We start from the raw sequence: 227,855 nt of genomic DNA on the forward strand, positions 1-227,855 counted from the left end.
AGCGCTGGAGATTACCGACATGCTGGTGCGCTCCGGCGGTGTCGATGTGATCATCATCGACTCCGTGGCGGCGCTAACCCCGCGTGCCGAGATCGAAGGCGAAATGGGCGACTCCCACGTCGGTCTGCAGGCGCGTTTGATGTCCCAGGCGCTGCGTAAAATCACCGGTAACATCAAAAACGCCAACTGCTTGGTGGTCTTCATCAATCAGATTCGTATGAAAATCGGCGTGATGTTCGGCAGCCCCGAGACCACGACCGGCGGTAACGCGCTGAAGTTCTACTCCAGCGTTCGCTTGGATATTCGCCGCACCGGTTCGGTGAAGGCGGGAGACGAAGTCACCGGTAACGAAACCCGCGTGAAAGTAGTGAAGAACAAGGTGGCGCCGCCGTTCCGTCAGGCCGAGTTCCAAATCCTGTACGGCAAAGGTATTTACCACGCCGGCGAGGTCATCGATCTTGGCGTGCAGTGCAACTTGGTCGATAAAGCGGGCGCTTGGTATAGCTACAAAGGCAACAAGATCGGTCAAGGCAAAGCCAATGCGGCCCAGTACTTGGAAGAGCATCCCGAGATCATGAACGAGATCGAGACTCAAATCCGTGAACAGCTCCTCGCCAAGGCCGAGCCGAAGAAAGAAGAAGCGCCCGCCGCGGATGTGGCCGCCGATGGCGACGACGATCTGCTCTAAACGGCCATTCCCGTTGGCGTGGAAAAGAGGAGGGTGCCATGTTCCCCTCTAATGCAGATGCCTCGCCACGGGACGTGGCTATTCAACTGCTGGCTCGACGCGAGTACTCGCGCGTCGAGCTGGCGCGTAAACTTCAGCAAAAATCCTTCGACGGCGTTGAAATCGAGGCCTGCCTCGATGCGCTGGCCGAACAGTCGCTTCAATCGGATGCGCGCTTTGCCGAGAGCTTCGTCCGTTCGCGAATTGCCCGTGGGCAGGGCGTGATCCGCATCAAGGGCGAACTTCGTCAGCGAGGTATCGATCAGGAAACGCTGACGGCTGCGCTAGCGGCCGTCGAGGAGCGAGAAGCCGTCGATTGGTTCGAGCTGGCCAAAGAGACCCTAGCAAGACGTTACGACTCCCCCGGCGATACACCCAAAGAGCGCGCCAAGCGCGAACGTTTTCTGGCGACACGTGGCTTTGACTTCGAGCAAATCCGCTACGCGCTTTCCTGCCTATAATACGCCCTTTGGAACCGCTCGTTTTAGGTTCTGCCACTAACTGCGGCTTTAGTCGTTTGACAACTGCGTTATAATGGATCCTTTGCGACCCCAGCGGGTGGCGGCGACAGCGCCCTGGGGCATCACGCTTTCTTGTTACGGATACCCTATGAAAAGCGCAGAGATCAGACAGGCCTTCCTATCGTTTTTTGAAGAGCACGGCCACACGGCAGTGCCGTCTAGCTCGCTGGTGCCGGGCAACGACCCGACGCTGCTGTTCACCAATGCGGGCATGGTGCCTTTCAAAGATGTGTTTTTGGGTCGTGACCCTCGCCCCTACGTGCGTGCCACCTCTGCTCAGCGCTGTGTGCGTGCCGGCGGCAAACACAATGACTTGGACAACGTAGGTTACACTGCGCGCCACCACACCTTCTTCGAGATGCTGGGCAACTTCAGCTTTGGTGATTACTTCAAGCGTGACGCCATTCGCTTTGCCTGGACATTCCTGACCGAAACCCTGGGGTTACCCAAAGAGAAACTCTGGGTCACCGTACATATCAGCGACGACGAAGCCGAGCGCATCTGGAAAGATGAGATCGGTATCGACCCCGAGCGTTTCTCCAAGCTGGACGAGGACAACTTCTGGCAAATGGGCGACACCGGTCCCTGTGGCCCCAGCTCAGAGATTTTCTTCGATCACGGCCCGGAGGTGTGGGGTGGCCCGCCTGGAAGTCCTGAAGAGGATGGTGATCGCTACATCGAGATCTGGAACCTCGTCTTCATGCAGTTCGAGCGCGATGCCCAAGGCACCCTCAACCCACTGCCGAAGCCCTCTATCGATACCGGCATGGGGCTGGAGCGTGTAGCGGCTGTCATGCAGGGCGTGCACTCCAACTACGAAATCGATCTGTTCCAGAATTTGCTCAAGGCGGCAGCAGACGCCACGGGACATGGCGATACCACCACGCCCTCGCTACGCGTCATCGCCGACCACATTCGCTCCTGCGCCTTCTTGATCGTCGATGGCGTGCTACCTTCCAACGAAGGTCGTGGCTATGTACTGCGCCGGATCATTCGTCGGGCGATTCGTCATGGCCACAAGCTGGGCGCGTCCGAGCCGTTCTTCCATAAGTTGGTGAGCGCTCTGGATGACGAAATGGGTGATGCCTACCCCGAGCTGCGCGATGCCAGCGAGCAGATCGCCCGCGTACTGCTGAAAGAGGAAGAGCAGTTTGCGCGGACGCTGGATCACGGTATGGGCTTGCTGAACGCGGCGCTCGAAGAGCTGCAAGGTGACGTGCTGCCCGGCGAAACCGTGTTCAAACTCTACGACACCTACGGCTTCCCGTTCGATTTGACTGCTGACGTGTGCCGAGAGCGTGAGGTGACACTGGATGAAGCCGGTTTCCAGCGTGAACTCGAAGCTCAACGCGAACGCGCTCGTGCCGCCAGCCAGTTTGGCGCGGATTACACGGTCTCTATCGAACTGGACGGCGAAACCCAGTTTACCGGCTACGAGCGGCTGGAAGACCAAGCCACCGTAACCGCCATCGTAGACAGCGAAGGCAACGCGCTGGCGGCTTTGGAAGCCGGTCAAAAAGGCACCGTAGTGCTCGATCGTACGCCATTCTATGGGGAGTCCGGCGGACAGGTGGGCGATACTGGCTACTTGCACGTCGATGGTGGTCGTTTTCAGGTGAACGATACCCAGAAGCAGAGTGGCCACCACCTTCACCAGGGGGTAATGGTCGAAGGGAGTCTGAGTGTCGGCGCCAACGTGCGCGGTGAAGTCGATGCCAGTCTGCGTGGCGCGACCATTCGTAACCACTCCGCGACCCACCTGCTGCACAAAGCACTGCGAATGGTGTTGGGGGATCACGTGCAGCAGAAGGGCTCGTTGGTCAACGCAGAGCGTCTGCGTTTTGACTTTAGCCACTTCGAACCGATGACCGCAGAGCAGCTTGCTGAGGTCGAGCGCATCGTCAACGAGCAAATCTTGGCCAACGCGCCGACCAAAATCGAGCAGATGAGCCTCGCCGATGCCAAGGCCAAAGGCGCGGCAGCACTGTTCGAAGCCAAATACGCTGATAACGTGCGCGTATTGACCATCGGTGCCGATGACTTCTCCATCGAGCTTTGCGGCGGTACCCATGTCAAGCGCAGTGGCGACATTGGCTGCTGCCACGTCGTCAGCGAAGTGGGCATTGCTTCTGGTGTTCGCCGTATCGAAGCGATCACCGGTGAAAACGCCTTGGCCTACTTCCGCGAACAGGAAGCGCGCGTGCAGCGCCTGGGCGAGCGTCTGAAAACCAAGCCTGAACAGGTGGAAGCCCGTGTCGAATCGCTGGTGGAGCGCAACCGCAGCCTGGAAAAAGAGCTCGAGCAGCTCAAAGCGAAGCTGGCGAGCGCGGCGGGCAGTGACATGCTCAGCCAAGTGCAAGATGTAGGCGGCGTGAAGCTGCTGGTCACCGAACTAGAAGGGGTCTCCGGTAAAGACCTGCGCGGCGTGCTGGATCAGTTGAAGAACAAGCTGGGCTCTGGCGTCATCCTGCTAGGCACGGCCGACAAAGCGGCTGGCAAGGTCAGTCTGATTGCCGGGGTGACCGGCGACTTGACCGATCGGGTCAAGGCGGGCGAGCTGGTCAACCATGTGGCTTCCCAGGTAGGCGGTAAAGGGGGCGGTCGCCCTGACATGGCACAGGCAGGCGGCAGTCAGCCAGAGGCGCTACCGGGCGCGTTGAACAGTGTCCCGGCTTGGTTGGAAAACACGCTTCGCTAAATAGAGAGGCCGGTGGCATTATTTGCTACCGGCCTTTTTGCTAGTTAGGAAAGTTGGCAACAATAATATTCACCCTCCATTCCCGAACGTAAAGGAAAAACGGCATATGGCACTATACGTACAGAAGTTCGGCGGCACCTCGGTGGGCTCTGTCGACCGTATCAAGGCCGTGGCGGAAAAAGTGAAAGGCTTTCGCGACCAGGGACACCAGGTCGTGGTCGTCGTTTCCGCGATGAGCGGCGAAACGAACCGCCTGACCGAGATGGCCCATGCGCTGAACGAAGAGCCCGCACCGCGTGAGATGGACATGCTGCTCTCCACCGGTGAGCAAGTCACTATCTCCTTGCTGGCCATGGCGTTACAGCAAATTGGCGTTCCGGCGACCTCGCACACCGGTGCACAGGTAGGGATCTTGACCGACAGCGCCTACACCAAAGCGCGTATCCAGCGCATCGAAACCGACGACCTGAAATCTGATCTGGACGAAGGTAAGGTCGTGGTCGTGGCCGGTTTCCAAGGCGTCGACGAAGACGGCAACATTACTACCTTGGGTCGTGGCGGCTCGGACACCACCGGCGTGGCCCTGGCAGCGGCTCTGGGCGCTGATGAGTGCCAAATCTATACCGATGTGGACGGTGTCTACACCACCGACCCGCGCGTCTGCTCCAAAGCGCAGCGCCTGGAGAGCATCACCGTCGAAGAGATGCTCGAGCTTGCCAGTTTGGGCTCTAAAGTACTGCAAATTCGTGCTGTTGAATTCGCTGGTAAGTACAACGTACCGCTGCGGGTACTGTCGAGTTTCGAAGACGGCCCGGGCACCCTGATTGTCGCTGACTCTGACCAAGACGAGGATTCTATGGAAGAACCGCTAATCTCCGGTATCGCGTTTACCAAGAACGAAGCCAAACTGACGCTACTGAACACGCCAGACGTTCCGGGCGTAGCATCGCGCATTTTGGGTCCGATTGCCGACGCCAACATCGAAGTCGATATGATCGTTCAAAATGTGGCGCCAGCGGGGGACTACACCGACTTCACCTTTACCGTGGCGAAGGGTGACTACAAGGCCACCAAAAAGCTGTTAGAAGAGACCGTTATTCCTGACCTGGGTGGCGGCGAACTGCGTGGCGACGACAACATCGCCAAAGTTTCTCTGGTGGGCGTTGGTATGCGCTCTCATGCCGGTGTCGCCTCTAAAATGTTCCGCGTATTGGCCGATGAAAACGTCAATATCCGTATGGTCTCCACGTCCGAAATCAAGATTTCTGTCGTGATTGACGAAAAACATATGGAACTTGCGGTCAATGCCTTACACAAAGCATTTGGCCTTGATAAATCCGATATCGAATCTGAATAACAATTGTGTCCTAAACCTTCTACGCTGAAAGTACTTGCTGCCCTGTGGTGGTGAGCTTTCTTTCAACGGGAGGTTAAGGTGTCATAGGGGCCAAAGCCATTGGTGGCAGGGGTCACCATGTCGCATAATGGCATGGTGACGCCACTGGCGGACACATCCCGTTGTATAAAACGTCTGAGAAGGAGATCAGCCATGCTCATCCTAACCCGCCGCGTTGGCGAAACGCTGATGATTGGTGATGAAATCACCGTCACAGTGTTAGGTGTGAAAGGTAATCAAGTACGCATTGGTGTAAACGCACCGAAAGATGTCGCGGTTCACCGCGAAGAGATCTACCAGCGTATTCAGCGTGAACGTAATAGCGAAAGCGAAGCAGAGTAAATGGCCGCCTGTGTCACGCTCAATAGAGGGCGTTTAAGCGGTAATATCAGGTCGGCGCGAAAAAAATCGGAATAGGACTGGACACCAGTCATCATAATCGGTAACATTCGCGCCGTGCTGTTGAGGAGAGGTGGCCGAGTGGCTGAAGGCGCTCCCCTGCTAAGGGAGTATAGGGTTTATAGCCCTATCGAGGGTTCGAATCCCTCTCTCTCCGCCAACCGCATCTAGTAACATCGCAATTGGATAGGCGCCCGTAGCTCAGCTGGATAGAGTACCTGACTACGAATCAGGTGGTCGGAGGTTCGAATCCTCCCGGGCGCGCCAAGTTGCAAAGGTAAGTGTTTGATGTTACAGTGTTTTCATTGTTTGACGAGTTCGACAATGACTGAAAAGCGCCCGTAGCTCAGCTGGATAGAGTACCTGACTACGAATCAGGTGGTCGGAGGTTCGAATCCTCCCGGGCGCGCCAGATTCCAAAACCCGCTCTCATAGGAGAGCGGGTTTTCTGTTTTCTAGCCTGACTATCGTGGCTCGCGCGGTAGTCTTGCGATCGTGTAAAGCGCCCCCGCATCCTTGCGGAAGGGCGCTTTTTTTTGGCCCGTAAAACGCCAGGGGAAGAGTGTCGGGTAGCGAAAGCTGGCGATGGTCCTTGATGGCCTTAGGCGGGTTCGCAGGCGTTGAGCGCGCTCGTGCTAGGGGTAAGGCTGCCCAGAAGTGTGTCCAAGTCGGTCAGGCGCTTCAAGCGTTGAAAATGCTGGTTGGCTTCGGCGTTGCCCTGACGCATCTGGGCAAGCCACTGCTTCACCAGGGAGACCACCACGCGGTCAGGAAGATGTTGGCGCTGCAGCGCGGCGTACTCTTGCAGCACGCTGGCGCGCATTGTCCAAGTGGTGTCCGCCAAGCGTTCGCCGGTTTGCTGCCAGTGGCGAATGCGAGGGGCCAGCCAGGGGTCGGCGAGGGCGCTGCGTCCTAGCATGACGTCGCAGCAGCCCGAGAGCGTGCGCGCTTTCCAGTAATCCTCGAGTGTCCAGATATCGCCATTGGCCACCACGGGGATGGAAACGTGGCGGCGCACTTTGCCGATCCACTCCCAGTGAGCGGGAGGGCGGTATCCCTCGTCTCGCGTCCGCCCGTGGACGACCAGTCGCGCCGCGCCGCCCGACTCGGTGGCCTGCGCACACGCCACCGCCAAGCGCCGATTGGCAAACCCCAGGCGAATTTTTGCCGTCACCGGTATCTCTCCGTCTAACGCCTCGGCCACCGCTTTCACGGCGCGGTAGACGCGCTCGGGCTGGCGCAACAGCGACGCGCCGCCATCGTGGCGGTTGACGAGCTTGGCCGGGCAGCCAAAATTGAGATCGATACTGATGGCGCCCAGCGCCAGCGCTTGGCGGGCATTCTCCGCCAAAGCCTGTGGGTCGGCGCCTAGCAACTGCAGGTGCACCGGCACGCCGCTGGGCGTGGCGACGGGGCGTTGCTGTAATTCGGGGCAGTGTTTATAAAACACACGTGGGGGGAGGCGCGTGTCGACGACGCGGACGAACTCGGTGACCGACCAGTCAAAGCCGGCCTGCCGAGTGAGTAGGTCTCGAGTGAGCGCATCGATGACGCCCTCCATCGGTGCGAGACCGATCTTACCTTTATGTAGTAAATTAACAACCATGACTTCCACTATGGCGCGATTGCATTCTATCCTGGATGTGGCAGGTTAGTGTATTACCCTTATTGCGCCAAGCGCCGTTGGAGGCGTTTGGTGTGCCAATAACCCTGTAAAATAAGGAGAGCACGCTATGCAAGGGTCGGAGTTGCTCCAAGAGGGGCTTGCTCTAATGGGCCTGGGTATGGGCTTTGTTTTTGTTTTTCTTACTATTTTGGTCATAAGTGTCACGCTGATGTCGAAGCTGATCGACCGTTATCAGCCTGCCCCTGTGGCGGCGCCAGCGGACCGAAAAAGTGGAAAAACACCCGCCAAACACGGCCAAAACGACGAAGTCGTCGCGGTGATTAGTGCTGCGGTGCATCGTTATCGTTCGTCTCGCCGCCAGTAAGCGGCACGTGCCAGCGTGTCCATTTCGCTCCTGATGCATTTTTTTTGTTAAATTTACTACAAATTCATAACGCCAAACTGTGAGCCATGACCATGAATGAAATAAAACGTCCTCTGGGAATCACCGATGTGGTGCTGCGCGATGCGCATCAATCCCTGTTTGCCACGCGCTTGCGCTTGGACGACATGCTGCCCATTGCCGAAAAGTTGGATAAAGTCGGGTACTGGTCGCTGGAAACCTGGGGCGGTGCCACCTTCGATGCGTGTATCCGTTACTTAGGGGAAGACCCGTGGGAGCGTATTCGCGCCCTTAAAGAGGCGATGCCCAACACGCCCCAGGCGATGCTGCTGCGCGGCCAAAACCTGCTGGGCTACCGCCACTACGCTGACGATGTTGTCGATAAGTTTGTTGAGCGCGCCAAGACCAATGGTGTCGATGTGTTCCGCGTATTTGATGCCATGAACGACCCGCGCAATTTAGAGCGCGCTATTAAGGCAGTGCGTCAGGTGGGCGGCCATGCGCAGGGTACCATTTCTTACACGGTGAGCCCGGTACATACCCTGGATAGCTGGGTAGATCTTGCCAAGACCATTGCCGCAATGGGGGCAGATTCGCTGGCTATCAAGGATATGGCGGGGCTGCTCACGCCGTACACGGCGTATGACTTGGTCACGCGTCTTAAAAAAGAGCTCTCCATTCCCGTCCACTTGCACTGTCACGCGACGACCGGCTTATCGACCTCGACCATTTTGAAAGCGGTCGAGGCAGGGGTCGATAACGTCGATACCGCCATCTCCTCCATGTCGATGACCTACGGCCACAGCCCGACGGAGTCCGTGGTGGCCATGTTGAAAGATACCGACCGCGACACCGGCTTGGACCTGGAGCTGCTGGAAGACATCGCTGGCTACTTTCGCGAAGTGCGTAAAAAATACGCCGCCTTCGAAGGCTCGCTGCGCGGTATCGATTCGCGCATTTTGGTGGCCCAGGTGCCCGGCGGCATGCTCACCAACATGGAGAGCCAGTTGAAAGAGCAGGGCGCTGGCGACAAGCTGGATGACGTACTGAGTGAAATCCCCCGCGTTCGTGAAGACCTCGGGTTCATTCCGCTGGTGACCCCTACGTCACAAATCGTGGGCACCCAAGCGGTCATGAACGTCATGATGGGCGAGCGCTACAAGTCGATCTCCAAAGAGGTGCAGGCGCTGCTGAAAGGGGAGTACGGCGCTGCTCCGGCACCCTTCAATGCCGAATTGCAAAAGCGTGTGCTGGAGGGTGGCGAGCCAATTACCTGCCGCCCGGCAGACAACCTCTCCCCGGAAATGGACAAGCTTGCCGCCGAGCTGAAAGAGAAAGCTAGCGCCGAGGGCATTCGCCTTGCCGAGGGCGAGCGGGAAGTGGATGACGTGCTGACCTATGCGCTGTTCCCGCAGATTGGTTTGAAATTCCTCAAGAACCGCGACAACAAAGATGCTTTCGAGCCTGCGCCCCAAGCCGCTCAAGCGTCGACACCGGCCAAAGCAGACGCCGCTCCTGCCGCCGCACCGAGCGCTGGCGGTGGCCCGGAAACCTATACCGTGAAGCTCAACGGCAAGGCGTACGTGGTCGAGGTGTCAGAGGGTGGCGAGATCGGCAATATTGAGGAGCAGCCCGCCGCACAGCCTGAGGCTGACACCCCTGCGTCTAGCGGTGTCAGCATCGACGCACCGCTGGCGGGTAACATCTTCAAAGTGAACGTGCGTCCAGGTGATCAAGTGGCCGAAGGCGACGTCGTGATCATTCTCGAAGCCATGAAGATGGAAACCGAAGTGCGTGCCAGCAGCGCCGGTACGGTATCGAAAGTCAACGTCAATGAAGGCGATAGCGTTGCCGTTGGCGATGCGCTGATCGAGCTTTAAGGGCCTCTCGGAATGGATAAACTAATCACTTTATGGGAAGGCTCTGGGCTTTATAACCTAGAGCTTGGCCAAGCGGTGATGATCCTTGTAGGGCTTGGGTTGCTCTACTTGGCGATTCACAAGAAGTTCGAGCCGTTGCTGCTCGTACCGATTGGGTTTGGTGGCATTCTCGCCAACATTCCCGAGGCGGGCCTTGCGATTTCGGCGCTGGATCAAGCGATCGAAGTCGCCAAGCCCGCCGTGCTTCAGCAAATGGCTACCGCGTTGGGAGCTACACTCGACCCCTTGGCCGGTGTCGAGGGCTGGCGGGACACCCTCAAGGCGATTGCCCACGATTCGGCGGCGCCGGATCAACTGCGCGCCGCGAAAGATATTGCGGTGAGCGTCGGCTACAGCGACGGCATGCTGTATAACTTCTACAAGGTTGCCATTGGCTCTGGTATCGCGCCGCTGCTGATCTTCATGGGCGTAGGGGCGATGACCGATTTCGGCCCGCTGCTGGCCAATCCGCGTACGCTGTTTTTAGGGGCGGCGGCGCAGTTCGGTATCTTTGCCACGCTGTTTGGGGCGGTGCTGCTGACCTCCATGGGCATCATGGATTTCTCGCTCAATCAGGCGGCAGCGATTGGTATTATCGGCGGGGCAGATGGCCCGACGTCGATCTACGTCTCCAGCGTGCTGGCACCTGAGTTACTAGGGGCGATTGCCGTCGCGGCGTATGCTTACATGGCCCTGGTGCCATTGATCCAACCGCCGATCATGCGCCTTCTGACCACTGAAAAAGAGCGCAAGATCACCATGACGCAGCTGCGTCCGGTCTCCAAGCTCGAAAAAGTGGTCTTCCCGCTGATGCTGTTGATTGCTGTGGCGCTGTTTCTGCCGGATGCAGCACCACTACTGGGCATGTTCTGTTTCGGTAACCTGATGCGCGAGTGTGGCGTAGTGGAGCGTCTTTCCGATACGGCGCAAAATGCGCTGATCAATATCGTGACGATCATTCTCGGCCTGTCGGTGGGGTCTAAGCTAATGGCCGATAGCTTCCTAGCGTTCGAAACCCTAGGGATTCTGGGGCTGGGAATCGTGGCCTTCGGCATTGGGACTGCTGCCGGGGTGTTGATGGCCAAGCTAATGAACGTGGTTAGCAAAATGCCCATCAACCCGTTGATTGGGGCGGCAGGGGTGTCGGCCGTGCCGATGGCCGCGCGCGTGGCGAATAAAGTCGGACTGGAAGCGAACCCGCACAACTTCCTGCTGATGCACGCCATGGGGCCCAACGTGGCCGGGGTGATCGGCTCGGCGGTCGCCGCTGGTGTGATGATCAAGTACCTAGGCTAAGCGGCCGTTAGAGCGCTGCCCATCTGAAACGTGGCTTATCGAGCAGGGCTCGTGTAAGCCGCGTTTTTTCATGCCCGCCGCGGTTCGACGGCGGTTTTGAGGCGGTTTTCTAGGCCGCTGATATCCAACTCGACATCCCGCGGCCAGCCGATGGTCAGGCGCACGCCGTCGCCATCGTAGTCTGCCTGCTGCACGGGCAGCGCCTGCTCGTCGCACCATGCGCGCGCTTGCGCTTCGTGGGCGAAGCTGACCTTCAACCGATAGCTGTCCCGCTCGATGACTTCCCGGGTGGGCAGCGTTTCCAAGCCGGCTTTGACGGCCTGAGCATAGGCGCGGGCCAGCCCGCCAGTGCCTAACTTGGTGCCGCCAAAGTAGCGAATCACCACGCAGCCGATTTCGCCGATCTGGCTGCCCTGAAGTGCCTGGAACATGGGGCGTCCGGCGGTGCCGCCCGGTTCGCCATCATCAGAAAAGCCAATATGGGTTTGCTCGCCAGGAGGGCCAGCAATGAAGGCCGTACAGTGATGGCTAGCGTTTGGGTGAGCAGCTTTGGCCGCTTGAAGCAGCGTGTCGAAAGCGTCAGGGGTGGGGGCATGGCACAGCCAAGCCAAAAATTGGCTTTTCTCGACGTCGATGTCGGCGGTGTGCCATATACCAAGGGCTAAATCAGGGACTCGAAAACGCAACGAGGGCTCCCGGCAGGGTGGGTGACCAATTAGTGATGCTGGGTTTCCGTGGTGTGTTGGGCCACGCCCATTACCATGCCCAGCACCTGAATGTCACAATTATGCAGGAATAGGTCCGGTATGGCTGCATCTTCCGGCCATAAATGGATGCCCAAGCGGCTAATGGAGAGCTGCTTAAGCGTCACTTCGCGCTGGTTGATCGTCGCAACGGCGGTCTCTTGATGGGCGTCGTGCTGGTGACGGTGAATGATGATGACATCGCCGTCGAAGAGATTGCAGTCGCGCATGCGGTCGCCGCGAATACGCAGGGCGTAGGTGTTGCGACGTGTGACGCGAGGGGATGTGCACGCTTGGCGCGCATGTGATGAGGCGCTGCGAGACGCTAGTGGGGTAGGCGTCGATGGCGCTACCGGTTGAGACAGCGTCTGAGAGGGTACGTAAGAAGGAACCTGAGACGTTACCCTAGAGGGTAGGCAGATCGTCATAGTGTGTTCTCCCATGCAGCGCCCGTTGTCGAGGCGTTTGATTGAGGCGATACCTGTTGTTTTATTCTGTGGTGTCTATTCATACAGTGTTTACAGTATAAGCCTGTTTTTGCATACAGTGCTAGTCCTGTCTTTTGCAGGACGCCTCCATGAGGTGCTTAAGCAAGCATTGGTTTGGGGCACGCTGCGACCCAAGACCGCAGAGCCCGACTGGCGGGGAAGGGCCTTTCCGTGTAGAGTTCGACCCAAAATCAATGCGCCTGGAGTGTCTTTTGAGCCTGTGCCTGCAAGCCCGACAATTGGCCTGTGAACGCGACGACCGTTGGCTGTTTGAAGGGCTCGATCTCGATATCCAATCGGGTGAGATCGTGCGCATCGAGGGCCCAAACGGCAGCGGCAAAACGACGCTGCTAAAAATACTCTCAGGGCAATTAACCGATTACCGTGGCGAGCTTTTCTGGAATGGCGCGCCCATGCGCCAAGCCCGTGAACATTTTCTCGCCAATTTGCTCTATTTAGGTCATGCCCCCGGTGTGAAGGCGGGTCTCTCGCCGCTGGAGAATTTAGCTTGGTATCAAGCGCTTAGCGGAGTGGTGGGCAGCGAGCCTGCACGGGAGGCAGCGCTGGCAGCCGTTGGACTTACCGGTTTCGAGGACGTGCCTGCCGGTCAGCTGTCTGCCGGGCAACAGCGGCGTGTGGCGCTGGCGCGTTTGACCCTCACTCAGCGTGCGCTGTGGGTGCTAGACGAGCCTTTCACTGCCATCGATCGTCAAGGGGTGGCGGCGCTGGAGGCGCAGTTGGTGGCCCATGCGCAGTCTGGCGGCTGTGTGTTGGTGACCACGCACCATGCGCTGGCCGAGTCACCCGTGCTCAGGCGTATTCAGCTGGGGTAAGAAGGAGACAGCGTTGCAACGTTCACACGCTCCATTAAGCCCCCCCGAGGTGGCCATGCATGCCCCCCAGGGCGGTCTGCTGGTGGCCATCAAGGCCACGCTCAAGCGCGACCTCACCCTGATGCTGCGCCGTCGTGGCGAGGTGCTCAATCCGCTGGTGTTCTTTGCACTGGTGATTACCCTATTCCCCATTGGGATTTCACCGGATCCAGCGCTGCTGGCAAGCATTGCGCCGGGGCTGTTATGGGTAGCTGCGCTGCTAGCCGCACTGCTCTCGCTGGATAGCCTGTTTCGCAGTGACTATGACGATGGCAGCCTTGAGCAATTACTACTGGCTCCCCAGCCGCTGGCGGCGCTGGGGTTGGCAAAAGTGGCGGTGCATTGGCTGCTGACCGGGCTGCCACTGGCGCTCATGGCGCCACTCTTGGGCATCATGCTGTCGCTTCCCGCAGGAAGCTACGCCGTGCTGTCGCTGTCGTTGGCGCTCGGTACGGCCAGCTTGAGTCTGATTGGCGCCATCGGGGCGGCATTGACGGTGGGGCTGGCGCGGGGCGGTGTGCTGCTCTCGCTGCTGGTGCTGCCGCTCTATATTCCAGTACTGATTTTCGGCGCAGGTGCCGTACAAGCCGCTATTTTTGGCGATGGAATGGCCGCTCATCTGGCGATTCTAGGGGCACTGCTGGCGCTAGCACTGATGCTGGCACCCTGGGCCATTGCGGCATCGCTGCGCATCAGCATCAACGGTTAGAGGACGGGAACACCATGTGGGCCTTTATCAACAAACTAAGATCACCCAAATGGTTCTATGCCATTAGCGCCAAACTGCAACCGCTTTTTTGGGTAGCGGCAACGCTGTTGCTGCTGGTCGGCACCGTTTGGGGGCTCGTCTTTGCGCCTGCGGATTATCAGCAGGGTAATAGCTTTCGCATCATTTATGTCCACGTTCCCGCCGCGTTTCTAGCCCAGTCCATTTTCGTCTCCATGGCCGTCTCTGGGCTTGTGTTCATGGTCTGGAAAATCAAAGTGGCGGATATGGCCGCTACCGTGATGGCGCCGCTGGGCGCCGCGATGACATTCGTGGCCCTTTTTTCGGGCGCAGTATGGGGCGTACCGACCTGGGGAACCTGGTGGATGTGGGACGCACGTCTTACGTCCATGCTGATACTGCTGTTTCTTTATCTGGGCGTGATTGCGCTGCGTGGCGCCTTTAGCAGCCGCGATAGCGGCTCTCGTGCTGCGTCGGTGCTGGCGATGGTCGGTGTCATCAATATTCCGATCATCAAATACTCCGTGGATTGGTGGTACACCCTGCACCAGCCCGCCACCTTTACGATTACCGGCCGCGCTGCCATGACCATGGATATGTGGGCGCCGCTGCTCATCATGGTGTTGGGCTTTTACAGCTTTTTCATTGCGCTCACGCTGATGCGCACGCGTAGCGAAATTCTGCGTCGTGAAGCCAACAAGCGCTGGGTGCGCGAGCTTGCCGAGGAGACGAACTAATGGCCTTTTCCTCGCTGAACGAATTTTTTGCCATGGGCGGTCACGCGGTTTACGTGTGGGCTGCCTGGGGAGTCACTGCGCTATTGATGCTGGTCATCGTGTGGCATGCCCGCCAGGAGCGCCGCCAGCTACTTCACGCGGTCAAGCGCCGGGTGCGTCGAGAAAACGCCCAGCGCCAGTCATCGTATGCGCAGTCTTTGCAAGAGCCAGTTACCTCTGCTCAGAAGGACGTTCACCATGACGCCTAAACGTAAACAGAAACTGTTTGTCATCTTGGGACTGCTGTCGCTCACCGCTATTGCGGTGGGGCTCACCCTGTATGCGCTGCGCGCCAACATCAACCTCTTTTTCAGCCCGGTACAAATTGCTCAGGGCGATGCCCCCATGGAGCGCCAAATTCGCGCGGGCGGCATGGTCAAAGAGGGCTCGGTCTCCCGCGACCCGGAAAGTCTGGACGTCGAGTTCGTGGTGACCGACTACGTGGACGATCTAGAAGTGTACTACAGCGGTATTCTGCCGGACCTGTTCCGTGAAGGGCAGGGCGTGGTGGTGGTTGGCGAACTGCAGGCCGATGGCCGACTCTACGCCGATAAGGTGCTGGCACGCCACGATGAAAACTACATGCCGCCCGAAGTGGCGCAGGCATTGGAAGAAGCAGGCTACTCCCCGGCAGACTTTCAAGCGAAAGCCGCCAAAGTGGGCAAGCGCCTAGAGCAGGAAGGCTCCCCAGAAGGAAGCGACTATTAACGGCTGCACGCACGCTGTGCGATAAAGCCTGATGCTAATTCGGAGCACCCATGTTGATTAAGATCATTCCTGAAATCGGCCACTTTGCCCTGGTCATCGCGCTACTCATGGCGGTGGTTCAGGCGGTGATGCCGCTTGCCGGGGCTGCCACGCGTCGCCCGCTGTGGATGGCCTATGGTCGTCCCATGGCCATCGGCCAATTCCTGTTTGTAACCATTGCCTACCTCTGCTTGACCGCCAGCTACATGCTGGACGATTTCAGCGTGGCTAATGTCGCTAACAACTCCAACTCCCTGCTGCCCTGGTACTACAAATTCAGCGCCGTGTGGGGTAACCATGAAGGCTCGGTGCTGCTATGGAGCTTGATGCTGGCGGGTTGGGGATTCGCGGCATCGGTCTTCTCGGGCGACTTGCCCCGCGACATGGTGGCCAGGGTGCAGGGCATTATGGGCATGGTGTGTGTGGGCTTCTTGCTCTTCATTTTGATGACCTCCAACCCCTTCGAGCGCTTGCTGCCGAACATGCCGCAAGATGGCGCCGACTTGAATCCGCTGCTACAGGACTTTGGCCTGATCGTGCACCCGCCGATGCTCTATATGGGTTACGTAGGTTTCTCGGTAGTGTTTGCCTTCGCCATCGCTGCGCTGTTGGGCGGGCGCCTGGACGCTGCCTGGACCCGCTGGGCACGGCCCTGGACCAACGTGGCCTGGGCATTTTTGACGGTCGGGATCGCGCTAGGTAGCTGGTGGGCCTATTACGAACTGGGTTGGGGCGGCTGGTGGTTCTGGGATCCAGTAGAGAACGCCTCGCTGCTGCCTTGGCTTACCGGCACGGCACTGGTGCACTCGCTGGCGGTGACCGAAAAGCGCGGCTCGTTCAAGAGTTGGACGGTGTTGTTGGCGATCTCGACGTTCTCGCTATCGCTGATGGGCACCTTCCTGGTGCGCTCGGGGGTACTGACGTCGGTTCACGCCTTTGCCAACGATCCCTCGCGTGGCTTCTTCATCCTGATGCTGCTGGCGATCACCGTCACGCTATCGCTGCTGGTGTTTGCCCTACGCGCCCCGCGGGTGAGCCATAAAGTGGGGTTCAACTGGCTTTCGCGGGACTCCCTGCTGCTGATCAACAACATCCTGCTGGTCATCATGACCGTCACGGTGCTGCTGGGCACCGTATACCCGCTGATTCTGGACTCTTTGGGGCTGGGTAAAATCAGCGTAGGTCCCCCTTACTTCAATGCACTATTCGTACCACTCACCGTGGTGATGTGTGTCTTCATGGGGCTGGGTCCAGTGGCGCGCTGGAAAAGCATGAGTGGCCGTGAGCTATGGCGTAAGCTGGGATTAGCCGCCGCTGTGGCTCTCGTGTTAGGCATTATCCTGCCGTTGATCTATGGCGGCGAATGGAATTTGTGGGTGTCATTGGGAATCGTGTCGGCGCTATGGATCGTGCTGCCCATGGTGCGCGACCTCTTCGACAAGACCCGTCACGCCAGCTCGATGTTGGCGGGGTTGCGTAAGCTTTCGCTCTCTTACTGGGGCATGGTGCTGGGCCACGTGGGCATCGCGGTGACCATTCTAGGCGTTGCCGTGGTCTCGAACTACAACATCGAACGCAACGTGCGCATGTCGCCGGGCACCACCGTGGAAGTGGCGGGCTATCAGTTCACCATGACGGAACTCACCAACCGTCGTGGCCCCAACTTCCTGGCCGATACTTCGATCATTCAGGTACAGCGCGGGGACGAGGGACGCAGCTTCGTGATGCGCCCCGAGAAGCGCCTTTACCTCGCCACCGGCATGCCCATGACCCAAGTTGCGCTGCGCCCTGGTTTGTTCCGCGACCTCTATGTCGCCATGGGCGAAGACTTGGGCGATGGCAGCTACGCCATGCGCGTCCAGTACAAACCGTTCGTGCGCTGGCTGTGGCTGGGTGGCCTCCTCATGGCCTTTGGCGGCGTTCTAGCCGTTGTGGATAAACGCTATCGTCGTGCCGCGAGTCGCCAGACAGCTCCCGCCCGGACGGATCGTTCGTCGTCTCAGGAGGCTATGGTATGACACGACGCCTGCTGCTTTTACTCCTGCCGATTGGCTTTCTCGGTATCGCGCTGTTTCTGTACCAAGGGTTGGGGCGCGATCCGTCGCAGCGTGACTCTGCGCTGATGGCACGTGAGTTTCCCGTATTCGAAGCCACCACGCTACGCGATGCTGATCGCCAAGTGGATCAAACGCTGATGATGGGGGAGGTCACGCTGGTCAATGTCTGGGGTGAGTGGTGCCCTGCATGTAAGCAGGAGATGCCCCAGCTTTTAGAGCTCGCCGATCACGGCATTCGTATGGTGGGCATCAACTACCGGGACACCCGTGAAAAGGGGCTAGAGTTTTTGAGCGAGTTCGGTGACCCGTTCGAGGTCAACGTGTTCGACCCCGAGGGCAGCCTGGGTTTCGACCTCGGTGTTTATGGCGCGCCTGAGACGTTTTTGGTGGATGCCGCAGGCGTGATCCGATACCACCATAAAGGCTACGTGTCACCTGAAGACGTTCGTGAGCGCATCCTGCCGGAGGTAGAAAAATGGCGTTAATGCGTTGGGTGTTCGCCGTGATGTTGCTGGTACTGTCGAGTAGTGTCGTGGCGGCCGGCATCGAGATTCGCGAATTCGATGATCCGGTCATGGAGCAGCGCTATCGCGATCTGACGTCTTCGATGCGCTGCCCGCTGTGTGAAAATCAGGCCATCGACGACTCGGATGCGCCGATCTCCGGTGACATGCGCGAGCGGGTCTATCAGCTGCTTCAAGATGGTCAGTCCGATATCGAAATCATCAATCACATGGTGCAGCGTTTTGGGGAGTACATCCTCTACAACCCGCGCCTGGAAAACCGCACCTACCTGCTGTGGGGGCTGCCCATCGGTCTGTTCGTCCTCGGCACGCTCGTGGTCGTACTGATGGTGCGTGCTCGACGGAATGCGTCTGCGAAAGCGTTGAGCGCCGAAGAGCGCGCCCGCTTGGATGCTCTGATCAACCGCGAGAGGTCTTCATGACACCGCTCTGGATAGCGATTGCACTACTGTTATTGCCTGCGCTATGGCTGCTGATTGCCCCCATGCGCGGTGCCCGCGTTCTGCGCGACCAGCTAGATCACTTTGAAGCCAACGATACGTCTGCTGAGCAGAACGTGGCGATTTTCCAGCGGCGCATGGCGTCCCTGGAAGCGGCACGCGAGCGTGGCGACATCGACGACGCTCGTTTTAATGAAGATCGCCTAGAGCTAGAGCGCAGCCTGCTGGAAGACACCGCCACTCAGGCCAAGCGGCCGCTGAAAGCTGCGAGCGCTGGACGGCTGGTGGTGCCGCTGGTCATGGTGGCCGTGGTCGGGGCGAGCACGTTTTGGTACCAGCAAAACGGCGCGGAAGGTGACCTGACGCTGTACGCTATCCAGCAGGAGGTCAGAAACGATCCGGAAGGCTCGCTGATGATGTTCCTGGAGAGGATGGAAGCCGAAGCGGAGCGCCAGCCCCACAATCCCAACGTGTGGAGTTCGCTGTTTCCACTCTACCGGGATACCGGTCAGCCTGACAAAGCGGTCGATGCGCTGGAGCGCTTGATCGCCATCGAAGGGCGCATTCCGCCGCTGCTCGCTCAGTTGGCGCAGCTCCGCTTCTTCATGGCCGAGCGGGAGTTAACGCCCGAGGTACAGGCGCTGGTCGATGAAACGCTTGAATTAGACCCCCGTCAGCCGACCGTGTTGGGGCTTCTGGGCATTCACGCCTTCGATAATGGTGATTATGAAACGGCCATCGACCGTTGGCGCCGTGCCGTTGCCAATATTTCAGACCCAGAGACGGCTGCTTCCCTACGTGATGGTATCCGTGTGGCCCAAGGGCGCATGGGCGTTGCACCGGAGTCACCTGCCGCCACTCAGGGCCAAGGCGTGCGGGTGAGCGTCTCGTTGGATGAGGCGCTGGCAGACCGTGTCAGCGACGATGCGACGGTGTTCATTACCGCGCGGGACATCGACGGCGAGCTGCCGCCGCTGGCGGTGACCCGCGCTCGGGTCTCTGAGCTGCCGATGACCGTGGTGCTGGACGACGCCGCTGCCATGTCGCCGCAAGCGCAAATCTCCCAGGTGCGTGAAGCGCGCCTGGTGGTGCGTGTCTCGGAATCTGGGCAGGCCACGCCGCAGCCTGGGGATCTGTTTGGCGACGTGGAGAGCGTCAGCGTCGGCCCCATTCGCGAAGACGATACCGCCAATGTCGTTATCAACCGTGTTTTTGAATAACCACCACGTAAGCTACCGCTGCTAAGGGTCGCAATGCGCTTAACCTCTATACGTCTCGTTGGGTTCAAGTCCTTTGTCGATCCGGTCACCGTGCCCTTCGATGGCAACATGACGGCCATCGTTGGGCCCAACGGCTGTGGTAAATCCAATATCATTGACGCCGTACGCTGGGTGATGGGGGAGTCCTCTGCCAAAACCCTGCGTGGCGAGTCGATGGCCGACGTCATTTTCAATGGTTCTACCGGGCGCAAGCCGGTCGGACAGGCGTCCATCGAGTTGAAGTTCGATAACCGTGAGGGCGGTATGGGCGGTTTGTACGCCCAGTACGCTGAAATTGCCGTCAAGCGCCTAGTCACCCGGGATGGCCAGTCCAACTACTTCTTCAACGGCCAGAAGTGTCGTCGCCGGGATATCGCCGACCTGTTCATGGGCACTGGTCTGGGTCCGCGCTCCTACGCCATCATCGGCCAGGGGATGATCTCGCGGTTGATCGAAGCGCGACCGGACGACCTGCGTGCCACCCTCGAAGAAGCCGCGGGGATCTCCAAGTACAAAGAGCGTCGTCGGGAAACCGAAAACCGCATGCGACGTACTCAGGAGAACCTGGAGCGCCTGGACGATATTCGCGAAGAGCTGGACAAGCAGCTCGAACGTCTCAAGCGCCAAGCGGAAGCCGCCAAGCGTTACCAAGAACTCAAGCAGCAGGAGTATCGCTTGAAAGGCGAGCTGGCGCTGCTGCGCGGCCGTACCCTGCGGGCCGAGCAGTCTCACCAAGAGAGCCGCGTGCGCGAGCTGGAAATTGCCGTCGAGAAAGACGTGTTTGGCGTTCGTCAGTGCGAAACCCGCCTGGAGCAAGCCCGCGAGCAGCATGATGAGCTGGCCGACGTGCTGGACCGCCACCAGCTGCAGTTTTATGAAACCACCACGCGCATTGCCCGCTTAGAGCAGGATCAAGCCCACCGCCGCAGCCGCGAAGCACAGCTGGCCAACGACATTGCCACCGCCCGTAGGGATCTCGACGAGCAGCGCCAGGTCAGCGAGGGCGACCAAGAGCGGCTCGCGGTGATCGACGAGCGCTTTGAAGAGTTGCTGCCCGAGCACGAAGCGCTGGAAGAGCAGCTCGAGATGCTCGAGCAAACCCTGGCCGACGCAACGCCTGCGTTAGAGGCCGCTGAACAGCAGTGGGCCGATGCCGAAAACCGTTGGCGCGAAGCCAGCCGTGACGCCGACCGTAGCCAAGATCAACTGCGCGATTTAGAGCAGCGCATTGCCCGTTTGCAGGCCGAGGGACAACGCCGCCGCCAGCAGCGCGACGAGCTGGCCGATATGACCGCGCTACAAAACGAGCACGCCGAATACCAAGCCCGCCTGGAAGAAGCCGACCAACGTGCCGACGCCTTCCAAGTGGAGCGTGAGCAGTGGCAGCAGCGCTATAGCGATGCCAAACGCGCCTATCAGCACGCCGTGGCCGAGCGCGATGCGCAGCGCGCTGCATTAAGCCAGCAGCAGGGCGAACTCGCCTCACTGCAGGCACTAATGGATGCCGCCTTAGCCGATCACGACCCCCAGCTAAGCGACACGCTGGCCGCTCATGGCCTCGCCGATGCGCCCCGCTTGGGTGAAGCCATCGCGGTTAGCCAAGGCTGGGAACGGGTCATTTCCTGGTTGCTCGCCCCCTGGCTCAACGCCCGCCTGGTAGCCGCTCATCAGCTAAACGCGCTGCCCGAAGCGCTGGCGACGGCGTGGTGCTTGATCGATCAAGCACCGCCTTCCACAGCCACGGCGGGCGCAGGCCATCGCCTCAGCGATTTGGTGAAAGGCGCGGGCGCGCTGACGGAGTGGTTGGCGAGTATTCACTACGTCGGTACTGCTGACGCGGCCGAAGCGTTGCTGCCTACGCTTGCTCCCGGTGAGAGTGTGGTCAGCCAAGACGGCGTATGGCGCGGGCGTGGCTGGCTGCATCAGCAATCCAATGGCGAAGGCGTCGATGCGCTACTGGTCACTCGTCGTCGCTTCGAGGAGCTGTCCACCGAGCGCGAACGAGCAGAAGCCGCGCTGGTCTTGCTAGATGAGCAGTGCGATGTCGCTAGTGAAACGATCGACACGTTGGAACTGACCCGTGAGCAGCAGGCGGAGCAGGAGCGCGACCATGCCGCTACCCGCCAACAGCTAGCGGTGCAGGAGCAGCGGCTTGCCCAGCGCCTGGAGCATTTATCCAGCCGCGCGACGGAGCTGGACGACGAGTTATCGCAACTGCAAGAGGACGAGGCGGAGTTAACGCTTACTTTAGAAGAGCAGCGCGCCCGTTGGCATACGGCCATGGAGCAGTTGGAGGAAGCCGCTCAAGCGCGAGAAACCAGCGCCGAGCAGCGCCAACGTCAGCGTGAGCAGCGTGAGCAGCTCAACCAGCAGCATGCCCCGCTCAAGGCGCGTCAGCAGGCGTTGGCACTGGAGCGCGAGCGCTTAAAAGCCGAGCGTGAAAGCCTGCGCGCTCAGCAGGCCCGTTCAAGCGATACCGAAGAGCGCCTCTCGCTGCGTATTGCCGAGTTGGAAGAGTCTCGAGAAATGCTGGTCGAGCCCGATGAGCAGGCAGCCGAAGAACTCGAAGAGCTACTGCACCAGCGCGAACAGCAGGAGCGGCGGCTCAACGAGACGCGCCAGCAAGCTCAAACCTTGGCCGAGCAGCTGCGTAACGACGAACTAGCCCGCCAGCAGCACGAGCGCAATTTGGAGCAGAGCCGCGAACAGCTACAGCAGCGCCGTATGGAGGTGCAGGCGCTGGCGCTCAAAGCCGCCACCCAAGACGAGCAGTTAGCGGAACTGGGTCACGATGCCGACGCGCTCGCCGCTACGCTGCCCAGCGATGCCAGTGAGCCAGCGTGGCAAGAGCGCTTGGAGAGCACCTCGGAAAAGATCCGCCGACTGGGTGCGATCAACCTCGCCGCGATCGAGGAGTATGACCAGCAGGCCGAGCGGCGTAATTACCTCGAAGCCCAGCATGCCGAGCTTTCCGAAGCGCTCGACACGCTGGAGCGGGCGATCAAACGGATCGACCAAGAGACCCGCGTGCGTTTCCGGGAAACGTTCGATCAGGTGAACAACGGGTTGCAAACCCTCTTTCCCCGCGTATTTGGCGGTGGGGCGGCGTGGTTGACGCTCACCGGTGACGATTTATTGGAAACCGGCGTGGCCATCATGGCTCGCCCGCCGGGCAAGAAGAACAGCACCATACACTTGCTGTCAGGGGGCGAGAAAGCGCTGACCGCGCTGTCGCTGGTGTTTGCCATCTTCCAGCTCAATCCAGCGCCGTTTTGTATGCTGGACGAAGTCGATGCGCCACTGGATGACGCCAACGTGGGCCGCTACGCCAAGCTCGTTAAAGAGATGTCGGAAAGCGTGCAGTTCATCTACATCACTCATAACAAGATCGCCATGGAAGCCGCCGAGCGCCTGATGGGGGTCACCATGCAAGAGCCAGGTGTCTCACGGCTGGTGTCCGTGGGGATCGATGAAGCGGCAGAACTGGTCGAGTAGGGGCATGGTTCGAGACGATGTTGGGCACGGCTTCCCAAGAGTTTCCTTATTTGCTCGTGTCATGTGCCGAGCGCTGCTGGTCAGCGTTTGATAACACCCAGCGTCAATCAGGCCGTTGAGTATTAAATCTTTTAATAACAATCGGTTGCTGGCAATGAGCCTGGGCGGCTCGAGGTGGGAGTAGGCGCCCGCATGAAAGCGTTACTGTTACGTTAAGTCTGCCCAGCCTGCCGTCGAAAGCGCAAAGGATTAATAAGAAACTAGCGATAGTGAATAACATTCACTAGCATAACGTTTAAATAGAGTGATTGAAGCAGGTAGTGGCTTCCCCTTGCAGGGTGTGTTCAAACACTGTTTAAAGAGATGAAATAACGCGCTGGGCACTTTTGCTGGTTGATAAGGTCGAAAAATTCGCCTAAAAAACGTTCATAGCAGCGCAAACGTGTGAAAATCAGCAAAAGTTGGCTCTTTTCGTAGTAACCGCGCTATGCTTGGTGCTAAATATCGTTTTATAAGAAGGTTCCCATATTCTGGCGTAGTGCAAGCACTGCGCTTAGTAACCGGTTAGATGACCCATGGAATGCTCGACATGGAATTAAGAGAGTGGTTAATCATTCTAGGACTGGCTCTGGTTTCGCTGATCGTTGTTGACGGCGTGCGTAGGCTCCAGCGTCAGCGTCGTGTGCCCCGGCTAGACCAAGCGGTAAAAGATTTGCCTACCGCGAAGTTGGAAGAGTTAGACGACGAGGCGAAAGAAGCCGAGATCAATTGGGAACTGCCCAATGGCGGTGCTCGGGTCGTCAAACCCGCCGACTATAGCGGGCTGGGGCAAAAGCCCAAACTCAAACGCCAAGAGCACCCTGGCCCTTCCAAAGTGCTGTCGGATTTCCGTCGTTCGTTCAGTAAACCCTCTAGTAAAACCACGTCTCGTCCCGAGCCTGCTGCCCCCAGGCCTGCCGAACGGCACGCGGCAGCTCAAGAAGTGAAACCAGACCTCCGTCGCGAGCCGAGTGTGTTTGCCAAAGACGACGCACAGGTAACGACACCCGCACCGTCTGTGTCTGTCGATGCAGCGCCGGCCCAGCCAATAGCGACTCAGCCAACGTCTGCGGCAACGGCAACGCCTGACCCCGTCAAGGCCTCCAGCAGCGCACCTGCCATGAGCGCTTCGGCCGAAGAGCCCGCTGTAACGGCACCGGCCGATGAGCTGCCAACCACTCAGCCTGACATACCTAAGACAGCCGAAGCGCCCGCAGCGAAAGAAGCCGCGGACGATGAGCCGACACCGACTCCTGAACCGGTGCTGCGCGCTGAGCCAGAGGACGCCGTTTTTGCCAAGCACGCCGCTGATGCCCCCAAACGTCGGCAACTGCGTGATGAGACCGTTGGCGACCGTGAGCTGGACGACGACGAAATCGACGAGTACCGCTTGGTCGATTTCGAAGGTATTGGACGCTCGTTCAAACGCCGCATCATCGAGCGCCGTAAAGAGAGAGCGATCAAAAAGGCCGAGAAAGCCAAACGCGCCGAAGCATTAGCCAAGCAGAAGGCCGAGCGTAAAGCGCTGGAAGCCGAACAGCGCCGTGAAGCCAAGCAGGCTGCTGAAGCGGAAAAAGCACGTATCGCACAAGAGAAGGCTCAAGCCCGGGAGGCCGCTGCCTATGAAGCAGCCGCCCAACAGGAGGCCCCACAGTCGGCGCCCGTATGGGATGAGTATGATGAGTATGAGGACAGCGCACGACATTACGATGAGCATTACCAAGGCGTCGATGACGAGCTGGAAGCGACCTACGCTGCACAAGATAACGTGGTTCGCGCCCATCCGACCTTGGAAAAAGCGCTACGTCACGATGTGAACGGCGAGCACGCCAAAGAGACGTTGGCCAATGCCGACGAGATGGTAGTGATCAGCGTTCTTTCCCGTGACCCGGACGGGTTCGATGGCGGTAAGCTGCTCGAACTCATCATGGCATGCGGGCTGCGCTATAGCCGTACCATGGGCGTATTTCACCGTTTCGAAACGGAAAGCCCGGACAGCGAGCTGCAGTTCTCCATGGTTAACGTGCTCAAGCCCGGCACGTTCCCCATCGAAGAGATGGACGAGTTCGTGACACCCGGTATTACGTTCCTGATGCCGCTACCCGGCGCGGTGGATAGCTCTGCCGCCTTCGAGGCGATGGTAGAGACCGCCATGGTCGTCGTTCGCCATATGGGCGGTGAATTGAAAGACGAAAACCGTAGCGTGATGACGGCACAAACCATCGAGTTTGCCCGTCAGCGGGTGCATGAATTCGAACGTCGTCACCGTTTGCATCGCCAACTGCAGGCGCGTTAACCGCCACACTGCGCTGACACCCGCCTTCTTCTGGAAGGCGGGTGTTTTTGTTACTGAATACCCGTTTATCTGTCTTCGGAATCTCTGAATGAGTCAGCCTGACCCCACTCTGTTGGAAGAGATCAGCCGGCTGCGCGCCGATCTCGATGATGCCAATCACCGTTATTACGTGCTGGACGAACCCACGCTCACCGATGCGGACTATGACCGTAAACTGCAGCGCTTGAAACAGATAGAGAGCGAGCACCCCGAGCTGATCTCCCCCGACTCGCCCACTCAACGAGTCGGTGCCGCCCCGGCAGAGGGCTTCCCCGAAGTCGCCCACGCCATACCCATGCTGTCGTTGGATAACGCCTTTAGCCGTGGTGACATCGCGGCCTTTGCCGAGCGCGTTGCGGAGCGTTTGGAGTGCCAAGCCAGCGAGATCGCGTTTAGCTGCGAACCTAAGTTGGATGGTGCGGCGGTCTCGCTGGTGTATGAGCAGGGCGTACTGGTCAGCGGCGCGACGCGGGGAGATGGCCGCACCGGGGAGGGCATCACCTCCAACCTGCGCACGCTGCGCTCGGTACCGCTCAAACTCATGGGCCAGCAGGTGCCTGAGTTACTGGAAGTGCGCGGCGAAGTGATCATGCGCCATGCCGGGTTCGAAGCCCTCAACGAGCGGGCCAGAGAGGAGGGCAGTAAGGTGTTTGCCAACCCGCGTAACGCCGCCGCCGGTAGCCTGCGCCAGCTCGATCCGCGCATTACGGCGACCCGCCCGTTGGAGTTTCACGCGTACCAAGCCGCCCGCTTGGAGCCCGACTTGGGCGACACCACCCACAGTACGCTGATGTCCCGTTTATCCACCTTGGGTTTTCGCACCAGTACAGAGCTCACCACGCTGCAAGGCCCCGACGCCGTCGCGGACTACTGCGAGCAGCTCGGTGCTAAGCGCGATCAGCTGGGCTACGACATCGACGGCGTGGTGATCAAGGTCGACGACCTGCGCCATCAGCGGGAGCTGGGCTTCGTTGCTCGCGCGCCGCGTTGGGCGGTGGCGTTCAAGTTCCCCGCTCAGGAAGAGGTCACTACCCTAAACGACGTGGAGTTTCAGGTGGGACGCACAGGCGCCATTACGCCGGTCGCCCGGTTGGAGCCGGTCACCGTTGCCGGGGTGACGGTCTCGAATGCCACGCTGCACAATGCCGATGAGATTAGTCGCCTGGGCGTGATGATTGGCGACACGGTCGCGATTCGCCGCGCGGGCGACGTCATTCCTCAAGTCGTACGCGTGGATGAAGAGAAGCGCCCGGCGGACGCCCGGGCGATCGTTTTCCCAGATCACTGCCCTGTGTGCGGTTCGGATATCGAACGTATCGAAGGCGAAGCCGTGGCGCGCTGCTCCGGTGGGCTGTACTGCGCCGCCCAGCGTAAAGAGGCGCTAAAACACTTCGCCAGCCGTAAAGCGCTGGATATCGACGGCCTGGGTGAGAAGCTGATCGAACAGCTGGTGGATCAGGCGTGGGTGAAAACCCCGGCCGATCTGTTCCACCTTGGCGTCGATCCGTTGAAGAGCCTGCCGCGCATGGGCGAAAAGTCCGCCACCAACCTGGTCAACGCGCTGGAAAAAGCCAAGCAGACCACGCTGGCGCGGTTCATCTACGCGCTGGGCATCCGTGAGGTGGGCGAGGCCACGGCGGCCAATGTGGCCAACCACTTCGGTACGCTGCAAGCGTTACAAGAGGCCGATCTGGCGGCGCTGGAGGCCGTCAATGACGTGGGCCCCGTAGTGGCAGCGCATATCCACACCTTTTTCCGCCAGCCCCATAACTTGGAGACGCTGCAAGCGTTGATCGAAGCGGGCGTGACCTGGCAAGAGGCCGAGGTGACGCAAGGTCCCACGCCGCTGGAGGGGCAGACTTGGGTGCTGACCGGCACGATGGACAGCATGACCCGCGACGAAGGCAAAGCGCGGCTTCAAGCGTTAGGCGCCAAAGTGGCGGGCAGTGTCTCCAAGAAAACGACCTGCCTCGTGGCGGGTGAAGCCGCCGGCAGCAAGCTCACTAAAGCCGAGCAGTTGGGGGTCGAGGTGATCGACGAAGCCACGTTCATCGAGCGTTTAGCCGCCTGGGAGCAGAGCGAATGAGCCGTTTTATCGAAGTCCCGGCGCGCATGCTGCCGCCGGACACCCTCACCGCGCTATTGGAAGCCTTCGTCACCCGCCAAGGGTATGACACCACCGATACCGGCGAAGGCATGAGCGGCTGGGTCGCCGAGCTCAAGCAGCAGCTTGACCGTCACGAGCTGATCATTGCCCACGACCTAGAGCTCGAGATGACCGAGGTGATGACTCTCGCCCAGTGGCGCTCCTTTGGGCGAGAGTTGGCGGATGACGAGGAAGAGGGCGATTACTGAGCCCGCACTAGCGCGCTGATCAGCCGCCGCCCCGGATGAAGATGGTCCACCAGCGGCTGCTCGATGGGCAGCGGCTCATCGCAAAGGCGCGATGCGAGGACTTCCGCACACAGCGGCGCGCTCGCCAGCCCCCGTGAGCCATGCGCGGTGGATATCCACAGCCCTGGGTAGTGTTCACCGGGGATGGACGGTACTTTCGAGGCATCCTTGCGCAGTACGGCATAGTCCCTCTGCCATGCCGCCGCGTTGGGCACCGGCCCCGCGTATGGGGTTTTATCGGGGCTGGCGGCCCGCACCGCTGCCCGGCCTTCCAGCGCCTCTGGGCGTAATGAAACGCCGGAGGCCTCAAGCGCGGCCACCCACTCTGGTAGCGCCTGGCGCAGTTCGTCGATATTGCGCTGGTGCTCTTCGTCGATGACGTGGCTCGTCGCGTCGTTGGGAACGAAGCTCGCACCAAAGGTCAGTACGTTCTCGATGGGCGGCGACACATAGCCTCCCGCGCACACTACTTTATCCGGCGTCTGGGTGCCTTCTGGCAGCGTTAGCTCGCTGACCTGGCCCCGAACCTGCTGCAGCGGCAATTCGGCGGTTTGGGTAAACCGATTGGCCAGCGACGCCGTGGCGATCACCACGTGGTCGGCCTGTAGCCTCTCTCCATTGGCCAGCGCGACCTGCCATCTCGGTGTCTGTTCCGATGTCTGTGCCAGTCCGGTGACGTCGCCCTGCTGCACGGTAATGCGGGGGTGTTGCAACCACTGCTCGCAAAGCCGTTTTGGCCGTGCCCATCCCGCTTGTGGGTAGTAGAGCCCCTGGGAGGCCGAGACCGGCACGCCCGCCAGCTCGCTGAGTGTGGTGTCGGTGTGTGCCGACACGACGGAGGCGGGCAGCGGGTGATGGGCCATGAAGCGGCGTTGGCGCGTGGCCTCTTTATCGCTGAGCGCCAGCTGCACGACTCCGCACGGCTGCCAAAGCGGCGGCTCCTGTGGATGAGCCGCCGCCAGCTGTCCAAACTGGCGCTGGCTATACAGAAGTCCCGCTAAATAGAACCGGCTCTGCAGGTTGGTATCTACCGCCAGCTTCACATAGAGCGCCCCCTGGCGGTTGCCGGAGCCGCCTGCGCCTGGTGCGTCGCGCTCGATGACTGTCACCCGTTTGCCGCGCTTGGCCAACGCCGCCGCCACGCTGCTTCCCGCTAGGCCTGCGCCGATCACCACCACATGGTGCGCGTCGCGGTGAGTGGGGGGCATGAACCAGGGCGTTGCGCTGCGCCGCGCATCGGGTGGGGGTGTTTCAATGCCACCAGCCAGCATCTCTCGCTTGCGGCCAAACCCCGGTACTTTCTGCCAGTGAAAGCCCGCCGCTTTCAGGCCGCGCTTGACGATGCCCGCGCAGGTAAAGGTGGCGAACGTCGCCCACGGGCGAGACCGGGCGGCCATGGCCTCGAACAACTCGGGTTGCCACATATCCGGGTTTTTCGAGGGTGCAAAGCCATCGAGAAACCAGGCATCCACTTGGCCGTCCAGCAGGTTGAGCCGTTCGGTGGTGTCGCCAAAGTGAAGGTCGAGGGTGACACGCTCGCTTAAATGTAAGCGGTGAATACCGCTGACCGCGTCAGGCCAGAGGGCACATAGCACCTGTGAATAACTCGCCAACGAGGGCCAAGCGCTGAGCGCGCGCGTCAACGCTTCCCGGCTCAACGGAAATTTTTCTGTGGATAACAGGTGCAGTCGCGCGTCGGCTGGAGCGTTCTGCTCGAAACAGGCCCACGCACAGAGCATATTGAGGCCAGTGCCAAAGCCCGTTTCGCCGATCACGAACGCCCGCGATGCCTGCCACGCCGCAAAGCGCTCTGGCAGCCGGTTCGCTCCCAAAAACACGTGCTCGGTTTCGGCACGGCCATCCTCACGGGAAAAATAGACGTCGTCGAAGGCGTCCGAGTGGGGTGATGTGTCGTTCCAAGTGAGCTGTGGGGCGCTCAATGCCGCCAGTGGCGGCAGGGTGGGAGCTTGAGCAGGGCGTTGTGTCACGCGGGCATCCGTGGGTAATGAATGGTTGGTTAAAAAATGATCAATTTGTTCATCGGGGCGCTATCTCTGGCTTATAGAAAAGCGTCCGCCGGGTTTTCACAGAGTTTTCCACAGGCTCTGTGAAAAAGCGGGCGGACCCTCCATACTCGCCCCAAAGCGTCAAGGCAAAACTTTTTTGAATGGCTTAACAATTACCTTGGCATAGACCCCTGCGATGATGTAAGGATCGGCGTCTGCCCATGCCTGCGCCTCTTCTAAACTGTCGAATTCCGCCACGACCAAGCTGCCGCTAAAGCCTGCATCGCCGGGGTTATCGGCATCGATGGCGGGATGTGGGCCTGCCAAAATGAGCCGCCCCTCGTCGCGCAGTGCTTCCAGACGCGCAAGGTGGTCAGGGCGAGCCGCCAGGCGGCGTTCTAGGCTGTTGGCAACGTCTTCGCTGATAATGGCATAAAGCATGGGGATAACTCCTTGAAGGCAGGGGACGTGGCGACGTTGTCGCCAAGGTCAATACATTGACCGCACCCCGGTTAGCGCGCACCATGGCGAGCCTGTTCGTGTTGTACACGCCTATTCTGACAAACTCGCCACACGGCGTCATGCTAATGCCACTACTTCCTAATGCTCTTGCGACGGCACTGCCCGCCGCCTTCGAAGCCGACCAGCGTTACACGGTAGATTTGCACATGCACTCGACCGCTTCCGATGGTGCGCTCTCGCCTACCGAGCTGGTCGCGCTGTGTGCCGAACGCGGTGTCACCCACCTCTCCTTGACCGACCACGACACCATGGCGGGGGTGGCGGAAGCGAGCATCGCCGCCCAGCAGCAGGGGCTCTGCCTAGTGCCTGGGTGCGAGTTGTCCACTCGCTGGCAGGGCATCGGTATCCATGTGGTCGCGCTGCTGCCAGGCGGCTTGCAGGGGCCGATGGTCGAGGGGTTGGAGCGCCAGCGCGACGCGCGCATCCAGCGTGCCGACGTGATCGCCGCAAGATTAGAAAAGATGGGGCTGCCCAATGCGCTGGAAAAAGCCCGCGCCCAGGCGGGCAGCGATCGCCCGCTCGGGCGGCCCGATTTTGCCCGGGCGCTAGTGGCGGAAGGCGTGGTGGCCGACTGGGCCGGCGCGTTCAAACGTTATCTAGGCAGCGGAAAGAAGGGCGATGTCAAAGCCCACTGGCCGGAGATCAGCGAAGTGGTGGGTTGGGTCGTGGCGTCTGGCGGGGTGGCCGTGCTGGCTCATCCGCTACGCTACGGGCTCACTCGGCGCAAACGCGGTCTGCTAATGGATAGCTTCATGGACGCCGGAGGCCAAGGGGTGGAGCTAGTGAGCGGACAGCAAAACCCGGACACCACCCGCGACCTTGCGCGCCAGCTCGTCGAACGCGAGCTATACGCCTCACTGGGTAGCGACTTCCACTTTCCCGGCAGCCATGCCGCCCCCGGCAGCATGAGCCCGGTACCCCGTACCGCCGCGCCGCCGATTTGGCAGCATCCTCGCTTGGCTCATCTGCGCGATGCCCCCAGTGGCATGCTGGTCCGTGGGTGTTAAGCGGTTGAATCAGCTACGCTGAAGAGAACACTCTCACCTCTGCCGACTAGGAGTCATCGATGAGCCAGTACTTTCAGATACATCCGGAAAACCCGCAAAAGCGGCTGATCGATCAAGCCACCGAGATCATTCGCAAAGGCGGCGTGGTGGCGTACCCCACGGACTCGGGCTATGCGCTGGGTTGCCATCTAGGCGAAAAAAAAGCCATCGAGAAAATCAAATGGCTGCGCTCGCTGGATGACAAGCACAACTTTACCCTGGTGTGTTCGGACCTGTCCGAAATAGGTACTTACGCCAAGGTGGATAACGCCGTATTTAGACTGCTAAAGGCCCATACCCCGGGCCCTTACACCTACATTCTCAATGCCACCACCGAGGTGCCGCGCCTATTGCTGCATCCCAAGCGCCGCTCCATCGGCGTACGGGTGCCCGACCACCGGATTACCCACGCGCTGCTCGACGCGCTGGGTGAGCCGCTGATGAGTGTGACGCTCATTCCTGTGGGTGAGGCGCTGCCGATGAGCGACCCCGAGGAGATCCGCGACCGCTATGGGGCTCATCTGGATTTGATTATCGATGGCGGTGCTTGCCACCTCGACCCCACCAGCGTGATCGACCTGCGCGAACTGCCGCCAAAAATCGTGCGGGAAGGGCGTGGCGACATTACCCCGTTTCAAGACGGATACTAAACGTGTCGTACGACGGGGGCGCTTGGCGCCCCCGTTTCCGCATGAGCGCTACGACTCGCTTGGTGTGTCATCGTCAGTGTCGTCCTCTTTTTTCTGCGCTTTCTTGCGTGGGTCTTCGCTATCTTCATCCAGCCAAGTGCCGCAGCGTAGGCAGTAGCGGGCGCGCTTTTCATGACGGTCGTGGCCGCAGCCAGGACAGGCCTCTTCCGAGTAGCGGTCTTCACGAATCGAACGAATGACTTGGGCCGAGAACACGCCGGTGGGCACGGCGATGATCGAGTAGCCAATCAGCATCAGGATGACGGTGATGGCTTTCCCTAGGGGGGTAGCGGGCACGATGTCACCATAGCCCACCGTGGTCATGCTCACGATGGCCCAGTAGATCGACATGGGAATGCTGGTAAAGCCCGCCTCGGGCGATTCGATGGTGTACATCAGCGCGGCAAACAGCGTGACGACCATGAGAATGCTGCTAAAAAAGAGCAGAATCTGGCGCAGACTGCGTTTGAGCGCATCCAACAGCAGGCGACCTTCGCCGACGAATTCCATCAGCCGTAAAATGCGAAAAATCCGCAGCACGCGCAGAATTCGCACGATCACCAGCCCATGGGCGCCCGGCACCAGCAGCACCAGCCAAGTGGGAATGATGGCCACGACATCGACGATGCCATAAAAGCTCTTGAGGTAGACCGTCGGGCGCTCCAAACAGTAAAGACGGACCAGCAGCTCCAGGCTGAACAGTAGCGTAAAGGCCCACTCTACGTAGAAGAAGAGCTGCCCGTAACGTTCGGCATAGATCTCGATACTGCCCAGCAAGATCACCGTCACGCTCAGCAGGATGGCGACGATGAGCGCAATGTCGAACGCCTTGGCCCCCGGCGTATCGGATTCGAAAATAATGTGAAACAGCCGGGCGCGAAGTCCGTCGGCACCGGGCGTAAGGGGAAAGCTCATTGCATCATCCTGAAGTCGGCTTCATCAATCGGGCAGTGTGGTTAGCGTAGCGCGGTTTCGTGGGCCAAGCGACGGGCCAGATTTAACGCAGCAACGCCGTAGGTCGTCGACGGCATGCCTTGGGCATTCAGCGCGTTGGGCAGTGCTTCTGCCTCGCTGCGCGCTGCACTATCGAGCTGGGGGTGCTGGGCCAACGTATCCAGCGCCTGACGTGCGGCGTTTAGATGCGCAGCGTCGCCGCTATCATGATAGGCGTCCAGCGCGACGGTGGCGCGGTGCAGCCACTCGGCAGGGCGCTTGGCGGTGGGCAGCGGCCAGTGCTGGTGGCCTAGGGCATTGCCCCGCGCTGCCTTGCTGGTATCGGAGGGGCGCAGCGCTATTTGGCTCGCCAACTCGACGGCGAGCGTCCACAGGGCTGCCGGGGCACCGGCTTTCAGTTCCAGCTCCACTTCACGAATCGGCGCTCGCGCGCTGCCGCAGACGATCTCTCCTTCGTCCAGCACCAATTCGATGTCGCTGTCTTGCCACACTAACTGCCAGCTTTTCCGGGTGAAATCGGTGCTGAGCGTCGGGCGCAGCGCTGCGATGCAATCGCCAAGCGCCCCTTGAAACGGAGGCAGCTCTGCCAGCGCCGCCTGGTCGAGAGTGGCTGAGGGAACTTGCCACTCCCACTCCTGTCGGCTGGAGAGTCCGCCACCGCCCTGGCCGGCCGTTTTGACGGTTTGCAGCACTTGCTGATCAATGGTGCGAAGGCGCACCGCCACCCGTGCGGCGGCCAAGTCGCCTGTGGGGGTATCGAAGTAGGTGTTGGCGAGCTGCTGCTGGTGCGGTGGCGTCGCGGCCAGTAACGGATGATGGCACAGCGCATCCGACTGACCGCTGGGCAGGGCCAGCTTGAGCTCCACTTCCGTAGGGGCTGGCGTTTTGGTTGACTCTTTCATGACAATCGCCACCTCGATATTGTGACATTTTGGTTAATTTTTGATGACATTATGAACTTTTCATGACGGCGGCGGGCGCACTCTTTATACTGGCGCCCGCCATTTCCAGGCTCCCCGAAAACAGGCTAAAGGCTATATGGTAACCTCCAACCCTTTTTCCGCGATGTTTGGCCGCTCGCCATTCCAGCCGCTGCTGGCCCACATCGTCAAGGCCAATGAATGTGCCGATCAACTGCTCCCGTTCTTCGAGGCCACGTTGACCGGTGATTGGGATACGGCGGCAGAACTGCGCGAGAACGTGACGCGCTTAGAGCACGACGCCGACACCCTGAAGACAGAGCTGCGGCTGAACTTGCCCAACACCATGTTCCTGCCCGTCTCGCGCTCTGACCTGCTCGATCTGATCAGCGTGCAGGACAAGATCGCCAATAAAGTCCGCGACATTACCGGCATCATGCTGGGCCGTAAAATGCGCGTGCCCGACGTGTTGGCCGAGCCGATGCGTGACTACATGCGTACCAGTGTGGCGTGTGTGGCCCAAGCGCGCCAAGCATTGGAAGAGTTGAAAGACCTGCTGGAGTCCGGCTTTGGTCGCAACGTTTCCGACGTCATGCAGAACATGATCCGCGAACTCCACACCCTCGAACATCAGGCCGACAGCCAGCAGGTGGCGATCCGTCGTCAACTGTTCGAGTTGGAGAGCCAACTGCCGCCGGTGGACGTGATCTTTCTCTACAAGATCATCGAGTGGGTCGGTGAAGTCTCTGACCGCGCAGAGCGCGTGGGCAGCCGCCTGCAGATTTTGACCGCACGCTAAGGGATACTCATGCAGATTATTGCTCAGCACGGTGACATCTTTATCATTCTGGCCTGTTTGTTCGGCTTCTTCATGGCCTGGGGCGTGGGGGCCAACGACGTGGCCAACGCTATGGGCACTTCGGTGGGGTCGAAAGCGATCACCATCAAACAGGCGATCATCATTGCGGTGATCTTCGAGTTCCTGGGAGCGTGGCTGGCGGGTGGCGAGGTGACCAACACCATCCGTAAAGGGATCATCGACCCCGAACTGCTGCAAGAAGACCCGCAACTTTTGGTGTACGGCATGTTGGCGGCGCTATTGGCCGCCGGTACGTGGCTGCTGGTGGCCTCGGTGAAAGGTTGGCCCGTCTCCACCACGCACTCCATCGTCGGTGCGATCGTAGGCTTTGCGGTCGCCGGTCTGGGGGCGTCTACCGTCGATTGGAGCGCGGTGACCACGATTGCTGCCAGCTGGGTCGTTTCCCCGCTGCTGGCCGGTACCATCGGCTTCGTGCTGTTCAAATCGGTGCACCACCTGATCTTCGAGAACGATAACCCGTTCACGGCCGCCAAGCGCTACGTGCCGGGCTACGTGTTCTTGGTAGGGTTCATCGTTGCCATGGTGACCTTGACCAAAGGTCTCTCCCATGTGGGGCTCAATCTCACCTTCAACCAGAGCCTGCTGCTATCGATCATGATCGGCTTGGTCATCATGGGCATCGGCATGCTGATGCTTCGCCGTATCAAGTTCGAAAAGAGCGCCAACGACCACTTTGGCTACGCCAACGTTGAGCGAGCGTTTGGCGTGCTGATGATCTTTACCGCCTGCGCCATGGCGTTTGCCCACGGCTCTAACGACGTGGCCAACGCCGTGGGGCCGCTGGCAGCGGTCATCAGCGTGGTGCAAACCGGTGGTGAAATCGAAGCGTCCGCGCTGGTGCCCTGGTGGGTACTGGTGTTGGGGGGCGGCGGCATCGTCGTGGGTTTGGTGACCTACGGCCATAAAGTGATCGCCACGGTCGGTACCGGCATTACCGAACTGACCCCGAGCCGCGGTTTTGCGGCGACGCTGGCAGCGGCCACCACGGTCGTGCTCGCCTCGGGTACCGGCCTGCCGATTTCGACGACCCACACCTTGGTTGGGGCCATTCTCGGCGTCGGCTTGGCGCGCGGCATGGCGGCGTTGAACCTGCGCGTGATTGGCACCATTGCCATGTCCTGGTTGATCACGCTGCCGGCTGGCGCGGGCTTGGCCATTCTGTTCTTCTTCATGTTCAAAGGCATGTTTGGTTAAACGTTCGGCACGCCAAGACGACACTGTTTGACCTACAGCGGCACCTTCTTTGCAGATGATCTTCTTATCAGATCGTTGCAATAGAAGGTGCCGCTGTTTTTGGTGCTCTGTTAAAGTAACTAGCGTCACTTTCATTCACCTGCTGCCGGAGAGCGGCCCTTGGACACTCGTTTCCCCTTCGTAGATTGGTTTCGTAACGCCTCCCCGTACATCAATGCCCATCGGGGGCGAACCTTTGTCATCTTGATCGAAGGCGAAGCCATGGCGTCTGGCCGAGGGGAGCAGCTCATTCAGGATTTGGCGCTGCTGCACACCTTGGGCGTGCGCTTGGTGGTGGTGTTTGGCATTCGCCCCCAAGTGCACGAGGCGCTGACGGCCGCCGGTGTCGAGCCTACCCGCATCGATGGCCGCTGGGTCGCCGACCGCGCCGTGATGGCTCATGTGGAGCAGGTGGCCGCTCACCAGCGGCTCTGGTTGGAAGCGCGGCTCTCGCTGGGCCTGCCCAGCACGCCGCTGCACGGTGTCGAGCTTAGCGTGATTTCCGGTAACCTCGTCACCGCCAAGCCGCTGGGCGTGCGTGAAGGCGTAGACTTCGACCATAGCGGCGAAGTGCGCCGGGTGCGCGCCAGCGCCATCGAAGGGCTGCTGGATAAAGGCTCGCTGGTGCTGCTACCGCCGCTGGGGTTCTCCAGCACTGGAGAAGTGTTCGATCTGGACGCCTCTGAAGTGGCCCAGCACGCCGCCGTGGCGCTCAAGGCAGACAAGCTGATTCTGCTGGGCGAGTCGGACGGTTTGGAGGACGAGCAGGGCGCGCTTCTGCGCCAGCTTTCACCTTTCGAAGCCGAACCGCGCTTGCAGCAGGCCGTGCCCGGCAGCGAGCTGGCGCGCCACCTCAACGCCGCCTGCACCGCTGCCCGGGAAGGCGTGGCCCGCACACACCTGTTGTCGTGGCGTAATCACGATGCGCTGCTGGGCGAACTGTTCACCCGCGACGGCGTGGGCACCATGATCACCCAGCATCGCTACGAGCAGCTTCGCCCCGCCACCCTCAACGACGTGGCAGGCCTGCTCGAGTTACTGGAGCCGTTAGAGCGGCGTGGCATGCTGGTTGCGCGTTCCCGCGAGCGGCTGGAGCACGAGATCGACGATTACATGGTGATCGAACGCGACGGTATGGTGATCGGCTGTGCGGCGCTGCACGTCTTCCCTGATACCACCGTGGGTGAGTTAGCCTGTGTGGCCGTTCACGGCAACTACCGGGGCGGCGAGCGCGGCGAGCGCCTAGTCGAAGCCCTTGAACGACGCGCCCGTCAGCGGGGGCTTTCCGACATGTTCGTGCTCACTACGCATACGGCCCACTGGTTCGTCGAGCGCGGCTTCCGCGCCGCCAGCCTGGACGACCTGCCCCCCCTCAAACGCGAGGCCTACAACCACGCCCGTAAGTCCAAGGTGCTGGTGAAAAATCTGGCGGGATGAAAGTGAGTGGTGAATGGTGAATGGTGAGTGGCTGGGGCGGCTACGCCGCCCCGGAATGCTACTCAGGTATTGAGAATTACGCCGCCGTTCAAGTGCATGGTTTGACCGCTCATATACGACGACTCTTCGCTGGCCAAGTAGACGTACGCCGGGCCGATTTCGCTGGGTTGGCCCGGGCGCTTCATCGGCACTTGGTTGCCAAATTCCGCCACTTTATCGTCCTCGAAGCTCGCGGGTATCAGCGGCGTCCAGATGGGACCGGGGGCCACGGCGTTCACACGAATGCCACGCTCCATCAGCGACATCGCCAAAGAGCGCACCAAGCCTTGAATGGCCCCTTTGGTGGCGGTGTAGTCTATCAGCGTGTCGTTGCCTTTGAAGGCATTGATCGACGAGGTGGCAATGATCGTATCGCCCTCGCTCAAGTGGGGCAGCGCCGCTTTGGTCAAGTAGAAGTGGCTGAAGATATTGGTTTGAAAGGTCCGCATCAGTTGGTCGTCGGGGATCTCGGTGATGTCGTCCCAGTCGTACTGCTCGGCGGCGTTATTGATCACGATGTTGATCTTGCCAAACGCTTGTTGGGTACGGTCGACGATCTCTCGGCAGAAGCTAGGCTCGGCCACGTCGCCTTTCAGCACTAGGCAACGGCGGCCTTCCGCCTCCACGAGCCGCTTGGTTTCTTCGGCATCTTTGGTCTCTTTGAGGTGCACGATCACGCTATCCGCCCCTTCACGGGCAAAATGCACGGCCACGGCGCGGCCAATACCGCTATCACCGCCGGTGATGATCGCCACTTTATCGCGCAGTTTGTCGGTGCCGCGATAGCTCTCGCGAATGTACTCCGGCTCCGGACGCATGGCGTACTCGTCGCCGGGCTGCTTGTCCTGATGCTGTGGGGGCTGCTGCTGTTCGCTCATGTGCGGTCACTCCTTTGTGTGCACGAATCGCTTCGAACTGTCGACAGGGCGGCCCGTCTCCTGGGTGGCTGGCTGTCGACGGGGAGCTTTCAACGTAGACCAACGGCGAAGAGAAGGGCAAACGACGCAGCGACAGCAGCGGCGATGTATAGCCAGAATTAATAAAAGCTATTTAAACTGCTCATCTACACGGTTATGGCGGCTATGGTTTTTTTAATTCTATGTTTTAATTGACTTTTTATGTTTTTTTGGGTGCTGGATCAGCCTTGGGAGACCTGCCGTGCTGCATGGCAATCAACGTGTCAGCGGCTATAGTGAGTGAGGCCTGTCCAGAGTCATATGTAGACAGCCACTTTCTCGATCACCAAGCTCGACCACCAAGGAGTAGGAGGGACTATGTCTCCGGATAAAGACGATCAAAAGAAAGACCAGCGCGACGACCATCATGACGATGCGAACCCCATGCCCGATACGCACCACGTCAACCCGGATAGCGATGACGAGTCGGATAAGAAATAAGCCCAATCCCGTTACTGAAAAAGGCGCTTTCAACAGCGTCTTTTTTTATGGGGGCAGCCAGCCAGATGGCTTTAACCATTATTGACTTAACCTTTGTTGCTGGCCGGGTCGCGCTGGGTTAATTCGGCGGTATGGACATGGAAAGGGGCCCCAGGCTCGCTATAGTTCTGGTGAAGTTTCACTGACACGGAGAACGTCACCATGAACGATCAAGGACCCCATCACGATCACGAAACGCTCAAGCAGAAAGGCCAGCAAAGCGCTGATGAGCTGAAAGAGGCCGCCCGCGAACAGGCCGAGAGCGCGTTCGACCGACAGCGCGATAGTGTCGCGCAGCACACTCACACCTTCGGCTCGGTATTGCAGCGCGCTGCTGACGAGTTCGACCGCCAAGAGCAACCCTTCTGTTCCGAGCAAGCCAGGAAGCTGGCCGACCATACCGAGCGGTTTTCCCAGCGGCTACGCGATAAAGACCTCCACGCGCTGTGTCGTTCAGCGGAAGCGTATGGCCGCCGTGAGCCCGCCATGTTCATTGGTGGCGCGATTGCTGCAGGCTTTTTAGTCACGCGTTTTCTGCGCAGCTCCCCCGCCAAGGCATCGTCGTCCGATGTGTCAACCGAATCCAAGGCGCCCGACCAAACGCTTTGAACCCCTGTGTTCATCAGACACCCATACCATTTTTCATGCAGGAAGCGGGAGAGCAAGAATGGAATCGGAAAGCCATAAAAGCAGTTCGATAGGCACGCTGCTATCCACGTTACTCAACGAAGTCTCTGCCCTGGTGCGCGGCGAAGCGGCGCTCGCCAAGGCCGAAATGTCAGAGAAGACTCACCAGGCCATGGCAGGCGTAGGCGCCGTGGCGACGGCCGGTGCGGTGCTCTTCGCTGGCTTGTTGACGCTGTTGGCGGCGCTTGTGATGTTGTTGAACGAGGTACTGCCACCGGACACTCGCCCTTGGCTGGGCGCCGTGGTGGTAGGCGCCGTGGTCACGCTGATGGGCGTGGTGATGCTCAAGGCAGGGCTCAAAAAAGTACGCGCCCAGGGGCTCATGCCAAACCGCACCATGCAGAGCCTGCGCAGCGATAAAACGCTGGCCAAGCAGCATCAGCAGCACGTCAAGGAGGAGGTGAAATGAGCCAGGATGAACGTTCACATCGCCAAACAGAGCGCGATCCGGACCAAATCGAGCAAGAGATTCATCAATCTCGCGAGCGGCTGGATGCCACGCTGCATCAGATCGAAGAGCGCTTCTCGCCAGAACAGTGGCTGCACAGCACGTATGATTACCTGCGCCACGGCGGTGCCAATGAGTTCTTTGACAACCTGGGCACGACCGTTAAGCAGAACCCCGTGCCTACGCTGCTTACCGGCACGGGCCTAGGTTGGCTGATGCTTAGCCAGCGCCAACCGCATCGCTCCCATTCGCGTGGCTCTGCGCACGTCGATGCCACTGACGTACATGCCACGCCGCCGCCTCCTGATGAAGTGATGTCGCCTCAGCGTGCAAGTGCCGGGCAGCACGACCCGCGAAGCGATTCACACGGACCAGGCCACGGCATCAAAGAGCGCGCCCGACATATTGGTCATAGCACGAAAGGGGCCGCGCAGCAGTTCAGCGACAAAGCTCACCAAATGGGAGGACGTATGCACGATTCCATGTCCCACGCCCAGCAGGGCACGCATCAGCGGATCGATCACATGAAAGAGCGCGCTCATCATGTCAGCGACCGCTCTTCGGATTTCATTCAAGAGCACCCACTGGTCGTGGGAGCGTTAGGGTTTGCTCTGGGGGCGGCGCTGGCCAGCCTGAGCGCTACGACACACAAAGAGAACGAAACCCTGGGTGAGTATCGTGATCACGCCATGGACCAAGCGACCAAGATGGGCGAGGCGCAAGTGGACAAAGCGCAGCAGGCAATTCACGACACGGCAGAATCCGTGAAGCAGCACGCCCATGAGCAACGCCACGAGGGGCACCAGAACGAGGATAACCCCACCCAGCATAACGAGCCGGGATTAGCGGGGTCGAGCACGCCGTCAGGCAACACGCAGGGCGCGGGTACGAACACGGCTACCCATCCTGCTAGCAGCCCCACTACACCGGGGGCGAATACCGCCACGCAAACGTCCGAGACGCGTAAGCCACCGCTTCCGTAACGGCTGAGTTGGCTCGTCCCTGGTTCACGGCGCTACTTCTTGTAGCGCCGTTTTACGTCGACGCTGAGGCGTCCTTCGCCCAGGCGCAGCGTGAGGCGCTGGCCGGGCTGGGTGTCGTCGGCGCGACGGACGACTTGGCCTTGGGCATCTTGAGCGATGGCATAGCCGCGCCCGAGTACGGCCAGCGGACTGACGGCGTTGAGTTCTCGGGCGGCGCTATGTAGGCGTGCTTGACGCGTCTCCAGCAGGCGCTGCATCGCATTGGCCAAGCGGCGCTGTAGGCTGCTTACCCGTTCGCTGTCGGCGCGGTGCAGCCTTTTCATATCTTGGCTGGCAAGGCGGCGAGTAAGTTGGGCCGTTTGCGCCTTTTGCTGGGCGAGGGTGTGTTGTATGGCGCGGTGTAACCGCTGCTGCAGCGCGGTGAGGTACTGGCGCTGGCGGGCGAGCTGTTCGCCGGGGTGACGAAGGCGGGCGCGTAGGGTGTCTAGCCGCTGGCTATCTCGCTCTAACCGGGCCTGCATGGCGCGCTGTAAGCGCTGCTCTGCCTGGGTGAGCTGGCGCTTCAAGGCGTGTTGGTCGGGTACGAGACGCTCGGCGGCAGCGGAAGGCGTGGGCGCGCGCCTATCGGCGGCATAATCCGCCAGGGTGACATCCACCTCATGGCCCACCGCCGACATCACCGGCAGCCGGGAGTGAAAAATCGCCCGCGCCAAGTGCTCGTTATTGAACGCCCAGAGATCTTCCAGACTGCCCCCGCCACGGGTGATCAGCACCACATCTAGCTCGGGGTCTAACCGCGCCTGCCGGTTGAGCAGGCCGAGTGCCGAGATCATCGCCGGGGCGGCATCGGCCCCCTGAACCGGTACGGGAATTAGCGTCACGTCCGCCAGCGGCCAGCGGGCGGCCAGCACCGCCAGCACATCGCGAATGGCCGCGCCGGTAGCAGAGCTTAAAATCAAAATCTTGCGCGGTGGCAAGGGCAGGGGGCGCGCATTGGCGAACACGCCTTCGCCTTCCAACTGCGCTTTCAAACGCTCGAAGGCCGCCAGCAGCTCGCCGAGGCCAGCGGCCTGTACCGCCTCGGCAATGAGCTGGTAGTCGCCCCGTGGCTCGAACAGCGAGACGCGTCCGCGTAGCTTCACCTGGTCGCCATCGCGCATGGGCGCGGCCACGAAGCGCGCCCGCTGACGGAACAGCGCGCAGCGAATCTGCGCCCGGTCGTCTTTCAGGGTGAAGTAGATATGCCCCGAGGCCGGACGCGAGACGTTGGAAAGCTCGCCCTCTACCCACACGTCCCCCACGTCGCGCTCCAGGGTTTGCTTGGCGCGCTGGTTGAGTTGGCTCACGGAGAGCGCTTGGGGGGCGGGTGCCGTGCTCGTTGGTTCCATCGTTGGCCTTGGTGGTTCTCTCGTAGATGTCACGATACCTCAAACGCGGCTCATAAGGCTTCCCTTCACCGCATATTCCCGGCTGACGCTGACCGTCATTAGCAATTGGTATAAGCCTAACCGCCTCTCCGCGTTGCTGGAGCGGCCCTCGAAACGTTATAATGGGCGATTAACTTTCCACGCCCCATCTTCCCACTTCTCAATGGGTGTTGCCGCTATGCTACGTATGGCCCAAGAAGCGCTTACGTTCGATGACGTACTTCTCGTTCCTGGCTTCTCCGACGTTCTGCCCAAGGATGTCAGCCTAAAAACCCGCCTGACCCGCAATCTCTTCCTGAACATTCCCCTGCTTTCCGCTGCAATGGACACCGTGACCGAAGCGCGTCTCGCCATTGCCATGGCGCAGGAAGGCGGCATTGGCATCATCCATAAGAACATGACCATGACGCAACAGGCTGCTGAAGTGCGTAAGGTGAAGAAGCACGAAAGCGTCATCGTCAAAGACCCGGTCACCGTGAGCCCCAAAGCCAAGCTGGAAGACCTGCTGGCCATGGCCCGCGAATACGGCTTCTCCGGCTTCCCGGTGGTGGAAGGCGAAACCTTGGTCGGCATCGTCACCGAGCGTGACATGCGCTTCCAGCCGAACCACGGTGACAGCGTGGCCGATATCATGACCCCCCGTGAGCGTCTGGTCACCGTACCGGAAGGCACCGAACTCGAAGTCAGTAAAGCCAAGATGCGCGAACACCGCATCGAGAAAATGCTGATTGTCGATGACGCCTTCCACCTGCGCGGCCTAGTGACTTTCCAAGACATCGAAAAAGCCCGCACTTACCCGATGGCCGCCAAAGACAGCGATGGCCGCCTATTGGTAGGTGCCGCCGTCGGTACCGGTCCGGAAACCCCGGACCGTGTCGCGGCACTGGCCGAAGCAGGCGTTGACGTGATCATCGTCGATACCGCCCACGGCCACTCTCAAGGCGTGATCGATCGTGTTCGCTGGATCAAAGAGCATTTCCCGCAGATTCAAGTGATCGGCGGCAACATCGCCACCGCCGCCGCTGCTAAAGCCCTGGCGGAAGCAGGCGCAGACGCCGTGAAAGTAGGTATCGGCCCCGGCTCCATCTGCACCACCCGCATTGTGGCAGGCGTGGGCGTACCGCAAATCACCGCCGTTTCCAACGTGGCCGAAGCGCTGAAAGAATTCGACATTCCGCTGATTGCCGATGGCGGCGTGCGCTTCTCTGGCGACCTGGCCAAAGCCATTGCCGCTGGCGCCAGTGCGGTGATGGTAGGTGGCCTGCTGGCCGGTACCGAAGAAGCGCCGGGTGAAGTCGAGCTTTACCAAGGCCGTACCTACAAAGCCTACCGCGGCATGGGTTCCATGGGCGCGATGTCCCAGAACCAAGGCAGCGCCGACCGCTACTTCCAAGACAAAGATGCCGGTGCCGAAAAACTGGTACCGGAAGGCATTGAAGGTCGCGTGCCCTATAAAGGCATGATGGGCGCCATCGTCCACCAGCTGATGGGCGGCCTGCGCGCCTCCATGGGGTATACCGGCTGCCGCGATATTCAAGAAATGCGCACCAAGCCGGAATTCGTACAAATCACCGGCGCTGGCTTTAACGAGTCCCACGTTCACGACGTGCAGATCACCAAAGAAGCCCCCAACTACCGGGTGAGCTAACCAGCGCATCAAGTGACACGGCGGCGGGCATTGCCCCGCCGCTTGCTTTTTAGCCAATGCGGCCCGTTCCGCGTTATAGAGGCTCCGCCATGAGTGACATTCACGCCCATAAGATCCTGATTCTCGACTTCGGCTCCCAGTACACCCAGCTGATCGCCCGCCGGGTACGCGAAATCGGCGTATTCTCTGAAATCCGCGCCTTCGACATCACCGAAGAAGAGATTCGCGAATACAACCCCAACGGCATCATCCTGGCCGGTGGCCCGGAATCCGTCACCGAGCTGGATTCCCCCCGCGCCCCGCAGTGCGTATTCGAGATGGGCCTGCCGGTGTTTGGTATCTGCTACGGCATGCAAACCATGGCCGAGCAGCTGGGCGGCAAGGTAGAAGGCTCTAACCAGCGTGAGTTCGGCTACGCCCAGATTCGCCTGGACGCGGAAAGCGCGCTGTTCAAAGACATCAAAGACCACGTCGACGCCGCCACCGGCAACGCGCTGCTAGATGTATGGATGAGCCACGGCGATAAAGTCGCCAAAGCCCCCGACACGTTCACCGTGACCGCCTCTACCCCAAGCTGCCCGATTGCGGCCATGGCCTGGGAAGAGAAGCAGTTCTACGGCGTACAGTTCCACCCGGAAGTGACCCACACCCTGCAAGGCCAGCGGATTCTTGAGCACTTCGTGCTGGATATCTGTAAAGCCGAAAAGCTGTGGACGCCCGCGCAAATCATCGAAGACCAAGTACAGCGCGTACGCGAGCAAGTCGGCGACCGCCACGTACTGCTGGGTCTTTCTGGCGGTGTCGATTCTTCTGTTGTGGCCGCGCTGCTGCACAAAGCGATTGGCGACCAACTGACCTGCGTGTTCGTCGATAACGGCCTGCTGCGTAAAAACGAAGGCGACCAAGTGATGGAAACCTTCGCCAAGCACATGGGCGTGAAGGTGATTCGCGTCGACGCCGAAGCGCTGTTCCTCGATAAGCTGAAAGGCGAAAACGACCCGGAAGCCAAGCGCAAGATCATCGGCAACACCTTTATCGACGTGTTCGATGAAGAAGCCAGCAAAATTGAAGGCGTGGAGTTCCTGGCCCAGGGCACTATCTACCCGGACGTGATCGAATCCGCCGCCTCGAAAACCGGCAAAGCGCACGTGATCAAATCCCACCACAACGTGGGTGGCCTGCCGGAAACCATGAAGCTGAAGCTCGTCGAGCCGCTGCGCGAACTGTTCAAAGACGAAGTGCGCAAACTCGGCCTAGAACTCGGCCTGCCCTACGACATGGTCTACCGCCACCCGTTCCCCGGCCCTGGCCTGGGCGTGCGCATTCTGGGTGAAGTGAAGAAAGAGTACGCCGACATCCTGCGCGATGCCGACGCCATCTACATCGAAGAACTGCGCGCCGCCGGTTGGTATGAAAAAACCAGCCAAGCCTTCGCCGTGTTCCTGCCGGTGAAATCGGTAGGTGTCGTAGGCGACGGCCGCCGCTACGAATGGGTCATCGCGTTACGCGCCGTCGAAACCATCGACTTCATGACCGCCCGCTGGGCGCATCTGCCCTACGAGCTGCTGGAGAAGGTTTCTAACCGGATTATCAACGAGTTGGAAGGGGTGTCGCGGGTGACTTATGATGTCTCCAGCAAGCCGCCTGCTACTATTGAGTGGGAGTGAGGTTGCGTCAATCATGATAATCGCTAGCTAGACTTCGCAAAGCCGCTCCATGATTGAGCGGCTTTGTTGTATGGTGCGCTTATACCTACAGGGATGAGCATGATGAGCGACGAGGAAGTTAAAGCCAATGCAGTAGCCTTTGCCAAGCGACATAAGAAGCGCATTGCCTCTGAACGAACGGATATCGAGCAGTACGTGCCGGAAGAGCGGCCTATCTCCATTTTTATGGCGGGTTCTCCGGGGGCAGGCAAGACCGAGATAGCCAAGGAGTATGTTGCAGCGCTGGATGAATTAGAGTCCCAAGGGTTCGAAGGGCTGGGCAGGATACTGCGTATTGATCCTGATGACCTGAGAGAAGAGCTCCCAGGCTATACGGGTGGCAATTCCCGGTTGTTCCAGGGCGCGGTGTCGATACTCGTGGATAGAATTCACGACGTCATGCTGAAACAGCGGCAGTCCTTCCTTCTGGATGGCACACTCGCAAGCTTTGATATCGCCAGCAAGAATATTGCCCGCTCTTTAAAGCGAGAACGTGACGTCCAAATATTCTACGTCTATCAGCATCCGCTACTGGCTTGGCAGTTCGTCTGCGGTCGCGAGAAGGTCGAAGGCCGAAATATTCCGCTCGAAAGCTTTATTGAACAGTTCCTCGGTGTTCAAGAGGTGGTGAATCGAGTCAAACGAGAGTTCGGCTCAAAGGTCTGTCTCGACCTCATCATCAAAGACACAGACCACACAAATCAGCACTGGGAATCGGATATCGATTCGATTGATCCATTCCTGCCCGAGCGCTACACTCATGAACAGCTGAAAAGCCTACTATCAGGCGAGGATGAGTCATGAAAGATAAAATGTCGAAATCTACCCCGCTAACGCATTTTGCGCGTCATGCGAGCGCTGAGCAGAAACAAGCCGTGCGTAACAAGGTCATCCATAACGCCATCGCTCGTCAAAAGCGTGTTCTCGACCAAGCTAAAGAGCTGAATTGCTAGCTTAGCTGTTGAGCAGTCGCATTTCCTTGGCCCGCCGATGAGCGGGCTTTCTGTTTCTGCCTGTTTTTTAGTGGCTTACGAACAGCAGTTCATGCGCCCTAAAAATCGGGCTAGCGTTAAATATCATAAGGTTACATTTCATCAATGAATCAGGTTTCTCATAACAGCCTTGTCTCTTTTATTTGGAAAATTGCCGATGACTGCCTGCGCGATATTTATGTCCGCGGCAAATACCGTGATGTCATCCTGCCCATGGTGGTGTTGCGCCGCCTGGACACCCTGCTGGAGCCGACCAAGGACGCGGTGCTCGAAGAGGTTCGCTACCAGAAAGAAGACGAAGGCGCGCTAGAGCTGGATGAGGAGCCTTTGAAGGAAGCCTCCGGCTACGTGTTTTACAACACCAGCCATTGGACGCTAAAGAAGCTACACGGCACCGCCACCAATAACCAGCAGATTCTGCTGGCGAATATCGAGGACTACCTTGACGGTTTCTCCGATAACGTCAAGGAGATCATCCGCCGTTTCAAGCTTTTCGATCAGATGCGCCACATGGCCGACAAACAAGTGCTGCTGGAGGTCATCGAGAATTTCGTCTCGCCCTATATCAACCTGACGCCCCACAATACGGAAGACCCCGAAGGCAACACATTACCGGGGCTTTCCAACCTGGGCATGGGCTACGTCTTCGAAGAGCTGATCCGCAAGTTCAACGAAGAGAACAACGAGGAAGCGGGGGAGCACTTCACGCCGCGCGAGGTGATCCACCTCATGACGCACCTGATGTTCGACCCGATCAAGGATCGGCTTCCCCCGCTCATGACGATTTATGATCCGGCCTGTGGCTCGGGCGGCATGCTGACCGAGGCGCAGAACTACATTAAGAACCCGGAAGGCCTGATCAAGGCCAGCGGCGACGTCTATCTCTACGGCAAAGAGATCAACGACGAGACCTACGCGATCTGTAAATCGGACATGATGATCAAGGGTAACAACCCCGAGAACATCCGCGTTGGCTCCACGCTCTCCAGCGATGAGTTTTCCGCCGAACGCTTTGATTTCATGCTCTCCAACCCGCCCTATGGCAAGAGCTGGAGCAGCGAGGTCAAGTACATCAAGGACGGCAAGGATGTCATCGATCCGCGCTTTCAGGTCGAGTTGGCTGATTATTGGGGTAACAAAGAGACGGTAGACGCTACTCCGCGCTCGTCGGATGGTCAGCTGCTGTTCCTGATGGAGATGGTCAGCAAGATGAAGCCTGCGGGCACCAGCCCGCTTGGTTCGCGCATCGCCTCCGTTCACAACGGCTCCAGCCTGTTTACCGGCGACGCGGGCAGCGGCGAATCCAACATCCGCCGCTACATCATCGAAAACGACATGCTGGATACCATCATCCAGCTGCCGAACAACCTGTTTTACAACACCGGTATCACCACCTATATCTGGCTGTTGACCAACGCCAAGCCGGAAGCCCGAAAAGGGCGCGTCCAGTTGATCGACGCCAACCTGCTCTACCGCAAGTTGCGCAAGAACCTGGGCGACAAGAACTGCGAATTTGCGCCCGAGCATATAGAAACGATCACTAACGCCTACCTCGACTTTGCCCCCATCGAGCGGGAAATCGACGCCAACAACGACCCGCAGGGCATCGCCGTGCAGGTGTTCGATAACGACGACTTCGGTTACTACAAGGTCACCATCGAGCGCCCCGACCGCCGCCGCGCGGGTTTCAGCGTCGAGCGCATCGCGCCGCTACGCTTCGATAAAGCATTGCGCGAGCCGATGGAGTGGCTGTGGGAAACCCACGGCGACAAGGTTTACGAACCAGGCTTTTTGAAAGGCGAAGCCAAAGCCATTGCCGCCTGGTGCGAAGAGCAGGGCATGACCCTGAACGCCAAGCAGCGCGGCAAACTGACCGATACCCGCCACTGGCTCAAACTGCGCGACTTGCATGATGCCGCCACCGCCTTGATGAAGCAGATCGGCACGCAAGAGACCGATGACTTCAACGCCTTCCGCGAGGCCGTCAGCAAGACGCTCAAGGCACAGAAGATCAAGCTAACCGCCGGTGAGAAAACCGCGCTGCTGAACACCGTGAGCTGGTACGACGAGCGCGCATATAAAGTGATCGACAAGCGCTACTCGCTCTCGAAAGAGGGCTTGAGAGGCCTGGCAAAGCGCTACGGCTGCACCGAGGAAGCACTTTCGGACTTCGGCTACTACCGTCAGGACGATGGCAGCTACCTGACATTCGAGCCCGCCACTGACCTTCGCGACGCGGAAAGCGTGCCGCTGAAGGACGACATTCATCGCCACTTCCTGGCTGAGGTGAGGCCGCATGTGGAAGAGGCCTGGATCAATCTCGACTCCGTGAAGATCGGCTACGAGATCAGCTTCAACAAGTATTTCTACCGCCACAAGCCGCTGCGCAGTCTCGAAGAAGTAACGCGGGATATTCTGGCGCTTGAAGAGAAGGCCGATGGGCTGATTGCGGATATTCTCGGCGTCGAGATCGCGACCAAGCTGGAATTAGCAGAATGAACATAGCGGCTTACTCCAAATACGACAGCTTCAAATACTCGGGCTTCGACTGGGTCGGCTATATCCCGGTCCACTGGAATGTTGAGAAGCTGGGCTCCATGCTGAGTGCGGTATCGGAGAAAAACCAGCCCGAGTTGCCTCTCCTCTCAATCACCCGAGAACAGGGGGTCATCAAACGCAACATCGAAGATCAGGACAGCAACCACAATTTTATTCCGGATGACCTGGGCGGCTACAAGGTGTTGCGCAAGGGGCAGTTCGGCATGAACAAGATGAAGGCGTGGCAGGGCTCCTACGGTGTGTCCGCGCATACTGGAATTGTCAGCCCTGCTTATTTCATTTTTGACTTTACTCGCGAAGTCGATCCGCATTTCTTTAACATTGCGATTCGTAGCAAACTCTACGTCTCTTACTTCGGCTCAGCCTCAGATGGCGTTCGCGTCGGACAGTGGGATCTAAACCAACCCCGTATGCGGCAAATTCCGTTAATATTGCCGCCACTCCCCGAGCAACGCTCCATCGCCGCATTTCTGGATAACAAATGCGCCAAAATCGACGAGGCAATACGAATCAAGGAAGCGCAAATCACGCTCTTGCGCGAGCGTCGGCAGATCCTGATTCAGCAGGCCGTTACCTGTGGCCTGAATCCTGATGTGCCCATGAAAGATAGCGGCATCGACTGGATTGGTGAGATTCCTGCACATTGGAATAAACGCAAACTTTCACATCTTGGCATAGTGGGAAATGGTTCGACGCCGAGCCGAAGTAATATGGCTTTTTGGAATGCTGGAAATATTCCTTGGCTTAATAGTTCCAAGGTAAATGATTTTATTATCGAGGGCGCCGAGCAATTCGTTACTGCTAAAGCAAAAAGAGAGTGTCATCTACCTTCAGTGAAGTCAGGCGATTTGGTCATGGGTATCACTGGTCAAGGTAAAACGCGCGGTATGGTTGCTATATGCAAAATCGACGCGACTATAAATCAACATTTAGCGTATATCAGAGTTAAATCACCTGACGTCCTAAATTACTATCTATTCCACTTTTTTAGTGCAAGCTATGACTGGTTGAGAAGCCAATCTGAATCCAGCGGCAGCACTAAGGGCGCAATAACCTGTGACGATATTAAAAACTACGTTGTTATTGTGCCGTCAGTATTGGAGCAGAAAGCTATCGTCACTCATGTTGAAAACGAAACGAGGAAAATCGTCAAAGCCATTTCAATTAAGCAAGACCAGATCGGCACACTCAAAGAATATAAAACCACCCTAATCAACGCGGCGGTGACGGGAAAAATCAAGGTCAGCTAAGGGGCAGTCATGAGTTATGCGGTAAGCGACACCACGGAGAAAGCGCTGGAACAGGCCATCGAACGCAGCCTGACCGGCACCACCAGTGAAGCACAGGCGCAGGGCATTACCGAGCCTGCGACTTACGGCGTGAGTGGTGCTTACCGCCTTGGCCATGGCAGCGACTTCGATGCCACGTTGGCGCTGGACACTGCCCGGTTCTGGGCCTTTCTGGAAGCCACGCAAAGCAAGGCCTTGGAAAAGCTCAAGACCCGCCACCCCGCCGATTGGCAGGCGCGCATTCTTGGCCAGTACGACAAACTGATCAAACGAAAGGGCGTACTGCACCTGTTGAAAAAAGGCCTGCCGGTCGAGGATGCGCACTTTACCCTCATGTACCCCGCGCCGCTGGCCAGTTCCGCCCAGGCGGTGCACGACCACTTTTCCGCCAACGTGTGGAGCGTGACGCGTCAGGTGCACCACTCGCTGGCGAATCCCAACGAATCCATCGATATGGTGCTGTTCGTCAACGGCCTGCCTATCGTCACCCTGGAGTTGAAAAACGCCTGGACGCAACAGACGGCGCGTTACCACGGCCAGAAGCAGTACCGCGACAGGGATGCCTCCCAGCCGTTACTGCAGTTCGGGCGGGTGCTGGTCCATATGACTGCCGATACCGATGAAGCCTGGATGGCGACCAAGCTTGCCGGGGACGCCACCTGGTTTCTGCCATTCAACAAAGGGCATAACGAAGGCGCGGGCAACCCGCCCAACCCGAACGGCCACCGCACCGCTTATCTGTGGGAAGAGGTGTTCAAGCCCGACAGCCTCGCCGGTATCATCCAGCATTTCGCGCTGCTGGAAGGTAAAAGCACCGACCCGCTGGCGAAGAAAAACCTGATCTTTCCGCGTTACCACCAGCTCAACGTGGTACGCAAGCTGCTGGCCCATACCGCGGCGCATGGGGTGGGCCAGAGTTACCTGATTCAGCACTCCGCCGGATCGGGAAAATCCAATTCGATTACCTGGGCCGCCTACCAACTGATCGAAAGCTACCCCGAGCAGGCCGACCTGCCCGGCGCGAAGGCGCTGGATGCGCCGCTGTTCGATAGTGTGATCGTCGTGACCGACCGCCGCCTGCTGGACAAGCAGCTGCGCGAGAACATCAAGGGCTTCTCCGAGGTGAAGAACATCGTCGCCCCGGCGATGCGCTCTTCGGATCTCCGAGCGGCGCTGGAGAACGGTAAGAAGATCATCATCACCACGATTCAGAAGTTTCCCTTCATTATCGATGGCATCGCGGACCTCTCTGATAAGCGTTTTGCCGTGATCATCGACGAAGCTCACAGCGGCCAAACCAGCCACTCTCAAGGCAACATGAACAAGGCCATGGGGGGAAGTGCGGAGACGGACGACGAGGACAACCAGGACAGAATTCTCACATCCATACGGGCGCGCAAGCAGCGGGGCAACGCTTCTTACTTTGCATTCACGGCGACCCCCAAGAACAGCACGCTGGAGATGTTCGGGGTGGCGCAGCCTGAGGGCGGCTACAAGCCTTTTCATCTTTACAGCATGAAACAGGCGATCGAAGAGGGCTTCATCCTCGATGTGCTGGCCAACTACACCACCTACAAGGGCTATTACGAGATTCAGAAGTCCATCGAAGACAACCCGCTGTTCGATACTATCAAGGCGCAGAAAAAGCTGCGCGCCTTTGTCGAACATCGCCAGCAAACCATCGACATCAAGGCCGAGGTCATGGTGGATGACTTTGTCGATAACGTGGTCAACAAGAAGAAGCTGCGCGGTAAGGCGCGGGGAATGATCATCACTCAGAATATCGAGATGGCCATTCGCTACTATCGCGCGGTACAGAAAGAGCTGGAGAAGCGCGGCAATCCGTTCAAGGCGTTGATTGCCTTTTCGGGTGATAAGCAGGTCGACGGCATCAAGTACACGGAAGCCGAGATGAACGGTTTCCCCGAGGAGAAGACGCGCTTCTATTTCGATGGCTACGACGATAAAGGTAAGCCGATGCTGCTGAACGGCCAGAGCGTCGAGAACACCTTTCGGCTACTGGTGGTGGCTAATAAGTATCTGACCGGCTTTGATCAACCCAAGCTTTGCGCCATGTATGTGGATAAAAAGCTGCAGTCGGTGCTGGCCGTTCAGGCGCTATCGCGTTTGAATCGCTCGGCGCCCAAACTGGGCAAGCGGACCGAAGACCTGTTCGTGCTCGATTTTTTCAACGAGGTCGACGACATCAAAAAGGCGTTCGATCCCTTCTTCACCGTGACGACGCTGTCGCAGGCGACAGATGTTAACGTTCTGCATGACTTGAAAGATGCACTCGATGAGACCGGTGTTTACGAGTGGGAGGAAGTTGACGATTTCTGCCAGCGTTTCTTCAACCAGGAGGATGCCCAGAAGCTGAGCCCACTCATCGATACAGCTGCCGAGCGATTCAACGCGGAGCTGGGGCTCGAGGATAAAGACAAGATCGACTTCAAGATCAAGGCCAAGCAGTTCGTCAAGATCTACGGTCAAATGGCATCGATCATGCCGTTCGAAGTCGTGGCGTGGGAAAAGCTTTTCTGGTTTTTGAAGTTCCTCATTCCGAAGCTGAAGATTCAGGACCCGAACCAGGATGAACTCGATGAGCTGCTTGAGTCTGTCGATCTTTCCTCCTACGGATTGGGCAGAACGAAGCTCAACCATGCCATTACACTGGATGCCGAGGAGGCCACGCTCGATCCGCAAAACCCCAATCCGCGTGGGTACCGTGAAGAAGAGAGCCAGAAGGACCCGCTCGAGGAGATCATCAAGACCTTTAACGAGCGCTGGTTTCAAGGCTGGAGCGCTACGCCAGAAGAGCAGCGCGTCAAGTTCCTGAATATTCTGGACAGCGTGAGAGCACATCCAGATTTCGAGCAGAAATTCAGCGATAACCCAGACCCCTACTCGCGTGAAATCGCCTTCGATAAAATCATGAAAGAAGTAATGTTGAAACGGCGCAAGGAGGAGATGGAGTTATACAAACTCCACGCCCAGGACCCGACGTTCAAAGCGGCGTTTTATCAAAGCCTTAAAAATGCTTTGATGAAAACAAATATAAGTGGTTTTTCCTATTAGAGGCTACTGTTGATGATAGTAGGGGTGCGGTTTTTAATCGCACCGTTTTAATGTAAGTCACGTATTTTGGTGTGAGAGGTTAAGGGTGATTTACGTAGATCTTTTAAGTGTTTCTTCTTGCTCTGCTGTTAACTGAAAGTTCAGCTATATCTAGCTCAAATTCTTTATCGATATCCAGTTTTTTTAAGATGGCGGGCAAAACTTGGTGAATCGTTCTCATACCGACCAAAAGTTCATTCATATATATGTCAGGATGTAACTGAGTTGTATTGATACCAAGGCTCTCTGCTTCTGCTGAGTGATCCAGTTCGTCCGGTGAACCGTAAACTATGTCCATCAGTTCGGCTTTGAGTGGTACACGACCTTGAAAGGCAGTTTCTTTTACAATAAGAATCCACTTTTCATAATCGCTAATCACCTCATGCCGAAATTTAGTGAAATTTGGTGCTAGTGCTTGATCGGCTTCAATCTTGGTGGCAGCCAAAGAGAGCAAGCAAGGCTCTATGTTCTCGGCAGGTGATGAATAAAGATCGAGCCTTTCGTCATTAACGATATGATCAATGTAAGCGATATAAAAGCCATAGACACTGTTTAAAGATAAATATATGTCATAAATGAGTGAAGCCAGTGGGTTGTCTCTAAAGCTAAAGTCGCCGTCTTCGTTTATAAGGCTTTCGTTTAGCTCCTTTGGGAATTCCTTGGGAATGGTAACGCCCATCTCAGTCAACGTATTTAGCGTATTACCTAATAGCAGATCAAGATCGTCTTCCAGGGGTAGTGTGTAATACCCGGTTTCAGCATCCTCTTGGGCAAGCTCGGCCAGGTTTTGAGTTAGAGTTTTCCACTTCGCGCAGTTTTCCACAGACCCACATAGGAGAACATCGGACGGATCCAGGTCGCCGATTTTTGTCAGTTCTCGAAATTTGTTCTGCATTACCAGCGATATGTGTTCGCCATTTTTCCATTTCGTAATTTGGGTTGGCGAAACTCCCAGAAGCCCAGACAGCTTTTTCTGGTTACATTGCAGAATATGCAAGGCGAGTTCAACGAATGCTTTACTGCTCATGGCGACCTCCCATTTGATAAGAGATGCAAGTCTAGACTGTAATTTACTTAATTAAAATATTTTTTTACTAAATTTTCGGTTGATTCACTCATCAGCTGGAGGGACTGCAGGTGATGAGTTTGCGCAGGGTATCAATGCCCGCAAGTACCAATCGTTGGCTAAGGTGAGCAAAGCCACCGCCACCCGGGATTTGCAGAGTTGGTGGAGAAAGGCTGCCTTTCCAAGCTGCCCGGCGGTGGGCGCAGCACACGTTACTCCGTGGAGGTGGGTTAGGGTTGCCTGTTGAGAACGATAGGTTCCAAGGCGTTAGTCAGAAACCCTATCGCAGTTGTCTTGGTACAGCGGCGCATCGGTGCCCAGCGCTAGGCGCTCGGTGGCGCTGTTGTAGTAGAAGTGGCCATGCTCAACGTTGGCAAGGTGATAATCCCCGCAAACCCCATAGCCCTTATTGACGCGCTTTAAATGCGAAATGTCAGCTTGCGTCTGGCTACCGAGGTGTTCCGATATGCTTGCGGCGATGTGCGCATCACGCTGTGCCTCGGAGTGGGCTTGGCCACCGAATAACAGGCCCGCCACGATGAAAATGGCGACAACGGGAATCCATAGGTTATGCATAGCGTGCCCAGTGAGTTGGTGTGGTGTGCATGATGCCAGTAGGGAAAGTAGTTATCAGGATAATAACGGGTTGCTGGTTTCGCTGCACTGATGGGTGTGGGCTGCGTGCGTTGCTGTTGAATGCCTCTCGCAGATTGAATAAGCTGCCTGCCGCTAAAAAGCCCTATTCAACCCTCCGCATCATCCCGAATCGCGATAAAAATGGCGTTTACGTGCCGCCCACGGCTCCGGGGTAACTTTATGGATGAACGCAAATGACTGTCGAGCAGTTGGTGGAGTCTTATGGCAGCGTCGGCCTATTCGTGGGGTCGAGCCTGGAGGGCGAAGCCAGCGCAATGCTGGGCGGCATCATGGTTCACCAGCACTTGATTAGATTTTGGCCCGCGATCATCGCTCTGGCGCTGGGTTCTTTCCTGGCGGATCAAGTATTCTTCCTGCTCGGGCACTGGTGGCGCAACAGCGCTATCGTTCGTTCGGTTCAGGGTAGCACAGCGGGTGCGCGTGTACTGACCACGTTCAATGCTCGCCCGGACGTTTTCGCGTTCTCCTTGCGCTTTCTTTATGGGTTACGCATGGCCGGTGCGGTGACGATCGGTACGACCGATTACCCTTGGCTGCGATTTATCCTGCTCAATGCTATGTCGGCGCTGATCTGGGCGCTGGCCTGGGTCACGCTCGGTTATCTGTTTGGTCAGGCCCTTGCGCCACTGTTCGAGCGGCTGAGTGGCTATTCCCATTTTATATGGGCGGGTGTTGTCGTTGCCTTTTGCATCGCGGCAGTGGCCGTGATGGCTTCCAGGCGGAGACGCGCTAAGCGCATGACGACGCGCGATTGAGCTCAATGCCTCCGCCAGAAAGCGGCACTAACCTAGCGTTTTCGCCTCTCTTTTTCGGTAACTGCCATGAAAATCGACCTCTACCAAGTAGATGCTTTCGCCTCAAAACCCTTTGAAGGCAACCCAGCCGCCGTGTGCCCGCTGGAGGCGTGGTTGGATGATGCGCTGCTGCAGGCCATTGCAGCGGAGAATAACCTGTCCGAAACCGCATTTTTCGTACCCACGGAAGCGGGCTATCACCTGCGCTGGTTTACGCCTTCGGTGGAGGTGGATCTGTGCGGCCACGCCACCTTAGCGGCGGCCTGGGTGGTGTTCCATGCCTTGGGCGTGGTGGCCGAGGCGGTGGCCTTTGAAACCAGAAGCGGTGTACTGACCGTTCGCCGTGAAGGCGATATGCTGGTGATGGAATTCCCCGCAAAAACGCTCGCCCCGCTAGACATGCACGCGGAAGTCGCCGCTGCCCTAGGCGGTATCGAAATCGAGGAACTGCTGATCTCGGATGACATTGTGGTGGTAGTCGAGGAGGCGAGTGTGATTGAACGCCTTGCACCAGATATGCAGCGGCTTAAGCAATTACCGGGGCGGGGTGTGGCTGTTACTGCGAAAGGTGATGATGTGGATGTTGTATCTCGCTGGTTTGGCCCCAAGGTCGGCGTGGAAGAAGACCCGGTCACCGGCTCGGCGCATACGTCGCTCGCACCTTACTGGGCAGCGCGTTTGGGTAAGCAAGCGCTGACTGCCCGCCAGGGAGGGGCGCGCCAAGGCGCGCTGAGCTGCGTGGTAGAAGGTGAGCGCGTGATGATTAAAGGCCGCGTTGCGCCTTATCTAACGGGGCAAATCACGCTGCCTGATAGCTAATGAGCATAGTCTATGGCGATGAGGCTTCGTGGGAGTATCAGGATTGAAAACAAACATGTAAATGAGCATACCGTTCTCTTTCTTTATGGATCCGGTGGTTTGTGGCCTAAAGGTACACAAAGTTTATATTTTTCAAAGTAGGGTGTGGTAAATCCTTTAGTTGAATGCTATTTTGTGTCCTATGAGTACACAAAATAAATCAATATTAAAGAATTTATTAGAAGCCATACCACCTGGGTTCATGGCAGATACCGCTTGGCTTGAACGACATGGCGTTAGCCGCTTTCTGGCACGTAAGTACGTCGAGAACGGCTGGCTAGAGAGGGTTAACCGAGGCGTATTTCGGCGTCCTGCGCCTAGCACAGCCATCGATTGGAAAACCTGCCTGCTCTCCATTCAGCACATCATGCGTTATGACATTCATATCGGTGGCACCACGGCACTCTCCTTGCAGGGGTATGATCATTATTTACGTTTGGGCAGCCATGCGCCTGTTTGGGTATACGGTGATACGATCCCTAGCTGGCTCAGTAAGCTACCACTTACCGCCCCCATCAAAATCCGCAACACGTCACTGTTTTCTGATTCATCGCTAGGGCTAGCTAATCAAAGACACAATGATGAAGACGCACTGCCATGGGAGTGGGTGCTTAATGTGTCGATGCCCGAAAGAGCGGTGATGGAAGCTATGGATGAGCTGCCCGACCACGAGAGCTTTCATCACCTCGATATGCTCTTTGAGAGCTTGACGACGTTACGCCCAAAAGTGCTGTCCGTGCTGCTACACAGTTGTAAGAAGATTAAGGTAAAGCGGCTATTCTTTGTCTTTGCGGATCGCCATGACCACCCTTGGCGCAAGCGTCTTGATGTCACCGCGTTCAACCTTGGCAGTGGCGATAGGGCACTCGTCAAAGGCGGTAAGATTCATCCACGCTATCGTATTATGGTGCCTGCAGAATTTACGGGGTAGGAGGCTAGCGATGGCACGTGAGGTTTATGAGGCGCAGGTTGCGCTACTTGTACGTATCCTTCCGTATGTTGCTAAGGAAGAGGTCTTCGCGCTCAAGGGCGGCACAGCGATAAACCTGTTTTAACGTGATTTTCCCCGGTTATCGGTGGATATCGATCTGACCTACCTACCGATGAAAGATCGAAGTGACAGCCTTACTGATATCAACGAAGCAATGGACCGCATTGCGGTGTCTATTGAAGGCGGCATCGTTGGTGCCAAAACGCAACGTATAAAAGGCGGCGGTGGTGGAGCCACGCGTTTGCTGGCGCGTCTTGGTGGTGCGGAGATTAAGATTGAAACGTCACCCGTTGCACGTGGTATCGTTCATGAGCCTCAAATGCGCTCAGTGTCCGATACTGTTGAGGATGATTTCGGCTACGCAGAAATGAGGATCGTTTCATTCGAGGACTTGTTTGGCGGAAAACTGCATGCCGCCTTAGATCGTCAACATCCGCGTGATCTTTATGATGTGAAGCTACTTTACGATAACGAGGGCCTAACGGATGCTTTGTTTCGCACCTTGTTGGTTTATATAGCGAGTTCTTCGCGCCCTTCACATGAGCTACTGAATCCAAACCTCATCGATCTTGATCAGCCTTATACACAAGAATTTGAGGGTATGACCAGAACTCCTGTTAGCCTCGAAGAACTGTTGAGCATACGTAAGCGATTGATTGCGGATATTCAGTCACGCTTTGATGAAAATACCAAACGCTTCTTACTGAGCCTGCATGACGGTCTACCGGATTTTGATGCCATCGGCCGCCCAGAAGCGGCCAATCTGCCTGCGGTACGCTGGAAACTCATCAACCTAAAAAAACTGAAAAACGATAACGCCTCGAAACATGCTGAGCAACGCCATGAGCTGGAGCACTTGCTGGGATAAGAGGTGCAAATCGGGATGCGAAAGAGACCGCTCGCCCCAGCCACCGTGTGCTTTACTATCTGCAATGCTGATTCACGGAGGAAGCCCCCATGGCCATTGGCGGCTTGATAGGATTACTGGACGACGTTGCCGCATTGGCGAAGTTGACCGCAGCATCACTGGACGATGTGAGCGCAGCCGCTGGGCGAGCAACGGCGAAGGCGGCCGGGGTGGTGTCGCGCCTCGTGCCTATCCAGAGGGCGCATTCTAAATAACGGCGCGGTACCATGCACCCTTACCAACGCCAGCCTCATGAGGCTGGCGTGTTATTACTTGCCGAGGCCTTTTCCATGACCCGCGTCGCCATCTTCGTCGATACCCAGAACGTCTATTACACCGTGCGCGAGGCCTACGGCAAACACTTCGATTACCGCCGTTTCTGGGCCAAGGTGACGGCGAACCGGGAGGTGGTGGCCGCCCGCTGCTACGCCATCGATAAGGGCGATGCCAAGCAGCGCGAGTTCCAAACTATCCTTCGCTCGATTGGGTTTGATGTCCGGCTCAAGCCCTTCATTCAGCGAGCGGACGGCTCCGCCAAGGGCGACTGGGACGTCGGCATCACTCTCGATGCCATCGAATACGCCGAGAAGGTGGATGTGGTGGTGCTGGTGTCCGGCGATGGCGACTTCGATCTGTTAGCCCAGAAAATCCGTGAGGTGCACGGTAAACGTGTCGAGGTCTACGGCGTGCCCCAGCTCACCGCCGCCTCGCTCATCAATGCCGCGAGCGAGTTCATCCCCATCGAGCGTGAGCTGTTGTTGGGCGGATAGCAGCGGCTGAAAGACCGGCTGAGCCGAATACGTTGGCTTATCGGCTCATTTTGTGAGCCGATAAGGGGCGGTAAGGCGGCGAATCCGTCTTATCAAGGCGTCGCCGATTGCCAGAGATCGCTCAATGGCCCCCCGACCGGGCTGAACTCGGGAATCGCCACGCGGGCTGCGCGGTTTTGCGCTTCGCCGAGTCGTGCGGGGTCACCGAGCTCGATCTCGGGCTGCTGGTTAGGGGGATAGGCACCCACCATGCAGAAATCATCGTCGGCGGTCAGACTGGCGTGGCCGACACCGGCAGGTAGTACCAACACATCGCCAGGATAAAGCATCAATGTGCGGCCGTTAGGACCCCCCAGGCGTGCCAGGGTTTGCCCGCGAAAGATACCCAATGCCTCATGAGCCGTTGAGTGAAAGTGATCGAAGTCGTAGAGGTGATAGCGCCAAGCGGGCAGCCAGTGGTGGCGTTGGAACAGGCGTTCGAATGCGTCGGCTCGCTTCTCCGCGTCGCTGGTGTCGACGACATGCCGGTAAATCAGCACCGGTAAGGCGGCGTTGGGATAGCCGGTGGCACCGTCGGCATCCAGGTAGAGTGTGTCGGGTGACGGAGCGTCCATGATGTCCTCCTGAGGCTGATGGAAGCGTTACATGCGTCAGCCTAGCCACTTTTTCTGCCCTTAACAGCGTGGCGCTTGTTTGGGGAGTCTCATGCCTCTGTCAGGCCATCCACCAGGAAGACACGGTAATCGGCGCCCTGGAAGCGGTGCTTGCGGGCCTCTTGGTAGGCGGGGCTTTGGTACCAGGCGCGGGCGGCGGCCATGTCGGGGAAGCGTAGAATCACCGCACCTTCCATGTCGCTGCCTTCCAATACTTCAACATCGCCGTAAAACGCTAGCGGCTGCGGGTCGTGGCCTTCGCGGGCGGCTTTGGCTTTTTCGCTATAGCGCTGCATCTCTTCGCTGTCGTGGGTGCGCTCACGGGTCAAAACGATATAAGCGGGCATTCCTTTCTCCTAGATAAGATGACAAGACGCTCCAGCATACCATTGCCGACGGACGCTGCCTTATGAATCAGGGCGAGTGGGGCCGTCGGTGGGTGTGTACGCGTCCGTTTCGATCACGGCGTCGTCCTCTACCGCGCGTTCGAGCTGGCGGTGCTCTAGGGCAGCGAGTGCGATGCGGTAGCAGTCGTCGATGTGGCTGTTACCCATGTATTTCATGGCGGTAAAGCTGATGCCGCCTGCCACGGCACTGCCGATCAGCGGTACGAACTTGGACGCGCCTTTTGCCGCCACCCGAACGCCCATTTTGCTAAGTAGCGAGACGATGAGGTTCTGGGTGATGTATTTGCCCGCCATCTTGCTGCCGGTGTTGGAGATAGCGGTCATGACGAACAGCTTGCTCTCGGTATCCAGGCCGTCGATTTGCTCCGGTGTCAGGCCAAACTGGCTATTAATTTTGGGGATGATGCGCATCAGAATCGCCACGTCCGAGCCGATATCCAGTCCCGGTACGGGGATGATGGCGGTGCCCGCTGAGAGTCCGGCACTTTTGGTCACCATCGCTTGGCATGTCTTTTTGATGGCCTCGAGTTCTTCCTTCGTTTCGATCATGGGCAGTTCCTTTGGGGGATGGCCGCGCGTCATTTGAGCAAAGATTGGCTGTCGCCACAGCGGGTGTCACTGCAGCTGGGCTGGTGCTCATACAGCGTTTGGATGATTTGGCAGTCGGCGGCTTTGCCGCCCCGGCACTGGTGCACCACTTGGCGCAGCTCGTCCGCTAGCGCCTGCAGTTTGGCAATGCGCGCCTCCAGGTGCGCGAGATGGCGGCTAGCAATGTCATCGGCGGCGCTGCAGTCGGTGTCAGGGTGGTCTGAGAGCGCTAACAGCTCCTGAATGCTGTGCAGGTCTAGCCCCAGGTTGCGGCCATGGCGAATGAAGCTGATGCGCTCGAGCGCCGCCTGGTCGTAGTGTCGGTAGCCCTGTTCACCGCGTTGTGGGGGCGGCAGCAGGCCGAGTTTCTCGTAGTGGCGAATGCTCTCCGGTGAACAGCCGGTGCGGGCGGCCACTTCGCCAATGCGGTAGACGTGTGTCATGGCTTGACCCTGTAACGATGACAGGGTTTAGGCTAGTCCTTATTCCCCGAGTGGACAAGCAGGTGATGACATGACGCTGTTGACCGAGCTGCTGCAAATTGCGCTGACGGCGGCCCCGTGGCTGCTGCTGGGGCTGGTGATTGCCGGCATGATCAAGGCATGGTTGCCAGAAAGCTTGCTACAGCGCTGGATGGGCGGGCGCGGCCTGGGCAGCATCGTGAGGGCGGCGGTGATTGGCATGCCCCTGCCGCTGTGTTCCTGCGGGGCGATTCCCACTGCGATTGCCCTGCACCGGGGCGGCGCGGGACGCGGGCCAACGACCTCGTTTTTGATCAGTACCCCAGGCGTAGGTGTGGACTCCATATTGCTCACCAGCGTGCTGCTAGGCCCGTTGATGGCGGTGGTCCGTGTGGCTGGCGCGTTAGTAACGGCCATTGTGACGGGCCTGCTGGTCGGTTTTACCCGCGATGCTGCAAAAGCCAGCCCCGCCGTCGCTTCCGCTGGCTGTTGCTCCTCGAGCGGTTGCCATGACCATCACGCTAACGCCGATGAGCCGGGTGGCTTGAAAGCGGGGCTGCGCTATGCCTTTAGCGACCTATTGGATGATATCAGCGCGTGGATGTTTGCCGGACTGTTGCTGGCGGGTGTGTTGGTGACGCTGGTGCCGCCGGATACGCTGGCGCAGTTTTCGGGCGGTGTGTTGGCGCTCATGCTGATGGCCGTGGTAGGGGTCCCGCTGTATATCTGTGCGGCGGCGGCTACCCCGGTGGCCGCTGGGTTGCTGTTAGCCGGTATCTCGCCGGGAATGGCGCTGGTGTTCCTGCTGGCAGGGCCGATTACCAGCTTGGCAACGCTGGCCATTTTGCGCCGCGAGTTGGGTAATACCGCGTTGGCGGTCTACCTTGTCTGCGTGCTCACCGTGACCGTGCTAGTCGGCTGGCTGTTCGATGCGGCCGTTGCCTTGGCCGGTTGGAACCCAGTGGAGCAGGCCAGCCAAGTGCAAGAGCTACTGCCCCACTGGTTGGAGTGGTTAGCGTTGGTGGTGCTGGCGCTGGTGGCTATTAGGCCGGTGCGCCGCCGCGTGATGGGGTTTTAAACAAGCGCACGGGCTGGTCACTCGCGCCTCATTGACGCGTCGTCCGGGGTCACGCGCCAAATGGCGTTAGTGAGATCGTCGGCAATGATCAGTGCACCGTCGGGGTCGACGGTCACCCCCACCGGGCGACCACGGGTGCTGCCGTCATCGGTGAGAAAGCCCGAGACGAAATCGACGGGGTCACCGCTGGGCTGGCCATTACTAAAGGGTACGAACACCACTTTGTAGCCAACGGGGTCGGCGCGGTTCCAACTACCGTGCTCGCCAATGAACACCCCGTTGGCAAACTCATCACCCATGGACGCGTTCGAGAAAGCCAGGCCGAGCGGTGCCACGTGGGAGCCTAGGGCATAATCCGGCGCGATGGCACTTTCGACTTTCTCCGGGTTGCGAGGCTGCACGCGGGGGTCGACATGCTGGCCCCAGTAACTGTAGGGCCAGCCGTAAAAGCCGCCTTCTTGAACGGTAGTGAGGTAATCAGGCACGAGATCTGGGCCTAGCTCGTCACGCTCGTTGACCACCGTCCATAGCTGGTCGGTGTCGGGCTGGATCGCCATGGCGGTGGGGTTGCGAAGCCCCGTGGCATAGGGCCGGTGCATGCCGGTGTCAGGGTCGATCTGCCAAATTTCGGCGCGATTGACCTCTGCCTCCATACCGCGCTCGGTGATGTTGCTGTTGGAGCCAATCCCTACATACAGAAACTCCCCATCGGCACTGGCGGTCATCGCTTTGGTCCAGTGGTGGTTGATCTCGGCGGGGAGCTGGGTAACCACCTCGGGTGGTCCGCTGGCCTGGGTTTGGCCCTCTTCGTAATCGAAGCGTACCAGGGCATCCTGGTTGGCGACATAGAGGGTGTCATCGATCAGCGCGAGGCCGTAGGGAGCGTTAAGATCTTCCGCAAAGGTGGTTTGCTCTTCATAGCGGCCGTCGCCATCGCCATCGTGTAACAGTGTCAGCCGGTTACCGCTCTGCACGGAGGTCGTGCCTTGTGATTTGATCAGCCCAGCCACGAAATCCTTTGGCTTGAGAGAGGGGGCGTTACCACCGCTGCCTTCTGCCACCAAAATATCGCCATTGGGCAGCACCAGGGTTTGGCGGGGGATCTGCAAGTCGGTGGCTATCGCGGTAATCGTGTAGCCCTCGGGCACGTTAGGGAGAGTGTCGCCCCACTCGGCGGGTTCGGGCACGCTCATGCTGGGCAGCAGGCCGCGGGAAGGCTCGGGTAGCGTGGGGTTTGGCCCGTAGCGGGTGAACTCTTGGGCGCTGACACTACCGGCTGCCAGCATCAAACAGAGCGGCGCGGCATAACAATGCGGACGTCGTAGAGCGCGCTTCATGGTTTACCTCCGTGGCCAAAACGGGAAAATCCCATCCAAACGGCGGTGCCCGCAAAAATGGTGACCACCATGGAGAGGGCAAAAGCAATCGGCATCATGCCCCAGGCGTCTCGCGAGTGGATCAGGGCGTTCACAAAGCCGAGCACCCACGTGAGCAGCAATAGTGCGGGATAGATCAGGAGAATGATGCTGCGCGACCTGGCACGGAAGAAACTAATGAGGGCGCTAAGCAATGCGAGCCCCGCAAACACCAATCCACCGGCATTTAGCCAAGCGGCGAAGGTGGCCCACTGGATTTGATAGCTATTGGCGTAGGCGTAGTCGCTGAGCGTGGCGCCTAGAAACAGCGGCAGACACCCCACCAAAAACACCGAATGAAAGAGGGGCAGCCCACGTTGATAGGTATGCGTACGGGTAGCTGTCACGGCATGCTCCTTATGCTGATCTAGCGAATGGCACTACCTGGCAGAAGTGATGCTGAGCCTCCTTGCCAAGCAATGGTGTCCTGTAGTGCCTACCCAGTGTAGGACAGCCGCCAAGATTTACCCAAAGCGAAGCAAGCATCGCCTGAAGGTGGCCGCTGAAGTGTATGACGAACGGTTATGCAGGGAGCCGAGCGATGACCTTGATCTCAAAGTCGAATCCCGCCAGCCACGTCACCCCGACCGCCGTCCAGTTGGGGTAGGGCTTTTCTGGAAACGCACGTGCTTTGGCGGCCATCACCGTCTCGAACTGAGTGTCGGGGTCGGTGTGGAAACTCGTCACATCGACGATATCCTCGAAGCTAGCGCCTGCCGCTGTTAAAACTCGCTGCAAATTGTCGAAGGCGAGCTGTACCTGGGCAGCGAAGTCTGGCTCGGGGGAGCCGTCTTCACGGCTGCCAACCTGGCCCGACACGAATAAAAAATCACCGGTGCGGACAGCCGCCGAATAGGCGTTCTGCTCATAAAGCGCCTGGCGGCCCTTGGGGAAAACGACGTCGCGCTTAGCCATGTAACTATCTCCATTCGTAATTAAAAAATGACTCGTTACTGACGGTGATATCACTTTATGGCGGCGACAGGGGGTGGATAAACGGCCAATTCTGTTCAACATTGTTTGGATATTTCAAACAATGTCGAGGCGTTTGATTCAGCCATGGATCGTTTCAATGCTATGCAAGCATTCGCCCGTGTCGTGGAAACGGGCAGCTTCACCAAGGCCGCGGAAACACTTCACTTGAGTAAGACCAGCGTGACGCAGCTCGTGCAGCAATTAGAGGGGCGGCTGCGCGTTAAGCTGTTGAATCGCACCACCCGCAAGGTGAATGTGACCGCAGATGGGGCCGCTTACTATGAGCGAGTCATCAAGCTGCTGGCCGACCTGGACGATGCCGAAACAAGCCTTTCTGCTGCGTCGCTGCAGCCACGCGGCCGACTGAGGGTCGACGTGCCCAGTCCGTTTGCTCGGATGATCTTGATTCCAGCCTTGCCCGCTTTCTACGCTCGGTATCCCGAGATTCAGCTCGATCTAGGGGTGAGTGATCGCAGAGTGGACCTTTTGGAAGAAGGCGTGGACTGCGTCGTTCGCGGCGGAGAGATGACGGACTTATCGTTGGTGGCACGTCGGGTGGGGGATTTGACGATGGGGGTTTATGCCACACCTGGTTATCTGGAAATGCGTGGTTATCCGGCGCACCCGCAGGCGCTGTCACTCCCACCCCACTACATGGTGAATTTCAGGTGGGAGCGGACAAATATGGCGTTTCTCAATACCTTGAGGCGTGATGACGAGAGTGTCACCGTGCAAGGGAGCTACGTGATCTCGGTTGATGACGGGAACGCGGGTTTGGCCGCTGGTTTGGCGGGGCTCGGTGTCCTTTGGCTCCCGGATTATATGGCCCGAGAGCATGTGTCTCGCGGTGACCTGGTGCGTTTGTTTGACGATTGGCACATTGATCCGATGCCCATGTATATCGCTTTTCCACCGAATCGGCACGTGAGTGCCAAGCTGCGCGTGTTCATGAACTGGGTAGAGGCGTTAATGGCTCAGCATGCGCCTCGGGTGGAGCGACGTCGTCAATGAGCACGAAGAGTTATGTCGTTCGTTCCGCCATGAGGCGCGCCAACCGCTCCAACGCCAGATCTAGTCGCTCGACCAAGCCTTTCAGCAGCACGCGGCGATCGCCTGTCACGTTGTCGTGGCGGGCGAGAGCATCATCCAGCTGTTGCCCCGCGTCGAGAATGCCCTGAGGAGGGCGCCCGTTCGCACCCGCTTCAAAACCGTTGGCAAGCGTGCGCAGCAAATGCGCGTGGGCCTCGCGAATGTGTGGGTGCGGCGCGGTATCTAATTGATCTCGCAGGCGTAGGATGGCCGTACCCACGTCGAGCCCGGTGAGCCCCAGTACGAAGAGGTGGCGCTGCTCTTCTGGCAGCAGGTCATCGTGCTGGGCTAGGTGCAGCAGGCGGTCGGCCATATGGCCGCTAAAGCGCGTTTCCGCTTGATGGGTGGCGCGCTTTCTGAGGTCGTTAATGTCGCGGGTAATGGCGTTGATCAGACGCCGTTTACGCAGCTTGGCACCGGGCCCCGGCAGCAAGCGAAAGGCCATGACCACGCTGGTCAAGCCAATCACGACCGCGACTGCCCGGTTGGCAAAGGCATCGAACGAGAAATCCATGCCGTTACCGGGCATGGTCAGCAGAATATTGAAAATCGTAAACGCGAGGCAGTACCCCATGGTGGCCGGCTGGGTGGCGCCGAGTAGCCCCAGAAATAGCGGGGTACCAAAAATCAGCGCCAGCAGCGGGAAGCCGTTGACTTGCGACAGCAGCACATGGCCAAACAGAAACGCGCTGGGAATCGCGGCCAGCATGCCTTTGTAAAACATCATGGTGATGGCAATGGGGTTGTCGCGGCTGGCAAAAAACGCAGAGAACAGCGTTCCCAGCATCATCGCGATCATGGCGCTTTGCCAGGCAGTGACGATCCAAAACGTGGCCAATAGGGCAAACAGCAGCCCCGAGCGGAGGGCGTTGATGCCTGCCGAGAGGTGGTCGCGGTGCCAGGCCAGCGGGGTGGAGCGCAGCCGATGGCGGCTCGGGTGGGCAATGGCCTCGCGGGCATCCAGCATGACCATGGCGTGGCCAATCGTCTCCCGCAGGCCCAAACGAACGCGACGATCCAACGGCGCTTCCGATGTTGGCTCATCGCATGTATGTACATGGGTGCGCAGCGTCTGCAGGGCCGCTCTGGCCTCGGTCACGCCCTTGACGTGCTCGGCATCGCGAAACTCTTGGGCGATGCGGCGGGCGAGTTCGATGCTGTGGGGGGCTAGCCTGTCTGCGTGGTCGAGCATCAGTTGGTGAAGTGCCTGCAGCGTGGCGAAAAAGCGTAGCGTGCGCCGGGTGAGTACGTGGGTGGCGCGCACCCGGCCTGGGCCAGCAGGGCCTTCAAAGCGGGCAGCTTGGCTGTCGGTTTCCAGCACGGTGAGCGGGGTGAGACTGCCGCGCAATGCGTGTTGCATGGCGGTGACGTCGTCGCTGGCATCTAACCGCAACGCCGCGTGGGTGAAGGCCTCGTTGATCACCGTGTCGGCTTGGGTCGCTAAATGCGTGCCCACATGCGATGGCCACAGTAGCGCGCTGACCAGCATGGCGCACAGGGCGCCTAGCCCCAGCTCGGTCATGCGCGCGACGGCGATATCGAAAATGCCCGCCGGGGTGCTGCCGCTGGAAATGACCACGATGAGCATGGCCGTTACGGCCGCCATGAGGCAGCCGTAGGTGTAGTTATTGCGCCACAGCGAGCCGACGTAGGTACACAGCATGATCCAACAGGTCAGCGTCAGCAGGGCAGGCAGCCGTGCCTGGGCAAACAGCGCCATGATGAAGATACCCACCAGGGCGCCCAGCGCGGTGCCCCCTAGCTGGCAAATGCCTTTCTCGACCACCATGCCGCTCATGGGGCAAATTTGTAGAAACGCTGCCGAAATCAACGCCCAGTAGGGGCGCTCCACGTCGAAGGCCAGCGCCACATAAAGCGCCAGCATCATGGCCAGCGTGGTTTTAATGGCAAATTTTACCGCCGTGGCGCTGGGCGTGAGATAGGTGCGTAAGAAGGGCGGCATGGTTACGGCGAAGTGGCCTGAGCACTCGGTTCAGGACGTACGCGCACGGTGGCGGTCATGCCCACGCTGAGCAGGGTGTCGTCGGGAACATCGTCCAAGGTGATGCGCACAGGAATACGCTGCGCTAGTCGCACCCAGCTAAACGTGGGCTGTACTTGGGGAAGCAGCTGTTGATTGAGCGCCGTGTTGCTGTCGGCAATGCCGCGGCCAATTCCCGCGACGCGTCCGTTCAAGTGGGTATTGCCATTCATCAGCACCACTTCGACCGGGTCACCCACCTCGATGGAGGCCATTTTGGTCTCTTCGAAATAGCCCATGACGTAGTAGGAGTCATCGGCGATGAGCGCCATCACTGGCGTACCGCGATTGACGAAGTTGCCGCTGGTGAGTTGAACGTTGAGTACATGCCCTCTCACAGGGGCGACGACCTGGGTACGGGCGAGATCGAGCTGCGCGCTCTCCAGCGCCGACTGCGCCTGTTTGACATCGGCTTCGGCTATCCGCGAGTTGATCTGGGCGATCTGCTGGGCCTCGGCGCTAATGGCCTGGCGGTTGCTCAACTGGTTGCGACGGCCTGCTTCGGCACGGTTGAGCTCCAGGGTGGCTTGCCGATGCTCCAGGGTCGCCTGGGCGCTATCGACGGCGGCTTGGTAGCGGGTATCGTCGATGGTAAACAGCGTGTCGCCCTGGGCAATATAGTCGGTATCGGCAACGTCCAGGCGCTTTACCCAGCCGGTGACGTCGGGGGCGATGGTGATCACGTCCGCATGAATCCGGGCGTCCCGTGTCCAGGGGGTGTAAAGATAGTAGCGCCATAGCCACGCCCCTGCGGCGATGGCGATGGCGACGATCAGTAGCGTCAGCAGCACTCTCAGCGATGGGCGCATAGGCGTGTCTCGATCAGGTAAAAAACATGGGCTCAGCCCATTAGGGATGTGCGAGCACCGTCGCGAATAAAAAAGTGGTGGCGGCGGTCAAGATGATAAACAGCGAAATATCGAACCACGCCTCATACCAAAGCGCGACGTGCCCCACCACCCGATGCAGCAGCGAGCGCACGACCAGGGTGGCAATGAGGCCAATCAGCGCATAGACCAGCAGCGGGCTTATGAAAATACCGCCGATGGCGATCTCTTGAAGTCCCATTCGTCGTCATCCCTTTGAAAACGCTCTAAGAATAGGCGAAGGCCGAGCTGCGGGCCACTTTGACTTTTGCGTCATGATGCTGACTTGTATCACGCTTAGCGTTCGCGGCTCAGGCTCTGCACGGTCAAGTCGAGCGCTTTGTACATATCGAGCCGCGCAGAGCGTCCAATATCGGGATGATTCAGCTCGTTGGCGCGTTCCGAGGGGAGAATCGGCGCGGTGAGATCGTCGGCATCGGTGGGTTCGAAGTCGTACTCTTCGCCGATGGTCATGGCGCTGCGCCTTAGCAGCATGCGTAGCTGAGCCGGAGAGAGCGCGGGGTCGATCGACATCATCGCTGCCAGCAAGCCGCCGACCAGCGGCGTGGCATAAGACGTACCGCAGTGGGCCTCGCCCGTTTCCCCCGCCACGGCGGTGGAGCCATGCACGCAGGCGGCCGCGGTAATATCCACACGCATATCGATATTGGAGGCGTTGCGTTTGACTGCATAACCGGGGTCGTTGACCGGGACGTCTTGCTCGCTGCGCTCGTGCCCGCCCACCACGAAGAGCTGGTCGGTGACGAACGAGGAGGGCAGGCGGTATTCGTCTCGGCTGGAAAACGACGAGGCGTTCCCCGCTGAGTTGACCACCACCACGTCGGGGTGCTCCTCGCGTAGCCATAGGAAGAACTCTTCGAGCAGCTCTTCGTAGCCGCTCATGGCGATGCCGGAGCGTACTAGGGAGTCGACTTCATCGCCGTTGATGTCGATTGCGCCGACGCGGTGGATGCCCCAGCTCCAGTTGATCACTCGGGCACCGTCTTCGACCAAATTCACCGAAGCGGCGACGTTGGCGGTAATGCCTGCATCCGAATTGCGGTCGACGATCACGTCAAATCCTGGGCCAACGTCATCTAGCCCGCGCAGAAAGCCACTGTTGCCGCCCTCGTTCCAGGCGGCGGCGAAGACCCCCGCGACCGTGGTGCCGTGGCCATCCGGTTTGTCGGCGTCGCGGCCGTACACGCAGGTGCGCTGCGCGTCCGCTCGGCAGTCACCCAGATAGTCGGCGAAATCTGGGGCGTCAAAATCGACGTTGCGCTCGATCACCCCAATGCGAATGGGCTGGGTGTCGATCTCATCGCCCGCGCGCCCTATGCGCCGTTGATAGAAGTTCACCGCATCGAGAAAGCGGTTGGCGGCCCACTCTCGATCGTCTTCGGCGGCAGGGGGCGTATCGTTCGGTTCGCGCTCGATGCTCTCCTCGGCGCCGGACTCTTCGGTGACCACTGCATCGACGCTGACCTCATTGCCGAGCCGCAGCACCAGGGCATCCCTCTCATCCAGATCATTCGCGGGCAGACGCAATTGGTAGGTGTTCAACGGGGGGATCATGCCCACGACCTCGGCACCGTACTTATCCGCCAAGCGCCGTGCCTCTTCGGCGCCGTTGTGGCTCTCTTCGATGATCAGGCTGACCAGATTCACATAGGTGCTAATGCCGTCCATGTTATCGGCGACGTCCTCTTGCGTGGCCGCGATTACGTGGCTGCCTCGTAGCGTCAGCCATACCGGATTGCTGGCGCTCTCCTGCTGTTCGATCCATAGCGGGCCGCTCTCGGCCTGCGTCGCGTCGATGTGCAGGCGTAAAAGGTCACCCTGCCGCTCGATGTGATCGGCTGGCAGCGGTTCGCCGTCGAGTTTTACACGGTACGCGGCGCCGTTGAGTCCGCTGACATCGAGACAGAATTCCTGCGTGTCCAGGGTGAGTAAGTTGCCACAGCGCTGTAGCGCTTCGATGCGTAACGGCGCATCGGCGTCGGCCGCTGGTGTCATCATCACCATGCCGCCGACGCACAGTGACATCCATCCCCAGCTCCAGCGTTTCGCGTCCACATACCGTCCTGCCATCCTACTGACTCCTTTCCATCATCCTTGGATCTCACCTAGCCTACATCGCGTAAGCTGAACGCAGCGTGAACACGTCCTCCTCATCGGGCAGTGTCCTTATCGGTCTTGGCCGTCCTAGCGGGTGCGGAGCTTAGGCAGCGTGCGAGCCACCGGCGGCAGGCGCGTTGCCATGATGAGCGCTGCGAGGGCGGCATACATGGCCCACTCCTGCATGTCGGCGCGTACCACCCAGAAAAAGTGCAGCAGCACCAGCCCCAAAATGCCGTAAGAGCATTTGTGCAGCGGCTTCCAGCGTTTACCGAGGCGCTTCATCGCCCAGCGGTTAGAGGTCGCGCCCAGCACGGCGAGACCGATCAGCGCGATCATGCCAACGATGATATAGGGCCGTTTGATGATCTCGCTTCCCAGCCGAGACCAGTCGAGGCCTAAAATGAACAGGGCGTAGCTGAGCAGGTGCAGCGTAGCGTAGGTAAGCGCCCAGAGGCCTAGCTGGCGTCTGATCAGTGCAAAGCCTTTCCAGCGGGTGAGCTTTGTGAGCGGCGTCAGGCAAAGGGTGAGCAGCAGCATCCACAGCCCCCCGGTGCCGATATTGAGCAGCAGATAGCGCCCTGGCTCGGGGCCAGCGGCGTTGTTGGCGACCATCCAGCTCCAGTAGAGCAGCGGCGCGAGCGCGGCTAAAAAAACGCCCGCCCGCCATATCCACCATTTCGTCTGGCCATGGGGGGAGCGACGTGTGTGGCTGCCCATCAGTAGTGCTTCCTCAAGTCCATACCTGCGTAGAGTTCGGCTACCTCGTCGGCGTAACCATTGAACATCAGCGTGTCGATGGTGTTGGTGTTGAACAGGCTGTTGGGCAGTCGACGCTCGGTGGCTTGGCTCCAGCGGGGATGGTCGACCTCGGGGTTGACGTTGGCGTAGAACCCGTACTCGTCGGCAGCGATCTGCTGCCAGGAGTTGAGCGGCTGCTCTTCCACCAGTGAAATACGCACGATCGACTTGATGCTCTTGAAGCCGTATTTCCAGGGCACGACCAAGCGCAGGGGCGCGCCGTTCTGGTTGGGAAGCTCGCGGCCATACATGCCCAGCGCCAAGATCGTCAGCGGATGCATGGCTTCGTCCATGCGCAAGCCTTCCACGTAGGGCCATTCGATGATCGAGAAGGAGGAGCGCTGGCCGCGCATCTGCTCTGGGTCGACCAGGGTTTCGAAGCGAACGTACTTGGCGTTACTGGTGGGCTCGGCACGCCGGATGATGTCCGCCAGCGGGATGCCCAGCCAGGGAATCACCATCGACCAGGCCTCGACGCAGCGCAGGCGATAAATGCGCTCTTCGAACTGGGAGGGTTTGGCAAGGTCTTCGAGTGCTATGCGCCCGCCGTTATTGACTTCGCCGTCGACGACCACGCTCCAGGGCTGCGTTTGTAGGCTGCCCGCGTGGCGGGCCGGATCCCGTTTGTCCGTGCCGAACTCGAAAAAGTTGTTGTAACCGCTGGCATCATCGAAGGGGGCAATGCGATCTTTGTCCGGATCAGTGGGCGTGACGCTGCGCCATTCGGTCTCGCTGATTTTTTCTTGGAGCCAAGGCGGCGCATTGCCCTCGGGAACGTCGGTATACGCATCGCTGGCGTGGACACGCCCTGAGAGCGCAAGCCCAGCACCCAAGCCCGCCATGCCGCCCATGAAGCGTCGCCGGGAGAGATAGATCGATTCAGGCGTGACGTCGGATTCGTGTAGATCACTCGGTTTGGCAATTTTGATCAGCATGGAAGTATCCTGTTTGTGCTCGCCGAAAAGCCGTCGCCGTTTGACGTTGACGGAGAAAAAAGGTTCTACGCTCCTTGTATCATGACATTTAGTGGCGTCGTCTGTGCATAAGTTGAGCGTATTGCCTAACGTGACGAGGAGAGAGACAACACGTTTATTCAAGGCAGTGCCGCTCTGTATCCGCTATACCCTTATGACGCAGAACGCAAACATGGTGGAGAGCCGGATAATGAGTTGGATGCCTGATATCGAGCCAAACTGTCCTGATGCTGGCCGACTGGAGGACATTGAGACGCTGATCGTTCCCCGAGCCCGCGACATCGGCGGTTTCGAGGTGCGTCGAGCGCTGCCTGCTCCGAAAAGACAAATGGTGGGGCCGTTCATCTTCTTCGATCAAATGGGCCCGGCCGAATTCCTGCGTGAAGAGGGCATTGACGTGCGGCCGCACCCGCACATTGGGCTAGCGACGGTCACCTATCTTTACCAGGGGGAGTTTCAGCACCGCGATAGTTTGGGTACGAACCAGATGATTCATCCGGGCGCAGTGAATTGGATGGTCGCGGGTAACGGCGTCACCCACTCGGAGCGAACGAGTTCCGCTACCCGTAAACGGGATCACTCCTTGTTTGGCATTCAAACCTGGGTAGCACTGCCTGAGGCTTATGAGGATAAGCCCGCTAGCTTTGCTCATCACGGTGAAGAGACGCTTCCACTGCTTCGCGGCGAAGGCAAAGAAGTGCGTCTGATTTTGGGGAGTGCCTGGGGCGAGCGCTCCCCCGTGCAGACCTTTTCGGAAATGTTTTATGCCGACGCAGTGTTGGCCCCTGGTGCCAAGCTACCGCTGCCTGATCATCATGAAGATCGTGGGCTTTATGTTACCTCTGGCGCGATTGTCGTGGCAGGCGAGACGTTCGAGGCAGGACGTATGATGGTGTTTCGGCCGGGTGATGCGATGACCGTGATGGCGGGCGAGCAGGGCGCGCGGTTGATGCTTCTGGGGGGCGAAACCCTCAATGGCCCGCGCTATATCTCTTGGAATTTTGTTGCCTCCTCACGTGAAAAGCTGGACGCCGCCAAGCAGGCGTGGGTCGAGGGTGACTTCGAGCACGGCCGTTTCAAGCTGCCGCCAGGAGATGAGCACGAGTTCGTTCCCTTTCCCGGACAGCCTGAACATTAATCTGCGCGCTTGCCTGATGGAGAAACGTGGTCTGTACTTTGGTCCAACATCGACACGGATAGCTCACGAGAGGGCGTGAGCGGGCGGCGCAAGCCGCGGGTTGATGGACGATTATTGGCTCACTTTCACTCAATAAGGCAAGTATGAAAAATCACAGCGCGTGGCCAATGTGGTGTGTGCTGGCCGTTACGCTGCTCTTTACCAGCGTAAGCATGGCGCAGTCACAAGGCGAGGAGAGCGCAGACTCCCGTTGGTTTACCATGGATGCGATCAACACCGGGTTGGATGACGTACCCGAAGAGGCGAAGCGCATGTCGCCGAGGGAGAGCATTCGCAGCTTTTTGAATTTCACCGAAGAGGAAAATTACGCCGATGCGGCGCATTTGCTCAATCTTGCGGATATCGATCCCAGCGAGCAAGCAACGCGTGGGGCTGAGTTGGCTAAACAACTTGCCGAGGTCTTACGCCGCGGCGAGTGGCTAAACGCGTCTAACTTGCCCGGACGCCAGGACGCCGCCATCGAGGACCCTTCCGGCCAGAACCCGCAGGCAGGCCAACCCAGGCGCAACATCGAGCTAGCCGCGTTACGCGTAGACGGACAAGCCTACGATGTGCGTTTGGGTCGCTATCGCGTTGGCGAAGAGGACCCCGTTTGGCTGATCATGCCGGAGAGCGTGTCGTCGATTCCGACGCTTTATGAAGAGTACGGCCCCTCCATGCTGGAGAGCTACATCCCAGAACGTTTCAAGTCCTCGTTTGGCGTCCTGAAAGTCTGGGAGTGGCTGGCAATTCCTGTCTTTCTGGTCATCATTGGTATCGTTGGCGTCGCCACCTATTACCTTGTCGGGCTCATTGCGCGTGTGTTGCCCTCTGGCGTGTCGACCATTTTTGCCGATCAAATCGGCGTGCCGGTCGCGCTGATCGTGATGTCGCTGGTCACTCAGATGCTGCTCGATTATGTGGTGTCGTTTTCGGCCGTGGCTACCACGACGTTTAGAGTACTGCTGATTGCGATCATGGCCTGGGGTGCTGGCACCATTGCGCTGCGATTAGTGGATACCATCATGCTGCGCATGACGCGCCGCTTGGTGGGTGAGATCGATGACACCAAGCCTAGAGACAAGCGTCGCCTGTTAACCTCGCTTTACGCTTTGCGTCGGGTGATTATTTTGATCACCGTCGTGTCGGTGTCGGTTTATGTACTTGGGCAAATCCAGCTGTTTGAGTCTTTAGGCCTATCCATTCTGGCGTCTGCCAGCGTGTTAGCGGTACTGGTGGGTATCGCGGGTCAGGCGGTGTTGGGCAATATTTTGTCCTCGTTTCAGCTCTCGTTGGCCAAACCAATCCGTATTGGCGACTTGGTGATCTTCGAAGGACAGTGGTGCTACGTGGAAGGGATTTTTTATACCTTCATTCGCCTGCGCTCCTGGGATGAGCGGCGGCTGATCGTCCCCGTTACGTACTTTACCTCCAAGCCGTTCGAAAACCTCTCGGTCAAGAGCACCAAAATGTATCGCTTTATGGAGTTAACCCTGCACCTCAGTGCGGATATCTCCCAGGTACGCGAGAAGTTTTTCGAATTCGCCAAGGAAGAAGATAGCGTGATCGAGCACCACAAGCTGCTCTGCTATGTCACTGGCCAAACCGAGCACGCGCAAACGGTCACCTGTTATCTGATGACCTCAGACCCCATGGCAGGCTGGACCGCGGAAATGAACGTCCGCGAGAAGCTGATGGCCTACATACGAGACGAACACCCCGATTGGTGGCCCCGCGACGTGGTGGTGATTAGCCATCATGATATCGCGCGTGGGGAGCGTGCCGCACCAACGAGCGGCCAGCAAAAGAGAGCGACTGGAGAGACCAGCGAGTCAAACGACTCAAGTGATTCGCCGGACGGCAGTGCGGAGTAAGTTCATCAGAGAGGGCAGCGGCTAGACCGCTGCCCTGTTACTAGGGAGATTGTCTGACCTAAGAGGCCAGTTGCGTCTCGGCAAGCCGTTTTGCGCCTGCAAAGTCGGCTTTTCCTGACCCCAAGCGAGGTATCTCTTCCACGGTGAGCCAGTCACTGGGGATCATCAGCGCGGACGTGCCTTGCTGGCGGAGCGCACTCTTGAGCGTTTTGGCATCTAGCGCGGCTTCGCTCAGTAGGACGATCCGTTCGCCTTTGTTGGCATCGGGCAGGCTGACGGCCATCATTGGCGTGTCAGGCTCCTCGATGACCGCCTTGACGGCGGTTTCGACGGCGCTGAGGCTCACCATTTCGCCGCCGATTTTCGCAAAACGCGTGTAGCGGTCGATGAGCGTCAAAAAGCCATCTTCATCGATGAAGCCTTTATCGCCAGTGACGTACCAGCGTTGACCGTCGACGGTTTTGAGTGCCTGCTCGGTACGCTGAGGGTCGTCGAGATACCCCTGCATTACCTGTGGCCCGCTGATCACGATCATGCCTGGCTCAAGGGTGGGCAGCTCCTCGAAGCTCTTAGGATCGACGACCTTGATGCTGGTGCCGGGGAGCGGCATACCGACGGTGCCGGGCTTATTGCCTTTTTGTACCTGCTGGTAGTGAACGCCTGCGGCGTCGGGCAGATTGACGGCCGCCACGGGGGCGGTTTCCGTCGCGCCGTAGCCTTCATAAATAGCTTTGCCGAATTTTTCCGCAAACCCTTCACGCACGCGATCGTCGAGTTTTTCTGCCCCGGCGACCACCACGCGCAGGCTCTTGAGCCTATCGGGCGTGACCTTCGAACTGCGGTTGAACAGTCGCAGCATGCTGGACGTACCGAACATGATGGTGGCGCTGTGTTTGGCGACCGCGTTGGCAACACCCGAGACATCGGTAGGGTCGGGATGACTGACGAGCGGCAGCCCCTCTATCAGTGGGAGTAACTGGGTGACGGTAAAGCCAAACGCATGAAAGAGCGGCAGTGAGGCCATCACCACATCGTCGTGCTGGGTATTGAGCACGTCGGAGGTCTGTTTGATATTGGCCATCAAGTTACGGTGGCTGAGCATGACGCCTTTTGGCTGTCCTTCACTACCGCTGGAGAACAGAATAGCCGCCGTGGCGTCCGCATCCCGGCTATAGCAGAACAGCGCTTGTAACAACCAAGCGGGCAGCAGGCGTACGGCAAGAAACGTTCCGATGCGTTCCAATCGGGAGAAGCCTGCCTGCAAGTCTTCCAAGTAGAGCACCTGCTGGCCTTCCAGGAGTACGTCGACCGCCAGCCCCCGCTGGCTCAGTTTTTCCACGAAGCGCCGCGAGGTCACGACGGTACGTATATCGGCTTGCTGCAGCGCGTAGGCCAGGGCGGCTTGGCTAGTGGTGTAGTTCAAGTTCACCAGCGTTTTGCCCGCCAGCAACGTAGCCATATTGGCCAGCACTCCGGCGGTGCTGGTAGGCAGCAGTAGGCCAAGCGTCGATTCATTGACGCTGCGATGGCGAAAGCGCTTGGCGAGCAGCAGGCTTGCAGTGAGCGCTTGGCCTGCGTTGAGCGGGCGGCTCAAGGTGTCGGCCAACGCCGCTGCCCTGGGACGGCGCTTGACGCTGCGAATCCAAGCGCTGGGCAGTGTGGGGAGCTCATCGATGGCATGCTGCCAGGAGCGGGTGGCTTGCTCGAAAATGCGCCTCTTCAACACATCGGCAGGCGTGTTGTTAGGCAGCGGTTTGCCAAAAGCGACGACGACCGAGCGGTGCAGCGGCGCGTTACGTAGCTCTTTGAGCTTGCTCGACGAGCGTGAGAACTGGCTGCCCCACAAGCCGCGCAGATAAAATGGCACGATGCGCACGTCTGGGTGGGTCTGTTGACAAGCACGCTCATAACCACGGCGCAGCTCGCCGAGCTGGCCGTTGCGGCTGATCGCTCCTTCGGGAAACAGACACACCACTTCACCGGCGTTGAGCTGTTCGGCAACGGCTGCCAGGGCGTTCTCTGCCCCAGCGCCGCGCTCGATGGGAATGCAGCCCAGCGCTTTGAAAAACCAACGCAAGTACCAACGCTGATAAATGCTTTTCAGCATGACGAAGCGTACCGGGCGCGGGCTGGCAATTTGCACCATGGCCCAGTCTACCCAGCTAATGTGATTGCCCAGCAGTAGCACGCCACCCTGGGCGGGCAGATTCTCGAGCCCGTGAACGTCCACTTTATAGCGACGGGTGAGCAAAAAGCTCAACATGAAGCGCACTAGGCTCTGGGGCAGTTTGAAAATCGTATAGCCACCGCCCACCATTGCCACGCTAGCGACCAACAGCAGCAAGTAATGGCTGTCCACGCCTGCCAGCGCAAATAGTGCAGTGAGCACCAAAAAGCCCAGCATCGAGAGGTTTTGTATCCAGTTATTGGCCGCGAGTACCGTGCCTAGCTCGTGGTCTGCCGCATGAAACTGAATCAAGGCGTTGAGCGGCACGATAAACAGCCCGCCCATCATGCCAATGAACACGAAGTTCAGCGCTTGGCTCGTGGGCGTCGTGAACAACGGCAAACACCACAATCCCACCGCGACGCCCACGGCCCCCAGAGGTATTAAGCCGGTTTCGATGCGATTGCGGGAGAGCCTGCTGGCTAACAGCGAGCCCAGGGCGATGCCGATACCGCTGGCGGCGAGAATGGCTTGTAGCACCAGCGTGTTCTCGATGCTGAGCGCCTCTTTGGCATAAGCGGGGAAGGCGGCCAGCAGCACTTGCCCGACCGACCAGAACGTCGCTAAGCCAATGATGGAGAGCCGTAGCACAGGCTGATGGGCAAGAATGCTTAAATTCTCTTTCAGCACGGCGCCGCTACGGTAACGGGCCCAGGTGAGCGGGGTAGCCGCCGGCTGCGCGTCGTCCGGCTTGAGCCGATAAAGAGCGACGACCTGCAGGCCGCTATTAAGCACCAGCAGCCAGCCCAGCGGGGCAATATTGCGTAACAGCTCACCTGGCGTGTGGACGCTAGACGTCACCCAGTGTTCGAAAAGGGCGGTGAATGCCACCGTTCCGGCCAGAATGGCACCAATGGTCACCGCCTGAACGAGCCCGTTGGCTTCGGCGAGCCTCGGTTTACCAAACAGTCCTTTCACTAAGCCGTACTTGGCGGGCGAATAGAACGCCGACTGAATGGCCAGCAGCAGCGTCATTGCAAAGGCAAGCCAAAACCAGCCTTGGTAATAGGCAGCCGTGATGCCTAGCGATACCGCTACCGCCGCCCAGGCGGAGAGCCTGAGCACGCGTACTTTGGGCGTGCTGTCGGCCACATGGCCTGCCGGGCTGAATAGCAAAATGAACGGCAGCAGAATCAGCGCGTTCACCAAGGCGGTGAGCACGACTTGAGTCGCGCCATCATAGCTTTTGAAAATCGTATTCTGAATGACGATTTTATGCCCGAGATCTACGAAAGCGTTGAGAAAAATGGCCATCAAGTAGGGCCAAGCGCCTGCAATGCGCAGCAAAGGTTGCATGGTGTGTCGCCTTAATCGCCGAAAGTGTAGGCACTGTCGGCAAATGGGGTGAGCGTTGCAATACTCACCGTTCAAGTTGCGTTATGGGGGCTTTCCGGTATCGTTATACGCTACTTTTCCACGTGTCGGAGGCCCTGTGAGCCAAACCAGCGCGCTTATCGATACGTTGAAGCGCCAACTGCGCGCCCAAGGTTACACCTATGCCGATGTGGCGCGGTGGCTTGAACTGAGCGAAGCGTCGGTGAAGCGGCTGTTCGCAGATAAGCACGTTACCTTAGAGCGCTTGGAAATAATTTGCGACCGGCTCAATCTGGAATTTTCTGAATTGATCAGCGCCATGCACGCCGATGAGCAGCGGGTGCAGGAATTGACCCAAGCGCAAGAGCAGCGCATCGTCGACGACCGTGAGCTGTTTTTGGTGGCGGTATGTGTGATCAACGGCTATCGCTTCGAAGAGATTCACCACCAATATCGGCTGAGCGAGGCGCAGTGCATTCGCCATTTGCTGACCCTCGAGCAGTTGAAGCTCATCGAGCTGCTGCCAGACAATCGTATTCGTCGACGGGTGGCGGCGAATTTTCGCTGGCGCCCCGGCGGTCCGATTCAGCAATTTTTCCAGCAGCACATCGCCACCGAGTTTTTTCAGTCGCGGTTCGATCGCGATACCGAAAAGCTCATGGTGCTCAATGGCCTGCTCTCCCAGGCGGGCAGCGCCGAATGGCAGCAGATCATGCAGCGCCTAGCCAATGAGTTTCACGCGCTGTGCGAACGAGAAAGCAACCTGCCCCTGCAACAGCGCTTTGGCACCACCTCGGTGCTGGCGGTGCGTCAGTGGCAGTCCACGCTATTTAAAGATGTGTCCCGCACTGCCATGCCCAACAAACGCCCTAACGAGACTTCTTTGTGACCCATCGATCTCCTTTTCAGGCTCTGGCCTGCCCGTTAGACGGCGAACCGCTCCATTTGGAAGGCGGCACCTGGCGGTGTGCGTCAAACCACAGTTTCGATGTGGCCAAACAGGGGTACGTGAATTTGCTGCCCGTTCAGCAGAAGCGTTCCACCGACCCCGGCGACAGCAAAGCCATGGTGGCGGCACGTCAGCGTTTTTTGGCGGCGGGTGAGTATGCGCCCATTGCCGAGGCGCTGAGCCAGGCGGTCGTGAGCCACGCCGATCAGACACAGGCAGAGACGTATTGCTGCCTGGATGCTGGCTGTGGCGAGGGGTACTACTTACGCCAGTTGGCCCACAACGTTCCCGAGTCGCAGGCGCTGTCACTATTGGGGCTGGATATCTCGAAGTGGGCGGTGCAGTCGGCGGCGAAGCAGGACGATAAACAGGCACCCATTTGTCGCTGGGTTGTCGGCAGTAATGCCCAATTGCCGATTCAGTCGGCAAGCGTGGATAGCGTGCTGTGCATGTTTGGCTTTCCGGTGTATAGCGAGTTTGCGCGTGTGCTTAAAACGGGCGGGCAGCTGATTCAGGTTGACGCGGGGCCGCAGCACCTGCGCGAGCTACGGGACATTATTTACCCCACCTTAAAACCTACTCGTGAGAAAGAAACCAACGTACCGGAAGGGTTTGCCCGCCGCGCTTCCGAGCAGATTTGCTACGCTATTTCGTTAGAAGGGGGAGACGTTATCCGCGATTTGCTGACCATGACGCCACATTTGTATCGTGCCAGTGCGGAGGGGCGCGAAAAAGCGGCTGCTTTAGATCAGCTGACGCTCACGATCGATGCCCAGCTCACCGTATGGGAGAGGGATTGACGTATAAACGCAAAAAGGCCCGCCGAGGCGGGCCTTTTTGTTGAACCGTTCACCTAGAGGGCAAAGGTTCTAGCAATCTTATCAGTGCTATCGAAAGCGATAGAACTTAGGAGATTTGCTTGATGTTAGACGCCTGAAGGCCTTTTTTGCCCTGGGTAACGTCGAAGGAGACGTTAGCGCCTTCTTGCAGGGTTTTGAAGCCGTCGGCCTGAATTTCGGAGAAGTGTGCAAACAGGTCGTCACCACCGTCAGAAGGAGCGATGAAGCCGAAGCCTTTGGTGTCGTTGAACCATTTAACTGTGCCAGTTGCCATTGTGTAGATCCTTTTGCGCGAATGCGCTGTCGTAAAGTTCCTGGTATGACCCAGATGAAGTAGCGGGTGAAACAAGGAATACAAGATCAGGCAGCCGAAAAAGATCGTACGCTTCTGAAACCATGCTGCTTGCTAACCACTGGCGCTACAGTGTCATGCTTCCAGGGTTAGGTCAAAGCCTTTCGCGTTTATTTTACGATGACCGCTGAGCGTCAATCATTTCCAGCCCATCTTCCAAATGCTGGCATCTTTGAGTGCTTGCCAGGGCAGCGTGCTTTCTCGGTGGGAGTGCACCGCTTCAAGCACCACGTCAACGACATTTTCCTCCTCGTCACGGAGCAGTTGCGTCACGATGAAGTGTTTCTCCTTATGTCGGGGAGTCACGGCAGTCCATTTGCTGTGGTGTAACTTGTTGGGGTTGATGCGGTTCATTAAGGCTCCAAGTTCAGTAGATCGGCAGCGTTCGTGAAGGAGGCTGTGCGTGTGGTCAAAGGGGCCGTGCTAAGCTATTTCACCTACGTGACATGCTCACGCGCTATCGCTCTCTATGTCAGCCATTCATAGTGATGGTTCATGGCATGGTAGGTTCCACGGATTTATCTGGACAGGACATTCAATGACATATCTCTGGAAGCGCTATCTTCAAGCATCGCTCATCCTCCGTGTGACGATTGCGCTGATACTGGGCGTGCTGGTGGGCATCGTGGGTGGTGACGAAGTGACCGTTTGGCTAGCGCCCGTGGGGGATTTACTGCTCCGGCTACTGACGTTTCTGATCGTTCCCATCGTGCTGTTCACCCTCATGGTTGGGGTGAACCAATCACGGGAAGGCAGTGCCGGCCGTGTGGGCGGTAAGGTGTTCCTCTACTACTTAGGCTCTTCTGCGCTGGCCATTACGGTGGGGCTGACCGTTGCCACTCTATTTAGCCCGGGCAGCGGCATGACGCTCAACGACAGCGCGAGTTTTTCGGTGCCCGACAACCCTGGCGTGGTCGATGCTCTGCTCAACATCGTGCCGAACAACATCGTGGGTGCCTTTGCCGAGCTCAATATGCTGGGCATCATCTTTACCGCGCTGGTGTTTGGTATTGCGCTGCTCAAAATGCGTCAGTCGGAGCAGCAGCATGCGCTGGGTGAGCAGCTTTACCAAGTGATCGAGGGGCTGAATGCCGTCACGCTCAAAGTGATGTCGGGCGTGCTGCATTTTGTGCCCATTGGCGTTTTTGCCATCGTTGCCGAAACGGTGAGCCAGCAGGGTATGGAAACACTGCTGTCGTTGGGCGATATGGTAATGGTGCTGTATATCGCACTCGGAGCGCAGCTATTGATTTACTGTGCGGTCATGCTGCTGTTCGGTGTGAGGTTGCGCACCTTTTTCGGTGAGGCGCGCACGCCGATGGCCACTGCATTCGCAACCCAAAGTAGCTCCGGTACGTTACCCATCACGATCAACGCCGCACAGCGGCTGGGCATTCCGAAAAGCATTTATGGCTTTAGCTTGCCGCTGGGGGCAACGCTCAATATGGACGGTGCCGCCATCCGTATTGCCATTTCAGCGGTGTTTGCCGCCAACGTCATGGGAGCTCCTCTCGACTTCATGAGCATGGTGCAAATCGTACTGATTGGTACGCTGGTCACGGTGGGCACCGCCGGGGTGCCGGGTGCGGGCATTATCATGATCGCCACCGTGTTCGCGCAAGTGGGGCTGCCCATTGAAACCGTGGCGCTACTCACTGCCATCGATGCGTTGGTCGGCATGGGGGCAACGGCGTTGAATGTCACGGGGGATTTGGTGGGTACCTCTGTGATTGCCAAAAGTGAAGGGCATTCACTCGCTGAAACGCCTGACGAAGCGGGCGGTCAGGCGGCGGAAAACGGTTGATACGCGTTTTGACGATAGGAGTACACCATGATTTACGAACGTGAGTATCGTTATTTGCAGCGTGCCGTGGTACTAGCTGAAGAGGCGCTCGATGCGGGAGACGAGCCTTTTGGCAGCGTATTGGTCAGCGCTCAAGGCGAGATACTGGCGGAAGACCGCAACCGCATTGCTGGCGGTGACGCGACGCAGCACCCTGAATTTGCTCTAGCGCGTTGGGCGGCGAATCATCTCACGCCGGAAGCGCGTGCGGCTGCGACGGTGTATACCTCGGGTGAACATTGCCCCATGTGCGCGGCCGCCCATGGCTGGGTGGGGCTGGGGCGCATTGTTTACGTCAGTTCGACCGAACAGTTATGTCAGTGGCTCGCCGAGTGGGGCGTGGCCGCACCGCCCGTAGCAACGCTATCGATCAACGAAGTAGTGCCAGGGCTTACGGTAGAAGGTCCGGTACCTGGCCTGGACGAGCAGGTTCACGCTTTGCATCGCCGTTTGCACGGCAAGTAACCGAGCCGTATCAGCTAGGGTTAAAGAGAACTAGGGTTAAAAGAGAACGCCGCTTTGCGCAAGGCAAGGCGGCGTTTGTTAAACTCAATACGTCACGAGTGGCTAGTGCTTAAGAATGACGTAGAAGGCGTGGATGATGCCTGGAATGAAGCCAAAGAGCGTCAGCAGGATGTTGAGCCAGAAATGTCCCTTAAAGCCGACCTCGAAAAATACCCCGAGTGGGGGAAAGATCACTGCAAAAATCATCTTGATCGGGTCAGTCGCGGTAAATGCCATGTAGCCTCCTTTGCTTACACGATGAAGGTGAAATCACCCTTGCGCCAGTGTAGAGCGAATCCAGTCACTTGGCGAACGAGCCACTTGGCTGTATGACTACGTTACCGTTTGATTGTTCCCTACAGAGCGCTAGAGCGCTGATTATTCACTTGAATATCGTTTGGAAAGGATGCCATGAATCGCTACTTCACCCCTTCGCTGCTGCTAATTAGCTCGGCTCTAACAACGCCCGTATGGGCGCAAACCGCGACCCAGGCCGCGCTCCCCACCGTCGAAGTCAACGCGCCTCGGTTGTCGCGAGAGCTCTATGCCACGCCGGCCGCTGTTTCAACCATCGATCGCGATGCCATTGCCCAAGGCCAGCAGCGGGTGCGCCTGGATGAGTCGCTCGATCGCGTGCCGGGCGTGTTCCTGCAGAATCGCGATAACTTTGCCCAGGGGCAACGTATCTCGATTCGTGGCTTTGGTGCCCGTGCGCCGTTTGGGGTGCGGGGCATTACGGTCATGGTGGACGGCATCCCTTATACGTTGCCGGATGGGCAGGCCCAGTTGGACGCCATCGATCTGGACAGCGCCGAGCGCATCGAGGTGATTCGTGGGCCGTCGTCCGTGCTGTATGGCAACGCGGCGGGAGGGGTGATCGACATTACCACCGCTGACGGGCGCGACAACCCTGGCACGCGGCTGCGTGTAGGCGCTGGAAGCGATGGGTATCAGAAAGTGGCGCTGCAAAATGGTGGCGTACAGGGGGATTGGTCGCACCATATCAGCCTCACCGCGCTGAACGTGGATGGCTACCGGGAGCAGAGTTCTACCGAGAAGTATCTACTCAATGCCAAGCTGCGCCGTGAGTTGGGCAGTGATCGAGCACTCACCGCCATCATCAACTTGCTGGATAACCCTCGCTCGGAAGACCCCGGCGCGCTCAACGCCCGCGAGGTTGCCGAAGGGCGCGACCAAGCCGCACCGAACTCGCTGGCGTTGGATGCCGGTCAAACCGTCGACCAGCAGTTGATCGGGCTGCAGTATGAGGATTTAGCGGCCGGAGATGGGGAGCTGTATCTGAAAGGCTTCATCGCCCAACGGGATTTCGAGCAGCAGCTGCCGTTCGTGGGCAGCAGCCGCTTGGGTTATCAGCGCGATTACATGGGGGCCAGCGCCGAGTATCACCATGAAGTCACGCTAGGCAGCCTGCCGCTGAATTACATCGTCGGGGTGGATGCCGCGCGTCAGAAAGACGAGCGCTTCCGTAACGCTGTGAATTCGCAAGGGGCGGTGGGCGAGCCGCTCGCCGATGAAACCCAAACCGCGACCTCCACTGGCGTGTTTGCCCAGGGAGATATAGCGCTGTCTGAGCCGCTGACGCTGTCGTTGGGCGCGCGGTTTGATCGGGTGGATCTCGATGTCGATGACGATTTTGCCGCCGACGGCGACCAGAGCGGCCAGCGCACCTTTAACGAGTGGAGCGGCTCTGCCGGGCTGAGTTACCGCTACCGCCCGCAGCACCAAGCGTATATCAACACCGGCACGGCCTTTGAGACCCCCACGTTCTCTGAGTTTGCCAACCCGGCAGGGGGTGGCTTTAATCCTAGCGTGGAACCGCAAAAAGCCTGGAACCGTGAAGTGGGGCTGCGTGGTTACATCGCACCGCTGGCGCTGGATTACGATGTGGCGTTCTTCTCCGTCCGCGTGCGCGATGAGCTGGTGCCCTACGACGAAGGCGGCCGCACGTTCTACCAGAACGCCGGGGATACCAACCGTGACGGGATCGAGCTGGCGCTGGGCTGGCAGCTGGCCGACCAGTGGCGCTTGGACAGCGCGCTCACCCTGGCGCGCTACGAGTTCGATGAGTTTGCCACGCCTTCTGAGCGTTTCGATGGCAACCGCATACCTGGGTTACCGGAGCAAACCTGGGTCAACCAACTGACGTGGGAAAACCTCGACGAGCGCTTTGCCACGCTGGAGACCGAGTACGTGGGCGATTTGGTGGCCGACAACGCCAACCAGACGGCGGTGGATAGCTACTGGCTGGTGAACCTGCGGGTAGGCGACGGCTGGCAGCTGAGCCCACAGACGCGACTAAGCGCTTACGTGGGCCTGCGTAACCTGCTGGATGAAGAGCACTACTCAAACGTGCGCTTGAACGGCACCTTTGGGCGCTTTTACGAACCTGCTCCAGGGCGCAGCGTCTACGGTGGCCTAGAGCTGAGTTTTTAAAACTGACGACGCTTTAGACTGCCGCAGAGCTTGATGTCTGAGCAACCCGTAGCGGGGGTCTTTCGCCATGGATGGCGAAAGTAGCGTCCATGGAAGGGTTTACAGCGCCCCCGCCTAGGGTTGCTCAGACAGCCCCATAACACGAAAAGGGCGGCCCATGGCCGCCCCTTGTCTATCTAGCTGACTCCGTGGAGCGAGCGGTTACTGCGGTAACGCGTAGCCAATCACGTAGTCACCCATCTTGGTACCAAAGGTACCGTGACCGCCCGCCGTCACCACCACGTACTGACGACCGTCGGCGCCGGTAAAGGTCATCGGCGTGGCCTGACCCCCGGCGGGTAGGCGCGCTTTATAAAGCTCTTCACCCGTGGTGATGTCGTAGCCGCGCAAGTACTGATCCAGCGTCCCACTCAAGAAAGAGACGCCGCCAGCGGTGGTCAGCGGGCCGCCCAAGGCGGGAACGCCGACGTTCAACCCAATCGGCAGGCCAAAGGGCATGCTGTCGCGGGTGGTACCGTTGCGATGTTTCCACACCACTTCCGACTCTTGTAAGTCGATACCTGCCACATCGCCCCAGGAGGGCGCTTGGCAGGGTAAGCCCAGTACGGAAAGCAGCGGGCCTAGCTCTACCGCATAGGGCGCGCCTTCGTTGGGCTGTAGGCCCTGCTCGCTGGCGGAGCCCTGGCCCTCTTCTACTTGGTCGCGGGGGACCAGTGTCGATACGAACGCGAGGTACTTCGCACCGGTAAACAGCGCCTGGCGCTCAGGATCGACCGCAACGCCACCCCAGTTCATCACGCCGACGTTACCGGGGTATACGATGCTGCCTTCCAAGGAGGGCGGCGTGTACTGGCCTTCGTAACGCAGCGAGCGGAACTGGATGCGGCACATCATTTGATCGAAGGGTGATGCGCCCCACATATCCCGTTCGGTGAGCGGCGGTGGTAGCAGGTTCAGCGCTGAGCGAGGCTGTGTCTCTGCGGTCCAGTCGCCGTCGATGGCCCCCTGCGGCGCGGGCACTTCGTCGATCGGCACGATCGGCTCGCCGGTTTCCCGGTTGAGGACGTAAAGGCTGCCCTGCTTGGTGGGCTGAATCACGGCGGGCTGGGTGCCGTTAGCCGTTGCTAGGTCGATCAGAACCGGCTGTGCCGGGGTATCCATGTCCCACAGGTCGTGGTGAACGAATTGGTAAACCCAGGCCACTTGGCCGTCGTCCAGATTCAGCGCTACGAGTCCTGCGCTATACGTTTCATCGTTTTCAGAGCGATCGGCACCGTACTGATCCGGCGTGGCGTTGCCCATGGGCAGATACACCAGCCCTAATTCTTCATCGACGCTGATGGGGGCCCACACGTTGGGAGAGCCGCGGGTATAGGTGTCACCCTCGTCGAGTGGGGCGGTGTTATCGGGGTTGCCGCTGTCCCAGTTCCACACCAGCTCGCCTGTGTGCACGTCGAAAGCGCGAATCACGCCGGAGGGCTCGTCGATGGAGCTATTATCGGTGACATGACCGCCCAAAATGACCAAATCTTCCGTCACCGTGGCCGGCGAGGTGGAATAGTAGCCGCCAGGGGCGAATTCACCAATGTTATTGGTAAGATCGATCTCGCCGTTGTTGCCAAAGCTTTCGCAGCGCTCGCCGGTATCGGCATTCAGCGCAATCAGACGGGCATCGGCCGTCGGCAAATAGAGCCTGCGCGGGCACATCACGTCCGTGGCGCTGAGCATGGCAGCGTCATCGTCGGATGCCAGCGAGGAATCATCGGCCAAACCACTGATGAAAAGCAGAAAGGCTAGATCCAGATCGAACTGGCTGCCATCATCGAACAGCGAGCGCGCCGAAGCGGTATCGTCGGCGGGTGACGTAGTGTCATCGTTCGGGCTGCTTTCGGTGCGCTCGGCTGCGTAGTTTGCAGCATCGTAATAGGCGAGGCCGCGGCAGGTCATGTGGGCCCAGCCGGAGAAGTCGTCGGCACCCATGGTGCTGATATTGGGATCGAACTCCCACAGAGTTTCGCCGGTTTCCGGTGACAGCGCCATGGCACGGCTATGCGACGTGCAGATGTACAGACTGTCGTTCACTTTCAGCGGCGTATTCTGGTTGGTGATTTCCGGCGGCGCATTGGGGCCAGGCTCATCGCCGGTTTGAATGCGCCACACCTCTTCCAGCTCGCTAACGTTCTCGGGCGTAATTTGGTCGAGTGACGAATAGTGGGTACCAGCATTAGTACCGCCGTAGGCAGGCCAATCGTCACCCGCGACCTGGGCCGGGTTGACGGCTTCGGTGTTATTGGCGGACTCGATGCTGCCCTCGATGGTGCCTGGGTAGCTAAACTGGCTGGCGATGGCGACGATGATAGCGGCGCCAATGCTGGCCATAAGGGCGAGACTGCCACCGCGCGAGTTGAGCGGTTTGCGCCACCATGGCAAAAGCATGATGAGGCCGATGAGGCATGGAATGGCGACCCTGGGGACCAACTGCCACCAGTCTAGGCCGACTTCCCAGAGCGCCCATGCCAGGGTGGCGAACAAAATGAGGGCGTACAGCCAAAGCGCTGCGCCTTTGCGCAGGGCAAGCAGCAGTCCGGCGACGGCCACGGCGATCCCCGCGATGACGTAGTAAGCGCTGCCGCCTAGCATGAGCAGCTTAACGCCACCCACGGCCAGGGCGATGCCAGCTAACGCCAGCAGCAAGCCCAGCAGTAGCGCTGGCCATTTGCTGCGAGCACGTGTGTGTTCATCCATGAGGTAAACCCCTGTTAACAACGAGTTGATGCCGCTTGCCGGTCAAGGTGTGCGGCGGCTCCACAACGTGCCCTAACCCATCGGCAACGCCGATGGGTTAAAACACACATTGATTGGCTGTGATTTTAATAATCAATTCGCTTTTGGTCTAATGATTTGCTGGCTAATCAATGCCCATAAAAACGCCGCGCTATTCAACATAGCGCGGCATGGCGAGGTTAAAAGAGATGAGGAGCAGATTTAACCTAGCGTAACGGGCTGGAAAGCGGGGTGATCAGGCCGATAGCTTGACCAGCATCTTACCGGTATTGCCGCCCTCGAAGAGTGCCAAGAAGGCATCTGGGGTGCTCTCCAATCCCTCTTTGATCGTCTCTTTGTAGTCCAGTTTGCCATCGGCTACTTGAGGAGCCACTTCGTTCAAAAAGTAGCGATAGCTGGACCAGTGATCGGCGACGATGAAGCCCTGCATCTTGGCTTTGCGAACCACCAATTGCGACAGGTTGCTCGGCCCAGGCGTAGGCGTTTCGGCGTTGTAGCTATCGATCATGCCGCAGACGGCAATGCGCGCACCCTCGTTGAGCTGGCTGAGTGCCGCTTCGAGGCAGATACCGCCCACATTCTCGTAATAAACATCGATACCATTCGGGCTGGCGAGCTTGATGGCATCGCTGAGCTCTTGAGCGCTGCGATCTCGGTAGCTGACCGGCTCGACGCCCAGCGACTCTAGCCAGGCAAGCTTGTGAGCAGCGCCTGCGATACCCACCACGTGACAGCCTTTTGCTTTGGCCAGCTGTACCGCCAGGGAGCCGACGGCGCCACTGGCAGCACTGACGAGGACATTATCGCCTGGCTTGCATTCGGCAATCAGATTGAGGCCTGTCCACGCCGTCATACCGGGCATGCCCAATACGCCTAGATAGGCTTGGTCGGGCACGTTCGAATCGGGCAGCGCCGTGACGCCATCTCCCGACACTTGTGCGATATCGCGCCAGCCCCCCATGTGGCTAACTTTATCGCCCACCTTGACGTCAGCGTGCTTCGAAGCGATGACTTCACCGATGGCTCCACCCTCCATGGGTTGGCCCAGTTCGAAAGGGGCGACATAGGTGCGTATGCCCGACATTCGGCCTCGCATGTACGGGTCGACCGATAGCCAGTGATTACGAATGCGCACTTCGCCATCCGCTAACTCGGGTAACTCCTGAGTCTCTAGCGAAAACAACTCGCGCTTGGGTAAGCCGGTGGGATAGTCGGTAAGCGTGTAAAAACGAGATTGCATGGCTGCCTCCTGCATTGAAGTAAGCGTCGTGTTCCTTGCAGAGTAGAGACCATTAGCAAGCTTGCAAGTTCGTCAGGTGACCAAGACACATAAAAAAAGCGGCCCGAGCGGGCCGCTTTGTTCAGCAAGGGCTGCTACATGGCAGCGCTGATCGTTTAAGGGGTATCACACGCTTGCGGGTGTGTTATCCGTTAATCTACCAGAGTGATCATCACGGGGGCCGTACCTCGGCGAATCATCCCGAGGGCTCGCGCTGCCCGTTTAGAAAGGTCGATCACGCGTCCTTTTACGAACGGGCCACGATCATTGATCATGACTTCGACTTCTTGCCCGGTATCGGGGCGGGTGACCAGCACCTTGGTACCGAAGGGCAGACTCGGGTGCGCTGCAGTCAGCGCTTGTTGATCGAAGGGTTCGCCACTGGCGGTGGTGGCCCCTTGGAAGCGGTCGCTATAGAAAGAAGCCACCCCTTCTTGTAACTCAGTTTGCGCATTGGTTTGATGAGCAACTGCTTGATTGGCCGTCAAAAAAAGCAGTGCGACTGCCAAGCAGGTCGTTCGTAGTCGGTGTTTATGGGCTCCCATAGGAGTACCTCAGTGGTTCGTAAAGCGGACTCCGCATTCGTCGACGAGGTGCCGATAGGCGTATGGATAGTAGCTTGCCATGCAGGGGTCGGCAAGCTTTAAGAAGATCGGCGCAATTACCCCCATAATTACGCTTTTTACCAATACGCGCTACACCCTTGCGTTTCAGTAAGTTAGGCATCCCCCAATGAATCGAAGTAATGACCCTGCGTCAGCGCCGCCATATTTTTCATCAAACGCTCACTTTAACTCGTTAGACACCTTATAATTTATCAACATCATTGATATTGACTATCACTCAACCCACCCTCGCCAATGAACAAGGATGCCCCTATGGCTAAGTCTTCTTCACTGACTCTTTTGGTTGTGGCGGTCGGCGGCGCTGCCGTTGGTTACTTCGCCGCGCAAACGTTGCCCAGCGTGACCCCCTCGTCAGAAGAGCCCGACGTAGACATCACTACCGAACAGGAAGCGATGCCTGCGGCCCTTCAAGGCCTGGACTATCTCACCTTGGGTGAGCGCTCGCGGGGCGAAATCACCTCCGCCAGCGAGCTCAATGGCAAAGATGGCAGCCGCTTTACGCGTTATGCCATTTCATTAGAGGAAGAGGCACTGGTCGAGGTATCGTTGAGCGGTGCGTTACAAGGCACGGTAGCGCTATATGACGATCAGCTCCAGCTATTGGCTAACGCAGAGACGGTGCGTCATCGTATCGAAGAGGGTGGCGATTACATCGTCGTCGTAAGCGGTGCCGATGCTCATAGCTATGGTCCGTTCAACGTCAGCAGCCGTACCATCGAGCTGAGCGATGCGGATAGCATGACCGTGGGCACCCCCGTCGACAGTTGGCTCGATAGCAGGGAGCGCGAGATCACGCTGACCATCGAAGAGGCGGGCATGTACCAAATCGAGATGCGCGCAGATGACTTCGATGCGTATCTCGAGCTGGAAGGCCCCAACGGTTACTATCGCGAAGATGACGACAGCGCCGGTAATTTGAACGCACGCATTACCGATTTTCTCGCCCCGGGTGAGTACACCCTGACCGCACGCTCAGCCTATGGTGACGGCAATGGCCTGTTCACCTTGGCGGCCGACCCCCGCGAACTGCCGGGTGACGGTGAGCTACGTAACGACGGTACCGTCGTGCCCAACGAGACGCTAAGCGGTTGGTTCAGTGGCCAAGACCTAACGTACGACTTAGAAATCGACGAAGCGGGCATGTATCAAATCGATATGAGCTCCAGCGATGTAGACGCTTATTTGATACTCGAAGGCCCCAACGGTTACTTCCGCGAAGATGATGACAGCGCCGGTAACTTGGATGCGCGCATTGCAGATTTCCTAGCGCCGGGCTCTTACCAGCTAACCGCGCGCACGGCCTATGGCACCGACAGTGGACTTTTCACCCTGGCCATCGAACCCCGCGAACTACCGAACGGCGTCGAGCTGCGTAACGACGGCGCGATCACGCCAGACGAAACGCTCAACGGCTGGTACAGCGGTGAGGCGTTGACCTACCAGCTCACGCTAGAGGAGAGCTCGCTGGTCACGCTGACCATGACGTCCAACGATTTCGATACGTACCTCGAGCTGTATGGCGAAGGCGTGTCCTATACTGATGACGACAGCGGCGGTGGCACCAATGCTCGCCTGGAGCAGGCGCTACTGCCTGGTACTTACACGGTGAGCGCTCGTGGCTTCAGTGCAAGCGGCAGTGGGATGTTCGAACTGCAAGTGGAAGCAGAGCCCACCGAAATGCAGCCGGACACCTAAGAATCGCCCACGCGTGCCGGTGTTTACAACAGCGCCCCTGCCATACTGCAGGGGCGCTGCCGTTCTACCACGACCCGCTCGCCTTATCAGGACGCATGATCCACAAGGAGGTTATGATGTTACGCACGTTCAAAACGCTAGGAGCAGGACTATCACTCGTCGGAACGCTATTACTAGGTGGCTGTTTGGCCGCTGATAAATCTCCCCGCGAGCCGATTGCCCTGGCCTCGCTTGCCGTGGAAAAACAGTACGTGGCGTCAGGTTGCCATGCCGAGCAGTGCTCGACGGTGACTGTCTCGGCACTGACGTTTCCTCAATCGTCCACACTGAGTGACGCCTTGCGAACACGCTTGCTCACTCTGGGCATGCCCATCAGCGACGAGGAAGCGGCGCAGCCTGCACAGAGCTGGGACGAGTACGCCGATCGTTTCTTGGCCATGGCGGCGGAAGATAATCGTGTTGCGCCAGGCAACATGACCAGCGAGGCATTGTTGGAAGCGTCGGTCTACGCGCGTCACCACGATCTACTAGTGATCGAGCTGAACAGCTATGTGTACCACGCAGGTCAGGCTCATGGACTGCCGCTGACGGATTATATGGTCATTGATGAGCGCGAACATCGTGTCGTCGAGCCCGACGAGATGCTGTTAGAGGGGCAAGCGGCTGCTTTCGATGCGCTGTTGGCAGAGGCACATCGGCGCTGGATCACCGAGGCGGGCTTCGATGAGCAGTTTGCCGTTGACTGGCCGCTTAGCCCGAGTCGCAACATTGCGCCGCTGGAGGATCGCTGGGAAGTGACCTACAACGTCTATGAGATTGCGCCTTATGCGGTGGGCCAACCCACGCTCACCCTCCCTCTTGATGCGTTGGCGGGGATAGCCAAGCCCCGCTACCTAGGGCAATGACGCGACTCGAGCAATCGCGCCTAATGGCTTAAAACAAATCGCCGATGATCGGCTACGCTGAGAAGCAGCGGCCCGCATGAGACGTGCTGGCCGCTGCTTTTTTATTCATCCACGTAGATCGATAGGCATGGACCGCTTATGACACTCGATACGCAAGCCGCTCGGCAGGTGCAGCTACTGGTCGTTGACCCAAAGGGGCATTTGCTGCTCAAACGCGATGAGTCGCTTGACCATTGGACGCCATTGGGCAGCGCATTAGCACACGATGATGATTATCCAGCTGCAGCGATACGCCTGCTTTATGCAGATGTCGGGCTTGTCTGTCCTTTGGGGCCATTACTTCGTCAGCGCCGACAAACCGATAGCGCAGGCCAGCCCTTCGAGGAGCGCTTTTTCCTGGTGCGCTGCCCCGACACTCAGCCGCCCCCCCACAGAAGCCTTCAAGGCACGCGGTTATTGGCCCACGGCGGCGGCACTGCGCCTCGTTTTGCATGGTGGTCGCTCGCGCAGATGCAGAGCGCCGAACAGGAGGCCTTTTCGCCCTCCTGGTTGCCCGAGCTACTGGCCAGCGTACTGTTTAGCGAGATGATGATGCCCACCTCAGCGGCCCGCCTTTAAGCAGCCCACTACCACCAAAAGTGCGGCGGTGGGAAGCCGCCAGTCAAATGCGCTCATACCGGCCAGCACCAGCAGGAGCGCTGCCAGAATGGGCACGCCGTAAGCCAAGCTCCCCACGAGGCTAGCCTGACCAAATCGCAGCGCTTTGTCCCACGCCACCATGGCGATGCCGTAGGGCCCCAAGCCCAACGCGATACCGGCCACCAACGCTTCACCACGAGGAAGCGCAACGCCGCCCTCGAGCCAGACACTCCCAAGACAGGTGAAGGCGCAGGCTATTAGCAGCAACCTCGGTAGTAGCGGCGTCAATGCGATGGGAGCCGCTTGACCCAGCCATGAGTAGAGTGCCCAGCAGCACGCCGCAAGCAAGGCCAACCCATAGCCCGAGGCCACACCACCGAAGCCGCCGTTGAGCGCTTGGGGCAGCAGCAATATAGCCGCGCCCGAAAAAGCAATCAGCGCCCCGGCCACACTGGCCCAATGCAACCGGCCCCAGCGGCTCCACTGGCTCAACAAGACGAACAGTACAGGCCATGTATAGGTGATCAGCGCCGCCTCCGCGGCGGGAGCAAGACGCATACCAATGAAGTAGCTACTGACGGCGCCTACGATCAGCAGCGGAATACCTAGCCAAACGCCCAGCGTCCAGCTCAGCGCGCAGCGGGCCATCGGCACGCGGCGACTCAGCGGGAGGGTCGCCAGTGCGCCTGCCAACAGTGTCAGCGCGGTTAGCTGAAGGGGTGCGGTGGCACGGGCAAGCTCCGCCATCAGGGGTGCCATGCTCCATAATGTGACGGCCACCAGGGCCGCACCGATACTGTAGGACGGGGATTGCAAAATCGATGAGTGACGGGTCTGCATCGCGCGTCTCCTTGTGTGTTGACTCACCCTGGTGGCAGCGAGCCTTGAAATACCTTCATGACTCGCAGCATACTCATCACAAACACATCAAGATAACGATCTTTTTTGATCGATAACATCGACAATGGTGATATATGAGGGCGCCTACCTTTGACCTAACGCTGTTGAGAACGCTGGTGGCCATTGCAGATACCGGCAGCGTTACTGCTGCGGCCAAACGGCTGGCGTATACGCAGTCCACCGTCAGCATGCAGCTACAGCGGTTGGAGGCGCAGTTGACGGTCAGCTTGCATGAACGAGAAGGGCGGCGACTACGCTTTACCGCAGAAGGAGAGCGTCTGCTAGCCCATGCGCGAAAACTGCTCGCCCTCAATGATGACGCCTGGAGCGATATGCAGGCCCGCCAGATTACCGGCGATCTTACGCTGGGCATTCCTGAGGATTACGCCTCGCTGCTGCCTTCGGTATTCGCGTATTTTCATCAGCTCTACCCGGCCGTGGGGCTGACGGTTCAGTGTGGGACCAGCGCGCATTTGGTCGAACAGGTGAAAGCCTCGGCGCTGGATTTGGCGCTGGTGACGCGCCAGCGGCACTCGCCCGGGGGCGATGTGATTCGCCGTGAGCCGCTGGTCTGGGCGGTGGGGGTGCATCAACAGCCCTCTATGAGTGACCCTATTCCACTGGCGCTTTACACCCCAGGCGCGGATGTATTTCGCGAAGTGGCCGAGCAGGCGCTGCAAGCCGCCGGGCGAGATTGGCGAGTGGCCTATACGAGCCAATCCATGGCGGGGCTAGCGCCGATTGTCACGGCAGGACTAGCGGTAGTGGTGGTCACGCGCAGCATGCTCACGCCTATGCTGCGCCCGCTGGATGAGAGCAGCGGGTTGCCTGCACTGCCGATGATCGAGCTGGCGCTCCACCGGGCACCTCATCGGCCTACCGAGCCCGCTCGTCGGCTTGGAGAATTGATCCGCGAACAGCTAGCGGCTCCCAGCGAAGCGTTATAAGGTAAACCGCTGGCTAATCATTATTTTTCTAACGGGTCGACGTTGCACTATGCTGACGGTGACGACATGGCTGGGCAGGGAGTCTTGAATGCACGAGTTAGATCACTACATCTATCCACACCGGGTGCTGCACTGGCTGGTGGCACTGGCGGTGCTGCTCTCGCTGGCGAGCGGCCTGACACTGGGGTTTTTGGGCTATGAACGCACCTTGGCGCTGGTCGGGAATACGCTGACCAACATGCTCTATACCAGCCATAAGACGCTGGGAGTAGCGATTCTGCTGCTGATGACGCTTCGCATCATCACGCGGGTCGCTTTCGTGGTGCCGGACCATGACCCGCCTTTGAACGTTTTCGAGCGTGTCCTCAGTACCAGCGTTCATCACTTGCTTTACGCGGGGCTGGTAGCGATGCCGTTGATCGGCTGGGCCGCCACGGCAACGGGCGGTTTTCCCGTGGAGTTCTTTCACTGGCATTTGCCGGGACTGCTAGGCAAGAACGAAGCACTCTCAGACACCCTCTTCATGTGGCACGAGCGTTTGGGCTGGGCACTGGTCGTATTGATCACACTGCACGTGGCGGGCGCGCTATTTCATTGGCGAATCAAGCGCGATAACGTCATGAAGCGCATGAGCCTGTTTGATTAACGGTCGTGCGTAAGGAAGCGATAATGACAAGGAGCGTCAAGTATGGAGGTGTTGCAGCTGGCCTTTGCCATGGCATTGGCAGCGATTCATTTATTCGCAGGTAAACTTCATCGATTGGACACCCTGCCACGAAGCGCTTGGCTCTCGTTTGCCGGCGGATTTTCGGTCGGGTATGTCTTCATTCACATATTTCCAGAGCTCAATGCCGCTCATCGAGCCATCTCTGATCATGGCGTGCTTGGCTTACTCGAGCACAACGCGTATATCGTGGCGTTACTCGGTTTAGCTTATTTTTATGGATTGGAACACTGGGTCAAGCGGCGCTCGCGGAAACCAACCATCGCGTCGACCGGCACGAAGAGAGTTGAGAATCAAAAAAGCGTTTTCTGGGTGCATGTGGTGGCCTTTGCCATTTACAACGCGCTGTTTGGCTATTTGCTCGTTTATCGCAATACCCAGTTGCCCAGTGAGCTTTTCTTTTTTTTGGCGATGGGGTTCCACTTTTTAGTGAATGACTACGGTCTAGCCTCGCATCACCGCACGCTCTATGCCACTCAGGGTCGCTGGATCTTGGCAGCGGCGATCGTTGTCGGGTGGGCCGTGGGCGTCCTGGTCGAAGTGGCTGAGGCCGTCACAAGCTTGGTGTATGCGTTCGTTGCAGGCGGTTTGATTCTCAACGTATTGAAAGAGGAACTACCCGAACAGCGCTGTAGTCGTTTTTGGCCGTTTGCAGCGGGGGCTTTTGCGTGCACGCTGCTGTTAACGTTTGCGTGAAGCGGCGGTCGGTCAACAGCCTGTTGAGAAGTACCGGTAAGGAGAGCAGCGCTTTGATTTATCAGCATACATCTGGCGATCGGCATCTTTGAGCAGTTGGGCGAGAGTGGCGTTGTCGGCATGGCTAAGACTGACGCCGATGCTGATGCCTACATGGACCATCGCTCCGCAGGGTAGTTTGATGGGGTCGCTCAGGGCTTGAGTGATGCGGCTGCAGATGTCCTCCAGCAGGCTGGGGTGTTGAATTTTCTCCAGCAGCAAAATGAATTCGTCGCCACCAAAGCGAGCACAGTGATCTCCCTCGCGTGCAATATGTTCTAACCGTTTGGCTACTTGCTGAAGCACGAAATCCCCTGCCTCATGCCCATACTGGTCATTGATCGGTTTGAAGCGATCCAAGTCGCACATGATGAGCGCGAGCGGTTCCCCGTGAGTATGGCTACGCGCCAGGGCAGCATCGGCATGCCGAACTAAACCGTGTCGGTTGAGTAGCCCTGTCAGCATGTCGTAATTGGCGAGCTTCTCTAGTGCTTCGGTCCGAGTCGCCACTTTGGCTTCTAAAATGGCCTCTTGTTTTTTCAGCATCGCCACGGTATCGGCTTGCGCTTGCTCTTTTTGCCTCTTCAATTTATTGAAACGTGCCGCCAAGGCAAAGGAGAGCAGCAACATTTCGATGGCGGAGCCAATCTGAATGCCGTGGAGCGTGACGAAGTTGGCGGGCAATATACTCATATTACGCAGTGCAAACACGGCTGCGCCGAGTAAAAAGATCGACCATGCCACAACGAATAGGCGAGCACTGGGGACGCGTCGCCATGAGCAATAGAGTCCGCAAACCAGTAGTAGTAGGGCAGCCGTAAAGCCTGCGATATCCATCAATATCAGCGCCGGTTGGATAGGGATGACGAATACCGTGATGAGCACCCCCCAGCACACAAAGCGAAATCGCGTGAGCGTCCGGTGCCAACGTGGGCTATAACGCCACGTATTCAGAAAACTTTGGGTAAACAGCGTGGCCATAGCCGAAGCAAACGTAAACCCAATGGCTACGAGCCGGGCAGTCTGCTCACCAAGAAAGCTCCAGAAAATCAGCGTCCCTAAACCGTTGAAGGTCAAAATCGCCAACGTGAAGCCGAAGGCAAACAGCGAGTAGTAGAGAAAGACGCGTTCTTTGAGGCCAAAGAAAAGCAAAAAGTTATACAGCCCCAACGCAAGCAACATGCCGAAGTACGTGGCGAGCCAAAAATTGTGGCGGTCGTTTTGGGCGTAGAACGCTTCGGGCGTCATGACGCTGTAATTCAATACCTTGCTACCGGCAGCCGAGACTTGACTATACAGCGTGACGGTTTCGTCGCCTGCTAAGGTCACAGGAAAAATGGCCTGACGATGAGCGAGGGCGCGCTCTGATAGCGGCAGGGCACTGCCGCTTTGCTGCACGTCGGTAAAGTGCGCCCTCAGCGTATAGAGCGTGACGTGATCCAAAAAAGGGTATTCGAACGTGACCAGCCACGTGGCAGGGCGTGGGGAGGGATTATGCAAGCGCGTGGTTAGCCAAGTGTCGCCTTGCGTATAGCCAAAGTGCAAATCAGATTCACTTGTAACGGGTTGAAAATCGTCCGTGCGGGCTAGCACATCACGCAGCGTCAGGGGGGTATCGGTATGCCAATAGCGGGTCACGTCATTAAGCGAGTAACGGTCGTGTTCGGGAGATGCCGACAGCGTATCAGCAGCGTTGACCTGACTGCCTGCAATGAGTAAGAGCGTAAGAAAAGTGGCAAATAGGCGCTTCAAACAACCGTTAGCATCCATAGCGTTCGCTTTCTTGATGTTTGTTGTTACTCCGCTCAGGCAACCCTGATCGCTAACGAAAAGGCGAGATAATGACGCCCCGTCCTATCAAACAGCATGACAACGTTCTAAAAACATTTTGATTGTAGACGCGTTTGTCCCCAAGTAGATGAGAATGATGCTAAAGCGTGAGATGGCTCAGCCTTTCGGTCAGCCGTTGTATCAACTGCCCACTGTGTCGCCAAAAGTGCCAATATAGGGGGACGGTCAATCCATGCCCTGGTGCAATGCTCACCAACTGACCTGACTGTAGCGACTCGGCGGCCTGCCGCTGGGGAATCATGCCATAGCCAATGCCGGCGGCTGCCAGCCGAACGAAGCCCTCTGATGAGGGGCATAAATGGTAGGGGAAATATCCCTGATAGCCCCACTGCGCTAAAAACTGATGCTGTAGCTGGTCGTGTGGGCCAAATACGATGGCCGGTGCGTGTTGAAACGCATTCAGGCTTGGGCCGTCCGGGAAATAGCGTGCCACGTAGGAGGGCGATGCCAACGGCTGATAGTGCATGTCACCGACGTGCAGGCAGCGAGCGCCGGCGATGGGCTGGGGAGTGGCGCACAGGCAGGCTGCCACGTCGCCATCGCGCAGTCGCTTCAGTCCAACGTCCTGGTCTTCGATGACCAAGTCCATCAGCACCCCTTCCGACTGACAAATATCCGCCACGGCATCGGCCCACCAAGTCACGACGCTGTCGGCATTGATGGCGATGCGCAGTCGCGGCGCGGCTTTTTCCAAGGTCGGAAGCGCCTCGTGTAAGTCCCGTTCTAGCAGCTGCACTTGCTGATAATGGGCAAGCAACCGCTGGCCTGCGGGCGTGGGTGCAAGCGAGGGGTGGCGCACCAGCACCGGCTGGCCCAAGCGGACTTCCAGCGCCTTTATCCGCTGTGAAATGGCCGACTGCGAGAGGCCCATCATGTCGCCTGCCCGCTCGAAGCCGCCGCACTCCACCACGGTGGCTAGGGCATTCAGTAATTTGTAATCCACCATGGCGTTCTCTCAGTGGTTGGCTAGGGCAGTTAAGCAACACTGCCGCGATGAGTAAAGGCGCGTGAGCCAAGCTGCGTAAATGAAAATCAGTCTCTTTGTTTGACTTGGCAGAGAAGTGCGTCACAATTCGCCGCCTGTGCGTAAAGGGGATGGGGTATGGAATTATTGCGAGTGGTGTTTCGCCATTACCGCTGGCCGTTTTTGGGCGCGCTGGCGCTGAGCCTGATGAGCGCCGGACTGGGCGTGGGGGTGATTGCGTTCATCAACCAGCGGCTGATCGAAGCGGGTAGTGCCCTCTCTGCGCTGCCTCAATTTTTAGGGCTATTGGCGCTGCTGCTGGCGGTCACGCTGGGCACACAGCTAGCGCTCACCTTGTTGGGCCACCATTTCGTCTTCGACCTGCGCTCCCGGCTGGTGAAACGGATTCTGGATACCGATATCGAACGGTTAGAGCAGCTAGGTAACGCCACCCTGCTGGCAAGTCTTTCCAGCGATGTTCGCAATATCACCATCGGTTTCGTTCGCCTGCCGGAACTGGTGCAGGGCGTGGTACTCACGCTGGCCTCGGTGGCGTACCTTGCGTGGCTCTCACCGCAGATGGTGGTGATTACCGTGCTCTGGATGGCCTTCACCATGGGCGTTGGCTGGGTGCTGGTGTCGAAGGTGTATCGCCACTTTCATCAGGTGCGCGAAAGCGAGGATCGGCTGTATAAGGATTATCAATCGGCGATAGAAGGCCGCAAAGAGCTGGCGCTTAACCGTGACCGCGCACGGCGCTTTTTTGATGAATCCTACACGGAGAACGCCAAAGCGTACCGTCATCATATTATTCGCGCAGACACCTACCACCTCAGCGCCAATAACTGGTCCAACATCATGATGCTGGGCGCCATTGGCGTGGTGTTTTTCATGGCCAACGTGCTGGGGTGGGCAAGCCCTGCGGTGGCGGCCACTTTTGCTTTGACCCTGCTGTTTTTACGCACGCCCTTGATTCAGGCCGTGGGGGCATGGCCTACACTGATCAGCGCCCAGGTGGCGTTCGATAAACTGGCCAGCCTGGCGTTGGCCGAGTACCAGCCGGGTTTCGAGGTGGAGGACCGCTTCCACGATTGGCAGCGCTTGACGCTCACCAACGTGGTGTATCGCTACACGCCATCCTCCGGGGGTGAAGGCTTCCAGGTGGGGCCGCTCAATCTTACGCTGGCGCGTGGCGAGCAGGTGTTTCTGATTGGCGGCAACGGCAGCGGAAAGTCGACGCTGGCGCGCCTGCTGTCAGGGTTGTACCGCCCGCAAAGTGGCCAAATCAGCGTGGATGGCAAGGAGCTTGGCGCACCAGAGTGGGCGGCGTTTCGGGCGCGCTTTGCCAGCGTCTTTACCGATTTCCACCAGTTCGACCAAGCCATGGGGCCGAGTGGCCGCGTGGCCGACCCAGCGCTGGTCACGACCTGGCTCGAGCGGCTGCAAATGCACCAGAAGCTGGAGTGGCAGGCTGATCGCGTGGTGAATACACAGCTCTCGCAAGGGCAACGCAAGCGTTTGGCACTGCTGCTGGCGATTGCCGAGGAGCGGGATATTCTGCTGCTGGACGAGTGGGCGGCCGACCAAGACCCGCAGTTCAGGCGGCTGTTTTACCGCGAGCTGTTACCCCATTTGAAAGCGATGGGCAAAACCGTGTTTGCCATTAGCCATGACGACAGCTACTTCGTCCATGCGGATCGTTTACTGGAAATGTCCAAGGGGCAGCTGAGTGAGCTGACGGGAGAGCAGCGGGCACAGGCCAGTGAAGATGCGGTGGCGCAGATCAGCTCGTAACGAGCGGCTTATCCTTTGCGACGCGCTTGGCGGTCGCACCCTTCTAGCGGGCAATTACCGCATACGTCAAACTCATCGAGCAGGTAGCGCAGGCAGCAGAGCTTGCGCACCCGCTTGACCTCTTCGCTGCCGCTGGGTTGGTACGTACGTACTGGCTCATACAACGGGTTGCGCTGTCCGTTGAGGGTGCGCGACTCCAGCAGTGCACGCGTGGCGGCCAGGGCGTCTTGGTTGACCAGCGGGTGTGCTGCCAGGGCATTGACGTAGTAATCCACGTAGCCGCCTGCGTTGCTCCAAAATACCCGTGGTGCGGCCCCGGAAATGGCCGAGAGGCGCTCGATGAGCGGGGCCCAGTGCTGCTCGATGAGCGTGGCAAAGCGAGCAGCGGTGTCCAGCGTAGTAAAACGCTCGCCTTCATGGGGTAGCCAAAGCCCTTGAGTACAGCCTTCCTCATTTTGAATCACATAGAGATCATCCAGCCCGACGGGTAGGTCGCGATTCAGCAGCAGATGAGCGGTCAGCGTGGGAACGGTGAGGGTGCTGAAGTGCCATTTCGACCAAAGCGAGGCGATGGCGCGCTTGTCTCCATTCGGGTAGCGGCTGGCGTAGCGCGCCATGTCCTCTTCGAGCAGCGCAGCATTGCGCCAGCGAGACGCCTTGATAGCCCCCTGTGGCACCGCTCCTTCGATCAATGGCGGCGTAAAATGCTCAAGTGGCCCTTGATAGCAATCAGCGAGAGACAGTGGCAAGACGGTGTCGGGTTGGCGCAAAGCGAGAGGCATAACCGAACTCCAAGACGTGATAAGCGCACGTGAGTAGAGTCTCAGCATAAGCGATAATGCTTATCAGTTGAAGAGTTAATTGAGAACGACTCTTCTTCCAGCCGTGGCGTTCATTGCGCCACGGCTATGCGGTGTCCGCCATTGGGGTGCTGCATGACCTGCATGGGTAGGCCGTAAATGGCTTCTAACGTGGTATTTTGCATCAGGGCATCGGGCGTGCCGTGGGCCAGCAGGCGGCCACTGTGAAGCGCCATGAGTTCATCGCAATAGCGCGAGGCCATGTTAATGTCGTGAAGAACGATGATCACGCCCAGGTTCAGCTCGTCGCAGAGCTTACGAATCAGCGCCAATACTTCCATTTGGTGGGCGATATCCAGCGCCGCGAGCGGCTCATCCAACAGTAGAAAGCGGCTGCCCTGGGCAATCAGCATGGCCAGCCATACCCGCTGGCGCTCTCCGCCCGAGAGCGTATCCACTAAGCGGTCAGCGAAGGCTTCCGTGTGGGTGAGGGCAATCGCCCGCTCGATCGCCTCTTTGTCTTTTTGATTATGGCGACCCAGTAGACCGTGCCAGGGGTAACGCCCAAACGCCACCAGCTCGCGTCCGGTGAGATTTTCGGCACTGGGTAGATGCTGGGGCAGGTAGGCAACTTGACGGGCAAACTCACGATGCCCCCACGCCTGCAAAGGGCGTTCATCAAAATGAATGTCGCCTTCACTGACGGGCTGCTGCTGGGCCAGCAGCTTGATCAGCGTCGATTTTCCAGAGCCATTATGGCCAATCAGACCATACACCTTGCCTTCTTCAAAGGTGTGGTGAATCGGTTGAAGAAGGGGCTTGCCGTTGATGGCGAAGGTGGCACCCTGAACGTTAAACATGCGTCACTCCTGACCAAGCGGGCATCGAGCAAATGAAAGATATATTGTATCGCTAATAGTTATCATTTAGAAATTTTTCCGTGACCGGCCGCCTATAATGGCCATGACGATATGCCCGGCCACCAGCAGAAGCAGTAGCCAAGAGAGCGGACTGTGCAGCAGGTCGGCAGGGAGCATGAGCGCCGGAATATCGTTCTCTGCACCAGGAATCAGCTCCCAGCCATACGCCTTGAGTGGCCAGCCGCCAGCGTAGTGTCTGATTAAGCCAAGGCTGGCAATCAGCATTAACAGGGCATAAAACGCCCCATGCACGATGCGCGCCAGTTGGCCACGTAGCGTTTTCGGTGGCTGCGGCCGCTGATGACGCTGGCTATACCACCAAAGTAATCGCCCTAAAGTGATGACCATTAGCAGTAGTCCGATCGCACCGTGTGGCGCTAGCCGTGACAGCATTAACGTCACGCTCGTTTCGCCCAACACACGCCACATGGCCACGACGAAAAACTGGGTGAGTACCAACAGCGCCGTGAGCCAGTGAAACGAGCGGCTGACCAGGCCGTAGCGAAAGGGCGTATCTCGCCATGTGTTGGGCAAGGCGGCAGAGTTTGACACTGCTTTCAACATAATGAGGCTCATGAGTCTGTGCGTTGGACAAGATTGTAGTGTTAATACTTATCATTTAGAATCTCGCCCTTTGATTTATTTTCTGCTTTCTCGATTGCCAAGGTCACGCCCATGACAATGCCTGCCCGTGCTTCCGCTGTCCTCGTTGACGGGATATTGTCATGCACCTGATGCGTCGCCGTTCTCCCGCTCCTATCTGCTTACTGCTGAGCTTGCCGTTGATGGTATTACTGTGGCTGAGCTTGCAGCAGCAGGGCGGTATCGCGCAGAGCGCACAGGCGCTGCTGTCTCCCACGTTCGATAACGTCGATGAGCTGCTGCTGCACTTCGCTTGGTGGCCGCGCTTTACCATTGCGCTATTAGCCGGTGGCGGTCTAGCGCTGGCTGGGGTGCTGATGCAACAGGTGCTCCGTAACCCGCTGGCATCGCCCACCACCTTGGGCGTGGCGTCGGGCGCCAACTTGGCGCTGATGGCGGTGACGCTATTGGCCCCCGGCATGCTTTCGATAGGCAGTGAGTGGATTGCGCTGCTAGGTGGCGCTGCCGCTATGGGGCTGGTGTTTGCACTCTCGTGGCGGCGTGGATTGGCGCCCATCGCGGTGGTGCTGGCGGGGTTGGTGGTCAATCTGTATCTGGGCGCGCTCTCTACAGCCTTGCTGTTGTTCAATCATGAAACCCTGGCGGGGCTGCTGATTTGGGGGGCAGGCTCTCTGGCGCAGAATGGCTGGGATGGCGTGGCGTCACTGGCGCCACGACTGGCTCTTTGCGGTTTGGCCGCGTGGCTGTTGCTTCGCCCTTTAGCCGTGTTAGAGCTTGACGACGCCAGCGCCAAAAGCCTGGGGATTTCGCTCAAGCATTTGCGTTTTGCCGGGTTAGGGCTGGCGGTCTTCCTCACCGGTAGCGTGGTGAGCGTGGTCGGGATCATCGGCTTCATAGGGTTAGCGGCTCCCAATATCGTCCGTATGGCGGGAGCGCGCACGCTGCGCGCGCGCTTACTCTGGTCGACGTTATTAGGCGCTGTGCTGCTGGCCACCACGGATCTCTTGCTGCAGCGCTTTTCCGGCATGGTAGCGACGCTAATTCCCACCGGGGCCGTGACCGGAGCGTTAGGCGCGCCACTACTCATGTGGTTGATTCCCCGCCTTAAGCTGCAGGGGGACCGTCCGCCCCAGGCATCTGGCGTGGTGATCACGCGTCACGCTGCACCCCACCGTTTAATCACAGGGCTACTGCTAACGCTGGTGGGGGCCATGGTGGTGGGCCATTTAGTGGGGCAAGGGGCCAACGGCTGGAGCATCATTGCCCCGACGAATTGGGGGGTGATTGAGTGGCGCTTTCCGCGGGTAATGGCGGCAGCGGCTAGCGGTTTGATGCTGGCAATAGCGGGGACCATTCTTCAACGCCTTTCGGCCAACCCCATGGCGAGCCCCGAAGTGTTGGGTATTAGCGGTGGCTGTGCTATTGCGCTGATCTTGGGTATTTATCTACTCCCTGCCCCCAGTCATGCACTATTAGTGGCGATAGGAACGCTAGGGGCACTGGCGACGCTACTAGTATTGGTAGTGCTCAATCGTAAAAGTGGTTTCGTACCGGAGCGGCTCCTGCTCAGCGGTGTGGCGATTAGCGCGCTGTTCGATGCGGTGCGCAGTGTGCTACTGGCAGGTGGTGATCCGCGCGGACAGCAAGTCATCGCCTGGCTGGCAGGCTCTACCTATTACGTGGAGGTGGGTAGTGCGCTGCTCGTGGGAGGAATCGCAGCGGCACTAGCGCTGATATCGCTGCCGTTCACTCGCTGGTTAGACATCATGCCGATGGGCGCCGCTACCGCGCGTTCACTGGGCATTGGCTTAAACCATGCGCGCCTAGCGCTACTGCTGCTGGTCGCTCTGCTCACCGCCTGCGCCACCCTGGTGGTGGGGCCGCTCTCCTTCATTGGCTTATTAGCCCCGCACATGGCTCGGCTACTGGGCTTCTCCCGCGCCCGCCAGCACTTAGTAGGCGCTGCCTTGATCGGTATGTTGTTGATGGTATTGGCCGACTGGGTGGGCCGCCAGATCATGTTCCCTTATGAGATTCCGGCAGGCTTAGTAGCATCGTTGCTGGGCGGTGCCTACTTCATGTGGGGGCTGCGGCGGTTATGAGCACGTAGTCTCGGTATGTATGAATTTTACTAATGCATCATTAGCAAGATGATTTTTGTTTATATGAGCCCTCCCTTACCATAGCGCCATCTTTACTCAAGCATAAGGCGAACGGCAATGTGGGAAAGCTACCTAACGGGGTTAGTGGTGTGTGGCGGCATCATCATGGCGATTGGGGCGCAGAACGCTTACGTGCTGGGGCTGGCCGTTCGCCGCGAATACCACTGGTGGTCGGCGGGGCTGTGCATGAGTGCGGATGTCGTGCTACTGACGGCCGGCATGTTTGGTGCCAGCGCATTTTTGCTCACCATGCCGAGCGCCATGGAAGCCATGCGCTGGGTGGGCGTGCTGTTCTTGAGTTGGCTGGCGGCACAAGCGCTATGGCGTGCAGTCAGCGGCCGTGAAGGCTTGAAAGTCAACGGCGTCAAAGCCCGCAGCCTGCGCAGTGTGCTGCTGGCGACTCTAGCGGTGACGGTGCTCAACCCGCAGGTCTACCTCGATACGCTGCTGCTGATTCCCGCTATTGGTGCCCAGCAGGAGAGTGCTGGCGTGTTCGTCGCGGGGGCGTCGACAGCGTCGATTCTCTGGTTCAGCCTGTTGGCCTGGGGCGGGGCGGCGCTATCGCCATGGCTCTCCCGTCCCGGCGCATGGCGCACCATCGATGGGCTGATCGGCCTGATGATGGCGGCCATCGCAGTGCACCTTGCGTTCGACTCGGTACTGTTTTAAGCAACGTGTTTAAGCAACGTGCAAGAAACGCATCCTCCGGCTACGCCTGATCGAAGTAGCGCTGGACGATGGTCAGCACTTGTTCGATATCGTCGTCGCTAATGTCTCGATGCACGACCATGCGCGTAGCGTAAAGAAGTTCTATCAGCACGCCATTCGTCTTGAGCCACTTAGCTAACGGCGCGACATGCGCTGGGTCGATGCGCACGAATACCATATTGGTGGCCTGGGAGGTCACCTCGATGGCGGAAAAGGCTGCCAAACCTTCGGCCAAGCGTGCCGCACGACGGTGGTCGTGAGCCAAATCTGCCACGTGGTGTTCCAGGGCGTGCTGGCAGGCGGCGGCGATGAGGCCTGCTTGGCGCATACCGCCACCCACGACCTTTCGCCAACGTCGAGCCCGGTCGATCAATGCCTGAGAGCCCACCAGTGCCGAGCCCATGGGCGTGCCTAACCCCTTCGAGAAGCATAGCGACACGCTGTCGAAAGGCTGACAAAGCTGTTTGAGAGAGGTGTCCGTGGCCACGGCGGCATTGAATAGCCGGGCACCGTCTAGGTGGGTAGCCAGGCCGTGTTCTCGGGCCAGCGCGGTGGCCTGCTGCACGTACTCGGCAGGCAGTACCTTGCCACCTATGGTGTTCTCCAGCGCCAAGAGCCGAGTACGGGCAAAGTGGAAGTCATCGGCCTTGACGGCGGCGGCGATTTTGTCGAGGGGCAGGCTGCCGTCTGGGGCGTTTTCGATCGGCTGGGGTTGAATGCTGCCCAATACCGCGGCACCGCCCCCTTCGTAGCGATAGGTGTGGGCGTTCTGGCCGACGATGTACTCATCACCCCGCTCGCAGTGGGCCATCAAAGCCACCAGGTTGCTCTGGGTGCCGCTGGGGAACAGCAGCGCCGCTTCTTTACCCGCACGCTCGGCCAGCGTGGCTTGAAAGGCGTTCACCGTCGGGTCGTCGCCCCATACGTCGTCGCCCAGCGGGGCCGCCATCATGGCGTCTCGCATGGCGGCGGTAGGGCGTGTCACCGTATCGCTTCTTAAATCAATCTTCATGGAACGACTCCTGGTTGAGGCAGAGACAGGGCACGCTGCCAATCATCCACTATGGTTAATGGGTGCGACACCCAACGTTTATCTGCCCGGTCTGACCGTATGGCAATCCAGCATAGGCAATAAGATGGATCTTAAAAGTGGTTATCCGTTCTGGACGGTAAAAAATGGATTATTGACCCCTTTTCCGCAGCTTAACCAGGATTTGCAAGCGGAAACAGTGATTATTGGCGGCGGTATTACCGGTGCTTTGATCGCCGATGAGCTAAGCCGCCACGGCCATCGCTTCGTAGTGCTCGAGAGGCGTGATGTAGGGTGGGGAAGCTCTGCGGCCAGTACGGCGCTACTGCAGTATGAAATCGACACCCATATGGTGCATTTGGCCGAGCAGTACGGTGAGGCCAATGCCGTGATGGCCTATCGAAGCTGCGCCGAGGCGATTGTCTCGCTAGAGCGCTTGGCTGCCGAGCTGGGTAATGTCGCTTTCAGTCGCCAGAAGAGCCTCTACTTCGCGAGCCAAGAAGCGGATGTCGACGCGTTGAAGGCTGAGCTTGCGATGCGCAAGCGCTTCGGCTTCGATGTCGCTTGGCTGGAACAGCGTGCGATTGAGGCTGACTACGGCTTTTCAGCGCCAGGGGCGATCCTGTCCTCGTTGGCCGCCCGTATCGACCCATACCGCATGGCATATCACTTACTGGAAAACGTCGTCCGTCGGGGCAGCCAAGTGTTCGATCGCACCCAGGTGGAGCAGCTGATAACTGATGACGACGGCGTCACCGTTCGGCTTCGTAATGGGGCTACGCTGCGTTGCCAACAGGTCATTATCGCTTCTGGGTACGAAAGCCAAACGTGGTTGCCAGCGCCAGTGGCTGCCAATCGTAGTAGCTATGCGTTTGTGACCGACCCCTTGCCTAGCGAGGTATTGGGCAAGCTGGGACACACGCTGGTGTGGGAGTCCGCACGACCGTATCTCTATCTGCGTTCCACGCAAGAAGGGCGGTTATTGATCGGCGGAGAGGATGACGATGAAGACATTGCCGAGCGTCGGGACGCACGGGTGATGGAAAAAGCGCGAACGCTGGCGGCCAAGGTAGAAGCACTGTGGCCTGACCTTGAGATCAATCCGACGTTTTGCTGGGGTGGCACGTTCGCGGAAACCGACGACGGTTTGCCCTATTTCGGACCTCACGAGTCGCTAGGTCCCCGAGTGCATTTCGCCATGGCCTACGGCGGTAACGGCATCACGTATAGCATGATAGGTGCCCAACTGCTGCGTGCACTGATCGAAGGTCGCGAGCACCCCCTTGGGGCGTTGTTCTCCTTTCAGCGAGAGCCTTCGATGGCGTCAACGCGCCGTTAATAAAACGCTACACTACGAGGGCTAACACACCCAGTTGCGTCAACCCCGTCGTTAAAATGACTGACCTGCCACATTGCCCGTGTGATGGCATTGTCTCGTTTGATGAATTAAGAGAGTGTCGACCATGAGTCCCGCTTTGTTCCTTCGTGCCCTGGAGCGCAATGATTTGCGCTTCGTCCATGAACTCAATAACAACCAGAGCATCATGTCGTACTGGTTCGAGGAGCCTTACGAATCTTTCGATGAACTCGAAGAGCTGTACAACAAGCACATACACGACAACGCCGAACGGCGTTTCGTAGCCGAAGACAGCGCCGGTAACGCGATTGGTTTGGTGGAACTGATCGAAATCGACTACATCCACCGCAGCGCCGAGTTTCAGATCATCATTACCCCAGAGCACCAGGGCAAAGGGTTCGCACGCTCACTGATTCGCCAAGCGCTGCACTACTCCTTCACGATTTTGAATCTGCACAAGGTCTACTTGATCGTAGCGGTACAGAACGTCAAAGCGATCCATCTCTACGAGGAGAGCGGGTTCATCGAAGAGGGCCACTTGGTACAGGAATTCTTCATCAACGGCCAATACCGTGACGTCAAACGTATGTATATCTTGCAGGAGACGTATCTGGCGCAGTTGGATCAGCAGCCCATTGACGAGGGCGGTTGGGAGTCATGACACCCCACGTCTTGGTCGTTTGCCAAAGGCGCTGACCAAGACGTAGTCAGTGCCTTACTGCTGGCGCATATAGGCAGCGAGGGCGTCGAACGCGGCGCGTTGCTGCTGCGCGCGTTTTGCCCAGACTTCCATGACGTCGACTTCCATGGCCGCATTATGAGTAATGGCATCCTTCATGGCGAACACTCCTGGTGCAGAGGTAGAGGAATCGTTTTTGTTATACGCAGCTTGCTTTGTGCAGTGCAGTAAGATAGCTGTGATATGAATATTAGGCGCTTTTGCAGAGCGTTTCTAGTCCAAAAGATGTAAGTGATTTGCCATGTCGCGTAAGAAATAGCTTACAAAAAGGGGCGTCAATACGAAGATGCTTGTTAGATCATTGAATGGAAAAGGTTTTCATAATATAAAAAAGCCGACACGCTGTGTCGGCTTTGCAGGTTATCTTTTCGTCTAAGTAGGCAAATACAGGCGCATAAGCGCTGGCTATCCGTAAAAATCGGCGATGGCATCGTTGGCGGCGCGCAGCCAATACGCCTGACATTGCCAAAACGCTAGCACCTCATCGCTCACGGGTGTGATGACGCTCGAGTTGGTCATCGCAGGGTCCTCCTATAGGGCACCCTTTTCAGTGTAGACCCATTTATGCTGCGACGCAGCATGGTGCGCTACTCTCTGACCGCCCGGCAAAACTCATCGTCTCGGTCTAGGCTTGGTGGTGGACGTGCCATTTCCCCCGCGAAAGGAGTCGCACATGAGCGCAAACGTTGCTGAGATCATCGTCGAAACCCTGCAAAGCGCCGGCGCCAAGCGCTGCTATGGTGTGGTGGGCGATACGTTGAACCACTTTACGGACGCCCTACGGCAAAGTGATATCCAGTGGGTGGGCGTTCGCCACGAGGAAGTCGGTGGTTTTGCCGCCGGTGGCGAAGCCTATATGACACAGGAGCTAGCGCTCTGCGCAGGCTCCTGTGGCCCTGGTAGCCTGCACTTCGTGAACGGCTTGTTCGATGCGCATCGCAATGGTTCACCTGTCGTGCTTATCGCCTCGCAAATCGCGCTAGGCGAAACGGGCAGTCAGTTCCCGCAGGAAGTCGATCAAAGCGCTATTTTCAAGCAGTACAGCGTGTTTTGCGAAACCGTCGTCTCCGCCGAGCAGGCGCGGCGCATGGCCGCTTTAGCCGCCCAAGCGGCGCTTGCCAGAGGTGGCGTTGCGGTCCTTATCGTGCCGGGTGATGTGATGACACAAACCCCGGAGAATCAGCTGGGCTATCGCACGCACCGGTTTAGCTACTCGATACGCCCGACGGCAGAGTCGCTAGTGCCCGCCGTCGAGCAGCTCAATAAAGGCGGCAACATCACTATTTTTGCAGGCGCTGGCTGCGACGATGCGCGGGAGCAGGTGATCGCACTTGCCGAAAAGCTGCAAGCACCGATTGCCTGGACATCCCGGGCAAAAGATTTCATGGAGCACGACAATCCCTATCACGTGGGAATGACGGGCGTTTATGGACTTGAAGGCGGCTACCATGCAGTGGCCGAGTGCGACACGCTGCTGCTACTCGGCTGTAATTTTGCGTTCACTCAGTTCTATCCGGAGCGCGCTACGATCATTCAGGTAGATCGAGATCCCGCACAAATTGGCAAGCGCTATCCGGTGGACGTGGGCATCGTCGGCAGTACGCGGGATACTTGCGAGGCGCTCGTTCAAGTCGTCAAGGAAAATACGCGCAGTCACTGGCTAGAGAAGTGCCGCAAGCGCTACGCCAAGTCGTTGGAAAAGTCTGCCCATGGAAGTCATGATAGCCAAGTGATCCACCCACAAGAGCTGACATTGGCGATTGACCGTCACGCGGCAGAGAACGCACTGTTTACGGCAGACACTGGCAGTGTCAACGTATGGATGCTGCGCCATATTCACGCCTCCCAGCAGCGCCGCACCCTCGCGAGCTTGCAGCATGGCACCATGGCCAATGCGTATCCTCAGGCATTGGGTATTCAGCTCGCGCATCCCCACCGCCAAGTCATTGCCATGTGCGGGGATGGCGGGTTAACCATGCTGATGGGGGATTTATTGACCCTGGTACAGCAGCAAATTCCGCTAAAAATCGTGGTGTATAACAACAGTTCCTTGAGCTTTGTGGAGTTAGAACAAAAAGTAGAGGGAATGCTCGATGCCTACACCGAGCTCGAAAACCCCAACTTTGGCGAGGTTGCCGCTGCCATGGGATTATGGGGCCGCCGAGTCGAGCAAGAAGACGAGCTGGACGTCGCGATTAGCCAGTGGCTCGCCCAGCCGGGGCCTGCCTTGTTGGATGTGGTGGTGAATCCCATGGAGCTGGTGATGCCCCCCAAGGTCGAGGCCGGGCAGGTCGCCTCGACCGCCCTCTACTCCGCTAAAGCCGTGTTGAGCGGGCGCATGGATGAGGTCGTTCACTTAGTCAAAAGCAACTTCTTGAAACGCTAGTGGGTTATCGCATGCTATGTTGGCAGTGGCGCATGACACACTGACAATATCAAGAGCAATGCTATGACGCTAACGCCAGCTATTCATCACTATGACCGTTGGGTGAGTACCCCCAACGGTCGTTTATTTACGCGCACTTGGGAACCAGATCGCATACGGTCAGAGGTTCCTATCCTACTGTTTCACGACTCTCTCGGATGCGTGGATTTGTGGCGCAACTTCCCCGAAGCATTATGCGCAGCAACGCGGCAACGGGTCATTGCCTATGACCGGCTCGGCTTTGGCCGCTCCGATGCATCTTCAACACCATTGCCGCTCAGTTTTATCGACGATGAAGCGAGGGGCAACTTTGCGGCCATCTGTCATGCGCTACAGGTGACTCGCTTTATTGCGTTAGGCCATAGCGTGGGTGGCTGTATGGCCGTGCACTGCGCCGGATATTATTTTTCGCAGTGCCAGGGGCTCGTCACCATCGCCGCCCAAGCGTTCAATGAAAATCGCACGCGACAAGGGATCGAAGAGGCAAAAGCGACGTTTCAGACGCCGGAACAGTTCGCAAAGCTGGTCAAGTACCACGGCAACAAAGCCCGTTGGGTGTTCGATGCCTGGACGGATACTTGGCTAAGCCCCGAATTTGCGGCGTGGTCCCTCACTCCTGCGCTTGAACGTGTGCGGTGCCCTACGCTCGTGCTGCATGGCGAGAAGGATGAATACGGCTCTCACCGTCAGCCTGAACGCATTGCCCGCTACACCCAAGGCCCCGCCCACTGCGAAATGTTGCCCGGCATCGGTCATGTGCCACACCGGGAGGCCGAAGCCGTCGTGGTGGAGTTCATCCGTCAGTTTATTTTTCGCCTTGACGATTGACGACCCGATACCAAGCCCATGTAGGCACCACGTGAGACGTTCTATGCGTTTAAGAGTCTTATCCGATCTTCATTTAGAGCATTTTGATGGTCACCGCGAGCTGCCCCCTGCCGACGCGGATGTGGTGGTGCTGGCAGGGGATATTCATCGAAGAGCAGAAGGGCTGGCGTGGGCACGCCAGCAGTTTCCCGACCTGCCGATTCTCTACGTGCCCGGCAACCATGAGTTCTATGGCACCTGCATGCCGCTGCTGCGCCAAGAGTTAGCGCTGGAAGCCGCTCGGTATGATATCGAACTGCTGGATAATCGCTGCGTGACCCTAAGAGGCGTGCGCTTTTATGGCACCACGCTATGGACGGATTTCGCGCTTTATGCCGATGACCCCACACGCAACCCTGCCGATACCGAGTCTAAAGCGCTGCGTTACATGCCTGATTTTCGCATCATTACCACGGCCCCCGGCCAAGTGTTCACGCCTCAAGCCAGCCAATACATGCACCGGGAAGCACTGACGTGGCTGCAAGATGAACTCCAACAAGCTTTTGATGGCCCCCGCGTGGTGATTACACACCATGCGCCCTTACATCGCTGTATTCCAGAGCAGTACTTAGGCGATTCGTTGTCCCCAGCCTTTGCCTCCCACTTGCCGCACTTAATGGGCAAGATGGATCTCTGGATCCATGGTCACGTTCACGAGCCGGTGGATACGTGGTGCGATGGCACCCGCGTTATCGCCAACCCGGGCGGTTATCCAGAGGAGTTTTCGCCGCCGCTGTTTCGGCCTGATTGGGTGGTCACGGTAGGTGAATAAGGGCTGAAATGACGCGCTGCTCTATAACCTAGCTACACTCCTACTTGTGACGATGACAGTTGCTCATATAACCACAGGGAGTGAAAGGCCATGGAATTATTAGAAACGGTGCTAGGGCCACTTCGCGACGGCCTTTATGCCGTCATGATGCCCATCAGCAACTTTATCTGGAGCTATATCCTGGTATACCTGCTACTGGGAGCAGGCCTGCTGTTCACGATCATGACGCGCGGGATGCAGTTTCGCATGTTTCGGCACATGGCCCACGTGACCTTTACCGCGCGCGGAGCGGGAGATGGCATCAGTGGTTTTCAGGCATTCGCGACCTCCATGGCGGCGCGGGTCGGAACCGGTAATTTGGCGGGTGTCGCTCTGGCACTATGGATTGGCGGGCCGGGAGCGATTTTTTGGATGTGGGTGACGGCTCTGGTGGGGTTTGCGACCTCGTTTATCGAGTCGACGTTGGCGCAGGTGTACAAGCACCGCAACGAAGATGGGGTCTTTCGCGGCGGCCCTGCGTTCTATATCGAGCGCTGTCTGGGTTGGCGCTGGCTGGGGTCGCTGTTTGCGGTGTTCTTGATCATTGCCTACGGACTGGCATTCAATGCGGCGCAATCCAACACCATTGCCCAGGGCATGAGCGGTGCCTTTGGCATTCCTAACTGGCTGACCGGCGTGGTTATTGCGGCACTGGCAGGTGTCGTGATCTATGGCGGGTTAAAGTCGGTGGCACGCACGGCTGAGAAAATCGTACCGGTCATGGCCATTGCCTACCTGCTGGTGGCGCTATGGATTCTGTTTGCCAACCTCTCCGCCGTGCCCGACATGCTGTCGTTGATCGTGATGAGTGCCTTTGGGTTAGGCCCGGCGGTCGGTGGCGCGGCGGGTTACGCCATCAAGGCTGCCATGGAAAACGGCATCAAGCGGGGCCTCTTTTCTAACGAGGCCGGTATGGGCTCGACCCCCAATGCGGCGGCCCAGGCCACTGTGAAGCATCCAGCAGCCCAGGGGTTAGTGCAATCCTTTGGGGTGTTTGTCGATACCATCGTGATTTGTAGCTGCACGGCGGTGGTGATTCTGCTTTCCGGTGTTTATGAACGGCTGCTATCCGAGTCGCCGGGGGAGAGCATCGAGGGCATCCAGCTCACCCAAGACGCCATGGTGGATCATCTAGGAGGCTTTGGTGAGATCTTTATTGCCATTGCCATACTGTTTTTTGCCTTTACCTCGATTTTGGCCAACTTCTCCTTCTCTTCGGTAAACATCGAATACCTGTTCCGCCGCCACGCCAAAAAAGCGGTGGGCGTATTCAAGATCGTTATCATCGCCATGGTGCTGCTGGGTTCTGTCGCTGAACTCAGCGTGGTCTGGGATTTTGCCGACCTCGCCATGGGCCTGATGGCCACGACCAACCTGTTTGCCATTCTACTGATGGCGCCGATTGCGGTCTCGGTGTTGAAGGATTATGAACGCCAGCGGCGACAGGGCATCGAGGAACCGCTGTTCGACCCCACCATACTCAAAAATCCAGAGCTGGTGGATGAGGATGTGTGGCCGGTAAAAGATGAAAAGCCGGTCGACCGGTAAGCGTCAAGAGCGGCCTTCGAGCCGCTCTTGACGTGTTAGGGGTTAGCTAGCAGGTTTCTCTACCAATAGCCCACAAGAGGGCGCCGCCCAGCGGTTGTCGGCAGTAAAGACCACGTCGCACACCACGGGCGAATAGTCGCGGCGCACTTCTTCGTCGATGCGCTGACGCAGCGCGTCCTGTTTCGCCAGTGTCGCTTCGGGGAGGTCCTTGGGCAGCACCACATGGACGATGACGTAGAGCAGGCGGCCGGGGCGCACCATACGCACGCGCACTTCCAGGGTGTCGATATCGGCAAGGCCACGGGCAACGGCTTGGCGCACCGGTTCGGCGACGGCTTCTTCCGGAGTTTTGTTGAGCAGCTCTCTTAGCGCTTGCGATGCCATGCGCACGGGGACCCCCAGGCAGAGAACGACGACCGCAATGACCAAGACCGAATCGATGTAGGGAAGAACAGCCCGCCAGCCGAGACGATCAAACAGCATCACTAGGCAAAAAGCCGCCAGTACGGCCCCTGAAATCACGCTATTGACCAGCCAGTTGAGTTTGTCGGCGGCCACCAAGGGGCTACTCACATGGCGTTGACTACGCTGCATGACCCAGGCAGTGAGCGAGCAAGCGGCGGTCGCAAACAGCGCATACATTACCGCAAGCCCTGCAGAAATCTCCCGCCCACCCGTCAGCAAAGCGGCCACGGCATCTACCAGCGCGAAGATGGATACCCCCAAAATCAGCAAACCTTTGCATAAATTAACCAGCGACTCGAAGTAGCTGTAACCAAAGGGGTACGACTCGCTATCTGGGCGACTGGCCAGCTTGCTGACCTTGATGGTCACCAGCGCTACGCTAAAGTAGATAAGATTGAACAAGCCGTCCAATAGGATGGCTTGGGAGTTGGAGGCCAAGGTGGCCACAATACCGGCACAGCCAATCAGCAGTGCCATGAAGGCGGAAAAGGCCAAGGTACTGGATTCTGTCTTCACGAACGTATGGCTCCCCTGTTTAGCGAATCGATCAGCCGGCAAGCATAGCAATTTTGTTTTGACGGTACCTCTAAAGGCGCGTTTCGCCACACGCTTTGGCAGTCAACATTGCGTTGTACTAGCCTTGAATAACGCTCTTAGTGAACGCCAAACCAGGAGGTTGATGCGATGCCATTTCTGAATGCAGGGACCGAGCAGGGCACACCGGTCGAGATTTATTACGAGGTTCACGGGGCAGGTAAACCGGTCGTACTGATCCACGGTTGGCCATTGAGTGGGCGCTCCTGGGAGAAGCAGGTACCCGCGTTGGTGGAAGCAGGCTATAAAGTGGTGACCTATGACCGCCGTGGCTTTGGCCGCTCGACGCAAGCGGACGGTGGCTACGATTACGATACACTCGCCTCGGATCTCAAAAAGCTGCTGGACGCGCTGGATCTCAACGATGCGACCCTGGTGGGCTTTTCCATGGGGGGCGGCGAAGTCGCGCGCTATTTGTCGAGCTACGGCACCGAGCGTGTCAGTAAAGCGGTGCTGGCTGCGGCGGTGCCGCCTTATCTGTATAAAACCGACGATAACCCGGAAGGCGGACTGGACGATGCCACCATCGACCAGTTCCTGCAGGGGGTGCAAGGCGACCGTATCGCGTTCTTGGACGATTTCACCAAGAATTTCTTTACCGCCAACGACAACAGCGACCTGATCAGCGAGCCGAACCGGCTTTACCACCGCGATATCGCGGCGTTCGCCTCGCCCAAAGCGACCTACGACTGCATCAAGGCGTTTAGCTACACCGATTTTCGCCAGGATTTACCCAAGATCGACATTCCGACGCTGGTCTTACACGGGGATGCTGACGGCATCGTTCCATTTGAAGTGAGCGGCAAACGCGCCGCTGAGCTGCTACCCAACGCGTCGCTAGAGGTGATCGAGGGCGGCCCACACGGGCTGAACGCTACCCATCCCGAGGCATTCAACCAGGCGCTGATCCGGTTTTTGGATCAATAAAGAGCGTCCCTCTCAAACAGCCGCGCCGCCTGGAAAGGCGGCGCGGCTGTTTGCATGGCAGGGTGGCGCTGTAGAAGCATGCGTTTGGCTAGCCTTCCACCCACACCTCATCCCCCTTGAAAGCGACGCGCCAAGTGCGCAGCTTTACCTCATCTTCTTCCAGGCATTGGCCATCCTCTAGGCGGAAGTGCTGTTTGTAGAGTGGCGAGGCCACGACGGGACTGCCTTTGATATCGCCGACGATGCCACGGGCAATCACATGGGCCTTCGAGAAAGGGTCGAAGTGATCCAGGGCATAGAGCTCTTGGGCGTGGCCGGGCAGATAGAACAGCGCCACTTGGGCTGGGCCTGCCGATGTCGTCAGCCATGCGGCGACGCCGGAAAACGCCACGAGGTCTGCTTTGGTGCAGAGCGGTTGCCAAGTAGCGTTGCGGTTCGTTGTTTTGAGTGCGGTGGTGGTCATGGTCATCCTCGATTCGGTGGTCACTGGATTACGCAGGGCGGAGCTGGCCGCGCTCCGACGTCATGATGATGGAGGGATCGGGCCGCGTATCGTTGACGAAACTTCTAAAGCGCTTGAGCTTTTCAGGGTCGCTGATGGCGTTGGCCCACTCACACTGGTAGCTCTCCACCACGTGCTGCATTTGACGCTCCAGCTCGTCACCTAGGCCTAGGCTATCCTCCAGAATCACTTCTTTGAGGTAGTCGAGGCCACCTTCCAGGTTTTCCCGCCACACCGAGGTGCGCTGTAAGCGGTCGGCCGTACGCACGTAGAACATCAAAAAGCGGTCGATGGTGCGGTAGAGCTGCTCGTCATCCAAATCGGTGGCGAAGAGTTCCGCATGGCGCGGGCGCATGCCGCCGTTGCCGCACACGTAGAGGTTCCAGCCGTTTTCGGTGGCGATGATGCCGATGTCTTTGCTCTGCGCTTCGGCGCACTCCCGGGTACAGCCGGAAACGCCAAACTTGATCTTGTGCGGGGCACGCAGGCCCTTGTAGCGGTTCTCCAATTGAATCGCCATGCCCACGCTGTCCTGCACGCCGTAGCGACACCAGGTACTGCCGACGCAAGATTTCACGGTGCGCAGCGATTTGCCGTAAGCGTGGCCCGTCTCGAAGCCCGCCTCGATCAGTTCGCCCCAAATGGCCGGCAGGTCTTCCAGCCGCGCGCCGAACAGGTCGATGCGCTGCCCGCCGGTAATCTTGGTGTAGAGCTGATATTTCTGGGCCACCTGCCCGAGCACGACCAGTTTATCCGGGGTGATTTCACCGCCGGCAATGCGCGGCACCACCGAATAGGTGCCGTTTTTCTGCATATTGGCCATGAAGGTGTCGTTGGTATCCTGCAGCGGCACGTGGGCGGCATCGGTGATCGGCTCGTTGAAGCAGGAGGCGAGAATCGAGGCCACCGCCGGTTTGCAGATATCGCAGCCTAGTTGGTGCGTCTCGGCGTTGCCGTGCTTCTCCATCAGCTCGCTGAACGTCTTGATGCCTTCGACACGCACGATGTCGTAAAGCCCTTGGCGGGTATGGGCGAAGTGCTCGCAGATCGATGTATCCACCTCGACGCCGCGGGCCTCCAGTTCGTGGTCCACCACGCTTTTGAGCAGCGCCGCGCAGCCGCCGCAGCCGGTGCTGGCTTTGGTCGCGCCTTTGACGCTGCCAAGATCCGCCGCGCCCGCGTCGATGGCGCTGCAGATGCTGCCTTTGGTCACGTTGTGGCAAGAGCAAATCATCGCCGTGTCCGGCAGGGCATCCGGCCCCAGGGCTGGGGCGGCACCGCTTTGTTGCGGCAAAATGAGCGATGCGGGTTCCTTAGGCAGCTCGATACCGTTGGCGTAGTACTGCAGCAGCGTGTCATACACACTGTTATCGCCTACCAGCATGGCGCCCAGCAGCTTCTTACCGTCGCCCGTGACGACCAGTTTGCGGTAGACCTGGGTGAGCGGGTCGAGGTAGCGGAACATGCGGGCACCAGGGTGTTGGTTGCCATGGGCATCGCCAATGGAGCCGACATCCACACCCAACAGCTTGAGTTTGGTGCTCATGTCGGCACCGCTAAAACGGTCATCGCCCCCCGTTAGCGTGGCGACGGCCGTTTTGGCCATTTGGTAACCAGGGGCGACGAGGCCGAAGATACTCTGATTCCATAGCGCTACCTCGCCAATGGCGAAGATGTTCGGGTCGCTGGTGCGGCACTGGTCGTCGATCACCACGCCGCCGCGTTCGCCGATGCTCAAACCGCACTCTCGGGCGAGGCTGTCTTGCGGGCGAATACCGGCGGAGAAGACGATCAGGTCGGTTTCCAGCACCTTGTCGTCTTGGAAAACCATGCGTAGGCGGCTGGTGTCGCCGGGTTCGATACGTTGAGTCGCACGCTCGGTGAGGACCTGAACGCCCAGGGCTTCGATTTTCTCTCTGAGCAGCTCGCCGCCTTCGCTATCCACCTGCATGGGCATCAAACGCGGGGCGAATTCCACCACGGCGGTGTCCAGGTTCAGTCCGCGCAGCGCGTTGGCGGCTTCCAGGCCGAGCAAGCCGCCACCGACCACCACGCCGTTGGTGGCGTTTTTGGCCGCTGCCTGAATGGCATCCAGATCATCCAGGGTGCGGTAGACCAAACAGCCGTCGCTGTCGTTGCCGGGAATGGGGGGCACAAAGGGGAAAGAGCCGGTGGCCAGCACGAGCTGGTCATAGGCGTAGTGGCCTTGTTCGGTCACCACCCGCTGCTGTTCGCGATCGATCGAGGTGACCGCTTCGCCGCTGCGTAGTCGAATGCCGTGGCTGCGGTAGTAATCGGCATCACACAGGGCCAGCGACTGTGCGTCGCGCCCGCTAAAGTACTCGGATAGATGCACCCGGTCGTAAGCGCGATGGCGCTCTTCGCCAAAGATAGTGACGTCAAACCCGGCCAGCGCGCCGCTTTCCACCAGCTGTTCGGCAAAATGGTGGCCGACCATGCCGTTACCTACAATGATCAGCGTTTGTTTGTTGGAAGACGTAGTGGGAGTAGACATTGTGTGATTCACCATAGCTAAGCCGCCTCACGGGGGAGAGATAAAGAGGGTGACGAGGTGTCGAGATGCGCATCGAGCGCCGTTTGGGCATCGGTGGCGCCAAACAGAAGCAGGTGGCGGCACGCGGTTAAATCGGTCGCGGCCAGCGCCTGCTCGAAGTACCAGGGGCCGTGGCGGGTATCGCCATACAGCACCGCGCCGACGAGGCGGCCTTGCTGGAGCAGTAAGCGGCAGTAGTCGCCGGTTTCTGGGTCTTGGTAGCGAAGTTCTTCGTGCTTGGCGGCGGCCTCGGTGGGGCCAAAGGCAAACAGGCTGACACCGCTGACCTTGAGTTTGGTGGCCGTGGGGGCTTCTTGATACGCCGCGGGCGTTTCACCACACAGCACGGCGGCCAGCACGTCCACCTGCCGCCAAATCGGTTCCACCAGCCCGTAAGTGTGCTGCTCGAACTGGCAGCATTCGCCTAGCGCATGGATGTGGGCGTCGGAAGTGGTCAGGTGGCCGTCCACGACGATGGCGCGATCGCAGACGAGTCCACTCTGCTGTCCTAGCTCCGCATTCGGGGTAATGCCCGCCGCCACGATGATGCTATCGGCAGGAAGCTTTCGGCCATCGCTCAGGGTGACCGACTGCACCTGTCCTCGACCGTTATCTTCCAAGGCGGCGAGCGATGCGCCGGTTTCAATGAGGATGCCGCGTTCGCGCAGCGTGGCTTCCAGCAACTGAGCGGCGGTGGTGTCTAGCTGACGGTTCATCAACCGATGACTGCGCTGCAAAACGCTGACGGTGAGCGCGCGTCCGCCCCGTTTGCGCAGCCCTTCGGCGGCTTCCAGCCCAAGCAAGCCGCCGCCAATCACCACGGCGTTGCCGCCTTGCCGAGCAATGGCTTCCAAGGCGCTGACGTCGCGCAGGTCGCGAAACGTGTGAACACCGTCGAGCGTGATGCCGGGCACCGCTGGCAGCGCGGGGCGCGAGCCAGTGGCCAAGACCAAGCGGTCATAGCGTAACGTGTTGCCGCGATGTGTGATGAGCAGGCGGCGTTCGCGGTCGATGGCGGTCACGCGGTCGCCAAGTATCAGCGTGACGTCGTTATCGGCGTACCAGGAGGCGTCTTGCAGAGTGAGCGCCTCGGGCGCCAGTTCGCCTGCCAATAAAGGGGAGAGCAAAATACGGTTATAGGCAGGCACCGGCTCCTCACCCACCACCGTAATGCGGTGGGGGCGCTGGGGATGTCGAACCAGCGCGTCGAGCAGTCGCTGGCTCGCCATGCCGTTACCGATGATGACGAGGTGGTCTGTCTGTGAGCACCGGGAAGCGATTTCCATGGGTAGCTCCTTTGGTTGAAGCATCATGTTCAGCAAATAAAAACGCCCCTGGCACAGCCCTCTCAAGAAGGGAGTGTCAGGGGCGTCGTTGCCCGTTGGCGTCGTCGATAACGCGCAGCAACCGCCGTTGGTTGCCGAACTGTCTTATCCTAGTGGTCAGCAAAAAGCCCGCCAGCTCTTGCCGCAGGTGGATTTAATTCAGCTTAATCAGCGTATTAAGCGTTTTTGAGGATTCGGTGGGCCGCGCATAGTTGAGTTGGCGTGCCCTACTTTGGTGCTTGAGCGACGATTCATGCACCCCCTTTAGCCGCTTATTCGACAAAGAGCATTCCTTTAGCGAGTAATGAAAATACAAGCATGTTTATAAGTTATTGTTTTTATAATATTTAATGGTTTTAAGGCCGAGTGGGCGCAGGGTTTGCATTTGTTCAAGTAACAAGGAACAACGGCTCAGTGCAGGGTCTTTGCTCATAACGATCACAACCATAAATTGCGTCGAACAATACCAACGGCAGCAAATCACTGATGAGTACGGCACCGGGTAAATGGTGCCCCTGAGACAACGGCGTCCAGGCAGGCTTCTTTTGAAGCTGGCTTGGGCGCTTTTTGCTTTTTAACGCGGGAGGAAACTGCCATGCCACAGGTCAATCGGCTCGCCCGAACCACCTGCCCCTACTGCGGCGTCGGCTGCGGCGTGACTGCAACGCTTGAAAGCGGCCAGCTCATTGCCGTCGAGGGGGACCGCGAGCACCCAGCCAACTACGGCCGCCTATGTGTGAAAGGCACCGCGCTGCACGAAACGCTCGGCGCACAGGGGCGCTTGCTGATGCCCCGCGTGGATGGACAGGAGGTCTCCTGGGAGCAAGCACTCACCGTCACCGCCGAACGCTTGCAGGCCCAGCGCACTGCCCATGGCCCGCAGACGGTGGCGGCGTACTTATCCGGCCAGCTGCTGACCGAAGATTATTACGTCGCCAACAAGCTGTTCAAAGGTTTCTTGGGCACCCCGCATTTGGATACCAACTCGCGGCTCTGCATGGCGTCCGCCGTGGCGGGCTATAAACGCGCCTTTGGGGCCGATGCGGTACCCTGCAGCTATGAAGACCTCGAAGAAGCGGAACTGGTGGTGCTGGTGGGGTCCAACCTTGCCTGGAATCATCCGGTGCTCTATCAGCGTTTGAAGATAGCCAAAGAGCGCAACCCGTTGATGCGGGTCGTGGTGATCGACCCCCGCGTGACCGACACTTGTGAAATGGCCGATCTTTACCTGGGTATTCGTCCGGGTAGCGATGCGTACCTGTTCAACGGGCTGCTGGCGTGGATGGACGACCATAACCGATTGGATGCCGTGTACTTAGAACGCCACACCGAGGGGTTAGACGACGCGCTGGGCGCTGCCAAGCAGAGTGCAGGCAGCGTGGAAGCCGTTGCTCGCGAATGTGATGTGGATCCTGAACGCCTGGAAACCTTCTATTACTGGTTTGCCAGCCAGCTTCACGTGGTCACGCTCTACTCTCAGGGGGTGAATCAATCCTCCAGCGGTACCGACAAGTGCAACGCGATCATCAACTGCCATCTAGCGGGCGGAAAAATCGGCCTGCCGGGGGCGGGGCCGTTTTCGATCACCGGCCAGCCCAACGCCATGGGCGGGCGGGAAGTAGGCGGGTTGGCCAATCAGCTGGCGGCGCATATGGATTACCACACCCCGGGCGCGCGTGAGTTGGTTAGCCGCTTCTGGACTACCCAGCACTTAACGCCCGTACTACCGGACGCCCCGGGTTACAAGGCGGTGGAGCTCTTTGATGCCATCGAGCGCGGCGAGATTACCGCCCTGTGGGTGATGGCCACCAATCCAGCAGTGAGTATGCCGGATGGGGAGAAAGTGCGCCGCGCGCTGGCAAAATGCCCGCTGGTGATCGTCTCGGAGTGCGTCGCCAATACCGACCTGCTGCCCTTTGCGGATATCGTGCTGCCCGCGTCGGGCTGGTCGGAGAAGGATGGCACGGTGACCAACTCGGAGCGGCGCATTTCCCGCCAGCGGGGGTTGCTGCCGGCCCCTGGCGAGGCCAAGCACGACTGGTGGATACTCTGCGAAGTAGCAAAACGCTTAGGGTGGGGCGAAGCCTTCGATTACACCCAGCCATGGGAGATTTTCGATGAGCACGCGCGCCTTTCAGGCTATGAAAATAGCGGCGATACCCAGCGGCTATTCGACATCTCAGGGCTGGCAGGCCTGGGCCAATCGGCTTATGATGCGCTCGCTCCGATCCAGTGGCCCGTGACTCAGCAGGCCCCCCGTGGAACGGCAAGGCTGTTCGAAGATGGCCGGTTTGCGACGCCGAACGGTCGCGCGAAACTGCTGCCGATTACGCCGCGCCCGCCCGCGCAGGCGCTGAGCGACGACTACCCGCTGCGTTTGAATACCGGGCGTATACGGGATCAGTGGCATACTATGACGCGTACCGCCCGTGCGCCGCGCTTGATGAACCACCGCGCCGAACCCTTCATCGAGCTGCACCCGGAGGATGCCGCCCAGGCTGGCTTGACGGATCAAGGCTTGGCGAGGTTGACCGCTGCCGCCGGGGAGTACCGTGGGCGGGTTCGAGTCTCCAGCGCCCAACGCCGAGGCGAGGTGTTCGTGCCGATGCACTGGACCGACTGCTTTACCAAGCAGGGGCGCAGCGGCGCATTGATTCAGGGGTATACGGATCCGCTCTCCGGACAGCCGGAAGCCAAACAGGGGGCGGTGGCGGTGAGCACACTTCCCGCTGCGTGGCAGGCGACGCTGCTGCTCGCCAACGGGTTGGATGCGCCATCGTCGCCGTGGTGTCGCAGCGATTACTGGGCGCGGATCCCGATGGCCAGCTGCACGCGGTGGCAGCTGGCGGATAGTCAGCCGGTCGCGGATTGGCTGGCGCAGGTGGCGGCGTGGTGCGGCGTGCCCGCTTCGCTGTGGTGTGACGACCCGGCAACCGGCAGGCTGCGGGCAGCGGGCGTGGTGAACGGTCGGCTTTGCTGGTGGCTGATGGTGGGACCCCCCGACGAGCTGCCCGGGCTAGCCTGGCTTGAAGCGCGCTTCAATGACGCTACCCTGGAGACACGGCACCGTAGACGCCTGCTGGCCGGATGCGACGATGGCGCTGTCGATACGGGGCCGGTGGTGTGTAGCTGCCACCAGGTCGGCCAAGCCTCTATCGTCAAGGCGATTCATGCAGGCGATACCAGCGTCGAAGCGTTAGGCGCACGATTGGCCTGCGGCACCCAGTGCGGCAGCTGCCTACCCGAACTAAAAGCGATACTCGAAGAGGAGCGGCCTCATGCGCGCGCTAAGCAAACAGCTAACACAGAAGTGGCCTGATGCGCTGTGGCGCCTGGCCCAGCGGGCGTGGGCGCCGTTGAGCCGCGATAACGCCCCACGCTTGCGCTTGCCGCTCAGCGGTGCCTGCCAGCCAGGCACCGTCTATTTGGTCGGCGCGGGTAGCGGCGATGTCGAATTGCTGACGCTCAAAGCCGCGCGACTGCTGATGCAGGCAGACGCGGTCGTGTATGACCGCCTGGTTGGGGACGACGTGTTGGGGCTCGTTCCGCCGGGCACCGAGCGCTACTACGTCGGCAAAGCCAGCGGGCATCACAGCATGCCCCAAGCGGAGATCGGTGCGCTGATCGTCTCCCTGGCCCAGGCAGGCAAGTCGGTGGTGCGGTTGAAGGGCGGCGATCCCGGCGTCTTCGGGCGTATGGGCGAAGAGCTTGCAGCCCTGGCAGAGGCGGGGCTGCCCGCCGAGATCGTGCCGGGCATTACCGCCGCCTCCGCCGCAGCGGCGGGGATGGGGATTCCGCTCACCGATCGCGGCCACGCCCAGCAGGTGCGTTTCATTACGGCGCAGCTATGCCGGGAAGGCGGGATGCCGGACTGGGCGTCGCTGGCGCGTCAGGACGAGACCCTGGTGTTCTACATGGGGCTTTCCAAAGTGGCGGCCATTTGCCATGGCTTGCGCCAAGCGGGGCTGCCCGATACGTGGCCCGTCATGCTGGTAGCCAACGCCAGCCAGCCCGAGCAGCAGTCACTGGTGGGCACGCTTTCCGACATACCCGAACGCCTCGCTGCTCGGCCGCTGCCATCGCCTTGCCTAATCATGGTGGGCAGCGTGGTGAGCATGGTGGCCCACAGCCCCGCCGCTCGACTCTCTCAAACGCAGTGCTGAAAGCAGCGTTGATAGCCGAGTCGTGTTCTTTTGCGAAGCGTTTAAAACGCTGGGGTTGAAGTCTTCAAAGGCTCTCCCCATATTCGTTAACATGCTATCAACCAGGCCGTGGAGAGGAGAGTCAGGAGTGCACGACGATGTCTCTAGGCGCGATGTTGGCCAGCAGCAGTACGGTCGGCCATTCGGCATCTCATGGGGCTTGTTGAAAACTACCGTGCTGGCAGGAACCGATGGCGATGCGAATGTTCATAGGAGCGAAGGCTTCCACTGCCCGGTTAAGCATCTCTTAATAAACCAGGAGTATTCTATGAAAAAACACAAGGTTGGCGAAAACGCGCTCAAAGCGCAGTTACGTACCCCTATGTTCAAAATGCAGCAGCAAACGCCGAAGAAAGGGAAGGGCAGCTACTCTCGTAAAGGGCGTCATGCTCAAAGAGGGCATCGCCAAGCCGCTTGAACCAGCGTTTTGGCGATGCCTTCCCCAGGCATCGCTGCAGGCAATTTGCCAGTCTGCAGACTCTCATCAGCTTTTGGCCGACCGCTAGGTCGGCTTTTTTTAATTGGCGACCCGCTGTTCGACGGCAGAGGTGCTGCACACCTCCATACGGTAACCCGACTGATACACGCTGCGCAGGCGCAGCCCATGGCGACCATCTAGCTCCAATTTCCGGCGAAGACGGCTGACATGGGTATCTACCGTTCGTGTCGATACGTCACCTTTAATGCCCCAAACCAGCTCCAGCAAATGTGCACGGCTCAACAGCTCACCCACTTTGGAAAAAAACAGCGTGGCTAGGCGATATTCCCGCTCGGTTAGCTCCACGGCGTGACCGTCGACTTTGATCGTGTGCTCGTCGGTGTTGATCGCAAAAGCGCGCGGGCAGGAAACGGAGGGGCGGGGCGTATCGTAGCCGGCTCGACGGCCCAGTGCGCTAATGCGGGCTAAAAACTCTTTGGGGCGCAGCGGCTTCGCCAGAAAATCATCGGCGCCTTGTTCCAGTGCTTTAACGACGTCGTCTTCACCTTGGCTGGCGGTAATAAATAGAATGGGGCCACGCCAGCCGTCGTTTTGACGAAGGTGGCTTACCACGTCCATGCCGCACCCATCGGGCAGTCGCCAGTCGATAATCAGAAAGTCGAAGCGCTGCTCTTGCGTGGCGCGCCTGAGCTCACTTGCCCTAGCAAAAAGAGAGACCTGATGCCCTGCTGATAGCAAACACTGCTCAATAAATGCCTGTTGGTCGAGATCATCTTCCAGCACACCGATATGCATAGTGAGTTACCTATTTTTATCGTGTGATCAACCTCACACCATGGATGGAAAACTCATGCGTTAATTCTAGTTTAGGTAGGGGGAACGACACAAAGGTTTACAGTTAACGCTTAAGTCGTAGCGCTATACTTCGTTCATTATTTAGGAGGTATAAAATGGCTAAGCGTCTGATTAATAAAACTCTTCTCGTTTTAGTGGGGACATGTGTCTTCAACGCTGCGCAAGCCCTCGATGCGCCTACTGGCACTGTGATTTTAGAAGTGGCGGGCAACATTTCCCAAACTAACGTCGGTGACGAAGCACATTTCGATAAAGCTATGCTGGAAGCATTGACGCAGCGTACCACGAACACTAGCACGCCTTGGCACGATGGGGTGGTGAGCTTTGAAGGGCCGTTGGGAAGGGCGTTATTGGAAGCTGTGGGGGCCGATGGCGAGCAGCTCAACGTCGTGGCGCTCAACGACTACTCCTCCAAGGTGCCGGTTAGCGATTTTTATGATCACGAAGTCATTTTAGCGATGCGCGCCGATGGGCAGCCGCTGAGAGTGCGCGATCATGGGCCGCTGTTCATCATTTATCCCTTCGATGAAACTCCTGCGCTGTTGAACGAAGAAGTCCTTACACGCTCGGTTTGGCAAATCAAGCGGATCGAGGTCGAGTAGTCGTCGCGATGTCTAGGTAAAGACCATGTTGCCTGTCTTGAAACACTACTTTTCGCGTCGTGTGAGGGTCGCGACGTTTTCAGCGATCCTCTTTTTTCTGTCGGCCATCATCACAGGCGGCGTGATTTTCCAGCGGCAACACGCCATCGAAAATCGGTTACTGGAAAACCTCGTATGGACGGGGTATCAGTTCGATAGGGAAGTGCGCGAGTTTCATTTGTTGCTGGTGGATAACCAAGTAGGCAGTGCGACGGCAGAAGACCTATTGCTACGCTTTGAAATACTGTTTAGTCGGAAAACGCTCTTCCAGCAGGGAGAGATAAATTTGGCGGTGTCTAAAATCGAGGGCGTCAATGCACTGGTCGAAAAAGCCGCCGCCGTGATTGATGACATCGACCGATTGATCGAGCCCCTTTGGGAGGATTCAAGCCGTTTAAATGACGAGATGATCCGTCGGGCAATCGACCATACGGCCCGTCTGCAACAAATGACAGGCTCTATCTTAATCGATACCAATGCGAGCGTTGCGCGACTGCGCACGTTAGAGCGGGAAAAGATGACCCAGCTTTATGGGTTAGCTTTGATCCTTCTGCTCTCGCTCATGTTATCGGGCGGTCTGCTAGTTCGCGCCCTGCTCATCGAAGGCAAAATCAGTATTCGCAAGGCCCAAGCGCTAGAGGTGAAGAGCCGAGAGCTAAAAGAGACGGCCAAGCGCGCTGAAATCGCCAGCCAAGCCAAATCCCAGTTCATGGCGGTAATGAGCCATGAGATTCGTACACCCCTCAACGGCGTGGTCGGCATGGCCGATCTGCTGAGTGAAGAAGTGCATTCACCCCGAGGTTACGCGTATTTGTCGGCACTCAAACGCAGTGCCGAGAGTTTGCGCGCCGTGATCAACGATATTCTGGATTACACCAAAATCGAGAGCGGTCGGCTCGATTTGGACGCTCGCCCCTTCGATCTCCATGAGTGTATCGAAGCGCTCTGTACGGGGTATGTGCTGCAAGAGAAGAGTAAGCCGGTCGTGTTCAATTACTCCATCGACCCCTCGCTGCCACGCTTCGTAATGGGCGACATTGCTCGCCTTCGCCAAGTCATCATGAACCTGATCAACAATGCGCTGAAATTTACCGAGGAGGGCTCCGTGACGTTTCATGCGGCACCGGGGGAGGGGCATGACGTACTGTTCGAGGTCCAAGACACGGGATGCGGTATCGATGCAGAAGATCAAGCAAGACTGTTCTGCGCTTTTTCACAAGTAGATACGTCGATCGCGCGCCGTCACGAAGGCACGGGGCTTGGATTAGCTATCTGCAAACGGCTCGTTCATGCCATGGAGGGCGAGATCGGTGTCGCCAGCCAAGTAGGTTTGGGCAGCCGCTTCTGGTTTTCGGTCGCGCTACCGGCAACAGAGGGTTTGGAGGTCTATCATCGCAGCGAACAGCAAGCCACGCTGGTGGACGATCATCATATCCTGGTCGTGGAAGATAACCCGATCAACCAGACAGTGGCGAAAGTCATGCTGGAACAGCTCGGGCAGCGTGTCACGATTGCCGAGAATGGCCAGTCAGCGTTGCAGCAACTTCAAGAGGAGTATGCACTCATCGATCTCGTGTTGATGGATATGCAGATGCCGGTGTTGGATGGCCCTGACACGACGCTGCGCTGGCGGGCCTTCGAAAAGGAGAATGCTCTGCCGAGGCTTCCCATCGTGGCCATGACGGCCAACGTCATGCCCGAGCACCGTGAGCGCTGCTTCGAAAGCGGCATGGATGACATGATCAACAAACCGTTCACGCGAGAAGAACTGTATCAGCTGATTAGCCGCTTTGTTCCCAGCGCTAACGTCAGCATTGGGCGTCTTGAACGACATGGCAGCGACGTCAGCGAGCAAAAGGGCGCAGCAGTTTCCTTTGTAAGTGAGCGTGGTGTGCTGGACCTGCTAGATCGCAAAATATGTGCTGAGCTGCAGGAAGCGTTTGACTCGGTATCACTCAACGCGCTGCTGAACGCCTTTCTAGCTCGCTTAGAGGAGCGTTTGATTCGGCTTCGCGCATGTTGGCTTGCAGGGGACCATGAGTCATTACGTAAAGAGGCACACTCCCTCAAAGGGGCCGCCGCCTCACTGGGCTGTGCTGCGATTGCTGAACAAGCCGCTCTTTTGGAAAAAGGCGCTCACCAGGAGAGTGATGCATCGATCGTGGGATTTTTAGATACGTTGGAAGCGCTGAAATTCACCACGCAGCAAGCCTTGTTGGATCATGGTTTGATAGCCATATAGGAACTGCCGCTTCCAGAGTTGATTCAACGTCGCTTTGAAAGCAGCCGCTACATATTCGGTGGGTGAGGACGAAGCGCTTTAGGCCACCATCGTTTGGTGCCCTAACCACTTCTCGAACTGAGTGGGGGCAAGAGGGCGAGAGATGAAATAGCCTTGACCAACCGGACACTTTGCCTTGGTGAGTAGTGTCTGCTGCTCCGCGTTTTCGATGCCTTCGGCCACGACACTCATTCCCAAACGCGCGCCTAGCTCGACGATGGAGAGCGTAATTGCCTGAGCGTTGGGCTCGCTGTCGATGAAAGAAACGAAACTTCGATCGAGTTTTAATTCATCGAACGGTAATCGGTAGAGCTGGGTCAGCGAAGAGTATCCGGTACCGAAGTCGTCTAGGGCTAACTTGCACCCTCGTTTGCGCAGTTCGTCCAAAATGTGTCGAGCATACCCCAGACACTCTACGCCTACCGACTCCGTCAGCTCCAATGTGACCTTTGTCATATCGATAGGGTATTGGCCACAGAGCGTGTCGAACATGGACAGCATGTTTTCGGCTTTGATGAACGCGGCCGGCACATTGACGGCGATGCTCAGCGGCAGCCCCCGAGCGTGCCAATCGGCCAGCTGTGCAAAAGCGAGCTCTAGAATACACCACGTCAGGGGTACCATCAGCCCGCTTTTTTCAGCGAGAGGAATGAAGCTGTCGGGATAAATCGTCCCGCGCGTTGGATCTTCCCAGCGCACCAACGCTTCAGCCCCCACGACGATGCCAGTTGCCAGTGAGAGCTTAGGCTGCAGCGCAAGGCAAATATGCTGCTGCTTGATGGCCTGGGCTAATTCCCCCACCGAGGGTGGTTTCGGCGAGGCCTCTATCTGTTCGATAAAGTCGCCAAGCCCGGTCATGAGCTTCGCTTTGGGGAGGAACCCCAACATCTTTAGCCCTTTGGCTTTACCTTCGGCAATCGCATGGGCGGCCGTTTCGTCCGAACAACTGCTCAGTAGCAAGATAGGGGCATGAATCTTGAGATCATAGAGATAGTCGAGAATATCCAGCCCCGTAAAATCTCCCAAGCCAAAATCGAGCACGATTAGATGCGTGTTGAGAAGGCCAGGTTGGCGCGCCAGTTCTCCTAGACAACCGGCGGTGGCGACATCAAACCCATGTCGGCTCAGCAGCATTTTTCCAAGCAACTGTATATCGACGTCATCATCGATCACTAACGCACTGGGAGGCATGATGTGTCCTTGCATATAAGAAGCGTTTGTAGGGCAGTGGTGTAGTGCTGCTCAACAAACGCATGGCCAGTCCCGGCAGTGCAAAAGCGCCTTCGGGGGCCAGGGGAGAAACCTGAAGACGCATGGAAACGCCGTTAATTCAAACGAGAAGTGTCATTGATGACATTAGAAAGACTCCCATTGAGGGGCAGGGCGACTCACTAAACTCTTAGGCACTTTAGTTGATAAAGGTAGTGTGCGTTTCATTGTTCGATCAAGTAAGGCTTGGCGCTTCGAATCAACGTTCGAATCACTGTGGCTCAATTTGAAGGAGCCCACTAGCGTACTGAGACGATCTGCCTGTTCTCGTAGCTCAGCAGCGGCGGCACTCGACTCCTCAACCATTGAGGCGTTGTGCTGCGTCATGCTGTCTAGCTCGTTCACCGCGTCATTGACTTGACCAATCCCCACGCTTTGCTCTTTTGCCCCGGCACTAATTTCTGCTACCACATCGGCAACCCGCTCGATGCTTTGCATCATGCTATGCAGCGTGTCGCTGGCGGCTTTTACTTGCGAGACGCCGGAGTGGGTGCGTTCCGCCGACGTGCTAATGAGCTCGGAAATGCTCTTCGACGCTTCACTCGTCCGGCTTGCCAGGATGCGTACCTCTTGTGCCACCACGGCAAAGCCTCTGCCATGCTCCCCTGCTCTGGCTGCTTCGACCGAGGCGTTGAGAGCCAATATATTGGTTTGAAAGGCAATGCTTTCGATCATGGTGACGATGTCACTGATCTGGCCGGACGACTCGCTAATGCTGCCCATGGTTTTCTGAACGCCCTGCATGGCATTCAAACCTTGATGGGCAATGTCTCGGGTCGATAGCGCTAGCTGGTTCGCTTGCTGGGCAGCGTCGGATGCGTTATTCACTACGGCGGCAATTTGCTCCATGGAGGCAGACGTCTGTTGTAAGTTTGCAGCCGCTTGCTCGGTACGTGTGGCCAGTTCTTGGCTGCCTTTAGCGATTTCCGTTGACGCGTGCTGTAAGCTAATCGTGCTGCTGCTGACGGATTGCAGGGTCTCATCGATACGCTGGATAAAGGCGTTGAACGCTACCGCCAGTTCTCCCAGCTCATCTTTACGCTGATTATGAATACGCGCGGTTAAATCGCCATCGCCATCGGTAATTTCTTTAATTCGGAAGCTCACTTGTCGTATCGCTTTAGACATCAATTTAGGGCCGATGAAAGCAATCAATAAGACAACTAAAAAGACGATGCCCGAAAAAGCGAGTGTCGCTGTTTGTTGCGCTTTGATTCTATTTAATACGGTCGTTTCTGCCTCTATTGTTGCCCGCTCAATGCTTTGGTCAGAGATGTCGTACAGTTCGCGAAGGCGCTCGAAACTCTCGAGGGAGCTACCCGATAATGCAGTTAAAGCGGCTTCGATATTTCCCGCATTATATAATTCAAAGACCCGTTGGCTCTCTACCCTCCAGCTGTCATAAAGAGGTTCAAAATTTTGCAGGTGTTCTGTCAGTAAAGGGTAGTTTTGCATTTTCTGAGCATACACTTGCATTCTGTCATAGGCTTGTTGTGCATTCTCTTCAAAGCTTGCAAGCAATTCAGTACTTTTTTCGGAGCTCGGCTCCGTCAATACGTATTCCATCTGTGCTACACGTGCTTGGTATAAGTCGCGATCGGCATTGAGCGTCGCTGACATGGCAGGAATGTAGTTTTCGATAAACGTATTGAGTCGTCCTTTGACCATGTTGACGAGCAACGCATCGGCAATGACGACCGCTAAGAGCGATAAAGCGACAACGATAAAAGCAGCCGCGTATTTAAAGCTGATTTTGTGAATGGTTTTCATTTTGCAGCACCCCCGTGCCTTTTTTGGGATGCTTCAACTATACGATTAGATAAAAGGGCTGGCGATAACGGACAAGCCGGTGTCACTATTGTTTACGTTTGAACAATGGCTCGGGGTAAAGTGTGAATATTTGTCATTGATACCCTTCTGCCTGCAAACGAAACAGCGCCGCATAGCGCCCGTTCGTCTCCATGAGCGTGTCATGGGTACCGCGCTCGATGATGCGCCCTTGGTCGATGACGATGATGTGGTCGGCGCTGCGGACGGTCGAGAATCGATGGGAGATCAGAATCGTCATCTTGTCGCGGCTGTGGTCACGAAAGCGGGCAAAGACATCCGCCTCTGCGGCGGCATCCATCGCGGCGGTGGGCTCGTCCAGTACCAGTATATCGGCCTCTTGGCGCATGTAAGCGCGGGATAGTGCTACTTTCTGCCACTGTCCGCCCGAGAGCTCTTGGCCATTTTTGAACCAGCGTCCAAGCTGGGTGTGGTAGCCGTCGGGCATGCGTGCGATGAAACCATCGGCTAGACCATCTGTGGCGGCCTGTTGCCAGCGCTGTTGATCATCGAAGGCCGCGGTATCTCCTACCCCAAGGTTTTCACCCACGCTTAGCTGGTAACGTACGAAATCTTGAAAAATGACCCCCACTCTTGCTCTGAGCGTTTGGGTATCCCAGTCGTTGAGATCGCTGCCATCCAACAAGATGCGTCCCTGGGTCGGTCGGTAAAGCCGCGTCAATAGTTTGATCAGCGTTGTTTTGCCTGAGCCATTTTCGCCCACCAAGGCAAGGCTACTGCCGGGAGGGATATGCAACGAAATATCGTGCAACACGTCATGGCCACCGGGGTAGGCAAAGCTCACCTGCTCGAAACGCAGACCGTCGCCCTGCACGGCACCTTGGGTCACATGGCCAGCGTCGGCTTCGGTGGGCTGTTCCAGGTATTCATACAAGTTGGAAAGGTAGAGGTTATCTTCGTACATGCCGCTAACGGCGGTGAGGCTGGCCGACAGCGCACTTTGGCCTTGCTTGAAAACCATTAAGTACATGGTCATCTGCCCGAGTGTTAGCGCGCCGACAACGGTTTCGACGACGACCCAACCATAGGCCACGTAGAATGTTAGCGTTCCGAGTAGGCCCAGCATGAAGCCCCAGCTTTCACGGCGCAACGTCAAGCGGCGGTCTTCGCCATAGAGCTGATGAAAAATATCCCGGTAGCGCTGCAGGAAACGCGACTCCAAACCGAACAGTTTGACCTCTTTGATGCTATCCTCTCGGGCCAGTACGGTTTCTAGGTACATCTGCATGCGGGTTTGCGGTGAACGCCAGCGAAATAGCCGGAAAGCATCGCCAGAGAATTTCGCTTCCGAGAAAAATACCGGTAGCGCGCCCACCACTAAGATCAGTAGCGCCCAGGGTGAAAACTGCACCAGTAGAAAAGCAAAGCTGCCAAGTGAAATGGCATTCTGCAGCAGCCCAAAGGTTTTATTGACCAATGCCAGTGGGCGGGTCGAGGCCTCTCTCCGAGCCCGAGTGAGCTGGTCGTAAAGCTCTGAGTCTTCAAACTGGCTAAGCGATAGGGTGCCCGCTTTTTCCAGAATCATGACGTTCACTTTCTGACCGAGCAATGCCCTTAACAGCGACTGTTGGGCCGAGAGACCACGCTGGGCTAACGCCATCAACGCAATGATAGCGCCTTCGAGCGCTACTAGGCCCAGTACCGGCATTAGCGTTGCCCATACATCCGGTTGACGGGCCGCCTCATAACTCTCCATGGCCGCCAACACGCCATCGACGATCAGTTGGCCCACATAGGCGGCCACCGCGGGCAGCACGCCTGCCACCAGCGTACAAAGCGCCAAGCCCAGCATCATCCAGCGTGAGGTTTCCCATACCAGAAACAGAGCACGGCGACTGTAGCGAAACACGCTGAAAAAGCGATTAAATGGGGAGGCAGAAGAAGGAGAGTACGGCATCGTGGCGTAGCAGCATCAATTCAATAGGCTGCCATGATGCGGTGCTTTGGCGTTGATAGCCAGCCTGCTGCCCTTACTCGGGCAGCAGGTGATGAGCTGAAAAGCACTATAGCGGCAGTACTGCCCCATCGGTGCGGGGTTCGGTGCCGCCCTGCAGCACGCCAGTAACAGGGTCGCGGAGAATGATTTGACCACGGCCAAAGCTGATGGAGTCGGCTACCTTGACGATCTTATGGCCGCGCCGGGCGAGCGCCAGTGCCAAGTGGTTGGGGAAGTCGGCTTCCACCTCGACCGTTCTACCCGTGGTCCATTTCCAGCGCGGCATGTCCAGCGCAGCTTGCGGATTCAACTGATCCTCGATCATTGACGTGACCACTTGCACCTGACCCTGGGGCTGCATATAACCGCCCATCACACCAAAGGGCCCAACGGCCTGATCATCTTTGGTGATGAAGCCCGGAATGATGGTGTGATAAGTGCGCTTGCCGGGGGCCAGTGCATTGGCATGTTCAGGATCTAGCGAGAACGACCAACCGCGGTTTTGTAGGCTAATCCCGGTGCCGGGTACTACCATGCCAGAACCAAAGCCTTTGAAGTTACTCTGGATGAACGACACCATATTGCCATCGTCGTCCGCGGTGGCGAGATAAACGGTGCCTCCCTGTAATGGGTTGCCGTGGGCAGGATCCACCGCGTGTTCACCGATCAGCGCCGCGCGTGCCTTGAGGTAAGCATCGTCGAGCATTTGCTCGGTGGTAGGCACCATCTCACTGCGTTCGGTGATGTGTCTGAAGCCATCCATATAGGCAAGCTTGGTGGCTTCGATCCGACGATGCAGGGTTTCAACGGCATCCCCTGGGCACGGGTCTAACCGTTCCAGCATGCCGAGTGCCTGCAGCACGATCATGCCGCTGCCGTTGGGCGGAATTTCCCAAATATCGTGGCCCTGATAACGCACACTGATCGGGTCGACCCACTCGGGCTGATACGCCGCTAAATCCTCTTTACGAATCAAACCACCGTGCTCGCGGGAGAACGCATCGATGGCTTCAGCCAGCTCACCACGGTAAAACGCCTCGGCCTTGGTAACCGCAATGGCAGATAAGCTTTTTGCGTGGCCGGGTGACGACCATAGCTCGCCTGGACGCGGCGCACGGCCTTTGGGAGCAAAGGTATCGAACCAGGGCTTGAATGCCGCATCTGGGTAAGTGGCGTAGTTATGAAAGGCGTCTTCCCACATTTGATGGATCACTGGCGTCACGGCAAATCCCTCTTCCGCCAGTGCAATGGCCGGGGCGAGCAGATCGGCAAACGGCAGTTTGCCAAAGCGCTCGGAGAGTGCCGCCCAGGCAGCAGGGGCGCCGGGCACTGTGACTGGTAACAAGCCGTGGTTGGGCATGGTGTCATGCCCCAGAGATTCGAGGGCCTCGATCGTGGCCGCCTGGGGGGCAGGCCCGCTGGCATTGAGACCGTGTAGCTTCCCATCGACCCATACGATCGCAAACGCGTCGCTGCCAATACCGTTCGAGGTCGGCTCCACGACGGTCAGTGCGGCAGCCGTGGCAATCGCGGCGTCAATGGCGTTGCCGCCCTGCTGCAACATAGTAATACCGACCTGAGCGGCAATCGGTTGAGAAGTGGCGACCATGCCACGCTTGCCAAAGGTAGCCATACGCCGCGAGGCGCTAGGGTAATAGAGAGCGTCGTTATGCATGTTGTAGAATCCTTTGCGTCGATGAGTCATCACTATTGGGATGTCGCGGGTTTTAGGCGTTTCAGTTTGCGGTCTTGATAGAGCGAGAAGACGACCGAAGCGACCGCCAACACTAAGAACAGGGCAGAGAGTGGCCGCGTGAGAAAGGTGAGCCAGTTAGGGTCGAGTTCGAGCGCCCGGAAAAGCTGCCGTTCCAAGTTATTGCCCAACACCACGCCGAGAATGAGCGGTGTGAGAGGAACCCCCGCCTTCCACAGCAAGTAGCCGACGATCCCGAAAATAAACAGCACCCAGATATCAAAGAGGTTGTTATTGAGTGCATAGGCGCCGATCGCGCAGAGCATCAGTACGACGGGCACCAATATTTGTTGCGGAATTAACGAAATTTTGGCGAACCAGCGCACCAGCAGCAGATTACACAGCACCATCACTACCGCACCGATCAAGAGGCTTGCATAGATGGCGCCGACCAAAACGGGGTTTTGCTCAAACATCATCGGGCCTGGCGTAATGCCGTGAAGAATCAGCACGCCCATCATGATGGCCATTGGAAGATCCCCCGGTATGCCCAGTGCTAACGTCGGTACGAACGCGCCGCCCGCTACTGCGCTATTGGAGGCCTCAGAGGCAACGATCCCGTTAGGCGTTCCGGTGCCAAACGTTTCAGGATGGCGGGAAAACTTTTTCGCCTGATCGTAGCTCACAAAGTTGGCAACGGTACCGCCGGTGCCCGGTAGCGCGCCGATTAGGCTGCCGATCAATGACGAGCGTAGGGTGTTGAGTTTTTGGCCCGCCATATCCCTCATGATCTGGCGGTAAGGAATGGCCACGTTCGTATCCACGCCCTTGCCGCCGTCGGGGCCGTCGTGCATTTTTTCGATATTGCCGAGCAGTTGGGAGAAGGCAAAGACGCCAATCATTACGGGTAGCATCTCAAATCCCGAGCTAAGCGCAGGCAGGTCAAAATCAAATCGCAGGTTACTGTTGCGGTCATAGCCGACGGTGGTAATCAACAAGCCTAGCGCGGCGGCCAAGAGGCCTTTCAAGAGCGCGCCATTCGATAACCCGGCTACTAGAGTAAGGGCAAAGAGAATCAGCGCGGTAATTTCCCAAGGGCGGAAATTCATGCTGAAACTGGCAATCAGCGGTCCAAAGAAGACCAGCACGGCCACGCTGATAATCGTGCCCAGAAAAGAGGCCATCACGCCAATGCCTAGGGCTCTGCCGGGTTCGCCCTTTTGGGCCATCGGATAGCCGTCATAAACGGTCGTTATTGATGAAGGTGTCCCCGGTATACCCAACATGACACCCGATACGATACCGCCTGAGTATCCGCCGACAAACACGCCGACCATGAGTGATACGCCGCTCACCGGGTCCATGGCAAAGGTGAAAGGGAAGACCACTAGAATGGCCATGGTCACGGTAAAGCCCGGGATGCTCCCCCCGACAATACCGAACAGCACGCCGAGGATGATCAAGCCCAGGACGGAGATGCTTCCGACCTCGCTGAGTGCTTGAAGAAAGAAATGAGTCATTGGTCGTTCCTCAGCGTTAGGGCAGCCATACGTTCAGGCCATAGCGGAAAATCACGAATACCAGCGGCACGAACGTGCAGCTGATCCCTAGGTTAATCAGCCATTTACGCTTGGTGTCGACGCCTAACAGCAAAGCAAAAGAGGCCACTAAAAAACCGATGGTGGCCACGATATAGCCCAGTAAGGGCAGCAGTACGGCATAAAGCCCAAACAGTATAAAGAGCGCTACGACGGACTTACGCCGCGCGAACCAACCGCTGATCTCCATTCGCCAGGACGCCACGGGAGCAACGCGGGTGAACAGAGAGCGGATCAGCAGCAAAAGCGATAAAAGCCCGATCGTGACGAGTAACATGCGTGGGAACAGGGCAGATCCATAAGGCTGCCAGCTTGTCGGCGGGCGAATGGAGCTCGACTCCACCCACATGACAGCCACCATTACAAGCAGCGCGAGCGCCAGCGCGCGGTCTTTGGTAAGCGTTAGCATTAGCATAGCCTCCAGGTGCTCCCAGGCGCGTTGCCCTGGGAGCATGAGCGAGAAATGACGTCGAAACGCTTAGTTTTGGAAATCGATGTTTTCAGCCGCCGCCGAAAGCGCCGCCTCGTTTTCCTCTAAGAACGCTTGGTAATCCTCGCCTGCCAGGAAGCGTACAACCGAGCCGAACTCATTCTCGATTCGGCTTTGTACTTGCTCCTCCTCCAGTGCTTGACCATAGGCCTCTGCGACGGCATCTAGTACCTCTTGAGGTGTGTCTTTGGGCGCAAAGATACCGCGACTGGTGGAGTGATCCATCTCGATACCTTGCTCCCGAAGGGTCGCTACATCCGGCATGCTGTCTAAACGCTCGGGATGCGCAATCCCGAGAGGCTTGAACGTACCATCTTCATAAAAAGCGCCCCCAGAAGGCAGGTTGAACATGGCAAAGTCCACTTCCTCTGCCATCAATGCCGATACTTGTTGGCCAGTGTCGGGGTAGCCCACTAGACGAACATCGGCCATATCGATGCCAGCCTCTTGGAAAAACTGTGCCCAAAAGAAATGATCGGTAGAGCTTGGAATCATGCTGAAACGAACTTGGCCTGGGTTTTCGCGTACGTAGTCAGCAATATCTGCCGCGCTCTCTACGGGGTGTCCGGCATACGTGGTTGGAATATTGATGGTTTGTGTGAGTAGGGCGATGGGCTCAAACGCGTCGTAGGAGTAATCGACGGTACCGGCGAGCTTTGAAAGCGCAATGGTGTCATGGCTGCCCAGCAGCGTGTAGCCATCGGGCGTGGCGTCCTTGACGTTGCGTGACCCAAGCGTTGCGCCCGCCCCGGCCATATTCACCGGAACGATCGAAGCACCTAAGTGCTGCTCTGCTTCTTGTGATACCAAACGGAAAATAATATCCGTGGCACCACCGGGCCCATAAGGAATGATTAAACGAATATCCTGCTCGGGATAATCCGCGTGGGCAGTGGATAGGAGCGCCAGGCTGGACGTCAGCCCAATGGCGGCGAGTGTGGTACTTAGAGCAAGTTTAGAACGCGTCATTTTTTATACACCTTTTTGATGGAGTTGGTGTGGTGATCCGCTGCGTCAAACAGCGGTGAGGTGAGCGCGTGGTCCCATTTTGGGTTCTTATTGTCTGCAGTGAATCGTCTTTAGTGCACAACAGGTCAGCCGAGAAAGAGCCCTCCATAAACCAAGGCGCCGATAACGACAAAGGCGGGGTGAGTGTTAAAGCGCACCAGGGCAAGAGCCGCCACGACACCCAAGAGCAGTGTGTGGAGTGCGCCGCTTGCGTCGATACTTTCCATAAAAAAGCCGAGGGTGAGCCACGCCATCATCATGGCGATGACGGGGCGTACCCACTGACTCATGCGCTTGACGCGTGGGGAGTCGCGGTGGCGATATAGAAGCCCGAGTGCGCCAAGCATGAGCAGCAGTGAAGGAACTACCGTGGCGGCCACGGCGACGAATGCGCCGCCGATGCCCGCTACCTCGTAACCTACATAGCCCGCCATTTTGGTGGCGATGGGGCTAGGCAGCGCGTTGCCAAGGGCTAGGGTTTCGGCAAAACCTTGTGAAGTCATCCAGCCATAGCGGCCGACGACCTCGGCTTCAATAAGCGGAATGATGGCAGGACCGCCGCCATAACCAATGATGTTGGGGATGAAAAACGCTAGAAATAGATCCCAGTAAATCATGCGGTGCCCTCCACGTGTTTCTTACGCGAAGGGCGTAGCAGTGCCGTGAGTAGAATGGCTCCAATGACCCAGCCAGGGTGCACGCCGAGCCAGTAAATCACCGCACCCGACGCGACCGCCATCACAATGCTGACCCACCAGCCAAGGGCGGCTTTGGACTTATCGAAGAAGTCCCAGGTCAGTTGCGCCATCATGACCATGACCACGGGAATGACCGCTTGCCCCATACCGCGAATCCAGGCGACGTCGCGGTAGCGGCTAAAAATGCCAAGCATCACGATCATGGCCACGATCATGGGCAGAATGACGGCGATCACCGCGGCAGCACAGCCGCTGATGCCCGCGACTCGATAGCCGATATAGCCGGGCATTTTGGTCGCGATAGGCCCGGGTAGGGTATTGCCAATGGCCAACACATCGGCAAACTCTTCATCCGTCAGCCACTGGTGGCGTGTCACGACTTCCGCTCTGACCAGCGGTATCATGGCCGGGCCGCCGCCAAAACCGAAAATACCGACGCGGAAAAAAGCCCAAAAGAGTGCAGTTTGCTTCATGCAGGCAGCGCCTGTAAGGAGATCGATGAGGTCAACAGCATAAATGTCCCTATTTATCGTTTGTTGGTTAAAAAATCGATTATTTTGTCTAAAATAGAATATAGGTGAGCCTACCAAGAGGCGTCAACACCTAGTGTTGGACGTTCCGATAACCGAAGCCTTGCGATGTGACGCAAAAGGACGCCGAAATGAATAAGCACGTGCAGCTTCCCACCAGCAGCGCCTCTAGTTCTATCTACGATGTGCTGCGTCGAGACTTGGTGGGGGGGCGCTTCAAAGCAGGCGAAAAGCTCGCCATCAATGCGCTCAAAGAGCAGTATCAGGTGGGGCTCAGCCCTCTGCGTGAGGCGCTGAATAAACTGGCAGCGTATGGTTTGCTGGTTCAAGAGAATCAGCGAGGGTTTAGGGTACCCAAGCTTACTCGTGAAGAGCTCGATGACATTGCGCGCCTTCGCACCGAGTTGGAAGGAATGGCGCTAGAGCGCGCCATTGCCCACGGCGATGCTGTGTGGGAAGCCGATTTGCTGGCGGCGGCACATCGATTGAAGCGAGCGGATATTACGCTGGACAAAGGCGAGGAGTGGGAGCGTCTGCACACCCACTTCCACCGGACCCTGGTGGCGCCTTGCGGCTCGGTGTGGCTGTTGCGGTTCATCGAGCAGTTGCACGACCAATTCGATCGATACCGGCGTTTAGGCCCCAAGATGCCCACCATTCGACAAGAACTGGATGAGCAGCACCATGAATTGGTGGAGCTGGCGCTCAAGCGCGATGCGCGTGCTGCCCGTGCATTGATGGATGATCATATTCATAAATCCTACGAGGTCGCGCTGGCTCGCTATCAGCAGCACGCCTGACGGGGTAGCGAACTTCGCTGTACACTGGTGGCCAGCGCGAGGCACTCGCCACCTAAAAAGTGCTTACAGCAGGCCAATGTGGGAGTGGAGATGACGCAAGACGCCGATCAGCAAATCGTGGAGCAGACACTCGTTTGGGTGCGCCGGTTTATCGTAGGACACGAGATTTGCCCTTTTGCCAAACGGGAGTTAGAGAACGACACGATACGTGTGGAGGTGGTGCGTTCTAAAAAAGTGGAAGTAGCGTTGGAGGAGCTGGCTGCCGAGATGGTTTGGCTCGACGAGCACCCTGAAACAGAGACGACTTTATTGACGTTTCCGACGCTGTTTAAAAGTTTCGACCACTATCTGGATTACGTCGAGCTGGCGGAAAATCTATTGATCGAACTAGGCTACGACGGTGTGTATCAGTTGGCCACGTTTCACCCTGACTACTGCTTCGATGGCGCAGACCTCGACGATGCCGCCAACTACTCCAATCGTTCGCCCTATCCCATGGTGCACGTACTGCGCGAGGCTAGCGTCGAGCGAGCCATCGCGTTTTACGGAGATACGGCCGCCATCCCTGAACGAAACATTGCCTACTTGACTGCACTGGGCAGCGATGTCGCTGAAGCGCAGTTGCAGGAATGTTTCAAGACGATTCCCCGTAAATGACCAATCGGTGTTTACCTTTGCTTTTGGCCTGATAAAGCGCCATATCGGCTAGCTGCATGACGTGTTCGATATCGTGGCCGTGTTGCGGCCACCACGCTGCTCCCAGGCTGCAACCTACCTGCGCTTGGTGCCCTCCAGGCAGCCGTACCGGGCTGGCGATACGCTGCAGTAGCCGCTGGCTGACATCCGTCACCACATGGGCGCTTTGTTCTGTGGTGCTTTTAAGAATCATCACGAACTCGTCTCCGCCTAGACGTGCCACTACGTCACCGCTGCGCAACGTCGACTTGAGCCGTTGGGTGACCTCGATCAGCAGTAAATCCCCCGCATGATGGCCAAGCTCATCGTTGACCCGTTTAAAGCCATCGAGATCGAAGAGCAGTACGATGACGCTTTGGCGCTGTCGACGTGCCTCGGGCAGCGTATGCTGCAGGTAGTGGTTGAGGAAGGCGCGGTTAGCCAGCCCCGTCAGCGGGTCGGTATTGGCCAAGTCTTCTAAACGGCTGATGGTGCGGCGTTGATCGATCAAGCGCTCGACCATGTCACGCATGGACGTCGATAGCCGTTTGAGCTCGGGGGAGCCGGTTTCCAGCGTCAATTCGCTGCGGCTGGTGGCCGTCTGGATGTTGTCAGCCGCGCGCGCCAGCCGCGTGAGCGGTGCGACTAAGCGAGCGGCCACGATCCAGCCGATGATGGAAAACATCAAGGCCACCAGTAGCCCCGTGCCGAGAATCAGTTCGTAAAGCTGGTCTACCGGCACGAAAGCAGTACTCACGGGCTGCCTGCTCACAGCAACCCAGCCCAAACCTGGGAAGTCTCCGAACCCTTGGCTACGCGCTATTCCCGTGACGTAACGCTGCCCATCTGGCCAGGTTTCGATGGACCATTTGGGCGTGGCGCTGCTGAGGGTCCCTTCCATGAACGCCAGCGATTCACCGACAAGTTCAGTGGGTCCAAGAATCACCGTGCCTTGCGAGGAGAGCAGCAGTAGTTCGGTTTGCTGGGCCCGCAGTTGCGGTGAAAGCATTGAGTTTTTCACCTGTTTTGCCCACTCCCAGCTGAGATGGACGGCGAGCACACCAGTAAAGATGCCCCTCGAATCGGTGAGCGGAGCGGCGATATCGACGAACTGAATGGGCTCGCCCGTGGGGTTGGGGAGTAGCTGGGATAGCATGACGGCATCATGAACATCCCCCACCCATAACGCTTGTCGCCCTTCGATAAATACCGGCCGCTGGGCAATCGACGATCCTTCGAGAAGCCCTCCGGTGGAGGCGATCACCGTGCCACTGGCATTCGTTACGCCAATCCAAGACGGCACGTCATAGTTACGCTGCAAATGTTCGAGCTGGGCGCGCACCGAGGAGGGATCGGTGCGATCGGCAAACTCTTTGATGCCCAACAGTAGGCGCACCTCTTTAACCCGCGCATCCATGCTGCGGCTGAGTTTATCCACCATTTGATACGCGGTATCAGCGCTGCGGTACCCGATATTTTCCTCGAGTTGTAGCGCCGCCTCGCGGGAAGCGACCCAGCTCAGCAGGAGCGTGATGGCAATCACTAACGAGGTGATCAAGCCAATGATGCGGGTGCGCAAAGAGATACGCGTCAGCAGTGAAGGGTGATTAGGCATCGATAGGCCAAGCGAGTCGTCGTCAAGAGAGTCACCCTAACGTAATTTTTGTTATGGCACGAATCGATAGGGTCAACGGAGGCTGCGTGGGACAGCGGATGTGCTCCGACACGCAGCCTGGAGGCTCGATTAAAACGCTTCCCACTCAGGCTCGGCTGCTGGCCGCTGGCGTTGAGCCGTGCTGACAGTTTGTGAGGGAGCGCGCAAACGCTGGGTAGGCGCTGAAGCGGCGGATGGGGCAAGCATAGAGTGACGGTCGGAGGCGTTGATCCGGAACGCGGCGACCAACTCTGCCAACCGTGAAGCTTCATCTTGCAGTGAGGCTGAAGCCGTGCTGGTTTCTTCCACCAAAGAAACGTTCTCCTGGGTAGCAGAATCCATTTCGGCAATCGCCGTACTGATTTGGCTGATCCCAGACTCTTGCTCTTTCGCCGCCAGCGCTAGCTCCTGCATCATATCGTTGACTCGGATGATGGCTTGGTTGATGTCGTCCATGCTCTCGCCATTTTTCAGCGCTTGGTCGGCACCTTTTGCAATGCGGCCCGCGATATCCTCGATCATCGTGCGAATTTCTTTCGATGAGTTGGAGGTTTTCGTTGCCAACGAGCGAACTTCACTCGCCACGACGGCGAAACCGCGGCCGTGTTCGCCCGCACGGGCGGCTTCCACCGAGGCGTTCAACGCTAGAATATTGGTCTGGAAGGCGATCGAGTCAATGACCTGAATGATTTCATTCACTTTTTGAGAGCTGGCTTCCAGTTCGCGCATCAGCACACTGGTTTGCTCCGACTCCTGCTTACCATGGGCCGCTTTTTTGGAAGCATCCTGAGTCAAACGCTCCGCCTGTGCGGCGGTGTCGGCATTCTGACGAACGATGGAGGAAATCTCATCCATACTGGCAGCGGTTTGTTGCAGCGCGGCGGCCTGCTGCTCGGTACGTGAGGCGAGATCCTGGCTGCCCCCAGCGATTTGACGGGAACTGGCAGCCACGGCGCTACTGCTTTGGTTAAGCGTGCCTACCATACTTTGCAGCTTGCCCTGCATATCATGCATGGCGCTATAGAGCCGACCAATTTCGTTGTTACCCAGCGATTCGATATGGCGGGTCAAATCGCCCTTGGCGATATGCTCACAAAGCTCCACCGCGCGCTGCAGCGGGCGCACGATAAGGCGATTGATACCGATTTGGACGCCCAGCGATAACAGAAGCGCCAGCACAATCAATGTACCGCTGAACAGCATGGTCACTCTGTGTCCCTGTTCGGCGTGAGCAATGTTTTCGGCTGCTAGGGCTTGCGCGCGGCTGTTGAACGCACGAATGGCATCGCTAAGCCTGTCGAACTCCACATTGAAGCGTTCGCGGTGCTGCATGATCGCAGCGTAATTGGCAGCCGCTAAATCGCTGCGAAACGCCTCGTTGATCATTTGTGGGTAGTAATTATCAATGGCTGCAATGAGCGGTGCACGAACGGCCGTAGGCGGTACTTCAATGGCGGTAAACTCAGCGTAGCGTGTATCGGCCCGCTGGAGCGCTGCGCGTGCGAGTTCGAGCGCTTCTTGCGCAGAGGTATTTTCGCCATCCTCGATATAAGCGGTATAGCGAGCCAAGCGTAAGCGCATTTCCATTAAATTGACTTCTGCGCGGTTGATCGACGCCACTTGCTGGGCTGCGACCTCATCGAGCTCTCGCAAGCTCTCCATCACACTCATTTTGGATACAATACCTGTCGCTGCGATGGCCAGCAGGGCGATCACCATTAACCCTTGCACGGCTGCCAACAAGTGTTTGACAGATAAATTTCTCATGATGACTCTCTCGGGAGGAAAGGAGGGGAGGGGGAACACCTGCAAGGAGGGGAGCCTCGCCTGTACATTATCGACACAAAAAGAGAGACATTGAGAGGTGCTGATCAGTTTTTTTTACACTTTTTTGCAAGGTCGTGGTGTTAAGCAGGGAAAGCTTGTGCATCTGTTAAAAAGGGCCAGCAAGCCGGCCCTATTAAGTTATGAGCATGGAAACAAAAGCGATGTGAAGCAATCGGCTAAAAAGCTTCCCACTCAGGCGTAGCCGTCGCCCGCGAAGGGGGCGATCCTATCAGGGGAGAGACGTAAGCCGTGTTGAACGTTTGCTGAACGGCAAGCGGAATCTGGCTATTGAGCGCATTTTGTACAAGGCGTTTTAGCTTGAACTCGTTCACTAGCTCGGCCAAACGGCTGGCTTCGTCTTGAAGTGAGGCGGAGGCCGTGCTGGTTTCTTCGACGAGCGACACGTTCTCTTGGGTTGCTGCATCCATTTGCGCAACCGCGGTACTGACCTGATTGATTCCGGAATCCTGCTCTTTAGCCGCCAACGCCAATTCTTGCATCATATCGTTTACTTGCATAATTGACGTGTTGATGTCCGCCATGCTTTGGCCGTTGCGGGTGGTATGCTCGGCCCCTTGAGTAATGCGCTGCGAGATGTCTTCGATCAACTCACGTATCTCCTTGGAGGACGAAGAGGTCTTGGTGGCGAGCGAACGCACTTCATTGGCGACGACGGCAAAGCCTCGGCCATGCTCGCCTGCGCGAGCGGCCTCTACCGAGGCGTTTAGCGCGAGTATATTGGTTTGGAAAGCAATCGAGTCGATGACCTGAACGATGTCATGTACTTTGTGTGACGTCTCTTCAAGCTCATGCATCAGTTGACGCGTATGCTCGGACGCCTGTTTACCGTTGGAGGCTTTTTGAGCCGCGTCTTGGGTGAGGCGTTCGGCTTGCCCGGCGGTGTCAGCATTCTGGCGTACGATCGAGGAGATCTCATCCATGCTTGCGGCGGTTTGCTGAAGCGCGGCGGCCTGCTGCTCGGTACGCGACGCCAAATCCTGACTGCCGCTGGCAATTTGTTTGGAGCTGCTGGCCACGGCTTCACTGCTTTGATGGAGCGTGCCGATCATCTCTTCGAGTCGCTCTTGCATATCGTCCATCGCCGCGTAAAGGCGGCCAATCTCATTGCTGCCGCGCTCTTCGATCGTACTGGTGAGATCACCCTTTGCGATGTTCTCACAAATTTGCACGGCGCGTTGTAACGGGGAGAGTAAGAACTTGTTGATCGTGGCCTGCATCGTGACGTAGAGAATCAGTGCTAGCACTACCAAAAGGCCGACGGTGATCCCTAGCACTTGGCTATCGCGCAGTGTTTCTGCCGTTTTTGTATTGCCATAGTCCAACGCAAAGCGGTTAAAGTCGCCTACCGCTTGGCCAAACGCTAAAAATGCTGGGTTGATGTTCTCTTTATAGTCGATCAGTCCCTCGATATCTGCATTGGCGAGCATGTTTCTAAGTTCACTTGATGCTGCAGCGTCGTAGGTGTCATTGATCGTAGAAAGGTAGGAAAAACGCGCGTCCTCAGAGGCCGTTGGTACGCTATTCATGGCATCGATCCTTGCATCCGAAACACCGAGGCTCTCGTTCGCCGAGGCCAGCGCATCGGCAACCCGCGCGGTCAATCCATTTTGGTAGTACTGGGAAAGCCGCTCTAAACGAACGCGCATTTCCATCAAATTGGTTTCTGCCCTAGCGGCCGAGCTTGATTGCACGGCGCTGATGCTATTGACCTCTTCCAAATAGGCCGCGGCTTTACGCTCCCCTAAATAACCCAGAAGTCCTATTGCCATCAGCATGAGAAGAAGGATCGCAAGAGCTCCTGCTATCAAGTTTTTGACCGATATTTTTTGCATGTCAATTACCTTTTTTGCCCCCAACACCTGACGTGGCGTTAGCTCGGGACTTTAAAGGTAGCAGTGATATTTTAATATAAATTAATAAAATAGAAGCGTGCGTTGATTGTGTTAAACGATGATTTTTGATTGTTTTACGAAAAAACGATTGGGGATTGTTTCAAAAAGTGTCTTAAGTAAGCGTTAAGGTTTCCAGATCAGGGAGTGAATAGCGTTTGTGTGCTATTTGTGTGTGGTCGCGAGAGAGAATGAACACCACGGATACTCTCGCGCGACGATGTTGTCGTTTGCAGCGTTGAATGACGGTAGGGCGGTGGGGTGCTGTCAGGGTAGAAGCGCTTGGTTAGTGTGGGGTTAGTGCTTTGTACATGACATGGGTATCCACATACCCTAATGAAGCATGCTGATAGGCGTTTGGCACGGTACCGACGATCTCGAAGCCAAGGCGTTGCCATAAGCCCACGGCCACGTGATTGCTGGCGACGACGGCGTTGAACTGCATGGCTTTGAACCCCTGCGTCACGGCCTCTTGCTGTGAGTGTTCGCACATGGCGCTTGCCACCCCTTTGCCCCGCGCTTGCGGCGTGACCATATAACCACAGTTACATACATGCTGGCCGGGGCCTGCGGCGTTGGCCTTCAAGTAGTAGCTGCCCAGCAGTGCTCCCTGCTCATCTTTTACCGCCATGCTAAGACGTGGCGTTTGACACCACAGCGCAAACGCTTCCTCTTGGCTAATGTGGGGGTCTATCGCGTAGGTTTCCTGGGCGGCTACAATGGCTTGAAACGTAGGCCAGAAGAGCGCGAACTCTTTGGCGGTCATCGGCGAAAACTGAAGGCTGGACATGAGGTGTCTTCCATGGGTGTCGTCATGCGTAACGTTAGCACACTCCAATGCGTATCTGCGCGACGGGTACGTTGATAAGTGAACCACTGAACCGCAAGAGGGCAAGACCATGACCGTTGAGAGTGCACTGACGTATTTTCTGGCGATTTTCGTTTTCGCCGTGACCCCCGGACCGGGTATTTTTGCCCTGCTGGCGAAGGGAATGGCATCGGGAGCGCGCTCGTGTATCCCGTTAGCCTTGGGAATGACGGTCAGCGATGTGATTTACCTGCTGCTGGCGTTTTACGGTTTGGCGGCGCTGGCGGAACACTGGGGAGACGCCTTTACGCTACTGCGCTACGCTGGCGCCATCTACCTGTTCTATTTGGGCTGGAAAATGTGGACCGCCGAGGTATCCCCGCAAACGCTCGACGCCCTCCCAGCCAGCCGTGGCGCTTGGCGTCGTGATGCTGCAAAGAGTTTTCTGCAAGGTTTCATGATCTCGGCCTCCAACCCGAAAGTCATTCTGTTCTATATCGCTTTCTTACCGACCTTTATCGATCTCACCGTGCTCGACCGCAGCGATATGGTGTTGGCGGTCGGGTTGACGCTGGTGGGACTGATGATGGGATTGATGCTGGTTGCCTCATGTGCGTCTTCCGCGCGCCGCTTCTTTCAGTCCGAGCGCGCACAAAAAGGCACCAACCGCACGGCCGGTTCGCTGATGTTCGCAGCAGGCGCTTTTCTGGTTGCTAAAGGTTAAGGCAGACAGTTTAACGAACCGCCTCGGCGACGATCTCATAACTCCGCAAGCGATCCGCGTGACTGTAAAAATCGCTATTGATCATCAGCTCGTTGGCCCCCGTGCGTTCTTGAAACGCGGCTAGCTGTGCTTTGATCGTTTCTGGGCCACCGATGATGGCCGCTCCCAAAAACTGCTCCACCTGGGCGCGTTCCATGGGTGACCAATCCAAGGCATCGACCGGTGGCAGCGATTGGGTCGGCTTCCCCCGGATCAGGTTCAAGAATTTTTGCTGGGCGGTGGTGGCCAAGTAGTGCGCCATCTCGTCGCTATCAGCCGCCATGACCGGCAAGCCGACCATGGCATAGGGTGACTCTAAATGTGCGGAGGGGCGGAAGTTGTCTCGATAGAGACGGAGTGCTTCGAACAGATAGCCCGGGGCGAACTGGGCGGCAAATGCGAAGGGCAGGCCCAGCTTCGCCGCAAGCTGGGCACTGTAGCCGCTAGAACCCAGTAGCCAAATGGGCACGTGTGTGCCCTGACCGGGCACGGCTTTGACGGTTTGGCGGGGATCCTCGTCGTCTAAATAGCGGCGCAACTCTTCTAACCGCTCCGGAAAGTCGTCGACACCTGCATGGGCGTGACGGCGCATTGCTCGCATGGTCGCCCCATCCGACCCAGGGGCTCGGCCAAGGCCCAGGTCGATGCGCCCAGGATAGAGCGTCTCAAGCGTGCCAAACTGCTCAGCAATGACCAGCGGTGGATGATTGGGCAGCATGATGCCACCGCTACCCACGCGTATCGTGGACGTTTGCCCCGCCACGTGACCAATCAAGACCGAGGTGGCGGCGCTGGCGATACCGGCAATGTTGTGGTGCTCGGCTAGCCAGTAGCGCCGATAGCCCAGCGATTCTGCATGCTGGGCCAGTGATACGCTGTCACGGAACGTTTCGCCTGCGCTTCCGCCTTGACGAATGGGCGCAAGATCCAGAACGGAGAGGGCGGTGCTCGCAAGTTGGCTCATAAATCACCTAATAAACGTGCATGGTCAGCGGGCTATTTTTGTTAGCACGCTTCATAATGCAGCGTTTATGTGGGCGGCCAAGTGCAATTACAACCGCCGTGGCGTTGGGGTCACTCTTTGGGGGGCGTCGGGCGTACCAAGATTTCATTGACATCCACGTGTGGCGGCTGAGCGAGCGCGTAGATCACCGCATTGGCAATATCGCGGTCTTGCAGCGCATACTCGGGCGGCTCGTCGAAAAACGGTGTGTCGACCATACCGGGTTCGATCAATGTGACCCGCATGCCGGAGCCGCGCAACTCTTCGCGCAGGTTGTAACCAATGCCCGTGACCGCCCATTTGGTGGCGCTGTACATAGAACCGGGGATGGTCGTGCGTCCCGCGGCCGAACCGGTCAACAGCACGTGTCCTTGACGGCGTTTCAGCTCCGGCAGGCAGGCTTGCAAGGTTAGGCCAACGCCGTAAATGTTGGTCAAAATCATCTCCCGCCAAGCGTTATGGTCGGCGCTGCTAAAACCGCCGGGCGAGCCCCCGCGGCCTGCATTGGCGAATACCGCGTCGATACGGCCGAACGTTTCGATGGCGTGCTCCACCATGGCTTGCTGCTGGTGTAAGTCGGTGACATCGACGTCGCATGTGAGCACGTTCTCTGGGCCGAGCTCTTGGGCAAGGGAGGTCAACTTATCGGCAGAACGCGCGGCCAGCACCAGTTGATACCCTTCTCGGGCCGCTGCCCGGGCGGTGGCCGCGCCAATGCCGCTGGAAGCGCCGGTAATTAACAGTACGCGGTCTTGCATCGTTGGCTCTCCTTGCTGTCATACATGAACCTTCAGCATGGCCAAAACCGAGTGGGGTTGCAAACGAGCGCCCTCGCTAGGATTTATCTTGCTGTCGTTGCAGCATGGCAGAGAGATCTAGGATCGAGCGTGCCATATCGGCCATGCTTCTGCTTTGATCCATCGACGTTTTGCGTAAAAATCGGTAAGCCTCCTCTTCGCTCATCGACTGATGGGCCATGATGAGGCCTTTGGCTCGTTCGATCAGCTTCCGCTCGCGCAGCGCTTTGCGCGTGTTTTCCAGTTCGTCGCTGAGTCCTTGCAGACGACTCGACTGCGCATGCGTCAATTCCAGCAGCGAACGACTCAGCGGCGAATGGAGAGCAGTGGCGGTCAAATCGCCCAGCGGTTGAGAGGGGCTAAGCGCCAGCAATTGTTCGCAGGGGGCTGGAAGTGGTCTGTCGGGTGTGGCCGAGGCGTGATCCAGCGCCGCTTGTGCGTGGGCGATTTTATGGTGGCATAGGGCCATGAGCTGCGTGTTGAGCGTGTCTTCCACCGTTTTGATGGTATCGATTCGTAGGGTCGTCAGCTCATACCAGGTTTCCCCCAAGGTGTTGCCCGACGCCGTTCGATGTTCCGAGCGTTGGCAGGCGATGTCGCGTAGCTGGCTAATACCGGCCAGCGTTCGGGGCGAAAGCGACTGCTCCCAAGCGCTCAGTGCTTCTGGGGTGGCGAATTCGGCAAACGTATCGAAGCAGCGCTGCTGGGACTCGACGAGTTCGTTGAGCAGCGTGCGATGAGCGTCATCGAAATGGCCTAGGGTAAACCCAAAGGCACCGCAGGCACGCTCTTGTCCGGCAAGCTCCTTGCCTTGCATGAGGTGGAACGTGGCTACCAGAGCGCGGGTGATGTCTGGATCGACAGCCGTGTCTGCGGCCTCGAAGACGATCGCCAATAAACCGCTAATCAGGTGATTGAATGCCTGCGTGGCCGCGTCCGGTGAAATATGAAAGGTATCGATGGCTCGACGCAGGGCATCGAGCTCATCCAGCGCTAGCCAAACGCTGGCAATGCGGCGCAGCAAGCGTGCGGTGGCTTGAGGTCGAGCTTCCTGGCTGAACGTTTCTAAACGCAGGCGCATCGAGGCTTCGGCCGATTGACTATGTTGAACGTAGGTCGTTCGGCGGGTTTTGAAACGCTTACCTTGTGAGGCCAGGTAAATCGTCGAGGCGCCGCGTTCGCGCTGCAGCACATGAATGAACTGGCTGATATCGCTCACGATATCCACGGTCGTAGCGAGATGGTGAAGGTTATCGATGTCGCAGCGCAGGGCAGTAAAGAGAAGCTGTTGGGCAGAAGACATGGTGATTTCCTTGATACTCGCCGCCAAAAGTCAAACGCCCCCGCAGTGGCGCGCCTGCAGGGGTAGTGTTCATCGATATTAGCGTAGTGAGAGAGCACCTGCCCCCGTATCGTCGCCGACGGCATCACGGTATGCGCTGGCCTCTTCGGCTTCGGTGGCCTCGCTAAAACGCACCACCAGTACGCAAGACGCTAGTACCAACACGGTCAGGCCCAGGTAGAAAAGGCCCTGCTGGTAGCTCAAGCTTTCGCTACGAAACAGAAACGCCGCAGACACCGCGCCCACGTTGCCGCCGGCCCCTACGATACCGGCCACGGCCCCCAGGGCTTTTTTGTTGATAAAGGGCACGACGCCAAAGGTGGCGCCTTCGGCCATTTGCACGAAGAGGCTAAATACCAGCATGATGCCAATGGCTAGGCTGAGCACGTGCATTTGGGAAAACGCCACTAGGGCAATGCCTTCGCACACCAGCGCTATGAAAAGCCAGCGAACGCGCCCTTTGAGCCCACCATGTTTGGCGAACAGATCGGAAAACACGCCGCCCAGTGTGCGAGCGAAGATGTTCATCAAGCCGAAGAGTCCGGCAATGAGCCCAGCGGTCGCCAGGGTCAGATCGAATTTGTCGAAGAAGTAGATGGCGGCAATGTTATTGATCGTTAGCTCGACGCCAAAGCAGAGCCCATACACGACGAACAGTGCCCATACGCGGATATCCTTCGCCGCCGCCAGGAAGCTTTGGGCGGCACCGTGCTCACCGGTAGCGGGTGGCAGCTCACCGCGTGCGCGCAGCTCGCTGAAGTTGCCATTGGGGGCGTCTTGTGTGAACAGCCAGTAGGCAATACCGGTAAAGAACAGCACCACACCAGGCACCACCATGGCGAGTCGCCAGCCGAGGGCTTCGTTCACGCCGAGCATCAGAACGCCGGCGAAAATCAGCGGCATGACGATTTGGGTGGTACCGCCGCCCAGGTTGCCCCAGCCAGCGCTGGTGGCATTGGCGGTGCCTACCACGTTGGGCGCAAACATCAAGGTGGTGTGGTATTGGGTAATGACGAACGATGCGCCGATGGCGCCAATCGCCAAGCGTGCCAGTAAGAAGGTCTCGAAACTGTCGGCAAGGCCAATTCCCATCACGGGAATGGAGCCCAGCATCAACAGGCCCGTATAGGTTTTGCGTGGGCCGATACGGTCGCAGAGTACACCGATCAGCAGCCGAACGATCACGGTGATCGCCACCGAGGCGATGATGGTATTGCCGATTTGGGTTTGCGTTAGCGCGAGATCCTCGCGCACCACGGCCATGAGTGGTGCGATACCGAACCAGCCAAAAAAGCAGATATGGAATGCAAACCAGGAGAGGTGAAAGGCCCGCATTTGCGGCGTCGAGAAATTGAGCAACCGGATACGGTTGGCTTTGTTGCGGATCTCCATGGGAGTGACCTCACAGCGTACGAACGAGTTTGTCGAGACGCAACGCGCAGGCGTTACGTGGTTACGGGAACATGCCTTCATCGTTGAAGGTCAGGTCCGACGCACTCGTACCCTGTTGGGCCTGGTCCACGCCTATCACCATGTAGAAAAAATAAGCAAATACTCCGCCATCACTCTTTTAAATCAGTGAAAACAGTTGGTTAAAGATTTTGCTTAGATAGGAGACTGCTTGGCAAATAGCAAAGACGGGGGAGAGTAGAGCACTTAACGCTCGTTTAGCGCACTCTGCTTGGGCAGCGTGCGCTAAGTTGGGGCAGTGGCTGGGCGTGAGCGCGCTTATTCGTGTAGGTAGACCGTATCGATATCGAGTGTGGACACCCTGCCAAGGGCATCGAAATGCGTGGCGAGCCAATGCTCGGCCGCCTCTCGGCCTTGCTCGAATAGGTGACAAAGGAAGGGCCATTCGGAGTTGAGCTTACTGGAAACCGATAGGTTATCCAGGGCTTGGTCGCCGCTAATGCGGTGAAAGAGGGCCTGCTGATAGCAGTTCTCGATACCTTGCTCTTCGAGAGCGTGCTTGAGTAGTGCGATCATGCGTACCTCTTTGATCAGCGCAGCGTTGAAGGTGATCTCGTTGAGGCGGTTCATGATCGCCGAGGCGGAGGTGGGAAGCTCTTCGCGACGAATCGGATTGATTTGCACCAGCAGGATGTCCCGCGCGCTGCACTCCTCCATGAGAGGGAACAGCGCCGGATTGCCCATGTAGCCTCCGTCCCAATACGCTTCGCCATCGATCTCCACCGCTTGAAACATGAACGGCAGGCAAGCGGAGGCCATGACGGCGTCGACACTCATCTCTTCGCGGCGAAAGACGCGCTGCTTGCCCGTGCGTACATTGGTAGCCGCGACGAAAAGCTTGAGCTGGTCGCACTGGCGTACGCGTTCGAAGTCGATATGAGCCGCCACGATATCCCGTAGCGGATTCAAATTGAGTGGGTTGAGTTGGTAAGGTGATACGAGGCGCGTCATCAAGTCCATGGCGATATAGCCCGGCGAGTGGTCGAGGCTCCAGTTGCCGGTCAGAATATCCATAGGGGAGCGGCGAATGGGGCTGGCCATGCCTGCGCGGCTAACGGCCTGCCAAAACTCCCGCAGTGCCTGACGCGCCGCTCGCTTTCCGCCTCGAGTCAAAGCATCAGCCATCACCACGCCGTTCATGGCGCCTGCGCTGGTGCCGCTGATGCCCTCGATCTCGATGCGATCATCTTCCAGAAGGCGGTCGATCACCCCCCAGGTATACGCGCCATGAGCACCTCCGCCCTGCAGCGCGAGGTCGAGCTTCTTTACCGGTGCCATCGTCATCCTTTCCGTCTTTGATGGAAGTGCCTTTAGCATGGCATAAAAGTCGCCGGACGGAAGAATGGGGAACTACCCCGCGTACTAAGGGGCGTCGGCCAGTGGCGACGAACGGGTCTGGGGCAGCGGCTGGTCGTACACCGCATGCTCCATCAGCCGGTCGAGCTGCTGGGCCAGCGTCACGCTGGCCTCTTCCATGAGCGCCAGCGAGGCAAGCTCGCCGGTCAGGTCCCCCTGTCGGGAATAGCGCAAGGCCTCTAGACCGCTCTCATGGAAACGGCGGTGAGCCACGGCCAGTGCACGGTAAGCATCGCTTTGCTGATAGCGGCGACTGTCACCTGCCAAGTACCAGCGACCCAGCGCGCAGTGGTGCTGATCCGTAAGAGGAACTTCTTGGGAAGCTGATAATAGTTGCTGGTAAAGACGACTTTTCCACACGGCATGTTCCACCTTGGCCGCGTGTAGACAGGCCGTCGTAGTGCTGTGGTGGATCACCTTGTACATATGGCGTGCTTGGTCGGTGAGCTGTTCGATCACTTGTTCGGCGTCTTGCGCGGCGCGCGCCAAAGCGTTTGCGCTTTCGCGTTGATGGACAAGGACCCGAGCATCCTCCTTCAGCATGGTAGCCGTTTGCTCGACCCATTGATCCAACTGGTGCGCCAACTGCTGGGTGCGCTCGGCCAGGTGCTGGATGTCGCTCACCACGGCGGTGAGGCCGCTGGGCGCTTCCTGAACGTGAACCGCTTCGAGTGCCGTGCTCATCGCCAAGGCTCGGATATGACCAGCCATACGGGCGAGTTCGACGCTCATGCCGCGCAGCTCGTGAAGGGCCGTGTCGCTGGCGAGTGGCGCCGCGTAATGCGTATCGGCCTGCTGGTGCCTTTGACACTGCTGTTGAAGATGTTGAGACGCTTTTTCTGCGTCATGTAGCCGGGTAAACAGGTCGGTGAGCGTGGCGCGTTCACTGGCAAGCTGTTCGGCGTGCCGTTCGGCGCCCTCTTCTAGGGAAGTGAGCATATCCGCGCCTTTGGACTGAAGCATACTCACCGACTCCAGGGGCGTCATTAAGCTAATCGTGCGGCAGCCCCGCGTGCTCTTGGCCACGGCCAATTGAGCGTGTAGCTCGGCGACTTGCTGCTCCAGGCGACGGATCGTTTGATAGGGGTGCATAAAGGCAAACATTGACCGGTACCTTCAGTGATGACGCAATTTGTGATGTTTTGTCACAAAGTATTGCAGAAGGTTTTTATGTTTGCCTGTGAAGCGTGGCCTTAGCTGATGAAAATCAGCCTCTTGTCATCGCAAAAAAGGAGCATCGCCATACCACTCGCCTGCGCTATTTCATCTCGGCTAGGTGCATGGGCGTCGACGACTCACAGCGTAAAAACGCTGACGTGGCTAACCACTCTTCATCCGGATAGTAGGCGAAGACGTACTGGTCCTCTTTTAGACTGTCGATTAGCGGGTAAGTGATGTCCTCACGTACCGCCGGGCAGCCATGGCTTCGCCCTAGGCGACCGGTTTGGGTGATGAAATCGTGGCTTACGTAGTCCGCGCCATGAATGACGATCGCTCGCTCGAAGGCCAGATCGTTGACGTCAGGCTCCAGGCCATCCAAGCGTAGTGAATAGCCATTGCGGCCGTAGTAACTGTTCATGGTGCGAAACAGACCGATGCTGGATTGATGGCTATCGGGAACATTGGAAAACGCGTTGGCCACGGCATCGCCAGATCCTTGTCCATGGGACACTAATTCCTCGAACAGCAGCTGATGTTGGTGAAGATCGAACACCCACATGCGCGGCTCTGTGGATGGCAGCGAGTAATCGATGACGGCCAGCCGCTCTGCGGATGGATCGGCACAGCTCAATGCCTGGGCCGCTAACCTGAGGGCAGTTGGCGTGGCATTAGGCGCTAACTGCAGTAACTGATGATGAAGGGGGGATACCCCCGCAGGTGGGGCGGCGGCCATTTGAGAGAAAAAGCCAGCGGCTTGAAGAGGATAAGAAAACAGTACGATGGATAAAGAAAACAGTACATTCATCATGCGTGATCGAAAAAGCATGGGGCGTTATCCTGCTGAAGGAGTCAAAAGCGTAACGAGGTCGATACATCAAGAGTCAGCGTAAGCGGCTATGATAAAAAACGTGTATCAGAACGGGAACTACTGATACGACGGTAAGCAAAAAGAGTGAAGCCACATTACAACGCAGCATAGTAACGCAAGGAGAGGCGATGAACGACCACCAGCCACTAAGACGATGGGCGATAGGAGCGGCGCTCTGTCTGGCGCTGAGCGGCCCGATAATGGCCGATGCCAATGAGCCAGCCAGCGCCGCGTTGCAGCAAGCCCTCGCGCAGCATCTTCAACACCATGAAGGGTCGCTGCCCATCGCGTCGTTCTATGAACTGCGCGGTGGGCAGCCGGCGTGGCAAGAGCTTCAACGCGTTCAGTCGCTGGTCAGCGCGTTGAACACGTTGCCCGATGACGGGTTGACGCCCGACGACTATCAAGCCTCGTCGTTGCTGAGTGACTTCCAGCAAAGCCAGCAGTTGGACGATCGTGCGAAGGCCAATTTCGACGTGCGAGCCACTCGGGCCCTGCTCTTGGCGTTGGATCATCTATCGATCGGTAAAGTGGATCCTAAACGCGTCGAGCCGAATTGGGATCTGCAGCGACCTGAGCGGCGTTATGCGCTGCCACGTGTAGTGCAAGCCGTCGAGGAGGGGAGGGTCGAGCAAGCGCTGTCACTGGCGAGGCCGAATATGGCGGCCTATGCCCAGCTTCGCGAAGCGTTGGTGCACTATCGTCGGCTGGCCAATCAGATGAGCGTGCCCTATTTACCAAGACGCGATGAGTCGCTGCGCCCCGGCGATATCGACGATGACGTGCAAACGCTTCGCCAGCGCTTGACGCTATGGGGCGAGCCCCACCTGCTGGCAGCAGATAGTAGCGCTTACCCCATGGTCGACGTGCAGGCGTCAGGAGCTGACCCTCGCAGCTTCGACCGAGAGTTAGCGCAAGCGGTCATGCGTTTTCAGCGACGCCACCAGTTGCAAGAAGATGGCGTAGTGGGAGAGCGCACACGGCTGGCACTGAACATGCCCGTCTCCGCACGAGTGAACCAACTGCGCATCAACCTGGAGCGCGCCCGCTGGATTCGCCCTTCGCTGGAGCGCACGCCCAACGTGTGGGTCGATATTGCAGGCTATCGCTTGCATTATACGCGCCCCAATGGCCAGCATTGGGATACCCGAGTGGTGGTGGGCTCGCCCAGTCGTGAAACGCCGATCATCCACTCCTCGATCAGCCACTTGACTGTCAACCCAAGCTGGACGATCCCCCCGACCATCATGCGGGAAGATGTGCTACCACGGATCCGCCAGGACGAGCAGTATCTGGCGCGGCAGAACATTCAGGTAGTGAGCCTATCCGGAGAGACGCTGGATGCGAGCACGATCGATTGGCAGCGTCCGGGAGGCGTGATGCTTCGCCAAGTGGCAGGGAGCAGCAATCCTCTGGGACGTGTCGTGGTGCGTTTTCCCAATAACGACATGATTTACTTGCACGATACCCCGGCAAGAGGGCTCTTTCAGCGTAAGCACAGGGCACTGAGCTCTGGCTGTGTGAGGGTTGAGGGGGTAACGGAATTTGCCCAGCTCCTACTGCAAGACAGCGGCAGCCGTTATCAGCTCGATACGCTGATCGCGAATGGCCGCAGCGATCAAAACGTGAACTTGCCTAACCGTATTCCGGTAGCGCTGCACTACCTGACTGCTTGGCCCAACGGGCAAGGCGACGTAGTGTTCAGAGAGGATATCTATCACCGCGATGCGGCGCTGCTCGCAGCGCTCGAAGCAGTGTAAGTCGCTCGTCATTCATCACGACTGGTAGTGTCAAAAAAGCCGCCCCACGTCGTGTGGAGCGGCTCTTTTGTATCGCCGTGGAGAGTGCTTATTGGAGGCTTTCGTCGCTGTCGTTATCGCGCTCATAGTTAGCCACGCTGATGGTGCCGGTTTCGCCACTCTCCAGCGCGGCCAACATTGGCTCGGCTTGGCGTTGGAACGCGATAAGCGTATCGCCGCTTAGGCTAGTGTTCTCGGGCAGTTCGACCGTCATCGCGTTCACCGGCGTGTTATTGACGATGACTTCATAATGCAGGTGGGGGCCTGTGCTGCGGCCGGTATTACCGGACAACGCAATACGCTCGCCCATCGTGACGCGCTCGCCCTGGCTGACCAATGGTTGCGACAAGTGCAAATAGCGGGTGCGGTAGCCGTTGTCATGGCGCACGACGATGTAACGACCGGCAGCGTGGTGGTTGCCGACACGCTCGACACGACCATTCGCAGGCGCGGTAATGGGGGTACCAATGGGCATCGCAAAGTCGGTGCCGTTGTGCGGGCTCACTCGACCGGTGACCGGGTGTAGGCGGCGTGGGTTGAAGTTGGAGCTAAGACGATAATTACCTTCGAAAGGACGACGCGCAAAGGCCGGATCGAGGCTGCTGCCTTCGGGCGTATAAAAATTATCGTCGGTGGTATTGCGCACGACGGTCAGGTCCATACGCTCACCGTCATACTTAACGGCTAGTACACGCGAATCAAGTGTCTCGCCATCGATCATGTCAGATTCGACCAAGACCTGAAACTGATCCCCCCGGCGGCTGTCACGACGGAAGTCCAGCTTTTTTTGCAAGATGCGCGTAAGCTCCGTGACGGAGCTGCTGCTCAAGCCGGTGGCTTGGGCTGAGCGAGCAAAGCTGCCCGTTACGCTACCGGCATAAAGGCGCTGTACGGGCTCACCCTGACGTTCGATAGCCGTAATGGCGAATTGGTCACTATCCCGCTCTAGTAGAACGCCTTCGCGCGTGTTCTTCATCATGCGCAGTGCCAGCAACCGGCCCGTTTCGTCCAACTGGTAGTCGAAGCTGTGACCTGCACGCCAATGCGTCAACATACGAGGATCGGGTAGGTCGTCCAGCAGGGCGAGCACTTCGCTGTACCCCAAGCCCAGCTCGTTTTGCGCTAACACGGCAAACGTCTCGCCAGGCTCGACGATATGAGTTTCCCACTCAGGAACGAACGGCTCTTCGGCTGCCAGCTCCAGTTCCAGGAACGACACATCGTCCTCGTAGAGTTCGACCCCATAATCCTCGTAAGAAGTGGCATCAGCGATTTCGACGGAGTCGTCGACATTGAGCATGCCGCTTGTAATCGTGCCTAACACGATCGCCATATGCAGCGCGCCATCATCCAACGGGCTGTCGCTCAGCGCGACCCGAGGATGCGCATCGTGTGAGGCTGCATCACTTGCCATGGACGCTTCGGCACTGGGAATCACATCGAGATCGACGATCTCGGTGGCGGTGAGTTCACTTAACGGGATGTGTTCGCGGGTCGCGTCGAGGGCGCGAGAAGCGCGGTCGATCGCTTCTGCCACTGGCGTTCGCTCTTGACGAAGCGACGGGACGCCGGGGGCTGAGTCGCTGGGTAGCGGAACGAGCACGCTCTCCAGCGGTGTTTGAGGTTGATTCAGGTCATGATAGGTGGTGATGAGTTTTTGTGCGCCCAGCACGGTGACCATGGTGGCCACGGGTAACAGTAATAATTTGTGCGTGCGAGGCAGCGAATGGAGGATTCGCAACATGAGTAAATAGGCCGCCGAGTTCGTGAAATAAAAGTAACATGAAAGTAAGCAAACTCGGGAACCATACCCCAAGGGAAAGGGGGTGAATAGACTGTACATTCATACACAAAATATACTTCCGCTGAATAGCGCAAATATGAAGGGTTCTTATTCAGCCATGAACACCGTTTGCTAACAAAAGTAACCAAAAGGCCGCAGCTTTCTAAAGCGAACAAAACGGTGTATTCACCTTCACCATAGACGCAAATGAAGTCTTGTGACAGGGAAATATAATGTGCGTCTAAATAAACGAGCTTTTTGTGCCCATATCAGCATGTAAGCTCGCATTAATAACGTCCATAACACCGGTTAACGATTCAAAAATGCAACGCCGCGTCAATCGTATGAGTGCAAGGCGTATCCAGTGGAGTTGCTAATAGTAGTAGAGTAATTTTTTGTATTTTAATGTTTCTTTGAGTTTCTTTAGGGCTTTTTGGGGACTATGACCCCGTGAGACGGAGCAGTGAGTCAACGAAATTCGCTAACAAACAAGTACTCACCCTCATTTCCTGGCATTCTAGGATTGTTTTTCGAAGATGAAGCGGATGGTTTCGCTGTATGGCGTCGAGGAAATCGAAATGTCTCGGGTAACACTAGCGCAGTGGCAAATGCTGGCCGCCGTGGTGGATCATGGCGGCTTCGCACGGGCGGCAGAGGCGATCCATAAAAGCCCCTCTACGCTGAATCATGCGGTGCATAAATTAGAAGAACAGTTGGGTATCCAGGTGCTCGAGCCCATCGGGCGGCAGGTGCGGCTGACCGAAGCGGGTGAGTTGCTGCTTCGACGGGCCCGGCAGCTGATCGAAAGCGCGGCGTCTCTGGAAGACGTCGCCTCGCGCTTGGCGGCGGGGCTTGAAGCAGAGATCGTCGTGGCGATCGATCAGATTTTTCCTGCAGCGGCGCAAGCCAAAGCACTGGAACGCTTTTCGGAAACCTATCCTCAGGTACGCGTGCAGCTCCACGAGAGCGTGCTGAACGGGGGGACCGAGATGCTCTACGATGGCCGTGCCGACTTAGTGGTCTCCGGTATCGAGGCCCAAGGGTTTTTGGGAGAGCCGCTGGTCAATATTCGTTTCGTGGCGGTAGCGCATCCGCGTCATCCTCTGCATCAACTTGGGCGCTCGCTGGATCTGCGTGATTTAGCCCAACATCGTCAGCTAGTGGTGCGCGATTCCGCGCTGCGTCAGTCCACCAATGCGGGATGGTTGAAAGCCGAGCAGCGCTGGACCGTCGGGCATGTGGGCACCTCATTGGACATGCTGCGACGCGGACTCGGTTTCGCTTGGATTCCAGAAACCCGTATTGCCGACGAACTGGCCAGCGGAGCCTTGAAGCCGCTGCCGCTCACTGCGGGAGGCGTTCGCGAGGTCCCTGTTCAGCTTATTTTTCGTGATCGTGATCGTGCGGGTCCAGCCGCCCATGCCATGGCGGCAGCGCTGAAGCGAGCAGTGAAAGAGGTATGCGAGCAACGTTCGATTCCCTCGAATGAACAGCCGTAAAACATCCGCTTGAGCCTTATCCCGTCGGGGGTATGCTGAACGGTACACACATCGAAAAACGTTCAATGCAGGAGACGCCCGATGGGACTGTTAGTCAACGGTGAATGGGTCGATCAGTGGTACGACACCAAAAAGCATGGCGGGGAGTTCGTTCGCGAATCCGCGCAGCTGCGCGACTGGGTGGGTAGCGACGAAGCCTCTGACGGGGATAGCTACCCGGCTCAAGCCGATCGCTACCACCTTTACGTATCGCTCGCGTGCCCCTGGGCGCACCGGGCGCTCATCATGCGTAAACTAAAAGGGCTGGAGTCGCTGATCGGCGCGTCCCACGTGAGTCCGCTGATGTTGGAAAACGGTTGGACCTATCATCAAGACGAAGGGTCGAGCGGTGATCCCATCAACCATGCTGAGTTTCACCATCAGCTCTATACCATGACCGACCCAGCGTACACTGGCCGGGTCACTGTGCCAGTTTTATGGGACAAAAAGCGCGGCGCCATCGTCAATAACGAATCAGCCGATCTGTTGCGCATGTTCAACCGCGCCTTCGATGAATTGACTGGCAATGACTTGGACCTCTATCCAGACGATTTGCGCAGTGTCATTGATGACGTGAACGATGATGTGTACGACCACATCAATAATGGGGTGTACAAATCCGGTTTTGCCACGGATCAGCAGGTCTATGAGAAGCACGTGACGGCGCTGTTCGATGCGCTAGACCGCATGGAGAAGCGGCTTGGAGAGCAACGCTATCTGGCGGGTGAGTGGCTGACCGAAGCGGATATTCGTCTCTTCACTACGCTGATTCGCTTCGATGCGGTCTATTTTGGCCACTTCAAGTGCAATTTCAAACGCATTGATGACTACTCCAATCTCTCGAATTACGTACGCGAGCTTTATCAGTGGCCGGGAGTGGCCGAGACGGTCAACATGGATCACATCAAGCGTCACTACTATTATAGTCACGATACGATCAACCCTACCCGTATCGTACCTGCTGGGCCGCTGTTGGACTTTACTCGTTCTCATGACCGTGAGCGTTTGCCAGGCCAGGGAATACGTCGCCACTCATCCTGACCCCGTGCTTCAAATGCAAAAAGGCCATCGCGTGGATGGCCTTTGACTTTGTCACAGCAGGACGAATTTATAACCTATTACTCGTCGTTCACGGCTTCACGAGTCGTCTGCCAAGCGCTCTGGGCGCCTTCTTTAGTGGTTTGCCACGCATCCCGCGCATTGGCTTTGGTCTGTTCCCACCAATCACGATCATACGTTGGGAAGGATTCTACCTCTTCTGACGTGGCCTCTAGCATGATGCGGTGTTCGGTTTCACCATCGCTTTCAGTGTGCGTCTCGAGCGTGAAATTGTCCGTGTCGACGACGATTTCACGGCCACCTAAGCCCAACACCGCACCGCTCTCGATGACAAGTGCAGAAATTCGCATCTCTTCATCGAACAGAATATCGTCGACTTCCCCGATTTCTTCGCCAGAACCATTGGCAAAGAAGACGTCTGCATCGAGGATGTCTTCAGCGGAGTACATACCCTGAGGCTCGGTTTGGGCGTGAACACCAAACGCCATGCCGCCTAAGAGGGCCGTTGTGATGGCAGTCGTTAAAATAGATTTACGCATAGCTTCTCTCCATGTGGCTATCGGTAGGTAGCGTCATGCTACTCTTGGTGAATTCGGTATTAAGACCTTTAGTGAAAGGACGACGTACGACAGAGTTTAGAGACCGTTGGCCCAATCATCCGCGCGGCGCTCAGCTTCTTCACGTTCCAAGCCGTATTTTTGCTGAAGCTTACCGACCAATTGATCCTTTTTACCGCCGATCTGATCCAGCTCGTCGTCAGTGATCTCACCCCAACTCGCGCGGGCTTTACCTTTCACTTCTGTCCATCTGCCTTCGATTTGATCCCAGTTCATGTTTATCACTCCTTGAAGTTCGTGAACGTCATCAGGCATCTCTCAGGTTAGACGACATATGCACATGTGCAAGCTCGGGTATTGATATGGGTTAAAACAAAAAGGCTGGTCAGAACACGTGGGGGGTGTTAGGATGCGCGCTCCTCGCATGTGTTGACCCCTCCATCACGACGATAAACGTTCATCACTGACGCTGAGCAGTACGTGCCACGCCAGTCGAAACGTTTGCGGGAACATCTCACTGACTGCAGATGTTCATTGCTGTGAAGATGGCGCGCCTCCAGTATTTCACCAAACGGGTGAAATCGGCGCAGAAGGTCGCCACAGCGGTTGGCCCGCAAATGCGGTGTTGCCAGCCGAATGCTAGGTGCGACCGGCGTCTCCGACTCCACTGATGACGATATCCGCGATGCGGAGCCTTGTTCTTTTGCAGCGTACTATTACGCGCTGCATGAAAACAGAGTCAGAGACGCTTACGATGTTTTTTGCCGGTTCTTCCGGCCTACCAAGGTGTGATTAATGACCTCGACTTCTGTCGCCTCGCCGAGCTTCGGCGATCTGGCTCTATTGCCTGCCGTTCTGTCTGCTGTTGAAGCACAGGGCTACGAAACTCCTTCACCCATCCAGGCGCAGACCATTCCTGCGTTGCTGGAAGGTCGCGATATGCTGGGCCAAGCGCAAACGGGTACCGGCAAAACCGCTGCTTTCGCATTACCGCTGCTGTCGCGTCTCGACATGCAGCGTCGCGAGCCCCAGGTACTGGTGCTTGCGCCGACACGCGAACTGGCTCAACAGGTCGCCGTCTCTTTTAGCCGTTATGGCCAAAACCTTCAGGGGTTGGAAGTGGCTACCCTCTGCGGTGGTCAAGAGTACCGTGAACAGCTAGGTGCGTTGAAGCGTGGCGCACAAGTGGTCGTTGGCACACCGGGCCGAGTGATCGACCACTTGGATCGCGGCAGCCTGAAATTGGACGGTCTCTCCGCACTGGTACTGGACGAAGCCGACGAAATGCTGCGCATGGGCTTTATCGACGACGTCAAACGCGTGGTTGCCGATACCCCGAAAGATGCCCAGCGTGTCTTCTTCTCGGCCACGCTGCCGACGGAAATCGAGCGCATCGTCAACCGTTATTTGGTCAACCCGGTGAAGGTGGCGATCGAGTCGCGCACGACCACAGGTGAAAACATCGAGCAGCGCCTCGTGCGTGTCGACGGTGGTGCCAAGCTGGAAGCGCTGTCGCGTATTCTCGAAGTCGAGCCGGTCGATGCCGCTATCGTCTTCGTGCGCACCCGTGCGGCCTGTACCACGCTGGTCGAGCAGTTGACCGCTCGTGGCGTCAACGCCGCTGGCCTATCGGGTGATCTGGATCAGAGCCTGCGCGAGCGCACCATTACCCGCTTGAAGCGTGGCAAGGTCGACGTGTTGATCGCGACCGATGTGGCGGCCCGTGGCCTCGACGTTCCGCGTATCACCCACGTGATCAACTACGACCTACCGCAAGATGCAGAAGCCTACACCCACCGTATCGGTCGTACCGGTCGTGCGGGCCGTAGCGGCATCGCGATTACGTTCGCGGGTTTCCGTGAAGGCCGCAAAGTGGGCTGGATGGAGCAGGCCACCGGTCAGAAAATGACCGAAATGCCGCTACCTGACGAAGCCGCTATCCGCGCTCACCGTGACGACGTATTCCATCACCGCGTGGTGGCTGCACTGACCAAAGGCGCTGAAGAGCAGCGCGCCCTGGTCGAGCGCCTGGTGGAAGAGGGGCATGACGCCGTTGAGCTGGCCTGCGCGTTTGCCGCCATGGCCCGTGCTGACGAAGCGCCGATTGGTCGTCTTCAGGCACCGCGCAAAGAGCGTGCCCCGCGCGATGGCGCACCGGGCAAGCCGGGTGGTGCCCGCCGCGAGCGCTCCAGCGCGCCCAGCGAAGGCATGACCCGCTACCGCGTCTCGGTAGGCCATAAAGACGGCGTGAAGCCGGGCCAACTGGTCGGCGCGCTGGCGAACGAAGGTGGTATCGAAGGCGCACGTATCGGCCGTATCGATATCCGTAACGCCTTCTCCGTGGTCGAGCTGCCCAGCGGGTTGCCCTCCACGATTCTGGCGAAAATGGCCCGCGCCCGTGTGGCCGGTCGCCCGCTGGAAATCAGCGAAGACCGTGCGCCGGAGCGCGCCCCGCGCCGTCGTCGTGACGATGGCGATGCCCCGGTTCGCCGTCGCGAACGCGCATAACTCATTGCTAGGCGCTGGTTAGCGCCTAACCGATGAGTCACATCCCCCTATGCCACTGGCCCCGTGCCTGCTGGCATAGGGGGATTTTTTTTGGCTACGCTAAATGTTCATTACCTGGATACAAGGAGCCTGCATGGACGCTGCGCTACACGAATGGAACCTGTCACCCAAACAGGCGATTGCCCTGCAGTCACGGCTCGCCAAGCAGTTGGAGAGCCGTGATCGCATCGATCCGGTGAGGTATATCGCGGGGGTGGATATTGGCTTCGAGGAGGAGGGCGCGGTAACGCGGGCGGCGGTGGTCGTATTGAAGTGGTCACCTGAGGCGGCTCCTCAGTTGCCCGTGGTCGAGCAGGTGGTGCATCGCGAACCTACCCGCATGCCCTATATTCCCGGCTTGCTCTCCTTTCGGGAGATTCCTGCCGCGCTAGGCGCATTTGCCAAGCTCGAAACGCGGCCACAGCTGGTTATGGTCGATGGCCAAGGCATTGCCCATCCAAGGCGACTTGGCGTAGCAGCACACTTGGGGCTGTGGCTCGATCTGCCTACCATCGGTATCGCCAAGTCACGCTTAACCGGCACGCATGGCGCGGTAGGCGACGCGCGGGGTGATTGGGTGCCGCTGATGGCGGATCAAGAGGTGATCGGTGCCGTGCTGCGCTCGCGGGAAAACGTCAAGCCGGTGTTCGTCTCGCCGGGGCATCGGCTCACGCTGGAAACGTCGCTCGAGTGGGTGTTGCGATGTCTGGGACGCACCAAGCTGCCCGAGCCGACCCGGTTGGCCGATCGGCTGGCGTCACGGAGGGACCATAAAGCGAGCCAAAGGCGGCTGCTTTAGATAAAGCCGAGAAAGCGCTGCAGCAAGCTGGTGGCGTCTGGCGTTTCACGAATGTCGTCCAGCAGTCGATCAGGATCGTCGCCCTGGTCGCGTAGGGCGGCGCGTTGACGCTCGATATAGGCACGCATCACCGGGGAAGAGAACTCCGGGTGAAATTGCACGCTCCATTGGCGTGGCCCGTAACGCAGCGCTTGGTGAGCGTCGTGACAGTTGTGGGCCAAAATCGTGGCGCCATGGGGAAGCTGCATTACCGACTGGGCATGGGTGAGGTGCGCGGGAAAGTGCTCGGGTAGCTGGCGAAAGAGTGGGTCTTGCTGGCCTGCTTGGGTCAATCGCACCGTGCGCGTGCCCGATTCTCGCCCGGCAGGGTGGTAGTCGCTGATGCCGCCAAAGGCCGCTGCCATGAGCTGATGTCCGTAACAAACGCCCAGCAGCGGCAGGTCATCGGCAAGGGCTTGCTGCAGCCACGGCTTGAGCGCCTCGCTCCAGGAGGGTTGCTCGCTTACCATGCTATGCGAACCGGTGATCACGGCGCCGACGATGTCGTCGGGTGGGGTCGACGTCAGCCGCGCATCCCATACCTCGAGCGTGACTCCCGAAGGAAGCGCCTCGTTCAATCGGCGTGTGAACAGCTGCTCGAAATCACCGTGTTGGTCGACCACTTCAGGGAAGGCATCCCCGGTTTTGATGATGACTAAAGAGGCCATGGCATTCTCGTTATCGTATCGCGGCAGTGGAAAGATAGCCGAATCGGGTGATTCCGCTGTAAGCTAAAACGTCTTCCTCGACCAACGTTTTACCATACATTAGGAGCTGTAGATGCAACAGATTACCCGCGCGGGCGCGCCGATGGACGTTGCGGGCACGCTGCCTGCGGTAGGTCAAGCTGCCCCCGAGATGACGCTGACAAACACCGACCTCGAAGATGTCACCCTGGAGACCTATCAGGGCAAGCGTAAGGTGCTAAACATCATCCCCAGTGTCGATACCCCTACCTGCGCGATGTCCACTCGGCGTTTCAACGAGCTGGCCTCCCAGTTGGAGAATACCATCGTGCTTGTCGTATCCGCAGACCTGCCGTTTGCCGCCAAACGCTTTTGTGGCGCCGAAGGGTTGGACGATGTCGAAACGCTCTCCACCTTTCGTCATCGCGAATTTCAAAAGGCCTGGGGCGTGGCGCTTTGCAATAGCGCCATGGAAGGACTGTGCGCGCGGGCCGTGGTCGTGCTGGATACGGACAACCGTGTGCTGCATAGCGAGCTAGTGAGCGAACTGAAAAACGAACCGGATTACGACGCGGCGCTGGCAGCGCTCAAGCGCTAGCCCGTTCGCGGCTCTGTTTGGCGGCCGTCACCAGTGCGCTAATGAGGCGCTGCTGGGGACGGTTGAAAATCAGCCACTCCGGGTGCCACTGCACGCCGATCAGAAAGTCGTGGTCCTCTGATTCGATCCCTTGAACCAATCCGTCGCGATCCCGTGCAACGATCTGGATGCCTTTTCCCGCGCGGTTGACGGCCTGGTGATGCAGGCTGTTCACCCGACACCAAGTGACGCCCAGCAATTGATACAGTTGGCTGCCGCCGACGATATCGACCGTTTTACGGGGCAGCACGGTACGCCGCCGCTTCAAACCTTCATGGGTGGTATAGATATCGGGATCCAGCGTGCCGCCTAGGTGCACGTTGATCAACTGCGCCCCGCGACAAATGCCGAGTACCGGCGTGTTTTGCGGGATGAAGCGGTTGAGCAGGCTCAGCTCCAGCTCGTCTCGGGCGGGGTCCAAACGCACGTCGAACTGAACTTCGCCGCCGTAAAGGTGCGCTTGAATGTCGTCGCCACCGCCAATGATCAAACCGTCCAGGTGGTCAGGGAGAGCCCGAGAGGGCGACAGGCGAAGCGGCTTGCCGCCATGTCGCCAGACGGCAAACCAGTCAAAGCACCAGGCAAGTTGGCTTTTACGATCCGAGGTGGTTATTCCGATCAGCGGTCGAGGCATGCGGCGAGCGTCTCTTATTGCTGTGATGAATGAAGGCAGGGGAGAGTCATGAGGCGCCAAACGGCCTCGATAGCGCTGCCTTCAAGCGTTCCCACCAAGGCTTGCCATGCTCGGCAATGTATTCATCGCAGCGCGCTCGCAGCACGTCATCGTTGGCGGCTAGCTTCTCGACTTCGACCCAGCGGTTCCACTCCAGTACCGATCCCCAGCCTGGCTGTGAGAGCTGGGCATTGGGCAGGCGATAGTGGAAGGTCGGGCGCGGCTTGGTCAACTCGCCATGCAGCAGCGGGTGCGGGTGGTTGGGACGCAGATACGCAAACAGCGGGAGCAGATCCAGCTCTCGGTTGCGGGTGGGGTTGTGGTCCAGGTAGTCCTCGATGAAAGTATCCAGGTCCGGCTGGTAGCGGGCGTCCAGCACCTTCAGCGCATACTCTTTATGAAACGGGTTGGCATGGGGCAGCATTTCCCGAGTGATATCGACTTTGATCTCTTCGCGTAGCCAGCTGGCCAGCAGCAGATAAGCGCGCATCATGGCGAGCAGATAATCCACCTCATCGCTCTCCACCTCGGGATTGAGATGCAGGCCAAAGCCATAGAGCAGGCTGGCATCGGTGCCTTTGGCACCTTTTTCTCGCAGCGTTTCGAAGAGCGTATCCAGCGTTTCCAGCTCGTCCCATGGAATGGGTGGGCAGACGATTTCGGTGGGTACCAAGCCGGTCACCATGTCGCCAATCAGTTCTCGGGTTTTTTGATGGAACTCGACCCGACGCTGATGCTGTTGACGTGCCCACTCGCTATCGCTTTCGTGATGCTCTTCCAGCAGGGCTTTATCGGGGTGGGCATATTGGGTGTCCAGCTCGATACCGAACTCTCCCCAACGGGTGCCTTCCACCTGTAGCCGATGAGGGCTGACCACGTTAAGCTCCCCACCAAACAGCATGCGCACCAGCTCGGCGGTCTCGCGTGGCGGTAAACCAGCGAATTCGATTTCGACGCCGACACGGCGCCGCTGGCCATCTTTATTGTCGCGTTTGGGTGGGGCTTGCAGCGTCATCTCGGTATCCTTGAGGTGAACGTTTGTAGCGTCAGCCTATCATAATCACGCGTCGAGGCTGAGCGCCATCCGCGTGTTCAATGTTAATCACCGGTTCCCTTGGCCGGTCTATGTCGGGAGCAATGCGTGCGACAGCACTGGATAACCAAGATCATCGTCGGCATCTTACTCAGCCTGCTGCTCGGTTCTGCGGCGTCTGCGCAAAGTGTCTCGCTGCCCAACCTGACCGGCAGTGAGTCGTCGGAGCAGGCGGAGGTGAGCAACGAGGAGTTTCAGAGCTCGCTGAGCGATGTGATCTCGATGCTCGAAAACGAGGAGCAGCGCACCGCACTACTGGACTCGCTGCGCGAGCTGCAGGTGAGCACCGAGGCCGCCGAGGAGGATGGCGTCGTTCGCCAGGGGTTGTTAGGCGCGCTGGCCGACACGTTGACCGACATTGGCGAGCAGGCTCAGGCGGGCGACTCGCCCATCGATGAGTGGTCCCGCCAGCTCGTGCAGGGCGTCGAGGACTTACGCGCCCTGAACGATGGTGCAGATCAAGGAGAAGCCATTCGCGCGATAGCCGACGGCGCGGTGTTGGCCTTCGTGTGGAGCGCGTTATTGGTCGTCATGATCGCCTTTGGTCGCTTGATCGCCACGCGACGTCACTGGCCGCTGGACCTGCCAAGGGACCCCAAAGCGTGGCTGTTGGCAGTGCACTTTTTGCGTCGAATGCTGCCCTGGACGCTGGCCTTCGCCATTACGCTCGGTATCGGGCAAATTCTCCCCTATAGCCCCGGGCGGGCAGTGGTATTGGTGGTGGCGTACATCTGCCTATGTGGTCGGGCGCTCTCGGTGGTTTTCGAGACCGTCATTGCCTTCTTTAGCCGTGGGCACCGCTTCCCGGCAGTGCAGGTGTTACAGCACAAAGCGCTACGCGGTCTGTTCGTCATCGGCGCGCTGATTGCCCTGGGCGATGCGGTGAACTCCACGCGGCTGGTGGAGCTGCTGGGGGCAGAGCTCTCCAGCCTCGTATCGGTATTGGCGAACATGTTGGCAGCGCTCTTGTCGGCTCGTTTCATCTTCAAATTTCAGCGGCCGATTCGTCATCTGATTTGTAACCGACCCTACAAACAGCGACGCGATGCCAGCACCGCCGTCGAGATGGTACGGGCGCTTGGCGGGCTATGGCATATTCCGGCACTACTGATGGTGGGCGGCTCGCTGCTGGCGATTTTCATTACCGTGGGGGATGTGGGGACGGCCCTGGCGCGCTCGATTGTCTCTGCCAGTTTGCTGGTGCTGACGCTAGTCGTGACCGGGCTGCTGCGCCGCCAAGCCGAGCGGCTCAACAAGCGCCGCCATCGCCGCCGCTTCAGCCAGTACCGCAAGCGTTTGGAACGTTTCGGGTTCGTGCTGGCACATATTTGCGCGTGGATGGTGTTCGCCGAGCTCTCTATGCAAGTGTGGGGCGGTTCGCTGTTTGGTTTAGGCCAGCAGGCGGTGGCCAGCGCCCGCATCGGGCAAGCACTGGTGAGCCTTGGGGCAACGATCTTACTGGCGTGGTTGGTATGGATCTTTGCCGATACGGCCATTCAGCGGGCGCTGACCTCGTCGGCCCGCTCACGCGGGCGGCGGGTAAATCAAGCCCGTGCGCAAACCATCACGCCGATGATTCGCAACGTCATTTTCGTAGCGATTCTCATCATCGCGGTGATCGCAGGGCTAGCCAATCTTGGGGTAAACGTCACGCCGCTGCTGGCCGGTGCCGGTGTGATCGGTCTGGCCATCGGTTTTGGTGCGCAAACCCTGGTGCAGGATTTGATCACCGGTATCTTCATACTGATCGAAGACTCGTTGGCGGTGGACGACTTCGTGCAGATCAACGGGCATATGGGCACGGTAGAAGGTCTGACGCTGCGCACCGTGCGGCTGCGAGACCTGGATGGCGTGGTGCACATCATCACCTTTAGCCGCATCGAATCGATCCACAATATGTCTCGCCAGTTCGGTATTGCGCTGATGCGTATTCGCATTCCTTACGATATGAAAATCGACGATGCGATTACTCTGATGCAGGAGACCGCCCAGGAGCTGCGCAAGGACCCGATGATGCGTCACTACATCTGGTCGCCGCTAGAGATGCAGGGCGTGCAGGGCTTCGAAGAGGGCTGCCCCATCCTGCGGATGCGTTTTCGCACCGCACCGGAAATGCAGTGGGATGTCTCTCGTGCCTTCAATCTGCTGCTGAAGCAGCGCATGGAAGCGCAAGAGATCGACCTGGGCGTGCCGCGTTTGAGTGTCAGCATGGAGGCACGCTCCGAGTCGCGTATGGAAGACGCCTCCGGCACCGACCTAAGCCTGGAGCGAGGGGAGGAGAGTGCTTCCTCTTCGGCAGACGAGGCGCACAAAAAGCCGACGCCCCCGAAGCCCGCACCACGCCCCACTCAGGCGGAAATCCGTCAGGACGAGCGGGAGCGCCACGGCACGTCAGCCCAAGCCAAGCCCCATGCTCAGGACAAACCCCAGAGCGAGGCCTATACTCGCCCCCACGGTGAAAACGGCGATGAGTAGCCATGGCCCGCGCAGGCGGCGCCAGCGGTTGTAGAGCGAGACCGCATGGCTGACGCGATCGACCAGTTCATCGTGGCGAGAGATTGCATGATCCGGCGGTAAAGAGAAGTCGTTGGCCACGTCGCCCTGCCAATGGGCACCGTGGGTCAGGCCTAGGCGAGCGCGCAGGCGGCCAATGTCGCTCAGCGTATGGTGCAGGGTGTCGTAGGTTTGCCGGTGAGGCGGCACGGCGAGCACGGACGTGGCATCCTGGCGTAGCGCGCTATTGGGGCAGCGGTCCACGGCACTCTTGATCTGCTGGTCGTTGGCCTCTGGTGTCAGGGCGAGGCGTTGGTACAGGTCGCGCATAATCCAGGAAGTCTCTTTCCAAGCGTAGTGATTAGTAGGTTTGCATCAAATAATCATAGGCATTTTTGATGCGTTGAAAACGCGCCGACGCTAGAGCGACCTGGTGCTCGCTCTCGGAGTAGAAGCGATCTGGGTGGTGAAGCTGGGCCATGCGGCGATAGGCGCGGCGTACATCGGTTTTGCTCGCCCCTGGCGTCAGCCCCAGGACGGCGAGGGCGCGAGTGGTGCGATCGGGAGGCGGTGGGCTGCTACGTTGCTGGCGTCGTCGTGACTCCTCTTGCCGCGCCTGCTCCTGGCGTGCTCGCTCTTGGCGTGCCTGCTCCTGACGCGCTTGTTCGGCTCGGGCCTGTTCGGCGCTGGACTGTTCCGCCCGCGCTTTGGCGCGGCGGGCGTCCTCTTTCTGCTGCTTCTGTTTTTTTTCCTGCTGCTTATCGGCTTTGGCCCGCTGCTGCTGTTCTTGCTCGGCCTGCGATGCCTTGGCGCGTTGTGCAGCCTCGGCTTCTTCCCGCGCTTTGCGGGCATAGTAGTCCGGGTCGTGAGCTTGCCAGTAGGCGTCGCGGCTCGGGTCTTCCGGCTGGCGCAGCGGCTGGCCGGTCAGCTCTTGGAACAGCGTACCCAGGGTCGTGGGCGTCACGTTTAACAAATCGGCTAAAAACCGCAGAATGTAATGATTAGCCAACGAAATATCGCCGTCGTCCGTGGCCACGGTAATCGCTTGGTGCATCACACTCAGGCTACGCTCTTTAGAACACTCTTTGCGTACCACCTCGGCGGCCAGCTGAATGGCGTGCAGGTCTTGGCTGTGGGCAATACTCATCACCGGCCCCAGTTCGTGTCCGTGGCGAAACTGCGATGTCACCTGGGCCAAGCGGCGACGCCGCTGGCCTTCCGAGACGTGCTGGCGGTGCACCAGCACCCAGCCCAGCAGTAGTAGTGTGGCCGTATCCACTTGGCTGCGGCTTTTGAGCAGCAGCAGCTCAAAGGGTGAAAAACGGGCGATGGACATTCCCTAGCTCCAAGGCGAAGTAGTAAACCGTAGCCTCTGTTTAGCAGACCACTATGGCGAGCTCACCATGGTATATCATCGTGTTTGGCAATGAAGTAGGAGATTCGTGAGGTGATCAACGTTGAGCGTAAAAATAGCTTCCAACTGCGCCTATCGCGGCGGCTAAAAGAAGAAACCTCGCATACGCTCGATGTGTATTTGTTCGTGCCCAAAGAGCTTGGGTTGAGCACTCACGTCATTTCCGAAGAGGCATTTTATCATGGTGCGATCAGTGTCTCGCGCACCTACTACAGCGACGAGTATCACTTGCCGCTGGTGCATAGCCGATTGGCTAGCCGTAACCAGTTGGGCAGCGACTCTTACCGCTTGAGCCTCAGCCTTTACGCCTATCAATACGTGGGGGCCTTGGAGCGCACCACCCAAGCCTTGCTGGCTGACGCCCGTAAGCTGCGTCGCGATCCAACCGATGAGCCAGACGCCTGGGATGAGAAGGCCAACGCACTGACCAAACGGCTCGCGGAAATGAGTGACCTGAGTGACGGCATTCTCAAACGCCTGCGGCGCAACCCGCCCAGCGACGATCGTCTTTATAAATACTTTGCCAATATCGACAACTACCTCTCCTGGTTCACCGAGCAGCAGCTGTTGGCGCTGATCGCGCACATGCCCAGGGGAGGGCGATTTAGCGACATCAAACGGCGCTTCTTGACGGTTTGTCAGCGCGAAGGGGAGTATCGTCAGACGCAGGAGTACAACGCTGAGCGAGTGGTGGAAGACCCCACTCGCATGTCGAATAAAATGCGTTTATTGCGACGTCTCATCGAGCATCCCATCACCCTGAAACAGCGTGCTTTGGAGCTGGGTAATGGCGAGCAGAAAGCAGTGAAAGCCCTGGCAACAGCGGTGGTGATGGCATTCGTTTCGCTGGGCGTGCTGCAACTGCGCAGCGCCCTGGGCGATATCACCGCCCTGTTCGTACTGGCCATGGCGCTGCTCTATGCGTTGCGGGAAGTGTTCAAAGACGATCTGCGCAACACGCTATGGCGCTGGTTGCGTCGTGGCCGTCCCAAATGGCGACGTCAGTATATCGACCCTACCCGCAATGCCCTGGTGGGGCGGCAGCTTGAGTGGTTTGACTACAAACGCTACGCCGCCTTGGATCGTGACATTCAGCAGATGCGGCGGCGCACCGTTGCCCAGCGGGACGAAGTGGTCATGCATTACCGCTCCAGCTCGCATATGTCGCCCACCCGCTTTCTAAGCGGATACGAACACACTCGTGAAACGCTGCATATCGACCTCTCGATGCTGACGCGTTTGATGAGCAAAGACAAACACCACATCTATCGTCTCAAAGAGGGTCAGGCAGTGCGGGAGAGCGTCGAACGTCGCCATCTTTTCAATCTGGTGATACGCGAGACCGGCAGTGAAGATGCCCCCTATCTGGCCCGTTGGAAAGTCGTGGTGAGCCGTTCCGGTATCGTGGATGTCGAGCGAGTTGCCGAAAACCGCGACACCTAATCGCTTTTCCTTTGCCATTGAATGCGACTAAAAGCTAAAAAGTAAACGTTTACTCTGAAAGCGTAAACGTTTACTTTTTCCCAGGCGCCGGTCAAAACGGCTGGTGAGGCGATATACGAATACGCTTGGGAGAGAGCGATGGCACTGCGAGTCACCGTATGGGGCGAGAACGTCCACGAGCAAACCAACGAGGTGGTAGCGCGCATTTACCCCACCGGCATGCACCAGTGCATCGCCGACGGTTTGAATGAGTCAGAGGCGCTGTCCGCCACCGCCGTCACGCTGCAAGATTTAGAGCAAGGGCTCAGCGAAGAGACGCTGGAGAATACCGACGTGCTGCTGTGGTGGGGCCACGCCGCCCACGGCGACGTGCTGGAAGAGACCGTCGACCGCGTGCAAAAGCGCGTGCTGCAGGGCATGGGGTTGATCGTGCTGCACTCCGGTCACTACTCGAAAATCTTCAAACGCTTGATGGGCACCACCTGCTCGCTGAAATGGCGAGAGGCCGGCGAGCGCGAGCGCCTTTGGGTCGTCAACCCTGGGCACCCCATCGTGCAGGGCTTGGGGAATTATCTGGAGCTGCCCCATACCGAAATGTACGGCGAGCCCTTTGCGGTGCCCAACCCGGACGAGGTGATTTTCATCAGTGCCTTTGAGGGCGGCGAAGTGTTCCGCTCCGGCCTGACCTACAAGCGTGGCAACGGCAAGATTTTCTACTTCCGTCCCGGCCACGAAACCTACCCGATCTACTACGACGAGCAGGTCAAGCGGGTGCTCAAGAACGCCGTGCTCTGGGCGCAGCCGGAGGGCGCCCGGTGGATCGACAGCTGCCCCAACATCCCCGCCGACCAGGCACCCAACCCGGTCGAGATAAAGGGCGAAAGCCTACACAAACCCGGTGAGGAGGGCTTCAAATGATCCGTATCGCAATCATTGGCGCGGGCAGCATGGCAGGCGAGCACGCCAAGCACTATGGCCGACTCGAAGGCGTCGAAGTGGTCGCCGTCTGCGACCGCGATTACCCCAAGGCCCAGGCGTTTGCCAAGCGTCACGGCATTACCGATGTGTATCAAGAGCTGGACGCCATGCTCGCTCGTGATGATATTCACGCGGTGAGCAATGTCACCCCGGATGGCGTGCACAAGGCCACGTCTTTGGCCGCCATTGCAGCGGGTAAACACATTCTGTGTGAAAAGCCTCTGGCCACCAATGCCGAAGATGCCCACGAGATGGCCGCTGCCGCCCAGACCGCCAAGGTCATCAACATGGTCAACCTGAGCTACCGGGACGCCCCCGCCATTCAGCACGCCCGAGCACTGATTACCGGTGGTGCCATCGGCACCGTGCGCCATGTGGATGCCAGCTACCGCCAAAGCTGGCTGGTGAGCAACGCCTGGGGGCGCTGGGATGAAGATAGCCAGTGGCTCTGGCGGCTCTCGGAAGCCCACGGCAGCAAAGGCGTACTGGGCGATGTGGGCGTGCATATCGTCGATTTTGCCAGCTTCCCGGTGGGCGACATCACCCGCGTCAACTGCGAACTCACCTGCTTCGACAAAGCCCCGGATAACCGCATTGGCGACTACGTGCTGGATGCCAACGACACCGCGCTGATGCGCGTGCGCTTTGCCAATGGGGCCATGGGCACGATTCAAGCGACCCGCTGGGCCACCGGCCACCACAACTCGCTAACGCTGAGCGTTCACGGCGATAAAGGCGCGATTCGCCTGGATCTGGACGCCTCCAAAGACGACGTACAGGTGTGCCTGAACGATGACGTGCACCCCGCCCGCTGGAGCACCGTCAAGGCGCCGCCAACGCCCAGCATCTACCAGCGCTTTATCGAAAGCATTCGCACCGGCGAAAACGATCAGCCCGACTTTGCCCGTGGCGCGGCCATTCAAACCGTGCTGGACGCCTGTTTCGTTTCCAGCCAGGAGGACCGCAGCCTGGCAATTGCCAGCTAACGAGTACCATTTCATCACGCATCTTTTGAGGCAAGACACCCAATAACAAGATGAGGATTCCCCGATGCGCCCTACATTGAAAGCACTGTTGCTGCTGATGACGTTACTGCCAGTGGCACTGCCTGCTTTGGCCGCCGAGATCACCGTGGCCTGCGGTGATGGCGGGGCAGCGGATTTCTGCCCCGAACTCTCCCAGCGCTGGGCCGAGGACAACGGCCACCAGGTCACTATCGTCACTACGCCCGCTTCACCCACTGAAAAGCTCTCGCTTTATCAACAGCTGCTGGGCAGCCAGTCGGAAGATGTCGATGTGCTGATGGTGGATATCGTCTGGCCGGGGCTGCTGGCAGAGCACTTGGTGGATTTGAACGAGTATCTACCAGCATCCGCCACTGAGGGTTTCATTCCCTCGCTAATGGAGAACAATACCGTACAGGGCAAGCTGGTCGCGCTGCCGTGGTTCACCGATGCGGGACTGCTCTACTACCGCCACGATCTTCTCGAGCAGTATGGCGCCGAGGTGCCGCAGACGTGGCAAGCGCTGACCGACACTGCCCGGCGCATTCAAAACGCCGAGCGGCAGGCGGGCAACGAGCGCATGCATGGCTTCGTCTTTCAGGGCCGCGTCTACGAAGGGCTGACCACCAATGCGCTGGAGTGGGTGGCAAGCCATGGCGGCGGTACCTTTGTGGATGCTGAAGGGCAGGTAACGGTGAATAACCCACAAGCGGTGGACGCCCTGGCGCTGGCGGCCTCCTGGGTGGGGGATATCAGCCCAGAAGGCGTGCGTAATTACATGGAAGAGCAAGCCCGCGGCGTTTTCCAGGCGGGCAATGCGGTGTTCATGCGTAACTGGCCCTACGCATGGTCGCTGGGCCAAGCGGACGGCACGCCGATTCAAAACAAGTTCAGCGTAGCGCCGCTGCCCAGTGGACCTGAGGGCGAGTCCGTTGCCACGCTGGGCGGTTGGAACTGGGCAGTTTCCCGCTATTCGGACGAGCCGCAGGCCGCCGCTGACTTGGTGGCCTATCTCACCGCCGAAGCACAGCAAAAAGCGCATGCCATCGAGTTTGGCCGCAACCCCACGCGCCCGGCGCTGTACGAAGACGACGAGGTTCTGGCCGCGCATCCGTTCATTGGCGAGCTTTATGAAACGGTGATGAGCGGCGTGCCGCGCCCGGCCAGCGTCACTGGCGATGCTTACCCACGTGTCTCCAACGCGATCTTCAATCGCGTTCACGAAGCGCTGTCCGGCAGCGTCACGCCAGAGCAGGCGGTGCAGCAGTTGGATAGTGAGCTGGCGCGTTTAGGGCGGCGTGGCTGGTAGCGCGAACGGCGTTAGCGTCCGTGTACTCAGCGATTTTCGGCCCCGCTTTTTGTACAATCAGGGCCCGACTGGCTGAGGCATGGCATGAAACAGAACACACCGAGCGCGCAAACCGCCACCATCCGCGAAATCGCCCGGCGCGCCGAGGTCTCGATTGCCTCGGTCAGCCGGGCGCTCAATGGCAAGCCGGGGATCAGTGACGCGCTGCGCGATAAAATTCTCACCATCAGCCGTGAAGTGGCCTATCAGCCCAGCGCGGCGGCACGGCAGCTGATTAGCGGAAAAGCCGCCGTGGTGGGTATTTCCCTTGGGCGGCAGGATATCGAGCTGCGCCCTTACTATATTCTCCTCTACCAGCACCTGACCGTGGCGCTGCACCAGCAGGGCATGGTGCCGATCTTCTTTCACCACGACCAAACCTCGGCGCTGCCCGAAAGGGCAGGCGCGGCGATTTTGCTAGGGGAAACCGGCGAAGACGAGCGCCCAGCGCTGCTACGTGAGGCGGGCATACCGTTCGTGCGGATTGGCAACGCCGGGGAAGGGTTCTCGGTGGCCCCGGACGATGTCTCAGGCCTGTACCAAATCACGCGCCATCTGATCGGGCAAGGGCGAACACGGATTGCCTTCGTGGGTGGCGAGTTGGACGTGCCGCGCCCCCATAGTCGTCTTTCCGGCTATCAACGAGCCATAGCGGAAGCGGGGCTGAGCGAACAGCTTCTGAGCCTGCCCCATCGGTTCACTTCCGACTCGCTCACTAGCTACCGCCACCTCAACCGCTTTCTCGATCATGGAGGTGCTACGTCATTACCGTTCGATGCGCTGGTTTGCGCCACCGACGAACTGGCGCTCGGCTGTGTCGCTGCGCTGGAAGATCGCGATATTCGTGTGCCCGAAGACGTGGCCGTTACCGGCTTTGACGACCTGCCTACCCTAGCCACCGGATTAACGACGGTGCGCCAGGACATTGCTGCCATTGCGGCGATGAGTGTCGAGCTATTGAGCGAAGCGCTGGCGGGAAAAGCGCCCCGGCACGTGTCGCTGCCGGTGGCGCTGGTGCTGCGAGAAACCTCTTAACGCCCCGGCAGCTGCTCCGGGCCGAAGGCGTCGGGCAACAGGCTGTCCATGGTGTAGGTTTTCAGCACTTCACCCTGCTTGGAGAGCACCATGATTTGCGTACTGGGGGTGGCGAACTCGCGGATGCGCTGGCGGCAGTCGCCGCAGGGTGTGCAAAGGTGCTCGCCAGGGCCCATGACATACACCTTGGCAAGCTCGCGCTGGCCAGCGGTGATCATGGCAGAAATGGCCGAGGCTTCGGCACACAGCCCTTTGTAGTGGGCGACTTCTACGTTGCTACCCGCAAACTGCTGGCCGTCGGGGCACTCCATCACCGCCGCCACGGGGTGGTTGGAGTAGGGCGCGTAGGCGTTGCCCAGGGTGGTTAGCAGCGTGTCGACCAAGGCCGGGTCCGCTCGATTCATGCTGTTATCCTCTGAATGGCGTGAGTGGGCATCGTCTTAGGCGCGGGTGGCGTCGTCGCGCAGCACGGTATCGAGCGCAATCACCATCATGTCGTTGAAGGTAGTTTGGCGGTCGGCGCTGGAGAGCGAGTCGCCTTTTAGGATGTGATCCGACACGGTACAGATGGTCAGCGCACGGGCACCGAACTCGGCAGCCACGCCGTAAAGGCCAGCGGCTTCCATCTCGACGCCGACGATGCCGTAGCGCTTCATCAGCTCGGCCATGTCGGTTTGCGGGTTGTAGAACAGATCCGCTGAGAAGATGTTGCCGACTTTGACCGGCACGTTCTGCGCTTTGGCGGCCGCCACGGCGTGGCTGGTCAGCTCGAAGTCGGCGATGGCGGCAAAGTCGTGGTCGTTGAAGCGCATGCGGTTCACTTTGGAGTCGGTGCAGGCACCCATGCCAATCACCACGTCACGCACGTTCACGTCGTCGCGCACCGCGCCGCAGGAGCCGACGCGAATGATCGACTTCACGCCGTAATCGGTAATCAGCTCTTTGGCGTAAATGGAGACGGAGGGAATGCCCATGCCGTGGCCCATTACGGAAATCTCGCGGCCTTTATAAGTGCCGGTGTAGCCGAACATATTGCGCACGTCGTTCACCTGGCGCACGTTCTCGAGATAGGTATCGGCGATGTACTTGGCGCGCAGCGGGTCGCCGGGCATCAGAACGGTATCGGCGAAATCGCCTTTTTCGGCATTGATATGGGGGGTAGCCATTGTGTGTCTCTCTCCTTTAAGCAGCTTTGGTCAAAAAGCTGTCGCCGTCGGCCATCGCCTCGAGCGTGAAGTAGTCGGCCAGGGTTTGGCCAATGTCGGCGAAGGTGCCGCGCTCGCCCAGCGGGCCGGGGGCGAAGCCTGCGCCGCGCACCATGATCGGTACGTATTCGCGGGTGTGCTCGGTGCCTTCCCAGCTTGGGTCGCAGCCGTGGTCGGCGGTGAGCAGCAGCAGGTCGTCGTCGTTAAGCGCCGCCAGTAGCTCCGGCAGGCGGGCGTCGAAGTGCTCCAGCGCAGCGGCGTAGCCCGGCACGTCCCGGCGGTGGCCATAGACCGAGTCGAAATCCACGAAGTTGGTCATGATCATGGTCGGGCGGTCGCTGGTCTCGCGGGCGGTGCGCGCGACTTCGGCCAGGGTGGCCTCCATCAGCGCGTCGTGGCCGCTGGCTTTGACCTTGTGGGTGATGCCGCAGTGGGCGTAGATGTCGGCGATCTTACCAATCGAGACCACTTCGCCCCCGGCATCGGCGAGCTTTTGCAGCACGGTCGGGGTGGGCGGCTCGATGCTGTAGTCGCGGCGATTGCCGGTGCGGGCAAAGTTTTGGCTGTCGTCGCCGATGAACGGGCGGGCGATGACGCGGCCAATGTTGTACGGCGCCAGCAGTTCGCGCACGGTTTCGCACAGGGCGTAGAGGCGCTCCAGGCCAAAATGCTCTTCGTGGGCGGCAATCTGGAACACGGAGTCTGCCGAGGTGTAGACGATCGGCTTGCCGCTCTGGATATGCTCTTCACCCAGGCGGGCAATGATCTCGGTGCCCGAGGCGTGGCAGTTACCGATCACGCCAGGCAGGTCGGCCTGCTCGACGATGCTGTCCAGCAGCGTTTGGGGGAAACTGTCGGTCTTGTCGCTGAAGTAACCCCAGTCGAAGCGCACCGGTACTCCAGCAATTTCCCAGTGGCCGGAAGGGGTGTCCTTACCGCTGGAGATCTCTTTGGCGTGGGCGTAAGCGCCGCTCAACTGCTCGGGCAGGCTGACGCCTTCCGCGACGCTGCCGGTGGCATCCCGGTGGGCGTGGAACAGGCCGAGCGCGGCCATGTTGGGGAGCTTCAACGGGCCGGAGCGCTCGGCGGTATCCGCTTCGCCACGGGCGCAGGCCGCGGCGATGTGGCCCAGGGTGTCGGCACCTTGGTCGCCAAAGGTAGCGGCGTCCGGCGCGCTACCGATTCCAAAAGAGTCCAGAACTAAGACGATGGCACGACGCATTAGGCTTCTCCTCGGAAGGTCTCTTGCAGCAGGGTGTCGGCGGTGGCCTCGGCGTCGCCGACGGTGACCGCCGCGCGTAACTGGGCGGCGGCACGAGCGGCGGCCTCTTCGGTGCGGGCGTGCACGATGGCCAGCGGGCGCTGGCTATCCACACGGTCACCGATTTCGACGATATCGCTAAACCCGACGCTGTGGTCGACGCTGGCGTCGTTACGCAGACGGCCACCGCCCAGCTCCACCACGCTCATGCCCACGGCACGGTTATCGAAGCGCTGCACGATGCCGCTCTGCTCGGGGTACACTGCCTGAATGACCGGCGCGGTGGCCAGGTAGCTGTCCGAACGCTCCATGAAGTCGGCGGGGCCGCCCAGTTCGCGCACCATGCGGGCGAAGACTTCTGCGGCCGCGCCGGAGGTGAGCGCTTTGTCCAGCTTGGTAAGGGCTTCTTCGCGGTTAGCCACCAGTTTGCCCGCCATCAGCATTTCGACGGCGAGTTCGCGGGTGACCTGCATCACGCGGCTGTTGGCGCGCTCGCCGCGCAGCAGCGCCAGGGTTTCGACGATCTCCACCGCGTTACCGGCACACGGGGCCAGCGGCTGGCTCATATCGGTCAGCAGGGCGGTGGTGGGCGTGCCTGCTTGGGTCGCGACATTGGCGATACTTTTCGCCAGCTCCCGGGATTTTTCCGGGGTGGGCATGAACGCGCCGCTGCCGACCTTGACGTCCATGACCAGGGCGTCCAGGCCAGACGCCAGCTTTTTACCCAGGATGGACGCAGTGATCAGCGGGATGGATTCCACGGTGGCGGTCACGTCACGCACGCCGTAGATGCGCTTGTCCGCCGGGGCGAGGTTGCCGGTTTGGCCGATGATCGCCACGCCGGTAGACTTCACCACGTCACTGAAGCGTTCGGGGGCGGGGTAGGGGTCGTAGCCGGGAATCGATTCCAGCTTATCCAGCGTGCCGCCGGTGTGGCCCAGGCCGCGGCCAGAAATCATCGGGACGAAGGCGCCGCAGGCGGCGACCCAAGGGCCCAACACCAGCGATACCAGGTCACCCACGCCGCCGGTAGAGTGCTTGTCCACGATCGGGCCAGGCAGGTTGAGCGAATCCCACTGCATCACGTGGCCTGAATCGCGCGTCGCGGTGGTCAGCGCCACGACCTCTTCACGACTCATGCCATTCAAAAACACCGACATGGTGAAAGCACCGATCTGCGCGTCGCTGATGCGGTCGTCGGCAATGCCCTGCACGAAAGCTTTGATCTCTTCAGCGGGCAGCGGCTGGCCGTCGCGCTTTAGGCGAATCAGTTCTTGGGGGAGCAGGGCATGGTGAGAAGCGTTTGACGACATTTAGTAGCCTCCATTGGTCGCGGCATCGGCATTGCCGTTTAGCGTGTTCAGTAGGTTCGTCAGTAGGCTGGACGCACCGAACCGGAAGTGCTCGGGCGTCACCCACTGCGGACCCATAATGTCGGCAGCCAGCGCCAGATACTGGGCCGCTTCTTCGGCGGTACGAACGCCACCAGCGGCTTTGAAACCGACATTTTTACCGCTGGCTTTGATGGCTTTTAGCATGATCTCGGCGGCGTCTAGCGTGGCGTTCACCGGTACTTTACCGGTGGATGTCTTGATGAAGTCCGCGCCACCTTCGATGGCCAGCTCGCTTGCACGTTGGATAAGCGCAGGCTCCTTGAGTTCGCCAGATTCGATGATGACTTTAAGCTGGGCTTGCCCGCCGCAGGCGGCTTTGCACATTTCCACCAGCTCGCGCCCCGTATCTTCATCGCCTGCCATCAGCGCACGGTAAGGAAACACCACGTCGACCTCGTGGGCACCTGACGCTACCGCTTCGCGGGTTTCACGGGCAGCGCCCATGATATCGCCGCCGCCGTGGGGGAAGTTGGTGACCGTGGCGATCTTGACTTGGCTCTCCAGCTTGTGGGCGCTGAGCGCGCGGGCAGCGGTGACGATGAACTGCGGGTAAACGCACACCGCCGCCGGGTTGCCGAACGGCGTTTTTACCTGCTGGCACAACGCTTCGATCACGCTGTCGGTGTCACTGTCGTTCAGGCTGGTCAAATCCATTAGCGACAAGGCTTGACGAGCGGCTTGGGTGAGTTGGGCTTGGGTGAGCTGGGGGGAGGCAGTAGCGTTCATGACATTCTCGCAAATCGATAAAAGACAAAACGGGCACTGCGAAAACATAGCAGCGCCCGTTGAATGGTGTGGTGCTCGCTGCGTTACGCCGTCAAACTGCTTAGCGCAATGAAGAAGCCAGCAATGGAAGCAGACATCAAGTTAGAGAGCGTACCGGCCAAGACCGCTTTGACACCGAAGCGGGCAATTTCTTTGCGGCGCGTGGGAGCAATGCTACCCAGGCCACCCAGCAGAATGGCAATCGATGACAGGTTAGCGAAACCGCACAGGGCAAATGATAGGATGGCCATGGTGTGCGGGGTCATCAGTTGACCCGTTGCCGCCACGACCTGTTCGCCATCGATGTACGGCGCTAGATTGATGTAGGCGACGAACTCGTTGACCACCAGCTTTTGGCCGATGAACGAACCTGCCAGCGTTGCCTCTTCCCACGGCACGCCGAGCAGGAACGCCAGCGGCGCAAACAGCCAGCCGAGAATCAGCTCGAGGCTCAGCGATTCAAAGCCGAACCAGCCGCCAACGCCGCCTAAAATGCCGTTGATCAGCGCGATCAATCCGATGAACGCCAGCAGCATCGCACCAACGTTGGCCGCCAGCATCAGGCCGGAGGTCGCGCCGGACGCCGCGGCATCCAGTACGTTGGTAGGCTTGTCGTCCTGCTCTTTCAGCTCTTCATCGACCTTGGAAACGCTGTCGCTGTCTTCGGCGTCTTGGGTTTCCGGCATGATCAGCTTGGCGAACAGCAGGCCGCCAGGCGCCGCCATGAACGAGGCCGCCACCAGATACTCCATCGGGATGCCCAACGCCGCGTAGCCCGCCAGAACGGAACCGGCCACCGAGGCCAAGCCGCCACACATCACCGCAAATAGCTGCGATGGCGTCATGCGGGCAATGAACGGGCGTACCACTAGCGGTGCTTCGGTCTGGCCGACGAAGATATTGGCCGTGGCCGAGAGCGATTCGGTACGCGAGGTGCCCAATGCTTTTTGCAATGCGCCGCCCAGAATCCGAATGACCCACTGCATGATGCCCAGGTAGTAGAGCACGGCAATCAGCGACGAGAAGAAGATGATGACCGGCAGTACTTTGATGGCGAAGACAAAACCGACGTTTTCTACATCGGCAAGGCCACCAAACAAAAAGCCGATACCGTCGTTGGCGTACACCAGCACCTGGCTAACGCCCGCCGAGATGGCCTGAAGCACCGCTTGGCCAAACGGTACGTAAAGCACGAACGCGCCAATACCGGCTTGGATGGCAAAGGCACCCAGCACGGTGCGCAGCCGAATCGACTTGCGGTCGTAAGAAAAGATCAGGGCAATGGCCACTAGGGTGACCATACCAACCAAGCTCATGATGAGGGTCATGGGAGTACCTTCGGATCGTGAGGAGTGTGAGCGATTACAGTAAGTTCAACTTCACTGAGTAGATCATCGCGTTTTGGTAAGCATCCGGGGTGCCCAGTTTATTCTCTGAGTAGCGGTACTGCACGCCCGTCGTGATCAGGTCGGACGGGTGCCACCATAGGCTCAGCGCTCCGTTGGTGCCCACGCTGCCAGCGGTACCATTCACGTAGTTCTGAGAAAGATACTCATCGTCACGACCGAAGGTCTGCTCGTGCCAGTTGGTGACGCTGAAGTTTTGGTTGCCAGCGGTGAAATCGTAGCCCGCGACCCAGCCTGCCATGAAGCCATTCATGCCAGTGTAGCCATCGCTTTGTACTCGCGCGGCACCAATGAAGGGCTTGAACCACAGACCATTATCGAACGTGGTGCGATAGCCGAGGCCAAGAATTTGATCCTGTTCGCGGCCGTTGAAGCCGTAGTCGCGGAAATCGTACAGGTGGGCGTAAATCGACAGCGGGCTGTCGCCCAGGTAGATGTGCGAGGTCACTTTACCAGCGGTGCGGAAGTTGTCTTTACCGCCGCTGGCTTGGTCGAATTGATCATTGGTCGGATTCTCGAAATCGAAGAAGCCGTAGAACTCGCCCCAGCTAAAGCCGACGCCGCCTTCGATTTCGACGAATGTAAAGTCGCTTTTCGCGGCATTGCTGGCCGTGCGCGCTTCGGTGCCGTTGGACCAATCCAGGTAGTTGACCGAGACGTTGGCAAACGACCACAAGCGGTCGAGGGTACGCGGTTCGGCATCGTCTGCCAAAGCGGGTGTAGCGAGCGCCGCACCGGTCAGTAAAACGCCAGCGCCAAGCGTGACGAAAGTAGAAGAACGAGTGTGAGAGTGAGCAGTCATGGAAGCCTCAACAGGGTTGTATCTCGGAGCCAGAGGGGCTGGCGTTCCGACGTTATGGGTCGTGTGGGCTGGCGTTGATGTTAAAATTATAACATTGAGTGTTATTTTTTTAACGCTGATTTGCAAGTATCGTCACATCAACGCTATTTAAATGTGATAAGCGCATCACGGGTGGGTGACGCCAGTGAAAAGAGTGCGCAGTAGTGGAAATTGGCAGGGGCCTAGCTCAGCATAGGATGCCTGGCGGGGCGCAATGCCGATAACAAAATGAATCATAAGGAGATGCCGGACATGAACGATCGCAGCGCACAGCGCATGGCCATGCTGCAAGAAGCGCTAGCCAGCGGGGGAACCCTGCATCTTCGCGATGCCGCCGAGCTGTGCGGCGTCTCCGAAATGACCATTCGACGGGATCTCTCGACGCAGCCGTCGGCCATTAGCCTGTTGGGCGGGCGATTGGTGATGGCCAGCTACCCCGGCGTGACGCCGGTATACGATTTGACCGAGCAGCAGGCGAGCCATTACCAAGTCAAACAGCGGCTTTGTCAGCGCGCGGCCAGCTTCATCGAAGAGGGCGATACGCTGTTTATCGACTGCGGCTCAACGCTCATTCCACTGCTGGGTCAGCTTAGTCGTTTCCGAGAGCTTACCGTGGTGACCTATGCGCTCAACGTAGCCAATGCCGTCGCTGGGCTGCCCAATGTGCGCCTCGTATTGCTAGGTGGGCTTTTCTACGCGTCCTCTCAATCGTTTGGCAGCGACGGCATGGGCGCGGCCATCGAGCGCTTGGGCATCAACAAGGCGCTGATCTCTGCTGCCGGCGTGGATTGCGAACGAGGCGTAAGCTGCTTTCATTTTCACGAAGTAGGGCCAAAGCAAGCGGCCATTGCCACGGCTATGCAGCGACTGTTGGTGGTCGATGCCAGCAAATTTGGCGTGGTGCGCCCGGCCTATTTTGCCTCGCTGGAAGACTTCGATGTCATCGTCACCGACGACGAGCGCGCCCCTGGTTTGCTGGAGCGCCATCCGCTGCCCGCGCTTAACGTCACGCTCGCCTAATGAAAGACGGTCGAAGCCCCGTATCGCCCTCTTCAAACCGGTGTGCGGGGTGCGGCATAACGTCTCTTTCTGATTGACTCAGATCAATAGAAAATACTTTAGTCTTAGTTGATGCGCATCAGCGCATGGCCGAGGCTCGCCACCAACCCCATGCGGTGGCGCATATTTTTCCCGGAGCAACGCTTACGCTCTCACTGTTCTGGGAAAAGTATGGGGTGATAGTTAGCTTGCTATATAGCTGGCTAGTTAGCCAGCCAAACAGCAGGCTGTTTTAAACAACTCTCTGATGAGATCACACCATGCAACTACCTACCCACTGGCGCAGGCGAGGCACGTTTGTGCTCGTCGTATTGTGCTTGCTGTTAACGGGCTGCAGTTCTGCATTGCTGGATCCGAAGGGGCAGATTGGCGTCGAGCAGCGCTCGCTGATTCTGACCTCCTTTGGGTTGATGCTGATCGTGGTCATTCCGGTCATCGTGATGACGCTTTTGTTCGGCTGGCGTTACCGCCGCAGCAACCGCGTTGCCAAGTATCTGCCGGATTGGGCGCACTCCAATGCCATCGAGGCGGCGGTTTGGACCGTTCCCTGCTTGATCATTGCCGTTCTCGCCTTCCTTACCTGGAAAACCTCTCACAGCCTGGACCCCCACAAGCCGATCGAAGGCAGCGTGGAACCCATGGAGATTCAAGCCGTCGCGTTGGATTGGAAATGGCTGTTCATCTATCCCGAACAGGGGATTGCCAGTGTCAACGAGTTGGCGTTCCCAGTGGATACGCCGGTGCGCTTCCGGGTGAGCTCTGGTTCGGTGATGAACGCCTTCTTCATTCCACGTCTGGGCAGCCAGATCTACGCCATGGCGGGCATGGATAACGACGTTCACCTGATTGCCGACGAAGAGGGCGTCTATCCCGGCCGCTCCACCAACTACAGCGGTGCTGGCTTCTCTGGCATGACCTTCGATGCCCACGTCACCTCTTCGGCGGAATTCGACGCCTGGGTGGACAACGTGCGTGCCGCCGATGACACCCTGACCTTCCCGGACGGTTACGAAGCCCTAGCGCAGCCGACCGAGTATCACCCGGTGGAGTACTTCTCGGCGGTCACGCCCGAGCTGTATGAGTCGATCGTGAGCAGCTTCCACAGCGGTGACGGCAGCGGTCACGGCGGTCATTCGAGCCACGGTGACGCCATCAGTGATGCCCACGACAGTCACGGCGAATCCAGCGAGCTAGAGAGCGCCAGCGCGTCGCAACAGCAGGCCGCGATCGGCCATGTTACCAATCAGCATGCAGGTGATGACCACGCCCTGGGCGGCCATCCCACAAGCGTTGAAGCGGGGGGTTAAGCATGTTTGGAAAACTCACGTTAGAAGCCATTCCATACCACGAACCGATCATTATGGTCGTTGCCGCCTTTATGGCGCTTGGAGGTGCCGCGCTACTAGGCGCACTGACGTACTACCGAAAATGGGGCTGGCTGTGGAACGAGTGGTTTACCTCCGTTGACCACAAAAAGCTTGGCATCATGTACTTCGTGGTGGCCTTGGTGATGCTGCTTCGCGGCTTTGCCGATGCGATCATGATGCGGACACAACTGGCCATGGCGGCCGGTGGGGCCGCAGGTTATCTCCCTCCTGAACACTACGATCAGATCTTTACCGCCCACGGCGTGATCATGATCTTCTTCGTGGCGATGCCCATGGTCATCGGACTGATGAACCTGGTGGTGCCCCTGCAAATCGGCGCCCGCGACGTCGCTTTCCCGTTTTTGAATAACCTGAGTTTCTGGCTATTCGCCGTGTCGGCGATTTTGGTCAATATTTCCCTCGTGGTAGGGGAGTTCGCCAAAACCGGCTGGCTCGCTTACGCGCCGTTATCGGGGATAGAGTTTAGCCCCGGGGTGGGGGTCGATTACTGGATATGGGCACTGCAAATATCCGGGATAGGCACCACGCTCACCGGCATCAACTTCTTCGTCACCATTCTGAAAATGCGCACCAAAGGCATGACGATGTTCCGCATGCCGATTTTTACCTGGACGTCGCTGTGCGCCAACGTCCTCATCATTGCCTCGTTCCCGATTCTGACCGCGACCATCGCGCTGCTGACGCTCGATCGCTACTTCGGTATGCACTTCTTCACCAATGATTTTGGCGGCAACATGATGATGTACGTCAACCTCATTTGGGCTTGGGGTCACCCCGAAGTCTACATTCTGATTCTGCCGGCCTTTGGCGTGTTCTCTGAAGTGATCGCCACCTTCGCTCGCAAGCGCCTGTTTGGTTACAAAACCATGGTGTGGGCCACGGTGGCCATTACGCTGCTGTCGTTCATCGTCTGGTTGCACCACTTCTTCACCATGGGGGCCGGTGCCAACGTCAATGCCTTCTTCGGCATCATGACGATGATCATTGCCATCCCCACCGGGGTGAAGGTGTTCAACTGGCTGTTCACTATTTTCCGCGGCAGCCTAGAGCTGACCTCGCCAGTGCTGTGGACTCTGGGCTTCATCATCACCTTTACCCTAGGCGGTATGACCGGCGTCATGCTGGCGTTACCGGCGGCCAACTTCGTGTTGCACAACAGCCTGTTCGTGATTGCCCACTTCCACAACGTGATCATTGGCGGCGTGGTGTTCGGCATGATGGCGGGCCTGACCTACTGGTTCCCGAAAGCGTTCGGCTTCACACTGAGCGAGAAGTGGGGCAAGCGCTCGTTCTGGTGCTGGTTCATTGGCTTTTACGTCGCGTTCATGCCGCTCTATGTCTTGAGCTTCTTCGGTGCCGTGCGCCGTATGCAGTCCTACGCCAATCCTGAGTGGCAACCCTGGATGATTCTGGCCTGGGTAGGTGCCGTGATCATCATGATGGGGATTGCCTGCACCATCATTCAGTTCTGGGTCAGTATCCGCGACCGCAAGCTGAATGCAGATCTGACCGGCGACCCCTGGGATGGCCGCACGCTGGAGTGGTCCACCTCGTCGCCTGCACCGTTCTACAACTTCGCGCGCCTGCCGGAAGTCGGCGACATCGACAGCTTCTGGTCGCAAAAGCAGCGTAGCAACGAGCAGTTGGACGAAGCGCCCTACACCGATATTCACATGCCGCGTAATACCGTGGCGGGTCCGGTAATTAGCTTCTTTGCGCTGATTCTAGGTTTTGCACTGGTATGGCATATCTGGTGGCTGGCCGCCGTCGGTGCGTTGGGTGCCGTCGCCAGCTTCTTGGCCCGTGTATTCAACGAAGATATCGACTACTACGTGCCCGCTGCCGAAGTGGCGCGCATCGAGCGCGCGCACGAAAAGCGCAAAACGTCTGCGCCGAGCAGCGCAGCGTCTGACCGTGAACAGACCAACTATGTGGAGGCACGCGCGTAATGGCCACCGATACCCTACATCATGGCGCCGCGTCCGAGCCCCATGAGCACCACGACGCGACCGGCACGAAAGTATTTGGCTTCTGGGTCTACTTGATGAGTGACCTGGTGATCTTCGGGTCACTGTTCGCTACCTACGCCGTGCTGATGAAAGGCACGGCCGCCGGACCCACGGCAGCAGATATCTTCGAACTGCCCTTCGTGCTGGTGGAGACCTTCCTGCTGCTGTTCAGTAGCTTCACCTTTGGCATGGGCGTACTGGCGATGAATGCCGAGCGCGTCGGCCAAGTAAAAGCGTGGCTGGCGATCACCTTCTTGCTCGGTGCCGCGTTCGTCGGTATGGAAGTGTACGAGTTTCAGCACTTGATTCATCAGGGCTACGGCCCTGATCAGAGCGCGTTTCTCTCGTCCTTCTTTACCCTGGTCGGCACCCACGGCCTCCACGTGACCGTTGGTTTGGTGTGGATTCTAGTGATGCTGGTGCAGCTTTCGACCAAGGGCATCACCCCGATGACACGTCCGCGGATTCTGTGCCTGAGCCTGTTCTGGCACTTCCTGGACATCGTGTGGATCTGCGTCTTCTCGTTCGTTTATCTGATGGGAGTGCTGTGACATGAGTCATTCATCATCTTCAACGTCTTCTCACGGCAGCGTTAAATCGTATGTGACGGGGCTTCTGCTATCTTTAGTGCTAACCGTGATTCCGTTCGCGGTCGTTATGAGCGGTGCGTTGAGCACCGCCACGACGGTGGTGGTCATCGCTATAACAGCCGTGCTGCAGATTTTGGTCCAGCTGGTCATGTTTATGCATATGAATACCAAAGCCGACGAAGGCTGGAACGTGATGTCCTTCGTTTTCACACTGACGATACTCGTCCTGGTGGTAGGGGGCTCGTTATGGATCATGCAGCATCTGCATCTCAACATGATGATCGGCTGAACGTGGCGCCGAGCCGCTGGCGCGACGTGCTGGCGCTCACCAAGCCGGGGATCATTGGTGGCAACTTGATTGCGACCTTGGGCGGCTACTTTTTGGCCGCCCACGGCACTTTCGATTGGATCACCTTTGCCTCGGTAATGATGGGCATTGCCCTGGTCATCGCCTCGGGCTGCGCCTGCAACAACGTGATTGACCGGGATATCGATGCACTGATGGCGCGTACGCGCCATCGCCCGCTGGCCAAAGGGCGCATCTCGATCACTCAGGCGCTGGGTATTTCAGCGCTGTTGGGGGTGGCCGGTGTTGTCTGCTTGGCGCTGGGCACCAACGGGTTGACGGTCGCGCTGGCGGTAATCGGCTGGGGCGTCTACGTGGGGGTGTATAGCCTCTACATGAAGCGCCACTCCGAGTACGGCACGCTGGTGGGCAGTCTCTCTGGCGCCATGCCGCCGGTAGTGGGCTACTGCGCGGTCACGGGGCAGTTCGACAGCGGCGCGTTCATGCTGTTGGTGATTTTCTGCCTGTGGCAAATGCCGCACTCCTACGCCATCGCGATTTTCCGTTACGCCGATTATCGCCGTGCGTCGATACCCGTGCTGCCGGTGGTTCACGGTATCAAACGTGCCAAACACCATATTCTGGGCTATATCGTGGCCTTCATTCCCGCGTCACTGGCGCTGGTACTGGCGAGCCAAGCGGGCGCAGGCTACCTGTGCGTGGCGCTCACCATGGGGGGCTACTGGCTCTACTTGGCGCTGTGTGGCTATCGATTAGAAGACGACGTGCGCTGGGCGAAGAAGGTATTCGGCGTGTCAATTTTGACCATTACTGCCATGAGCTTAGTGATGGTGCTGGAGGCGATGGTACCCATGTGGGCGTGATGCCTCCCAACAATTAAACCTGACGCAAAACCAAAACGCCCCGAACAGGTGACCGTTCGGGGCGTTGCTTTTAGCGCGTATAGACCGACGAGTGCTTAGCCTTCCCGCTGACTGGCCTGGATCGCGGTGAGGGCGATGGTGTAGACGATGTCATCCACCAGAGCGCCGCGCGACAGGTCGTTCACCGGCTTGTTCAAACCCTGCAGCATCGGGCCCACGCTGACGACGCGGGCGCTACGTTGAACGGCTTTGTAGGTCGTGTTGCCGGTGTTGAGATCGGGGAACACGAACACCGTTGCCTTACCCGCTACGGGCGAATCCGGGGCTTTCTGCTTGCCCACGCTTTCGATGGCGGCGGCGTCGTACTGCAGCGGGCCGTCGATAGCGAGATGCGGTGCGCGCTCCTTGGCGATGCGGGTCGCTTCACGCACTTTATCCACATCCGCACCGGTGCCGGAGTCGCCAGTGGAGTAGCTGATCATTGCCACGCGGGGCTCGATGCCAAACGCTTCAGCAGAGCGGGCGCTTTGCAGGGCAATTTCGGCAAGCGTTTCGGCATCCGGGTCTGGGTTCACCGCGCAGTCGCCGTACACCACCACCTGTTCCGGCAGCAGCATAAAGAAGATCGAAGAGACCTGGTTGTACTCAGGCGCCGTTTTGATCAGTTGAAACGCCGGGCGAACAGTGTTGGCGGTGGTGTGCACCGCCCCTGACACCAGCCCATCGACTTCATCCAGCTGCAGCATCATGGTGCCCAGCACTACCGTATCTTGAAGCTGTGCTTCGGCGGTTAGCTCGTTCAGTTTGCCGCGTCGACGTTCCACCATGGGGCCGATGTAGCGGGCGCGGGTGCTTTCCGGGTCGATGATGGTCAGCGCATCGGGCAGCGTGAGGCCGCGGTGGTGGGCGACGTTTTCGATATCGTCGCGTTTGCCCAACAGCACGCAGTCGGCGATGCCACGGCGCTGGCAGATGATCGCCGCTTCGATGGTGCGCGGCTCGTCGCCTTCCGGTAGCACGATACGTTTTTTGGCCTGTTGGGCCAGCTTCACCAGCTGGTGCCGGAACGCCGAAGGCGACAGGCGGCGCGTATAGCCACGGCTCAGTTTGGCTTTCAGCCACTCTAAATCCATATGGGCAGCCACGTAGCGTGCCACTTGCTCGGCGCGCTCGAAATCATCCATGGGGATTTCGGTGTTGAGCTGGCTTAGGTCCTGCGCCGTTGTCAGGCTATCGGTGTCGACTGCCAGCACCGGTAAGCCGGTTTTCAGCGCCGGGCGGCACATCTCGATCATGCCCTCGTTGGGCAAAAATCCGTTGGTAAGCAGTACGCCTGCCAACTGCGTACCGTTCATGGTGGCCAGCGCCGAGGCCAGCACCACGTCATCACGGTCCCCGGAGGCGACCACCAGACTACCCGGCGTGAAGATATGCAGCGCATTGGCCGCACTTCTAGCACACAGGCTGGTAGAGAGGACGCGACGACTAGCGGCGTCGCCTTCGTTGAGTATTTTTGCGTTCAGCGCCCGGGCCACGTCTAACGTTCGCGGAGCGCTTAGGGTTTTGCTGTAGGGCACGACGCCAATCAGATGAAAGCTATCGGTGGCCAGCGCTGGCGAGTAGCGGCGCAGTTCGTTGAGGACTGGCTCTTCTAGCTGCGGCTTGATGGTGCCCGGTGCAGCGGAAAGATCATCCTCCTGACCGTAGGGCAGGTTCTTCATGCGCATCAAGATGCCGCCCAAGGTGCGGCTAGAGCTGACGCCACCAAAGCTTCGAGCGTGCATATCCAGCTCTTCCGCCAGCGCCTGGGGCTCGTTGAGATCCCCAGAGCCCACCAGAATGATCCGCGCGTTCAGCGCATGCGCAAGCTGCGCATTGGTTTGAGTGGCGTAGGTGGTGTGCTGGGTCGGTACCACGCCTTCCACCACGACCAGGTCCAGCGCGCTGCCATCTCGGTAGGCTTGCTGCACCACCTGTTCGTAGAGCTCGATGACGTTTTCCATCAGCTCATCGGTTTGGTCGTCGCGCAGGAGACGCTCCAGGCGCGTCTGAGAGATGGGCGACGGCGGGCGCTGATTCAATGTGCGTGATACCAGCGCCGTCGAGCGGTCCAAGCCTGGACCATTCAGCTCGTTCTGCATGAATGGCTTTAAAAAACCGGCTTTCAGGCCGATGGTGTCGAGCGCCTGAATCAGGCCAAGGCACGCGGAGGTGAGCCCCGCGCCCATGCTGGTAGGTACGAGTAGAATCGCTTGCGGTTGCTCGGGGGAGCTATTCATTCAGCGGTCTCCACGCAGTGGCGGGTTTCCATGGCAATGCGGCCCTCTTCATCGGTAGGGATCACCCACACTTCCGGGCCTTGGTGGCCAGCGCTATCCAGCTTGCTCTCTTTGCCACGAATGGTGACTTCGTTGCTCGCTTCATCCAAGTTGAAACCAAAGTGGGGCAGCAGCGCCAGCACTTCACGACGTACGATAGGCGAGTTCTCGCCAATGCCGCCAGTGAAGATCACGCCGTCTAACTTAGGTAATGCACAAGACAGCGCCGCCAGCGATTTGGCAATGCGGTAACAGAAGACGTCCAGTGCGAGTTTGGCAGCGGGGTGGCCAGCCACCGCTTGCTCTTCGACTTCGCGCATGTCGTTGGTCAAGCCGGAAAGCCCCAGCAGGCCACTTTGCTTGTTCAGCACGTCGTCGATCTCGTCCAGTGACCAGCCCAACTGGCGGTGCAGGTGAGCGTGCAGGCCGGGGTCCACGTCGCCGCTGCGGGTGCCCATCACCAGGCCTTCCAGCGGCGTAAGGCCCATGCTGGTATCCAGGCTTTGGTGGTTCCACACCGCAGCGGTAGAGCAGCCGTTGCCCAGGTGGGCGGTCAGCCAGCCGCCCGCGCCACGGCCGCTGAGCTCACCGGCACGCTGGCTAACGAAGGCGTGGCTGGTACCGTGGAAACCGTAGCGGCGAATGCCGTGCTCGGTATACAGCGCTTCCGGCAGTGCATAGCGATAGGCGCGGGGCGGCAGCGTCTGGTGGAACGCCGTATCGAACACGGCCACCTGAGGCAGGTCCGGAAACACCTTACGAGTCGCGGCAATGCCCGCCAGGTTGGCGGGGTTATGCAGCGGTGCCAAGGCAGCGGTGGTCTCGATGGCCTCGATCACACTGTCATCGATCAGCGCTGCTTGGGTGAAGTGCTCGCCACCATGAACGATGCGGTGGCCCACGGCCCCCGGTACGCGACCTTCCAAACGCTGAAGAATGGCGTTCAAGGCGTCGGCGTGGTCAGCATTCGGCAGCGGTTGGGTAAAGCTTTCACCGGCGCTGTCTTTACCTTTCAAGCGGGCGTCGCTGCTGCCTAAGCGCTCCGCTAGCCCGGCCAAGCGTGGTGCCTGCGGGTCCGCATCGATCAAAGCGTATTTAATAGAAGAAGAGCCACAGTTAATGACCAGCACCGGTGCGTTCATAACCACCTTTGTAACGTAATGAGGAAGTAAGGGAATAGACTTTAGTTTAACATGCTGCGACGCGGAAAATCAGCGAAGAATTTAGTTAGCCTTCTATGTAAAATGTCGGCATCCTGTTCCTTATATAACCCATCGTGAGCCGTTTTGTTCTTATGTCCTCGATTTCTAGCCCTAAGCTGTTACCCCGCCATCTGGCCATTCTGTTAATGATGACCGTGGCGACGATGTTCGCCGCGAACCACGTTTCAGCCCGACTGGCCTTCGATAACGGCACGGGGCTGCTCTTGGCGGTGTTGATGCGCTCGGGTGTGGCTTGCTTGATTCTACTCTCGCTGGTGATTCTGCAGAAAAAGCGCCTTTGGCTGCCTGCCGGAACGTGGCCCTGGCAGCTGGCGGTGGGGCTACTGATTACGCTGCAAAGCGTTAGCCTTTACTCGGCCGTCGCGCGTCTTCCGGTGGTGATTGCTTTGCTGTTGGTGAATACCTTCCCCATTCAACTGGCGCTGATTAGCTGGGCGCTGGGCGGGCCTAGGCCTTCTTTACGTAGCTGCCTGATCATGGGCACCATTCTGATCGGCCTTCTGGTGGTGCTGGACATTCCCAGCTGGGTGGCTAACGCCGATGCCATGGGACCTGAATGGCTGGCAGGCATTGGTTTTGGACTACTAGCGGCCTTTGCGTTTGCCTGCGCGCTGTGGGTCACCGAGCATCGCCTGTCTGGGGTAGGCAGCACGCTGCGCAGCCTGCTGACCATGCAAACCGTGTTCATCGCCATGATCATTGGGGGGGGTCTCGGGGCCGTACCGGGCGGTATGAGCCTGCCGGATAACAGTACTGGCTGGGTAGGGTTAACGCTGCTGGCGCTGCTGTACGGCAGTGGATTCTCGATTCTGTTCATTTTCGTGCCCCGGCTAGATATGGCCCGCAACGCGCCGGTGATGAACTTCGAGCCGGTGGCGTCGCTGTTGATAGCCTATCTGGTACTGGGCCAAATGCTCAGCCCTAGCCAACTCGTGGGCGGCGCGGTGGTGGTTGGGGGCATCGTCGTACTGAGCCTTTCCAAAGGGCGCTAGAAAACGTCATCAACAGCGCAAGAAAAAAGGAAACTCGATGCAAGCGTCAGTAGGTGAATTGCGTTCTTCATGGGCCTAGGCCACACTTCGAAAGCGTAAGGAAACACTGTTTTTTAACTGAGGTGATCCCCATGAAGATGACCGTACTATCACTGACCTCTGCAGCGCTTCTGTTAGGTGCAGGTGCGTTTGCGGCATCCGCCCAAGCCCAAGAATCTTTCCAATACCCACAAGGATACGTGGGTGGCGATGCCATGTTTTGGAGCCTCAACCCTGACCGTGGCGACTCCCGTGACGATGTCGGCCTACGCCTGCGGGGTGGTGCCCAATTCAACGATTATTTCGCCCTCGAGGGCCACCTAGGCACCGGCGGTTCGGATCGCGGCGCCGATCTAGACCATCTGGCGGGTGCGTATGCCAAAGGTATCCTCCCGGTAGCGCCCAACTTCCGTCTTTACGGTTTAGCGGGTTTCTCCGAGGTCGAGATCAGCGATAATCGCGAAAGTGGCCTCTCTTACGGCGCGGGTGCCGAGATGGACATTGCCAACAACGTATCGATTGGTGCCGACTACATGCGCTACCTGGACGAATCCGCCTACGATTTCGATGCGGCGAGCGTAGGCCTTCGCTACCGCTTCTAACACGGCAAGCGTTTAGCGCTTATTCATCAAGGGAATAGGACCCCGCTGACCGAGCACAGACTCGGCAGCGGGGTTTTTGGTTGTGAGTGGGCCAATTCTGAGGATCAGCATAATTTCCCTCAGTTTGGGCCAAATGCTGCAAGCGCGAAGGTGGTACCTTCAAAAAAACGATAAACATAACGAATGGCCAGCGAACAAACTTATAACGCTCCATTTATGAGGAAACCCCCATGCGCAACCTAAACAAAATCGCACTTGCCGTTGGTCTCAGTATCGGTGTCTCGGCCACAGTCTCTGCAGCGGAAATGAACTGGCGAATGGCCACGCCTTGGAGCGGCGGCCCCTGGCTCGAGCGCGATGCGCAAATGTTTGCAGACCGCGTGGCCGAGCTGACCGATGGCAAGATCGCCATCGAAGTCTATCCAGGCGGCACCCTCGGTAGTGCGCTGCGCGTCACCAATACGGTGATGTCTGGCGTTGCACAAGTGAGCCATAACTATATCAACTACGACTACGGAACAGACCCCACCACGGCATTGCTGGCGGGCCACTCTAGCGGCCTGACTCCCGAAGAGTTCATGCTGTGGATGTATGAAGGTGGCGGTGCAGATCTCTATGAAGAGTATCGCCGTGACGTCTTTGATGTGGTCGCGTTTCCTTGTGCCATCTTGGGCACCGAGATTTTCCTTCACTCCAACAAGCCCGTTAGAACGCTCGAAGATTTCCAGGGGCTGCGCTTGCGCACGTCAGGCGCTTGGGCCGAAATCGCCTCGCGCCTGGGAGCCTCAACGGTGGTCATGGCGGGCAGCGATATCTACAGCGCTTTGGAGCGCGGCGTGATTGATGCTGCCGAATGGGGCAGCCCTGAAATGAACCGCCCGACGGGTTTTCAGGAAGTCGCTCAGTACGTCATTACGCCGGGCGTCCATCAATCAGGCGGTTTCCTCGAGTGCCAAGTGAACAGCGACACGTGGGAAGAACTATCCGAGCGTGAGCAAAACATGCTGCGTCTCGCGGGCAAACTGTCCGTGTTCGATACCTGGCTTGCCAGTTCGTTTGCCGATCTCGATGCGTATCAAGCGCTGGTGGAGGGGCCCAACGAAATCGTCGAGCTGGATCAATCCTTCATTGACGCTATCTACGAAGAGACTGCGAAATGGGAAGACGAATACGCCGCTGAAAACGAATGGTTTGCGCGGGTGCTCGAATCTCAGCGCACGTTCAAGAACGATATGAACAGCTGGTCGGAGTATCGGCTGCCCATCGGCGTCATGGCACGCTAAGAGGCAACAGCGTCAACCAACAGAGAGGCCTCTACAGGCCTCTCTTTTATTTGTTTTTCCTATACGTTGAGAATTCCCATGAAACTAATCCGATCCATAGAGGCGCTGACACGCGTTGCTGGTTGGTTGGGAGCGATACTGGTCTTCCCATTGATAGGGGCACTGATCGTCGAGGTGTTCAGCCGTTATGTAGCGGGTCGACCGACCCTATGGGCATTCGAGGTCAGCTACATGGTCATGGGCGCCATGTTCATGTTGGGCATGGCCAATGCCCTGCGGGTGGGCCAGCACGTGAGCGTCGATATCGTGACGCTGCAGTTGAAACCGCGGGCGAACGCACTGATCCGGGCGGTGGGCTATGTGCTTTTCCTGCCAGTACTCGTGTGGCTGGTCTGGGAGCTATCCAAATACGCTTGGTCCGCTTTCGATACCAACGAGCGCTCGGGCCGCTCGGCGTGGAATCCGGTGGTTTGGCCAATCTTTACCGTGTGGTTTTTAGGCTTTGCCCTATTGGCACTGCAGGTGGTGGCCGAGCTGCTCAAATCGGTCAGAGTGCTCATGGGGATGACTGACGTCGAGGAGCCAGCCAAATGAGTAGCTATCTCGCGTTATTGATGTTCCCGGCGTTGATGGCCTTCATCATCGCAGGGTTTCCGATTGCGTTTTCGATGATTTTGGTGGCCACCGGCTTTGGCATCATCCAGTTTGGTGACGTGGCGGCTTACCAGCTGCTGACCAAAATAGAAGATACCGCTTCCAATTCCATTCTGGCCGCGGTGCCGCTATTTATCTTTATGGGCGCCATGCTGGAGCGTTCCGGCATTGCCGAGCGCCTGTTCGAAGCCATCCACATGTGGACACGCCGCTTGCCGGGTGGGCTGGGCATTGGCGCGATCATCCTCGGCACTCTGTTTGCCGCCTCTAGCGGGGTAGTGGGGGCCACCGAGGCCGTCATCGGTATGCTCGCAATCCCGGTGATGTTGAAGCACCAGTACAGCAAGAGCCTGATGTCGGGCACTATTTGTGCCAGTGGTTCACTGGGCACGGCCATACCGCCCTCCATTACGGTCGTGGTACTGGGGCCCGTGGCGGGTGTGTCGGTAGGGTCACTGTTCAGCGGTTTATTGATTCCTGGCTTTTTGATGGCCGCGATGTTCTTGATCTACATCGTCGGTGTCGCCTATCTCAAGCCAGAGATGGCGCCGCGCATTCAGGAGCAGGAGCCGGATATTCCTTTTGGCGACAAACTGCGCATCACCTTGATTGCGTTAGTCCCTACCATGCTGCTGATTTTCACCGTGCTGGGGACCATTTTGCTGGGTATGGCAACGCCCACGGAAGCGGCTGCCTGTGGGGCGCTTGGCGCGATTATTTTGGCGGCCGCCTACCGTAATCTGTCCCTGTCGGTGCTTTGGACCTCGGCGATCAAGACCGTGAACATCTCCGCGATGATTCTCCTGATCGTAATGGGGGGCAGTATGTTTGCGGGCGTCTTTTTTGCCTCAGGTGGCATGGCGACTGTCCAAGCACTGCTAATGGACACGGGGCTAAGCCCGTGGATGATTTTGGGGCTGATTCTACTGATTGCCTTTATTGCCGGGTTTGTGCTTGATCTGATCTCGGTGGTGCTCATTATCATCCCGGTTGCCATGCCCATTGTGAGGATGCTCGGTTTCGATGAAATCTGGTTCTGCGTTGCGTTCCTGGTCGTGCTTCAAACCAGCTACCTGACACCACCATTGGCACCGGCAATTTTCTACTTGAGGGCAATCACGCCACCAGAAGTGACGCTCAAACACATGTATAAAGGTGTGGTGCCTTTTATCATTGCCCAACTGGTGGTGCTGGCATTGGTCCTGATGTTCCCAGCCATTGCCCTGTGGCTACCGGATGTGATGGGAGGGCCTTCCTGGCGCTAGCCTTTTGAAACTTCCCAGTAATGACAAGCCGCTCACGCCAGAGCGGCTTTTTATTGATCAGTTGGATATATTGTTAGCGTGCTAATAAATTTGTTAGACTAAGGTATTCCGTCTAACGCTACCCCGAGTGCACGTGACCGCTTGGGGGCCAGTGAACGAGTAATACCCATGACCCCTGATCAACGATTTACCCGCTGGGTGAAAATAGCCCTGGCGGCGTTTGTAGTGCTGTTCGTCTATTTCTTACTCGCCGATAGCTTTATGCCCATGACTCCGGAAGCGCGCGCGATGCGGCCCGTGACGCGGATTGCGCCGGAGCTCAGCGCGCCGGTGAAAGACGTGGTGGTGCGGGACCATCAGCGGGTGGACGCGGGCGACGTGCTGTTTCGGCTAGACCCGGCGCCGTTCGAACTTGCCCTACAGCAGGCAGCGTTGAACCGCGAGCAGGCCGAGCAGGAGAACGCTCGGCTAACCGCCGAATTGGCGGCGGCGCGAGCCTCGCTGGCATCAGCTCAAGCCACGTTCGAAGAGCGCAGCGGTGAGCGCCACCGCGCCGAGGCGCTGTTAGGGCGGCAGGGCATCTCCCGCCAGCAGTACGAGCAGCAAGTGGCCGCCGAGCATACGGCCCAAGCTGCCGTGGCGTCTGCCCGCGCGCAAATCGATAGCCTAGAAGTGCAGCTAGGTGAAGAGGGCGACGCCAACCTGCGGCTGCGCCAGGCCGACAATGCGCTCGCCAAAGCCGATTTAAACGTGGCCCGCGCCACGGTAAGAGCGCGGGAGGCGGGCGAAGTCACCAACCTGCAGCTACAGCCGGGCGATTACGTACAGGCCGGCCAGCCCGCCGTGGCGCTGGTGGCCAGCCGTGTCGACGTCGTGGCCGATTTTCGCGAGAAAAGCTTGCGCCACGTGAAGGAGGGCGACGAAGCAACGGTGGTGTTCGATGCATTGCCGGGACGCCTGTTGGCAGGCCACGTGAGCGCGTTCGATGCCGGTGTGCGGGAAGGGCAGCAGGCGGCCGACGGGCAGCTGGTGGACATTCCGACCTCCGACCGCTGGGTGCGCGATGCCCAGCGGGTGCGTATTCACATCGCGCTGGACGAGCCTTTGGACGAGCTTCCGCCCAGCGGCGCGCGGGCCACGGTGCAGCTAGTGCCCGGCGAGCACGCGCTGGCCAAGCCGTTTGCCTGGCTGCAGGCTCGGCTCGTGAGCTGGCTTCATTATGTCTACTAAATCGCCTACTCAATCAAGTGCGCGTACGGGAACATCCGCTACGCGCTCAGTGCCCGCTTCCTCGGCGCTCAGTCAGAATGGATTTAGCCAGAATGGACTTAGCCAAAACGGACTGCGCCAGTGCCTGCGGGTCGCGGGCGGCGGCACCTTGGGGTTCATCATTAGCCAATTGATGGGCTGGAATTACGGTGTCTTCTTTACCGTCTTTCCGATGTTCTTGCTGGGGTTGGTGCCGGTGTTGAATGGCTCGATCATTCGCCAGTTTCTCTCCAACGTGAGCCTCAACGTGCTGGAGGTGAGCCTGGTGGTCGGGCTGTTGAAGCACATGCCCGTGGTGATGACGCTGGTAGTGCTGGGGCTGTTTCTGCTGCGTTTTAACCTGATGGCCAAAGGCCCGCTGTTTCTGTTTGGGGCCAACGGCGTGTTGACGCTCAGCATACTGCTGCACTTTGCTAGTTACCCTGGGGTCGATTTGAGCGATCTATTGGCCAGCAATTTGATGGCCAGCGTACTGGCGGTGTTCATCGCCATGCTGATGTACACCCTGTTCCCCGATAGGGAACCCCGCCAACCGCCACCCAGGGGCAGCAAATCGACGGCGCAAATCCGCCATGAAACCCTGATTGGCAGCATCACCGCCACGCTTTCGTTCGTAGTGTTTCAGGTGTTCGATCTGCGCGGGTCGCTCTCGGCGCAAATGGCCACCATCTTGATTCTGTTTACGCTGGGCTACTTTGGCGCGCAGGTGTCGGCGGCCAAGCGCGCGGTGGGCACGCTCTTGGGCTGTAACCTCGCGCTGGTGATGCAGCTGGCGCTCTACACCCAAAGCCACCACTTTCTGCTGGTGATTCTGCTTTATTGGCTGGGTTTGATGCTGTTTGCGCGGGAGCACATCTTGGAAGGGGGCGTTTCCGGCATCGGGTTTGGCGGGCTCACCACCATGGGCATTCTGTTCGGCCAGTCGTTGGGGCCACAGCAGGACTTAGTCTACAGCGCGCTGTATCGCTTTTCGTCCATGAGCATAGCGCTGATCGGCACACTGTCGGTGATGATTTGTCTGCACTATCTGCTCAACCGCTGGGAACCTACTCGCCTGCCCGAAAAGTAGTTGAGGAAATTTTTTAACGACGCACTACGCTGAAAAGAGCCGCCGTCGACGCCCCATGCACGCGACGAGCGGCCTTTTCCCTCCTAACGGATTAGAGGTGTTCGTCATGGCAAGTGGCAAAGAAGACAAAGTGAAAGGCGCGGCCAACAAAGCCGCCGGGAAAGCCAAAGAAGCCGCCGGTAAGGCCACCGGCAGCAGCAAAACCGAAGCCAAAGGCAAAGCCCAGCAAGCCAAAGGCGAACTGCAAAAAGGCAAAGGCGATGCCAAGGAAGGGGCCAAGAAGAAAAAGTAATTCTCGATGGCACCCCATCATCCACCGGAGCCCAGGCTCCGGTGGCTGTTTTGGCACTTTACGTGACCCAGCGCACGATTTGCGGCTGCTATTTCACGCTTAATGGCAATGTGTCATGACTCCCCTCACTGAGGACGTGCCCCATGCCTACCATGATGAAAGCGGCAATTTTCGTTGAACCCGGCCGCATCGAAATCGACGACAAACCCATCCCCGAGATTGGCCCGAACGATGCCCTGATGCGCATCACCACCACCACCATCTGCGGCACCGATGTTCACATCTTAAAAGGCGAATACCCGGTAGAGCGCGGTTTAACCATCGGCCACGAGCCCGTGGGGGTGATTGAAAAACTCGGTGCCAACGTCAAAGGCTACCAAGAAGGCCAGCGGGTGATTGCTGGCGCGATTTGCCCCAGTTTCACCTCTTACGCCTGCCAGGACGGTTGTTGTGCACAGGATGGCGGCCACCACAGCCACGGCTACAAGCCCATGGGCGGCTGGCGCTTTGGGAACACCATCGATGGTGCCCAGGCGGAGTACCTGCTGGTGCCCGATGCCCAAGCGAACCTCTCGCCCGTCCCCGATGGCCTAACCGACGAACAGGTGCTGATGTGCCCAGACATTATGTCGACGGGGTTTGCCGGTGCGGAATCCGCAGGCATTAAAATAGGCGATACGGTGGTGGTGTTTGCCCAAGGGCCAATTGGCCTGTGCGCCACCGCAGGCGCGCGGCTGCGGGGGGCGGGCATGATTATCGCCGTAGACGGTGTGGATGAGCGCCTGCACATGGCCAAGCAGATGGGCGCGGATGTAACGCTGGATTTCCGCAAGGTCGATGTGGTGGAAGAGGTGCTGAAACTCACCGGTGGTCGGGGGGTAGACGCCGCCATCGAAGCGCTGGGCCTACAGCAAACTTTTGAGGCCGCGCTACGGGTGCTAAAACCCGGCGGCACGCTCTCGAGCCTGGGGGTCTACTCTGAAGACCTCACCCTTCCGCTGGGTGCGTTTTGTGCAGGGCTGGGCGATCATAAAATCATTACCTCGCTGTGCCCGGGTGGCAAAGAGCGCATGCGCAGGCTGATGAGCATGATCGCATCAGGCCGCATAGATCTGGGCCCGCTGGTTACGCACCGCTACGCGCTGGAGGATATCGTGGAAGCCTACGACCTCTTCTCCCACCAGCGCGATGGCGTGCTAAAAGTGGCGCTTAGCGCTGGCTAAGCGCCACCGGTAGCGGGCTATACCTCTTGGTACAGCTCGCTACCTTCTCGGCGGAATTTCTCCGCCTGCTCCTGCATACCGCGCTTCACTGCTTCGGCATCGCTTTCAGCGGCGTTTTCCGGGGCGCGGTCGCGGTAGGTGTCGCGCACTTCCTGGCTGATCTTCATGGAGCAGAACTTCGGCCCGCACATGGAGCAGAAGTGGGCTACCTTGGCGGAGTCCTTGGGCAGGGTCTCGTCGTGGTACTCCCGGGCGGTGTCCGGGTCCAGCCCCAAGTTGAACTGGTCTTCCCAGCGGAACTCGAAGCGCGCTTTAGATAGTGCGTTATCGCGCCGCTGCGACGCCGGGTGACCCTTGGCCAAATCCGCCGCGTGGGCAGCAATCTTGTAGGTGATGATCCCGGTTTTCACGTCATCCTTGTTGGGCAGGCCCAGGTGCTCTTTCGGCGTCACGTAGCAGAGCATGGCGCAGCCAAACCAGCCAATCATCGCCGCCCCAATGCCCGAGGTAATGTGGTCGTAGCCGGGGGCGATATCCGTCACCAGCGGCCCTAGGGTATAGAAGGGCGCTTCATCGCAGCACGCCAGCTGCTTATCCATGTTCTCTTTTACCAGGTGCATGGGCACATGGCCGGGGCCTTCGATCATCACCTGCACATCGTGCTTCCAGGCAATCTTGGTCAGTTCACCCAGTGTTTCGAGTTCAGCAAACTGCGCTTCATCGTTGGCATCGGCAATGGAGCCGGGGCGTAGGCCGTCGCCCAGCGAGAACGCCACGTCGTACTGCTTGCAGATCTCGCAGATCTCCTCGAAGTGGGTGTAGAGGAAGCTCTCCTGGTGGTGATACAAGCACCACTTCGCCATGATGGAACCACCACGGCTGACGATGCCGGTGACACGGTTGGCGGTGAGTGGCACATAGCGCAGCAGCACTCCCGCGTGGATGGTGAAGTAATCCACCCCCTGTTCCGCCTGCTCGATGAGCGTATCGCGGAAGATCTCCCAGGTAAGGTTTTCGGCAATGCCGTTGACCTTCTCCAGCGCCTGATAGATGGGCACCGTGCCAATCGGCACCGGCGAGTTGCGGATGATCCACTCGCGGGTTTCATGGATGTTCTGGCCGGTGGAGAGGTCCATGATGGTATCCGCCCCCCAGCGGATGCCCCAGGTCATCTTGTCTACTTCCTCTTCAATGGAAGAGGTGACCGCCGAGTTACCCAGGTTGCCGTTGATCTTCACCAGGAAGTTGCGGCCAATGATCATCGGCTCGCTTTCCGGGTGGTTGATGTTGTTGGGAATGATCGCCCGGCCACGGGCCACCTCGTCGCGCACGAACTCGGGGGTGATCTCTTTGGGCAGGCTGGCGCCGAAGCTCTGGCCCGCATGCTGATGGCCCAGAATGCGCTCTACTTCCGCCGTTCCCAACGCCTGGCGGCGCTGGTTTTCCCGCAGGGCGATAAACTCCATTTCCGGCGTGATGATGCCCTGGCGGGCGTAGTGCAGCTGGGTCACGTTCTTGCCCGCTTTCGCCCGGCGGGGTGTGCGGCTTAAATCAAAGCGCAGCTGGGCAAGGGTGGGGTCGTTGGCGCGGCGCTGGCCGTACTGGCTGGTGGGGCCATCCAAAAACTCGGTATCGTTGCGCTCTTCGATCCAGGCGCGGCGCAGTTCCGGCAGGCCCTGGCGCAAATCGATGCGGGCGTTGGGATCGGTGTAGGGACCGGAGGTGTCGTACACCAGCAGCGGCGGGTTCTGCTCATCCACGCCGCTGGTTTTGGTGGGCGATAGGGTGATCTCCCGAAACGGCACGCGAATATCCGGCCGCGAGCCTTCCACGTACACCTTGCGCGAGCCGGGCAGCGGCGCCACTGCGGCGGCATCGACCTGGGCGGTTTCGGCTAAAAAGTGCGCGGTTCTGCTTTTGACGGTCTTGGTCATGACGGTTGCTCTATGTTGTAGGAGGTTATTCAGAAAGGTCTAAACCCATCTGCCAGAAGTCGATTTCCAGGCGGGTGGCATCGCGGAAGATCTTGCTCAGCTCAGCAAAACGGGCGGGGGTGACATCGGCCAAGCGGGCATCGAGCCACGCAAGCTCTGCCTGCATAGCGGCTTGGAACTCCTCGCCTTCGTACATGGCGATCCAAGCGTCAAAAGGGTTTTGCGCGCCGCGCAGCGTAGAGGGTTGCGCGTTCAGCCAGTTGGCGATTTCGCCGTAGCCCACCAGGCACGGGGCCAGCGCCACGTGCAAATCGAGCAGGTCGCCGCGATTGCCGGTATCCAGCACATAGCGGGTGTAGGCCAGCGTGGCGCGGGCTTCGGGGAGTTCGGCAAGCTCCTGCTCGCTGATGCCCCACTCCTGGCAAAAGCCCACATGCAGGCCCAGTTCCACATCCACGATGGCTTTCAAGCCCTCGTGAGCCTGGCGCAAATCCGCCAGGGTGGGGCTTTTGTAAGCGGCCAGCGCGTAGGCGCGGGCGAAGTGGATCAAGAACAGGTAATCCTGCTTCAGGTAGTGGCGAAACGACGCCTCAGGCAGCGTGGCGTTGCCCAGCTGGCGCACGAAATCGTGCTCGATGTAGGAGCGCCAATCGTTCTGGCAAGCGGTGGTGAGATCGGTAAAGCGGTAGCCCATATTGGATGCCTCCGGTGGTACAGCGAACCGGCGCACGGGCGAAAGGAGAGTGAGTTGGGGCAAGGTATCAGGTGAACACGGCGCACCCCAACCACCGCTTGATTCCTACGCCGGTACTAGCCGGATCAGGTTCAACGGGCCCCGCCGTGACGACTTGCTGTAGCAGCCAGCCGTATAGCGATCTCAGCCGGTTCCACCGGCACCCCGTCAAGCAGTATTCAGCGCAGTGTAGGAGGCGGGTGGGGGAGATGCAAGGGGGCGTATTTTATTGGGCGCACAGAGGTGGTCTGCCGTGAGAGCAATAAACGACAAGAAAAAGGCGATGGCGTTGAGTGCTTGACCCCCATGGTTACCTTGACGCGTTCCATCAGTTTCATGAGGAAATGGCTCCATATTGCTGTTTATAAAAACAGTAATATTGAGGTGAGTAAAACGCGCAAGCCCGAGAATTTTGGCTACATCGCCAAAATTCTCTTTGCACGCTGTAGAATCAATGAGGTAGATTCAATTTGGTGGCTATGAAACCTCAGTCATTGTGATGTCACGTTCATTGAGGTTTCATGGCAGGACGTATAATCACTGTTAGGTGCGCGAGTATCAAAGTATGAGATGTTGTAGCAGAGAACTCAAAAATCCAGACATCGTTGACGGAACTGCATACTTTGTTTGCCCTGAATGCGGTGGTGTTCGAGAAGTTGAAAACTATCGAGTTTACACGCACGAAGAAGCTCTTAGTTACTTCAAGGAAAAATATGGATTCACACTACCTAAAGAGTATGTGAAATTCTCCGAATCAGAAGAAACTAAGGTAGTTAAACTCCCGTCTTGTGAAAACGAAACTCTACAATACTATTTTGGTGAAGGCTTTTACGAAATTGGCACGTTTGCAAGCGTAGATCCTAATTCGGAATACTCAATATATAGCTCCATAAGCTCTGGCAGAGAGTGGGGCCTTCCGGAAACATATGTGCCGCTAGAAGGTGATGGCCATACATGGTTGGCCCTAGACTATGGAGATTCTTTTACTGAACCCAAGGTTATTGTCACAGAGACGGATGAAGGCAATAGTCTAGTTGTGGCAAATACTTTTAATGAGTTTGTATCAAATCTCCTTCAATATGAAGAGGTTTATGATTTAAATGGTAATGTAATCTACAGTGAATAAAGCACCTAACAAGTCAAAGCACGCGGACTTGGTAAAGCTGTCACCTTTTTCGCTTGCGCAAAAAAGCCGCCAACTTCACCAATCCGGTGTTTGAGGCGTTAGCACTACAACCCAAAGGAGAGAGAATGGACACTTTTAAAGCATCAGTACAATACAATGACATGAAAGGTAGCGCAGCTGCCGACCGCGCGGATAAAGAGAATGCAGCAAAGTGGCTCAAAGACAATGACTTGATCAGCGACGAAGAGTTTGTTGTAGGCGTCAAAATGTGGGCTGGAGAGAATCATGGCACCCATAAGGATCCAGTTTACGTTACGTTCTTCGTGACCGACCTGAAGGGGCACCCTGATCTTCCTTCTTTGCTTGCTGCTAGTGGTGATGTAATAGAAGCAAGGCGCGTACGCGTGGATATGAACCTCGTTGACTTCTTCGGTCTGTTCAAACGACTGGAAATTACTTTGTCGAATGGCGGCATGCTAGAAGGAAAGTCTTATCCGTATGAATAGGCAGTGTGCTAACAAACGCGTTAAAGGCGACGCTCGTACCTCGCGCGCTTTACGCGGGCGTTAACACTCAAGGAGAGACTGTGCCTCTATACAAGTATTTGACACCTGAGAATACGTTGAGGGTTTTGGATGGGAGTGTCAGATTTACTCAACCTGGGGCTTTCAATGACCCGTTTGAAATGGTTCCAGAATTACATGTTCCAGAGGATTTCGAACCCAAAGATATCTCTATCAGCTTTGACGTACTTGCACCAAGAAGGCAGCCAAGTGTTGGAGAATTACCAATTGACTTTGAGTCTGACCATTGCAATGACATCAACTCCAGAAAGATTTTAAGCTCTCTGAATCAGTCCGTTGGTATTCTATGTTTATCTAAAAATGAGTCATCTCTGCTAATGTGGTCACATTATGCAGATGAGTACTCAGGAGCTGTTATTGAGTTTGACGAAGAACATGAATTTTTTACGGGCCTATTTAATATAGAGTATCGAGAGCAAAGACCTAAAAAGGACATTAGTGCTTATTTAAGTGGTGAATCTCCAATTCCTATAGCCGAGCTTTGTGTAAAGCCCAAAGATTGGGAATATGAGCAAGAATATAGAATTGTTAGAAATCTCTCTGATTGCAAGAAGGTTGGTGATTATAAGGGCTTTCCAGTTTATGTAATGAATGTCCCAATGGATGCGATAAAGTCCATCACTCTTGGTGAAAGAATGCCTCTAGAGCGCCAAAGAGAGATTTGGAACAAAATCAAGAATACAAAGATTGCATTGAATCTGGCTGCTATCGCCAACTGGGGTTACGAGTTTAGAAAAGAATCAATTAAGTATAATCTTCCTGCTTCTGAAATTAACCCTTTGATAAGTCCGAGAACAGCCCATGTATTTTCTGAACTTGAAAATGAGTTTGGTGAAATAGCTCGATGGATGATAAAAGAGCATAAGTTGAGCGATGTTGCTAACCATACATTGTAAAGTGTTAACAAACGCAAGCAGTCGGAAAATTTACTCGCTAGCGCTCCTAAATTTCCGCTGTTGCGGGCGTTAAATACCAAGGAGAGTGTAGGTGTACGAGTCAAATTTTTTTAGATGCGCTGGAACGAACAACACGCTTTGGCCTGAACGCTCCGGGCGTTGAATTAAGTGATACCCGTTTTCTGACCCAAGAGGCCTTAAGCTGCCTTCCAATTGCGATACGAGACATTATGGGCGAGTTGAGCGAAGCGGATGTCGTGGCTCAGTGTCTCTCGCTTCATATGAGGCTAAAACCGGTTATCGAAAAAATTCTGCGTTGTGACGCCTACTACACCATCGGTTGGGTGAGCCTTGAAAAAAGCGAAATGTTCAAGCAGACAGAGGAAAGCTTGTCCGAGATGCTCAAGCGCGGTATCAACGGCTCTAGTATAAATATCCATGCGTGGCTGACCCTTCCCTCACTGGAGATATTGGACTTCTCTCTTCCAACGACTTACGCAAAGATTCATGGTCTTGAGGACGGCAAAGGTGCGGTAGTCTCAAAACATCCATCAGAGCTCACCGGTGGCATGATGTATCAGCCGATGTTAGTTGGTGAGGAGTTCCTATCGAAATCGGGCGCCATGAGGTTCTTCGCCACGTATAGTATTTAACAAGCGCATGTTGCCGGACTGGTTTTTCGCTGCGCTCCAAAGCAGCCGCAAATGCGAACGTTATGCCTCAGGAGACTAATCACCGATGGATCAAGATTGGATTCTTCAAAAGAAGAAGACCCGTCGTACATTATCTAAATCGACTTGGGTACCTTTGCGAGCTTCTGTAGAGAACGAGAACGGCAACGTTAAAAACATAGGTTATAGCAACGAGTTCTTTGGATGTGGGTCCGTTGCGTTCTCGCCAGAAAACCGTGAAATAGCTGAGAAATTAAGCTGGGGGGACATCGGGCTTAGCAGAACGATTGCCCCTTATGCATACGAGGATGGCTTCTACTCGACTATTTATGAGTATCAATATAACGACAAAGAACCGATAGGCGTTCACTTAGTCCTGGAGTTACCTTTACCAGTTGTAGGAGGAAGGCAATGGATATTAAACCCGGACCTTGTTGCAGCCCTTCGCCTCATTAAAGAAGGGGATAATTGGGTTCGGCCTGAAGAGAATTTTGTGGTTGTCGCTCGTGAGACTCTCGACGAGAACGGTGAGCAGCGCCTCATAGAAATCAAGAGAGAATACTTACTTGATTACTTGGCCGCTAGGAACTTAGCGTTACGGCTCTCTTACTACCGTCAAAGAGTTGAAAATGTATCCTCTCTTGAAACTAGCGACTACGCAGGCATAGAAGGCCATCAAGAAGAGCGAGATGGCGGTCGATATGAGCTACTGGTTCGCGACATCAACGACGTTTTTGGCGGAAGCTGGGCAATGTTTCGCACTTGGCGAACTGACGTAGATGAAGAAGATGATGCACCCGTGATGGGACCAGAAACCAACGAAAACACTGATTATGAAAGCTCCCAAGGACAAAAAGGTGGCTATAAAGGTGTTCGAGTGGAGGGGGAGTTCTGGCGGGACGAATGGATAGATCACCAAGGGACTAGCACTCGCGTAAGAGGGGACGCAGATAACAACCTACCTCAGTTCATAGTGGAAACTGATGGTACTCGTTTGCCGTCTGCCGAATTAAATAGTGAAGACATTGGAAGATGGCTTTGGTTTCGTACCAGTATTATTAATGAGCTTCTTGAGCTGCGTGGATTTTCGCTCGGGTGGTATACAGCAGAAACTGGCGGAATCAAATCAACTTCCGGGTATTCGATTCACTTTGGGATAAACTCTTCAGATTTAATCACCGTCTACGCTGATGACATTGCTCGCCTTCCTGCATGGGAGCAGCATATCTGGGCGGCACATAATGTCGTTCCAGATGGGAAGGTATCAAGTGAGTTGTTGGAATCCCAAGTGAAGGCTCAACCGGCATCTACGCATGCCGTGGAGGATCTTTTCTTTGAGGTAATGGCTATGCTTGAAAACGGATTTCGTCACACCTTCGGCGTTCCGCTCTTCACACATGACATTAACCGCTCAGAAGTTTTGAAGCACATATCTCGTTTTGCCAGCAAGGATCAGGCATCTCTTCTTCGGCTCGCAAAAGAACTTGTTCGTGTATTTTCTGACAGATTGGATGTGTGCGAGCTTCGTAAACTTTCAACACATTCAAATAAAGACAAATTGGGTTCAAATAAACTACTAGAGGATGTGCTGGCTCAAAAAGTAGGGCCTGAAAAAGCTCGTAAAATATTTGGCCCAATCGCAGGGGCATACGATATGCGAGTAGGTGATGCTCATCCTACCAGTTCGAAGATCGGGGATGCGTTAAAGCTCGCGGGGATTGACGACAGCAGCTCATATTTGCGACAAGGAGAGCAGTTAATATCCAATTTTGGCCAATCAATTTGGTGGATTGGAAAGTTACTATTCGGAAAACCATAAAGTGAAATACGCGGGACATTGGCATAACAAGGCGCTGCTGCCGGACAAATTTTACGCTGCGCTCCAAATTTGCCGCAGAGCGCGGCGTTAGGCTCTATCATGGAACTCGTACAAGCATCTACACATCTACTTGATAGCAGCCCTCTAAAAGGAATTTCTAGGGGGCTAATTTATTACGTTCATACGGGAAGGAATGCTTGGCATAGTACATGGGTAACTCAGTATGCAAACGGCTGCATGCACACTACTTTCGAATCCGCTAAAGAATACGCAGAGAAGAGAAGAACTAGAGGAACTGTATTTTATATCAAGCAATTACCCTGCTTAATATTTCGTAGTCAAAACACCTGTGTATTGGTAACTGAAATCAACAACAGAAATCCTCTGTCCGGTTATTCTCCTGATGCAACAACCGATGACGTAGCCTACGGCCTTAATAAAATAGAGGGAGCGCTTAATAACTATTTGAAAATTGGTGCCCCAATCAATGGTGTAGTAATGTCGTTTCTTCCAAATAGTCGGTTTTGGAATGTGAGACCAAGCCCAAGAGATTCAGTAATTATTCTAGCGTCCAATAACCCAGCTATGCCAGTAGAAAAAGTTCCCAGTGATAGCTTATTGGCATATAAATCATACTCAATTGGCGGTAATTATTATCTTGGCTGGTCTGGCATAGAATCAGAAATAAAGAGGCTGGCAGTATTGCAGCTATATCGAAAAGCTAAGCCTAAAAAATCAAGTAAGAAGGACGCGCAAAAAACGCGCGCCTCTTCTTGAGGCTTTGTTAAATTTTTTGCCTACCCTCGCAGACTATGCTGTAATACATTGTAGTCACCCAGTATGAGGGGCATAATCATGAGCGTCACCACGGTTCGCCTTCAGGCAGAAGTTGAACAGCGTTTGGAAGCAATCGCCAGCAGGCTGCACCGTAGCAAAAGCTGGGTGATCAACCAGGCATTGTCGGAATACATAGAAAAGCAGCAGCTTGAGCAAGAGCGTTGGAAACAAACGCTAGATGCAATGGAGTCTGCTGCCCAAGGCAAGGTCGTTGATGCCAGCGAGGTTCACAATTGGCTTAATAGCTGGGGAACCGAAAACGAGCAGGATGCGCCGAGGTCAGGTAAGTGAAGCTGGTTTACACGGATGAAGCCATTGATGATTTGAAACGCCTCAGGGAGTTCGTTGCTGTGCACAACCCGTCGGCGGCAGCCAGGATTGCTACCGAGCTGGTTGGCAAAATCGAATTACTTCCCGACTTCCCCAGAATGGGCACACCAGTTGAAATGGCACCGGTGCCTGACTCTGTTCGAGATATGGTTTTCGGAAAATACGTTGTTCGATATTCAGTTCATGCCAGTGCCATCATTATTCTCCGGGTGTGGCATGGCCTTGAGGGCGAACGATAGCAATTTAACCAAACGCGGCACTTGGACGCCCTTGTCTCCGCTTCGCTACGTCCTGGTCACGGGGGCACTTTGGGGTTAGCCCATCACATTAAGGGGTGTGTTGTCGTGATATTGCGCATCGCTGTTGGTTTCTTGATTCTGTTCTCGGCATCTGGCTCGGCGAGCGAGCCGCATGCCCCGGCACAGCCCACCGAATCGGATATTCGTCTGGAAACCGCTACCGGCACCCTTTATGGCTCTCTGCTCCTGCCGCCCTCTAACGGGCCACATCCGCTCGTGTTGCTGCATGCCGGTTCCGGTCCCACGGATCGCAATGGCAACAGTGCTCTCTTACCGGGGGCAAACGACAGCCTGAAGATGCTTGCCGAAGCGCTTGCTGTGCGGGGGATCTCCTCGGTCCGCTACGACAAGCGGGGAGTGGCGGCCAGTGCAGCCGCTGCACCTTTGGAGAATGAGCTTCGCTTCGACACCTACGTAGAGGATGCCTCCGCATGGGTCCGTCAGCTTCGGACAGACCCTCGCTTTGGCACGATTACCCTGCTGGGACATAGTGAGGGCTCATTGATCGGCATGCTCGCAGCAACGCAAGCGCGTGCGGATGCCTTCATCTCGGTTGCTGCACCGGCACGTTCCGCGCCAGAGATTATCCGCGATCAGTTGCGCCCGCAGCTTCCGGATGAGTTGTGGCGAGATAGTGAGCGCATTCTCTCCGAGCTGGAGCAAGGTCGCACGACAGAGGGCGTGCCGCCAGCGTTGGCCTCGTTGTTCCGTGCGAGCGTGCAGCCGTACCTGATCTCTTGGTTCCGGTACGTGCCGACCGAGGAAATTCAGCATGCCCCCGGCCCGGTACTGATCGTCCACGGCACTACGGACGTACAGGTCCATCCAAGCGAAGCGGAGGCGCTCAAGCACGCGCGTCCAGATGCAGAACTATTTCTTGTGGAGGGAATGAACCACATGCTCAAGACGGTTCCGACCAATCCGGCGCAGCAGAACGCTTCGTACTCAGACGCATCGCTGCCTGTAGCCCCACTGTTGGTGGATCACATCGTCGAATTCACTGACCGCGTGCAGCGACTACCTTAGAAGCCCAACCAGCGTTATCGCTATTAAGGCGCTCCTGCCCTGGGCCGTTGGGGCCTGATATGTTAGGCCTTAAGTGGCTTATTCTAACAGCATCTGTTTTGGTGATCTTATGAGGGCCTATCCACGTTGAGGGAAAGCTCAGCGCTATATCAGTAGTGATACCGAAGCTGGGCGATGAGAAGAGCGTCATCCGTGACCTTGTAAACGATGCGGTGTTCTTCATTGATTCGCCGAGACCAGTAACCCGCGAGGCTATGTTTAAGGGGTTCTGGCTTGCCGACGCCTTCAAATGGCTCTCGCTTGATTTCTTTGATTAGCTTGTTGATTCGGTTGAGAATCTTTTTGTCAGTTTTCTGCCAGTACAAATAGTCTTCCCAGGCGTTCTCGGAAAAGATGAGCTTCATTCAAGAAGCTCCTTTTCCTGACCGCCCCCTTGCTCCAACTCGGCAACGGATTCCAGTAAACGGCGGGCGTTTTTGGGCGCGCGCAGGAGGTAGGCTGTCTCTTGCAGTGCTTCATAGTCTTCGAGAGAGATCATGACTACGGATTGCGCCTTATTGCGGGTGATGATCACAGGGGAGTGGTCTTCACAGACCTGCTCCATGGTTTTTGCTAGATTGGTTCTAGCGGCGGTGTAGCTGATGGCATCCATAAAGGGTACTCCTGTACGCGATATTGTTAATGTACAGAATAGTGTACAGGATTGGGTTTGCCAATTGGCTTCGCCGCGATCGGTTTTCTCCGCTTTAAAACAGCGGTTGAGCCGGTGATGCCCACGAATCGTATCCCACGCTAAGACGTTGATAGGCGATTGCTCACACCATCATTAAGCCCTGCTTGCGTGTTGGCGGCGCGTAGGCGGCATCCATCTGTGCCAAATCCTCCTCATCGAGCCTAACCTTATCAGCATCAGCGTTCTGTTTGAGGTGGTCCAAATTCACGGCTTTAGGAATCGCGATCACGCCGGGGTGGCGTAGTGCCCAGGCAAGCGCGACTTGTGCGGAGGTGGCGCGGTGTTTGTCGGCGATGCGTTGCAGGGTAGCGTCACGAAGTAGCGCGCCGCCTTGCCCGATGGGGCAGTAGGCCATAAGCGGCATAGTGTGCTGTGCTTGCCAGGGCAGCAGGTCGTACTCAATGCCCCGTGCTTCGGGGTTGTAGAGCACTTGGTTGGTGGCGCACGCGGGCGCGTTTAGCTCTTCTAGGTCATCAACGTCGAAGTTCGACACGCCCCAACGCAGGATCTTGCCCTGCTCGCGTAGCCGCTCAAACGCTTCCACGGTTTCGCCTAGCGGGTACTGGCCGCGCCAGTGCAGCAGGTAGAGATCGATCGTATCGGTGCCCAATCGGCGCAGGCTGCGCTCGCAGGCGGCTTGAACGCCTTGGGTGCTGGCGTTGTGGGGGTAAACCTTGCTGACGAGATACACCTCATCGCGCCGCCCGTGAATGGCTTCGCCCACGATCTCTTCAGCACCGCCCTCGGCATACATCTCGGCGGTATCGATCAGCGTCATGCCCAGGTCTATACCTTCACGAAGCGCCCTGATTTCAGCCTGCCGCTGCCCGGCATCCTCGCCCATGTGCCAGGTGCCCTGGCCGATGCGGGGGACGCTGATGCCGCCTAGCGCAATCGTCTGCATATCTCACTCTCCTAGTGTGATTTATAGTGTGATGCGGTTCTGACTGACCAAGGCCATCGTCGTTCGTGCTTCCATCGTAGTCGATCCGTATTGAAGGGGATAAACGAGAGAAGCTTGATGAACACAATTTTGAGATCATGTCAGAAGTTACTCATGCCGCCTTCATTGCCGCTTTCAATACAACCGAGGAACCCAAATGGCCGAATACACCGCTTCCATTCAGTGGGCCCGTGGGGCCGATGAAGCTTTTGTCGATCAGCGTTATAGCCGTGGGCACGAGTGGGTGTTTGATGGCGGCGTTCGCGTGCCTGCATCGTCATCACCTCATGTAGTGCCGTTGCCTTATTCGGTCGAGGCCAACGTCGATCCGGAAGAGGCGTTCGTTGCCTCCCTCTCCAGTTGCCATATGCTGTTCTTCCTCGCCATCGCCGGGCAGCAGGGTTTTGTCGTGGAAAGCTACGTGGATAACGCAGTCGGTGTGATGGAGAAGGGCCGCGATGGGAAGATCGCCATGACCCAAGTAACGCTGCGGCCAAAGGCGGTGTTTGCAGAGGGGCCGCCCTCAATGGAGGCGCTTGAGCAGATGCATCACACCGCCCACGAAAAGTGCTTTATCGCTAACTCCGTCAAGACAGCGGTAGTGACCGAGATTCAAAAGTAGCGTGAGCGGATCGCTTCGGAGGCGGTATCGAACGGTAATAATGACCAACTTGGAAGGCAACTTCGTAGAAGGAGAAGGAAATGAAAGGCGAGTGCCTGTGTGGGGAGGTGGCATTCACGATCGACGGTGAGCTACCGAACTTGTACCAATGCCACTGTTCGTTATGCCGCAAGGCCACCGGCGCGGCTGCCAATGCAGCCACCTTTGTGCAGGGTGAGCAGTTCAAGTGGCTGTCGGGGCAGGGAAGTATCCGTTCTTATCAGCGTGACAGTGGCTACCGAAGCGATTTTTGCGCGACATGCGGCAGCCCGGTACCCAACCAACTGCGCGGTAGCGACTGGGTGTGGGTGCCAGCAGGGTTATTAGAAGATGAGACCACTGCCCGGGTTGCCGTCCATCTTCATATGGCTTCGGCTGCCGCCTGGGAGCAGGAGGCAACCCACTGCCAGCGCTTTGATGCCTCCCCCGAGAGCCTGGAAGCGCTGTACAGCGCACTTCGCCAGGTGTGAGCATGAATGCAAACTCAACCGACTATCGCATACGCGCCTTTCAGGCAGAGGATATGGAGGCCGTGCTCTCTATTTGGCTGTCGGCGTCGGTTCAAGCGCATGATTTTATCGCGCCCCGCTTTTGGGAATCGAAGCAGGGGGCGATGCGAGATGTGTATCTTCCTGCTTCTGAAACCTACGTGGCTGAAGCATTGGGCCAGGTGGTGGGCTTTTACAGCCTTTATGAAAACACGCTAGCCGCCATTTTTGTGCAACCCAACCAGCAGGGCCACGGCTTGGGTAGTGCGCTGCTGGAAGATGCCAAGCGCCTCAGGGAGTGGCTGCAACTAACGGTGTATGCTCAGAATGTTTCTAGCGTCCGTTTTTATGAAGCGCGGGGTTTTGTGCCCATGGGCGAGCAGTTGGATGAGCACACGGGAGAGCCAGAGCTTCTCATGCGTTTCAGACGCACCTCGGCATAGTGCGACACGCTGAGAGTTTTTTTGAAAGCCGCAATATATCGCTGGGTATTCTCTATTAACTCATAGAGTTAAATGATAAATGGCGTCTAACCTGCTATAGATGAATCAATCATTGTTATAGGTTTGGTGTTCCATTGATTAAAAAACTCACCCCGCCGATACTGCGTCGTTTGCAGTGGTGTGCTCTTGCCCTAGTCGCTTTCATGTTAGCCGCCATGGTATGGCAGGGAATTCGCGTTCAGGAAGCACTGCTGGATGCCAATGCTGCCGTAAACCGGCATTTGGAGAGTATCGTTCTCATACAAGCGTTCAAATCAACGCTGCTGGATCTGGAGACGGGGGAGCGGGGTTATGTGATCACTGGTCAACCAGCCTACCTGCTTCCCTATCAGCAGGCGCGTGCCCGCTTAGCACATCAACAAGAGCAGTTGAGGCGTATTTCATTGCCCACTGGCGCCGATGATCTGTTATCGGAAGAGGTGTTGTCGTCCTTGGTCGAGCGGCGTATGCAGATAGCAGAATCCAATATCTCCGTGCGTGATACGGATGGCCTGGAAGCCGCCGCGCTAAGACTGTTGGCGGCTGGTGGACGTCAAACGATGGATCGGTTACGTGGGCATTTAAATGCGTTAGAGCAAAATGAACGCGAGCGTTTGAGTGCCCAAACCCTGCAGGCCACTCGTCAAGCCCGGCAATCCCGTTGGGTGTGGGGGGGCGGGGCAGCGGTGATTGCAGTGCTGCTGCTGGTCACAAGTTTGTCGGTAATCAATCAGTGGCGTCAGCGCCAGCGGGTCATGACCATGCAGAAAACCTTCATCTCCACGGTGAGCCATGAATTGCGCACGCCTTTGACGGTGATTCTAGGGGCATTGAGCATGCTGCAAAGCGGTGTCGGTGGCACGTTGAGTGCGGATGCGCAGCGCTTGGTCGTGTTATCGAACGATAACGGTAAGCGATTGAAAAGTTTGATCGATGATATTCTTGATATCGAGAAGCTCGAAAGCGGACAGCTCACGTTCCAGCGGCAACGCCTGCCGTTGCTTCCCTTGGTGGAACAAGCGGTAACGCTGAATCAGCCCTATGCAGAGAGTTTTTCAGTCTCGCTAGGATTTCAAACGATTACCACACACGATCACGCACCACACCGGCCAGCCATGCAACCGCTCGATGAGCATGACTATGTGAACATCGACCCGGAACGGTTTGCTCAAATCATGGCGAATTTGATCTCGAACGCTTGCAAGCACTCTGATCCCGGCGAACACGTTGCGGTAAGCGCAGGGGCAATCGATAGCCAGTGGCTTGAAATCCATGTGTGCGATCACGGAAACGGAATACCGTTGTCGTTTCAGCCGCGCGTGTTCGAGCGTTTTGCTCAAGCGGACGGGACAGACCGGCGACGCACCGGTGGGACGGGGCTTGGCTTGTCCATCACCAAGTCCCTAGTGGAAGAAATGGGGGGCAGCATCGGTTTTCACTCCGTACCAACGGAGGGCTGCTGTTTCTGGGTTCGCTTACCCAGGGTGGCAAAGCCAGCCTGATGGATCAGTGCAATGATGGCTCCGCTTGTTGCCGGGGCTGACCACGCCAACGCAGGGTATCTATGACCCTCTTAAGGACCAGGAAAATTAACCATGAATCATCGCCAACCACGTTGGTTGCGTGCAGCCCTATCGGCATGCGTGCTGTTCGCGTCATCTCATGCGATGGCGCAAGACGACCCCATTACCGCCGAGCTAGCGCGTATCGAACAGGCGCTGGACGCGCGTATTGGCTTTGCCGCGCACAACCTAGCCACGGGCCAGCGTTGGGAAGTGAATGCCGATGAGCGCTTTGCGATGTCCAGTACCTTCAAAACCCTGGCCTGCGGCGCGCTACTGGAGCAGGTAGATGAAGGGCAGTTAGCGCTGGAGACCGAGGTGAGTTTTGAGGAATCTGACCTAGTGACGTACTCCCCGGTGACTGAGCAGTATGCGGGCCATCAACCGATGACGCTGTTTGAGCTGTGCGATGCCACCATGACGACCAGCGATAATACCGCTGCTAACCTCGTGTTACAGGCGCTAGGTGGGCCGGAGGCGGTCACGGCCTTCGCACGTAGTATGGACGATCCTATTACTCGGTTAGACCGCTATGAAACTGAGTTGAACGAAGCCACTCCGGGGGACGAGCGCGACACCACCACGCCCAACGCTATGCTGGCCACGTTAGAAAAACTGGTGCTTGGCGATGTCCTAGCGGATGAGTCTCGGCAGCAGTTAGAAGCATGGATGAAAGGCAATGCCGTTGCGGATGGCCTCTTCCGTGCCGCCATGCCGTTTGATTGGGTGATCGCAGACCGAACTGGCGCAGGTGGTTATGGCTCCCGCTCGATTACCGCGATTATTTGGCCTCCAGAGCAACCACCCACGGTGGCGGTATTTTATATCACCGACACCGAGGCCTCGTTTGAAGAGCGCAATGCAGCCATTGCCTCGCTAGGGGAAGTGGTGCTAGCCACTTTAGCAGACGAATAACGAAACACGGGTGGCCAAACAGCCACCCGTTTTTGTAACCATTCATCTTTGAGCGACGCTACTATCGAGTGAACCTATCCGCCGTTATCGAGTGGGGAGGGGCCGTTGGTTATAAAACTCCCGTATGCTCTACCACCACCATGACGCCAATCCCCATCAGCACGACCCCGCCTATCAGTTCGGCCCAGTGGCCAACGTACTTGCCCAATGAGTGACCAAGCAGCGTTCCCATGGAGGCCATCACGGTGGTGGCAAGGCCAATGGCGAGGCTGGTGGTGATAATGTTCACATCGATGAATGCCAAGCTGGCACCTACCGCCATGGCGTCTAGGCTGGTGGCGGTAGCCGTCAGTATCAGCAGCCACAGCGTTTGCTTGCGGTGCGCTATCTTGTCTTCTTTCTTGAGACCTTCATGAATCATATGCAGGCCAATGACGGTCAGCAGCGTAAACGCGACCCAGTGATCCCAGGCTTCCACGTACTGTTGAGACGCCTTACCCGCTACCCAGCCAAGCACCGGTGTCATCGCTTCGATGATGCCAAACACCAAGCCAATGCCGATGGCGTGATGGAAGCGGGGTTTGCTCAGTTCCGCGCCTTTACTGATGGAGGCTGCGAACGCATCCGCCGACATGGAAACCGCAAGAAAAAGGAGGGCAACGGGTGTCATGGTGGGCAGACTCTTGAAGTAAAAGCGTTGTGTGAAATGCTTACTTGAGTGACAAAGGAAAGAATCGAATAGCGCGAAATCTTATCAGTTTTTTTGTTGATGACCACAAAGTTCATAAAAAATAAAGTTGATGATGGCGAACAAGTATTGCCTTGGCTAAGAATGTGTCTACTAGCTGATTTTGTTGCCTTTTTTGATACTTTGGGCCCGTGGGTAAGATGTAAGAAATGGCTGCTTTAAAGGCATCAGGTAATTTCTTTTTTAAACACACCATGTAATGATGAATGCGTTTAGCGGTGTTGGTAAAGCCACTTAATATCCACGCCAAAAGAGTAAATCAACGTCACCAACGCGCTGAACGCCAGCAGTCCCGCTAACAGCGGTGAGGTCAGCGGCGTTAGCGCCAGCAGCATCGCCACGACCTGCCAGACGCACACGGCTTTGCGGCGGTAGCTGTCATTGAGCGGCGCCTCCAGCCAAGGGAAGGGAAGGCTAGCGGCCACGAATAAATAACGCATGCCGCCAATCAGCAGCACCCACAGCCCCAGCCCCTCTTCCATGATCAAGCCAACACACAGCAGCATGATCAGCAGGGCATCCAGTTCCATATCGAAGCGTGCCCCAAAAGATGAGTGGCAGCGAGTGCGGCGGGCGATCCAGCCATCCACGCCGTCCAGTAATAGTGCGATGACCGAGACGCCCAGCCATAGCCAAATGGCGTCGATAAAGGCGTCATTCACCAGCGCGCCCGCCACCAGAGCGACCAGCACCGCGCGCCCCAGTGTCACCCGGTTGGCCCAACCCAGCGGGCCATGAGGCCAAAACACCAAGACCAAGCCGCTGATCAGGCCATAAAAGGCGATGGCCACCCACCAGTTGGCTGCGCCGGGCATGAGGGGCGCGAGCAGCGTCCCAAGACCTGCCAATAGTAGCGCGCCTACCAGCAGTTCGATGCTACTGCACAGTCGCTTGGGCAGGGGAAATGGGGAGGAGTTAGACACAGGCGGCATGGTGGCTCACGTAGCGGTATCGTCGACCGCAGTTGAAATTAATGATTCAATAATTTATCTATGTACCATTATTGTATAGGGTGTATGGTAGTCAGCATCCCCAAAAGTTCCCTCATTAAACAATGTTGAAGGTTGGCAAGCGTTAATAGACCGATTGCTTTTCTACGCTAAGCTATAGGTGAGCCATTGAAAAGTCGCCATATCTTAGTCACGTTAAGATCAACGGATGGAAACAGCGCTTCAACGATAAGGAAATGTCATGTCGGCGCCTAAGACGGCCATGGCTTTTTGGGTAACACACCCAGGGCAGGGCCAACTGCAGCAGGAACCGCTGCCCACGTTAGGTGAAGCAGAGGTGCACGTTCGTGCCCTGTACAGCGGCGTTAGCCGTGGCACGGAATCACTGGTGTTTCACGCACGCGTGCCGGACAGCGAAACCCAGCGCATGCGCGCTCCTTTTCAAGCTGGAGAGTTTCCCACTCCGGTGAAATACGGTTATTGCAGCGTCGGCCGGGTCACCCATGGGCCTGACGCGCTTGTCGATAAAACCGTGTTTTGCCTACATCCCCACCAGGATCATTATGTGGTGCCTGCCGATATGGCAGTGCCCGTGCCCGATAACGTGCCCGCGCAGCGCGCGGTGCTCACTGCCAACATGGAAACCGCGCTCAACGGCGTATGGGATGCCAACCCCATGCTGGGCGAGCGTGTTTGTGTGGTGGGGGCGGGTGTCGTGGGCGCGCTGGTGGCGTATTTGTGCGCGCGCATGGCGGGGGTCGAGGTCACGCTGGTCGATATCAATCCCGAGCGTGAAACCTTGGCCCAAGCCCTCGATGTACCGTTTGCCCTGCCTGAGCAAGCCCCGAACGATCAAGACTGTGTGATTCATGCCAGCGGTCATCCCGACGGCCTGCGTTTGGCCATGTCGCTCGTCGGCAATGAAGGCCGTGTCATCGAGATGAGCTGGTTTGGTCAAGGAGAGGTGTCGCTGCCCCTTGGCGGGGCGTTCCACTCCCAGCGATTGACACTGCGTGCCAGCCAAGTGGGTCAATTGCCAGCCAAACTCCAGCCGCGCTGGAACTATCGCCGTCGCTTGAACGTGGCGCTTCGCCTGCTGGCCGACCCTGCCCTTGAGGCGTTGATCAGCAGTGAGTGCGATTTTGCCGATTTCCCCGAACGAGCCCCGGCGCTGTTTAGTCCACAGAGCACGGCGCTCTGTCACCGAATTCGCTACCCCTAATCTTTCAACCGTTATTTGCTTACGGGAGTTGCCATGTACCGTTTATGCGTTCGCGATCACTTCATGATTGCCCACAGTTTCAAAGGCGAGATCTTTGGCCCGGCCCAGCGCACCCACGGCGCTACTTACGTGGTCGACGTCGTGTTTCAGCGCCCAGAGCTGGATCAGGATGGCTTGGTGATCGACATCGGTCTAGCCAGCGAAACCGTCAAAGAAGTGTTGGCGGGCTACAACTATCGCAACCTCGATGAGGTCAGTGAGTTGTCCGGCCAGAACACCACCACGGAGTTCATGGCGAAAGTGATCTTCGACCAGCTCGCCGCGGCCATCAAGGCGGGCCGTATGGGAGAAACGGCCAAAGGCCTGACCCAAATGGAAATCAAACTGCATGAATCCCATGTGGCCTGGGCCAGCTACGAAGGAGCGCTATGAACCAGCGATTGACGTTACTGGTGGCGGGGGATCCCAACCAGCGCACCGGCGGTTATATCTACGATGCACACATCGTTGACGCGCTGCGCGAGCAGGGGCTGTCGGTGGATGTGGTCGGTCTGGAGGGGCGTTTTCCTCAAGCCGATGACACGGCCAAACGTGCGCTTGCCAGCGCGTTGGATACGTTGGCCGATGGCGAGCGAGTCATCATCGACGGCCTAGCCATGGGCGCACTGCCTGGCGTGGTGGCGCGCCATACGGATCGGTTGGATATCACGTCGCTTTTGCATCATCCGCTGGGAGATGAGCAGGGGCTCTCCAGTGAAGAGCAGCAGCAACTTCACCGCAGCGAACTCACCGGGCTTGCCGAAGTCGCCCGGATCATCGTCACCAGCCGCTTTACTGCCCGCCGTTTGAGCGAACTCGCGAGCGATTACTCCCTGCCGATTACCGCGCCGATTACTGTCGTGGAGCCGGGAGTTGCCCAAGCGCCGGTCAGCCCCGCACCTGCGGCGGGTGACACCATCCGCCTTTTGTGTGTGGCCACCCTGACGCCGCGCAAGGGGCAGGATGTATTGGTCAAGGCGCTGGCGCGAGTGGCTAGCGAACAGTGGCAGTGTGACTGCTACGGCGGTGTCCGCGATACGGCATTTAGCGCCAGCGTGCAGCAGCTCATCGATGAGCATCGCCTTGCCGAACGCATCACCCTACACGGTGAGTGTGACGCCGACACCCTCGAGGCGGCTTACCAACACGCCCATGCGCTGGTGCTGCCTTCTTGGTACGAAGGTTACGGCATGGTGGTCACCGAGGCGTTGGCCCATGGCCTGCCGGTGATTACCACGACCGGTGGTGCCCTGCGCGATACCTTGCCAGAAGGCGCGGGTATTAGCGTGGCGCCGGGTGATGCCGATGCGCTCGGTGCCGCCATCGATAATTTCTGTTCCAACGAAGCGCTGCGAACCGAGCTGCGAGCGGGCGTTGCGCTGGCGCGGGGAGAGCTCAACGATTGGCAGGCGGCGGGCGTTGAGTTTGCCAGGGCATTGAAGGACGAAGGAACGGCTGAACTCACGGCGGGCAGTCAGTTTGCCGCTAGCTGGCTGACGCTGCGCGAAGCGGTCGATGGTCACGCCCGAAGCGAGGCGTTGGTCAGTCGGCTCGATGCGTGGCTCGCGTCTTGCGAAGCGCCTGTGACGCTGGCG

At 58.0% G+C, this 227,855-nt stretch carries 206 protein-coding genes, 3 tRNA genes, 1 pseudogene and 1 riboswitch (2 of these 211 cut by a window edge); of the genes and pseudogenes, 122 read left to right on the forward strand and 88 right to left on the reverse strand.

Annotation, left to right across the window (positions count from 1 at the left end; genetic code table 11):
- The 8 genes from recA to FHJ80_RS00625 all read left to right on the forward strand — a co-directional run.
- Nucleotides 1-688, forward strand: partial view of a recombinase RecA gene (gene recA, locus FHJ80_RS00590; protein WP_139525139.1) — the 3' portion only. It extends 374 nt beyond the left edge of the window; 688 of the gene's 1,062 nt are visible here — the last part of the coding sequence; its start codon lies beyond the left edge, outside the window; the stop codon is at nt 686-688.
- A gap of 38 nt (nt 689-726) precedes the next feature.
- Nucleotides 727-1,188 carry a regulatory protein RecX gene (locus FHJ80_RS00595; protein WP_139525140.1) on the forward strand — a complete coding sequence of 154 codons (462 nt, stop codon included), beginning with the start codon at nt 727-729 and terminating at the stop codon, nt 1,186-1,188.
- Nucleotides 1,189-1,336: 148 nt separating this feature from the next.
- Nucleotides 1,337-3,946, forward strand: a complete 2,610-nt coding sequence (gene alaS / locus FHJ80_RS00600; RefSeq protein WP_139525141.1) for an alanine--tRNA ligase — start codon at nt 1,337-1,339, stop codon at nt 3,944-3,946.
- Nucleotides 3,947-4,052: 106 nt separating this feature from the next.
- Entirely contained in the window at nt 4,053-5,303 is a 1,251-nt protein-coding gene (locus FHJ80_RS00605) for an aspartate kinase (protein WP_139525142.1), read from the forward strand.
- 192 nt (nt 5,304-5,495) lie between these two features.
- Entirely contained in the window at nt 5,496-5,684 is a 189-nt protein-coding gene (gene csrA / locus FHJ80_RS00610) for a carbon storage regulator CsrA (RefSeq protein ID WP_039180068.1), read from the forward strand.
- Nucleotides 5,685-5,808: 124 nt separating this feature from the next.
- Nucleotides 5,809-5,901: transfer RNA gene (locus FHJ80_RS00615), tRNA-Ser, on the forward strand.
- A gap of 30 nt (nt 5,902-5,931) precedes the next feature.
- Nucleotides 5,932-6,008: transfer RNA gene (locus tag FHJ80_RS00620), tRNA-Arg, on the forward strand.
- Between the two features lie 68 nt (nt 6,009-6,076).
- A tRNA-Arg gene (locus tag FHJ80_RS00625) sits at nt 6,077-6,153 on the forward strand.
- Between the two features lie 189 nt (nt 6,154-6,342).
- On the opposite strand, the gene FHJ80_RS00630 is transcribed toward FHJ80_RS00625, so the two are convergent.
- Entirely contained in the window at nt 6,343-7,347 is a 1,005-nt protein-coding gene (locus FHJ80_RS00630; protein ID WP_244992984.1) for a tRNA-dihydrouridine synthase, read from the reverse strand.
- A gap of 127 nt (nt 7,348-7,474) precedes the next feature.
- Here FHJ80_RS00630 and FHJ80_RS00635 point away from each other — a divergent pair, with 127 nt between their 5' ends.
- From FHJ80_RS00635 to FHJ80_RS00645, 3 genes are all read left to right on the forward strand, one after another.
- Nucleotides 7,475-7,732 carry an OadG family protein gene (locus FHJ80_RS00635; protein ID WP_139525143.1) on the forward strand — a complete coding sequence of 86 codons (258 nt, stop codon included), beginning with the start codon at nt 7,475-7,477 and terminating at the stop codon, nt 7,730-7,732.
- A 92-nt stretch (nt 7,733-7,824) separates the two neighbouring features.
- On the forward strand, nt 7,825-9,630 hold the full coding sequence (gene oadA, locus FHJ80_RS00640; protein WP_139525144.1) for a sodium-extruding oxaloacetate decarboxylase subunit alpha: 1,806 nt from the start codon (nt 7,825-7,827) through the stop codon (nt 9,628-9,630).
- Nucleotides 9,631-9,642: 12 nt separating this feature from the next.
- Nucleotides 9,643-10,965 (forward strand): sodium ion-translocating decarboxylase subunit beta, encoded by a 1,323-nt coding sequence (locus FHJ80_RS00645; protein WP_139525145.1) that lies wholly within the window; start codon nt 9,643-9,645, stop codon nt 10,963-10,965.
- A gap of 68 nt (nt 10,966-11,033) precedes the next feature.
- On the opposite strand, the gene FHJ80_RS00650 is transcribed toward FHJ80_RS00645, so the two are convergent.
- Both FHJ80_RS00650 and FHJ80_RS17390 read right to left on the reverse strand, forming a co-directional pair.
- The gene (locus FHJ80_RS00650) at nt 11,034-11,651 is read right to left on the reverse strand and encodes a YigZ family protein (protein ID WP_139525146.1); all 618 of its coding nucleotides are present in this window, start codon (nt 11,649-11,651) and stop codon (nt 11,034-11,036) included.
- A 29-nt stretch (nt 11,652-11,680) separates the two neighbouring features.
- Nucleotides 11,681-12,151 carry a LexA family transcriptional regulator gene (locus tag FHJ80_RS17390; protein WP_231125509.1) on the reverse strand — a complete coding sequence of 157 codons (471 nt, stop codon included), beginning with the start codon at nt 12,149-12,151 and terminating at the stop codon, nt 11,681-11,683.
- Nucleotides 12,152-12,408: 257 nt separating this feature from the next.
- Here FHJ80_RS17390 and ccmA point away from each other — a divergent pair, with 257 nt between their 5' ends.
- The 13 genes from ccmA to FHJ80_RS00720 all read left to right on the forward strand — a co-directional run bounded on the left by ccmA (nt 12,409) and on the right by FHJ80_RS00720 (nt 27,822).
- The gene (gene ccmA, locus FHJ80_RS00660; protein WP_139525147.1) at nt 12,409-13,029 is read left to right on the forward strand and encodes a cytochrome c biogenesis heme-transporting ATPase CcmA; all 621 of its coding nucleotides are present in this window, start codon (nt 12,409-12,411) and stop codon (nt 13,027-13,029) included.
- Between the two features lie 55 nt (nt 13,030-13,084).
- On the forward strand, nt 13,085-13,777 hold the full coding sequence (gene ccmB / locus FHJ80_RS00665) for a heme exporter protein CcmB (protein WP_176558205.1): 693 nt from the start codon (nt 13,085-13,087) through the stop codon (nt 13,775-13,777).
- Nucleotides 13,778-13,791: 14 nt separating this feature from the next.
- Nucleotides 13,792-14,532 carry a heme ABC transporter permease gene (locus tag FHJ80_RS00670; RefSeq protein ID WP_139525149.1) on the forward strand — a complete coding sequence of 247 codons (741 nt, stop codon included), beginning with the start codon at nt 13,792-13,794 and terminating at the stop codon, nt 14,530-14,532.
- The gene (gene ccmD, locus FHJ80_RS00675; protein ID WP_139525150.1) at nt 14,532-14,780 is read left to right on the forward strand and encodes a heme exporter protein CcmD; all 249 of its coding nucleotides are present in this window, start codon (nt 14,532-14,534) and stop codon (nt 14,778-14,780) included. Before FHJ80_RS00670 ends, ccmD begins: the two co-directional genes overlap by 1 nt.
- Nucleotides 14,770-15,279, forward strand: coding sequence for a cytochrome c maturation protein CcmE (gene ccmE, locus FHJ80_RS00680; protein ID WP_139525151.1), 510 nt, complete (start codon nt 14,770-14,772; stop codon nt 15,277-15,279). The genes ccmD and ccmE overlap by 11 nt, the downstream gene beginning before the upstream one ends.
- A gap of 50 nt (nt 15,280-15,329) precedes the next feature.
- Nucleotides 15,330-17,336: a heme lyase CcmF/NrfE family subunit gene (locus tag FHJ80_RS00685; protein WP_139525152.1), complete on the forward strand. Its 2,007-nt coding sequence runs from the start codon at nt 15,330-15,332 to the stop codon at nt 17,334-17,336.
- The gene (locus FHJ80_RS00690; RefSeq protein ID WP_139525153.1) at nt 17,333-17,860 is read left to right on the forward strand and encodes a DsbE family thiol:disulfide interchange protein; all 528 of its coding nucleotides are present in this window, start codon (nt 17,333-17,335) and stop codon (nt 17,858-17,860) included. Before FHJ80_RS00685 ends, FHJ80_RS00690 begins: the two co-directional genes overlap by 4 nt.
- On the forward strand, nt 17,851-18,321 hold the full coding sequence (locus FHJ80_RS00695) for a cytochrome c-type biogenesis protein (protein WP_139525154.1): 471 nt from the start codon (nt 17,851-17,853) through the stop codon (nt 18,319-18,321). The genes FHJ80_RS00690 and FHJ80_RS00695 overlap by 10 nt, the downstream gene beginning before the upstream one ends.
- Nucleotides 18,318-19,559, forward strand: a complete 1,242-nt coding sequence (ccmI, locus tag FHJ80_RS00700; RefSeq protein WP_139525155.1) for a c-type cytochrome biogenesis protein CcmI — start codon at nt 18,318-18,320, stop codon at nt 19,557-19,559. The genes FHJ80_RS00695 and ccmI overlap by 4 nt, the downstream gene beginning before the upstream one ends.
- Before the next feature lie 33 nt (nt 19,560-19,592).
- Nucleotides 19,593-23,093: a chromosome segregation protein SMC gene (gene smc, locus FHJ80_RS00705; RefSeq protein ID WP_139525156.1), complete on the forward strand. Its 3,501-nt coding sequence runs from the start codon at nt 19,593-19,595 to the stop codon at nt 23,091-23,093.
- Between the two features lie 589 nt (nt 23,094-23,682).
- Nucleotides 23,683-25,428 carry a cell division protein ZipA gene (gene zipA / locus FHJ80_RS00710; protein WP_139525157.1) on the forward strand — a complete coding sequence of 582 codons (1,746 nt, stop codon included), beginning with the start codon at nt 23,683-23,685 and terminating at the stop codon, nt 25,426-25,428.
- A gap of 88 nt (nt 25,429-25,516) precedes the next feature.
- Nucleotides 25,517-27,553, forward strand: coding sequence for an NAD-dependent DNA ligase LigA (gene ligA, locus FHJ80_RS00715; protein ID WP_139525158.1), 2,037 nt, complete (start codon nt 25,517-25,519; stop codon nt 27,551-27,553).
- Nucleotides 27,550-27,822: a YheU family protein gene (locus FHJ80_RS00720; RefSeq protein ID WP_139525159.1), complete on the forward strand. Its 273-nt coding sequence runs from the start codon at nt 27,550-27,552 to the stop codon at nt 27,820-27,822. Before ligA ends, FHJ80_RS00720 begins: the two co-directional genes overlap by 4 nt.
- On the opposite strand, the gene mnmC is transcribed toward FHJ80_RS00720, so the two are convergent.
- Nucleotides 27,816-29,849: a bifunctional tRNA (5-methylaminomethyl-2-thiouridine)(34)-methyltransferase MnmD/FAD-dependent 5-carboxymethylaminomethyl-2-thiouridine(34) oxidoreductase MnmC gene (gene mnmC, locus FHJ80_RS00725; protein ID WP_139525160.1), complete on the reverse strand. Its 2,034-nt coding sequence runs from the start codon at nt 29,847-29,849 to the stop codon at nt 27,816-27,818. The two genes, FHJ80_RS00720 and mnmC, sit on opposite strands and share 7 nt — an antisense overlap.
- Before the next feature lie 159 nt (nt 29,850-30,008).
- Nucleotides 30,009-30,308: a YciI family protein gene (locus FHJ80_RS00730; RefSeq protein WP_139525161.1), complete on the reverse strand. Its 300-nt coding sequence runs from the start codon at nt 30,306-30,308 to the stop codon at nt 30,009-30,011.
- A 146-nt stretch (nt 30,309-30,454) separates the two neighbouring features.
- Between FHJ80_RS00730 and FHJ80_RS00735 the strand changes: the two genes are divergently transcribed.
- Together FHJ80_RS00735 and FHJ80_RS00740 are read left to right on the forward strand one after the other, a co-directional pair.
- Nucleotides 30,455-31,396 (forward strand): PHP domain-containing protein, encoded by a 942-nt coding sequence (locus FHJ80_RS00735; RefSeq protein WP_139525162.1) that lies wholly within the window; start codon nt 30,455-30,457, stop codon nt 31,394-31,396.
- A gap of 59 nt (nt 31,397-31,455) precedes the next feature.
- A complete protein-coding gene (locus FHJ80_RS00740) occupies nt 31,456-32,085 on the forward strand; it encodes an L-threonylcarbamoyladenylate synthase (protein WP_139525163.1) in 630 nt (209 codons plus the stop codon).
- A gap of 48 nt (nt 32,086-32,133) precedes the next feature.
- Here the strand turns inward: FHJ80_RS00740 and FHJ80_RS00745 are convergent, their stop codons facing one another.
- Together FHJ80_RS00745 and FHJ80_RS00750 are read right to left on the reverse strand one after the other, a co-directional pair.
- Nucleotides 32,134-33,039, reverse strand: a complete 906-nt coding sequence (locus FHJ80_RS00745) for an ion transporter (protein WP_139525164.1) — start codon at nt 33,037-33,039, stop codon at nt 32,134-32,136.
- Between the two features lie 41 nt (nt 33,040-33,080).
- A complete protein-coding gene (locus FHJ80_RS00750; protein WP_139525165.1) occupies nt 33,081-33,980 on the reverse strand; it encodes a CYTH domain-containing protein in 900 nt (299 codons plus the stop codon).
- Nucleotides 33,981-34,116: 136 nt separating this feature from the next.
- Here FHJ80_RS00750 and FHJ80_RS00755 point away from each other — a divergent pair, with 136 nt between their 5' ends.
- From FHJ80_RS00755 to argA, 3 genes are all read left to right on the forward strand, one after another.
- Nucleotides 34,117-34,797 carry a TIGR00153 family protein gene (locus tag FHJ80_RS00755; protein WP_139525166.1) on the forward strand — a complete coding sequence of 227 codons (681 nt, stop codon included), beginning with the start codon at nt 34,117-34,119 and terminating at the stop codon, nt 34,795-34,797.
- 9 nt (nt 34,798-34,806) lie between these two features.
- Entirely contained in the window at nt 34,807-36,072 is a 1,266-nt protein-coding gene (locus FHJ80_RS00760; RefSeq protein ID WP_139525167.1) for an inorganic phosphate transporter, read from the forward strand.
- Between the two features lie 159 nt (nt 36,073-36,231).
- Nucleotides 36,232-37,548, forward strand: a complete 1,317-nt coding sequence (argA, locus tag FHJ80_RS00765) for an amino-acid N-acetyltransferase (protein WP_139525168.1) — start codon at nt 36,232-36,234, stop codon at nt 37,546-37,548.
- Between the two features lie 62 nt (nt 37,549-37,610).
- On the opposite strand, the gene FHJ80_RS00770 is transcribed toward argA, so the two are convergent.
- Complete coding sequence (locus FHJ80_RS00770) at nt 37,611-38,465, reverse strand: SDR family oxidoreductase (RefSeq protein ID WP_139525169.1); 855 nt, start codon at nt 38,463-38,465, stop codon at nt 37,611-37,613.
- Nucleotides 38,466-38,861: 396 nt separating this feature from the next.
- Here FHJ80_RS00770 and FHJ80_RS17395 point away from each other — a divergent pair, with 396 nt between their 5' ends.
- The 4 genes from FHJ80_RS17395 to FHJ80_RS00785 all read left to right on the forward strand — a co-directional run bounded on the left by FHJ80_RS17395 (nt 38,862) and on the right by FHJ80_RS00785 (nt 41,141).
- Nucleotides 38,862-38,984, forward strand: a complete 123-nt coding sequence (locus FHJ80_RS17395; RefSeq protein ID WP_255303816.1) for a hypothetical protein — start codon at nt 38,862-38,864, stop codon at nt 38,982-38,984.
- A gap of 201 nt (nt 38,985-39,185) precedes the next feature.
- Complete coding sequence (locus FHJ80_RS00775; RefSeq protein ID WP_139525170.1) at nt 39,186-39,632, forward strand: hypothetical protein; 447 nt, start codon at nt 39,186-39,188, stop codon at nt 39,630-39,632.
- Nucleotides 39,633-39,690: 58 nt separating this feature from the next.
- The gene (locus FHJ80_RS00780) at nt 39,691-40,119 is read left to right on the forward strand and encodes a phage holin family protein (protein ID WP_139525171.1); all 429 of its coding nucleotides are present in this window, start codon (nt 39,691-39,693) and stop codon (nt 40,117-40,119) included.
- Entirely contained in the window at nt 40,116-41,141 is a 1,026-nt protein-coding gene (locus FHJ80_RS00785; RefSeq protein WP_139525172.1) for a DUF3618 domain-containing protein, read from the forward strand. The genes FHJ80_RS00780 and FHJ80_RS00785 overlap by 4 nt, the downstream gene beginning before the upstream one ends.
- Before the next feature lie 32 nt (nt 41,142-41,173).
- Here the strand turns inward: FHJ80_RS00785 and xseA are convergent, their stop codons facing one another.
- Nucleotides 41,174-42,529: an exodeoxyribonuclease VII large subunit gene (gene xseA / locus FHJ80_RS00790; protein ID WP_139525173.1), complete on the reverse strand. Its 1,356-nt coding sequence runs from the start codon at nt 42,527-42,529 to the stop codon at nt 41,174-41,176.
- A 217-nt stretch (nt 42,530-42,746) separates the two neighbouring features.
- On the opposite strand from xseA, the gene guaB reads away from it, so the two are divergent.
- From guaB to FHJ80_RS00820, 6 genes are all read left to right on the forward strand, one after another.
- Nucleotides 42,747-44,216, forward strand: coding sequence for an IMP dehydrogenase (guaB, locus tag FHJ80_RS00795; RefSeq protein WP_139525174.1), 1,470 nt, complete (start codon nt 42,747-42,749; stop codon nt 44,214-44,216).
- A gap of 89 nt (nt 44,217-44,305) precedes the next feature.
- The gene (gene guaA / locus FHJ80_RS00800; protein WP_139525175.1) at nt 44,306-45,883 is read left to right on the forward strand and encodes a glutamine-hydrolyzing GMP synthase; all 1,578 of its coding nucleotides are present in this window, start codon (nt 44,306-44,308) and stop codon (nt 45,881-45,883) included.
- A 99-nt stretch (nt 45,884-45,982) separates the two neighbouring features.
- Nucleotides 45,983-46,726: a zeta toxin family protein gene (locus FHJ80_RS00805; protein WP_139525176.1), complete on the forward strand. Its 744-nt coding sequence runs from the start codon at nt 45,983-45,985 to the stop codon at nt 46,724-46,726.
- 293 nt (nt 46,727-47,019) lie between these two features.
- Nucleotides 47,020-49,413 carry a class I SAM-dependent DNA methyltransferase gene (locus tag FHJ80_RS00810; protein ID WP_139525177.1) on the forward strand — a complete coding sequence of 798 codons (2,394 nt, stop codon included), beginning with the start codon at nt 47,020-47,022 and terminating at the stop codon, nt 49,411-49,413.
- Nucleotides 49,410-50,723, forward strand: a complete 1,314-nt coding sequence (locus tag FHJ80_RS00815; protein WP_139525178.1) for a restriction endonuclease subunit S — start codon at nt 49,410-49,412, stop codon at nt 50,721-50,723. Before FHJ80_RS00810 ends, FHJ80_RS00815 begins: the two co-directional genes overlap by 4 nt.
- Nucleotides 50,724-50,732: 9 nt before the next feature.
- Nucleotides 50,733-53,837, forward strand: coding sequence for a type I restriction endonuclease subunit R (locus FHJ80_RS00820; protein ID WP_139525179.1), 3,105 nt, complete (start codon nt 50,733-50,735; stop codon nt 53,835-53,837).
- 103 nt (nt 53,838-53,940) lie between these two features.
- Here the strand turns inward: FHJ80_RS00820 and FHJ80_RS00825 are convergent, their stop codons facing one another.
- Nucleotides 53,941-54,903: an XRE family transcriptional regulator gene (locus tag FHJ80_RS00825; RefSeq protein ID WP_139525180.1), complete on the reverse strand. Its 963-nt coding sequence runs from the start codon at nt 54,901-54,903 to the stop codon at nt 53,941-53,943.
- Nucleotides 54,904-55,209: 306 nt separating this feature from the next.
- On the reverse strand, nt 55,210-55,518 hold the full coding sequence (locus FHJ80_RS00835; RefSeq protein WP_139525181.1) for a hypothetical protein: 309 nt from the start codon (nt 55,516-55,518) through the stop codon (nt 55,210-55,212).
- Between the two features lie 254 nt (nt 55,519-55,772).
- Between FHJ80_RS00835 and FHJ80_RS00840 the strand changes: the two genes are divergently transcribed.
- From FHJ80_RS00840 to FHJ80_RS00865, 6 genes and pseudogenes are all read left to right on the forward strand, one after another.
- A complete protein-coding gene (locus FHJ80_RS00840) occupies nt 55,773-56,354 on the forward strand; it encodes a DedA family protein (protein ID WP_139525182.1) in 582 nt (193 codons plus the stop codon).
- A 66-nt stretch (nt 56,355-56,420) separates the two neighbouring features.
- A complete protein-coding gene (locus tag FHJ80_RS00845) occupies nt 56,421-57,212 on the forward strand; it encodes a PhzF family phenazine biosynthesis protein (protein ID WP_139525183.1) in 792 nt (263 codons plus the stop codon).
- Between the two features lie 160 nt (nt 57,213-57,372).
- The gene (locus FHJ80_RS00850; RefSeq protein ID WP_255303819.1) at nt 57,373-58,182 is read left to right on the forward strand and encodes a type IV toxin-antitoxin system AbiEi family antitoxin; all 810 of its coding nucleotides are present in this window, start codon (nt 57,373-57,375) and stop codon (nt 58,180-58,182) included.
- 142 nt (nt 58,183-58,324) lie between these two features.
- Nucleotides 58,325-59,110, forward strand: a pseudogene (locus FHJ80_RS00855) (nucleotidyl transferase AbiEii/AbiGii toxin family protein); the annotation flags it as partial.
- Between the two features lie 89 nt (nt 59,111-59,199).
- Complete coding sequence (locus tag FHJ80_RS00860; RefSeq protein ID WP_139525184.1) at nt 59,200-59,364, forward strand: DUF808 family protein; 165 nt, start codon at nt 59,200-59,202, stop codon at nt 59,362-59,364.
- A 75-nt stretch (nt 59,365-59,439) separates the two neighbouring features.
- Nucleotides 59,440-59,919 (forward strand): NYN domain-containing protein, encoded by a 480-nt coding sequence (locus FHJ80_RS00865; protein ID WP_139525660.1) that lies wholly within the window; start codon nt 59,440-59,442, stop codon nt 59,917-59,919.
- A gap of 92 nt (nt 59,920-60,011) precedes the next feature.
- On the opposite strand, the gene FHJ80_RS00870 is transcribed toward FHJ80_RS00865, so the two are convergent.
- The 4 genes from FHJ80_RS00870 to FHJ80_RS00885 form a co-directional block, all read right to left on the reverse strand.
- Nucleotides 60,012-60,533 carry a cupin gene (locus tag FHJ80_RS00870; RefSeq protein ID WP_139525185.1) on the reverse strand — a complete coding sequence of 174 codons (522 nt, stop codon included), beginning with the start codon at nt 60,531-60,533 and terminating at the stop codon, nt 60,012-60,014.
- Between the two features lie 89 nt (nt 60,534-60,622).
- Nucleotides 60,623-60,919 (reverse strand): DUF1330 domain-containing protein, encoded by a 297-nt coding sequence (locus tag FHJ80_RS00875; RefSeq protein ID WP_139525186.1) that lies wholly within the window; start codon nt 60,917-60,919, stop codon nt 60,623-60,625.
- Between the two features lie 60 nt (nt 60,920-60,979).
- Nucleotides 60,980-61,528 carry a hypothetical protein gene (locus tag FHJ80_RS00880; RefSeq protein WP_231125512.1) on the reverse strand — a complete coding sequence of 183 codons (549 nt, stop codon included), beginning with the start codon at nt 61,526-61,528 and terminating at the stop codon, nt 60,980-60,982.
- 29 nt (nt 61,529-61,557) lie between these two features.
- Complete coding sequence (locus FHJ80_RS00885) at nt 61,558-62,010, reverse strand: helix-turn-helix domain-containing protein (protein WP_054641266.1); 453 nt, start codon at nt 62,008-62,010, stop codon at nt 61,558-61,560.
- A gap of 70 nt (nt 62,011-62,080) precedes the next feature.
- Between FHJ80_RS00885 and FHJ80_RS00890 the strand changes: the two genes are divergently transcribed.
- The gene (locus tag FHJ80_RS00890) at nt 62,081-63,106 is read left to right on the forward strand and encodes an SO_0444 family Cu/Zn efflux transporter (RefSeq protein ID WP_139525187.1); all 1,026 of its coding nucleotides are present in this window, start codon (nt 62,081-62,083) and stop codon (nt 63,104-63,106) included.
- 17 nt (nt 63,107-63,123) lie between these two features.
- Here FHJ80_RS00890 and FHJ80_RS00895 read toward each other — a convergent pair whose 3' ends face one another.
- From FHJ80_RS00895 to FHJ80_RS00905, 3 genes are all read right to left on the reverse strand, one after another.
- On the reverse strand, nt 63,124-64,443 hold the full coding sequence (locus tag FHJ80_RS00895) for a sorbosone dehydrogenase family protein (protein ID WP_139525188.1): 1,320 nt from the start codon (nt 64,441-64,443) through the stop codon (nt 63,124-63,126).
- Entirely contained in the window at nt 64,440-64,868 is a 429-nt protein-coding gene (locus FHJ80_RS00900) for a hypothetical protein (protein WP_139525189.1), read from the reverse strand. Before FHJ80_RS00900 ends, FHJ80_RS00895 begins: the two co-directional genes overlap by 4 nt.
- A gap of 175 nt (nt 64,869-65,043) precedes the next feature.
- Entirely contained in the window at nt 65,044-65,436 is a 393-nt protein-coding gene (locus FHJ80_RS00905; RefSeq protein WP_054641267.1) for a RidA family protein, read from the reverse strand.
- Nucleotides 65,437-65,580: 144 nt separating this feature from the next.
- Here FHJ80_RS00905 and FHJ80_RS00910 point away from each other — a divergent pair, with 144 nt between their 5' ends.
- Nucleotides 65,581-66,507 carry a LysR family transcriptional regulator gene (locus FHJ80_RS00910; RefSeq protein ID WP_139525190.1) on the forward strand — a complete coding sequence of 309 codons (927 nt, stop codon included), beginning with the start codon at nt 65,581-65,583 and terminating at the stop codon, nt 66,505-66,507.
- A gap of 10 nt (nt 66,508-66,517) precedes the next feature.
- On the opposite strand, the gene FHJ80_RS00915 is transcribed toward FHJ80_RS00910, so the two are convergent.
- The 6 genes from FHJ80_RS00915 to msrP all read right to left on the reverse strand — a co-directional run bounded on the left by FHJ80_RS00915 (nt 66,518) and on the right by msrP (nt 73,346).
- Complete coding sequence (locus FHJ80_RS00915; RefSeq protein ID WP_139525191.1) at nt 66,518-68,548, reverse strand: FUSC family protein; 2,031 nt, start codon at nt 68,546-68,548, stop codon at nt 66,518-66,520.
- A 2-nt stretch (nt 68,549-68,550) separates the two neighbouring features.
- Nucleotides 68,551-69,435 carry an HlyD family secretion protein gene (locus FHJ80_RS00920; protein WP_139525192.1) on the reverse strand — a complete coding sequence of 295 codons (885 nt, stop codon included), beginning with the start codon at nt 69,433-69,435 and terminating at the stop codon, nt 68,551-68,553.
- A 40-nt stretch (nt 69,436-69,475) separates the two neighbouring features.
- Complete coding sequence (locus FHJ80_RS00925) at nt 69,476-69,694, reverse strand: DUF1656 domain-containing protein (RefSeq protein WP_139525193.1); 219 nt, start codon at nt 69,692-69,694, stop codon at nt 69,476-69,478.
- Nucleotides 69,695-69,789: 95 nt separating this feature from the next.
- Nucleotides 69,790-71,583 carry a S8/S53 family peptidase gene (locus FHJ80_RS00930; protein ID WP_218013954.1) on the reverse strand — a complete coding sequence of 598 codons (1,794 nt, stop codon included), beginning with the start codon at nt 71,581-71,583 and terminating at the stop codon, nt 69,790-69,792.
- A 114-nt stretch (nt 71,584-71,697) separates the two neighbouring features.
- Nucleotides 71,698-72,330, reverse strand: a complete 633-nt coding sequence (gene msrQ, locus FHJ80_RS00935) for a protein-methionine-sulfoxide reductase heme-binding subunit MsrQ (RefSeq protein WP_139525194.1) — start codon at nt 72,328-72,330, stop codon at nt 71,698-71,700.
- On the reverse strand, nt 72,330-73,346 hold the full coding sequence (msrP, locus tag FHJ80_RS00940; protein ID WP_054641270.1) for a protein-methionine-sulfoxide reductase catalytic subunit MsrP: 1,017 nt from the start codon (nt 73,344-73,346) through the stop codon (nt 72,330-72,332). The genes msrQ and msrP overlap by 1 nt, the downstream gene beginning before the upstream one ends.
- Before the next feature lie 229 nt (nt 73,347-73,575).
- Here msrP and FHJ80_RS00945 point away from each other — a divergent pair, with 229 nt between their 5' ends.
- Together FHJ80_RS00945 and FHJ80_RS00950 are read left to right on the forward strand one after the other, a co-directional pair.
- Entirely contained in the window at nt 73,576-74,523 is a 948-nt protein-coding gene (locus tag FHJ80_RS00945) for a pirin family protein (protein WP_139525195.1), read from the forward strand.
- Nucleotides 74,524-74,666: 143 nt separating this feature from the next.
- A complete protein-coding gene (locus FHJ80_RS00950) occupies nt 74,667-76,436 on the forward strand; it encodes a mechanosensitive ion channel family protein (protein WP_139525196.1) in 1,770 nt (589 codons plus the stop codon).
- Between the two features lie 58 nt (nt 76,437-76,494).
- Here the strand turns inward: FHJ80_RS00950 and FHJ80_RS00955 are convergent, their stop codons facing one another.
- Nucleotides 76,495-79,959 carry an acyl-[ACP]--phospholipid O-acyltransferase gene (locus FHJ80_RS00955; protein WP_139525197.1) on the reverse strand — a complete coding sequence of 1,155 codons (3,465 nt, stop codon included), beginning with the start codon at nt 79,957-79,959 and terminating at the stop codon, nt 76,495-76,497.
- Nucleotides 79,960-80,095: 136 nt separating this feature from the next.
- Here FHJ80_RS00955 and FHJ80_RS00960 point away from each other — a divergent pair, with 136 nt between their 5' ends.
- Both FHJ80_RS00960 and FHJ80_RS00965 read left to right on the forward strand, forming a co-directional pair.
- A complete protein-coding gene (locus tag FHJ80_RS00960; protein WP_139525198.1) occupies nt 80,096-80,866 on the forward strand; it encodes a helix-turn-helix transcriptional regulator in 771 nt (256 codons plus the stop codon).
- Nucleotides 80,863-81,726 (forward strand): putative RNA methyltransferase, encoded by an 864-nt coding sequence (locus FHJ80_RS00965; protein WP_139525199.1) that lies wholly within the window; start codon nt 80,863-80,865, stop codon nt 81,724-81,726. Before FHJ80_RS00960 ends, FHJ80_RS00965 begins: the two co-directional genes overlap by 4 nt.
- 106 nt (nt 81,727-81,832) lie before the next feature.
- Here the strand turns inward: FHJ80_RS00965 and FHJ80_RS00970 are convergent, their stop codons facing one another.
- Together FHJ80_RS00970 and FHJ80_RS00975 are read right to left on the reverse strand one after the other, a co-directional pair.
- On the reverse strand, nt 81,833-82,039 hold the full coding sequence (locus FHJ80_RS00970) for a cold-shock protein (protein WP_054641274.1): 207 nt from the start codon (nt 82,037-82,039) through the stop codon (nt 81,833-81,835).
- A 216-nt stretch (nt 82,040-82,255) separates the two neighbouring features.
- Complete coding sequence (locus FHJ80_RS00975; RefSeq protein ID WP_054641275.1) at nt 82,256-82,471, reverse strand: TIGR02450 family Trp-rich protein; 216 nt, start codon at nt 82,469-82,471, stop codon at nt 82,256-82,258.
- A 184-nt stretch (nt 82,472-82,655) separates the two neighbouring features.
- On the opposite strand from FHJ80_RS00975, the gene FHJ80_RS00980 reads away from it, so the two are divergent.
- On the forward strand, nt 82,656-83,921 hold the full coding sequence (locus tag FHJ80_RS00980; RefSeq protein WP_139525200.1) for a dicarboxylate/amino acid:cation symporter: 1,266 nt from the start codon (nt 82,656-82,658) through the stop codon (nt 83,919-83,921).
- A gap of 27 nt (nt 83,922-83,948) precedes the next feature.
- Nucleotides 83,949-84,425, forward strand: a complete 477-nt coding sequence (locus FHJ80_RS00985) for a nucleoside deaminase (protein WP_139525201.1) — start codon at nt 83,949-83,951, stop codon at nt 84,423-84,425.
- A 102-nt stretch (nt 84,426-84,527) separates the two neighbouring features.
- Here the strand turns inward: FHJ80_RS00985 and FHJ80_RS00990 are convergent, their stop codons facing one another.
- On the reverse strand, nt 84,528-84,701 hold the full coding sequence (locus FHJ80_RS00990; protein WP_044629799.1) for a YqaE/Pmp3 family membrane protein: 174 nt from the start codon (nt 84,699-84,701) through the stop codon (nt 84,528-84,530).
- 174 nt (nt 84,702-84,875) lie between these two features.
- Here FHJ80_RS00990 and FHJ80_RS00995 point away from each other — a divergent pair, with 174 nt between their 5' ends.
- Nucleotides 84,876-86,918, forward strand: a complete 2,043-nt coding sequence (locus FHJ80_RS00995) for a TonB-dependent receptor (RefSeq protein ID WP_139525202.1) — start codon at nt 84,876-84,878, stop codon at nt 86,916-86,918.
- Between the two features lie 201 nt (nt 86,919-87,119).
- Here FHJ80_RS00995 and FHJ80_RS01000 read toward each other — a convergent pair whose 3' ends face one another.
- From FHJ80_RS01000 to FHJ80_RS01010, 3 genes are all read right to left on the reverse strand, one after another.
- Nucleotides 87,120-89,663 (reverse strand): glucose/quinate/shikimate family membrane-bound PQQ-dependent dehydrogenase, encoded by a 2,544-nt coding sequence (locus tag FHJ80_RS01000; protein WP_139525203.1) that lies wholly within the window; start codon nt 89,661-89,663, stop codon nt 87,120-87,122.
- Nucleotides 89,664-89,937: 274 nt separating this feature from the next.
- On the reverse strand, nt 89,938-90,942 hold the full coding sequence (locus FHJ80_RS01005) for an NADP-dependent oxidoreductase (RefSeq protein WP_139525204.1): 1,005 nt from the start codon (nt 90,940-90,942) through the stop codon (nt 89,938-89,940).
- Between the two features lie 191 nt (nt 90,943-91,133).
- Complete coding sequence (locus FHJ80_RS01010; protein WP_044629795.1) at nt 91,134-91,526, reverse strand: septal ring lytic transglycosylase RlpA family protein; 393 nt, start codon at nt 91,524-91,526, stop codon at nt 91,134-91,136.
- A 333-nt stretch (nt 91,527-91,859) separates the two neighbouring features.
- Here FHJ80_RS01010 and FHJ80_RS01015 point away from each other — a divergent pair, with 333 nt between their 5' ends.
- The 3 genes from FHJ80_RS01015 (at nt 91,860) to FHJ80_RS01025 (ending at nt 94,825) form a co-directional block, all read left to right on the forward strand.
- Complete coding sequence (locus FHJ80_RS01015) at nt 91,860-93,302, forward strand: hypothetical protein (RefSeq protein WP_139525205.1); 1,443 nt, start codon at nt 91,860-91,862, stop codon at nt 93,300-93,302.
- A 116-nt stretch (nt 93,303-93,418) separates the two neighbouring features.
- Nucleotides 93,419-94,207 (forward strand): RsiV family protein, encoded by a 789-nt coding sequence (locus tag FHJ80_RS01020; RefSeq protein ID WP_139525662.1) that lies wholly within the window; start codon nt 93,419-93,421, stop codon nt 94,205-94,207.
- Between the two features lie 138 nt (nt 94,208-94,345).
- Nucleotides 94,346-94,825: an NUDIX domain-containing protein gene (locus FHJ80_RS01025; protein ID WP_139525206.1), complete on the forward strand. Its 480-nt coding sequence runs from the start codon at nt 94,346-94,348 to the stop codon at nt 94,823-94,825.
- Here FHJ80_RS01025 and FHJ80_RS01030 read toward each other — a convergent pair.
- Nucleotides 94,808-95,686 (reverse strand): DMT family transporter, encoded by an 879-nt coding sequence (locus tag FHJ80_RS01030; protein ID WP_139525207.1) that lies wholly within the window; start codon nt 95,684-95,686, stop codon nt 94,808-94,810. The genes FHJ80_RS01025 and FHJ80_RS01030 overlap by 18 nt on opposite strands.
- 134 nt (nt 95,687-95,820) lie before the next feature.
- Here FHJ80_RS01030 and FHJ80_RS01035 point away from each other — a divergent pair, with 134 nt between their 5' ends.
- From FHJ80_RS01035 to FHJ80_RS01045, 3 genes are all read left to right on the forward strand, one after another.
- Complete coding sequence (locus FHJ80_RS01035; protein WP_139525208.1) at nt 95,821-96,693, forward strand: LysR substrate-binding domain-containing protein; 873 nt, start codon at nt 95,821-95,823, stop codon at nt 96,691-96,693.
- Between the two features lie 88 nt (nt 96,694-96,781).
- The gene (locus FHJ80_RS01040; RefSeq protein WP_139525209.1) at nt 96,782-97,339 is read left to right on the forward strand and encodes a cytochrome b; all 558 of its coding nucleotides are present in this window, start codon (nt 96,782-96,784) and stop codon (nt 97,337-97,339) included.
- A 42-nt stretch (nt 97,340-97,381) separates the two neighbouring features.
- On the forward strand, nt 97,382-98,113 hold the full coding sequence (locus FHJ80_RS01045; RefSeq protein WP_139525210.1) for a hypothetical protein: 732 nt from the start codon (nt 97,382-97,384) through the stop codon (nt 98,111-98,113).
- 12 nt (nt 98,114-98,125) lie between these two features.
- Here the strand turns inward: FHJ80_RS01045 and FHJ80_RS01050 are convergent, their stop codons facing one another.
- The gene (locus FHJ80_RS01050) at nt 98,126-99,922 is read right to left on the reverse strand and encodes a diguanylate cyclase (protein ID WP_139525211.1); all 1,797 of its coding nucleotides are present in this window, start codon (nt 99,920-99,922) and stop codon (nt 98,126-98,128) included.
- Between the two features lie 160 nt (nt 99,923-100,082).
- Entirely contained in the window at nt 100,083-100,949 is an 867-nt protein-coding gene (locus FHJ80_RS01055; protein WP_139525212.1) for a LysR family transcriptional regulator ArgP, read from the reverse strand.
- A 156-nt stretch (nt 100,950-101,105) separates the two neighbouring features.
- Here FHJ80_RS01055 and FHJ80_RS01060 point away from each other — a divergent pair, with 156 nt between their 5' ends.
- Complete coding sequence (locus FHJ80_RS01060) at nt 101,106-102,761, forward strand: multidrug ABC transporter permease/ATP-binding protein (protein WP_139525213.1); 1,656 nt, start codon at nt 101,106-101,108, stop codon at nt 102,759-102,761.
- An 8-nt stretch (nt 102,762-102,769) separates the two neighbouring features.
- On the opposite strand, the gene fhuF is transcribed toward FHJ80_RS01060, so the two are convergent.
- The 3 genes from fhuF to FHJ80_RS01075 all read right to left on the reverse strand — a co-directional run bounded on the left by fhuF (nt 102,770) and on the right by FHJ80_RS01075 (nt 105,045).
- Entirely contained in the window at nt 102,770-103,543 is a 774-nt protein-coding gene (fhuF, locus tag FHJ80_RS01065; RefSeq protein ID WP_139525214.1) for a siderophore-iron reductase FhuF, read from the reverse strand.
- A 110-nt stretch (nt 103,544-103,653) separates the two neighbouring features.
- Nucleotides 103,654-104,421, reverse strand: coding sequence for an ATP-binding cassette domain-containing protein (locus tag FHJ80_RS01070; RefSeq protein ID WP_139525215.1), 768 nt, complete (start codon nt 104,419-104,421; stop codon nt 103,654-103,656).
- A 66-nt stretch (nt 104,422-104,487) separates the two neighbouring features.
- Nucleotides 104,488-105,045 carry a cytochrome b gene (locus FHJ80_RS01075; RefSeq protein ID WP_139525216.1) on the reverse strand — a complete coding sequence of 186 codons (558 nt, stop codon included), beginning with the start codon at nt 105,043-105,045 and terminating at the stop codon, nt 104,488-104,490.
- Between the two features lie 161 nt (nt 105,046-105,206).
- Here FHJ80_RS01075 and fhuB point away from each other — a divergent pair, with 161 nt between their 5' ends.
- Both fhuB and FHJ80_RS01085 read left to right on the forward strand, forming a co-directional pair.
- Nucleotides 105,207-107,186, forward strand: coding sequence for a Fe(3+)-hydroxamate ABC transporter permease FhuB (gene fhuB / locus FHJ80_RS01080; protein ID WP_139525217.1), 1,980 nt, complete (start codon nt 105,207-105,209; stop codon nt 107,184-107,186).
- A gap of 117 nt (nt 107,187-107,303) precedes the next feature.
- The gene (locus FHJ80_RS01085) at nt 107,304-107,915 is read left to right on the forward strand and encodes a LysE/ArgO family amino acid transporter (RefSeq protein WP_054645171.1); all 612 of its coding nucleotides are present in this window, start codon (nt 107,304-107,306) and stop codon (nt 107,913-107,915) included.
- 40 nt (nt 107,916-107,955) lie between these two features.
- Here the strand turns inward: FHJ80_RS01085 and ltaE are convergent, their stop codons facing one another.
- Nucleotides 107,956-108,966, reverse strand: a complete 1,011-nt coding sequence (gene ltaE / locus FHJ80_RS01090; protein WP_139525218.1) for a low-specificity L-threonine aldolase — start codon at nt 108,964-108,966, stop codon at nt 107,956-107,958.
- On the opposite strand from ltaE, the gene FHJ80_RS01095 reads away from it, so the two are divergent.
- The gene (locus tag FHJ80_RS01095; RefSeq protein WP_239284604.1) at nt 108,965-110,323 is read left to right on the forward strand and encodes an FAD-binding oxidoreductase; all 1,359 of its coding nucleotides are present in this window, start codon (nt 108,965-108,967) and stop codon (nt 110,321-110,323) included. The genes ltaE and FHJ80_RS01095 overlap by 2 nt on opposite strands.
- A gap of 124 nt (nt 110,324-110,447) precedes the next feature.
- Nucleotides 110,448-111,002, forward strand: a complete 555-nt coding sequence (gene speG, locus FHJ80_RS01100; protein ID WP_139525219.1) for a spermidine N1-acetyltransferase — start codon at nt 110,448-110,450, stop codon at nt 111,000-111,002.
- Between the two features lie 54 nt (nt 111,003-111,056).
- Here the strand turns inward: speG and FHJ80_RS17400 are convergent, their stop codons facing one another.
- Nucleotides 111,057-111,179, reverse strand: a complete 123-nt coding sequence (locus FHJ80_RS17400; RefSeq protein ID WP_255303821.1) for a hypothetical protein — start codon at nt 111,177-111,179, stop codon at nt 111,057-111,059.
- 574 nt (nt 111,180-111,753) lie between these two features.
- Here FHJ80_RS17400 and FHJ80_RS01105 point away from each other — a divergent pair.
- From FHJ80_RS01105 to FHJ80_RS01120, 4 genes are all read left to right on the forward strand, one after another.
- Nucleotides 111,754-113,466, forward strand: coding sequence for a thiamine pyrophosphate-dependent enzyme (locus FHJ80_RS01105; protein ID WP_139525220.1), 1,713 nt, complete (start codon nt 111,754-111,756; stop codon nt 113,464-113,466).
- 63 nt (nt 113,467-113,529) lie between these two features.
- Entirely contained in the window at nt 113,530-114,333 is an 804-nt protein-coding gene (locus tag FHJ80_RS01110) for an alpha/beta fold hydrolase (RefSeq protein ID WP_139525221.1), read from the forward strand.
- 43 nt (nt 114,334-114,376) lie between these two features.
- Nucleotides 114,377-115,144 (forward strand): metallophosphoesterase, encoded by a 768-nt coding sequence (locus tag FHJ80_RS01115; RefSeq protein ID WP_054641358.1) that lies wholly within the window; start codon nt 114,377-114,379, stop codon nt 115,142-115,144.
- 90 nt (nt 115,145-115,234) lie between these two features.
- Nucleotides 115,235-116,731 (forward strand): sodium:alanine symporter family protein, encoded by a 1,497-nt coding sequence (locus FHJ80_RS01120; protein ID WP_139525222.1) that lies wholly within the window; start codon nt 115,235-115,237, stop codon nt 116,729-116,731.
- A gap of 42 nt (nt 116,732-116,773) precedes the next feature.
- On the opposite strand, the gene FHJ80_RS01125 is transcribed toward FHJ80_RS01120, so the two are convergent.
- Entirely contained in the window at nt 116,774-117,712 is a 939-nt protein-coding gene (locus FHJ80_RS01125; protein WP_139525223.1) for a cation diffusion facilitator family transporter, read from the reverse strand.
- Nucleotides 117,713-117,880: 168 nt separating this feature from the next.
- Here FHJ80_RS01125 and FHJ80_RS01130 point away from each other — a divergent pair, with 168 nt between their 5' ends.
- Entirely contained in the window at nt 117,881-118,717 is an 837-nt protein-coding gene (locus FHJ80_RS01130; RefSeq protein ID WP_139525224.1) for an alpha/beta fold hydrolase, read from the forward strand.
- Nucleotides 118,718-118,805: 88 nt separating this feature from the next.
- Here the strand turns inward: FHJ80_RS01130 and nirD are convergent, their stop codons facing one another.
- Genes nirD through FHJ80_RS01145 form a run of 3 tightly spaced genes read right to left on the reverse strand, consistent with a single transcriptional unit; the run spans nt 118,806 to nt 123,059 of the window.
- Complete coding sequence (gene nirD / locus FHJ80_RS01135) at nt 118,806-119,180, reverse strand: nitrite reductase small subunit NirD (RefSeq protein ID WP_139525225.1); 375 nt, start codon at nt 119,178-119,180, stop codon at nt 118,806-118,808.
- Between the two features lie 28 nt (nt 119,181-119,208).
- Nucleotides 119,209-121,734, reverse strand: a complete 2,526-nt coding sequence (nirB, locus tag FHJ80_RS01140) for a nitrite reductase large subunit NirB (RefSeq protein ID WP_139525226.1) — start codon at nt 121,732-121,734, stop codon at nt 119,209-119,211.
- A 17-nt stretch (nt 121,735-121,751) separates the two neighbouring features.
- A complete protein-coding gene (locus tag FHJ80_RS01145; protein WP_139525227.1) occupies nt 121,752-123,059 on the reverse strand; it encodes an NAD(P)/FAD-dependent oxidoreductase in 1,308 nt (435 codons plus the stop codon).
- Between the two features lie 634 nt (nt 123,060-123,693).
- Between FHJ80_RS01145 and FHJ80_RS01150 the strand changes: the two genes are divergently transcribed.
- The 3 genes from FHJ80_RS01150 to arfA all read left to right on the forward strand — a co-directional run bounded on the left by FHJ80_RS01150 (nt 123,694) and on the right by arfA (nt 127,718).
- Nucleotides 123,694-126,417 (forward strand): nitrate reductase, encoded by a 2,724-nt coding sequence (locus FHJ80_RS01150; protein ID WP_139525228.1) that lies wholly within the window; start codon nt 123,694-123,696, stop codon nt 126,415-126,417.
- Entirely contained in the window at nt 126,377-127,261 is an 885-nt protein-coding gene (cobA, locus tag FHJ80_RS01155) for a uroporphyrinogen-III C-methyltransferase (RefSeq protein WP_139525229.1), read from the forward strand. The genes FHJ80_RS01150 and cobA overlap by 41 nt, the downstream gene beginning before the upstream one ends.
- A 127-nt stretch (nt 127,262-127,388) precedes the next feature.
- Complete coding sequence (arfA, locus tag FHJ80_RS17405) at nt 127,389-127,718, forward strand: alternative ribosome rescue factor ArfA (RefSeq protein WP_239284624.1); 330 nt, start codon at nt 127,389-127,391, stop codon at nt 127,716-127,718.
- Between the two features lie 99 nt (nt 127,719-127,817).
- Here arfA and FHJ80_RS01165 read toward each other — a convergent pair whose 3' ends face one another.
- Nucleotides 127,818-128,534 (reverse strand): response regulator transcription factor, encoded by a 717-nt coding sequence (locus FHJ80_RS01165; protein WP_139525230.1) that lies wholly within the window; start codon nt 128,532-128,534, stop codon nt 127,818-127,820.
- Nucleotides 128,535-128,689: 155 nt separating this feature from the next.
- Here FHJ80_RS01165 and FHJ80_RS01170 point away from each other — a divergent pair, with 155 nt between their 5' ends.
- Nucleotides 128,690-129,196 carry a molybdopterin-dependent oxidoreductase gene (locus tag FHJ80_RS01170; RefSeq protein ID WP_139525231.1) on the forward strand — a complete coding sequence of 169 codons (507 nt, stop codon included), beginning with the start codon at nt 128,690-128,692 and terminating at the stop codon, nt 129,194-129,196.
- 25 nt (nt 129,197-129,221) lie between these two features.
- The gene (locus FHJ80_RS01175) at nt 129,222-131,477 is read left to right on the forward strand and encodes an ATP-binding protein (RefSeq protein WP_139525232.1); all 2,256 of its coding nucleotides are present in this window, start codon (nt 129,222-129,224) and stop codon (nt 131,475-131,477) included.
- Nucleotides 131,478-131,555: 78 nt separating this feature from the next.
- Here the strand turns inward: FHJ80_RS01175 and FHJ80_RS01180 are convergent, their stop codons facing one another.
- The 9 genes from FHJ80_RS01180 to FHJ80_RS01220 form a co-directional block, all read right to left on the reverse strand.
- Entirely contained in the window at nt 131,556-132,707 is a 1,152-nt protein-coding gene (locus FHJ80_RS01180; RefSeq protein ID WP_139525233.1) for an EAL domain-containing response regulator, read from the reverse strand.
- A gap of 165 nt (nt 132,708-132,872) precedes the next feature.
- Nucleotides 132,873-134,555 carry a methyl-accepting chemotaxis protein gene (locus FHJ80_RS01185; protein ID WP_139525234.1) on the reverse strand — a complete coding sequence of 561 codons (1,683 nt, stop codon included), beginning with the start codon at nt 134,553-134,555 and terminating at the stop codon, nt 132,873-132,875.
- A 133-nt stretch (nt 134,556-134,688) separates the two neighbouring features.
- Nucleotides 134,689-136,530: an ABC transporter ATP-binding protein gene (locus tag FHJ80_RS01190; protein ID WP_139525235.1), complete on the reverse strand. Its 1,842-nt coding sequence runs from the start codon at nt 136,528-136,530 to the stop codon at nt 134,689-134,691.
- 106 nt (nt 136,531-136,636) lie between these two features.
- Nucleotides 136,637-138,244, reverse strand: coding sequence for a gamma-glutamyltransferase family protein (locus FHJ80_RS01195; protein ID WP_139525236.1), 1,608 nt, complete (start codon nt 138,242-138,244; stop codon nt 136,637-136,639).
- Between the two features lie 32 nt (nt 138,245-138,276).
- The gene (locus FHJ80_RS01200; RefSeq protein WP_139525237.1) at nt 138,277-139,782 is read right to left on the reverse strand and encodes a tripartite tricarboxylate transporter permease; all 1,506 of its coding nucleotides are present in this window, start codon (nt 139,780-139,782) and stop codon (nt 138,277-138,279) included.
- 16 nt (nt 139,783-139,798) lie between these two features.
- Nucleotides 139,799-140,269 (reverse strand): tripartite tricarboxylate transporter TctB family protein, encoded by a 471-nt coding sequence (locus FHJ80_RS01205; protein ID WP_139525238.1) that lies wholly within the window; start codon nt 140,267-140,269, stop codon nt 139,799-139,801.
- A 69-nt stretch (nt 140,270-140,338) separates the two neighbouring features.
- Nucleotides 140,339-141,319: a tripartite tricarboxylate transporter substrate binding protein gene (locus FHJ80_RS01210; protein WP_139525239.1), complete on the reverse strand. Its 981-nt coding sequence runs from the start codon at nt 141,317-141,319 to the stop codon at nt 140,339-140,341.
- Between the two features lie 125 nt (nt 141,320-141,444).
- Complete coding sequence (locus tag FHJ80_RS01215) at nt 141,445-141,975, reverse strand: chromate transporter (protein WP_139525240.1); 531 nt, start codon at nt 141,973-141,975, stop codon at nt 141,445-141,447.
- Nucleotides 141,972-142,529 carry a chromate transporter gene (locus tag FHJ80_RS01220; protein ID WP_139525241.1) on the reverse strand — a complete coding sequence of 186 codons (558 nt, stop codon included), beginning with the start codon at nt 142,527-142,529 and terminating at the stop codon, nt 141,972-141,974. Before FHJ80_RS01220 ends, FHJ80_RS01215 begins: the two co-directional genes overlap by 4 nt.
- Nucleotides 142,530-142,717: 188 nt before the next feature.
- Here FHJ80_RS01220 and FHJ80_RS01225 point away from each other — a divergent pair, with 188 nt between their 5' ends.
- Both FHJ80_RS01225 and FHJ80_RS01230 read left to right on the forward strand, forming a co-directional pair.
- Nucleotides 142,718-143,386, forward strand: a complete 669-nt coding sequence (locus tag FHJ80_RS01225; protein ID WP_139525242.1) for a GntR family transcriptional regulator — start codon at nt 142,718-142,720, stop codon at nt 143,384-143,386.
- Between the two features lie 90 nt (nt 143,387-143,476).
- Nucleotides 143,477-144,043: a DUF1415 domain-containing protein gene (locus tag FHJ80_RS01230; protein WP_139525243.1), complete on the forward strand. Its 567-nt coding sequence runs from the start codon at nt 143,477-143,479 to the stop codon at nt 144,041-144,043.
- Here FHJ80_RS01230 and FHJ80_RS01235 read toward each other — a convergent pair.
- From FHJ80_RS01235 to FHJ80_RS01250, 4 genes are all read right to left on the reverse strand, one after another.
- Nucleotides 144,021-145,676 (reverse strand): diguanylate cyclase domain-containing protein, encoded by a 1,656-nt coding sequence (locus tag FHJ80_RS01235; protein WP_139525244.1) that lies wholly within the window; start codon nt 145,674-145,676, stop codon nt 144,021-144,023. The genes FHJ80_RS01230 and FHJ80_RS01235 overlap by 23 nt on opposite strands.
- Nucleotides 145,677-145,805: 129 nt before the next feature.
- Nucleotides 145,806-147,482 (reverse strand): methyl-accepting chemotaxis protein, encoded by a 1,677-nt coding sequence (locus FHJ80_RS01240; protein WP_139525245.1) that lies wholly within the window; start codon nt 147,480-147,482, stop codon nt 145,806-145,808.
- Nucleotides 147,483-147,718: 236 nt separating this feature from the next.
- Complete coding sequence (locus FHJ80_RS01245; RefSeq protein ID WP_139525246.1) at nt 147,719-149,395, reverse strand: methyl-accepting chemotaxis protein; 1,677 nt, start codon at nt 149,393-149,395, stop codon at nt 147,719-147,721.
- A gap of 343 nt (nt 149,396-149,738) precedes the next feature.
- Nucleotides 149,739-150,242 (reverse strand): GNAT family N-acetyltransferase, encoded by a 504-nt coding sequence (locus FHJ80_RS01250; protein WP_139525247.1) that lies wholly within the window; start codon nt 150,240-150,242, stop codon nt 149,739-149,741.
- A gap of 109 nt (nt 150,243-150,351) precedes the next feature.
- Between FHJ80_RS01250 and FHJ80_RS01255 the strand changes: the two genes are divergently transcribed.
- Complete coding sequence (locus tag FHJ80_RS01255) at nt 150,352-150,984, forward strand: LysE family translocator (protein WP_139525248.1); 633 nt, start codon at nt 150,352-150,354, stop codon at nt 150,982-150,984.
- 10 nt (nt 150,985-150,994) lie between these two features.
- Here the strand turns inward: FHJ80_RS01255 and FHJ80_RS01260 are convergent, their stop codons facing one another.
- The 7 genes from FHJ80_RS01260 to FHJ80_RS01290 form a co-directional block, all read right to left on the reverse strand.
- Nucleotides 150,995-151,987 carry an LLM class flavin-dependent oxidoreductase gene (locus FHJ80_RS01260; protein ID WP_139525249.1) on the reverse strand — a complete coding sequence of 331 codons (993 nt, stop codon included), beginning with the start codon at nt 151,985-151,987 and terminating at the stop codon, nt 150,995-150,997.
- Between the two features lie 110 nt (nt 151,988-152,097).
- Complete coding sequence (locus tag FHJ80_RS01265) at nt 152,098-152,784, reverse strand: SDR family oxidoreductase (RefSeq protein ID WP_139525250.1); 687 nt, start codon at nt 152,782-152,784, stop codon at nt 152,098-152,100.
- A gap of 76 nt (nt 152,785-152,860) precedes the next feature.
- Nucleotides 152,861-154,126, reverse strand: a complete 1,266-nt coding sequence (locus FHJ80_RS01270; RefSeq protein WP_139525251.1) for a nitrate regulatory protein — start codon at nt 154,124-154,126, stop codon at nt 152,861-152,863.
- 78 nt (nt 154,127-154,204) lie between these two features.
- Nucleotides 154,205-155,557 (reverse strand): NarK family nitrate/nitrite MFS transporter, encoded by a 1,353-nt coding sequence (locus tag FHJ80_RS01275; RefSeq protein ID WP_139525252.1) that lies wholly within the window; start codon nt 155,555-155,557, stop codon nt 154,205-154,207.
- Between the two features lie 336 nt (nt 155,558-155,893).
- Nucleotides 155,894-156,913 (reverse strand): patatin-like phospholipase family protein, encoded by a 1,020-nt coding sequence (locus tag FHJ80_RS01280; RefSeq protein ID WP_139525253.1) that lies wholly within the window; start codon nt 156,911-156,913, stop codon nt 155,894-155,896.
- Between the two features lie 84 nt (nt 156,914-156,997).
- Nucleotides 156,998-158,095, reverse strand: coding sequence for a CZB domain-containing protein (locus tag FHJ80_RS01285; RefSeq protein ID WP_139525254.1), 1,098 nt, complete (start codon nt 158,093-158,095; stop codon nt 156,998-157,000).
- A 154-nt stretch (nt 158,096-158,249) separates the two neighbouring features.
- Nucleotides 158,250-158,978, reverse strand: coding sequence for a murein L,D-transpeptidase catalytic domain family protein (locus FHJ80_RS01290; RefSeq protein WP_139525255.1), 729 nt, complete (start codon nt 158,976-158,978; stop codon nt 158,250-158,252).
- A 170-nt stretch (nt 158,979-159,148) separates the two neighbouring features.
- On the opposite strand from FHJ80_RS01290, the gene FHJ80_RS01295 reads away from it, so the two are divergent.
- Nucleotides 159,149-160,780 carry a murein L,D-transpeptidase gene (locus FHJ80_RS01295; protein ID WP_139525256.1) on the forward strand — a complete coding sequence of 544 codons (1,632 nt, stop codon included), beginning with the start codon at nt 159,149-159,151 and terminating at the stop codon, nt 160,778-160,780.
- Between the two features lie 88 nt (nt 160,781-160,868).
- On the opposite strand, the gene FHJ80_RS01300 is transcribed toward FHJ80_RS01295, so the two are convergent.
- A complete protein-coding gene (locus FHJ80_RS01300; RefSeq protein ID WP_139525257.1) occupies nt 160,869-162,563 on the reverse strand; it encodes a peptidoglycan DD-metalloendopeptidase family protein in 1,695 nt (564 codons plus the stop codon).
- 617 nt (nt 162,564-163,180) lie between these two features.
- On the opposite strand from FHJ80_RS01300, the gene FHJ80_RS01305 reads away from it, so the two are divergent.
- Together FHJ80_RS01305 and FHJ80_RS01310 are read left to right on the forward strand one after the other, a co-directional pair.
- The gene (locus FHJ80_RS01305) at nt 163,181-164,101 is read left to right on the forward strand and encodes a LysR family transcriptional regulator (RefSeq protein ID WP_139525664.1); all 921 of its coding nucleotides are present in this window, start codon (nt 163,181-163,183) and stop codon (nt 164,099-164,101) included.
- Between the two features lie 81 nt (nt 164,102-164,182).
- Nucleotides 164,183-165,181, forward strand: a complete 999-nt coding sequence (locus FHJ80_RS01310; RefSeq protein ID WP_139525258.1) for a glutathione S-transferase family protein — start codon at nt 164,183-164,185, stop codon at nt 165,179-165,181.
- A 77-nt stretch (nt 165,182-165,258) separates the two neighbouring features.
- Here the strand turns inward: FHJ80_RS01310 and FHJ80_RS01315 are convergent, their stop codons facing one another.
- Together FHJ80_RS01315 and FHJ80_RS01320 are read right to left on the reverse strand one after the other, a co-directional pair.
- Nucleotides 165,259-165,738, reverse strand: a complete 480-nt coding sequence (locus FHJ80_RS01315; RefSeq protein WP_139525259.1) for a PRC-barrel domain-containing protein — start codon at nt 165,736-165,738, stop codon at nt 165,259-165,261.
- A 96-nt stretch (nt 165,739-165,834) separates the two neighbouring features.
- The gene (locus tag FHJ80_RS01320; RefSeq protein ID WP_139525260.1) at nt 165,835-166,032 is read right to left on the reverse strand and encodes a CsbD family protein; all 198 of its coding nucleotides are present in this window, start codon (nt 166,030-166,032) and stop codon (nt 165,835-165,837) included.
- Between the two features lie 519 nt (nt 166,033-166,551).
- Between FHJ80_RS01320 and FHJ80_RS01325 the strand changes: the two genes are divergently transcribed.
- Nucleotides 166,552-168,264 carry a DEAD/DEAH box helicase gene (locus tag FHJ80_RS01325; protein WP_139525261.1) on the forward strand — a complete coding sequence of 571 codons (1,713 nt, stop codon included), beginning with the start codon at nt 166,552-166,554 and terminating at the stop codon, nt 168,262-168,264.
- A gap of 133 nt (nt 168,265-168,397) precedes the next feature.
- Entirely contained in the window at nt 168,398-169,102 is a 705-nt protein-coding gene (gene nfi, locus FHJ80_RS01330) for a deoxyribonuclease V (protein WP_139525262.1), read from the forward strand.
- Here the strand turns inward: nfi and FHJ80_RS01335 are convergent.
- Nucleotides 169,099-169,809, reverse strand: a complete 711-nt coding sequence (locus FHJ80_RS01335) for a glutamine amidotransferase (RefSeq protein ID WP_139525263.1) — start codon at nt 169,807-169,809, stop codon at nt 169,099-169,101. The two genes, nfi and FHJ80_RS01335, sit on opposite strands and share 4 nt — an antisense overlap.
- 112 nt (nt 169,810-169,921) lie before the next feature.
- Here FHJ80_RS01335 and tpx point away from each other — a divergent pair, with 112 nt between their 5' ends.
- Nucleotides 169,922-170,425 (forward strand): thiol peroxidase, encoded by a 504-nt coding sequence (gene tpx, locus FHJ80_RS01340; RefSeq protein WP_139525264.1) that lies wholly within the window; start codon nt 169,922-169,924, stop codon nt 170,423-170,425.
- Here the strand turns inward: tpx and FHJ80_RS01345 are convergent.
- A complete protein-coding gene (locus FHJ80_RS01345; RefSeq protein ID WP_139525265.1) occupies nt 170,415-171,098 on the reverse strand; it encodes a gamma-glutamyl-gamma-aminobutyrate hydrolase family protein in 684 nt (227 codons plus the stop codon). The two genes, tpx and FHJ80_RS01345, sit on opposite strands and share 11 nt — an antisense overlap.
- Before the next feature lie 46 nt (nt 171,099-171,144).
- Complete coding sequence (locus tag FHJ80_RS01350; protein ID WP_139525266.1) at nt 171,145-172,152, reverse strand: amidoligase family protein; 1,008 nt, start codon at nt 172,150-172,152, stop codon at nt 171,145-171,147.
- Nucleotides 172,153-172,278: 126 nt separating this feature from the next.
- Here FHJ80_RS01350 and FHJ80_RS01355 point away from each other — a divergent pair, with 126 nt between their 5' ends.
- Nucleotides 172,279-174,705, forward strand: a complete 2,427-nt coding sequence (locus tag FHJ80_RS01355) for a mechanosensitive ion channel family protein (RefSeq protein ID WP_139525267.1) — start codon at nt 172,279-172,281, stop codon at nt 174,703-174,705.
- Here the strand turns inward: FHJ80_RS01355 and FHJ80_RS01360 are convergent.
- Both FHJ80_RS01360 and FHJ80_RS01365 read right to left on the reverse strand, forming a co-directional pair.
- Nucleotides 174,622-175,053: a hypothetical protein gene (locus FHJ80_RS01360; protein WP_139525268.1), complete on the reverse strand. Its 432-nt coding sequence runs from the start codon at nt 175,051-175,053 to the stop codon at nt 174,622-174,624. The two genes, FHJ80_RS01355 and FHJ80_RS01360, sit on opposite strands and share 84 nt — an antisense overlap.
- Nucleotides 175,054-175,084: 31 nt before the next feature.
- On the reverse strand, nt 175,085-176,059 hold the full coding sequence (locus tag FHJ80_RS01365) for a DnaJ domain-containing protein (protein ID WP_139525269.1): 975 nt from the start codon (nt 176,057-176,059) through the stop codon (nt 175,085-175,087).
- Nucleotides 176,060-176,170: 111 nt separating this feature from the next.
- Here FHJ80_RS01365 and FHJ80_RS01370 point away from each other — a divergent pair, with 111 nt between their 5' ends.
- The 5 genes from FHJ80_RS01370 to FHJ80_RS01390 all read left to right on the forward strand — a co-directional run bounded on the left by FHJ80_RS01370 (nt 176,171) and on the right by FHJ80_RS01390 (nt 181,945).
- Nucleotides 176,171-177,580 carry a hypothetical protein gene (locus FHJ80_RS01370; protein ID WP_139525270.1) on the forward strand — a complete coding sequence of 470 codons (1,410 nt, stop codon included), beginning with the start codon at nt 176,171-176,173 and terminating at the stop codon, nt 177,578-177,580.
- A gap of 138 nt (nt 177,581-177,718) precedes the next feature.
- Nucleotides 177,719-178,498: a ThuA domain-containing protein gene (locus FHJ80_RS01375; RefSeq protein WP_139525271.1), complete on the forward strand. Its 780-nt coding sequence runs from the start codon at nt 177,719-177,721 to the stop codon at nt 178,496-178,498.
- Nucleotides 178,495-179,544, forward strand: a complete 1,050-nt coding sequence (locus FHJ80_RS01380) for a Gfo/Idh/MocA family protein (RefSeq protein WP_139525272.1) — start codon at nt 178,495-178,497, stop codon at nt 179,542-179,544. Before FHJ80_RS01375 ends, FHJ80_RS01380 begins: the two co-directional genes overlap by 4 nt.
- Nucleotides 179,545-179,608: 64 nt before the next feature.
- Nucleotides 179,609-180,871: an ABC transporter substrate-binding protein gene (locus FHJ80_RS01385; RefSeq protein WP_139525273.1), complete on the forward strand. Its 1,263-nt coding sequence runs from the start codon at nt 179,609-179,611 to the stop codon at nt 180,869-180,871.
- An 84-nt stretch (nt 180,872-180,955) separates the two neighbouring features.
- The gene (locus FHJ80_RS01390) at nt 180,956-181,945 is read left to right on the forward strand and encodes a LacI family DNA-binding transcriptional regulator (RefSeq protein WP_139525274.1); all 990 of its coding nucleotides are present in this window, start codon (nt 180,956-180,958) and stop codon (nt 181,943-181,945) included.
- On the opposite strand, the gene cdd is transcribed toward FHJ80_RS01390, so the two are convergent.
- The 7 genes from cdd to FHJ80_RS01425 all read right to left on the reverse strand — a co-directional run bounded on the left by cdd (nt 181,942) and on the right by FHJ80_RS01425 (nt 188,778).
- Entirely contained in the window at nt 181,942-182,349 is a 408-nt protein-coding gene (gene cdd / locus FHJ80_RS01395) for a cytidine deaminase (RefSeq protein WP_139525275.1), read from the reverse strand. The genes FHJ80_RS01390 and cdd overlap by 4 nt on opposite strands.
- A gap of 36 nt (nt 182,350-182,385) precedes the next feature.
- Nucleotides 182,386-183,111, reverse strand: coding sequence for a purine-nucleoside phosphorylase (deoD, locus tag FHJ80_RS01400; protein ID WP_139525276.1), 726 nt, complete (start codon nt 183,109-183,111; stop codon nt 182,386-182,388).
- 16 nt (nt 183,112-183,127) lie between these two features.
- Nucleotides 183,128-184,372: a phosphopentomutase gene (locus FHJ80_RS01405; protein ID WP_139525277.1), complete on the reverse strand. Its 1,245-nt coding sequence runs from the start codon at nt 184,370-184,372 to the stop codon at nt 183,128-183,130.
- On the reverse strand, nt 184,372-185,724 hold the full coding sequence (deoA, locus tag FHJ80_RS01410) for a thymidine phosphorylase (protein WP_139525278.1): 1,353 nt from the start codon (nt 185,722-185,724) through the stop codon (nt 184,372-184,374). The genes FHJ80_RS01405 and deoA overlap by 1 nt, the downstream gene beginning before the upstream one ends.
- Entirely contained in the window at nt 185,725-186,531 is an 807-nt protein-coding gene (gene deoC / locus FHJ80_RS01415; RefSeq protein ID WP_139525279.1) for a deoxyribose-phosphate aldolase, read from the reverse strand.
- An 83-nt stretch (nt 186,532-186,614) separates the two neighbouring features.
- Complete coding sequence (locus FHJ80_RS01420; protein ID WP_139525280.1) at nt 186,615-187,898, reverse strand: NupC/NupG family nucleoside CNT transporter; 1,284 nt, start codon at nt 187,896-187,898, stop codon at nt 186,615-186,617.
- A 34-nt stretch (nt 187,899-187,932) separates the two neighbouring features.
- On the reverse strand, nt 187,933-188,778 hold the full coding sequence (locus FHJ80_RS01425; RefSeq protein ID WP_139525281.1) for an outer membrane protein OmpK: 846 nt from the start codon (nt 188,776-188,778) through the stop codon (nt 187,933-187,935).
- Between the two features lie 291 nt (nt 188,779-189,069).
- Here FHJ80_RS01425 and FHJ80_RS01430 point away from each other — a divergent pair, with 291 nt between their 5' ends.
- From FHJ80_RS01430 to cyoE, 6 genes are all read left to right on the forward strand, one after another.
- Nucleotides 189,070-189,837 carry a DeoR/GlpR family DNA-binding transcription regulator gene (locus FHJ80_RS01430; RefSeq protein WP_062374779.1) on the forward strand — a complete coding sequence of 256 codons (768 nt, stop codon included), beginning with the start codon at nt 189,070-189,072 and terminating at the stop codon, nt 189,835-189,837.
- Nucleotides 189,838-190,136: 299 nt separating this feature from the next.
- Entirely contained in the window at nt 190,137-191,183 is a 1,047-nt protein-coding gene (cyoA, locus tag FHJ80_RS01435) for a ubiquinol oxidase subunit II (RefSeq protein WP_139525282.1), read from the forward strand.
- A 2-nt stretch (nt 191,184-191,185) separates the two neighbouring features.
- Nucleotides 191,186-193,213 carry a cytochrome o ubiquinol oxidase subunit I gene (gene cyoB / locus FHJ80_RS01440; protein ID WP_139525283.1) on the forward strand — a complete coding sequence of 676 codons (2,028 nt, stop codon included), beginning with the start codon at nt 191,186-191,188 and terminating at the stop codon, nt 193,211-193,213.
- Entirely contained in the window at nt 193,213-193,824 is a 612-nt protein-coding gene (gene cyoC, locus FHJ80_RS01445; protein ID WP_044629016.1) for a cytochrome o ubiquinol oxidase subunit III, read from the forward strand. Before cyoB ends, cyoC begins: the two co-directional genes overlap by 1 nt.
- Nucleotide 193,825: 1 nt before the next feature.
- Nucleotides 193,826-194,152 carry a cytochrome o ubiquinol oxidase subunit IV gene (gene cyoD, locus FHJ80_RS01450; RefSeq protein WP_044629017.1) on the forward strand — a complete coding sequence of 109 codons (327 nt, stop codon included), beginning with the start codon at nt 193,826-193,828 and terminating at the stop codon, nt 194,150-194,152.
- The gene (gene cyoE / locus FHJ80_RS01455; RefSeq protein ID WP_139525284.1) at nt 194,110-195,033 is read left to right on the forward strand and encodes a heme o synthase; all 924 of its coding nucleotides are present in this window, start codon (nt 194,110-194,112) and stop codon (nt 195,031-195,033) included. The genes cyoD and cyoE overlap by 43 nt, the downstream gene beginning before the upstream one ends.
- Before the next feature lie 95 nt (nt 195,034-195,128).
- Here cyoE and pta read toward each other — a convergent pair whose 3' ends face one another.
- Together pta and FHJ80_RS01465 are read right to left on the reverse strand one after the other, a co-directional pair.
- On the reverse strand, nt 195,129-197,312 hold the full coding sequence (gene pta, locus FHJ80_RS01460; protein WP_139525285.1) for a phosphate acetyltransferase: 2,184 nt from the start codon (nt 197,310-197,312) through the stop codon (nt 195,129-195,131).
- The gene (locus FHJ80_RS01465) at nt 197,309-198,493 is read right to left on the reverse strand and encodes an acetate/propionate family kinase (RefSeq protein WP_139525286.1); all 1,185 of its coding nucleotides are present in this window, start codon (nt 198,491-198,493) and stop codon (nt 197,309-197,311) included. Before FHJ80_RS01465 ends, pta begins: the two co-directional genes overlap by 4 nt.
- A gap of 152 nt (nt 198,494-198,645) precedes the next feature.
- Here FHJ80_RS01465 and FHJ80_RS01470 point away from each other — a divergent pair, with 152 nt between their 5' ends.
- The 9 genes from FHJ80_RS01470 (at nt 198,646) to FHJ80_RS01510 (ending at nt 207,262) form a co-directional block, all read left to right on the forward strand.
- A complete protein-coding gene (locus FHJ80_RS01470) occupies nt 198,646-199,566 on the forward strand; it encodes an EamA family transporter (RefSeq protein ID WP_139525287.1) in 921 nt (306 codons plus the stop codon).
- Between the two features lie 131 nt (nt 199,567-199,697).
- A complete protein-coding gene (locus FHJ80_RS01475; RefSeq protein ID WP_058575966.1) occupies nt 199,698-200,207 on the forward strand; it encodes a porin family protein in 510 nt (169 codons plus the stop codon).
- 230 nt (nt 200,208-200,437) lie between these two features.
- Nucleotides 200,438-201,490, forward strand: a complete 1,053-nt coding sequence (locus tag FHJ80_RS01480) for a C4-dicarboxylate ABC transporter substrate-binding protein (protein ID WP_139525288.1) — start codon at nt 200,438-200,440, stop codon at nt 201,488-201,490.
- Between the two features lie 78 nt (nt 201,491-201,568).
- Nucleotides 201,569-202,084, forward strand: coding sequence for a TRAP transporter small permease subunit (locus FHJ80_RS01485; RefSeq protein WP_139525289.1), 516 nt, complete (start codon nt 201,569-201,571; stop codon nt 202,082-202,084).
- Complete coding sequence (locus tag FHJ80_RS01490) at nt 202,081-203,409, forward strand: TRAP transporter large permease subunit (protein ID WP_139525290.1); 1,329 nt, start codon at nt 202,081-202,083, stop codon at nt 203,407-203,409. Before FHJ80_RS01485 ends, FHJ80_RS01490 begins: the two co-directional genes overlap by 4 nt.
- A 168-nt stretch (nt 203,410-203,577) precedes the next feature.
- A complete protein-coding gene (locus FHJ80_RS01495; RefSeq protein WP_139525291.1) occupies nt 203,578-204,639 on the forward strand; it encodes an HlyD family secretion protein in 1,062 nt (353 codons plus the stop codon).
- 49 nt (nt 204,640-204,688) lie between these two features.
- Complete coding sequence (locus FHJ80_RS01500; RefSeq protein ID WP_255303827.1) at nt 204,689-205,747, forward strand: DUF2955 domain-containing protein; 1,059 nt, start codon at nt 204,689-204,691, stop codon at nt 205,745-205,747.
- Nucleotides 205,748-205,853: 106 nt separating this feature from the next.
- A complete protein-coding gene (locus FHJ80_RS01505; RefSeq protein WP_139525293.1) occupies nt 205,854-206,039 on the forward strand; it encodes a CsbD family protein in 186 nt (61 codons plus the stop codon).
- 143 nt (nt 206,040-206,182) lie between these two features.
- Nucleotides 206,183-207,262: an NAD(P)-dependent alcohol dehydrogenase gene (locus FHJ80_RS01510; RefSeq protein WP_139525294.1), complete on the forward strand. Its 1,080-nt coding sequence runs from the start codon at nt 206,183-206,185 to the stop codon at nt 207,260-207,262.
- 17 nt (nt 207,263-207,279) lie between these two features.
- Here FHJ80_RS01510 and thiC read toward each other — a convergent pair whose 3' ends face one another.
- Together thiC and tenA are read right to left on the reverse strand one after the other, a co-directional pair.
- Complete coding sequence (thiC, locus tag FHJ80_RS01515) at nt 207,280-209,196, reverse strand: phosphomethylpyrimidine synthase ThiC (protein ID WP_139525295.1); 1,917 nt, start codon at nt 209,194-209,196, stop codon at nt 207,280-207,282.
- Between the two features lie 25 nt (nt 209,197-209,221).
- Nucleotides 209,222-209,890, reverse strand: a complete 669-nt coding sequence (gene tenA, locus FHJ80_RS01520; protein WP_139525296.1) for a thiaminase II — start codon at nt 209,888-209,890, stop codon at nt 209,222-209,224.
- A gap of 85 nt (nt 209,891-209,975) precedes the next feature.
- Nucleotides 209,976-210,107: riboswitch (TPP riboswitch) on the reverse strand.
- 387 nt (nt 210,108-210,494) lie between these two features.
- On the opposite strand from tenA, the gene FHJ80_RS01525 reads away from it, so the two are divergent.
- The 9 genes from FHJ80_RS01525 (at nt 210,495) to FHJ80_RS01565 (ending at nt 217,517) form a co-directional block, all read left to right on the forward strand.
- Nucleotides 210,495-211,055, forward strand: coding sequence for an SMI1/KNR4 family protein (locus tag FHJ80_RS01525; protein WP_139525297.1), 561 nt, complete (start codon nt 210,495-210,497; stop codon nt 211,053-211,055).
- A 125-nt stretch (nt 211,056-211,180) separates the two neighbouring features.
- Nucleotides 211,181-211,561 carry a hypothetical protein gene (locus FHJ80_RS01530; protein WP_139525298.1) on the forward strand — a complete coding sequence of 127 codons (381 nt, stop codon included), beginning with the start codon at nt 211,181-211,183 and terminating at the stop codon, nt 211,559-211,561.
- A gap of 80 nt (nt 211,562-211,641) precedes the next feature.
- A complete protein-coding gene (locus FHJ80_RS01535) occupies nt 211,642-212,535 on the forward strand; it encodes a DUF2971 domain-containing protein (RefSeq protein ID WP_139525299.1) in 894 nt (297 codons plus the stop codon).
- Between the two features lie 230 nt (nt 212,536-212,765).
- Entirely contained in the window at nt 212,766-213,188 is a 423-nt protein-coding gene (locus FHJ80_RS01540; protein WP_139525300.1) for a hypothetical protein, read from the forward strand.
- Nucleotides 213,189-213,273: 85 nt separating this feature from the next.
- Complete coding sequence (locus FHJ80_RS01545; RefSeq protein WP_139525301.1) at nt 213,274-215,025, forward strand: hypothetical protein; 1,752 nt, start codon at nt 213,274-213,276, stop codon at nt 215,023-215,025.
- A gap of 99 nt (nt 215,026-215,124) precedes the next feature.
- A complete protein-coding gene (locus tag FHJ80_RS01550) occupies nt 215,125-215,802 on the forward strand; it encodes a hypothetical protein (RefSeq protein ID WP_139525302.1) in 678 nt (225 codons plus the stop codon).
- Between the two features lie 78 nt (nt 215,803-215,880).
- Nucleotides 215,881-216,153, forward strand: a complete 273-nt coding sequence (locus FHJ80_RS01555) for a CopG family ribbon-helix-helix protein (RefSeq protein ID WP_139525303.1) — start codon at nt 215,881-215,883, stop codon at nt 216,151-216,153.
- Complete coding sequence (locus tag FHJ80_RS01560) at nt 216,150-216,431, forward strand: type II toxin-antitoxin system RelE/ParE family toxin (RefSeq protein WP_139525304.1); 282 nt, start codon at nt 216,150-216,152, stop codon at nt 216,429-216,431. The genes FHJ80_RS01555 and FHJ80_RS01560 overlap by 4 nt, the downstream gene beginning before the upstream one ends.
- A gap of 276 nt (nt 216,432-216,707) precedes the next feature.
- Nucleotides 216,708-217,517, forward strand: a complete 810-nt coding sequence (locus FHJ80_RS01565; protein WP_255303852.1) for an alpha/beta hydrolase — start codon at nt 216,708-216,710, stop codon at nt 217,515-217,517.
- A 149-nt stretch (nt 217,518-217,666) separates the two neighbouring features.
- Here the strand turns inward: FHJ80_RS01565 and FHJ80_RS01570 are convergent, their stop codons facing one another.
- The 3 genes from FHJ80_RS01570 to FHJ80_RS01580 all read right to left on the reverse strand — a co-directional run bounded on the left by FHJ80_RS01570 (nt 217,667) and on the right by FHJ80_RS01580 (nt 219,154).
- Nucleotides 217,667-217,921 (reverse strand): Txe/YoeB family addiction module toxin, encoded by a 255-nt coding sequence (locus tag FHJ80_RS01570; RefSeq protein WP_117618974.1) that lies wholly within the window; start codon nt 217,919-217,921, stop codon nt 217,667-217,669.
- Nucleotides 217,918-218,169 (reverse strand): type II toxin-antitoxin system Phd/YefM family antitoxin, encoded by a 252-nt coding sequence (locus FHJ80_RS01575; RefSeq protein WP_039176654.1) that lies wholly within the window; start codon nt 218,167-218,169, stop codon nt 217,918-217,920. Before FHJ80_RS01575 ends, FHJ80_RS01570 begins: the two co-directional genes overlap by 4 nt.
- A 163-nt stretch (nt 218,170-218,332) precedes the next feature.
- Entirely contained in the window at nt 218,333-219,154 is an 822-nt protein-coding gene (locus FHJ80_RS01580; protein ID WP_139525306.1) for an aldo/keto reductase, read from the reverse strand.
- A 196-nt stretch (nt 219,155-219,350) separates the two neighbouring features.
- Here FHJ80_RS01580 and FHJ80_RS01585 point away from each other — a divergent pair, with 196 nt between their 5' ends.
- The 5 genes from FHJ80_RS01585 to bla all read left to right on the forward strand — a co-directional run bounded on the left by FHJ80_RS01585 (nt 219,351) and on the right by bla (nt 223,301).
- Nucleotides 219,351-219,815 carry an OsmC family protein gene (locus FHJ80_RS01585; protein ID WP_139525307.1) on the forward strand — a complete coding sequence of 155 codons (465 nt, stop codon included), beginning with the start codon at nt 219,351-219,353 and terminating at the stop codon, nt 219,813-219,815.
- An 80-nt stretch (nt 219,816-219,895) separates the two neighbouring features.
- Nucleotides 219,896-220,324 (forward strand): GFA family protein, encoded by a 429-nt coding sequence (locus tag FHJ80_RS01590; protein WP_139525308.1) that lies wholly within the window; start codon nt 219,896-219,898, stop codon nt 220,322-220,324.
- Nucleotides 220,325-220,326: 2 nt separating this feature from the next.
- Nucleotides 220,327-220,785 (forward strand): GNAT family N-acetyltransferase, encoded by a 459-nt coding sequence (locus FHJ80_RS01595; protein WP_139525309.1) that lies wholly within the window; start codon nt 220,327-220,329, stop codon nt 220,783-220,785.
- A 134-nt stretch (nt 220,786-220,919) separates the two neighbouring features.
- Nucleotides 220,920-222,326, forward strand: a complete 1,407-nt coding sequence (locus tag FHJ80_RS01600; RefSeq protein ID WP_139525310.1) for a cell wall metabolism sensor histidine kinase WalK — start codon at nt 220,920-220,922, stop codon at nt 222,324-222,326.
- Between the two features lie 93 nt (nt 222,327-222,419).
- The gene (bla, locus tag FHJ80_RS01605) at nt 222,420-223,301 is read left to right on the forward strand and encodes a class A beta-lactamase (protein ID WP_139525311.1); all 882 of its coding nucleotides are present in this window, start codon (nt 222,420-222,422) and stop codon (nt 223,299-223,301) included.
- Between the two features lie 109 nt (nt 223,302-223,410).
- On the opposite strand, the gene FHJ80_RS01610 is transcribed toward bla, so the two are convergent.
- Nucleotides 223,411-223,971, reverse strand: a complete 561-nt coding sequence (locus tag FHJ80_RS01610) for a manganese efflux pump MntP family protein (protein WP_139525312.1) — start codon at nt 223,969-223,971, stop codon at nt 223,411-223,413.
- Between the two features lie 290 nt (nt 223,972-224,261).
- Entirely contained in the window at nt 224,262-224,981 is a 720-nt protein-coding gene (locus tag FHJ80_RS01615) for a CDP-alcohol phosphatidyltransferase family protein (RefSeq protein ID WP_139525313.1), read from the reverse strand.
- A 259-nt stretch (nt 224,982-225,240) separates the two neighbouring features.
- Here FHJ80_RS01615 and FHJ80_RS01620 point away from each other — a divergent pair, with 259 nt between their 5' ends.
- The 3 genes in view from FHJ80_RS01620 to FHJ80_RS01630 are tightly spaced (at most 33 nt apart) and all read left to right on the forward strand, a layout consistent with a single transcriptional unit that may run on beyond the window.
- Nucleotides 225,241-226,221: a zinc-binding alcohol dehydrogenase gene (locus FHJ80_RS01620; protein ID WP_139525314.1), complete on the forward strand. Its 981-nt coding sequence runs from the start codon at nt 225,241-225,243 to the stop codon at nt 226,219-226,221.
- Nucleotides 226,222-226,254: 33 nt separating this feature from the next.
- Nucleotides 226,255-226,653, forward strand: a complete 399-nt coding sequence (locus FHJ80_RS01625; RefSeq protein WP_139525315.1) for a 6-carboxytetrahydropterin synthase — start codon at nt 226,255-226,257, stop codon at nt 226,651-226,653.
- Nucleotides 226,650-227,855: the 5' portion of a glycosyltransferase gene (locus FHJ80_RS01630; protein ID WP_139525316.1), read on the forward strand. It continues 729 nt past the right edge of the window; 1,206 of the gene's 1,935 nt are visible here — the first part of the coding sequence; its start codon is at nt 226,650-226,652; its stop codon lies off the right edge, out of view. Before FHJ80_RS01625 ends, FHJ80_RS01630 begins: the two co-directional genes overlap by 4 nt.

The organism is Halomonas sp. BL6 (assembly GCF_006228115.1).
GTDB classification, from domain to species: Bacteria; Pseudomonadota; Gammaproteobacteria; order Pseudomonadales; family Halomonadaceae; genus Vreelandella; species Vreelandella piezotolerans.

Excerpts from the sequence above, each read along its gene's own strand:
- FHJ80_RS00595 (WP_139525140.1), top strand. The coding sequence starts at position 727 with ATGTTCCCCTCTAATGCAGATGCCTCGCCACGGGACGTGGCTATTCAA.
- alaS (WP_139525141.1), top strand. The coding sequence starts at position 1,337 with ATGAAAAGCGCAGAGATCAGACAGGCCTTCCTATCGTTTTTTGAAGAG.
- FHJ80_RS00605 (WP_139525142.1), top strand. The coding sequence starts at position 4,053 with ATGGCACTATACGTACAGAAGTTCGGCGGCACCTCGGTGGGCTCTGTC.
- csrA (WP_039180068.1), top strand. The coding sequence starts at position 5,496 with ATGCTCATCCTAACCCGCCGCGTTGGCGAAACGCTGATGATTGGTGAT.
- FHJ80_RS00630 (WP_244992984.1), bottom strand. The coding sequence starts at position 7,347 with ATGGTTGTTAATTTACTACATAAAGGTAAGATCGGTCTCGCACCGATG.
- FHJ80_RS00635 (WP_139525143.1), top strand. The coding sequence starts at position 7,475 with ATGCAAGGGTCGGAGTTGCTCCAAGAGGGGCTTGCTCTAATGGGCCTG.
- oadA (WP_139525144.1), top strand. The coding sequence starts at position 7,825 with ATGAATGAAATAAAACGTCCTCTGGGAATCACCGATGTGGTGCTGCGC.
- FHJ80_RS00645 (WP_139525145.1), top strand. The coding sequence starts at position 9,643 with ATGGATAAACTAATCACTTTATGGGAAGGCTCTGGGCTTTATAACCTA.
- FHJ80_RS17390 (WP_231125509.1), bottom strand. The coding sequence starts at position 12,151 with ATGGGAGAACACACTATGACGATCTGCCTACCCTCTAGGGTAACGTCT.
- ccmB (WP_176558205.1), top strand. The coding sequence starts at position 13,085 with ATGCATGCCCCCCAGGGCGGTCTGCTGGTGGCCATCAAGGCCACGCTC.
- FHJ80_RS00670 (WP_139525149.1), top strand. The coding sequence starts at position 13,792 with ATGTGGGCCTTTATCAACAAACTAAGATCACCCAAATGGTTCTATGCC.
- ccmD (WP_139525150.1), top strand. The coding sequence starts at position 14,532 with ATGGCCTTTTCCTCGCTGAACGAATTTTTTGCCATGGGCGGTCACGCG.
- ccmE (WP_139525151.1), top strand. The coding sequence starts at position 14,770 with ATGACGCCTAAACGTAAACAGAAACTGTTTGTCATCTTGGGACTGCTG.
- FHJ80_RS00685 (WP_139525152.1), top strand. The coding sequence starts at position 15,330 with ATGTTGATTAAGATCATTCCTGAAATCGGCCACTTTGCCCTGGTCATC.
- FHJ80_RS00690 (WP_139525153.1), top strand. The coding sequence starts at position 17,333 with ATGACACGACGCCTGCTGCTTTTACTCCTGCCGATTGGCTTTCTCGGT.
- FHJ80_RS00695 (WP_139525154.1), top strand. The coding sequence starts at position 17,851 with ATGGCGTTAATGCGTTGGGTGTTCGCCGTGATGTTGCTGGTACTGTCG.
- ccmI (WP_139525155.1), top strand. The coding sequence starts at position 18,318 with ATGACACCGCTCTGGATAGCGATTGCACTACTGTTATTGCCTGCGCTA.
- smc (WP_139525156.1), top strand. The coding sequence starts at position 19,593 with ATGCGCTTAACCTCTATACGTCTCGTTGGGTTCAAGTCCTTTGTCGAT.
- zipA (WP_139525157.1), top strand. The coding sequence starts at position 23,683 with ATGGAATTAAGAGAGTGGTTAATCATTCTAGGACTGGCTCTGGTTTCG.
- ligA (WP_139525158.1), top strand. The coding sequence starts at position 25,517 with ATGAGTCAGCCTGACCCCACTCTGTTGGAAGAGATCAGCCGGCTGCGC.
- FHJ80_RS00720 (WP_139525159.1), top strand. The coding sequence starts at position 27,550 with ATGAGCCGTTTTATCGAAGTCCCGGCGCGCATGCTGCCGCCGGACACC.
- FHJ80_RS00730 (WP_139525161.1), bottom strand. The coding sequence starts at position 30,308 with ATGCTTTATGCCATTATCAGCGAAGACGTTGCCAACAGCCTAGAACGC.
- FHJ80_RS00735 (WP_139525162.1), top strand. The coding sequence starts at position 30,455 with ATGCCACTACTTCCTAATGCTCTTGCGACGGCACTGCCCGCCGCCTTC.
- FHJ80_RS00740 (WP_139525163.1), top strand. The coding sequence starts at position 31,456 with ATGAGCCAGTACTTTCAGATACATCCGGAAAACCCGCAAAAGCGGCTG.
- FHJ80_RS00745 (WP_139525164.1), bottom strand. The coding sequence starts at position 33,039 with ATGAGCTTTCCCCTTACGCCCGGTGCCGACGGACTTCGCGCCCGGCTG.
- FHJ80_RS00750 (WP_139525165.1), bottom strand. The coding sequence starts at position 33,980 with ATGAAAGAGTCAACCAAAACGCCAGCCCCTACGGAAGTGGAGCTCAAG.
- FHJ80_RS00755 (WP_139525166.1), top strand. The coding sequence starts at position 34,117 with ATGGTAACCTCCAACCCTTTTTCCGCGATGTTTGGCCGCTCGCCATTC.
- FHJ80_RS00760 (WP_139525167.1), top strand. The coding sequence starts at position 34,807 with ATGCAGATTATTGCTCAGCACGGTGACATCTTTATCATTCTGGCCTGT.
- FHJ80_RS00770 (WP_139525169.1), bottom strand. The coding sequence starts at position 38,465 with ATGAGCGAACAGCAGCAGCCCCCACAGCATCAGGACAAGCAGCCCGGC.
- FHJ80_RS17395 (WP_255303816.1), top strand. The coding sequence starts at position 38,862 with ATGTCTCCGGATAAAGACGATCAAAAGAAAGACCAGCGCGACGACCAT.
- FHJ80_RS00775 (WP_139525170.1), top strand. The coding sequence starts at position 39,186 with ATGAACGATCAAGGACCCCATCACGATCACGAAACGCTCAAGCAGAAA.
- FHJ80_RS00780 (WP_139525171.1), top strand. The coding sequence starts at position 39,691 with ATGGAATCGGAAAGCCATAAAAGCAGTTCGATAGGCACGCTGCTATCC.
- FHJ80_RS00785 (WP_139525172.1), top strand. The coding sequence starts at position 40,116 with ATGAGCCAGGATGAACGTTCACATCGCCAAACAGAGCGCGATCCGGAC.
- xseA (WP_139525173.1), bottom strand. The coding sequence starts at position 42,529 with ATGGAACCAACGAGCACGGCACCCGCCCCCCAAGCGCTCTCCGTGAGC.
- guaB (WP_139525174.1), top strand. The coding sequence starts at position 42,747 with ATGCTACGTATGGCCCAAGAAGCGCTTACGTTCGATGACGTACTTCTC.
- guaA (WP_139525175.1), top strand. The coding sequence starts at position 44,306 with ATGAGTGACATTCACGCCCATAAGATCCTGATTCTCGACTTCGGCTCC.
- FHJ80_RS00805 (WP_139525176.1), top strand. The coding sequence starts at position 45,983 with ATGATGAGCGACGAGGAAGTTAAAGCCAATGCAGTAGCCTTTGCCAAG.
- FHJ80_RS00810 (WP_139525177.1), top strand. The coding sequence starts at position 47,020 with ATGAATCAGGTTTCTCATAACAGCCTTGTCTCTTTTATTTGGAAAATT.
- FHJ80_RS00815 (WP_139525178.1), top strand. The coding sequence starts at position 49,410 with ATGAACATAGCGGCTTACTCCAAATACGACAGCTTCAAATACTCGGGC.
- FHJ80_RS00820 (WP_139525179.1), top strand. The coding sequence starts at position 50,733 with ATGAGTTATGCGGTAAGCGACACCACGGAGAAAGCGCTGGAACAGGCC.
- FHJ80_RS00825 (WP_139525180.1), bottom strand. The coding sequence starts at position 54,903 with ATGAGCAGTAAAGCATTCGTTGAACTCGCCTTGCATATTCTGCAATGT.
- FHJ80_RS00835 (WP_139525181.1), bottom strand. The coding sequence starts at position 55,518 with ATGCATAACCTATGGATTCCCGTTGTCGCCATTTTCATCGTGGCGGGC.
- FHJ80_RS00840 (WP_139525182.1), top strand. The coding sequence starts at position 55,773 with ATGACTGTCGAGCAGTTGGTGGAGTCTTATGGCAGCGTCGGCCTATTC.
- FHJ80_RS00845 (WP_139525183.1), top strand. The coding sequence starts at position 56,421 with ATGAAAATCGACCTCTACCAAGTAGATGCTTTCGCCTCAAAACCCTTT.
- FHJ80_RS00860 (WP_139525184.1), top strand. The coding sequence starts at position 59,200 with ATGGCCATTGGCGGCTTGATAGGATTACTGGACGACGTTGCCGCATTG.
- FHJ80_RS00865 (WP_139525660.1), top strand. The coding sequence starts at position 59,440 with ATGACCCGCGTCGCCATCTTCGTCGATACCCAGAACGTCTATTACACC.
- FHJ80_RS00870 (WP_139525185.1), bottom strand. The coding sequence starts at position 60,533 with ATGGACGCTCCGTCACCCGACACACTCTACCTGGATGCCGACGGTGCC.
- FHJ80_RS00875 (WP_139525186.1), bottom strand. The coding sequence starts at position 60,919 with ATGCCCGCTTATATCGTTTTGACCCGTGAGCGCACCCACGACAGCGAA.
- FHJ80_RS00880 (WP_231125512.1), bottom strand. The coding sequence starts at position 61,528 with ATGATCGAAACGAAGGAAGAACTCGAGGCCATCAAAAAGACATGCCAA.
- FHJ80_RS00885 (WP_054641266.1), bottom strand. The coding sequence starts at position 62,010 with ATGACACACGTCTACCGCATTGGCGAAGTGGCCGCCCGCACCGGCTGT.
- FHJ80_RS00890 (WP_139525187.1), top strand. The coding sequence starts at position 62,081 with ATGACGCTGTTGACCGAGCTGCTGCAAATTGCGCTGACGGCGGCCCCG.
- FHJ80_RS00895 (WP_139525188.1), bottom strand. The coding sequence starts at position 64,443 with ATGAAGCGCGCTCTACGACGTCCGCATTGTTATGCCGCGCCGCTCTGT.
- FHJ80_RS00905 (WP_054641267.1), bottom strand. The coding sequence starts at position 65,436 with ATGGCTAAGCGCGACGTCGTTTTCCCCAAGGGCCGCCAGGCGCTTTAT.
- FHJ80_RS00910 (WP_139525190.1), top strand. The coding sequence starts at position 65,581 with ATGGATCGTTTCAATGCTATGCAAGCATTCGCCCGTGTCGTGGAAACG.
- FHJ80_RS00915 (WP_139525191.1), bottom strand. The coding sequence starts at position 68,548 with ATGCCGCCCTTCTTACGCACCTATCTCACGCCCAGCGCCACGGCGGTA.
- FHJ80_RS00920 (WP_139525192.1), bottom strand. The coding sequence starts at position 69,435 with ATGCGCCCATCGCTGAGAGTGCTGCTGACGCTACTGATCGTCGCCATC.
- FHJ80_RS00925 (WP_139525193.1), bottom strand. The coding sequence starts at position 69,694 with ATGGGACTTCAAGAGATCGCCATCGGCGGTATTTTCATAAGCCCGCTG.
- FHJ80_RS00930 (WP_218013954.1), bottom strand. The coding sequence starts at position 71,583 with ATGGCAGGACGGTATGTGGACGCGAAACGCTGGAGCTGGGGATGGATG.
- msrQ (WP_139525194.1), bottom strand. The coding sequence starts at position 72,330 with ATGGGCAGCCACACACGTCGCTCCCCCCATGGCCAGACGAAATGGTGG.
- msrP (WP_054641270.1), bottom strand. The coding sequence starts at position 73,346 with ATGCTGATCAAAATTGCCAAACCGAGTGATCTACACGAATCCGACGTC.
- FHJ80_RS00945 (WP_139525195.1), top strand. The coding sequence starts at position 73,576 with ATGAGTTGGATGCCTGATATCGAGCCAAACTGTCCTGATGCTGGCCGA.
- FHJ80_RS00950 (WP_139525196.1), top strand. The coding sequence starts at position 74,667 with ATGAAAAATCACAGCGCGTGGCCAATGTGGTGTGTGCTGGCCGTTACG.
- FHJ80_RS00955 (WP_139525197.1), bottom strand. The coding sequence starts at position 79,959 with ATGCAACCTTTGCTGCGCATTGCAGGCGCTTGGCCCTACTTGATGGCC.
- FHJ80_RS00970 (WP_054641274.1), bottom strand. The coding sequence starts at position 82,039 with ATGGCAACTGGCACAGTTAAATGGTTCAACGACACCAAAGGCTTCGGC.
- FHJ80_RS00975 (WP_054641275.1), bottom strand. The coding sequence starts at position 82,471 with ATGAACCGCATCAACCCCAACAAGTTACACCACAGCAAATGGACTGCC.
- FHJ80_RS00980 (WP_139525200.1), top strand. The coding sequence starts at position 82,656 with ATGACATATCTCTGGAAGCGCTATCTTCAAGCATCGCTCATCCTCCGT.
- FHJ80_RS00985 (WP_139525201.1), top strand. The coding sequence starts at position 83,949 with ATGATTTACGAACGTGAGTATCGTTATTTGCAGCGTGCCGTGGTACTA.
- FHJ80_RS00990 (WP_044629799.1), bottom strand. The coding sequence starts at position 84,701 with ATGGCATTTACCGCGACTGACCCGATCAAGATGATTTTTGCAGTGATC.
- FHJ80_RS00995 (WP_139525202.1), top strand. The coding sequence starts at position 84,876 with ATGAATCGCTACTTCACCCCTTCGCTGCTGCTAATTAGCTCGGCTCTA.
- FHJ80_RS01000 (WP_139525203.1), bottom strand. The coding sequence starts at position 89,663 with ATGGATGAACACACACGTGCTCGCAGCAAATGGCCAGCGCTACTGCTG.
- FHJ80_RS01005 (WP_139525204.1), bottom strand. The coding sequence starts at position 90,942 with ATGCAATCTCGTTTTTACACGCTTACCGACTATCCCACCGGCTTACCC.
- FHJ80_RS01010 (WP_044629795.1), bottom strand. The coding sequence starts at position 91,526 with ATGGGAGCCCATAAACACCGACTACGAACGACCTGCTTGGCAGTCGCA.
- FHJ80_RS01015 (WP_139525205.1), top strand. The coding sequence starts at position 91,860 with ATGGCTAAGTCTTCTTCACTGACTCTTTTGGTTGTGGCGGTCGGCGGC.
- FHJ80_RS01020 (WP_139525662.1), top strand. The coding sequence starts at position 93,419 with ATGTTACGCACGTTCAAAACGCTAGGAGCAGGACTATCACTCGTCGGA.
- FHJ80_RS01025 (WP_139525206.1), top strand. The coding sequence starts at position 94,346 with ATGACACTCGATACGCAAGCCGCTCGGCAGGTGCAGCTACTGGTCGTT.
- FHJ80_RS01030 (WP_139525207.1), bottom strand. The coding sequence starts at position 95,686 with ATGCAGACCCGTCACTCATCGATTTTGCAATCCCCGTCCTACAGTATC.
- FHJ80_RS01035 (WP_139525208.1), top strand. The coding sequence starts at position 95,821 with ATGAGGGCGCCTACCTTTGACCTAACGCTGTTGAGAACGCTGGTGGCC.
- FHJ80_RS01040 (WP_139525209.1), top strand. The coding sequence starts at position 96,782 with ATGCACGAGTTAGATCACTACATCTATCCACACCGGGTGCTGCACTGG.
- FHJ80_RS01045 (WP_139525210.1), top strand. The coding sequence starts at position 97,382 with ATGGAGGTGTTGCAGCTGGCCTTTGCCATGGCATTGGCAGCGATTCAT.
- FHJ80_RS01050 (WP_139525211.1), bottom strand. The coding sequence starts at position 99,922 with ATGGATGCTAACGGTTGTTTGAAGCGCCTATTTGCCACTTTTCTTACG.
- FHJ80_RS01055 (WP_139525212.1), bottom strand. The coding sequence starts at position 100,949 with ATGGTGGATTACAAATTACTGAATGCCCTAGCCACCGTGGTGGAGTGC.
- FHJ80_RS01060 (WP_139525213.1), top strand. The coding sequence starts at position 101,106 with ATGGAATTATTGCGAGTGGTGTTTCGCCATTACCGCTGGCCGTTTTTG.
- fhuF (WP_139525214.1), bottom strand. The coding sequence starts at position 103,543 with ATGCCTCTCGCTTTGCGCCAACCCGACACCGTCTTGCCACTGTCTCTC.
- FHJ80_RS01070 (WP_139525215.1), bottom strand. The coding sequence starts at position 104,421 with ATGTTTAACGTTCAGGGTGCCACCTTCGCCATCAACGGCAAGCCCCTT.
- FHJ80_RS01075 (WP_139525216.1), bottom strand. The coding sequence starts at position 105,045 with ATGTTGAAAGCAGTGTCAAACTCTGCCGCCTTGCCCAACACATGGCGA.
- fhuB (WP_139525217.1), top strand. The coding sequence starts at position 105,207 with ATGCACCTGATGCGTCGCCGTTCTCCCGCTCCTATCTGCTTACTGCTG.
- FHJ80_RS01085 (WP_054645171.1), top strand. The coding sequence starts at position 107,304 with ATGTGGGAAAGCTACCTAACGGGGTTAGTGGTGTGTGGCGGCATCATC.
- FHJ80_RS01095 (WP_239284604.1), top strand. The coding sequence starts at position 108,965 with ATGGAACGACTCCTGGTTGAGGCAGAGACAGGGCACGCTGCCAATCAT.
- ltaE (WP_139525218.1), bottom strand. The coding sequence starts at position 108,966 with ATGAAGATTGATTTAAGAAGCGATACGGTGACACGCCCTACCGCCGCC.
- speG (WP_139525219.1), top strand. The coding sequence starts at position 110,448 with ATGAGTCCCGCTTTGTTCCTTCGTGCCCTGGAGCGCAATGATTTGCGC.
- FHJ80_RS17400 (WP_255303821.1), bottom strand. The coding sequence starts at position 111,179 with ATGAAGGATGCCATTACTCATAATGCGGCCATGGAAGTCGACGTCATG.
- FHJ80_RS01105 (WP_139525220.1), top strand. The coding sequence starts at position 111,754 with ATGAGCGCAAACGTTGCTGAGATCATCGTCGAAACCCTGCAAAGCGCC.
- FHJ80_RS01110 (WP_139525221.1), top strand. The coding sequence starts at position 113,530 with ATGACGCTAACGCCAGCTATTCATCACTATGACCGTTGGGTGAGTACC.
- FHJ80_RS01115 (WP_054641358.1), top strand. The coding sequence starts at position 114,377 with ATGCGTTTAAGAGTCTTATCCGATCTTCATTTAGAGCATTTTGATGGT.
- FHJ80_RS01120 (WP_139525222.1), top strand. The coding sequence starts at position 115,235 with ATGGAATTATTAGAAACGGTGCTAGGGCCACTTCGCGACGGCCTTTAT.
- FHJ80_RS01130 (WP_139525224.1), top strand. The coding sequence starts at position 117,881 with ATGCCATTTCTGAATGCAGGGACCGAGCAGGGCACACCGGTCGAGATT.
- nirD (WP_139525225.1), bottom strand. The coding sequence starts at position 119,180 with ATGACCACCACCGCACTCAAAACAACGAACCGCAACGCTACTTGGCAA.
- nirB (WP_139525226.1), bottom strand. The coding sequence starts at position 121,734 with ATGTCTACTCCCACTACGTCTTCCAACAAACAAACGCTGATCATTGTA.
- FHJ80_RS01145 (WP_139525227.1), bottom strand. The coding sequence starts at position 123,059 with ATGGAAATCGCTTCCCGGTGCTCACAGACAGACCACCTCGTCATCATC.
- FHJ80_RS01150 (WP_139525228.1), top strand. The coding sequence starts at position 123,694 with ATGCCACAGGTCAATCGGCTCGCCCGAACCACCTGCCCCTACTGCGGC.
- cobA (WP_139525229.1), top strand. The coding sequence starts at position 126,377 with ATGCGCGCGCTAAGCAAACAGCTAACACAGAAGTGGCCTGATGCGCTG.
- FHJ80_RS01165 (WP_139525230.1), bottom strand. The coding sequence starts at position 128,534 with ATGCATATCGGTGTGCTGGAAGATGATCTCGACCAACAGGCATTTATT.
- FHJ80_RS01170 (WP_139525231.1), top strand. The coding sequence starts at position 128,690 with ATGGCTAAGCGTCTGATTAATAAAACTCTTCTCGTTTTAGTGGGGACA.
- FHJ80_RS01175 (WP_139525232.1), top strand. The coding sequence starts at position 129,222 with ATGTTGCCTGTCTTGAAACACTACTTTTCGCGTCGTGTGAGGGTCGCG.
- FHJ80_RS01180 (WP_139525233.1), bottom strand. The coding sequence starts at position 132,707 with ATGCCTCCCAGTGCGTTAGTGATCGATGATGACGTCGATATACAGTTG.
- FHJ80_RS01185 (WP_139525234.1), bottom strand. The coding sequence starts at position 134,555 with ATGAAAACCATTCACAAAATCAGCTTTAAATACGCGGCTGCTTTTATC.
- FHJ80_RS01190 (WP_139525235.1), bottom strand. The coding sequence starts at position 136,530 with ATGCCGTACTCTCCTTCTTCTGCCTCCCCATTTAATCGCTTTTTCAGC.
- FHJ80_RS01195 (WP_139525236.1), bottom strand. The coding sequence starts at position 138,244 with ATGCATAACGACGCTCTCTATTACCCTAGCGCCTCGCGGCGTATGGCT.
- FHJ80_RS01200 (WP_139525237.1), bottom strand. The coding sequence starts at position 139,782 with ATGACTCATTTCTTTCTTCAAGCACTCAGCGAGGTCGGAAGCATCTCC.
- FHJ80_RS01205 (WP_139525238.1), bottom strand. The coding sequence starts at position 140,269 with ATGCTAACGCTTACCAAAGACCGCGCGCTGGCGCTCGCGCTGCTTGTA.
- FHJ80_RS01210 (WP_139525239.1), bottom strand. The coding sequence starts at position 141,319 with ATGACGCGTTCTAAACTTGCTCTAAGTACCACACTCGCCGCCATTGGG.
- FHJ80_RS01215 (WP_139525240.1), bottom strand. The coding sequence starts at position 141,975 with ATGATTTACTGGGATCTATTTCTAGCGTTTTTCATCCCCAACATCATT.
- FHJ80_RS01220 (WP_139525241.1), bottom strand. The coding sequence starts at position 142,529 with ATGAAGCAAACTGCACTCTTTTGGGCTTTTTTCCGCGTCGGTATTTTC.
- FHJ80_RS01225 (WP_139525242.1), top strand. The coding sequence starts at position 142,718 with ATGAATAAGCACGTGCAGCTTCCCACCAGCAGCGCCTCTAGTTCTATC.
- FHJ80_RS01230 (WP_139525243.1), top strand. The coding sequence starts at position 143,477 with ATGACGCAAGACGCCGATCAGCAAATCGTGGAGCAGACACTCGTTTGG.
- FHJ80_RS01235 (WP_139525244.1), bottom strand. The coding sequence starts at position 145,676 with ATGCCTAATCACCCTTCACTGCTGACGCGTATCTCTTTGCGCACCCGC.
- FHJ80_RS01240 (WP_139525245.1), bottom strand. The coding sequence starts at position 147,482 with ATGAGAAATTTATCTGTCAAACACTTGTTGGCAGCCGTGCAAGGGTTA.
- FHJ80_RS01245 (WP_139525246.1), bottom strand. The coding sequence starts at position 149,395 with ATGCAAAAAATATCGGTCAAAAACTTGATAGCAGGAGCTCTTGCGATC.
- FHJ80_RS01250 (WP_139525247.1), bottom strand. The coding sequence starts at position 150,242 with ATGTCCAGCCTTCAGTTTTCGCCGATGACCGCCAAAGAGTTCGCGCTC.
- FHJ80_RS01255 (WP_139525248.1), top strand. The coding sequence starts at position 150,352 with ATGACCGTTGAGAGTGCACTGACGTATTTTCTGGCGATTTTCGTTTTC.
- FHJ80_RS01260 (WP_139525249.1), bottom strand. The coding sequence starts at position 151,987 with ATGAGCCAACTTGCGAGCACCGCCCTCTCCGTTCTGGATCTTGCGCCC.
- FHJ80_RS01265 (WP_139525250.1), bottom strand. The coding sequence starts at position 152,784 with ATGCAAGACCGCGTACTGTTAATTACCGGCGCTTCCAGCGGCATTGGC.
- FHJ80_RS01270 (WP_139525251.1), bottom strand. The coding sequence starts at position 154,126 with ATGTCTTCTGCCCAACAGCTTCTCTTTACTGCCCTGCGCTGCGACATC.
- FHJ80_RS01275 (WP_139525252.1), bottom strand. The coding sequence starts at position 155,557 with ATGGAGATCCGCAACAAAGCCAACCGTATCCGGTTGCTCAATTTCTCG.
- FHJ80_RS01280 (WP_139525253.1), bottom strand. The coding sequence starts at position 156,913 with ATGGCACCGGTAAAGAAGCTCGACCTCGCGCTGCAGGGCGGAGGTGCT.
- FHJ80_RS01285 (WP_139525254.1), bottom strand. The coding sequence starts at position 158,095 with ATGTTTGCCTTTATGCACCCCTATCAAACGATCCGTCGCCTGGAGCAG.
- FHJ80_RS01290 (WP_139525255.1), bottom strand. The coding sequence starts at position 158,978 with ATGCTTTTTCGATCACGCATGATGAATGTACTGTTTTCTTTATCCATC.
- FHJ80_RS01295 (WP_139525256.1), top strand. The coding sequence starts at position 159,149 with ATGAACGACCACCAGCCACTAAGACGATGGGCGATAGGAGCGGCGCTC.
- FHJ80_RS01300 (WP_139525257.1), bottom strand. The coding sequence starts at position 162,563 with ATGTTGCGAATCCTCCATTCGCTGCCTCGCACGCACAAATTATTACTG.
- FHJ80_RS01305 (WP_139525664.1), top strand. The coding sequence starts at position 163,181 with ATGTCTCGGGTAACACTAGCGCAGTGGCAAATGCTGGCCGCCGTGGTG.
- FHJ80_RS01310 (WP_139525258.1), top strand. The coding sequence starts at position 164,183 with ATGGGACTGTTAGTCAACGGTGAATGGGTCGATCAGTGGTACGACACC.
- FHJ80_RS01315 (WP_139525259.1), bottom strand. The coding sequence starts at position 165,738 with ATGCGTAAATCTATTTTAACGACTGCCATCACAACGGCCCTCTTAGGC.
- FHJ80_RS01320 (WP_139525260.1), bottom strand. The coding sequence starts at position 166,032 with ATGAACTGGGATCAAATCGAAGGCAGATGGACAGAAGTGAAAGGTAAA.
- FHJ80_RS01325 (WP_139525261.1), top strand. The coding sequence starts at position 166,552 with ATGACCTCGACTTCTGTCGCCTCGCCGAGCTTCGGCGATCTGGCTCTA.
- nfi (WP_139525262.1), top strand. The coding sequence starts at position 168,398 with ATGGACGCTGCGCTACACGAATGGAACCTGTCACCCAAACAGGCGATT.
- FHJ80_RS01335 (WP_139525263.1), bottom strand. The coding sequence starts at position 169,809 with ATGGCCTCTTTAGTCATCATCAAAACCGGGGATGCCTTCCCTGAAGTG.
- tpx (WP_139525264.1), top strand. The coding sequence starts at position 169,922 with ATGCAACAGATTACCCGCGCGGGCGCGCCGATGGACGTTGCGGGCACG.
- FHJ80_RS01345 (WP_139525265.1), bottom strand. The coding sequence starts at position 171,098 with ATGCCTCGACCGCTGATCGGAATAACCACCTCGGATCGTAAAAGCCAA.
- FHJ80_RS01350 (WP_139525266.1), bottom strand. The coding sequence starts at position 172,152 with ATGACGCTGCAAGCCCCACCCAAACGCGACAATAAAGATGGCCAGCGG.
- FHJ80_RS01360 (WP_139525268.1), bottom strand. The coding sequence starts at position 175,053 with ATGCGCGACCTGTACCAACGCCTCGCCCTGACACCAGAGGCCAACGAC.
- FHJ80_RS01365 (WP_139525269.1), bottom strand. The coding sequence starts at position 176,059 with ATGTCCATCGCCCGTTTTTCACCCTTTGAGCTGCTGCTGCTCAAAAGC.
- FHJ80_RS01375 (WP_139525271.1), top strand. The coding sequence starts at position 177,719 with ATGGCACTGCGAGTCACCGTATGGGGCGAGAACGTCCACGAGCAAACC.
- FHJ80_RS01380 (WP_139525272.1), top strand. The coding sequence starts at position 178,495 with ATGATCCGTATCGCAATCATTGGCGCGGGCAGCATGGCAGGCGAGCAC.
- FHJ80_RS01385 (WP_139525273.1), top strand. The coding sequence starts at position 179,609 with ATGCGCCCTACATTGAAAGCACTGTTGCTGCTGATGACGTTACTGCCA.
- FHJ80_RS01390 (WP_139525274.1), top strand. The coding sequence starts at position 180,956 with ATGAAACAGAACACACCGAGCGCGCAAACCGCCACCATCCGCGAAATC.
- cdd (WP_139525275.1), bottom strand. The coding sequence starts at position 182,349 with ATGAATCGAGCGGACCCGGCCTTGGTCGACACGCTGCTAACCACCCTG.
- deoD (WP_139525276.1), bottom strand. The coding sequence starts at position 183,111 with ATGGCTACCCCCCATATCAATGCCGAAAAAGGCGATTTCGCCGATACC.
- FHJ80_RS01405 (WP_139525277.1), bottom strand. The coding sequence starts at position 184,372 with ATGCGTCGTGCCATCGTCTTAGTTCTGGACTCTTTTGGAATCGGTAGC.
- deoA (WP_139525278.1), bottom strand. The coding sequence starts at position 185,724 with ATGTCGTCAAACGCTTCTCACCATGCCCTGCTCCCCCAAGAACTGATT.
- deoC (WP_139525279.1), bottom strand. The coding sequence starts at position 186,531 with ATGAACGCTACTGCCTCCCCCCAGCTCACCCAAGCCCAACTCACCCAA.
- FHJ80_RS01420 (WP_139525280.1), bottom strand. The coding sequence starts at position 187,898 with ATGACCCTCATCATGAGCTTGGTTGGTATGGTCACCCTAGTGGCCATT.
- FHJ80_RS01425 (WP_139525281.1), bottom strand. The coding sequence starts at position 188,778 with ATGACTGCTCACTCTCACACTCGTTCTTCTACTTTCGTCACGCTTGGC.
- FHJ80_RS01430 (WP_062374779.1), top strand. The coding sequence starts at position 189,070 with ATGAACGATCGCAGCGCACAGCGCATGGCCATGCTGCAAGAAGCGCTA.
- cyoA (WP_139525282.1), top strand. The coding sequence starts at position 190,137 with ATGCAACTACCTACCCACTGGCGCAGGCGAGGCACGTTTGTGCTCGTC.
- cyoB (WP_139525283.1), top strand. The coding sequence starts at position 191,186 with ATGTTTGGAAAACTCACGTTAGAAGCCATTCCATACCACGAACCGATC.
- cyoC (WP_044629016.1), top strand. The coding sequence starts at position 193,213 with ATGGCCACCGATACCCTACATCATGGCGCCGCGTCCGAGCCCCATGAG.
- cyoD (WP_044629017.1), top strand. The coding sequence starts at position 193,826 with ATGAGTCATTCATCATCTTCAACGTCTTCTCACGGCAGCGTTAAATCG.
- cyoE (WP_139525284.1), top strand. The coding sequence starts at position 194,110 with ATGGATCATGCAGCATCTGCATCTCAACATGATGATCGGCTGAACGTG.
- pta (WP_139525285.1), bottom strand. The coding sequence starts at position 197,312 with ATGAATAGCTCCCCCGAGCAACCGCAAGCGATTCTACTCGTACCTACC.
- FHJ80_RS01465 (WP_139525286.1), bottom strand. The coding sequence starts at position 198,493 with ATGAACGCACCGGTGCTGGTCATTAACTGTGGCTCTTCTTCTATTAAA.
- FHJ80_RS01470 (WP_139525287.1), top strand. The coding sequence starts at position 198,646 with ATGTCCTCGATTTCTAGCCCTAAGCTGTTACCCCGCCATCTGGCCATT.
- FHJ80_RS01475 (WP_058575966.1), top strand. The coding sequence starts at position 199,698 with ATGAAGATGACCGTACTATCACTGACCTCTGCAGCGCTTCTGTTAGGT.
- FHJ80_RS01480 (WP_139525288.1), top strand. The coding sequence starts at position 200,438 with ATGCGCAACCTAAACAAAATCGCACTTGCCGTTGGTCTCAGTATCGGT.
- FHJ80_RS01485 (WP_139525289.1), top strand. The coding sequence starts at position 201,569 with ATGAAACTAATCCGATCCATAGAGGCGCTGACACGCGTTGCTGGTTGG.
- FHJ80_RS01490 (WP_139525290.1), top strand. The coding sequence starts at position 202,081 with ATGAGTAGCTATCTCGCGTTATTGATGTTCCCGGCGTTGATGGCCTTC.
- FHJ80_RS01495 (WP_139525291.1), top strand. The coding sequence starts at position 203,578 with ATGACCCCTGATCAACGATTTACCCGCTGGGTGAAAATAGCCCTGGCG.
- FHJ80_RS01505 (WP_139525293.1), top strand. The coding sequence starts at position 205,854 with ATGGCAAGTGGCAAAGAAGACAAAGTGAAAGGCGCGGCCAACAAAGCC.
- FHJ80_RS01510 (WP_139525294.1), top strand. The coding sequence starts at position 206,183 with ATGCCTACCATGATGAAAGCGGCAATTTTCGTTGAACCCGGCCGCATC.
- thiC (WP_139525295.1), bottom strand. The coding sequence starts at position 209,196 with ATGACCAAGACCGTCAAAAGCAGAACCGCGCACTTTTTAGCCGAAACC.
- tenA (WP_139525296.1), bottom strand. The coding sequence starts at position 209,890 with ATGGGCTACCGCTTTACCGATCTCACCACCGCTTGCCAGAACGATTGG.
- FHJ80_RS01525 (WP_139525297.1), top strand. The coding sequence starts at position 210,495 with ATGAGATGTTGTAGCAGAGAACTCAAAAATCCAGACATCGTTGACGGA.
- FHJ80_RS01530 (WP_139525298.1), top strand. The coding sequence starts at position 211,181 with ATGGACACTTTTAAAGCATCAGTACAATACAATGACATGAAAGGTAGC.
- FHJ80_RS01540 (WP_139525300.1), top strand. The coding sequence starts at position 212,766 with ATGGGCGAGTTGAGCGAAGCGGATGTCGTGGCTCAGTGTCTCTCGCTT.
- FHJ80_RS01545 (WP_139525301.1), top strand. The coding sequence starts at position 213,274 with ATGGATCAAGATTGGATTCTTCAAAAGAAGAAGACCCGTCGTACATTA.
- FHJ80_RS01550 (WP_139525302.1), top strand. The coding sequence starts at position 215,125 with ATGGAACTCGTACAAGCATCTACACATCTACTTGATAGCAGCCCTCTA.
- FHJ80_RS01555 (WP_139525303.1), top strand. The coding sequence starts at position 215,881 with ATGAGCGTCACCACGGTTCGCCTTCAGGCAGAAGTTGAACAGCGTTTG.
- FHJ80_RS01570 (WP_117618974.1), bottom strand. The coding sequence starts at position 217,921 with ATGAAGCTCATCTTTTCCGAGAACGCCTGGGAAGACTATTTGTACTGG.
- FHJ80_RS01575 (WP_039176654.1), bottom strand. The coding sequence starts at position 218,169 with ATGGATGCCATCAGCTACACCGCCGCTAGAACCAATCTAGCAAAAACC.
- FHJ80_RS01580 (WP_139525306.1), bottom strand. The coding sequence starts at position 219,154 with ATGCAGACGATTGCGCTAGGCGGCATCAGCGTCCCCCGCATCGGCCAG.
- FHJ80_RS01585 (WP_139525307.1), top strand. The coding sequence starts at position 219,351 with ATGGCCGAATACACCGCTTCCATTCAGTGGGCCCGTGGGGCCGATGAA.
- FHJ80_RS01590 (WP_139525308.1), top strand. The coding sequence starts at position 219,896 with ATGAAAGGCGAGTGCCTGTGTGGGGAGGTGGCATTCACGATCGACGGT.
- FHJ80_RS01595 (WP_139525309.1), top strand. The coding sequence starts at position 220,327 with ATGAATGCAAACTCAACCGACTATCGCATACGCGCCTTTCAGGCAGAG.
- bla (WP_139525311.1), top strand. The coding sequence starts at position 222,420 with ATGAATCATCGCCAACCACGTTGGTTGCGTGCAGCCCTATCGGCATGC.
- FHJ80_RS01610 (WP_139525312.1), bottom strand. The coding sequence starts at position 223,971 with ATGACACCCGTTGCCCTCCTTTTTCTTGCGGTTTCCATGTCGGCGGAT.
- FHJ80_RS01615 (WP_139525313.1), bottom strand. The coding sequence starts at position 224,981 with ATGCCGCCTGTGTCTAACTCCTCCCCATTTCCCCTGCCCAAGCGACTG.
- FHJ80_RS01620 (WP_139525314.1), top strand. The coding sequence starts at position 225,241 with ATGTCGGCGCCTAAGACGGCCATGGCTTTTTGGGTAACACACCCAGGG.
- FHJ80_RS01625 (WP_139525315.1), top strand. The coding sequence starts at position 226,255 with ATGTACCGTTTATGCGTTCGCGATCACTTCATGATTGCCCACAGTTTC.